Genomic DNA, 230,686 nt, shown 5'->3' on the forward strand with positions numbered 1-230,686 from the left:
CCCCGACAACCTCGTTGGGCAGCACGTCCAGCGAGAGCTGATGGATCACGTCCACGTCGCCATAACCGGCGCACAGGTTCTCAATGCGCAGCATGAGCGGCCCCCCTGCCCAGATAGATGCGGCGGATCTCCGGGTCCCCCGCTATCTGCGCGAACGATCCCCGGCGCACCACCTCGCCCCGGTGCATTACCCAGGTCTCGCAGGACAGGGCCTGCACGAAGCCGAGGTCGTGCTCGATCGCAAGTACAGCGCACCGCTCACGCAACCGGTGGATGAGGCGAACGAGACGCTGTGCGTCCTTCGTGGACAGACCGGCCGCCGGCTCATCCAGCAGCAGCAGCGTGGGCTGGCACATGATGGCCATGCCGATTTCCAGCCACTGCCGCTCGCCATGAGAGAGGTGCGAGGCAAGCTGGCCGGCCTCTGCCAACAGGCCGACCTCCTCCAGCACTGCATCGGGGTCCGGCATCGGTGAATCACGGTGCGCTGCAACGCCCATCCCGGCAACCATCAGGTTGTCGCGCGCGCTCATCGCCAGAAAGGTGTTGGTGCCCTGAAACTTGCGCACCACGCCACGGCGGCAAAACTGATGCATCGGACGGCCCGTCATCCGCTCGCCGTCCAGATACAGCTCGCCGCTGCCGGCCGCGATGGCGCCGGAGAGCAGACCCACGAGCGTGCTTTTACCGGCGCCGTTCGGCCCTATCACGCACAGCAGGTCACGAGAACCGATCGCGATATCGACGCCGGCTACGGCCTTGATGCCACCGAACGCCCGGGACAGACCCACGCCCTGGAGAAAGGGAGCGCTCATTGCCGCTCCTCCTGCGCGTGACCCGCGCGATGGACCACTGGAGTGCTCGACGCGGCCCGTGCGATGCGACGCACGGCGCGCACGAGACCAGACGCCCGCACGCCGTCAGGCAGGAAAAGCACACAGGCGAGAAAAAGGCCACCAAGAATCAGTGGCCAGCCGTCTGTGCTGTAGCTCGACACGACCTGTTTGACCAGCGTCAGGACGACGGCGGCGGCGACGGGTCCTCCGGTCTTTCCGCGGCCGCCGATGGCCACCCAGAGAATCACCTCGGTCGACAGCAGCGGCGAGAAAACATCAGGCCCGACGACGCCCGAGCAGGCGCCCATCAGCGCACCGGCCACGGCCGCCAGCATCGCCGAGGTGATGAAGACCATCAGCAGATGAAACGAGGAGTTGTATCCGCATGCCTTTGCGCGCCATTCGTTCCCAGCGATCGCATCGAGTACCTTGCCGTACCGGCTGCGACACAGCAACCACAGGAGTGCGGTCGCCGCCAGCAGAACCACGGACACGGCATACCAGGAGGCAGCAGGCGTGCCGAGGTCGACTGTGTAGCTGCCGATGGCAAACGAGAGTGCGGGGATGCCGAGGATTCCTGTGTCACCTCCTGTGACCGACTGCCAGCTCACGGCAAGCTGCTGTGCAACGATCAGCACGGCAAGACTGATGATGGCAAAGAAATGCAGCCTGACGCCTGCAAACAGCAGGAAGTAGCCGATCACGGCCGCAACCATCGCGGCGCATCCCACTGCGCAGATCAGTCCGATCGCAGGCGTCTGCGCAAACTGCACCGTCGCAATGGCAAAGCCATAGGCGCCGAGTCCGAGAAATGTCGTGTGTCCGAGCGTGAGGATGCCCGCGCGTCCCCAGAGCAGGTCATAGCTGAGCGCCAGGATGCCCATGACCAGCGCGTCACGCACCGTCGACAGGAACCAGGGGCTGACAAACAGCGGCAGCAGGGTCACGGCGACTACGGCCGCGCCCCACGTCAGCATGGGTGGAGCGTCCCCGGCCCCGAGTGGCGACTGTGAAAGCCAGAGCCGCAGGCGGCCTGCATGTTTCCCATACATACGATTTATCCTTTACCGAGAAGCTGATGGGCTGCACTGAACCCCGGGATGAGGCCCTGCGGCCGGAACCGGATGACGATGATGGAGAGGACAAGCACGATGGCTGACGCCAGCGAGGGATCGACGCGATAGCTGAGCAGGGTCTCGGCGGTACCGATGGCCACACTGCCGACGATGCTGCCCGCGATGGAGCCAATACCGCCCAGCACGATCACAAAAAACGCCTTGGCGAGATATGAGACGCCCATGTGGGACTCGACCGACACCATGGGTGCGACGAGCACACCGGCGAGCGATGCGAGTGCCGCACCACCCGAGAAGGCGATCCGGTTCAGGCGCCTCGTATTGATACCCACGGCTTCCGCCATCGTGGGGTGCTGGATCACGGCGCGCAGTTGTGTGCCGAAGCGGGTACGGGTGAAGAGCAGCCAGCAGCCAGCAGTGACCGCCAGCGCCACGACGATTACGAAGACGCGGTAGGCGGGATAATTTCCACCAGGAATCGGCAACGCACCGTCAAACGGCGTGTACACCAGCATGGGCTGGGTACCGAAAACAAGCTCCAGTACCTTCTGCAGGATCAGGCTGACCGCATACGTTGCGAGCAGCGTGTCGAGGGGCCGGTCGTAAAGCAGCCGGATAACCAGTCGCTCGAGACACCAGCCGAGTGCCGCACCCACGACGGGGGCCGCGACCAGGGCGAGCCAGTAGCCCCGAGCCCCGGCCACCGCCTGAACGACGGCCAGCGTATAGGCCCCAATCGTGACCCACTCGGCGTGCGCCAGGTTCACGATGTCCATCATGCCAAAAATGATGGCCAGGCCAAGCGCCACCAGCGCAAGAATGCTCACGTAACTCAGGATGTTCAGCGTCGTTGTCATTGCAATATCCAGGTCTTCATGTTCGCTTTCGAATCCACTCCGGAGATCGCGCATCCGCGCAGCGCTCTGGCTTTGCTTGCCAGCCCACCCGTTCCAAAGTAATTCTTAGCCCACAGACTAAGTAACTCTTAGTAAAAACGGCAAAAAATTGCCAGAGACTCGGGGGATGCCGGGTCCCGACACTATTTCCTCCGTTTTTGCCAAGCGCCTCAAACAGGCCCGTCTACGCTCGGGCCTGACGCAGGAGCAACTCGGCATTCGCGCGGGAATCGACGAGTTTTCGGCAAGCGCCCGCATCAACCAGTACGAAAGGGGCAAGCACCTGCCCCATCTCGCGACCGGCCAACGTCTGGCGAAGGCGCTCCACGTTCCGACTTCCTTTCTTTACGAAGAGGACGATCTGCTCGCATCCCTCCTCGCCACGGCTGGCCGTCTCACCCGCGACAGGAAGAAAATCCTTCTTGCCGATGCCGAAGCATTCGCACGCTCATCTCCCCCACCCCGAAAAGCAAAATAAACTTTAGTCTCATGACTAAGAGTTACTTAGTAAAAACCCCGAGCGAATCCGGGAAACTCGCCGGATGCCGCGCGACACACCGACCCCCGATACCGTCTTCCCCAGACGCCTGAAACAGGCGCGCCTTCGCTCGGGCCTCACCCAGGAGCAGCTTGGCATCCAGGCGGGTATCGACGAATTTTCCGCCAGCACCCGCGTCAACCAGTACGAAAAGGGCAAGCACGCGCCGGCCATACAGACAAGCCAGCGTCTGGCGCGGGCGCTGCTCGTTCCCACTGGTTTCCTCTACGAGGACGACGAAGTGCTCGCGAACCTGCTGGCGATCGCGGGCCGGCTCAGCAAGGAGAAAAAGAAAGCGCTCCTCGCCTGCGCAGAGAAACTGGCCCAAGCATAAACTAAGATTGTCTTAGTTTTCCTGCCAGCGAACATCGCGCCAATACCGGCGTTGATCCGCATCCCAACTTCACGTTCAGGCACCCGGCGGGACGCGCGCCGATCTGCCCCGCGACGCGCGTCAAACCTTCGTCACACCCCCGGCCCAGACTGGGGCTGGTTGCGCTCGCACTCGAAGCTCATCGATTTATGATGATAAAATTTACGTGCTCAGAATTGCGATGTCAACCTCGTAAATTGACTGGTTAACCCTGATTTTTGCCAGGGCCGCGAATACTTGACACGGTTAAGTGTCCCGTTTATGGTCTATTTATGACTATTAATGGAGGCGACATGGACGGCGATATCTGCAATCTGACAATTCAGGAGCTTAATAACCTGTATCGCGCAGGCAAAGCCTCCCCGATAGACGCCGTCAAAGCCGTTCTGAAACGCATCGAGTTGCTCGACCCCTCCGTCAATGCCTTTTGCCAGATCGCTGCGGATGCCGTCGACATGGCCCGTGCTTCCGAGGAAAGGTGGCAACGCAAACAGCCTCTCGGCCCACTGGATGGCATACCGGTCAGCATCAAGGATAACGTGGCGGTCGCGGGCCTGGCCACGCGTTATGGATCCCGTGCAACGGATGCGTCCCCATCGACGATGGACAGCCCCTGTGTCGCCCGGTTGCGCGAGGTCGGCGCCATCTGCTTCGGGAAAACCACGCTGCCGGATTTCGCCCACAAGATCGTCACCGACAGCCCACTCACCGGCGTTACACGCAATCCCTGGGACAGGGAACGCACCCCTGGCGGGAGCAGCGGTGGCGCGGCCGCAGCGGTCGCGCTGGGCATGGGACCGGCGGCGATCGGTACCGACGGCGGCGGATCGATCCGGATTCCCGCCGCCTTCACGGGCACCTTCGGCTTCAAGCCGAGCTTCGGGCGCGTCCCGCACGCGCCGCGGGGACCTTTCGGCCTGATGAGCCATGTCGGGCCGATGACCCGCTGCGTAGGGGATGCCGCACGCCTCCTTACCGTGATCACCCGGCCGGACAGCCGCGACTGGTACGCGCTGCCGTTCGAGGCGAACGACTACGAGCTGGGCCTCAAATGCCAGCCGACGCCCGGTGGTATCCGCATTGCCTACAGTCCGGCGCTGGGGCTCAATGTCGCTCCCGAACCCGACGTCCAGAATGCAGTCCTCCAGGCCGTCGACACGTTCCGTCAGCTCGGCGCACACGTACAGTCCGAGGACCCTCCCGGGATTGCCCGGTGCAATGCGGTCCACGCGACACTGTGGCCTGCCTGCTGCCGCCAGCTCACGGACGGCCTCACCGGCCGCGCAGCATCGCTCGATCCGTCGTTGCAGGCCTATGCGAATGCGGGTGCGGCGATCTCCCGTGAGGCACTGCTGGCCGCCCTGATCGAGCGCGGCGAGCTCGGCGCTGCGGTCAACCTGTTCTTCGAACGGTACGACCTCGTCATCTGTCCGGTCTACCCCCGCGTTGCGATGAGACTGGCCGATCTTCCGGCCGGCGACGACCTGTTTCCCCACTTCACGGCCTGGTGCAACCAGCTCGGCCTGCCGGCAGCCAGCGTCTTCGCGGGCACGACGGCCGGGGGGCTGCCGCTCGGCATCCAGATCGTGGGCGGCCGTCATGCCGACGCGCTGGTACTGTGGGCGAGCCATATCCTTGAACTCGCCGTCGGGCGCGCACCACTGCCTGACGTCGCCCGCTCGCTGTCCGCATCCCGGGCAAATTGCAAACCTCACTGAGAACACCGCCTTCGACAGCGGGCCCCGTTGACAGCGGTGCCCAGACTTATGGGTTGTCCTTCTTGCCTGCGCGCAGGTCGAGGTCCGAGTCGAGCACAAGCTTCTGGCGCAGGGCTGCGTGCACCTTCCGAAGCTGCGCGTCAGCTTCGTCCATATGCTCCGCCATCAGCTTTTCGACCGCGGCGGCGTCACGCCGTCGCGCGGCATCCAGAATGGCCCGATGGGCCGCGACCGTCTGCCTGCCGAATGCCTGGTACTCATGCTGCGTCACGTTGCCGGCGACGATCACCAGGCTATGCAGCATCTGGTTGATGATCTGGCAAACGCAGCGCAGGAACGCATTCGGGTTGGCCAGCGCGAGGACGTCATGGAAATGGATGTCCTCATGCCGCTGGTCCAGCGCGTGCTCGTGACTGGCGACAAACGGCTCGCAGACTTCTACGCTACGCTCGAGCGCCTCCAGGTCCGCCTCTGTCAGATGCTCGACCGCCCCCGCCGCCAATAGTGGCTCCAGCACGCGCCGCACCGCGTAGATGTCCTCGAGGCTGATGCTCTCGAAAAACAGATAGTTCTGCAGCGCCTGAAAGGCGCGCGCGAGGGGCACCCGCGTAATCGTGGCACCGCCTTCGGGCCCCGTGCTGAGCCTCACCAGCCCTTGCACCTCCAGCGCTTTGAGCGCGTCGCGCATTGAGCTGCGGCTGACGTTGAACATCTCCTGAAGCTCCGCTTCCTTGTTCAACCGCACACCGGGACGCACCTTGCCATCGGTAATCCAGCTCTTGATGAGCTCCGCTACCTGATCGCCTCGCTTGGTCGTGCGTGGTCCCCGTTTATCCCGCTGCGGCACTGCCTTTTTTGCTGTGGTCTCTTTTCGCCCTGCCATACGTCACACCCGTAGTTGGCCATTCGTCGTTCGGTTCAGGCGTCATTATCGGCCATCCCCCGCCGCCCCGCCGTGATCCTGCCCCGCCAGGCCCCGGCTTCGGAGCGTATACCCTCCGAAGGTTCGGGGGTGACGACTGCACTGCCCACTGTCTACGCTCCATTCACACGACGGCCGCGCGCAGTACACGTACCGGCGGTCGCCGTGCCTGGGCGCGTTAGGCGCCGGTTGGGGGGAATAGATCATGACGCGACAGGCACATCCGTCGCATCCGGCACACGCGATCGAGGATATCCATGCGGCGCTCGCCGCACGGCGACTCGATCTCGAACAGCTCGCCGCGCGCATGCGGGCGGTCAGTCCCGAGTCAGATGCGCGCGGCGAAATCGTCGGCCCTCCCTGGTACCCCGACGACATTCCCGCCCTCAACCTGAACCTTGTGCCCGAGGCCTACGGCGGGTGCAGTGAAACCCAGTCGCTCGTGGCACAGGCCACGCTGATGGCGTGGCTGGCTGAAGCCGACGCCAGCCTTGCGCTCGCTCTACCCGGCCCCGGCCTCGCCATGCCGCCGGTCGTCGCGCTCGCCTCCGAAGCGCAGCAGGCGCTGTTCTTCCAGCGCTTCCAGTCCGCCACCCCACGCTGGGGCGCATTCGCGATTACCGAACCCGATTGTGGTTCGGACGCCACCGCAATGCGCACCACGGCGCGCCAAACCGCCCGCGGCTGGGTCCTGAACGGCACCAAGTGCTTCATCACCAACGGCGCCCGCGCAGACTGCGTGATCACTTTCGCCACGATCAACCGGCAGATGGGTCGATACGGCATCCGCGCGTTCGTGGTCGATCGCGAGACGCCAGGCTTCTCGGTCACGCGTATCGAAAAAATGGCCGGCCTGCGTGCAAGCCAGCTTGCGATGCTGTCGTTCACCGACTGTGAGGTGCCACACGACGCCATGCTCGCGCGCGGTGACGAGAAGCCGCTTGACGACGCATTCTCGGGCGCGCAGCGCTCGTGGGACTACTTCCGCCCCCTCCTTTCCGCAGTCATGGTCGGTACATGCCGCCGCGTACGCGCCGAACTCGCCGCCTGGCTCGAGGCGGGCGGCACGCCCGCGGCGCCCCGACTTCGCGTCGCCGACATTGACGCGCTCCTGCTCGACATCGACCGCCAGATCACCTCCGCATGGCTCCTCTGTCATTGCACGGCATGGAAAACCGACCAGGGACTTGCGACCTCCATGGAGTCGTCGATGACCAAGGCTTACGCCTCGCGCGTAGCGGCCAGGGTAGCGCGTACCGCAATCGACGTGGCCGGGATCGACGGCGTTGCCGCGCATCCCGCGCTGGATCAGGGTTACCGCGACGCCAAGGCGTTCGACATCATGGAAGGAACCGGTGATTTCCAGCGGCTCATGATCGCGCGAGCTGCGCTCCGGTCCCCGCAACAACCGTGGGATACCGCGTAGCCGGCAGCAACGACGACCCGACCACCGAGTATTCCCCCTGACGGAGACATTCGATGACGCAGATCCCCAGTTCGGCCCGCGAGGACATCGCGGCCACCATCAAGACCTGCCTGCTGGCCAGCATCGGCAGTACCCTGGACACGACGTTGATCTCGGACGACACGAACCTTTTCGATCTGGGCGTCGACTCGATGAACATGACCGAACTGCTGCTGCAGCTCGAACAGCGTTTCGGCTTCACGCTGGCCCCCGAGGACCTCTCGTCCGACCTCTTCGTGCGCTTCGGCAATCTGGTCTCGTTCGTGCAATCCCATGCGCAGCGCAACTGACCCGGCGCGCGCAGCGATGCGCATCAGCACCACGTCGCGATACATCCCGAGCGGGCGCGTACCGCCGCAGGCGCAACTGCGCGGTGCGGCCGGGGCCTCCACGTCCTCCCGCGACGTCGTCATGCAGTCAATCTATTCCGACGTGCTGAGGTGGCGGATTGCAGCCTGTCCGCCAGATGACGTAGATGAAACCTTTCGGCCGCCCTCCACGCAGCAGGTAGCGATCGAACGCAACATCACGCTGACGGACATGGCTTTGCTGGCCGCCCGGCAGGCAGTCCGGCGATCGTCGTCCGAGGCAAGGCAGACCGTGGACCAGATCGTCGTGTGCGCGACCAGTCTCGAGCACGACCTCGCCATGTCATGTGCGGGGCGGCTGCACAGCGAGTTCAGGTCGACCCGACCGCCGCTCGCCGTCGGGCAGCTTCAGGGTGTCGCGTCATTCCTGGGACTTCGGATTGCCCGCGGCATGATGGCCGAAGACGGGGACCTCGAGTCGGTCCTTGTCGTGGGCGCCGAACGATGGCTTTCCCCCTTTTCCCGTCTGGCCGGTACCGTCGCTGCGCTGGGCGACGGCGCCGCGGCCGCCGTTGTCCAGCGCGGCCAAGCCGGGGGCTGGTCAGTGCGCAGCGTGACCGTACGCACGCCGCCCCTTCGCCGCAGCGTCGAAGCCTGGATCGATGACGAGGCCCTGTCCAGCGTCATTGACGAAGCCTGCAGCACCGCCAGACTAACCGCGCGTAGAGTCCAGTGGATCATTCCGCCCTGCATCGCGCCCGCGCTCGTCCGCACGATCGGTGCACGCGCGGGCTTGCCGGCCGACCGGACATGGAGTGCCGGGCCCAACGACATCGGTTATCTCTGCGCTGCGGATCCGCTCGCGCAGTTCGACGCGTTTCTCAGCGTAGTCACGCCCGCCGTCGGAGATCACGTACTGCTGTGGTCCACTGGCCTGCAGGGACAGGCTGCCTGCGCTGTTCTCGAATATCAGGCGGGCTGAACCATGCTCCCGTCCGCCAGCACACTGTCCCTGTCTGCCGTCGCCTTCCGGCTGCCGGAGCAGACCGTCGACGCTGATGCCTGGGTGCGTCGGTGCGGGCTCCCCGGGCAGCAGGCCGAAGCACTGATGCGCAATGGTGTACACCAGTTCCATGACGCGGCAGCTGGATCGCCGGTAAGCCTTGCGTGCGATGCCGTATCGGCGCTGCTCGCACAGACTGGCGCCGCGCCCCCGGGCATCGACGCTCTGGTCTACACGCACACGATCCAGAGCAGTGTGCTCGCCCCACCGGCCGGCACCGCAGCGTTCATCCAGTCGCACATGGGCCTGAGACGCGCACTTGCGTTCTCGGTCATGCAGCAGAACTGCGTGTCGCCGATGGCCGCAGTCCGCGTACTTCAGGCACTGTCGGTGGAAGGCCAGCCGCTTCGGCGCGCCATCGTGGTGTGTGCAGACGTCATCGGTTCCGGATGCGACCGTCTGCGTGCGATCGAGGATCTCGCGCTCCACGGCGACGGTGCGTGTGCCTTTCTACTGGAGCGGGATTGCGATCGCAACCGGATTACCGGCCTGCACCTGTATACCGACCACCGTTATTTTCGCGGCACGGATGACGAACTGCAGCCCGTTCCCGATGACCGCTACTACTGGTCCGCATTCACCACGATGCGCGCCGCCCTCGCGCAGGCCGGGATCACGGGACGTGATCTCGCGGCCGTGTTGCCTCACCACGTCAACCTTCCTGGCTGGTCCCGCCTGATGACGATGCTGGCCGTGCCCCACGAGCGGCTCGTCACGTCGAACTTCGGGAAATTCGGTCACGTGTTCGGCGCCGATCCATTCATCAATTTCGGTACGTCCCCGCACCGCGCGCCAGGCACGTCGTCGCTGCTGTTTTCGAGCGGACTCGCCGGCTGCTTCGGCGCGATGGTCATACGCCACTGACCAGGAACGCTATCGGAGTCCAGCAATGAGAAATCTCCTTGACCTCGTCCAGTCACACGCACGGCGTACCCCGGATGCACAGGCGCTCGTCTGCCCAGAGACCGTCGTCACGTACAGGGAACTGGTCAACAGCGCCCACGCGTTCGGACATGCCCTGACCGCGCTCGACATCCCGCCAGGTGCGCGCGTCGCGATCTTCCTCGACAAGCGCGTTGAGGCCGTCGTTGCCATGCTGGGCGCGACTGCCGCGGGCGGCGTGTTCGTTCCGGTCAATCCGCTTCTCAAGCCGGCGCAGGTCAGCCACGTGCTGCGCGACTGCGGCGCGGCATGTCTCGTCACATCAGGCTTGCGCGCCCATACCCTGGCTGAAGCAGGGTCCTCGCCCGTGGCAGACGTCATCATCGTGGATGAGCCCGGCGTGCCTCTCGCGAATCTGGAAGCGGCTGGCCGGATTCATCGCTGGCCCTGGACCACCGCCGTTACCCCGAATGACGTTGCAGACACAACCTTCTGCAAAGCGTGCGTCGATACAGATCTCGCCGCCCTGCTCTACACCTCCGGCTCCACAGGACTACCCAAGGGCGTGATGCTCAGCCATCGCAACCTCCTTGAAGGCGCATGGAGCGTCGCCGAGTACCTTGGCCACGGGCCGTCAGACCGCATCCTCGCAGCGCTTCCACTGAGCTTCGACGCCGGACTGAGCCAGCTCACATCCGCCTGGGCCGCCGGCGCCACGCCCGTTCTCCTGAATTACCTGACGGCCCACGACGCGATCGCAGCGTGCGAGCGCGAGCACATCACCGCGCTCACCGGTGTGCCGCCGCTGTGGATGCAACTCGCGGGCGCGGCATGGTCAGACGCGGCGCGACGCCGCCTGCGCTACTTCGCGAACACGGGCGGCCGCCTGCCACTGCCGGTGTTGCAGAAACTGCGGGCGTTGTTTCCGGGAGCGAAGCCGTTCCTGATGTATGGCCTCACCGAGGCCTTCCGCTCGACATTCCTGGACCCCGCTGAGGTCGACCGGCGACCGGACTCCATCGGCAAGGCCGTCCCGAACGCACGCGTGCTTGTCGTGCGTCCGGACGGTACGCCATGCGAGCCCGGTGAACCCGGCGAGCTGGTGCACACAGGCGCCTTTGTCACGCTCGGATACTGGAACGACACCGCGCGCACCACCCAACGCTATCGCCCATCCCCCGAAGTGAAACCGGGCGGCGCGCAGCGGGACACCGCGGTCTGGTCCGGTGACCTCGTGCAGCGTGACGCAGAAGGTTTTCTCTATTTCATCGCCCGCAACGATGCCCAGATCAAAAGCTCCGGTTATCGCATCAGCCCCGAGGAAATCGAGGAAACCGTCCACGCAAGCGGTCTCGTGGACGAAGTCGCCGCGTTCGGCATACCGGACGGGGAACTCGGCGAAGCTGTCGCCCTGATGGTGGTCATGACAGGCGACACAGTGACAACCGACGGGGTACGCGACTGGTGCATCAAGCAGCTGCCGCGGTACATGGTCCCCCGGGATATCGTCCGTTGTGCGGAGATTCCACGCAACGCCAACGGCAAGTTCGACCGCGCTGCGCTGCGCACGGCATTCGCGGCCCACGCTTCAGGCTCCGGACAGACATCATGAACCATTCTCTCTCCAGCCCGGGCCTGCCGTTCGGGGGCGCCGACATCCGCCAGCTTGCCGAACGCGCCGGGCGCACACCGTTCTTCGCCTATGACCGCACCGCGATCACGCAACGCATCCGGGAACTACGCCGCCTGATACCCGGCAACATGCAGCTCCACTATTCGATCAAGGCCAACCCGATGCCGTCCGTCGTTCATCATCTCGGCGGGGAAGTCGACGGCTTCGACGTGGCTTCGGCGCAGGAAATGGCCCTCGCGCTCGATGCGGGTGCGCCACCTGGAGACATCGGGTTCGCCGGCCCCGGCAAGTCCCACGACGACCTGCGGCGCGCCGTTGCATGCGACGTCAACATCCATATCGAATCGGAGACGCAGCTGCGCCTTGTCACCGCACTGGGATGGGAACTGGGCGTGAAACCCCGTGTCGCGATCCGGATCAATCCCGACTTTCAGGTCAGCCACAGCGGCATGCGCATGGGCGGCGGCGGTACCCCGTTCGGCGTGGACGTCGATCAGGTGCCGACGCTCCTGCGCGAACTGGCAGCACGGGAAGTCGCACTCAGCGGTTTTCACATTTTCTGGGGCTCGCAATGCCTGCATGCGCCGACAGTGATCCAGGCGCAGCGACTTAGAAACGGTTTCAAAAAGAGTTCGTAGGGGCTGTTAACCCGTAACGCAACCTGTTAACCTCGATTGTTGTGACAACAGGATCGAGGAGATGGGCAAACCAATCATCGACGACGAACTGTGGGCACTGATCGAGCCACTGCTACCACCAGCGAAGCCACGCCGCTTCAAGTATCCGGGTCGCAAGCCGGTACCGGATCGGGCTGCGCTGACCGGCATCTTGTTTGTGCTGAAGACCGGCATCCGCTGGCGAGATCTGCCAGCGGAGATGGGATGCGGCTCCGGCGTCAGTTGCTGGCGCAGGCTGCGCGATTGGCAGCAAGCCGGCGTGTGGGATCGACTGCACGCACTGCTGCTGGCGAAACTGCGAGCGGCCGGGAAGATCGACTTCTCCCGCGTCGTCGTCGACTCATCGTCGATTCGCGCGGTTGGGGCGGGCGAAAAACTGGCCCGAACCCCACCGATCGAGCACGACCTGGTTCCAAACACCACATCGCCACCGACGCTAACGGCACGCCGATCGCGGCAATCCTGACCGGCGCCAATCGTCACGACGTTACCCAGCTGATCCCGTTGATCGAGGCCATCGTGCCGATTAGCGGGGTGCGCGGCAGGCCGCTGAGTCGTCCTGGCCGTGTCTACGCCGATCGTGGTTACGATCATGACAAGTGTTACGGCTCGGGCTATTTGAGTTTGGGCGGGGGGTATTTGTCTCGCGTTCGTCCAGGGCGATTTCCTGAATTTCAGCGTGAGCATCGTGCGATGCGGTGGACATGAGATAGGCCGGTACTCCTCTGTTATCGTGAGACGGCTCTCACACCAGCCCACGAACGCAGAACAGCCCGGCCTATGCTTCGGATCGTACATTCCTTTCTCACGCTCGAACAGCATCTTCGCTCCATCGTCACCACGCCCCAGTCCTATCATCCCGGCCGCTGCCCGCACTGCGGCCGCACGTGCCTGTGGGCGCACGGCTTCTATGAACGCAAGGCCGACCGAAGCGTCACCGGCGCGCTCAATCCGGTGCCCGTGCCACGCTATTGCTGTGCCGCCTGCCGACGTACCTGTTCGCGCCTGCCGCTGTGCATCTGCCCGCTGCGCTGGTACGGCTGGGCGTTGCAGCAACTCGTGCTCTGCCTGATCCTCTCTGGCCTGTCGCTGCGCCGCATCGCAGCCCTGGTCGGCATCGATCGCCACACCGTGCGCCGCTGGTGGCGATGGCTCATGCGCTGCAGTGAGGACTTTGCCTTCGCCCTGCGAAGCCGCTTGCCCGAACTGGGCCGCGCAGCCGACACGGCGACCTTCTGGCGCCCCTGCTTCGCGCTCATGTCGCTGTCGCGTGCGATGGCCTGGCTTGATCTGGATGGCCTCGATGTCCCGTGATCGGCTGAACGCAATTCCACACGAGACGCACTGCCGGACGCGGTAACGGGCAACCCACAGGGTCTGCCCACTGCCGCCTGCACGGCATCAGGCGTTTCATGAGGTCTCTTCCACTTCAACGGAGACTTCATGAACGACATCGACCCCGTGGCGCTGTTCCGGCTGTCCGTGCTCGGCCCCATCGTGAGCCGCGAGCGACTCGAACGCGGCGAGCTGCTACAGCTGTTGCGTCAGCTCGCCCTCAAGGAGTACGCGATCCCGGGCTCGCGCCGGCGTCACATCAGCGAGCGCACGTTGCAGACGTGGTACTACGCCTGGCGACGCGAAGGCATCGCAGGGCTCGCCATCCGGCCGCGCACCGACACGGGTCGCTCGAAGCTGCCCGAGGTCGTGCAGGCTGCGGTGCTCGCCGCCAAACGCGAGAACCCCAGCCGCTCGGTGCGCCAGATCCGGCTGTTGCTGGAGGCCACCGGCATCGTGGCGCGCGGCACACTCTCACGCTGCGCCGTGCACCGCCTGCTCAAGTCTCACGACCTCTCGCGTATCGCCAGCCCTACAGTCGTTGCCCAGGAGAAGCGCAGCTTCGTGGCCGAGTACGCTGGCTCCATCTGGTACGGTGACGTCATGCACGGCCCGACGTTCTCGTTTGGCGGGGCGCGCCGCAAGACCTATCTCGTCTCGCTCATGGACGATGCCTCGCGCCTCGTTGCACACAGCGCCTTCTGTCTGTCCGAGACGGCCCTCGAGATCGAGGGCGTGCTCAAGCAGGCGCTCTTGCGTCGCGGAATTCCAAAGATGCTCGTCGTCGATAACGGCGCGGCCTATCGCGCCGCGAGCCTGCAGACCATCTGCGCAGACCTGGGCGTGCGTCTCGTGCATTGCCAGCCTTACCAGCCCACAAGCAAGGGCAAGCTCGAACGCTGGCACCGTACCGTACGCGAGCAGTTCCTCTCCGAACTGGACACCACACACATCCGCGAGCTGACTGACCTGAACGCGCGGCTGTGGGCGTGGCTCGAACAGGTCTACCACTGCGAGCCACACAGCGCGCTGGGCGAGAACGTGACGCCGCTCTCGCGCTACCGGCAGGACCTGCCGCGCATCCGCGCGCTCGGCTCGCTTGCCCCCAGGCTCGATGAGCTGTTCCTGCACCGCGTCGAGCGACGCGTGCGCCGCGACGGCACCGTCTCGTACGAAGGCGCCGTCTTCGAGGTGCCCTATGAACTCAGCGGCCACTACGTCGTGCTCGTCGTCGATCCGCACGCCGGTACGGTCGTGCGTGTCCAGAGCAGGCAGGGCGCTCCACTGGGCGCGGCCACCGCGCTTGATGCGCTGGCCAACAGCCGGCGCCGGCGCAGCAGGACGCCCGCCGTTGCCGCGACTGCAGCGCCCGCTGCCACAGCCAACCTCATCGAACTCGTCCATCAACATCATTACCGTCGCGAGGACTGACACATGTACCGCCAACACTTCGGCCTGCGTTGCGCGCCGCTGGACACCGACGGCACCGATCTGTGGGACGATGGCGCGCTCGCGCGCCTGTCCGAACGCTTCCAGTGGCTGCTCGACAGCCCCGGCATCGGCCTGCTCACCGGGGAGCCCGGCGTGGGCAAGACCGCCATGCTGCGCCACCTCACGCGCAACCTCAATCCGCACCGCTACCAGACCATCTATCTGTCCGAGACCGAGTTCGGGCGCATCGACCTGTACCGCTCGCTGGCCCGCGAACTCGGGCTCGAACCCAGCTACCGGCGCGCGGACCTGTGGCGCGACATCAAGCAGCGCATCACCGAGCTGGCCAACGGCAAGCAGGTCCTGCCGGTGTGGATCATCGATGAGGCGCAGAACCTGCCGCCGGAGTTCTTCCGCGACTTCCCCTCGTTCCTGAACTTCGCCTTCGACGCCCGCAGTCTCATCACCGTGTGGCTTGCCGGCCATCCGGAGCTGGCCCCGATGCTCGAGCGCAACGCTTACGCCGCGCTCTACAGCCGCATCCAGACCCGCGTGCAACTGCAGCCCGTCACCGAGCACGCCCGCTTCGCACAGCTCATCGCCCACGCGCTCAAGGCCGCCGGCTGCAACCACACGCTGATCTCCGAAACCGGGCTCGAACTGCTGCGCCAGGCTTCGCGCGGATTGCCGCGCAATGCCGGGCGTATCCTGCGCACCGCCATGCAGCTGGCTGTGCCCAAAGGGCTGAACCATCTGCCCGACGAGCTGTTGCAGCAGGCGATTGGGGAAATGCGATGAGCCGCCGCCCTCAGCAGCCAGGTCAGTCACGCACACCGTCCACGCGTATCGGGCCACGACCGCCGCCGCTACCCGCGCTCACCGACGAGGCGGCGGCCCAGATCCAGCAACTGTTGTGCGACTGGCTGCTGTGGTTCAGCAGCGCATACGCAGAGCAGATCCAGCGCAGCAGGCAACCATGGTCCGCCCCGGTGCGGCATCACATCGACGATCCGTTCTGAGCGACGGCCCCGGGCGAGCATCCCGGGGCCGTTGCTCTTGCAGCGCGCGACAACATTGCGCCGGGTGTCGATCTACGTCTCGCGTTCGACTGCGGTTCATTCATTCTCGCTGAGCGCGAGACATCCGCCACTGTCTCAACGCCAAATATCTCGCACTACAGAATACCGTTTAGATCGCGACGGAACAACAAGTACCGGCGCCTCCTGCACGTGCGCAACATCCCCACCCGCATCGCACGGCGCGGTCACCCGCACGGTAGCGGCCTTGGAAAAGTTCGTTGGGTCGTCGAACGTACCCATGCCTGGTTGCATAACTTCCGCCGTTTGCGTATTCGCTTCGAACGCCGTGCGGACATTCACGACGCGTTCCTCAAACTCGGTTGTTGCCTGATCTGCTGGAACACTCTTCAGCGAACTCAACAGCCTTTATGAAACCGTCTCTTAGTGCGGAACTCGTCGAGCGCCTGGCCGGCGACCTGAGCGTGGAACCCGACTTCGTCAATCTCGGCGGCGGCTTTGGCATCCCCTATTTCCCGGGGGAAACACCGCTGGATATCGAGGCCGTCTGTGGCGCCATGCACGGCTGGCACGCGCGGCTTCACTCACTGCTTCCACACACGAAAACCATCCTGGAACTCGGACGATATCTGGTCGGCGAAGCAGGCATCTATGTGTGCCGCGTCATCGACCGCAAGGTCTCGGGCGGCAAGACGTTTGTCATCACCGACGGCGGTCTGCATCACCATCTGGCGGCCTCCGGCAACTTCGGCCAGGTCCTGCGCCGGAATTTCCCGGTCTTCCTCGGAAACCGGGCCAATGCCACGTCGTACGAGCGCTGCCACGTGGTCGGCTGCCTGTGCACGCCTCTCGACCGGCTCGCCGACGACGTGGAATTGCCCGAATCGCGTATCGGGGATTATGTGGTGATCAGGCAATCGGGTGCCTATGGCCGCTCAGCCAGCCCGGAGCATTTCCTGGGTCACCCGGCCCCCGTCGAGATGCTCGTCTAGCCTGGACACCACGGAGAACAGCATGGTAATGACTGGATGTTCTGTCGCGGTACCTGAACCCGCAACATGGGATCTCAGTGAAGAAATGCAGGACCTGCGTGCAGCGACCGAACGGTTCGCGCGCGACCGCCTTGAGCCGCTGCTTCGGCAGCCGCCCGATCCTTCGGCATGGCTCGAGACTGTCCGGCTGGCTGCAACGCTCGAAGTGGGACGCATGATCCTGCCGGAAGCTGGCGGCGGCATGAACATCAGCCGGCACGACCTGGCGCTCATCATGGAACAACTCGCCGCCGGCCCGCTTGAGCGGGCCGTCCAGCTCTCGCTCAGCAGCCCCGCACTGATGACGCTGCGCGGTTGCGAGGCGCTTGACCGTCTGCCTGATCACGACGTCAGTCACTATTTCGACGGCACGACGTCGATCGCACCGGGTATCGTCGACGTCAATGGTGCCGGCATGTGGGTGCTGCGCCAGCACCGCAACTCGCCCTTCATGACGATTCAGGAGCGCGACGGGCACATCAGTCTCGTCATCGCGACAGCAGATGCAAGCTCACCGGAGCCCGGCAATGCCACAGTCGTGCTCACGGATGGCCTGTGCCTCGAGCATTACGACCTTGCCACGTCCAAAGCGCACGTTGTCACTGTCCCTCCTGCTGCGGGTATGAGGCCGCACGATCCCGCCCGGCTGTGGTTAGTCGACGTTGCGCTCTATCTTGGCGCACTGCTCTGCGGAGCGATGCGGCAAAGCGCCAGTTTCGCGCTCTCATACAGCGCGGGTCGCCACAGCTTCCGCAAGCCGCTTGCCGCCCATCAACTCGTCGCCTCGCGCGTCGCCGACCTGGTCACGGCGGCCCATGCCTGCCACCTCTTTCTGCGCAGCGCCGCGATGCTCGACGGCGACATGCAGGTCGTGACCGTCAGCCAGATGGCCCGTCACATCGCAACCGAGGCGCTGGATGCAAGCCGGGAGCTGGTGCAGCTGTGCGGCGGGCACGGCTACGTCGAAGGACTGCCCCCTGCAGCGCGGTTCCAGACAATGCACTGGTTTGCGATGCTTTTTTCCGGCGTCGGCCAGAGCCTGACCGCAACTGCGCCAGCACGCGCTGGGACGGAGAATCCGCGTGAGCAACTGCAACCAGGCCCGCGTTCCTGAGGGGCAAAAGGACCGGTGTGTCCTGGCCGCAGCCGCAGGAAGAGCGCCATCCTGCTGGCTTCGCGAGCCCGATGGTGACGACCTGCACGATATTGCCGCCTGGCTCGCGCGGCCGGACCTCAACCAGTGGTTCGATTTCGGGCTGGGCCGCCAGACACTGCCGCTCCTCGCCATCCAGTCGATGGCCCGCAGCGGCCGGCACAGGCTTCGGGTTTTCGGCGCCATGGGACACCACACGCCGAGTGGCCTTGCGGCCGTCAGCGACATCACGCATGCATTCGGAACCGGATCCTTCTGGGTCCTGCGCGACGCACGAAGACCCGCCTGCCGTGACATGACGCTGCTCGCATCGACGCGCGTGCTGCATGATGCCTTCATGACCGACCGTCTGCAGTGCATCACGGCCTGGGCGGTGGACTGTAACGTGCGCTCGCGCCGGCTGCTCGAGCGCATCGGGTTTCGCCCCGCTGGACAGCAGCGCAACTGCCACGTCATGCAGGGCTCCCGCTTTGGACGCGTACTGTACGACCTGTTGCCGGGAGACCTCGCCTTGGCCACCGGGACGCCCGCGGGTGAGCCATGAGCCGCCCGGTCATCACCGCACTGACGTCGTGTGTGCCGCCCGCCATGCCGCTGTCCCGATGGCTTGAAAAAGAATCAGCACTGCGCACTACCAGCAACCCAGGCTGGAACACCTGGATGCGCTCCTGGCATCCGGACTATGGACACTGGCTGGAGGCATTACCGCAGATTGAGGCCGGTCATCCGCCGACCTTGAGTCACGATCCAGCGATTCCGGATCGGTGCTACATGATCCCTGTCGAAACCACACTGGACCAGACAGGACTCGCCGCGCAGGTACTCAGGAACATTTGCGCCAGACGCCCCGGCAACGCCAGCCCGATCGACGTCATCATGTTCTGCCATACCACGCCCGGCGAGCATGTCCCGGCCACAACCGCCGGCAGGCTGTGCGAGGAAACCGGCGCGTCGTGCCTTGCGTTTTCGGTATCGCAACAGCAGGGAGCGTCGGTCTTCACTGCCTTGAGACTTGCCGGTGACCTGCTGCTTGCCGAGGCGGACGTCCACACCATCCTGATTGTCGCTGCCGAGAAATGGTACCCACCGTTCACAAGATGCGCGACGGGCGGAGTGATACAGGGGGACGCCGCCGGCGCGCTGCTCATCCAAAGAGCCGCCCCTGAAAGTGGCGGGCTGAGGATACTCGATGCCGAAACGCGCCGCGTTCCCCATCGCAGCCAACCCGGGACCACAAAAGGCGACGAGTCCTGGGCATCCACACTGACAAAGCTCATCGATCTTCTGCTCGCCCGGAATGGCCTCCACCGCAACCAGATAAACGATGTGATCGGCCATCAGGGGATGCCATCCCTCAGTGTCGCAGTGCACAGCCATCTCGATCGCCCTGCCGTGCGCGAACGGCGCGAAGAGTCTGCTCACCTTGGCGCGGCCGAGTCCATCGTCCGACTCGCACAGACACCCGATTGCCTGGCCCCCCGCCACGACCGCCGCACGCTGCTGTGGGGGTTCGGCATCGGAGGCTTCATCGGTGCCGCGTTGCTCGAGGCGCGCGGCATGCCCTTCCAGGACCGCCGGTCCACCAGGCGCTCTGCCTCATGACGCAGGATCCCGCTATCACCCATGTCGCCTATCATCTTCCCGGGCGCGTCGATGACGTCGGAAGCTGGGGCAGGCGCGCCGGACAATACGCTGCCGTACCGGGGCTCGAACGTGCCGGAATGCATCGGTACCACCGCGCCACGGGCCAGACGGCAATCGGGCTCGCGGCCAGCGCAATCCATCAGGTCATGCTCGCCTCGTGTGTCGCGGCGGATACCATCGACTGCCTCGTCTACGTGCACACCCTGCAGGGCAGCATCGCTCCGCCGCCCATGTCGCTGCCCGGTCTGCTGTGCGATCGCTTTTGTTTTACCCACGCCGAGACGTTTTCCCTCGCCCAGCAACACTGCGCCTCGGCACTGGGCGCACTGCGCGTCATCCGTGTGATGTTCGTCGCGCGGCCGCACATGCGTCGCGTCCTGCTCGTCGGCGCGGACGTCATGCCACTTGAACCAGAGAGACTCATGCGCGGCGAAGGCATCATGGGTGACGGCGCGTTTGCCGCGCTCGTGCAACGCGGCGGCGCGACCAACCGGCTGCTTGCAGTGGGGACGCACTGCAGCGGACTGGGGTGGCGCGGCACCTCAGGACTCGACAGTCCGTCCGTCGCCGCGCGCCAATTTCTTGCAGCCCGCAGCCTGATCAGCACCACCCTCCGGCAGGCGCACTGCCCCCCCGAAGACCTGCAGCTCATCCTGCCACACCATCTGGACCTTCCTGCATGGTACCGGCTGCTGGACTCGCTCCGGATTCCACGGGAGCGGCTGTTCGCCAGCAATTTTGCGCGTGTCGGACACGTCACCGTCAGCGATCCATTCATCAATCTGGCCGACTGCGATGACGTCCTTGTTCCCGGTCGCCCGTTCCTCCTTTTCGCGCGAGGCGTCGGCGGATTCTGCGCCGCAGCGGTCCTCTGCCGGTAATCGGATCAATAACCACCGGCCCACAGCTACGCTTAACGGCGTTCCGGTCGCACGGACACCCCCTCAGCGAAGCAGCATCGCAGCCCTTTTATTCCCGTCGCAACGACCTTTACCGTCGAGGCTTGCCGACTGCCGCGCACTGAAAGTGGCACGACGTGCGAATCTATTCTACTGACTATAATATGTGTAAAGTGGTTACCGGAAACGTCAGCAGCCGGCGTCTGGTAGACCGTGCCGGAACTCCCTTCTGGCAACCGGATGCCGGCCTCTGACTGGCTCCTCACTCCCGGAAATGCCTCTCGCATGAGCTGCGCACATCGTGTGCAGGGACCAGCACTTTCATGCGGTACTGATGTTCCGGACCCCGTGGGGCAGCGCCGAGGTAGTCGATATGAAAGATGCATCGCAGGACCCTCCCAATGCGGTCCTCCGCCCCACGTCACCTGCAGTTGACCGCTCGCAGGGAGCCGTCACGGCACCGATGATGCCACTCGCATATGCCGCCGATCTTCCCTCACTCGCCGACTCCTTCGGAAACGCCGCCAGCGCGTTGGGCTTTCCCCATTTCGTCATCAGCCGCGTTGCACGTACCCGTTCCCCCTGCCTCCCTCGGACGGCATTGGAGGTAATCTGCGGCGATTATCCGGATGAATGGGTCCGACACTATCAACGCCGTAACTACGCCTGTGCCGACCCCGTTCACCGCGCTGCATTCACCCAGTCGGCACCCTTCCGCTGGCACGACATTGTCGGCTTGAGCAAGGCCGAACATCGAATCCTCGACGAGGCGCGGCAGGCCGGTTTGCCGGGCGGCCTCAGCGTGCCGCTGCACCAGCCCGGCGGCAGCGTCCTGCTCTTCAGTCTGGCGGGACCTCTCGAATCGGTCAACGATGCATTCAACGCCCGGCTCGCCTATCTCATCAGCACCCAGTTTCACTTCGAGCTGCACCGGCTCACGCGCACACGGTCAACGAAAGCCTCCCACTTCCTGACACCCCGTCAGCGGGAATGCCTCACCTGGGTCGCTCGCGGCAAAACCTCAACGGAAATCGGCATCATCCTCGGGATTTCCCGCTATACCGTCGACTATCACATTGAAGAAGCGATGAAAGCGCTCAACTTCAACAGTCGCACAGCGGCGGCCGTCAACGCGACCGTCCAGGGTCTGGTCGAACCCTGACGCCCCCTTTCGATCATCCCGTCTGGCCTTCTCTTTCGCGTGCCGATTGCCTGTGGCAGCGGTACCCGCTGCATAGGCAATTGTGCCTCCACCCTCCGCAACTTCCGAGTTTCTGGTCCGAAATCGCACTGATAGCTTCGCCTCAACGGCTAACACGAGGAGGAGCCATGTCACACGTCATAGCCGGCAGACTCGACGATCTGCCAACCAGTTTGCGTCACCGTCTCGGAGCCTTCCGTCACAAGGTTTTTGTCCAGCGGTTGCACTGGGAGATTCCCGGCGTCTCAGCTGACGCCACAGCCGAATGGGACGAATTCGATGGAGGCGACACCATCCAGCTCGTGGCCCTGGCCACCGATGGAACGGTCTGCGGATGCGCGCGCCTGATGCCCACGACAGGGCCATGCCTCCTTCGCGATGTCTTCCCGCAACTCGTATATCCGGAATCCGTACCCTCCTCGCCTTCGATCTGGGAAATGTCCCGGTTTGCGGGAACAAGCCTGTCGAACCAGCTCGACGCGACCACGTCTGGCATGTCGCTATTTCCCTATTCGATGGCGCTTGCTGCCTCCTTCGGTGTTATACGACTGGTCGGGGTACTCACACGCTCCGTGGCCCGTCTGTACCGGCGCTATGGACTCGCCCTCGTCGATCTCGGTCATGGCGGGCCTGGAAAGCCTTCCGACATCGTTGCATGCGCAATCGATCTGACACCCGCCAGCTTCAGCTGCATCCATTGCGATGCCGGCACGTTGCTGGGCGCAATCTGCCGCCTTAGAGATTTGCCGACAGCTCAACGCTTTCGAATCGATCATCCCCGCCCTGCCGATTGGCAGTCAAACGCGCCCCTGACAATCAGCGGCACACCGATGATCCACCCGGGCGACTCGCCCCATCCGTAACCGCACAATCGTGCAGGACTTTGGAGCAGACCTGCATCACCTGACGCCAGCCGGTCGGCAATGGTGACGGTTGTCAGCGTCCTTGACCCAGTCAGGCCTGATCGCAGACGCGTAGGCCTGACCGCTGCGCGACGCCTCGCCATTCGCCTGTGAGCTCAAACCCAGGCGTTCGTCAATCGCGTGTGCGACAGTGCTTGATTTGGGCGCTTTCGTGTCGTTGCAGTCAGCCCAGAACGCATACATGGCGTCGAACAGGACGGACAGCGTTTTCGTCATATACGGCAATCTGACCATGGTACCGAGCTCGGGTTCATCAGCACCCGGCACCCCACATTGCGTCTGCGGTCCGTCGTCGGGCAGCATGACCCGCAGAGAGTCCAGTTCGCGCTGAAGACGATCTTCCAGTGAAAAGTGAACCGTCGCCGTATGGGCCAGCGCCTTGCGCAGCTCACAGATCTGGTGATCCTTCAATTCAACAAGCTTGCGCAGCCGATGAACTTCGCTCTCGGCCTGTGGCGAACGCTGGTCAGGACTGACGCCAGGAGCGGAAGTCGCGAGGCTGCGTTTAGCGCCAGCCTGCCGCCATGCATTGAGTTCTTCCATCATGTTCCCTGCCTCGAGTGAGCATGCGCGTCTCGTGGCGACGGAACCGGCTTCTACCGTGTTCAGGGATCTGGAATGCCTCCTCGCACTCTCCGGCGCTATCGGCAGCTTGATCACACGGAAACGCAGCCGGGCCCTCCACACATCTTTTTTCGTTTTTCTCAGACGAAAGATCAACTGCGAAACAAGGCAGGGTGTCGGATGCAGGTGCAACCATTAACGTGATGTTGAAAGGCGCGAGCGGATGAACCGGTGATGTACCTGTATCCGCGTTGCATATGTCGCGTGCTGACAGCTTTCACGTGGAGGACAACGTCCTGCGCGTCGGCGCGCCTGTGCCATCAACAGGAAGAGATCTTCGTCGCTGTCGATACCAAGCGCCTGCATCGCCAGACGGTCGTCGATGCGGCCGAGAGAGAAATCGAGCAAGGTGCGGAAGTTCTGGTTGCCGCTCGCCTCCGCCGCCTCGAATGTCTCGACGAGATAGCAAAGCTCGGCATTAAACAGCGCATCAACGGACGTGTCCGACTTCGCCGCGAGAATCTTGGCGAGCGCTTGAGAAGCTCCCGGTCCACCGACCCCGTGAAATTAACAGTTTCAGCCATGGTGTCCGCCGTCAGAAAGCACGCGCCGATACACATAATCATGTGTATCGGCGCACGAATCATGTCCCAAATCTTGAGCCGAGTCTGCGCTCGAGTGGCGGGCTATTTCTCGCCTTGCCATCCCAAGACTGGCTCCCGACTGCGCCCGACACAGCACGGTCATCTCGAAAGCGGTCAGGGTGTCGAAAACTGGATCGCTACATGTCCAGGGTTCCGGTCACAACCGTCGCAGCGTCACTGATGGGCGATGCAAGGCCGCACTCGAAGTTGCAGTACACCTTGCAGCGCATCACGCTGTCACGGCACACGTCGGCGCCTGATTGCCGACAACGTCCTGCGTGCGTCTTTCACGTTGCCGGCAGCTATGTCGTCAAGGCCCCTACCTGCCTCCTCGGCCAGTAACAGGCTAATGCACGCTCGCTGCAGCTTGTGAGCGTAGTCGAGCCTCTGGGCATCAACGATGGCAACGTATTGTTCGCCATTCTTCGTGACGATTTTTTCAAAACCGGCCTCTGGCCGGTCGGCAATCCCTGACAGGTCGGCACTTGCCTGGGACAGGGGAATCACATCGCCCGCAGCAATAACCACAGTCTTCTCCCTTCACCATCAGGCGTACAAAATTCCGTATGGCTTACACTCCTTCATACATGGTCGCCCGTCTACGCGTCGACGGTACCTGGAACAACGAGCCGCGCGGCGCCACACTGCTCGGTCAAACGTAAGCGTATCCGCGGCAACAACGACGCCGTGATGCCGTAGCACTTCGGCACGAAAGATCTCTCAGCCGCCTACGCCTGCGCGGCCGTGGGTGCAATCCAGGCACTCGCTCCTGGCGTCCTGCGTGGAGGCGCTACGATGAAGGTCCACTCGAAACCGCTTACCCAGCACAAGCCGTCAGCACCGTTGATCCAGAGCATGTCACCGTTTCCCGGCATAACGACCTCTTAACGCTGCTCGCGGAACTGCCCGTCGCCCATGCCAATGCTCCCCATGTAGAGCCACACTTGTAATCCCGGCCATGGATGCTCATACCGTTGTGGCCCGATCACCGCCCCAGGACTTCCACCGTCTGCCCCGGAAGACCCTGGCCCGGCCAGGATGAGCAGACAGCTACTGCCGACCGCGACCGCCAACTTCCGGGCGGCTTGCGATCCATGCGTCGACCTCGCTTTCAAGCCATGCTACGCGTCCCCCCCCAATGTCGACAGGCCGAGGAAATTTTCCCGCGGCGAGGTAACGATAAACTGTGCTCGCGCCGAGTCCTACCCGCGTGCGCACCTCACGAAGACGGATAAGGCGCGCTTTCGCACCTGCGTGATCACCACCCTGCTCGTTCACGGTGAAGGCCCTCCCGACGAAGTCCAGACATCACAGGACATGACCAGACTAGCGCGTGCCGCCAGGTGTATCAAACGCGTTCTCAGGAGGATCGTTGCGGCGCTTCGGCGGGCTGCCCATGCGGGGGACGTCCCATCGTTTCCCATGAGTTCCCATCCCGCAGCGAGAGAAAGTCCATCCTTGCTTCTTCCCGCCCATTCGCGAAAAAACTTCGCTATTTCCGGATCCGTGAGCGGCATCAATCGAAGCACATGTGAACGGGGACCATTGATGAGGCGTGCGCGTCTCCTGCATCAACACCAAACATCTGCAAGCCTGGCGTTCGCGGGTGACAGGTGAAACGGCTACGCGGCCCGTGCACAGTATGCCGCCCAGTCGTCCATCATCTGCTTGCGGCGCCGGAACATGTCGCCGCGTCGATACGCGGCCTCCACCTTGTCGTCCACGGCGTGCGCCAGCGCCATCTCCGCCATCTCGTTCGGATAGGTCGTGCACTCGGCTGCCCAGTCGCGGAATGTCGACCGGAAACCATGTACGGTGATACCGGTTTGCTCCATCCGCCGAAGGACCGCGAGCATTGCCGTGTTCGACAGCGGCTTCCCTCTTTTCATGCCCGGGAACAGCAGCTCGCCGCCAGTCTCGTCGAGCAGACAGCGCACGAGGTCGCGGGCAGGTTCGGACAGCGGAATCCGGTGCACGCGGTCCGCCTTCATCCGTTGCGCCGGCACGGTCCACGTGGCGGCATCAAGATCGAATTCGCTACGCGTGGCCCCGAGCACTTCGCTGGTCCTGGCAGCGGTCAGGATGAGGAGTTCAAGCGCACGCGCTGCCAGGCCCTTCTGCTCCCGGAGCTGCTTCACGAACGCACCAGCGCCCGCGTAGGGCAACGCAGCACGATGCCACACCTTACGTACCTTCGTGCGTGCAGGAAAGACCTTGTCGAGATGCCCTTTCCAGCGGGCCGGGTTGTCGCCCTCCCGATACCTGTGCACCGTCGCCCAGTCGAGCACGGCCTCGATGCGCCCGCGCACACGACTGGCCGTTTCCGTCTTGAGCTGCCAGACCGGCTCGAGCACGCGCACGACCAGGGCCGTGTCGATGTCCTGCGCGAATAGAGGCCCGATGACCGGTGAAGCGTAGGCGGCGAGCGTGTTCTCCCATTGCGCGGCGTGCTTGGCGCTTTTCCAGCCCGACCGGTTAGCCTCGATGAACGCCTTCGCGCATTCGTCGAACGTCCTGCTGCGCCCGGCCATTGCCTTGTGCTGCATGAGCTCTGCACGCCTGACCTCGATCGGGTCCAGGCCTTCCAGGACCATCTTCCGGTAGCGCGAGGCACGCTCGCGTGCCTCGGCCAGCGTCGTGACATCGAGTGGTCCCAGCCCCATCTCCCTCAGTCTGCCCCTGCGTCTGAAGCGGTAGACCCACGAGCGTGTCCGCGCAACCGACACCTGAAGGTAGAGGCCACCACCATCGCAGTAACGGCCGGGCTTGTTCAGACGTGCGACGCCGAGTGACGAAAGACGGTGAATGGCTCCCATGGCTGCCTCCTGTCAGGCCATATTGACGATCACACCCGGAGGGTACATGGACGAGCCAATCGTGACAATGAAAAATCCCGCGATCCCTTTACTGGCGGTGCTTTCCGGTTGTTGCCGGGATGGTGCTGGACGGTGCGGGAAAACTTCCTGACGAGCCTGCAGACGACGGTTTTTCCAGTCGATGTGATATCTGGAGGATGACGAATTAAATGGCGGCCAGGCATGCCAGTCGATTTTCATGCCGCGGTGGTCGGGCCGATGGCCCCCTCCGGCGGGCAGACCGGAACAACACCCGGGCCACCTGACTGCACACACGGGCAATCGTCATGCCCTCATCCCTGCGGAATGCGACCGGATGATCACGCGCATTCACGCCCCGGTACGCCGGAAGCCCCGATGCCATACTGTCCGCCGGCGATACGGTGGCATCGAATCGTCCAGTTCATCATCACCGGTACCGGCTGTCCCACACTGACATGTCACTTCCCTCCATTCCTGGCCGGCCGTGGGCGAGACGCACATGCGCGTTGCGGTACGCCCTTGCCGGGCACACCGCAACGACGGGTGACAGTGGCGCCTATGCCGTGGCGCTTTCCCTCTGCGCCTGGCCCTCGCACCATGTGGCCCAGTCGTCCATCATCTGCCGGCGCCGCTGGAACATGTCGCCACGACGGTACGCAGCTTCCACCTTGTCATCGACCGTGTGCGCCAGCGCCATCTCCGCCATCTCGTTCGGATAGGTCGTACATTCGGCTGCCCAGTCACGGAAGGTCGAACGGAAGCCATGCACCGTCAGGCCGGTGCAATTCATCCTGCGCAGTACGGTCAGCATCGCCATGTTCGACAGCGACCTGTCTTTCTTTCCGCCCGGAAATAACAGTTCGTCATCCGTATCGTTTAGTAACCGGCGCACGAGGTCCAGTGATGCCGCTGACAGGGGAACCCGGTGGGCACGCTGCGCCTTCATCCGTTCGGCCGGCACCGTCCACATCCCCGCTTCGAGATCGAACTCGCCCCGCCTTGCCCCGATGACCTCGCTGGTCCGGGCCGCCGTGAGAACCGCAAGCTCCAGTGCGCGCGCCGCGAGGCCGTCCTGGACCCTGAGTACCTTCATGAACGCGGCCACTTCCGCGTAGGGCAGCGCGGCATGATGCCGGACCTTGCGTACCTTCGTGCGCGCGGGCAGCACCTTGTCCAGGTGCCCCTTCCAGCGCGCCGGATTCTCGTCGTCGCGATACCGGTGTGCCTTCGCCCAGTCCAGCACCGCCTCGACGCGCCCGCGTACTCGACTCGCCGTTTCGGGCTTCGCCTCCCAGATCGGCTCGAGTACGCTCACGATGTGCGCCGTGTCGATGTCGCGCACCGGAAGGCTCCCGATGAGCGGTGATGCGTAGGTGGCCAGGGTGCTCTCCCACTGCGCCACGTGCTTCTCGTTCTTCCAGCCCGCGCGGTTGGCCCGGATGTATGCCGTGGTGCATTCGTCGAAAGTCTTCGTGCGCGCGCGCTGCGCGGCGCGCTGCGCCCGCTCGCGGCGCCGCTCCTCGACAGGATCAAGGCCGTTGCCAAGCTGCCTGCGGCAGCCCTGCGCGCGCTCGCGGGCATCGGCAAGCGACACGCGCCGCAGCCCGCCGAGACCCATCTCGCGCAGACGCCCTTCGTGCCGGAAACGGTAGACCCAGGAGCGCGCCCCTGAGGGCGACACCTGGAGATAGAGCCCGCCGCCGTCACAGTAGTAGCCAGGCCCTGTCAGCCGGACGACACCGAGCGCGGAAAGACGGTGGATGGAACGTGAATTTCTGGTGGCTTGTGCCTTCCTCTTACCCATACTTTTACCCATACTTTTGCAAGCGATTGACGGGTATGGGTTGGGAAGGTCCGGGACAAGAAAAAACCCCGGAAGCCGCTTGTGGCGGGCTTCCGGGGCTGATCCCGAAACGGTGCGGCATGCTCCGGGAAGTGCTCCTGGCGGAGACGGAGGGATTCGAACCCTCGATCCAGGTTTTGGCCCAGATGCTCCCTTAGCAGGGGAGTGCCTTCGACCTCTCGGCCACGTCTCCCGAACCTTCGCTCGCGCCAGGGAGGCAGCGCGACGAAGCCAAGATAATAGCGGGTTCGCGCCACCAGGTCAATTTTTGGGACGCACTTTTTGCAGATTTTTCCGCATGCACGCGACCAATGTCGCGCGCGGCGCCCCGAACCCCGCGAAACCTGTCACGCCCCCGTCACGCTTTACGCGTGTTCGAGATCGAACGCCTTGTGCAGCGCGCGCACCGCCAGTTCCATGTACTTCTCGTCGATCAGCACCGAGATCTTGATTTCGGAGGTCGAAATCATCTGGATGTTGATGCCCTCTTCCGAGAGCGTGCGGAACATCTTGCTCGCCACGCCCACGTGCGAACGCATGCCCACACCCACCACGGAAACCTTCGACACCTTCGGGTCGCCCAGCACCTGCTCAGCGCTCACGTGACCCTTCACCTGGTTGTTGAGGACGTCCATGGCGCGCTGATAATCGCCGCGCGGCACCGTGAACGTGAAGTCGGTCTTGCCGGCCACGCTCTGGTTCTGGATGATCATGTCGACATCGATGTTCGAGTCCGCCACCGGGCCGAGGATCTGATACGCGATGCCCGGCTTGTCGGGCACGCCCATCACGGCAATGCGGGCCTCGTCGCGCTGGAACGCGATACCCGAGATGACTGCTTTTTCCATGGTGTCGTCTTCTTCAAAAGTAATCAGGGTGCCCGACTTCATTTCTTCGGCGAGGTCCATCATCGGGTCGGTCAGGCTGGAGAGCACGCGCGTCTTCACCTGATACTTGCCCGCGAATTCGACCGAACGGATCTGCAGCACTTTCGAGCCGAGGCTGGCCATTTCCAGCATCTCTTCGAAGGTGATGCGGTCCAGGCGCCGCGCGTCGTCCACCACGCGCGGGTCGGTCGTGTAGACGCCGTCGACGTCCGTGTAGATGAGGCATTCGTCGGCCTTGAGGGCTGCGGCCACCGCAACCGCCGAGGTATCCGAACCGCCGCGGCCGAGCGTCGTGATGTGGCCGTCCGGGTCGATGCCCTGGAAGCCGGTGATCACGACCACCTTGCCCGCGTCGAGGTCGGCCAGCACGCGCTCGCCGTCGATTTCGTTGATGCGCGCTTTCGTGAACGCGCTGTCGGTCTTCACGGGGACCTGCCAGCCGGTATAGCTGATGGCGTCGACGCCGGCGTCGTGCAGCGCGATCGACAGCAAGCCAACGCTGACCTGCTCGCCGGTCGACGCAATCATGTCGAGTTCGCGCGGGCTCGGCTGGGCCGAAATCTCTTTCGCGAGGCCGAGCAGCCGGTTGGTTTCGCCGGACATTGCCGAAGGCACGACGACCATCTTGTGGCCGGCCTTGTGCCATTTGGCAACGCGCCTGGCAACGTTCTTGATGCGCTCGACCGAGCCCATCGAGGTGCCGCCGTATTTGTGTACGATGAGTGCCATTGTCGTTCTGAACTGGAGATGTTACCGCGCTGGCGCACTGATGACGGCGCCGCCGGAAGGCTCACGGCCACGGCGACGGCACCTCTGCAGCGCGTGCAGCACGCGCGGAATTTGTCCGGGGGTGAGTGCGCAAGAGGCACGCAACGGGCGCCGCGTGGACTACGCTTCACTTGCCCGCGTGCCGCCAGATGGGCTGCTTGTGCGCTTGTGGCTTTCGGCACACCGCGCTCCTGGCACCGCTTTTGACGATGCCCATGCACGCGAAAGAGCGGGCTGGACAAACCGAGTACGCTACCCGATCGAGGCCAAAATTACAAGCCGAAATTGGGGGATCGCGAGCGAAAAAGGCTTGTGCAGCAAGGATTTGCGGCGCCTGGTCACAATGATGAAACCCTTTTTATTCGAGTCATCTCCGGGCTCCGCTTTAAATAGGGGCGGCACATAGGGGGCCGTCAGGGGGCCGTCACGCCATCAAAAGATCCTCGCGCCATTCGATGCGGCGCCACCCTTCCTGATGATCCCGGGCCGCCATCGCGTCCCAGTCGGGAAACGCCGCGCGATTCACGCCAACGTGCGGAACGAACAGCAGCGTCTCGCCGCTAAACAGCAACGGGACATCCCGCTCCCACGCAGGAACACCGCGCGCCTGGAACATATGCTTGAGTGTGCGGCTGACGCCCGCCGCCGCGTCGCGCAAGCGCTCGCCACCCGAGCGTTCGCGCGCGACGAGCCGTTTAGCGGCCAGCAATACCTCGGGCACCGCATCGGGATCGTTCGCGTCGGCGCGGGCGAAGACGAAGGTGCCGCGCCATTGCGGCAAGCGCCAGATTTCCTCGCCGCGCCACAGCAATTCCACCGCGTCGTGCGGCGCGCGCGGCACTTCGGGCTCGCGCGCCCGCTCCCAGAAGATCGCTCCGCGATAACAGCGCAGCCGCCAACCCGCGTGATCGAGGCGCAGCCCATGGTCGCCCCGCTCGCTCCCGTCTCGCACAATCTCGCGCAACTGGCGCAAGGCGTCTGCCAGACGTGCCGACGAAGCCGCCGGCAAGCCGAGCGTTCGCATCCAGTAGCGCATGACGTTCAGCGCGCGTTCGTCGTCGAGCGCGACAAGCCCATCATGCGCGAGCGACCTGCGCTCGTCGCCCGTCGCGATCGCGGCCAGGTCGATCTGTGCGAGCTCGTCGAGCAGCCGCTGGGCCGAAGCCGCATGCGCCGCCGTGCGCATCAGCGTGTCGCGAAAGCCGGGGAAATGCGCGCTCAGCGCCGGCATCACATCGCGACGCAAGGCATTGCGCGCGTAGCGCGTATCGGCATTGGATTCGTCGTCGATCCAGCGAAGGCCTCGGGCGTTCGCATACTGCTCGAGTTGCGCACGCAACAGATGCAGCAACGGCCGCATGCGCGGCACTCCTGCTGCTTGTGCCCATACCGGCGCCATCGCCGCGAGTCCCGCGAGTCCCGCACCGCGCAGCAATTGCAGCAGCACGGTTTCGGCCTGGTCGTCGGCGTGCTGCGCGAGCCACAACGCGTGGACGCCGTGCACCGCGCACATCTCGTCCAACGCACGGTAGCGCGCCTCGCGCGCAGCAGCCTCCACGCCGGCGGCATCGTCACGCGCCACGTCCACGCGGCGCGCGTCGAATGTCACGCCGAGCGCGTGTGCCGTCGCCGCGCCGTGCAGGAGCCACGCGTCGGCGTTCGGGCTCAGGCCGTGATGGACATGCAGCGCGACGCAGCGTGCCGCCCCCACCGTTTGCACGGCGGCGTCGAGCAGCACCGACGAGTCGAGCCCGCCGCTGTACGCAATCGCGATGCGGCTCTGGCCGGGGAGCGTGGAAAGCGCGACGCCGAGCGCATCGAGTACGATGCGCCCGGCGTCGGATGGGGATTGGGTGGTCACGGCCTTGAGGGCGCTCGCGCGCCGGCGGGACGACACCAGGCTTACGCGCCCGGCGTCGTTTCCTTGAACTTGCCGTAGGCCATCAAGCGCTCGTAGCGGCGCTCCTTCAGGTCGGCGACGCTCATGCCCTGGAACTGGCGAAGCGAATCGGCAAGCGCGCGGCGCAGCAGCGCGGCCATGCCCTTCGGATCGCGATGCGCGCCGCCCAGCGGCTCGTTGACGATCTTGTCGATCAGGCCCAGCGCCTTCAGGCGATGCGCGGTGAGTCCGAGGGCTTCCGCGGCTTCGGGCGCCTTCGCTCCGCTCTTCCACAGAATCGCGGCACAACCTTCCGGCGAGATCACCGAATAGGTCGAGAACTGCAGCATGAGCACGGTATCGGCCACGGCGATCGCAAGCGCGCCGCCCGAGCCGCCTTCGCCGATGATCGTCGTGATGATCGGCGTCTTCAGTTCGGCCATCACGTAGAGATTGCGGCCGATCGCCTCCGACTGGCCCCGCTCTTCCGCGCCGATGCCCGGATACGCACCCGGCGTGTCGACGAACGTGAAGATCGGCAGACCGAACTTCTCGGCAAGGCGCATCAGGCGCTCGGCCTTGCGATAGCCTTCGGGACGCGGCATGCCGAAGTTGCGCGCGGCGCGCTCCTTCGTATCGCGACCTTTCTGCTGGCCGATCACCATGCAGGCCTGGCCGTTGAAACGCGCGAGACCGCCGACGATCGACAGGTCGTCCGCGAACGCGCGGTCGCCGTGCAGCTCGTGAAAATCGGTGAAGAGCTCGTGAACGTAGTCGAGCGTGTAGGGGCGCTGCGGATGGCGCGCGATCTGCGAGACCTGCCACGGGCTCAGGTTCGCGTACAGATCCTTCGTCAGTTGCTGGCTCTTCTTCGAGAGCCGGTCGATCTCTTCCGAAATATCGACGGCCGAATCGTCCTGAACGAAGCGCAATTCTTCGATCTTCGCTTCGAGTTCAGCGATCGGCTGTTCGAAATCCAGAAACGTGGTTTTCATGTGGTGGAATCCTTGGACTTGCCGGCAGCGCGTATTCTAACCGCGACTGCCGGCGTCAAAGCTGGCTCTGAACTATCGATTAAAAACCAGCGATAGTTAAATTCTTGGTCAATTTCTGGAGATCGGGCTGCGCGAGCCGGTCAGGCCGGCTCGAGGCTGCGCCACATGTACCATGTTGCGACCGTACGCCACGGCTCCCAGTTGGCCGCGACTTCGCGCGCTTCGCTGCGCGTGACCGGTTCGCCGCTGAAGTAGTTGACGCTGATCGCGCGGATCAGGCCGAGGTCGTCGAGCGGCAGGACGTTCGGACGCGCGAGGTTGAAGATCAGGAACATCTCCGCGGTCCAGCGGCCGATGCCGCGAATCTGCGTGAGCTCCGCAATCACGGCCTCGTCGTCCATCGAGGTCCATTTGCCGACGTGCAGCGCGCCTGAGACGAAGTGCTGCGCGAGATCGAGAATGTATTCCGTCTTGCGCTTCGAGAGCCCGCATGCGGCAAGTTTCTCGTGGCCGAGCTTGAGGAACTGCTGCGGCACGAGCCTGGGGCAGGCCTCCTCGACTCGCCGCCATAGCGCCTGCGCCGCGGCCGTGGAAACCTGCTGGCCGACCACCGAGCGCGCGAGCGTGACGAACGGATCGTCGCGGCTCAGCAAATGCACCGGGCCGAACTTCGGAATCAGTTTCTTGAGTATGCGGTCGCGCTTGACGAGATCGGCGCAGGCGCGATCCCAGTAATCGGGACGCTGCACGTCGAAGGGATGCGCACCGGCCGCGGCGGCGGTTGCCGCTGCCGTGTCAGGCAAATCGCGCGTGGCCACGCCGTCGGGTTGCACGGCCGGCACCGCGTGCAAGGCCTGCGCGTCGAGCGCGACGTTCACGCCATTGGCCTTCATGCGCGCCGACTTCACGCCCGCGGGCTTCGAAGCCGGCCTGGCCGTGCCGTTAGACGTGCCTCGCGCAACGCCCGTCGAGCCTTTTGCGGCTGCCTTTCTCGCCGGCGCCGTCTTGCCGTCGAGCCCATCCTTTGCTGCGTTGGCCGCGCCTGCGGCCTTGGCGGCACCGGTGCCGCGCATGGCGCGCTTCGCTGCCTCGCCCGTTAGCGACGCAGACCGCCTGGCCTGCGTCTTCGTGGCCATTGCCATCCTGCCTCCTGCCTCGCGAATCGATCAGTGGTTTGAACTAGCCGCTCAAACGCGGCGCCACTCGGTCAATCCGCCCGGTTTGTCTTCGAGTGCGATACCGGCCTCGAGCAGTTCGGCCCGGATCCGGTCCGCCTCCGCATACTGCCTGGCCTGCTTGGCCGCCACGCGCGCCGCAATCTTCGCTTCGATAGCAGCGGCGTCGATCGCATCGGCATCCTGTCCGCCCGCACCCTGCTGCAGAAACGCGCGCGGCTCGCGCACGAGCAGCCCGATCACGCGCGCGAGCTTTTGCAGTTGGCGCGCGAGCACGGCGTCGCGCGTGCGGTTCACTTCGGTCGCCAGTTCGAACAGCACGGCAATCGCCACCGGCGTATTGAAGTCATCGTTCATCGCCGCGTGGAAACGCTGCGCGTACGGCTCGCTCCAGTCGAGTTCGCCCGTATCGGGCGTCGCATCCTTGAGCGCCGTGTAAAGGCGCGTGAGTGCGTTGCGTGCATCGTCGAGGTGCACGTCGCTGTAGTTCAGCGGCGAACGATAATGCGCGCGCGCCATGAAAAAACGCACGACTTCCGCATCGTACTTCGCGAGCACTTCGCGGATCGTGAAAAAGTTGCCGAGCGACTTCGACATCTTCTCGTTGTCGATATTCACGAAGCCGTTGTGCATCCAGTAGTTGACGTACTTCTGGCCCGTCGCCGCTTCGCTCTGCGCAATTTCGTTCTCGTGGTGCGGAAACTGCAGGTCCTGTCCGCCGCCGTGAATGTCGAAATGCTCGCCGAGCAGCGCGCAGCCCATGGCCGAGCATTCGATGTGCCAGCCCGGACGGCCGCGTCCGTATTTCGATTCCCAGCCCGTGTCCGCCGGCTCTTCCGGCTTGGCCTGTTTCCAGAGCACGAAGTCAAGCGGATCCTGCTTGGCATCGTTGGCCGCCACACGCTCGCCCGCGCGCAGATCTTCGATCGACTTGCCGGACAGCGCACCGTAGCTGGCGAATTTGCGCACGGCGTAGTTCACGTCGCCGTCCGCGCCCTGATACGCGTAACCGTTGCGCTCAAGCTTACCGATCATGTCGAGCATCTGCGGGATGTATTGCGTCGCGCGCGGCTCATGGTCGGGACGCACGACACCGAGCGCGTCCGCGTCCTCATGCAGCGCGTCGATGAAACGGTCGGTAAGCGCCTTGATGGTCTCGCCGTTCTCCACCGCGCGACGGATGATCTTGTCGTCGATGTCGGTAATGTTGCGCACGTAAGTCACGTTGTAGCCGAGCGCGCGCAGCCAGCGCTGCACAATGTCGAACACCACCATCGCACGCGCATGGCCGACGTGACAATAGTCGTACACCGTCATGCCGCAGACGTACATGCGTACGACGCCGGGCTGAAGCGGCACGAAAACTTGCTTGTCACGCGCGAGCGTGTTGTAGATGCGCAGTGCTTCCATAAAGACGAGGATACGTGGGTCGAAGAAAATCCGCGACGGCAGCGAGCGCGACCGGGAGGTGCGTCGCACCGCTTCACTCATACGAGACAGGCGGAGACCACGAGTGGCGATGAAAGCCTGGCATCTTACGCGGCTCACCCGGCATTCGCCAGGACGCAGGATTCTGCAAGAACCTGCCGGAACGGGCGCACGACGAAAACGCACAGACCTTTTGTTAGAATGGCTCGGAGTATAACACCGCGACCTCACCCTATGAAACCTTCCAGCGGCCGCGCGCCCCGCGCTGCGACCCTTGCCGCAGCGGCTCTCGCGAGCGCGGCGCTCGTCCTTGGCGGCGCGCGCAACGCTGTCGCAGCGCCCCCCGCGGCAGTCGACAATACCCCCCAGGCGGACACGGCCATCGCGCAGCACAACTGGGCGGCCGCGCTCGACGCACTCGACGCGCGCATCAAGACAAACCCGCGCGACGTGCAGGCGAAGTTCAAGCGCGCCACGATCCTCGCGCGCCTGAACCGCGACCAGGAGGCGATCGAGGCGTTCACCGAACTGACGCAGACCTATCCCGAACTGCCCGAGCCCTATAACAATCTCGCGGCGCTCTATGCAAAGGAGGGCCGCTACGAGGACGCGCGTGCCGCGCTCGAAACGGCCGTGAAAGCGAACCCGTCCTACGGCCTCGCATGGGAGAACCTGGGCGATCTGTATCTGCGTCTTGCCGACGCGTCATACCGGCGCGCAACCGCGCTCGGTCACGCGAGCGGCGCGACCCAGCAACGCCTCGCCGATCTCCAGAAGATCGTCTCGCCGCCCGCCACGCCGAAAAAGGCACAAGCCGAAGCACCCGTTGCCGCAAGCACGGCGATCGCCACCTCGCCTGTGCTGAGCAATCCCTCATTCCAGTTTGGCGGCCCGTCCGGGTCGCTCGCGATGCCGCCGTTCGTGGCGCCGTCGCAGTAAGCCGTGCCGCGCGGCCCGACACACGGCGGCGCGGCGCACGACGTTTCTCCGCTTGTTTTCGCTACTCCGAGGATACTCATGAAATGGTTGATGTTGGCGCTCGGCAGCGCCGCCCTGATCGCGAACGCGCCCGCCTTTGCGCAATCGGCTTCCGCCGCCGCGCATCCGCAGGTGCTCTTCAAGACCAGCGAGGGCGACTTCCGCGTCGAGCTGTATCCGGAGAAGGCACCCAAGACCGTCGACAACTTCCTCCAGTACGTGAAGTCCGGCCAGTACAGCGGCACGATCTTCCACCGCGTGATCCCCGGCTTCATGATCCAGGGCGGCGGCTACACGGCAAGCTACGTCGAGAAGCCCACGCGCGCGCCGATCGCGCTCGAAAGCAGGAACGGTCTGAAGAACGTGACCGGCACGATCGCGATGGCGCGCACGAGCGACCCCGATTCGGCGACGGCGCAGTTCTTCATCAACACCGTGGATAACGCGGGCCTCGACTATCCGAATCCGGACGGCAACGGCTACGCGGTGTTCGGCAAGGTCGTCCAGGGCATGGACGTCGTGAAGAAGATCGAAGCGACCCCCACTACCTCGCGCGGCCCGATGTCCGACGTGCCGCAGAAGGAAATCGTGATCGAGTCGGCGACTGTCGTCGGCAAGTAAACCTCCCATCGTCGCGCGGCGCGGCACCGTGACACGCGAGGGGCATGACCCCCGCATCGTGACGGTGCCGCGCCGTCCTTTCACCCCCTGCCACAGCAAAGGATTCCATCATGGTCGAACTGCATACGAACCACGGCGTCATCAAGCTCGAACTCGACGCCGAGAAAGCGCCCAAGACCGTCGCGAACTTTCTCGAGTACGTGAACAAAGGCCACTATGACGGCACCGTCTTCCACCGCGTGATCGACGGCTTCATGATCCAGGGCGGCGGCTTCGAAGCCGGCATGAAGCAAAAACCCACCGACGCCACCATCGAAAACGAGGCGAACAACGGCCTGAAGAACGAGCGCGGCTCGATCGCGATGGCCCGTACCAACGACCCGCACTCGGCAAGCGCCCAGTTCTTCATCAACGTCGCCGACAACGACTTCCTGAACCACACGTCGCCGACGCCGCAAGGCTGGGGCTACGCCGTGTTCGGCAAGGTCGTCGAAGGCCTCGACGTCGTGGACAAGATCAAGAAGGTCCGCACCGGTTCGAAGGGCTTCCATCAGGACGTGCCGATGGACGACGTCGTGATCGAGAAGGCCGTCGTCGTCGAATAACGTCACTCATCACGTCACCAGGCGCACGCCTCGTTCATGCTGCAGGAAAAGGCACTTCGACACGCCGCCGCGGGCGTGCCCGGCGAGGGCAAACGCCCTCACGCGGCGCGCCCGTTTCTGTTCATCTCCGACCTGCATCTGAGCGAGGCCATCCCGCGCACGGTCGCCGCGTTCGAGCATTTCATCCGCGTCACCGCCGACCAGGCGGACTCGGTGTTCATACTCGGCGACCTCTTCGAATACTGGATCGGCGACGACATGCTCGCCGATCCCTTCGTCGCCCGCATGACCGCACTGATGCATACGCTTTCCGAGCGCGGCATCGCGCTCTACATCATGCACGGCAACCGCGACTTCCTGATGGGCAAGCGCTTCATGAAAGCGGCGGGCGCGATCTGGCTGCCCGACCCCATCGCAATCACGGCGTTCGGCACGCGCATCGCGCTCGCGCACGGCGACGGGCTGTGCACCGAAGATCGCGGCTACCAGGTCTTTCGCCGATTCGCACGCAATACCTTCGTGCAATGGCTCTTTCTCGCGTGGCCGTTCCGGTGGCGGCGCGCGCTCGCCGAGAACATGCGCAGGAAGAGCGAGCAAGGCCGCGAGCGCCCTGTCTCGCCGCGCTACGACGTGACGGCGCGCGGCGTCGCCGCGCTCTTCAGGCGCAGCCGCGCCGGCACGATCATTCACGGCCATACGCACCGCCCCGCGCGGCACCAGGAGCCGGGCGGCGTACGCTGGGTGTTGCCCGACTGGGACCTCGATCACGGCAAGCCGCGCGGCGGCTACCTGCGTGTCGACGCAGAAGGCTTCAGGATGATGCCGCACGGCTGAGCGGTCCTTCGACCGCTCACGCTCGCTCAGGCCTGGATGCGCGCCTGCTCCGCCTCGGCCCGATCCGGGTTCACGGCATCGCGCGCGGCCGCCTCACCCTCGAGGCTCGCCGACAGGCGCCGCAGATCGAGCAACGCCGCGTCGGCGCCATGCAGCGCTTCGAGGCGCGTGCCGAGACGCTCGAGCGCATCGACGATCGCGTCGACGCGCAGCGTCTGCTTCGCCGCGTGATCGATCAGCCCGTGAATCGCGAGCGAGACCGGATCGTCCGCATTCGGCGAGATGCCGTAGGCGCAGAACGCCTCGCGCGCCGACTTTTCCTTTGCCTGCGGCTGTGCAGTCCTGGCGGGCGCCACGATGCGCGCCGGGTTGCCGACCGCCGTCGCGCCTGCCGGCACCGGCTTCACGACCACGGCGTTCGAGCCGATTTTCGCCTGCGCGCCCACCGTAAAGCCGCCCAGCACCTTCGCCCCCGCACCGACGATCACGCCCGGCCCAAGTGTCGGATGACGTTTCGCACCGCGCGTGAGCGACGTGCCGCCCAGTGTCACGCCCTGGTAGATCGTGCAGTCGTCGCCGACTTCGGCGGTTTCGCCGATCACAACGCCCATGCCATGGTCGATGAAGACGCGCCGGCCGAGCGTCGCGCCCGGATGGATCTCGATACCGGTCAGAAAGCGTGCGACCTGCGAGAGGTAGCGCGCGAGCCAGCGGCGCTTCGCGAGCCAGCACGCGTGCGCGATGCGATGCAGCACGAGCGCATGCAGGCCCGGATAGCAGGTCAGCACCTCCCACGCACTGCGGGCGGCGGGGTCGCGCTCGCGGATCGTGGCGATGTCTTCGCGTAGTCTCTTGAACATGGCGGTCACGCTGTTATTGGGGGAACTGCGGGAAAACGGCACGATGCAGGCGCCGCGCGCGGCAACGCACGGACACGCTTGGCACGTACGCTGATTTGCTTATGATGTGCAGTCGATTCTAGGCGACAACGTGCGGCGCGCCGGGATGACCCCTATGGCGTAAAGGTCGGCCGGCGGCCCGGCTCACGGCGTATTGCCGCCGCCCTTCCCCTTCAGCAGCAGGATGTGCTTGGCGATGCCGCGCACGATATTGACCTCCTCGCGCTCCAGCCCCGAGCGTGCGAAGAGCCGCCGCAGCCGCGACATCAGCTTCTTCGGGTTCGCCGGATCGAGAAAGCCGAGCGTGACCAGCGCGTGCTCGAGGTGGACGTACATACGTTCGATGTCGTCGCTCGTGGCAAGCGGCGAAGCAGCCGGAACCGCGCTCAGGGACGGTGGCGGAGCCATTGCTTCGGCTCCGGAGAGATAGGCGAGACGCAATTCGTACGCGAGCACCTGGACGGCCTGCGCCAGATTGAGCGAACTGTAGGCGGGATTCGCGGGAATATGCGCAAGCGCGCTGCACCGCTCGACGTCATCGTTCGACAAGCCCGTGCGCTCGTTGCCGAACACGAGCGCGATATCGCCGTGCGCCGACACCTGGCGGCAGGCATCGCGCACCGCCTCGCGCGGCGCGCCGGGCGGCGGCCCGTATTCGCGCGTGCGCGCCGTGAGCGCGAGCGACCACTGCGTGCCCGCCAGCGCGTCGGCCAGCGTCGGCACGATGTGGGCCGCGGCAAGCACGTCGTCGGCGCCGCTCGCCATGGCGACGGCCTCGGGGTCGCGCTGCACCTGCGGCACCCGCGGCGCCACCAGCACGAGCCGCGAGAAGCCCATGGTCTTGAGCGCGCGCGCCGCCGCGCCGACGTTGCCGGGATGGCTCGGCTCGACGAGCACGAAACGGGTGGACGTGAAACCGCCGCGTAGCGGTTCGTGAGCTTCGCCGGTGGCGGCGTGAGGATCGGGGTGCACCAAGATGAATCTCGAACGACAGCAAAGTGAAGCACGTATGTTAGCGCGGGAAAGCCGAAGCACGTAGTGCGCGCCGTGCTGCGGCCCGGTACCGCCCCGCAGCACAGCCACATTCGTACCGCCACATTCGCAAGCCGCCAGCAACAACGACCCGGACTCGGGTAAAATGCGGGGATTCGCGCGCGGTTGCGCCCCGGTTGTCTCGCGCCGGCAGGCCGCGCCCCGCTCTTATTCAATTCGTCTCCGTTGGCGGGACAGGTTCGCACCTCAGGCGCCCTGTCCATCGTCAGACGCTTTTATCTTCTGCCGTCCGGCTCGTCGCGCCTCGTACGAACGCGCCGGATAAAAAGGATCCAGGCCCATGCATCCCATGCTCAACATCGCTGTCAAGGCCGCGCGCCGCGCCGGACAGATCATCAACCGCGCGTCGCTCGATCTCGACCTCGTGCAGGTCTCGAAGAAGCAGCACAACGATTTCGTCACGGAGGTCGACAAGGCATCGGAAGCGGCAATCATCGACACGCTGAAAACCGCCTACCCCGATCACGCCATCCTCGCCGAAGAATCGGGCCGCTCGGAGAACGAATCCGAATACCAGTGGATCATCGATCCGCTCGACGGCACCACGAACTTCATCCACGGCTTCCAGTACTACTGCGTGTCGATCGCGCTCGCGCACAAGGGCGTCGTCACGCAGGCGGTGGTCTACGACCCGACCCGCAACGATCTCTTCACCGCCTCGCGCGGCCGCGGTGCGTTTCTGAACGACCGCCGCATCCGCGTGGGCCGCCGCGACCGGCTGGCCGATTCGCTGATCGGCACGGGCTTCCCGTTCCGCGAAAAAGACGGCCTCGAACGCTACACCGATCTCTTCGCCGAAATGACGCGCGCCTGCACGGGCCTGCGCCGTCCGGGCGCGGCGGCGCTCGATCTGGCGAACGTCGCCGCGGGCCGCATGGACGGCTTCTTCGAGCAGGGCCTCAATCCGTGGGACGTGGCGGCGGGCGGCCTGATCGTGACCGAAGCGGGCGGCCTGATCGGCAACTACACGGGCGACTCGGATTTCCTGCACGTCGGCGAAGTGGTCGCGGGCAATCCGAAGGTGTACGCGCAGATGGTGCCGATCCTTTCGAAGTACACTCGCGTCAACGCGGCTTAAGGAATCCGGACGCGTGCGGCCCGTTTGCGGCCAGGCGCGGTCGAGCGGCTTCGGCCGCTTTTTTGTTTTGCCGCGCCTTTTGTCCTGCCTGTTGCCCCGCTTTTTGCAAATCAGCCACCGCGATCGCATCCGATGAAAAAGGGCTTCTACACGATCATCGCAGCGCAGTTCGTTTCGTCGCTCGCCGACAACGCGCTGTTGATCGCGGCGATCGCGCTGCTCACGGTGATCGCATCGCCCGCCTGGGTGACGCCGCTCCTGCAGATCTTCTTCACGGTGTCCTATGTGGTGCTCGCGCCCTTCGTCGGCGCGTTCGCCGACGCCCTGCAAAAACGCCACGTCATGTTCGTCTCCAACGCGCTCAAGGCATGCGGCTGTCTGCTGATGATCGCGGGCGTGCACCCGATGATCGCCTATGGCGTGGTCGGCTTCGGCGCGGCGGCCTACTCGCCCGCAAAGTATGGAATCCTGACCGAGCTGCTGCCGCCCGAGAAGCTCATCGCGGCGAATGCCTGGCTCGAATCGGCAACCGTGCTCTCCACCATCGTCGGCACGATGCTGGGCGGCGCGCTCGTCAGCACGTACGCCGATCGCTTCGTCGCACACCATGCGCTGCCGCTGATCCACTCGTCGGCGGATCTCGCGATGTTCGCGGTGATGCTCACTTACGCCATTGCCGCCCTCATCAACTTCGACATTCCCGACACCGGCGCGCGCTACGCAAACCGCCTGAAGGAACCCCGGCGCCTCGTCACCGATTTCGTGAACTGCTTCAACGTGCTCTGGGCCGACAAGCTCGCGCAGATTGCGCTCTGGGTCACGACGCTCATGTGGGGCGCCGCCGTCACGCTGCAACTGCTCGTGCTCAAGTGGGCCGACGTCAACCTCGGCCTCTCGCTCTCGAAAGCCGCCGTCATGCAGGGCGTGACCGGCCTCGGCATCGCGCTCGGCGCGGGCGCCGCCGCCGCGTGGGTATCGCTGCGCGCGTCGCTGCGGGTGCTGCCCGTGGGCGTGCTGTGCGGCGCCGTGGCGGTCGGCATGGCGTTCTACAGCAAGGGGCTCTTCCCGCCGGGCGAGGGCCTGCGGATCGGCCGCTTCGTGCTGCCCTTCTATCTGCTCTTCGCGTACCCGCTGATGGTGCTGCTCGGCACGCTCGCCGGCTTTTTCATCGTGCCGATGAACGCGCTGCTGCAGCACCGGGGGGCGACGCTCCTTTCCGCGGGCCACTCGATCGCGGTGCAGAATTTCAACCAGAACCTCGCCGTGCTGCTGATGCTGGGCGCCTATGCGCTGCTGCTAACGGCAAAGATGCCGGCGCAGTGGATCATCGTCGTGTTCGGCACCTTCATCGCCGCGATGATCGGGCTCGCCATGCGGCGAAGCGCCGCCAATGCGCGCAAAGTGGATCTGCGCGCGCTCGTGGACGAATGAGCGCGCAGATCCACTTTGCGCGTCGCCCTTACCGGGCGCCGGCCGTCCGCACCGGCCGTTCGGCCAGCTTTACATGCGGGCCGCGCGGGTTAAACTCACGCCCTGAACCCTAAGCAAGATTTTCGAGGATGGCTACACATACCGAAGGCGACATCGCACAGCACACGCCGATGATGCGCCAATACCTCAGCATTAAAGCCGACCATCCGGGCACGCTCGTGTTCTACCGGATGGGCGACTTCTACGAGCTCTTCTTCGAAGACGCCGAAAAAGCCTCGCGGCTGCTCGACCTCACGCTCACACAGCGCGGCGCCTCGGCCGGCAATCCGATCAAGATGGCCGGCGTGCCGCACCATGCCGTGGAGCAGTATCTCGCCAAGCTCGTAAAGCTCGGCGAATCGGTGGCGATCTGCGAGCAGATCGGCGATCCGGCCACGTCGAAGGGGCCCGTCGAGCGCAAAGTCGTGCGTGTCGTCACGCCCGGCACGCTGACCGACGCGGCCCTGCTCTCCGACAAGAACGACGTTTATCTGATGGCCGTCTGTCCCGGCCATAACCGGCGCGGCGCGACGGTCAACGTCGGTCTCGCCTGGCTCAATCTCGCGAGCGGCGCACTGCGCCTCGCGGAAATCGCGCCCGAGCAGGTCGCCGCCGCCTTCGAGCGGATCCGCCCCGCGGAAATCCTCGTCGCCGAACTACCTGCGGAATCGGCGGGATGGGCGCCGCCCGCGGCGTCCGGGTCGACGGCCGGGTCGAATTCGGGCGCGCGCACGCGTGTGCCGGCCTGGCATTTCGACGTCGCCTCGGGCAAGCAGCGCTTGTGCGACCAGCTCGACGTAGCGAGTCTCGACGGCTTCGGCGCGCAGGCGCTCACAAGCGCATGCGGCGCCGCGGGCGCGCTGCTGCTCTACGCGGCGGCCACGCAAGGCCAACAACTGCGCCACGTGCGCAGCCTGAAGGTGGAAGTCGAGTCGGAGTACATCGGCCTCGATCCGGCCACGCGCCGCAACCTCGAACTCACCGAAACGCTGCGCGGCACCGAGTCGCCCACGCTCTGCTCTCTGCTCGATACCTGCAGCACGGCGATGGGCAGTCGCCTCCTGCGCCACTGGCTCCATCATCCTCCGCGCGATGCGTCGATCGCCCAGATGCGCCAGCAGGCCGTCGGCGCGCTGCTCGAAGCCCCGCCACCCGCCGGCGTCGACGATCTGCGCGCGAGCTTGCGCCAGATCGCCGACGTCGAGCGCATCACCGGACGCCTCGCGCTGCTTTCGGCGCGCCCACGCGACCTGTCGAGCCTGCGGGACACGTTCGCTGCGTTGCCCACTCTGCGCGACCAAGTGGCGGCGGCCGCCGGCGGCGCGAGCGCCGCGCCGTCGCTCGCGCGCATCGCCCTGGCACTGGAACCGCCGGCCGCGTGTGCGGACCTGCTGCAACGCGCGGTTGCACCGGAACCGGCCGCCATGGTGCGCGATGGCGGCGTGATCGCACGCGGCTACGACGCCGAGCTCGACGAGCTGCGCGACCTGTCGGAGAACTGCGGCCAGTTCCTGCTCGATCTCGAAATACGCGAGCGCGCCCGCACGGGCATCGGCAATCTGCGTGTCGAGTACAACAAGGTGCATGGCTTCTATATCGAGGTCACGCGCGGCCAGACCGACAAGGTGCCCGACGACTATCGCCGGCGCCAGACGCTCAAGAACGCCGAACGCTATATCACGCCCGAGCTGAAGACCTTCGAGGACAAGGCGCTTTCCGCCCAGGAACGCGCGCTCTCGCGCGAGCGCGCGCTCTACGACGCGCTGCTGCAGTCGCTGCTGCCGTTCATTCCCGACTGCCAGCGCGTGGCCGCGGCGCTCGCCGAACTCGACGTGCTTGCCGCGTTCGCGGAACGCGCCCGCGCACTGGACTGGTGTGCGCCCGCCTTCTCGCCGGAGCCCGGCATCGAGATCGAACAGGGCCGTCATCCGGTCGTCGAGGCGCAAGTCGAACAGTTCATCGCCAATGACTGCGTACTCGGGGCCGACCGCAAGCTGCTCCTCATCACCGGCCCGAACATGGGCGGTAAATCGACCTTCATGCGGCAGACCGCGCTGATCGCGCTGATCGCCTACGTGGGCAGCTACGTGCCCGCGAAGCAGGCGTGTTTCGGCCCGATCGACCGCATCTTCACGCGTATCGGTGCCGCCGACGACCTCGCGGGCGGCCGCTCGACCTTCATGGTCGAGATGACCGAAGCGGCGGCAATCCTCAACGACGCCACCCCGCACAGCCTCGTGCTGATGGACGAGATCGGGCGCGGCACCTCGACCTTCGACGGTCTTGCGCTCGCTTGGGCCATCGCGCGCCACCTGCTTGCGGGCAACGGTTGCCACACGCTCTTCGCGACGCACTATTTCGAGCTCACCCAACTGCCCGCGGAATTCGCGCAGGCGGCAAACGTGCATCTCTCCGCGGTCGAGCACGGGCATGGCATCGTGTTCCTCCACGCCGTGCAGGAGGGCCCGGCCAACCAGAGTTATGGCCTGCAGGTTGCCCAGCTCGCGGGTGTGCCTGCGCCGGTGATTCGCGCGGCGCGCAAGCATCTCGTCTATCTGGAGCAGCTTTCGGCGGGACAACCTACACCGCAGTTGGACCTCTTCGCGGCGGCGCTCGCCGACGATGCGCCGCTCGAGGCCGAAGACGCGCCTGCCGCGCAGGATCCGGGCGCGGCACTCGTTGCCGAACGGCTGCGCGCGCTCGATCCGAACGAGCTGCGCCCGCGCGAGGCACTCGATCTGCTGTACGAACTGCATGAGCTGGCCACGGCGCCGGACGCGAAACGCTGAGCGTCGCCACGCGACGCCGGGGGCGTCGCCGCGGCCTGCGTGCCGCGGCGACGCGTCCTTGCGCTGCCATGCCTCGTTCGGCGCGGCGGCCGCCTTCGCTGTCGCTTTCGCGCTGACCTTCAGCGCGCCGGTAGAAGCGCAGGCGCCGCACTACGCATTCGCCGTCATTGCGAACGTCGTCAGATCGCAGGCCGACGAACCCGCAGCGCAACGACTCATCGACGCGATTGGCCGCGACCCGCAAACCTCGTTCGTCGTCTACGACGGCAACCTCAAGGGCGCCAGCGAGACCTGTGCGGACGCGCTCTACGACCAGCGTCACGCAATGCTGGAAGCTTCGCGCCCGGCCCTCGTCTTCGTGCCCGGCGAACACGATTGGGCCGGTTGCGGCACCAACGGATCGGGTTCGTGGGACCCCGTCGAACGACTCGACCTGCTGCGCCAGACCTTTTTCTCCGACCCGACAACGCTCGGGCAGATCCCGCTTCCCGTCACGCGCGAAAGCGAGGTGTCGCGCTTTCGACCTTATCGGGAAAACATGCGCTGGCAGCTTGGCGACACCGTATTCGTGGCGCTGAACGTACCGGACGGAAACAACCACTATCTGTACGCGGGTGGCCGCAACGGCGAGTTCGAAGATCGCGTGATCGCCAATGGCTTCTGGCTCGAACACGCAGCCGAGGTCGCGAAGCGCCGCAACGCACGCGCCATGATCGTCTTCATCGAAGGCGATCCCATACTCGAGCATGAAGAGCGGCCCGATCGCTTCGCCTGGCTGCGCTTCGGCCATCGGCCGCGCGACGGCTATGTCGAATTCAGGCACAGCCTGATGAAGCTGGCCGAAACGTTCCGCGGTCCGGTCGTGCTCATCCATCCGACGCACGCAAAACTCGCGCACGGCTTCGCGATCGACCAGCCGTTACACAATGAAAAAGGTGTGAGAATTGCGAACGTGACGCGCATTGAATTCGACCTGCGCAACCCGCTTACGCAGTGGCTGCAGATCGATGCGGACATGGCGCACGGCACGCCGCTGCGCGTCAGCGTGCGCGATGTGCCGAAGCATCTGCCGCTTCTGCCACAGCCTCTGCCCGAAGGGATCCCGCCAGGGGAGGCCCCGGAAATGCCCGAGGTCTCGTCGATGCCCGATGTCACGACAATTCCCGGCATGCCTCAGGCGCCGGACGTCGTGCCGCAGGCCGGCGCCTCTGCCGCGAGCAGCGTTTCGCCCATGTCGCCGCCGGCCACGCTGGACACCCTGCCCGGGCAGCAGCCGGCAATGCCGTCCCAGCCGTGGAATCAATAAGAGAGTGTGCCGAGAGGTGCGGGCATACTGCCGCACCCTGCATGAATCTGGCGCAATGAGCCAATACAACGACCGGGCTCCATGCGCGCGCCGGCGACTCGCCGGCGCCTGGAGATTAGCGAAGCGAATCAGTGAAGCGTGGGTTTCGAACCGGCTTCGCCGCCGTCTTCCTCTTCGTCGTCCTCGTCGACGATTTCAAGACCGTCCGCACCGTGTGCGTGCTCGTGCTCGATCTCGTCTTCGGTCGCCACGCGCACTTCCCTGACGGTCAGGGCAAAGCGCAACGCCATGCCGGCCAGCGGGTGATTGCCGTCGAGCACGACCTTGTCCTCGGCGACGTCCGTGACGGTGTAGATGAGCGCGTCGAGATCTTCGTCACCCTCCTCGGGCGTTCCTTCGAACTGCATACCGACTTCGAGCGGCTCCGGAAAACGGCTACGCGGCTCGATCTTGACGAGTTCGGGATCGTACTCGCCAAACGCGTCCTGCGGCTCGAGCTGAAGCTGGGTCTCGAAGCCCGGTTCCTTGCCGTCCAGCGCTTCCTCGATCTTGGGGAACGTGCCATCATAGCCGCCGTGCAGATAGACCATCGGCTCGTCGCTCTCCTCAATCAGATTGCCCTGCGCATCCGATAGCTTGTAAGCGACCGACACGACGGTGTCCTTTGCGATTTTCATTCGTTCCTCCAGAATACAGACCACATTATACGATGCCCAAGCGGTCCCCTGACCACGCGGTGAACGCCAGCAAGCAGCGCGCCGCGTCCACTCCGGCACGTCCTGCGCCCGACGAACCCACGCCACTCCTCGGCGGCCTCACGCCAGCGCAGTTCATGAAGCGATACTGGCAGAAAAAACCGCTCCTGATCCGCCAGGCGATACCCGGCATCGAGCCCCCGCTCGCGCGCGACGACCTCTTCGCGCTCGCCGACAGCGACGACGTCGAATCGCGCCTCATCACACATTTCCGCCGCCGCTGGGCGTTCGAACACGGACCGTTCTCGCCGGACGCGCTACCCGCCCCGGAAGCGCGCCAGTGGACGCTGCTCGTGCAGGGCGCCGACCTGCACGACGACCGGGCGCGGGCGCTGCTCGAGCGCTTCCGCTTTGCGCCGGACGCGCGCCTCGACGACCTGATGATCTCGTACGCCACGGACGGCGGCGGCGTCGGCCCGCACTTCGATTCGTACGACGTCTTCCTCCTGCAGGTGCACGGCAAGCGGCGCTGGCGCATCGGCGCGCAACGCGACCTCACGCTGCAGGAAGGTCTGCCGCTGAAGATCCTCGCAAACTTCGAGCCGGAAGAGGAATGGGTGCTCGAGCCCGGCGACATGCTCTATCTGCCTCCGCATATCGCGCACGATGGCGTGGCCGTCGGCGAGTGCATGACCTGCTCGATCGGCTTTCGTTCGCCTTCCACCTCGGAACTCACGAACCAGTTTCTCTACTGGCTCGCCGAACGCGGTACGGAACGCGCACCGGCTTCCCCCACGCTCTACCGCGACCCGAACCAGCCGGCCGTCGCGCAGCCCGCGCAGTTGCCGCCCGCGCTCGTGTCGCGGGTCGCCGATGTGCTCGCAAAAGTACGCTGGGGCGAAGCTGAGGTATCTTCGTTCGTCGGCTCGTGGCTGAGCGAACCGAAGCCGAACGTCGTCTTCGACGCGCCGGAAAAGCCGCTCGACGAGGCCCGATTTGTCGCTCGCGCAGCAAAAAGCGGCCTGGCTCTCGACCGGCGGACAATCCTGCTTTACGATGCGCGATCGTATTACCTGAACGGGGAGCAGTATTTGCTCAGAGAGACGAGAAAGTGGCTGCCGGAATTCGCCGACAACCGCTTGATTGACGGGAAACGCTTTGTAACACTCTCACACGATTCGTCGGTGACAGCGTTGCTGCACGAGTGGTATTGTGCGGGCTGGATACGGGTCGGAATGCTTGCCTAAGCGCTCCGGACTGTTATACCGTACTAATATAGTGCTTGTATGAGAAAGACAACGTATTGTCCCCGGATTTGTCGACGGTCGATACGAAAGTGCCTATAATTCCCGCCCAGGCCGTAGGGAAGATTCACGCTCTTGCAGTGCGTCTCCACCAGCGGCTCAGGTCGGTGTTGGGGCACATTTACCGGTATTATTTTGCGCTGTTGCTTACCTTTAACCATAAAAGGACGTGATCATGAAGAAATCCCTCCTCGTAGCATCCCTGCTGGCAGCTGTTGCACTGGCTGCGTGCAACAAGAGCAGCGATCAGGCCGCTGCGCCGGCTAGCGACGCAACCGCTGCTTCGGCGCCGGCTGCTGCTGCTTCGGACGCTGGTGCTGCCGCTTCGGACGCTGCTGCTGCTGCGAGCGACGCTGGTGCTTCGGCTGCTGCCGCTGCTTCGGACGCTGGTGCTGCCGCTTCGGACGCAGCCGCTGCTGCGTCGGCTGCTGCTCCGGCTTCGGGCGCGAGCAACTAAGCATTCGCGCGACGCCCGTGCGGAGTTCACCTCCGGCGGGCCTTGCTGCGAACCGTTGCACATTCCGGCGGCTTCGCCCGATGTGCAGCGGGCAAGCAAAAAAGCCACGAACTTTCGTTCGTGGCTTTTTTGCTATCCGCCCTGCATAAAATGTGACAGCAACGCGCCGCAACCCTCAATCCGCGGGATCTTCCCCATCCCCATCAAAGAACGCCTTCACCACGTCGATCTCACGCGTACGTTTGAACGGCGGCAGGCTCTGCCAGATGCGCCGGCCGTACGGCTTGTCGACGAGGCGCGTGTCGCAGATCATCAACACGCCGCGATCGGTTTCCGCGCGGATCAGCCGTCCTGCGCCCTGCTTGAGCGTGATCACCGCCTGAGGCAACTGGTGGACCGCGAACGGGCTCAATCCCTTCTTCGTGAGCGCATCGAGCCGCGCAGCCAGCACCGGGTCGTCGGGCGGCGCGAAAGGCAGCTTGTCGATCACGACGAGCGAGAGCGCGTCGCCGCGCACGTCCACGCCCTCCCAGAAGCTCTGGCTGCCCACGAGGATCGCATTGCCATAAGCGCGGAAGCGCTCCAGCAGTTCTGTGCGGCTCGCGTCGCCCTGAACGAGCAGCGGCGTGTTCCAGCCGCGTGCCTCGATCGTATCGCGCAGCTTCGCGGCAATCCGGTCCACCGCGCGCAGCGTCGTGCACAGCATGAAAACGCCCCCGCCCGAGGCCTCGATGGCCGGCAGCGCCGCTTCGAACACGGCGTCGGTGAACTGCGGCGACGACGGCTGCGGCATGTTGCGCGGCACGTAGAGCAGCCCCTGCTGGGGATAATCGAACGGGCTGGGCAGCGTCATCGACCGGCGCGAATTCAGGCCCATCTGCGCCGCATAGTGCGTGAAATCGCCGCGCACCGAGAGCGTCGCCGACGTGAAGATCCACGTGCGCGGCACACCGGCGCGCTGCTTCGCGAAGATCGGCGCCACCGACAGTGGCGTCTCGTGCAATTGCACCGTATGCGAGAAGACCTCGACCCAGCGGACCTTCTCGTCAGCGTCGGCGTGATCGTCGTCGCCTTCCCTGGTGGCTTCCGCTGCCCCGGGCTCTCGTACGGTTGCGGTACCCGCTTGCGGCGCCGTCCATCCCGCCAGCACGCCTTGTAGTTCGCGCGCACGGCGCAGGCACGCGCCTAGCGACTCCGCGCGCTCCGCCTGCCCTGCCAGCGCCGTTGCCAGCGTACCGAGTTCGGTCTGCAGCGCGTCGAGCGCATCGAAGAGCAGGTGGTCCTCGGCAAGCTGCGTGATCGACAGCCGTAGCGAGTCCTCCTTGAAGGCGAGCCGCACATCGCGCGCGGCGCGCTCGAGCGCCGCGCCGAGCTTGACCCACTCGACCGCGTCGCGCGCATGGCTCAGGCCCTCGGCCACGCAATCGCGTGCGAGCTCGAGGAACTGCGAGGTCGAGAGCGTCTCGCCGAAGAACAGCGTCGCCGTTTCCGGTAACTGATGGGCTTCGTCGAAAATGATCGTGTTCGCGCTCGGCAGCAGTTCAGCCATGCCCGTATCGCGCAACATGATGTCCGCGAAAAACAGGTGGTGATTCACGACCACGATATCCGCCTGCTGCGCCTCCCGGCGTGCCTGCATCACGAAGCAGTCCTTGTAGTGCGGACATTCCTGGCCCAGACAGTTCTCGCGCGTGGACGTCACCATCGACCAGACCGCCGCCGTCTCCGGCACGCTCGCAAGCTCGGCCTTGTCGCCCGAGCGTGTGATCTTCGCGAAGCGCACGATCTCCTGCAGGTAAGACGTTTCCTGGCGCGACGGCAGCCGGCCGTTGTCGGCCGTGCGCTGCAGGTAGTAGTGGCACAGGTAGTTCGAGCGCCCCTTGAGCATCGCGACGCTCACGGGCACCGCGAGCGCATCGCGCACCGTGGGGATGTCGCGCTGGAAGAGCTGGTCCTGGAGGTGCTTCGTGCCGGTCGAAACGACCACCTTGCCGCCCCAGAGCATGGCCGGCACGAGATAGGCGTAGGTCTTGCCGGTGCCCGTGCCGGCCTCGACGATCAGCGTGTTGTCGCCGGCCTCGGCAACGGTATTCGCTGCCTCGCCGGCGGCATCGCTACCACCCGGCTGACGCCGCGCCGGGCGCGCCTTCAGCTCGAACGCCTCCGGCTCGGGCAATCCCTTCGCGGCCGCCTCCATGGCCGCGGCCACGGCGCGCGCCATTTCGATCTGCGAGGCGCGCGGGCGATAGCCGTCGATCTCGCGGGCAAGCAGTCCGTCAGCGGCGAACAGATTTTCGAGTTCGGCTGCGCGGCGCGCGGTCAGCGCCGCCGGGGCCCCGGCACGCGACGGACGTGCGTCGGCATCCGGCACACCGTCTTCGGGCGCAGGCCGGGATTGCGAAACGGTCGTTGAATTCAAGGCAAGCGGTTCCTGCTCGGTTCGGCGGGCGCGGCACTGCGGATTCCGCGCCCCGGCGCCTGCCGGAACCCGGACTCAGCCGTGCCCGTTCGAAGTCTTCGTTGAATCGGGGTCCAGCTGCAATTGCAGCAGGATGATGTTGTCCTTGACCTTGAGCTTGCGCTTCTTGAGCTTCTGCAATTCGACATCGTCGCATCCCGGCGTCTCGGCCATCCGGTCGATCAGACGGTCCAGATCGCCGTGCTCGGACTCCAGCTGGAGTATCCGGTCCTGAAGGACCGTGGACTTGACTTCACGTTGCTCGCGCATGCTCGCCTCCTCGTGTTGAGCGGCGTGCCTCTTGTCGGTCGGCGCGCCTGAGGTTGCTGTCTGGCCAGGAAAAACGTGCTACTGGTCCTGCTGCTGCATCTGCTGCTGTTGTTGTTCTCGCTGCTGCTCTTGTTGCTGTTGCTGCTTTTGCTGCGCCTTCTCGGCCGCCTGCTTCTGACGCTGCTCCACGTCAGCCTTGTGCTTCGCCGCGTCTTCCTGCTTCTGCTGGAAGTGCTCGGCTTTCTGCTGCCGCTCTTCGGCCTGTTGCTGGCCCTGGCGGTGAGCCTCGTCCAGCTTCTGCTGGAAGTCGGATTGCTTCTGGTCGTACGCCGACTGGTTCGCCGCGCGCTGGGCCTGCGACTGCTCGCCCGAGCGCTGGGCCTGATCCAGTGCGTGCTGTTGCTGCTTCTGCTGATACGCCTGCTCGTTCGCCGCGCGCTGCGGGGCTTCCGCCGCGCGCTGGGCCTGATCCAGCACGTGCTGCTGTTGTTTCTGCTGATACGCCTGCGCGTTTGCCGCTTCATTGGCGGCACGCTGCGGCGCATTGGCCGCATCTTGCGCCTGCTGCAACGCAGCCTGTTCGTCGCGGTGCCGCGCGCGCTCCGTGCGCTGCTCCTCGTCGAGCTTCAACTGTTCGCCACGAATGTCCGCCTGCACGGCCCGCATCTGGTCGCGCGCCGTGCCGAGGCAGTGGTTCACGAAAAACTTGCTGTAGCAGTCGTGCTGCGCGACTGCATAGCGATAATTATTCTCCGCCGAGCGGCGGTCCAGCACCTTCTGCCGTGCATCGAAGCCTGCCTGCACGCTGTCCTGCGCGCTGCTTTCCCCCGCAACTGCGCTTGCACCCGCCGCCGACGCCGCATCCAGCGGCCTCGCCGTGACGCCCGTTCCCGACGCCACCCAGGGCACGCCTGGGCTATTGTCCCGCGGCGCCACGGACGGCATCGCGGCACTGGCTGCCTGCGCCCTCCCGGCCGACACCGCCGTACCGGACGCCGGATCTTCCTGGGCCACTGCCGGCACGCTCGCCGCGGCGTACAGTGCGACGGCACAAGCTGCCAGACGGGTGGCGGTACGCCACTGGGCGCCGCTCCGCGTACGGAGGTTGGCAAGGTTCAAGCCGGGGGACAAACCGGGAAGCAAGCGGGAGATCGTCAACGTCTTCGGATGGCTGCGGGACATGCCCGAAATTCTAACACCCCCCGGGTTGAGCGCTCCGGCATTTATGGCAAAATGCCCCGCTCTACCGGCCGGCGGACCGCCCCCCTCCGGGGCCCTTTCCGTTCGGCCGCGCAAGTGCAACCCGATCCCGAAGCCTGTTCGCGCAAGCGTTGCCAGGCCCTACAGGAAGACCCAGACCCTATGACGGAAACCGTAGCACTCAAGATCGTCCAGCGTATCGCCGCCGAACTGACCGTACAGCCTCGCCAGGTGGCAGCCGCCGTGCAGCTTCTCGACGAAGGCTCGACCGTTCCGTTCATCGCCCGGTACCGCAAGGAAGTCACGGGCAATCTCGACGATACGCAGTTGCGCACGCTCGAAGAGCGGCTCCTGTACCTGCGCGAGCTCGAAGAGCGCCGCGCCACGATTCTCGCGAGCATCGAGGAACAAGGCAAGCTCACCGACGAGCTGCGCATGGCAATCGAAGTCGCGGACAGCAAGCAGGTCCTCGAAGACCTCTATCTGCCGTACAAGCCAAAGCGCCGCACTCGGGCTCAGATCGCGCGCGAAGCGGGTCTGCAGCCGCTCGCCGACGCGCTGCTCGGCAATCCGCTGCTCGATCCGCAGACGGAGGCCGCGCAATACGTCGATGCCGAAAAGGGTGTCGCCGATGTGAAAGCGGCCCTCGACGGCGCGCGCGACATCCTTTCGGAGCAGTTCGGCGAGACGGCCGAACTGCTCGGCAAGCTGCGCGAGTGGCTCCACAACGAGGCGCTCGTCAGCTCGAGCGTGGTGGAAGGCAAGGAAGGCGAAGAAGGCGAGAAATTCCGCGATTATTACGAGTACTCCGAAACGATCAGGACCGTGCCCTCGCACCGCGCCCTTGCACTCTTTCGCGGCCGCAACGCGGGCGTGCTGATGGTGAAACTCGGCCTCGGCGCCGAGCGGGACGCCCTGGTGCCGCATCCGGGCGAAGGGCGAATCGCGCGCCATTTCGGCATCGCGAACCAGGGGCGCGCCGCCGACAAATGGCTCTCCGACGTGTGCCGCTGGTGCTGGCGCGTGAAGGTGCAGCCGCACCTCGAAAGCGAACTGCTGACGGGCCTGCGCGAGCAGGCCGAGACCGAAGCGATCCACGTGTTCGCGCGCAATCTCAAGGACCTGCTGCTGGCCGCGCCGGCGGGCCCGAAAGCCGTGATCGGCCTCGATCCGGGTCTGCGCACCGGCGTCAAGGTGGCCGTGGTGGACCGCACCGGCAAGCTGCTCGCTACCGACACGATCTATCCGCACGAGCCGCGCCGCGACTGGGACGGCTCGCTCGCGAAGCTCGCGCGAATCGCCGCGCAAACCCAGGCGGAACTCATCAGCATCGGCAACGGCACCGCCTCGCGCGAAACCGACAAGCTCGCGAGCGAGCTGATCTCGCGCCATCCCGAACTCAGGCTGCAGAAGATCGTCGTGTCCGAAGCCGGTGCATCGGTTTATTCGGCATCCGAACTGGCGGCCAAGGAGTTCCCCGAACTCGACGTCTCGCTGCGCGGTGCCGTCTCCATCGCGCGCCGCCTGCAGGACCCGCTCGCCGAACTCGTGAAGATCGAGCCGAAGGCCATCGGCGTCGGCCAGTACCAGCACGACGTGAACCAGCGCGAGCTCGCGCGCTCGCTCGACGCCGTGGTCGAGGATTGCGTGAACGCCGTGGGCGTGGATGCGAACACGGCTTCGGTCGCATTGCTCGCACGCGTCTCGGGGCTGAACGCCACGCTCGCGCGCAATATCGTCGATTACCGCGATGCCAACGGCCCCTTCCCCTCGCGCGAGCATCTGAAGAAGGTGCCACGCCTTGGCGACAAGACCTTCGAGCAAGCCGCGGGCTTCCTGCGCATCAACGCCGGCGAAAATCCGCTCGACCGCTCGTCGGTGCACCCCGAAGCGTACACGCTCGTCGAGCGCATGCTCGCGAAGATCAAGCGCTCGATTGGCGACGTGCTAGGCAATCGCGAAGCGCTCTCGGGTCTCTCGCCCACTGAGTTCGTCGACGAACGCTTCGGGCTGCCAACGGTCCGCGACATCCTCAGCGAACTCGAAAAGCCGGGCCGCGACCCGCGCCCCGAGTTCAAGACCGCCACCTTCCGCGAAGGCGTCGAGAAAGTCTCCGATCTCGTGCCCGGCATGCTGCTAGAGGGCGTCGTGACGAACGTGGCGGCGTTCGGCGCGTTCGTCGACATCGGCGTGCATCAGGACGGCCTCGTGCACGTCTCCGCCATGTCCACGAAGTTCATCAAGGACCCGCACGAAGTCGTGAAGGCCGGCCAGGTCGTCAAGGTGAAGGTGCTCGATGTCGACGTGAAGCGCCAGCGCATCGCGCTCACCATGCGTCTGGACGACGATCCCGCAAGCGCCGCCCAGCGCAGCGGCAATGCGGGCAACAATTCCGGCAGCCGAAACGGCGGCAGCGGCAGCAATGCAGGCCGCCCGCAACGTTCGCGCGACCCGGAGCCGGGCGGCGCGATGGCAGCGGCGTTCGCGAAGCTCAAACAGCGGTAAGGCGCGAGCGCGGCGCTTCGCGCGCGGGGGCCTGTGGTGAGCAGGCTCGCGTCGCGCGACACCCCAACGAATAACGGCACCGAAGTGCCGTTATTTTATTTCCGCAGCACGCCGCGCGTCAGATCTCGATCTTCGTCCCCAGCTCCACCACGCGGTTGGCAGGAATGCTGAAGAAATCCGTGGGCTTCGCCGCGTTCTGGTGCATCCACGCGAACACGCGCTCGCGGAAGATCGACATGCCCGGCAACTGGGTAGGCACCACCGTCTCGCGAGCGATGAAGAACGACGTATCCATTATCTCGAAGGTCATGTCGTGCGTGCGGCCCACTTCCTGCAGCACCGCCTTCACGTCCGGCGTCTCGTTGAAACCGTAGTCCGCCTTCACGAGATAAAGCCCGCCGCCGATGTCCTGCACGCTCAGGCGCTCCGCCTCGGACACATAGGGAATGTCGCGAATCACGAAAGTCAGGAAGATGGTGCGCTCGTGCAGCACCTTGTTGTGCTTGAGGTTATGCAGCAGGCTGACCGGCACCAGCGTGTTGCTGCCGGTGAGATAAATCGCCGTGCCCGAAACGCGATGCGGAGGATGCGCGAGCAGCCCCTGCAGGAAGGGCATCAGCGGGATGCCGTCGGCGGCCGTGCGCTCCTTCACGATCATGCGCCCCTTGTACCAGGTCATGAGGAGGAAGAACAACAACGCGCCGATGCCGAGCGGCAGCCAGCCGCCCTCTTCGACCTTCAGCAGGTTCGCGCCGAAGAAGCCCAGATCGACCGCCAGGAAGACGCCGATGATCAGCGCGACGAGCGCCTTGTGCCACTTCCAGATTTCGATCATCACGACGCACAGCAGCACCGTGGTCATGACCATCGTCGCCGTCACGGCGATACCGTAGGCCGCGGCCAGATTGTCCGAGCTCTTGAAGCCGACCACGATGCACAGGATGACGAACAGCAGCAGCCAGTTCACCACCGGCACGTAGATCTGCCCGATCGCGAGATCGGACGTGTGCAGCACCTTCATGCGCGGCACGTAGCCGAGCAGGATCGCCTGGCTCGTGAGCGAATACGCGCCCGAAATCACGGCCTGCGAAGCAATCACGGTCGCCACCGTCGAGAGCACGACGAGCGGCAGCAGCGCCCAGTCGGGCGCGAGCAGGAAGAACGGATTCTCGATGGCGTGGTGGTCCTGCATCAGAAGCGCGCCCTGGCCGAAGTAGTTCAGCACGAGCGACGGCATCACGAGCACATACCAGGCCACGCGGATGGGCTTGGCGCCGAAATGGCCCATGTCGGCGTAGAGCGCTTCCGCGCCGGTGAGCACCAGCACCACCGAACCGAGCACGACATAAGCCTGCAACATGTGCGCGCCCATGAAGCTGACTGCGTAGTACGGATTGAGCGCGGCGATGACGCCCGGCGCCTGCACGATGCGCGACAGGCCGAGCACGCCGATGGTCACGAACCACAGCACCATGATCGGCCCGAACAGACGGCCGACGAGCGCCGTGCCGTGACGCTGGATCCAGAAGAGCGCGATCAGGATCACGATGGTGAGCGGCACCACGAGATGGGAAAGCTTGGGCGCCGCGATTTCAAGGCCTTCCACCGCCGAAATCACCGAGATCGCGGGCGTGATCACCGCGTCCCCGTAGAACATGCACGCACCGAAGATGCCGAGGCCGGTAAGGATCAGCGCGGCGCGGCTCGTGCGCTTGAACGAGCGTAACGCCAGCGCCATCAGCGCGAGCACGCCGCCTTCGCCGTTGTTGTCGGCGCGCATGACGAACAGCACGTACTTGACGCTGACGACGATCATGATCGCCCAGAACAGCAGCGAGATGACGCCGAGAATGGAGGTGTCGTTGAGCGGGATGCCGTGGTCCGGGCTGAATGCCTCTTTCAGGGAATAGAGCGGGCTCGTGCCGATGTCGCCGAACACGACGCCGATTGCCGCAACGGCCAGCGCCGGCAGAGGCTGCTTTGCCACGTGTGTGCTAGTTGTCATATACGCGGAGATCCGTTTTCGAGGCGGAAAATAAAAGCGACCGCTATTCTAAACCGGCTACGTGACCCCAACGACGCCCGTTGTGGTCATGCCACGTCTTCCGTTCCGGCGAAGTGTAGCATTGGCCCCCATTCTGTCTACCCTCACGTGTCCGTACAGGCTTTTGGGTCGCCCCGACACGAAAACGTCATGCAAAAAAAGCGGAGCCTCGAAAGGCTCCGCTTTTCACGACTGCCACAGAAGGTTCATTGGGTGCAATTGGATGCATTCACAACAAACCTTGTCCGGTGCCGTCAGGACTGCGATGGGGCTGCGTTCGCCTGCTGCAGGCCACGCTTGATCCACGCGCCCAGATTGTGCGGGCGCACCGTGTCCCACTCCTCGAACGGCTGGTGAATCCACGGATTGGTCGGCAGGTGCTGCACGAAGTAGTCGGGCTTCACCTTCGAGCAGCCCTTGTACCACAGCACCGCCGAACGCACGCCCGTCACCGCCGGATAACGCTCCTTGAGGTGCTGCTGCACGCGCGCGAGCGTGACGCCCGAATCGACGAGATCGTCGACGAGCAGCACGTTGCCCGCGAGTTCCCCGCGCGTCATTGTGATGTACTGCGCAATATCGAGGTCACCCTGCTCCGTGCCGGCGGCTTCGCGATACGAACTGGTCGCGAGAATCGCGAGCGGCAGGTCGTAGATGCGCGAGAGCTGATCGCCCACGCGCAGTCCGCCGCGCGCGAGGCACAGGATCTGGTCGAACTTCCAGCGCGATTCATGCACTGCAAGCGCGAGCAACTCGATCAGCCGGTGGTACTCGTCCCAGCCAACCCACAGGTTCTTCTCGTCGTTACGCGGGTCCATCATCTGAATCATCGTGCGCTACCCTTCATTTTCCTTGTTTTTTTCTTATTTTTTTCTTGCTTACGCCTTGAACGGGTGACGTAGCAGGATCGTCTCGTCGCGATCCGGACCGGTCGACACCATATCGATCGGCACGCCTGCCACTTCCTGCACGCGCGCGAGGTAGGCCTGCGCGCTCTTCGGCAGCGCGTCCCACTGCGTAATGCCGATCGTGCTTTCCTTCCAGCCCGGGAAGGCCTCGTAGACCGGCTCGCACTCCGCGACCTGAGAAGCGCCGCGCGGCAGGATGTCGACATCCTTGCCGTTCACCTTGTAGCCCACGCAGAGCTTCACTTCGTCTAGGCCGTCGAGCACGTCGAGCTTCGTGATGCACAGGCCCGTCACCCCGTTGATCTGGATCGAGCGGCGCAGCGCGGCGGCGTCGAGCCAGCCCGTGCGGCGCGGACGGCCCGTGACCGAACCGAATTCCTTGCCGACCTTCGCGAGCGTGAGGCCGACTTCTTCCTGGCGGTCGGCGTTGTCGGCGTCGTAGAGCTCGCTCGGGAACGGGCCCGAACCGACACGCGTGCAGTACGCCTTCGTAATGCCAAGGATGTAGTTGAGCTGCTGGGGACCCACGCCCACACCCGCCGATGCCGCGCCCGCCACGCAGTTGCTCGACGTGACGTACGGATAGGTGCCGTGATCGATGTCGAGCAGCGTGCCCTGCGCGCCTTCGAACAGCAGGCTGCCGCCCGAGCGGTTGACGTCATAAAGGCGACGCGAAACGTCCGTTACCATTGGCTTCAGACGGTCGGCGTAGCTCAGCATCGTGTCGAGCGTCTGCTGGAAGTCCACCGGCGCCGCGCCCAGGTACTGCGTGAGCACGAAGTTGTGATAGTCGAGGTTGTCGCGCAGGCGCTCGGCGAACAGTTCCGGCTCGAACAGATCCTGCACGCGCATGCCGCGGCGCGCGACCTTGTCCTCGTACGCCGGGCCGATGCCGCGGCCGGTCGTGCCGATCTTCGCCGCGCCGCGCTTCGCTTCGCGCGCCTGGTCGATGGCGATGTGATACGGCAGGATCAGCGTGGTCGCGTCGGAGATGAAGAGGCGCCTCTGGACGTCGATGCCCGCGCTTTCAAGCTCGCCGATTTCCTTGAACAGGGCCTCGGGCGACAACACCACGCCGTTGCCGATGTAGCAGGCAACGCCCGCGCGCATGATGCCCGACGGAATGAGGCGAAGAATGGTCTTCTTGCCGCCGATGATGAGCGTGTGGCCGGCGTTGTGACCGCCCTGGAAACGCACCACGCCTTGCGCGTGGTCCGTCAGCCAGTCGACGATCTTGCCCTTGCCTTCATCTCCCCACTGGGTGCCCACGACGACGACGTTGCGTCCCGGGGTTACATTCACTGCGCTGGCAGACATGGTGTTTCGTTAGCTGGTTAAAAACGTATTCTACCTGGGTTCGCGCGCGAGCCCGCTTTTTTTCCCGAAATAGCGGGAATTTCCCTTATCTCTCAACGGCCTGGGCGAGCTCGATCACTTACCGGGACGCTCAGGCTCGCGCTTCGACCACCCACGCTCCGCTGCGCTCGATCAGCACGCGGTCGAACGCGAATTCGTCCATATCGTGCTCGTGGCCCGGCAGCGCCTGGATCACGACCTCGCCCGCGTCGCGCAGCGCCGCCACGGCGGTGCGCAAGGCCTCGTCGTGCCGCCAGGGCGCGAGGATCGCGCTGCTGCGCGCCTCGACGGGCGAAATACGGGCCACTTCGCGCAGGTCGAGCGAGAAGCCTGTTGCGGCACGCGCGCGGCCATAGGCCTCGCCCACTTTGTCGTAACGGCCGCCGCGCGCCACGGCGTTCGGCACGCCGTCCACGTAGGCCGAGAACATCACGCCGCTGTGATAGGCATAGCCGCCCAGATCGGCGAGATCGATCATCAGCTCCGCCCCGTCGATCTCGCTCACGAGAAATGCCAGATCGTCCAGCGCGCGTGCGATGCCCGGCAGCGCTGGCAGGCGCGTGCGCGCCTCTTCCAGCACGCTGGCGTCGCCGTAGAGCGAGGGCAGCGCACGGAGCGCGTCGCGCGTGAGCGGCGCGAGCGCCTCGGTCAATTCGGCGAGGCGCGGTACGTCCTTGCCCGCCAGCGCTTCATGGAGCGCGTCGCCAAGCGCCGCTACGGCCGGATCGGCTTCGACGAGCGCCGCGAGCACGCCCGCGTGGGACAGGTCGAGACGCACCTTGGCGAGGCCCGCGAGACGCAGCGCGTCGAGCAGCAATTGCTGGATTTCGAGGTCGGCTTCGAGCCCGGCATGGCCATAGATTTCAGCGCCGATCTGGATCTGCTCGCGCGTGGCATGCAGGCCGCGCGGACGCGTATGCAGCACGTTGCCCGCGTAGCACAGGCGCGTCACGCCCTGGCGGTTCAGCAAGTGCGCGTCGATGCGCGCCACCTGCGGTGTGATGTCCGCGCGCAGGCCGAGCGTGCGGCCCGACAACTGATCGACGAGCTTGAACGTGCGCAGGTTCAGGTCGCGCCCGGCGCCGGTGAGCAGCGATTCGAGATATTCGAGCAGCGGCGGCATGACCATCTCGTAGCCGTACGCGCGGAAGCGGTCCAGCAGGTGGCGGCGCAATTCTTCGATCTTGCGCGCCTCGGACGGCAGCACGTCCGCAATATTCTCGGGAAGTAACCAGGTCGACATCGGTTGAGTCCTACTACTATGAAGGCAATCAGGTTGCGAGCATGAGGATCACGAGGCCAAGGCCCATCACGATCAGCCCGCCGATCCGGATGTGATGCGGCGGCCGCTCGGCGATTCTACGAAACGTATCGCGCCAGGCCGTCGGAAAAACGAACGGGAACATACCCTCGATAATCAGCATCAGCGCGATCGCGAGCAACAGGGAGCCAGCCAGGTTCATGCCAAAGAACGCGCCGTGCGCGCGGTGTCTCGTTTAGTGTTTGTGCTCAGGAGCCGGTGCCGGCGCGGTGTCGCCGTTCGGACCGCGCATGAAGCGGAAAAAGTCGCTCGACGAATCGACCACGACGACGTCGCCGGGTTTGAAGCTGTCGCGCAACGCCTGCATGCTCTGATAGAACTGGTAGAACTGCGGGTCGCGGCCGAAGGCCTCGGCGGCGATCGCGGCGGCCTTGCCATCGCCTTCGCCCTTGATGGCCTGCGCCTGCGCATAGGCATCCGCCAGCACGCCCTGCTGCTTGCGCTCGGCGTCGTCCTTGATCTGCTGCGCCTCGGCCGCACCCTGCGCGCGTTCGTCGGCCGCGGTCTGCTCGCGTGCGGCGCTCATGCGCTTGTAGACGACATCCGCCAGTTCGGGCGGATAGTCGAGGCGCGTAAGTTCGATGTCGATCACGTCGATGCCGAGCGGCGCGGCCGCTTCGCGCAGCGCGTCGCGCGCGCCGTTGGCGACGGCTTCCTGCTGCGCGAGCGCAGCGGTCAGCGTAACCTTCGAGAACGCGTCGGAAAGCGCGTCGCGCGACAGCGAGGCAAGCCGGTCGGCGAGCGTTTGCGGGTCGCCCTTCGTTGCGGCGAAGAGCTTGAGCGGGTCGGCGATGCGATAGCGGATCACCGGGTTCACGAGCAGCTCGGTTTTGTCGGACGTCGTGTAGCGGTCCGCGTCGGGCGCGTCGAACGCCTGGACGCGGGTATCGATGTACGTCGCGGTCTGGAACGGCGGCGGCAGCTTCACGTGCAGCCCCGGCCCCGCGAGCGTCGCCGGACTGCCGCCCGAGGACGAAACGACGGCAACGTGGCGCGGATCGACGACGAACACCGACGACGAGGCAACGAGCGCGGCCACCACAACGACAACGACGAGCGCAATGATTCGGTTCATAGGGGCGCTCCGTTATTGCACGTCGTCTTCACGCGTGCGGCTGCGGAACGCATCGCGCGAACGCAATGCGTCGCTGGCGGCCGCAGCAGCGTCGCTGGCCGAGGGCGCGGAAGCGGCAGCGGCCGGTTCCGCGGCGCCCTGCTGCTGCGCGCCGTCCTGGGCGCCTTGCTGCTGCGCATCGCTCGACGCGGGCGCCGCCGCAGGCGGCGCTTCGGAAGCGGCCGGGGCCGACGCTGCGGCGGCCGCCGCGGCGCGCTGACGCGTCGCGTCGACGATCTTGTCGAGCGGCAGATAGATCACGTTGTTGCCGGACTTGCTGTCGACGAACACCTTCGTCGTATTCGAGTAGATATGCTGCATGGTCTCCAGATACATGCGCTCGCGAATCACGGCCGGAGCCTTCGCATACTGCGCGTAGACCTGCATGAAGCGGTCCGCGTCGCCCTGAGCCTCGGCGACCACGCGTTCGCTATAGGCCTTCGCGTCATCGATCAGACGGGCACCGTCCGCCTGCGCGCGCGGCAGCAATTCGTCCGCGTAGGCCTGCGCGTCGCGCTTTGCGCGATCGCGGTCCTGGTGCGCCTTGGCGGCGTCGTCGAAGGCGGCCTGCACCTGGTCAGGCGCCTGCACGCTCTGGATCGTGACGCCGGTCACGCCAAGCCCGGTCTTCGCCTCGTCGAGCGAGTGCTGGATCGCGTCGGCAAGCTGCGCGCGGATCGGTTCGCGATCGGCGTACAGCAGCTCATTCGTGCTGCGCGCGCCGACCACCGTACGCACCGCCGCCTGCGCGGCCTGCGTGACGGCGAGATCCGGATCGACGCTCTGGAACAGGTAATCGGTCGGTTGCTTCACCTGGTATTGCACCGTGAAGCGCACGTCGAGCATGTCGCCGTCGTGCGTGAGCACGGACGCGTCCTTGACGTTGGCCGGGCGCACGAGGTTGCTGCGGCCGATCTCGACCGAGCGGATCTGACCAACGTTCACCACTTCATGAGTCTGGAACGGATACGGCAGGCGCCAGTGGACGCCTTCGCCGACGGTCTGCCGGTACTGGCCGAACTGCAGCACGACACCGGCCTGCCCTTCCTGGATGACATAGACGCCGCTGCCCACGTAGATCGCGATGAGCACGCCGATCACGATGCCGACGCCGATGCGCGCGCCGTTGCCGTTATCGGGACGCGGACCGAGGCCACTGGGCCCCTTGCCCTTGCGGCCGAAGAACGCCGAGAGACGGCGGTTGAAGTCGCGCCACATCTCGTCGAGGTCGGGCGGGCCATCGCCACTGCCGTTGCCGTTCTTGCCCGGGGGCCGGCGCGAGTCGTCCGTGCGCTGGCCATCGCCGTCGCCGCGACCCCAGCGGGGATCGTTCAGCGAGAAGATGGTGCGCGCGCGCTGCCAGCCAGACCGCTTGTTGTAATCGTTCACCTGTGTTCGTTCACCAGAGTAGACAGCGGATCAATGCGTGCGGGTCGCGCCCGCCTCCACCGGCCGGCGCCGGGCACGGCGTCAGCGGCCGTGTTCCGATTCCCTGCGAGATTCGTGGGACACCGCATTCCAGTCGGCGGCGAGCGGTTGTGGCGCGTCGGCAATCGCGCTGGTTATCCCGTGGGTCGACCCGCTGGCAATCCCGCCGGTTACCCCATTGTTCATCGGTTCAGCCGCCGCGATTTCGGCGATGGCGGCGCGCAGCGCATCCAGTCCGACGCCCGTGCGCGCGCTCAAAAAGACGCGCGAAATATTACCATATTCGTCCCGCTCGACCGTCCCGCCGCGGGCCGCCAGTTCGGGTACCGCGTCGATCTTGTTGAATACCAGCACCTGGCGGATCGTATCTGCGCCGATCTCGTGCAGCACCGCGTTCACCTGATCGATCTGATCGAGGCGCACGGAACTCGACGCATCCACGACGTGCAGCAAAAGATCGGCCTGCACGGTTTCTTCTAGCGTCGCGCGAAACGCGGCGACGAGTTGGTGAGGCAGCTCGCGGATGAATCCGACCGTATCCGAGAGCACGATCTGCCCGACCTCGCCGCCCAGCCAGACGCGCCGCGACGTGGTATCGAGCGTCGCGAACAACTGGTCCGCCGCATACGCCTGCGCCTTCGTCAGCGCATTGAAGAGCGTGGACTTGCCCGCGTTCGTATAGCCGACGAACGACACCGACATGGTCTGGTTGCGCTGGCGCTGGCGCCGCTGCGTGCCGTGCTGACGCCGCAGTTTGGCGAGCCGGCCCTGCAGCATCTTGATGCGTTCGCCGATCAGCCGGCGGTCGGTTTCGAGCTGCGTTTCGCCAGGGCCGCGCAGGCCGATACCGCCTTTCTGGCGCTCGAGGTGGGTCCATGCGCGCACGAGGCGCGTGGCGAGATACTGCAACTGTGCGAGCTCGACCTGCAGCTTGCCTTCGTGGCTGCGGGCGCGCTGCGCGAAGATGTCGAGAATGAGGCTCGTTCGATCCACCACGCGACGGTTCAGCGTGCGCTCCAGATTGCGTTGCTGGGCGGGCGACAGTGCGTGATTGAAGATGACGATTTCGACGTCGTTTGCCTCGCAGGCAAGACGCAGTTCGTCGGCCTTGCCGCTGCCGATGAACATGGCGGCATCGGGGCTCGAGCGTCGGCCGGTGAGCGTGACGGCGGGATTGGCGCCCGCACTCTGTGCGAGCAGGCTGAGTTCTTCGAGGCTGGCGTCGAAATCGGTCTTGCCGAAGTCGATGCCCACAAGTGCGGCGTTGGTCAAATTAGCGGATGTCAAAATGAAAACGGCCGGTCCGGCTCGCCCTTGCGGCGCTCCGGACCGGCCGTACCGTGGATCAGGACGCTTCCGTGTCCGGGTGGAAGTTCACCGGACGAGCGGGCACGACCGTGGAAATGGCGTGCTTGTACACCATCTGCGTAACCGTATTACGGAGCAACACGACGTACTGGTCGAACGATTCAATGTTCCCTTGAAGCTTGATGCCGTTGACCAGATAGATCGAAACAGGCACGTGCTCCTTGCGCAGCGCGTTCAAAAACGGGTCTTGTAACAATTGCCCTTTGTTGCTCATAGCAAACTCCGTATTTTTTTGCAGGTTTAACTTGGATTGGGGCCGAAAAAAAAGAAATCCGGCACCAATCGCTACACTATAGCCGATTCTCACAGGCTGGCGCGCATCCCGACCGTCCGGCCAGGGGCGACCGGAGACGTCATGCGCGCGAGCGTACAGAACTCAGCTTTTGTCAGTGTAGGGATTCGTCGAGGAACGAAACTCTATGCGCAATGGAGTCCCGGTCAGCGAGAAAGTTTCCCGGAAACGGTTCTCCAGATAGCGCTTGTAGGTATCCGTGACCGCATCGAGCGCGTTGCCGTGGATCACGATGATGGGCGGGTTCTGCCCCCCCTGGTGCGCATAGCGCAGCTTCGGACGCACCGGGCCGCGGCGGCGCGGCTGCTGGAACTCCACGGCGTCGATGAGCGCGCGCGTGAGCTTCGGCGTGGGCAGTTTCGCCATCGCCGCGGCATAGGCCGCGTCGACCGAGCGCATCAGCGCGCCGATGCCGAACTTCTCCGTCGCCGAAATAAAGTGGAACTTCGCGAATTCGAGGAATTTCAGCTTGCGCAGCAAGTGGTGCTTGATCTGCTCGCGCGCATGTTCGTCGAGGCCGTCCCACTTGTTCACGGCCACCACGAGCGCACGGCCCTGCTCCACCACGAAGCCCGCGATGTGCGCGTCCTGATCGGAAATTTCCTGATGCGCGTCCAGCATCAGGATCACGACGTTGGCGTCCGCGATCGACTGCAGCGTCTTCACCACCGAAAACTTTTCGATAGCCTCGAACACCTTGCCGCGGCGGCGCAGGCCGGCCGTGTCGATCAGCGTGTACTTCTTGCCGCCGCGCTCGAAGTCGATATAGATCGAGTCGCGCGTCGTGCCCGGCATGTCGAACGCGATCACGCGGTCCTCGCCGAGCAGCGTGTTCACGAGCGTCGACTTGCCGACATTCGGGCGGCCCACGATCGCGATCTTCACGCCATGCTTTTCGGCGTCCTCTTCACTTTCCTCGGGTTGATCGGCATAAGCCTGGTCGAGCGCTTCGCTGATCATCTCGGTCACGCCGTCGCCGTGCGCGGCCGAAATCGCGCGCGGGTCGCCAAGGCCCAGCTCGTAGAACTCCGCCGCGACGGACGTGTACTTCATGCCCTCGGCCTTGTTGATCACGAGGAAGATCGGCCGGCCCGTCTTGCGCAGGTAGTCGGCAATATGCTTGTCCTGGGGCGCGAGGCCGTTGCGTCCGTCGCAGATGAACACGACGATGTCGGCCTCTTCCACGGCCTGGCGCGTCTGGCGCGCCATCTCGTGCAGGATGCCGTCCTTCGCGACGGGCTCGAAGCCGCCGGTATCGACTACGAGGTACGGACGATCGCCCACCCGCCCCTCGCCGTAGTGGCGATCGCGCGTGAGGCCAGGCAGGTCGGCCACCAGCGCGTCGCGCGAACGCGTGAGCCGGTTGAACAGCGTGGATTTCCCCACATTGGGGCGCCCAACGAGGGCGATTACGGGTTTCATCTGATCTTTTCTACGGTAAGGCGCAGCGCCGGAAAGTCCGGCATGCTGCGCAGCAACGCCCTGCGCCAGCAGGGTGGCATCGGTTGCAAATTATCATGAAACAGGCGCGATGCCCGAGCCCGGCGTACGGCCTCGCGTAGGGTCCGCAAGGCAGGACGCGCCGGGCGCTCGCCCGGAAAGCGGTTGGAGCGGGATTCCCGCTCGCGGCTGTTGCGCCGTTAAAACGCACGCGGCCGGCTGGAGCCGGCCCTCTGCGGGCAGCGCACGGCCTTGCCGGCGCGCCCTTATCGTCCATAAGCGCTTCGAAAGTCCGGCGAGCCGCCCACGGACGGCTCGCGCGACGAACGTCGCTTACTGCTGCGGACGCAGACCGTACAGGTCGCCGTCCTTCGTCTGCACGACGAGCGTGTTGCCGGCCAGCACCGGCGCCGCGACGATCGGGCTGCCGTCGGTCTTCACGCGCGAGACGAAGCTGCCGTCATCGAGCGAGAGGAAGTGCACGTAACCCTGATAGTCGCCCATCACGACGGCATGACCCAGCAGCACCGGCACGCTCAGGTCGCGGTTCTTGAGCTTGTCGGAGCTCCATGCCTGCGCGCCCGTCGCAACGCTATAGGCGTGCACGACCGACCAGTCGTCCGCGCCGACTACGGCGACATCGTCCTGGGCGATACCGCTCACGCTCGAGAACGGCTTCTCCCACAGCGCGCGGCCCGAGTTCGCATCGAAGCAGCCGAGCTGGCCCTGGAACGTGACCGCGCAGGTCGTCGCGCCGATCAGCGTGGGCGGACCGCTCACGTCATTGATACGCTCGACCTCGGTCACACCCTTCGGGTAGGACACCGGCGTTTCCCAGAACGCGTCGCCCGTCTGCAGGTTGATCGCCGCAAACGCGCCACCCGGGAAACCCGCGAGCACGGCCTGATCGCCCGCGAAGGTCATGCCGGCCGAGACGCGCAGATTGAGCGGCACCGCCCGATTGCGGTACGCCCACTTCTGCTCGGCCGTCTGGGCGTTGAAGGCAATGATCTGACCGTCGATCGTACGCACGATCACGAGACCGTTGCCGACGAGCGGCGGCGAAATGATCTCGCCCGGCGCGGTCGCCTGCCACAGCAGCTTGCCGTTGTTGTCGAGGACATCGACCTGGCCCTTCAGGCCGCCCACGGCCGTCAGGTTGCCGTCGCTGCCCACGCCCGCCGAAAGGTCGTCCTTGAGCTTGACCTTCCAGATTTCCTTGCCGGTCTGCGCGTCGAACTTCGCGACCGAGCCGTTCGCGCCCGCCGCATAAACGGCGTCGCCCACGGCGACCGGCGAGAACAGGTAGCGGCCGGCCTTGCCGACGCTCGCCTTCCATACCTGCTGGACGTTGAGCACCGGCTTGAACTCGGTGAGCGGCACCGGATCGCGGCGCTCGTCCTTGCTCGACGAGCAGGCCGCGAGTGCAAGGACAGTCATCGCGCAGGCGACGGGCACAACGTATCGTTTCAGCAGATTCATCGGTTAGCGAAGCATGAATGGGTGGAATTAGTGGGAGTTCGCCGGGCGTTTACGCGTCAGCCGCCCAGCGCGTCCAGCTTGAACTGGATGAGCTGGCGCTCGGACGCATCGCTCTTCGGGAGACTGTCGAGCGCGAGCTGGTAGGCCGCGCGCGCGTCGTCGCGCTTGCCGGCGGCAGCCAGCAGGTCGCCGCGGCCATCCGCGACGATGCCCTTGAACGGGCCCGAATCGGGTTGCGGAATCAGCGCGAGGCCCTGGTCGTAAGCCTTCTCGTCAAGCAGAAGCGAGGCGAGGCGCAGCTTTGCGATCTGGCGGAATTCGTCGTCCTTCGCATGGTCGGCGGCCCATTGCAACTGCGCCTTCGCGCCCGCTTCGTCGCCCGCCATGTAGAGCGCCTTCGCGACGCCCAGCGCCGTCATCTGCGCGTAGGCCGTGCCGCCGAAGCGGTCTTCCATGTCGGACGCGATACGCGCGAGCAGCGCCTTGTCGCTGCCGCTCTCGGCCTGCTGCACCTGGTCGTACAGCACGGCGGCTTCGGCGGCCTGATGGCGTTGCCAGTAATTCCAGCCGTTCCACCCCGCGAGGGCGAGCAAGGCAATCAGAACGATCCAGGTGGAGGCATTACCCCACTGCGCCCACCATGCCTTGAAGCTCTCGATCGATTCCTGTTCGTCGTGGTAACTCATCGCGAAGCGATTCCTTGTTCTTTGTTCAGTCGTCGCCGTCTTCGGCGGATGCAACCATCGCATTGATCAGATATTCGGTCAAGTCCTCGACCGGCACGGTCTGCTGCTCGTTGCGCGCCTCGGCGGCCACGCCGCGCAGGGGTTTCACGCCCACCACGCCCTGCGCCACTTCGTCCTCGCCGAGCACCACGGCGAACGCGGCGCCGCTCGCGTCGGCCCGCTTCATCTGCGACTTGAAGCTCGCGGTCTGGCCGTCGGCGCTGCAGTGCAGGATCACATCAAGGCCGGTGTCGCGCAGACGCTCGGCCACGATGAAGGCCTGCTCGCGCGCGGCCTCGCCCTGGTGGACAACGTAGACGTCGCAACCTTCGTCCTCGGGCACGAGATCCTCTTCCTTCAACAGCTCGAGAATGCGCTCGATGCCCATCGCCCAGCCGCACGCCGCCGTCGGCTTGCCGCCCAGTTGCTCGATCAGCGGATCGTAGCGGCCGCCCGCGGCGACCGTGCCCTGTGCGCCAAGCTTGTCGGTCACCCATTCGAATACGGTCAGATTGTAGTAATCGAGACCGCGCACGAGACGCGGATTGATCTTGAACGGAATGTTGTTCGACTTGAGGATGCGCTGCAGCCCCTCGAAATGCGCGCGCGACTCCGCACCAAGGAAGTCGATCAGCTTCGGTGCGTTGTTCGCGATCTCCTGCAGCGCAGGATTCTTCGTGTCGAGCACACGCAGCGGGTTCGTGTAGAGGCGGCGCTTGCCGTCCTCGTCGAGTGCGTCGACGTGCTGTTCGAGGTACTTGATCAGTTCCACGCGATGCGCGGCGCGCTCTTCGGCCACGCCGAGCGTGTTGATCTCGAGCTTGATGCCGGTGAGGCCGAGGTCGTCCCACAGGCGCTGGCACATCAGGATGATTTCAGCGTCCGCATCGGGGCCCGCGAAGCCGAGCGCCTCCACACCCACCTGATGAAACTGGCGATAGCGGCCGCGCTGCGGACGCTCGTGGCGGAACATCGGACCGACGTACCACAGGCGCTTCGGACCGTCGTAGAGCAGGTTGTGCTCGATCGACGCGCGCACCGCAGCGGCCGTGCCTTCCGGGCGCAGCGTGAGGTTTTCGCCGTTGAGCGCGTCGGTGAAGCTATACATCTCTTTTTCGACGATGTCCGTCACTTCGCCGATACCGCGCGTGAAGAGCTGCGTGTGCTCAACGATCGGCGTGCGGATGTTCTGGTATCCGTACGAACGAAGCATCGACTTCACCGTGGTTTCAAAGAAGTCCCACAGCCCTGCGTCCTGCGGCAGGATATCGTTCATGCCCTTTACGCCGATGAGCTTTTCGGGCTTTCTTTTCTGTTCAGTCATCTGGTTGCGATAGACGGTGTTCGGTTGTGCGTACGGTGCTGCGCGTCGCTCAGGCCGTAGCTTCGGCCTTGCCGTATTTGCGCGCGACGTAGTCGCTCACGATCTGCTGGAATTCTTCGGCGATATGTTCACCGCGCAGCGTCTTGACCTTCTCGCCGTCGATAAAAACGGGAGCGGCCGGGTTTTCGCCCGAGCCCGGCAGGCTGATGCCGATGTTCGCGTGCTTCGATTCGCCGGGGCCGTTCACGATGCAGCCCATCACGGCCACGTTCATCGTCTCGACGCCGGGGAACTCGTCGCGCCACAGCGGCATCTGCGCGCGCAGATAGTTCTGGATCTGCGAAGCGAGTTCCTGGAACAGCGTGCTAGTGGTGCGGCCGCAGCCCGGGCACGCGATGACCATCGGCGTGAACGAGCGCAGGCCCATGGTCTGCAGGATTTCCTGGCCGACCACGACTTCGCCCGTGCGCGGCGCGCCCGGCTCCGGGGTGAGCGAGATGCGGATCGTGTCGCCGATGCCTTGCTGCAGCAGCACGGACAGCGCCGCCGTCGAAGCGACGATGCCCTTCGAGCCCATGCCCGCCTCGGTCAGGCCGAGGTGCAGCGCAAAGTCGCAGCGCTTCGCGAGTTCCTGATAAACGGCGATCAGGTCCTGCACGCCGCTCACCTTGCACGACAGGATGATCTTGTCGCGACCGAGGCCCAGTTCGACGGCGCGCTCGGCCGAGCCGATGGCCGACTGGATCAGCGCCTCGTACATCACGCTCTGCGCTTCCCACGGCTCGCTGCGCGCGCCGTTCTCGTCCATCATCCTCGCGAGGAGATCCTGGTCGAGGCTGCCCCAGTTCACGCCGATCCGCACGGGCTTGTCGTACTTCGCAGCCGCTTCGATCATCTGCGCGAACTGTGTGTCGCGCTTCGCGCCTTGCCCGACGTTGCCCGGGTTGATGCGGTACTTCGAGAGCGACTCGGCGCAGCCCGGATAATCGCGCAGCAGCAGATGGCCGTTGTAATGAAAGTCGCCGACGAGCGGCACGGTCACGCCCATGCGGTCGAGCTGCTCGCGGATCGCCGGAACCGCCGCCGCCGCTTCAGGCGTGTTCACGGTGATGCGGACGAGCTCGGAACCGGCCTGGGCAAGTTCCTTGATCTGGATGGCGGTACCGATCGCGTCGGCGGTGTCGGTGTTCGTCATCGACTGCACGCGCACGGGCGCGTCGCCGCCGATCGTCACGAGATTGCCGCCCCAGCGCACATGCACGCCGTGCGATTTGCGACGCGGCGCGTGGCCGCCGAGGACCGGCTCAGTCGAACAGATCTGGCTGATGCGGGACGAAGATTGCTGGTCGGTTTGCATCGAAAAACCCATTTACGCCTCGCGCACCGCGAAAGGCCTGCGCCTCATACGCCACGCGAATTGAAAAAGCGCCGCGGCCGGCAGGTTCCGGCCGCGACACGTGCCATGTCTTGATCAGGGCAGCACGAAGCGCGCCACGTTGCCGCGCGCCGACGCGTACTTCGACGCGTCCACCGGCTGACCGTCGAGGGTCATCGACTCGATGCCGGCCTTGTTGCCCACCGTAATCTTAAGCGGTTCGATACCCGTGATCTCGCGCGCGTCGCTGCCGTGGATCAAGCCGGAAAACACTTCCTTGCCGTCCTTCTGGCGCACGTTGACCCAGGTGTCCTGCGTCACGCGGATCGCGAACGTCGAGGTGTCGGCGCCCGTCGCGTCCGTCGACGAGGCGGACTGCGCAGCCGCCGCAGTCGTCGCTACCGCCGGCGTGCTTGCCGCCGGTTGCGCCGCGGCCGGCACGCTGGCCGGCGCTGCTACCGGTACGCTCGCCGGCGCGCTCTGCACGGCCGGCGGCGCGACATCCGACGGCGCATTCGTCTCGGTACCCGACGCGATGGCGTCGCTCGCTGCCTCATCGGCCGGCGCCGCCGACTGATCGCCCTGCGGCGCCGACGCTCCTTGAGCCCCCGCGGTCTGACCCTCGGTAACCGTGGCGGACGCCGCACTGGGCTGAGCGGCCGCGCCGTTGGCCATCGCCTTCAGGCGCGCAAACCAGGCCGACGACTCACCGCTGTTCGTGTGCCACATGGCTAGCGCGATCACCGCGACGATCACCGCCGCTACACCCCACAGCCACGAGCGGCGGCGCGGCGCTCCGCTGCCGCCCAGCGTGAGCGAGACGCGGCCGCCGCGCGGCAAATCCGCGCCGGCCGAAGCCGGCATCGACAGATCGGGCTGCGGCACGCCGCGCTCCTGGCGCAACGCCTGCGAAAACGGCGCGGGATCGGCGCCGAGCATCCTCGCGTAGCTGCGCACCACGCCAAGCGCGAAGGTGGTGTCGGGCAACTGGGAGAGGTCGCCCGCCTCGAGCGCGCGCAGCTTGTTCACCGCCACCTTGAGGCGCGCCGAAACGTCCTCGACCGACCACCCCTTCGCCTCGCGCAGTTGCGCGAGGCGCGCACCCGCCGCAGCCAGCGTATCGGGCACCGGCGGCACCGGCGGCACCGGCGACGGCGCGTCACCAGGCGCCGGACGACCTGCGTTGGTGTCTGTACCGAAAGGGTGCTGCGGCTCGCTCATCCCTAAATCCTTGCGTCGATTCTTTTCTATCCTGGAACCGGCCGGGTCGGCGCCTGTTCTGGCGCCCCGCCCCGATTCGCAGACCGTTTATAACAAAATGCGCGGCGTCTGTGCCGCTTCCGATCGCTTCTGCAACTTACGTTTCAATACAGCCGATGACGACGCGTCCCCCGTGCATTCGTCCCGGCTCTCCCGCTGCCGGTGCATTCAGTGCTGCACCGGTCTCACTTCTATGACTTTGCGCGCCGTACGCTCGGCGAGGCGCGTGCGGTCCTTCACCTCGCCTGCGAGCTGCCCGCAGGCCGCATCGATGTCGTCGCCGCGCGTCTTGCGCACGGTCGTCACGACGCCCGCATCCATCAGGATCTGCGCGAAACGCTTGATCGCCTCCGGTTTCGAGCGCAGCAAGCCCGATTCGGGGAATGGATTGAACGGGATCAAATTGAACTTGCACGGAACGTCACGCGTCACGGCGAGCAACTCGCGTGCGTGCTTTTCCGTGTCGTTCACGCCGTCGAGCATGCAGTACTCGAACGTGATGAAGTCGCGCGGCGCGACTTCCAGATAACGCTGGCAGGCCGCCATCAGCTCGCGCAGCGGGTACTTGCGGTTGAGCGGCACGAGCTCGTCGCGCAGCGCGTCGTTCGGCGCGTGCAGCGAAACGGCCAGCGCCACGGGCAATTCGGCGCCCAGCCGGTCCATCATCGGCACGACGCCCGAGGTCGAGAGCGTGACGCGTCGGCGCGACAGGCCGTAGGCGTTGTCGTCGAGCATCAGGCGCATCGCGGGCACGACCGCATCATAGTTCAGCAGCGGCTCGCCCATGCCCATCATCACGACGTTCGTGATGACGCGCTCGCCCTTGCCCTCGCCGCCGGTCGCCCGGCCGCCTTCGGCGCCAGGGAGCGAGGCGCGCAGCGCGAACTCCGCCATGCGCAACTGGCCGATGATCTCGGCGGTGGAGAGATTGCGCGAGAATCCTTGCTTGCCGGTGGAACAGAACCGGCAGTTGACCGCGCACCCCGCCTGCGAGGACACGCACAGCGTGCCGCGCGTCTCTTCGGGGATGAACACGGTTTCTACGGCGTTGCCGTTGCCCATGTCGACGAGCCACTTGCGCGTGCCGTCGGCCGAAACGTGATCGCTAACGATGCCGGGCATGCCGATGGTGGCACGCCCCTTGAGCTTTTCGCGCAGCGATTTCGCCAGATCCGTCATGCCGTCGAAATCGGCGGCGTTGTACTGATGGATCCAGCGTTGCAACTGCCTGGCGCGAAACGGCTTCTCGCCGAGGCTCTCGCAGTATGCGACGAGCCCCTCGGCGTCGAGATCGAGAAGGTTGACGGTGGAACTGCTCGTCATATCAATCCTGCCTTCAGTGCGAGCGCGCGTTCGCCGGCCCGCGATGCCGCTTCCAAGGCCCTTGCGGGCCTTCGGAACGACCACCGTGGACCGGGATGAACGCCATTACCGCTCGCGACCTGGATGCTGCTGACGTCGCTCGCTTAGCGCGAGTAGACGTTGACTTGCGGGAAGAAGAACGCAACTTCCACGGCAGCCGTTTCCGGAGCGTCGGAGCCATGCACGGCGTTCGCGTCGATGCTGTCGGCGAAGTCGGCGCGGATCGTGCCCTTCTCGGCCTTTTTCGGGTCGGTCGCGCCCATCAGCTCGCGATTCTTCAGGATAGCGCTCTCGCCTTCCAGAGCCTGCACCATCACGGGGCCGGAGATCATGAAGTCGACGAGGTCCTTGAAGAACGGGCGTGCAGCGTGGACAGCATAGAACTTCTCGGCGTCGGCGCGCGAGAGGTGGACCATGCGGGCGGCAATGATCTTCAGGCCAGCGTTTTCGAAGCGGCTGTAGATCTGGCCGATCACGTTCTTTGCCACTGCGTCCGGCTTGATAATCGACAGGGTGCGTTCGATCGCCATAAAAACTCCAGAAAATTAAGAGGTTACAAATCCAAACGAATCGTCAATTGTAGCATGTTCCCATGTATGATTGCGATTGGACCCTCATTGGCCGGCAAGCCTGGCCGAACGGATATGAGGCCGGGCGCAAAACCGCCCCGCCAGCCTTTCAGCAAGGCTTAAGAATGACGGCTTACGCTTCGTAACCATACCGAAGACGCGTGGCATCCTGTTGAAACTCCGGGCTGCCGCGCTTATCTTACGAAAGAGCGGACCGCGCACCTGCCGCGCGCCGCGAACCACGCGTTTCACGCAAGGAGAAAGCATGAACGAGTACCCCTACAACTTCGGCCGCGGCGGCACTGTCATCCCGGCCGAGGCCCGCAACCGCGTACTGCGCAACACCTACTGGCTGCTCGCGCTCTCGATGGTGCCGACGGTGCTCGGCGCGTGGGTGGGTGTCGCCACCGGCTTCTCGCTGTTCGCGGCCACGAGCCCGGCAATGAGCCTGCTTGCGTTCTTCGCGATCGCATTCGGCTTCATGTTCGCCATCGAGCGCACCAAGAACAGTTCGGTCGGCGTGTTCGTGCTGCTCGGCTTCACGTTCTTCATGGGCCTGATGCTCTCGCGCCTGCTGTCGTTCATCCTCGGCTTCTCGAACGGCCCATCGCTCATCATGCTCGCCTTCGGCGGCACCGGCGTCATTTTCACGGCGATGGCCACGATCGCCACGGTCAGCAAGCGCGACTTTTCGGGCCTCGGCAAGTGGCTGTTCATGGGCGTGATCGTGATCCTGCTCGCCGGCGTGGCGAACATGTTCCTGCACTTGCCCGCGCTCATGCTCACGGTCTCGGTGCTGGCCATCGTGATCTTCTCGGCCTACATGCTGTTCGACGTGCAGCGCGTCGTGAACGGCGGCGAGACCAACTACATCTCGGCCACGCTCGCGATCTATCTGGACCTCTACAACGTCTTCGTGAACTTGCTCGCGCTGCTCGGCATCTTCGGCGGCAACCGCAACTAAGAGGGTCAAAACTCTGAGTCAAGCCTGCTGCGGCGGGCACAAAAAAGCCCATGACTTTCGTGTCATGGGCTTTTTTTTGTCTGTTGCCGGAGATCCCGGATCACCGGCGGATCAAAGCACGACCCAATCGAATCCCTCATCCTGCGACGCGACACCGATTTCCGTCAGCGCGTTGCCCAGCACGCCGGCCATTGCCACGCGCGCCAGTTCCGGCGTGTTGTTCTGCTGGCTCAGGTGCGCCGCGATCAGGTGCCGCAGCTTCGAACGGTCGAGCGCCGCGAGAATCCCCGCCGCCGCCTCGTTGTTCAGATGGCCGTGCGAGCCGCCGATGCGGGCCTTCAGCGAAGGCGGATACCGGCTCGCCGCAAGCATCGCGAGGTCATGGTTGCATTCCAGCACGAGCGCGTCGCAGCCGCCGAGCACCGCGTTAATGTGCGGCGTCGATTCGCCGACGTCGGTGAGCACACCAAGACGGCTCGCTCCGTCGCTGAAAACGAACTGGAGCGGCTCGCGCGCGTCGTGCGGAACGGTATAGGGCAGTACGCCGAGCGCCCCGATTTCGACCGTCTCGTCGCCCCACAGCACATTCAGCTCGGCGCCTGCGTCGTCGGCGCCCACGGCGCGCGCCGTGCCCCAGCTCGTGTAGAGGGGGATCGACCAGCGGCGCGCCAGCGTGAGCGCGCTGCCGATATGATCGCTGTGTTCGTGAGTGATGAGGATGGCGTCGAGGCAGCCGGCTTCGAGACCGGCGCGAGCGAGGCGCCGCTCGACTTCCTTCGCCGAGAATCCGCAGTCCAGCAGCACACGCGTCGGACGCGCGCCACTGCCTGCTTCCACGACCAGTGCGTTACCCTCGCTGCCGCTACCGAGGCTCGCGAAACGCACGGTGGCGTCAGTTGAGCTGCGAGTGCAGCGCGGTCACGATGCGCTGCGCGTCCGACGACGTGTCGATCTGGCCGTTCTGGTCCACCACCGCCACCTGCGTCTGCGCATCGCCCTTCGGACGCACGGCGACCATGTATTCCGCGCCCTGATTCTTCGCGGCCGTCTTCGGGTTGTAGAACAGCTTGCCGAACAGGCCGTCGCCCTTCAGCTCCTGCATCGAATCCGCGTAGCGAACGTAGTAGATGCCCTTCTCGCGGTCGCGGTTGTCGACCGTGAAGTTGGTTCGGTCGAGCGCAAGGCCCACGCGCAGCCAGGCACGATCGAACGATTCCGGCAGATTGAGCGTGGTGCCGTCAGCCGTATGGTCGATCTGGGCGACGGCGCCCGACGGGCGCGCGTCAGTCAGCAACTGCTTCGATTGAGCGTCGGTCAGGCCGAACTTCTGCATGACCTTCGCGAGGAATTCCGCTTCGAGGGCCGGATCGCGCGGACGCTCGACCCACTTCGAGGTCGTCTTGTCCTGCCCCGTCAGCACTTCTTCCAGCGCGCTTTGCGTGATCGAGATATCGGTCCGGCCGTCCGCGCCGCGCGTCACGAGCGTGCTGAAGCGGTCGCGCGTGCCCGACGAGTAAGCGAAGTCGATCACGCGGCCAATCGTGCGGCGGAACCAGTCGTCCGGAATATTGGCGCGATTCTCCGCCCAGTCGGTCACCATGATGCCCGTGTCCGGCGAGTCGGTGGACAGCGTAAAGCCGTTGTCCTGCCAGAAGCTCTGCAGGATCGGCCAGAGGTCGTCGGGCGTGCGGCCGTCGACCACGAGCCAACGGCGGTCGCCGTCGCGCTCGACGTGCATGCCGAACGGATCCTGCGCGCTCGGGCTGCCGATCGTCGTATTGCCCGCGGCCGTCACCGAACCCTTGGGTGCGCCGCCCAGCGCCAGCGAGGCCGGCGGAGCAACGAACTGCTGGCCGTTCGGCGCCGCCGAAAGATCCTGCGGCACGGCCAGCGGCGGCGCGCTCGCCGTGTCCTTGTAGTTGACCTTATCCGACGCGAACATGTCGTTCAGCGACTCGCAGCCTGCGAGCGGCCCAATGGCCAGCGCCAGCACCGCCAGGCGGGTTGCGTTGAGGGAGAGAGCAGAACGTTTCATGGGGACCTTCGTGATACGGGAACGCAAAGCCGGGATCGGTGGTGGATTCGGGCGGGAGCGGCGTCGGTTGGAAAAAATCGGGTGCTTGATGGCGGACCGGAATGAATCAGGGACCGGTCAGCCAATCAGGCCGGCTTCGCGCATCGCCGTACGCACCACGTCGTGGTAGCGCTCGTCGAGCGGCGTGAGCGGCAGGCGAATGCCGCCTTCCATGCGGCCGAGTTCCTGCAATGCCCACTTCACCGGAATCGGGTTCGATTCGATGAACAGATTCTTGTGCAGCGACAGCAACTTCAGATGAATCGCGCGCGCGGTCTTCGCGTCGCCTTCGATCGCGGCGCGGCACAGTTCGCTCATCTGGCGCGGCGCGACGTTTGCCGTCACCGAAATATTGCCGTGGCCGCCCAGCAGCATCAGCGCGATCGCGGTGGGATCGTCGCCGCTGAAAATCCGGAAGCCCGCCGGCGCGTGCTTGATCAGGTGCGCGGCGCGGTCGAGATTGCCCGTCGCTTCCTTCACGCCGACGATGCCCGGCACCTGCGCGAGGCGCAAGATGGTCTCGTTCGACATGTCCGCAACGGTGCGACCCGGCACGTTGTACAGGACGGCCGGCAGGTCGACCGCCTCCGCGATTTTCGCGAAGTGGCGGTACATGCCTTCCTGGGTCGGCTTGTTGTAATAGGGCACGACCTGAAGCGACGCCTGCGCGCCGACTTCCTTCGCATGCTTCGTGAGCTCGATCGCTTCGGCGGTGGAATTGCCGCCCGCGCCGGCGATGATCGGCATGCGGCCTGCGGCGTGCTCGACCGCCGTCCTGACCATCAGGATATGCTCTTCGACGTTCAGGGTGGCAGACTCGCCGCTCGTACCGACGACGACGAGCGCATCTGTCCCCTCGTCCACATGCCAGTCGATCAGTTTGCAGAATGCCGGCAGGTCGAGACTGCCGTCTTCGTGCATGGGGGTGACGATCGCGGGAATGCTGCCGCGCAGCGTGATGCCGTCCTGAATGCCGTTAGCCATGAAACGTCAAAGAAATGAGTACGTTAAACCGCGATTGTAGCGGATTAACCGGTCAGATCGTAACGCGGTACGGGTAGTACCTGAGTCGCAGCTCCATTACCGTCCTTTTCGGACGTGCCGGACGCCGGCTGTCGGAGTTCGTCGCGCGCCGCACAGATCCGCTGGACAAACGCCTGACGCGGCTGTGGGAGAAATCCGTCCTGATAGGCGATCACCCGGAGCGTGGGTGTGCAGACCGCGAGCAACTCGCCCGGGGTCAGCAGAAACGCAGGATTGGACGGTTTGCCGACCGTCTCGTTGCCTTGCGCGAAGGTTTCGTAGATCAGCAGGCCGCCCGGCGCCAGTGCGTCGATCAGACGCGGCATCAGCGGCCGATGCAGGTAGTTCGTCACGACGACGGCCGCAAAGCGCCGCCCGGGCGCGAGCGGCCAAGGCGCGCCTTCGAGGTCGCATTCGAGCGTTTCGATGCCCGCCACGCCCTGCATCGTCGCAAGCGCGGCTGCGTCCCGGTCGAGCGCCGTCACAGGGTGGCCGCGCTCCGCCAAGAACCGCGCATGGCGTCCGGCCCCCGAAGCCACGTCGAGCACCGCGCCGCCCGGCGCGACGAGATGCGCCCAGCGGCGCACCCAGCGCGACGGCTCGCCGAGCGCGCCGTGGGACACTCCGGCGCCTGCTGTGGGCAGCGTGCTCACCGCAGCCGTCCTCAGTTGTACGACAGGCCCATGACCTCGCGCACGTCGCGCATGGTCTCGTTCGCGAATTTGCGAGCCTTGTCGCAGCCGTCCGCGACGATCGCGCGCAGCAGCGACGGGTCGTCCATGTACTTCTGCGCGCGCTCGAGCATCGGCTGCTGCTCGCGCAGAATGCCCTCGATCACCGGCTGCTTGCAGTCGAGACAACCGATACCGGCCGAGCGGCAGCCCTTCTGCACCCAGTCGTGCGTCGTTTCGTCGGTGTAGACCTGGTGTAGCTGCCAGACCGGGCATTTGTCCGGGTCGCCCGGATCGGTGCGGCGCACGCGCGCCGGGTCGGTCGGCATCGTGCGGACCTTCTTTTCGATGGTCTGCGCATCTTCGCGCAGGCCGATCATGTTGCCGTACGACTTCGACATCTTCTGGCCGTCGAGACCCGGCATGCGGGAAGCTTCGGTGAGCAACACCTGGGGCTCCGGCAGGATGATCTTGCGCGCGCCTTCGAGATAGCCGAACAGCCGCTCGCGATCGTTCATCGACAGGCTCTGCGACTCCGAAAGCATCGCGCGCGCCTGCTCGAGCGCCTCTTCGTTGCCTTCCTGTTGATACGCGTTGCGCAGTTCGTGATAGAGCTTCGAGCGCTTGCCGCCCAGCTTCTTCGCGGCCTCGTTGGCCTTCTCCTCGAAGCCCGGCTCGCGGCCGTACATGTAGTTGAAGCGGCGCGCCATTTCGCGCGCCATTTCGACGTGCGGCACCTGGTCCTCGCCCACCGGCACGAGCGAAGCGCGGTATAGCAGGATGTCGGCGGCCATCAGCACCGGGTAGCCGAGGAAGCCGTAGGTGCCGAGGTCCTTGTCGCGCAGCTTCTCGATCTGCTCCTTGTAGGTGGGCACGCGTTCGAGCCAGCTCAGCGGCGTGCTCATGCCCAGCAGAAGCGCGAGCTCCGCGTGCTCGGGCACGCGGCTCTGGATGAAGAGCGTGGCCTGGTTCGGATCGATGCCGGACGCGAGCCAGTCGATCAGCACCTCCCAGACGTTCTTTTCGATGACCTCGGGCGTCTCGTAGTGCGTGGTGAGCGCATGCCAGTCGACCACGCAGAAGAAGCACGGGTACTCCGACTGGAGCCGCACCCAGTTTTTCAGCACGCCGTGGTAGTGGCCGAGGTGCAGCGACCCGGTGGGCCGCATGCCGGAGAAGATACGGTCTGGGAACATGATGTTATGAAAAGAGCGAAACGAGTGGGGTAAGGAGGGCCGTGACCGCGTCGTAGCCGAGCGAGACGAGCGGACGCAGCCAGAATCGGGTGAAGATGCCGGAGACCAGCAACCCCATCACGATGATGAAACCATAGGGCTCGAGGCGCGAGAGCGCAATGCTCGCGCGCGTGGGCAAGAGCGCCGCGAGCACACGGCCGCCGTCGAGCGGCGGCAGCGGAAAGAGGTTGAGCACGCCCAGCACGAGGTTTACGCCGACGCCCGCGGCGGCCATGCGCGTGAAGAACGGCTCGTCGATGCCGAGCACCGCGAGCGCGACGCCGAACACGCCCCACACGATCGCCTGGACGAAGTTGCAGGCCGGACCTGCCGCCGCCACCCAGAGCGTGCCCCAGCGCGGATTGCGCAGGCTGCCGAACGAAATCGGCACGGGCTTGGCATAGCCGAACACGAAGGCGCCGTTGGTGAGGAAATAGAGGATCAGCGGCATCGCGATCGTACCGATCGGATCGATATGGCGCATCGGGTTGAACGACACGCGGCCGAGCACGTAGGCGGTGTTGTCGCCGAGCGCACGCGCGACATAGCCGTGGGCGGCCTCGTGCAGCGTGATGGCGAAGATGACCGGGAGGGCGTAGACGACGATCGTCTGTATCAGGGAAGCATCCATGGCGCGGTATTGTATCAATGCGCCGGCCCACGGTCGGCGGGCCGGCGGTGGCTCAGGCCTCTTCTTCGAGACCGAACGGCGCAAGGCTTCCGCGCCCCGCGCGCACGAGCACCGGCTCGGCGCCCGTGAGGTCGATGATCGTCGAAGGCTCGCGCGGACAGGCGCCGCCGTCGATCACGAGGTCGAGCTGCTTCTCGAGACGCTCGCGAATCTCCTCGGGATCGTTGAGCGGATCGGTATCCGGCGGCAGGATCAGCGTGGTCGCGAGCAGCGGCTCGCCGAGCTCTTCGAGGATCGCGAGCGGAATCGCATGGCCCGGCACGCGCAGCCCGATCGTCTTGCGCGACGGATGCGAGAGCCGGCGCGGCACTTCCTTCGTCGCCTGCAGCACGAACACATAAGGTCCCGGCGTCACCGACTTGATGAGCCGGTACTGCTGGTTATCCACCATCGCGAAGTTCGCCAGTTCCGAGAGATCGCGCACCATCAGCGAAAGCAGCGCCTTCTCGTCGAGTCCGCGAATGCGGCGCAGGCGCTCGGCGGCCGGCTTGTCGTCGATGCGCGCCGCGAGCGCATAGCTCGAATCGGTCGGCAGCGCGATCACGCCGCCCTCGCGGACGATCTGCGCCGCCTGCTTGACGAGGCGCGGCTGCGGGTTCTCGGGATGAAGCCGAAAGTACTGGGACATGGCAGTGATCAGCGAACAGGAGGCGACGGGAAACGTTGGGTGCCTGATCGTACTTCAAACCGCGTCTTTCAACGTGCGTACGGCCACACGATACGGCAAGCGGCGGCAGGCGATGCGGCAAGGGTACGCGAGGGTGCGGCAAGGCAGACAAAACGCGGCGCGGGATGGCGTGCCAGACGTACCGTGCAGGCCGCACGGCACGGCGGCCTACAGCCATCGTTGCCAGACGGGCTTGAGACCGGAAGGCAGGGGCGGCAGGCTGCCGGGCAGGATGACGTCCGGGCCCGGAGCGTGGAAGTCCGAGCCACGCGACGCCTCGAAACCGAAGCGGCGTGCGACGGCGGCGTACTCGCCGTACTGGTCCGGCGTGTGGCTGCCGGTCACGACTTCGATGGCCTTGCCGCCGAGGTCGATGAACTCGCCGAAGAACGTGTCGAATTCGAGCGCCGTGTAGCGGTAGCGGCCCGGATGCGCGACGATCGCCTCGCCGCCTGCCGCCTGGATCCAGCCGACGGCGTCGGCAAGCCTGGCCCAGCGGTGCGAGATATAGCCGGGCTTGCCTTCGCCGAGCCAGCGCGAAAACGCATCCTGGGTGTTCTGCGCCCGGCCCGATTCGACGAGGTGGCGGGCAAAATGCGTGCGCGAGATCAGGTCGGGATTGGAGACGTAGCGCAGCGCGCCTTCGTAGGCGCCCGGGATGCCCAGTTCGCCGAGCCGCTCGCCGATCGCTTCGGCCCGTGCGGCGCGGCCGTTGCGCGTGCGCGCAAGCCCTTCCACGAGCGACTGGCAGTCGGGATCCACGTTGAGCCCGACGATATGCACGGTGCGCGACGCCCACGTAACCGAGATCTCGACGCCGCACACATAGCGCATGCCAAGCGCCGTAGCCGCTTCGCGCGCCTCGTGCTGGCCGCCGATTTCGTCGTGATCGGTGAGCGACCACAGCGTCACCCCGCCCGCATGCGCCAGCCGTGCAACGGCAGCGGGGGCCAGTTGGCCGTCCGAGACGGTGGAGTGACAGTGCAGATCGGCGTTCATCGCTATCCAGTCGAGATTCAGCCGTTATTTTACTGCAATGCAATGAGGCCGTCCGGGCGCGAACAGCCGCCCCCTCGCCGCCCGCCTCCTCGCGGTGTTATATGGGCAAACCGGACAAACCCGGGCCAGAACGTTTCGTCGCAGGTTTTGCGGCTATGCGCAGAATGCCTCGATCAGTTGCGCGACGATCTCCGGCTGGTCGTGGTGAACCATGTGTCCCGCGTCGTCGATGATGCGTTCGCGCCAGTCGGGAAACGCTTCGAAACGCGCCCTGAATTCCGCGATCGGCACCGCGCCCGCAAGGCGCGCGAGCGTCTCCGAGCCGGCCGCCTCGACGTGCAGCACTTTCGCGCGCACCTGCGACCAGATCGCCGTCACCTCGTCGAGCCGGTACAGGAGCGGGCTGCGCATCTTGTGCGCTGCGTCGGCGAGCAGCATGTAGCCGCCCTCCCCGTCGGGCTTCGACCAGTGCTGCGCAAGAAAGCGCGCCCGCGAAGCGGCAAGGCGCGGATTCGTCTTCACGAGGCGCGCGGCCACGTCGTCGAGCGAGGCGTAGTGGCGCAGCTTCGGCGGCTCGCGCAACTCGTCGAGCCACGCGCGCACTCGCTTCGGCGCCTGGACGGCCGCAGTGGCCGGCATGCCGAAACCTTCGAGATCGACTACCCGGCGCACGCGCTTGGGGCGCACGCCCGCGTAAAGACACGCGATGTTCGCGCCCATGCTGTGGCCGACCAGATTGACCTCGCCAGTGCTCGCGTAGCGTTCGAGCAGGCCGTCCAGGTCGGCGAGGTAGTCGTAGAACCAGTAGCTGCCGCCGCCCTGCCGGGTAGCCGGCCAATCGGAGAGGCCGAAGCCGCGCATGTCGGGCGCGATCACCTGCCAGTTGCCGCCCAGCGCATCGACGACGAACTGAAACGAGGCGGCAACGTCCATCCAGCCGTGCAGCATGAACAGGATGGGAGCGTCGTCGGCGCCCCAGCGGCGCACGTGCAGACGGATACCGTGGACTTCGACGAATTCGGAGCGGGAGACGTTCATGCGTGGGCGAGAAAAAAGAATGGTCGTTCGATTATATCGGGCGATTCCGTCGGACGCTTGCGCTTATTTTTTGTCGCCTTTTTTGCCGTTTTTTTCGTCGCTTTTTTCATCGCCTCCCGCCTGCCTGCGCCCATCGGCGGCCGCCTGCTCCGCCGCATCCTGCGCGGCGAGCGCATCCAGCTCGGCCTGATCGAAGCCCGCCGAGCGGCGCGCTTCCAGGTTGAACGGCCCGCGCATCTTCGGCGCGTTGTACTGCTGCGCCAGCGCGAGCCAGGCCCTATGCGGATCGAGGCCTCGTGCGTCGCACAGATGGCGGAACCAGTGATTGCCGATCCGCACGTGCCCCACCTCGTCGCGCAGGATCACGTCGAGAATCGCCGCCGACTCGTTATCGCCCGCCTGCACGAGCCGCGCGCGGATCGGCGGCGAGGCGTCGAGCCCGCGCGCTTCCAGCGCGCGCGGTACGAGCGCCATGCGCGCGAGAACGTCGTCCTGGGTACGCTCGCACATCTCCCACAGTCCGTTGTGAGCCGGGAAATCGCCGTACGCGTGGCCGTAGTCGGCCAGACGGGCGCGCAGCAGCGAGAAGTGATACGCCTCCTCTGCGGCGACTTTCAGCCAGTCGGCGTAGAACGCGTCGGGCATGTCCGGAAAACGCCAGACGGCGTCGAGCGCGAGATTGATGGCGTTGAACTCGATATGCGCCAGCGCATGCAGCAGCACCACACGGCCTTGCGGCGTGCTCATGCTGCGCCGTTGCAACAGACGCGGCTCGACCAGTTCGGGACGCGCGGGCCGCCCCGGGAGACCGGCGGGCGCTGCGATCCGCAGTGGCGCCTCCCAGCGTGGCGCACCGCGCGCGGCAGCGTCTGTCACGCGCGCGTGTAGGGCCCGCACCGCGTCGGCCTTGGCGGCAGGGTCGCGCTCGCGCAGCGCGGCGAGCGCAACGCGGCGCCAGTTTTCGGGCATCTGCGACGCGTGGTCAGCCGTCGCGGGATCACGGGAAACAACGAAATTCATCGGCAACGAAGGGAAAGCGGAAACAAAGATTGGCGCAGGCGCGCCGCGCGGCACGGAAGGCCGTCCTCGCGCAAGCGTTTACAATACGCGATTCATCTGCCGGGCGACTCAGGCCGCAGTCAGCCCACCGACAACGCACTGGAGACGTAGCACCGTGACCATCTACAAGCTTGGCGAAGCCGCACCCACCATTCACGAGAGCGTGTTCGTCGCGGACAACGCGACCATCGTCGGCAACGTGACGCTCGCCGAGGATTCGAGCGTCTGGTTCGGCGCGACGCTGCGCGGCGACAACGAGCCGATCAGGATCGGCGAGCGCAGCAACGTCCAGGAAGGCGCGGTCTTGCATACGGACCCGGGCTACCCGCTCACGGTGGAAGCCAACGTGACGATCGGCCACCAGGCCATGCTGCACGGCTGCACGGTGAAGGAAGGCGCGCTGATCGGCATTCAGGCCGTGGTCTTGAATGGTGCGGTGATCGGCCGCAACTGTCTGGTCGGTGCGGGCGCGGTGGTGACCGAAGGCAAGGTGTTCCCCGACAACTCGCTGATTCTCGGCGCGCCGGCGAAAGTGGTGCGCGAACTGACCGAGGCCGACATCGCGGGCCTCAAGCGCAACGCGGACGTGTATGCGAAGCGTCGCGAGTTTTTCAAGGCGCAGCTCGTGCGGATCGGCTAGAGGCCGCAGGGCGCCTGCCGGCCTCGCCGGACCAGGCTGCGCCACACGATTCGAAACGAAGGAAAAGATAGTGAACGACCAGTTGCAGAAATTCTTGTTCAGCGCCGCTCCGGTGCGCGGTGAGATCGTCTCCCTGCGCAGCACGTGGCAGGAGGTGCTGACGCGCCGTCAATATCCCGCGCCGGTGCAGACCGTGCTCGGCGAGATGATGGCCGCGTGCGCCCTGCTCTCCGCCAATCTCAAGTTCGACGGCACGCTGATCATGCAGATCTTCGGCGACGGCCCCGTGCGGATGCTGGTCGTGCAGTGCGGCTCGGATCTCTCGATGCGCGCGACGGCGCGTCTCGCCGACGGCCTGTCGGCCGAGGAAGCGGCCGCCCTGCCGGGCGACATGACGCTCGCCACCCTCATCAACCTGAGCGGCAAGGGCCGCTGCGTGATCACGCTCGATCCGGCCAACAAGCAGCCGGGCCAGCAGCCGTACCAGGGCATCGTGCCGCTGAACGGCGAGGACGGCCCGCTCCCTTCGATCGCCGAGGTGCTGGAGCACTACATGCGCCACTCGGAGCAGCTCGACACGCGCCTGTGGCTCGCGGCCAACGACGATCGCGCCGTGGGCATGCTGCTGCAGAAGCTGCCCGGCGACGGCGGCATCGTGCCGCACGCCGGGGAACACGACGCCGACACGTGGGAGCGCGTATGCGCACTGGGCGGGACGTTGTCGCGCGAAGAACTGCTCGAACAGGAGCCGCAGACCTTGTTCCGCCGTCTCTTCTGGCAGGAGAACGTGCGTCACTTCGAACCCGCGCAGACGCGCTTCCAGTGCACCTGCTCGCGCGAAAAAGTAGGCTCGATGCTGAAGATGCTGGGCCACGAGGAAGTGGAAAGCGTGATCGAGGAACGCGGCCACGTCGAGATTCACTGCGACTACTGCAACCAGCGCTATGAGTTCGACCCTGTGGACGTGGCGCAACTTTTCGCGGCCCCGGGGCTCTCGGACGGAGTCGCTCCGGCGACGGACCGGCGTCATTGAGCGCGGTTCGCGGCATGAAGAAAAGACAAGGCTCCGCAAACCGGTCGCACGCTACGAGGGGACGCCTTGCGGCGTTCGCGATACTGACCGCGCTCGGCGCAGGCGTTGCGCTAACGAGCGGCTGTACGCTGGACCCGCGCGGCCCCTCGCCGATCTACAGCCGCCTGCCCGCGGACCAGTCCGGCATACCGGCGAGCGCCGAGCCGCTTACGCCTGAAGAGCGCGCACGCTACGACGCCATCGACCGCCAGGTCATGGCCGACCAGGACCGCGCCATGGCAACCGAAGCGGCCGCCGAGGCCTGGTCGCGCTACTACGCGCCGCCCGTCACGTTCTACGGCAGCTATTACGGCGGCGGCGGCTGGGGTCACGGCTGGGGCACCGGGATCGGCGTGGGCTACCCCGGCTGGGGTTGGGGCTGGTGATTCGCTGATGCCGCGCTAGCTGGCGGGGGCACTCAACCCACCTTCTTCTTCGCTTCCTTCACGTGCGCGTGTTTCTTGTCGGGCACGCGCGACACCGGATTCGGCACGACCTTCACCGGCGCATCCGACATCACGCCACGCGTCGACGTATTCGACGAACCGGCCGGCGTCGGCAGCGGCTGGTTCGGCGAGACGAACTGCACGAACAACTCGCCGTCCTTCACCATCCCCATCTCATAGCGGGCGCGTTCCTCGACGGCCGCAGTGCCGTTCTGCAGATCCTGCACCTCGCCGGCGACACGGTCGTTGCGCGCCTTCTCGTCGTCGTTCTGCTTCAACTGGCGGGCAAGCTGCCCTTGCAGTTCATGCACGCGCAGCCAGCCGCCGTGGCCCCACCAGAGCGGATACTGGATCAGCGCCAGCAAGATGATCAAAACGACAGTGACGAGCCGCATGAAAGGTGCCGGATAAATACACGCCGCCCTGCGCTGAACGCAGGGCGGCGGAGAACGGAATCGAAGAGGATCAGCAAGGCGGTTGCCGACGTCCGCTACAGATCAACGCGAATTCAGCGCAGATTGTAGAACGCCGACTTGCCCGGGTAGCTGGCGATATCGCCGAGATCTTCCTCGATGCGCAGCAACTGGTTGTACTTCGAGATGCGGTCGCTGCGCGAGAGCGAGCCGGTCTTGATCTGGCCGGCGTTCAGGCCCACGGCGATGTCCGCGATCGTCGAGTCTTCGGTTTCGCCCGAACGGTGCGAAATCACGGCCGTGTAACCGGCGCGCTTGGCCATTTCGATTGCTGCGAAGGTTTCCGTCAGCGTGCCGATCTGGTTGATCTTGATGAGGATCGAGTTGGCGATGCCCTTCTCGATGCCTTCCTTCAGGATGCGCGTGTTGGTGACAAACAGGTCGTCGCCGACGAGCTGGATCTTCTTGCCGAGCTTGTCGGTCAGGATCTTCCAGCCGGCCCAGTCGGACTCGTGCATGCCATCTTCGATCGAGACGATCGGGAACTTGTCCGCGAGCGCCGCAAGGTAGTCGGCGAATTCGGCCGACGAAAGCTGCAGGCCTTCGCCCGCAAGCTGGTACTTGCCGTCGTGGTAGAACTCGCTCGCCGCGCAGTCGAGCGCGAGCAGCACGTCTTCACCGGCACGGTAGCCGGCCTTCTCGATGGCTTGCAGGATGGTCGAGAGGCACTCGTCGTTGCTGCCGAAGTTCGGCGCGAAACCGCCTTCGTCGCCCACGGCCGTGCTCATGCCGCGATCCGAAAGGATCTTCTTGAGCGCGTGGAACACTTCCGCGCCGCAACGCAGCGCTTCGCGGAAGGTCGGCTGGCTCACCGGCACGATCATGAATTCCTGGATATCCAGGCTGTTGTTCGCGTGCGCGCCGCCGTTGACGATGTTCATCATCGGGACCGGCAGTTGCATCGCGCCCGAGCCGCCGAAGTAGCGGTACAGCGGCAGGCCGGCTTCTTCAGCGGCGGCCTTCGCGACGGCCATCGAAACGGCCAGCATCGCGTTCGCGCCGAGGCGCGACTTGTTGTCGGTGCCGTCGAGTTCGAGCAGGGTCTTGTCGAGAAAGGCCTGTTCCGACGCGTCGAGGCCCATGATCGCCTCGGAGATTTCGGTGTTGATGTGCTCGACAGCCTTCAGCACGCCCTTGCCGTTGTAGCGGCCGGCTTCGCCGTCGCGCAGCTCGATCGCTTCGCGCGAACCCGTCGATGCGCCCGACGGCACTGCCGCGCGGCCCATCGTGCCCGATTCGAGCAGCACGTCGCATTCGACGGTGGGATTGCCGCGCGAATCCAGAATCTCGCGACCGATGATATCTACGATTGCACTCATGGTTTCCTCAGGAAATGACAGTAACTCTTGCTTTCCGCAGCGCCGCGTTCACGCTCGTCGCGCAACCGCCGCACTGCCACGATGCCTTGCCTACTACGCGCGGCGCATGGGCTCCGGCCTCGGGCCCACCCGCCGCGTGACTCCTCCATCGCGCCGCTCGTGCAACCGGTTATGCAACCGGCGCGGCACGCACATTCGATCAGTTGAAGTCGCTCTCGAGGAACGGCGCGCGCTTGACCGCCTGGTCCAGCGTCACGAGCGTTTCGAGCAGGTCCGCCATGCGGTTCAGCGGCACGGCGTTCGGACCGTCCGACTTCGCCTCGGCGGGCTTCGGGTGCGTCTCCATGAAGATGCCCGCGATGCCCGTGGCCACTGCCGCGCGCGCGAGCACCGGCACGAATTCGCGCTGGCCGCCCGAACTCGTGCCCTGCCCGCCCGGCAGTTGCACCGAGTGGGTCGCGTCGAACACGACCGGCGCGCCGGTCTCGCGCATGATCGCGAGCGAGCGCATGTCCGAAACGAGGTTGTTGTAACCGAACGAGACACCGCGCTCGCAGGCCATGAAGCGGTCTTCGGAAAGACCCGCCTCGCGCGCCGCATCGCGCGCCTTGTCGATCACGTTCTTCATGTCGTGCGGCGCGAGGAACTGGCCTTTCTTGATGTTGACCGGCTTGCCCGAACGCGCGCACGCGTGGATGAAGTCGGTCTGGCGGCACAGGAACGCGGGCGTCTGCAGGACGTCCACGACCGAAGCCACCGGCCCGATCTCCTCTTCCGTGTGCACGTCGGTCAGCACGGCCAGGCCGAGTTGGCGCTTCACCTCGGAAAGAATGCGCAGACCCTCGTCCATCCCGAGGCCGCGGAACGACTTGCCGCTCGAACGATTGGCCTTGTCGTAGGACGACTTGTAGATGAACGGGATGCCGAGCTTCGACGTGATTTCCTTCAGGCGGCCCGCCACGTCGATCGTCATCTGCTCCGATTCGACGACACAGGTGCCCGCAATCAGGAAGAACGGCTTGTCAAGGCCAACCTCGAAACCGCACAGATTCATGCTTTCTCCTCGGCGCGCGAGAGCTGGTGCGCGAGCGCCGCTTCGACATACGCCTTGAAGAGCGGATGGCCGTCACGCGGCGTGGACGTGAATTCCGGGTGGAACTGAACGCCGACGAACCACGGGTGCATGTCGCGCGGCAGCTCCATCATTTCCGGCAGGTCTTCGGCCGGGGTACGGGCGCTGATGATAAGGCCGCCCGCTTCCAGCCTGGGCACGTAGCCGTTATTGACTTCATAACGGTGACGGTGACGCTCGTTCACGTCCTTGCCATAGATCTCTGCCGCCATCGTGCCGGGCTTGATCGGGCAGCGCTGCGACCCGAGGCGCATCGTGCCGCCCAGGTCCGAATCTTCGGTGCGCTTTTCGACCTTGCCTTCGCGGTCGGCCCATTCGGTGATGAGCGCGACCACGCGGTCTGGCGTGTCCGGATCGAATTCCGTGCTGTTCGCGTGCTTCAGACCGACGACGTCGCGCGCGAATTCGATCACGGCGAGCTGCATGCCGAGGCAGATGCCGAGATACGGCACCTTCGCTTCGCGGGCGTACTGAATGGCCTTGATCTTGCCTTCGGTGCCGCGGCGGCCGAAGCCGCCCGGCACGAGAATCGCGTCGAGGTGCTTGAGGCTGCCCACGCCCTCTTCGTCGATCTGCTCGGAGTCGATGTACTCGATGTTCACCTTCGTCGAGGTCTTGATCGACGCGTGACGCAGCGCTTCGATGAGCGACTTGTACGACTCGGTCAGATCGACGTACTTGCCGACCATGCCGATCGTGACTTCGTGCTTCGGGTGTTCGAGCTTCTCGACCATCTCCGACCAGATCGAGAGGTCGGCCGGCTTCGCGGAAAGCTTGAGCTCGTCGCAGACGATCGAGTCGAGGCCCTGGTCGTGCAGCATCTGCGGGATCTTGTAGATGCTGTCCGCGTCCCACACCGAGATCACGGCGTCTTCGGGCACGTTGGAGAACATCGAAATCTTGGAGCGCTCGTCGTCGGGAATCGGACGGTCGGCGCGGCACAGCAGCACGTTCGGATAGATACCGATTTCGCGCAGCTTCTGCACGCTGTGCTGCGTGGGCTTGGTCTTCAGTTCGCCCGCGGTGGCGATGAACGGCACCAGCGTGAGGTGCACGAAGCATGCGCTGTTGCGGCCGAGGCGCAGGCTCATCTGGCGCGCGGCTTCGAGGAACGGCAGCGATTCGATGTCGCCCACCGTGCCGCCCACTTCGACGATCGCGACATCGGGTTCGCCGCACGTCGCGGATGCCGCGCCGCGTTCGACGAATGCCTGGATCTCGTTCGTGATGTGCGGGATGACCTGCACGGTCTTGCCCAGATAGTCGCCGCGGCGCTCCTTGCGGATCACCGATTCGTAGATCTGGCCCGTGGTGAAGTTGTTGGCCTTGCGCATCTTCGTGCTGATGAAGCGCTCATAGTGGCCGAGGTCGAGGTCGGTTTCCGCTCCGTCTTCCGTCACGAACACTTCGCCGTGCTGAAACGGGCTCATCGTGCCGGGGTCGACGTTGATGTAGGGATCGAGCTTGAGGAGGGTGACTTTCAGACCGCGCGATTCGAGGATCGCGGCGAGGGAGGCGGCGGCAATACCCTTGCCCAGGGACGAAACTACGCCGCCGGTGACGAAAACATATTTGGTCATCGCTGAATGCTCGCGGGAAAAACGGATTATACCGTAAAGCAAGGGCTAACCCTGCTTTTTGCGCGTGCCCATGCGCACCCGCGGCGAGCGGGAAGCCGCACGTCCGTTCGCCGGCGAGGTCATGCCAGCCGGGCCGGCGGCGGCCTTGCGGCGTCCTCAGGCGAGGTCGTCCATCGAGTACAGCAGGCGCTGGATCGCGCGCGCCGTTTCGATAGGCCGCTCCATCGGATAGAGATGGCTGCCTTCGATCCATTCGAACCGCTCGCCGGCCAGGTGCCGCGTCGCCGTGAGCCCCACCTGGCGCACTTCCTTCGACTGCGTGCCCGCAATGAAGCTGACCGGCACCGGCGAGCCATGCACGAGGCGCGTGCCGAACGTATGCGGCAGCGTGCGGTAGATCAGGTACTCCGTGCGGCGGTCGAAGGCGAGGGTGCGCGTGCCGTCGGCCGAGGTCTGAGGAATACCGAAATCGACGTAATCGGAGAGAACGCGTTCGTCCCAGCGCGCAAACGCGGGTTTCGCATGGAAGTGCCGCCAGGCTTCGTCGCGATTCGCCCACGAAGTGCGGCGCGTGCGCGTTGCGGCGGCGGGCGAGAGGTGTTCGTCGAGCCCCGTCCACTGCGACATCCTCAACATGCCGCTGCGCCAGCCCGCGATCACCGGCGAGTCGAGCATCACGACCCCGCGCACCCACTGCGGCTTCCTCAGCGCCGCCATCAGCGAAAGATAGCCGCCGAGCGAATGACCGACCAGCCATACGGGATATTCGTAGCGGCCGCCTATGTCCTCCAGCAACTGGTCGACGAGATGCGGCCAGTCGCGCGTGACCGGAAAGCGTGCGTCGTGACCGATGCGCTCGATGTAGCGCAGTTCGTAGCTGTCGCCGAGTTCGGCGAAAAGCGTCCGGTAGGTCGAGGCGGGAAAGCCGTTCGCGTGCGAAAAGTGGATGACGTTCTTCAAAGCGTTCTTGTCTCCTCTCCGTATCTGGGTCTTCTTTCTGCCGCCCCGGCTTCAGCCCGGGTCCGGACCGCCGGGTTTGTCCGAAGCGTTGTCCGAAGCGTCCATCCAGTAGCGGCGCTGCGTATCGCCGTAACGCTCGACCGTCAGCGCGCCGGGGCTCGCCTCGATACGCACGGCGCCATCCGCGTCGCTGCGCGTGAGAACGATGTGCCGGGCCAGGTAACGCGCAAACACGCCCGGATTCGGGTGGTGAAAGCGATTCAAATAGCCTACCTGAAATATGGCGATGCGCGGCGCGACAGAATCGAGGAACGGTTCAGTTGATGACGTGCGGCTGCCGTGGTGCGGCACGAGCAGCACGTCTGCGCGCAGCGCGACGCGCCCCTCGCCGTCGGCATGCGCGCGGCCGACGAGCGTGCGCTCGACCGGCGCCTCGATGTCGGCAACGAGGAGCGCGGCGGTGGTCGCGCCCTGCCCCGCCGCCGAAATGCGCAGCACGCAGCAATGCGCGTTCGGCTTGCCGACGAGCGGCCCGGCGTCGGGCCAGAGCACCTCGAAATCGACGCCGTCCCAACGCCAGCGCTGGCCCGCGGCGCATTGGACAAGCTGGGCCCCGGCCCGGCGAGCGCTGGCCCAGAGCGGATGCCGCGGCAGGATGCCTGCAACGAACTCGCCCACGCCGATCTCGTCGAGCACGGCCTGGGCGCCGCCCGAGTGGTCCGAGTCGTCGTGGCTCACCATGAGGGTATCCAGGCGCAGCACACCGTGCGCCTGCAGATACGGGGCGACGATACGCTCCCCGGCGTGTGTCGATTCCGGTCCGGGTCCGGTGTCGAAGAGGAGCGTGTGCCGCGACGTTTCCACGAGCACCGAGTTGCCCTGTCCGATATCGAGCGCGGTAAGGCGGAATGTGCCGGGAGGCGGGCCCGCAGGCGCGGGCACGAGAAGCGGCAGCCACATGAACGGCGCGATCCAGCGCAACGGCCAGCCGCGCGGCGCGAGGCACCATGCAACGCCCAGCGCCGCGCAGGCCAATGCCCAGACATTCGGTTGCGGGAGGCGCAGCATGGCCCAGGGGATGCCGGAGAACCACGTCAGCATGACGGCGAGCTGATCGAGCATGGCATGCGCGCAGTGCAGCGCCCAGGCGTCGAGCGGCGCAGGCAGCGCCACGCTTATGAGCACCGTGGGCGTGACGAGCATGCTCACGAACGGAATGGCCAAAGCGTTCGCGAACGGCCCGATCAGCGGAATCTGCGCGAACCAGTATGCCGTGAGCGGCGCAAGCGCAATCGTCACCGCCCATTGAACGCGCGCGCCGTCGGTGAGCTTCGCGCCAAAGCGGTGCGCGACGCTCCGCAGGCGCCACGCTTTCTTCGCATCCGGCGCACTCGTACGGCCCGCTTCGCTCATCGGATCGCGCACTCCGGCCTGATCGCCGAACGGCTCCGGGCCACGTTTCCTGGGCACGCCCGACGCCGCGAAGAGTATTGCCGCGACAGCGCTGAACGAGAGCCAGAAGCCCGCGGCCGTCACCGCCCATGGATCGCGCACCAGCACGAGCCCCAATGCCCACGCCAGCACCTGCGACCTCGCCACGTTGCGGCCGGAGAGCAGCGCCGCAGCGGCCACGGCCAGCATCCAGAGCGCACGCTGCACCGGCACGTTGAAGCCCGCCAGCGCGGCGTGGACGACGGCCGCGCACAAAGCGCCGGCCACCGCGATCTTCTGCGCGGGCACGACGAGCGGAGCCTCCACGCCTCGCCAGCGCGCGCGCCGCCAGAACGCGCCCGCCAGCCAGCCTGTCAGCCCGGCGACAAAGGCAAGGTGCAGACCGGAAATGGCGACCAGATGACTCGTGCCGGTGCTGCGCATCAGGCGCCAGTCGGCGTCGCTGACCGCGTCCTGCGCGCCGGTAGCGAGCGCGACCACGATGCCGCGATGCGGGGCGTCGGCAAGCACCGTATCGATGCGCTCACGTAGCGCCGCACGCCAGCGCTCGATGGCGAGCCCGATGCCGTGCGCATCGTCGGGCAAACGCCTCGCGTGCGTGACGTCGCTGACGTAGCCCGTTGCGCGAATGCCGCGTTCGAGCATGGCCTCCGCCGCGTTGCGCAAGCCGAAATTGCCTTCGCCGTGAGGGCGTTTCAGACGCACCATGAGGCGCCAGCACGCACCGGGTTCGAGCGGTGGAAGCGGTGTATCGCGGGCCACCCACGCCAGCTGGATCCTGCGCGGCAGTTGCCCGCTCGTGGCCGGCGCATGCCAGGCCTGAACCACGAAAGGAAAGCGCGCGCCGTCCGGTCCATAAACCGGCAAGCCCGCGATGTAACCGGTGATTTCGATATCGCGCGACTGCCAGGCGTAGGGCAAGGCTTCGGCAAGACGCAGTTCCGCACGCCACGCGGCATAGCCGAAGCCCGCGCAGGCCGCCGCGAGCCATACGGCCAGCCAGCCGCTCGCGCGCCGCGAGACGCGAAGCCAGCGCCGCAGACGGCCTCCGGCGTCGGCCACATAGACAGGCTCCCGCGCTTTTTCACCCGTTGAATCCGCCGAATCGCCGTCGTCTTCGCGCGCACCTGCAAGCACCCATATGCCCCAGCCTGCCGCGGCCGCCGCAGCAGCGACCAGCGCGAGCCAGCCGCCCCACCCCGGCAGCGCCGCCTGCTGCTGCAACCCGAACACACCTAGCGCAAATCCGCACCATACCGCCCGCATCGTCCCTCCCGGCATTCGAGGCGGCGCGACGGGGTCACGATGGTGGCACGACGTGCGGACTACGCGAGACGCGAACGCAGGCCACGCAGGCACCCCACGCAGCAGGCTGCCGTCGCGCCGCCTTCGAACCGATTATGCAGACGAAAGCGCGAGCCGCGGCAGCGCTGCCGCAGCGTTAGCCGTTGTGCCAAGGGCGAGTTCGTCGGGAGCGAGGCTGCGCAAGCCTGCGAGGACGGCACCGATGCGCGGCACCTGGTCCGGCGTGTTGCGCTCGCGGTAGAGCCAGGCGGGAGAGATGTCGGGCGCGTCGGTTTCCATGACGATCGCATCCAGCGGCAACTGCTCGGCGAGCCGCCGGATCTGCAACGCGCGTTCGAACGTCACGTTGCCGCCGAAGCCCAGATGCATCCCGTGATCGATGAAGGCCCGCGCCTGCTGGAAACTGCCGTTGAACGCATGCGCGATGCCCTGATGCACGCCGTTGCGTCGCAAGCCCTTGAGCACCTGGTCCTGCGATTTGCGCACGTGACAGATCGCCGGCAGGCCGAATTCGCGCGCGAGCTTCAATTGGGCGTCGTAGAAGTGCTGCTGCCGCGCGTCGTCGAGTCCCGGAACGAAGTAGTCGAGTCCGATCTCGCCGATGCCGATGAAACACGGATCGGCAAGACTCGCCTCGATTTCGCGGCGCAGCGCATCGAGGTCGTCGTCGCGGGCCTGAGGGGTGTAGAGCGGATGGATGCCGAGCGCGTACACGGCGCCTTCCACACGATGCGCGAGCGCGCGCACCGTCGCGAAGTTCTCGCGCGCCACCGCCGGAATGACGATGCGCGAGACGCCCGCCGAACGCGCCGCCGAGATGACCGCATCGCGGTCCGCGTCGAATTCGGCGGCGTCGAGATGACAGTGCGTATCGGTCCACATGGCGCGCTTAAACCGGGACGACCGGCTCCTCGTGCAGTATGCCGTCGCGCAGCCGGACGATGCGGTCGCAACGCGCCGCGAGGTCGGTATCGTGCGTGACGATCACGAAGCTCGTATCGAACGAACCGGACAGTTCGAGCATCAGGTTGAAGACCGTGTCCGCCGTGCTGCCGTCGAGGTTGCCGGTCGGCTCGTCGGCGAGCACGCAGGCGGGCTTCGTCACGAGTGCGCGCGCAATCGCCACGCGCTGCCGCTCGCCGCCCGAAAGCTCGCCCGGACGATGCTTTGCGCGATGCGCGAGCCCCACGCGGTCGAGCATCGCGAGCGCCTCGTGACGCGCCGCCTCCTGCGGCAGGCGGCGAATGCGCAGCGGCATCGCGACGTTGTCGAGCGCCGTGAACTCCGGCAGCAGATGGTGGAACTGATAAACGAAGCCGAGCGCCCGGTTGCGCAGATCGTTGCGCTCGCGCTCCGAAAGCTCGGTGAACGGCTTGCCGAGCACCGAGACCTTGCCCGCACCGGGCTCGTCGAGGCCGCCCAGCACATGCAGCAGCGTGCTCTTGCCCGAGCCCGAGGCGCCCACGATCGCGAGCTTCTCGCCGCGCCGCACCTTGAGTTCGGTGTAGCGCAGCACCTCCACCTGGAGGCCGCCCTGGCCGAAGGTCTTGGAGACGCCGTGCGCTTCGAGCACGTACGGATAATCGCCCGCGGCCGCGAGCAGCGATTGACGGTCATTCATAGCGCAGCGCCTCCGCAGGGCGAACCTTGGCCGCGCGCCAGCTCGGATAGAGCGTCGCGAGCGCGGACAGCACGAACGCAATCAAGCCGATGCGGATCACGTCGGAGGCAACGAGTTCCGAAGGCAGCTCGCTGATGAAATAAACGGACGGCGGCAGGAACTGCACGCCGAGGACGTGCTCGATGGCCGGCACGGTCCACGGGATGCTCCAGGCGATCAGACAGCCGAGCGCGACGCCAAGGCCCGTGCCGACGAAGCCGATTGTCACGCCCTGCACGAAGAAGATCTTCATGATCGAGCCGGGCTGCGCACCCAGCGTGCGCAGGATGGCGATGTCGGCCTGCTTGTTGGTAACGGTCATCACGAGCGAGGAAACGAGATTGAACGCCGCGACGGCGATGATGAGCGTGAGAATGATGAACATCATGCGCTTTTCGATCTGCACGGCGGAGAACCAGGTCTTGTTCTGCTGCGTCCAGTCGCGGATGTAGAGGTCGCCCGAGAGCGTATGCACGAGCTGGCGCGCCACGGCCGGCGCCCGTTGCATGTCCTTCAGGCGCAGCCGCACGCCGCTTGGCGCCGGCAGCCGGTAGAGGATCTCGGCGTCGTGGATGTTGGTGAGCGCAAGCGTGCTGTCGTACTCGTAGTGCCCCGATTCGAACACGCCCACGACCGTGAACTGCTTCAGGCGCGGCAGCATGCCCGCGGGCGTGATCGAGCCCTCGGGCGCGACGAGCGTGACCTTGTCGCCCACCTGCACGCCGAGGCTCGACGCGAGATCGGCGCCCAGCACGATGTTCCAGCTGCCCGGCGTGAGGTCGTTGAGGCTGCCCGCCTTCATGTCCTTGTCGATATCGGAGACCTGCGGCTCTTCGGAGGGCTCGATGCCGCGCAGCGCGACGCCGCTCAGGCTGTCGCCGCGCGTGAGCAGCGCCTGGGCATCGACGTACGGCGCGGCGCCGATCACCTCGCGGTTGGTCTTCGCCTCCCTGGCCGTGAGCTGCCAGTCGGGCATCGAGCCCGTGGGCGAGAAAATCTCGATGTGCGCAAGCACGGAGAGCATGCGGTCGCGCACGTCGCGCTGGAACCCGTTCATTACCGAGAGCACGACGATCAGCGCCGCGACGCCGAGCGCGATGCCCGACATGGAAACGAGCGCGATGAACGAGATGAAACCGTTGCCGGTCGTGCGCTTGCCGGCGCGCGTGTAGCGCCAGCCTATCTGCCATTCGTAGGGAAGTTTCAAGCGAGTCCTTGTCTGCGTGCCTGGTGCCGACCGCCGGAGTGGAAGCGCCCTTTGCCGGGCAACAGGGCGCCATCACGGCGGCGATCAAGCGCGAAGTTTGCCACACTGGCGGTCCGCGGGGTGAGGCCGCGAAGTACAATTCGGCCCATCATGCCCGCCGACCGACTCCATCTGCTCATCCCGTTCGCGCTGCCGTCGGCCGCGGCGGCCTCGACGGCGCTTGCCGGACTCGCCACCCCGGCGCTCGACAAGCTCGTTGCGCGCGCGAGCGCGGGCGAGACCGTGATCGGCGAAGATTTCCAGCGCACGCTGCCGCACGAACGCTGGGTCGCGAGACGCTTTGGCGTGGCCCTGGGGGCGGCCGGCTCCGGTGCGGCTGGCCAAGGTGCGGCCAACGCCCAGCCGGCACCCGACGATGAAGCTCCGCTCGCCCCCTACATGCTGCTGGCCGACGGCGGCACGCCCGGCGACGCCAGGTGGGCTTGCGTGCAGCCCGTGCATGTGCGCATCGCGCACGACCATCTGGTGCTGATCGATCCGGCCTCGCTCGAACTCGACGACGCCGACGCCGCGACGCTCTATGCCGTCGCGAAGCCGCTCATCGAGGAACTGGGCGTGCGCGTCGAAGCCCCCACGCCTACACGCTGGTATTTTTCGGGCGACGCCTTCGGCACGCTTGCCGCGGCCTCGCCGCTGCGAGCGAGCGGCCGCAACATCGAGATCTGGTTGCCGCACGAGGCCGGCTCGGGCCAGCGTTCGCGCGCCTGGATGAAAGTGCAGAACGAAGTGCAGATGGCCTGGTTCGAGCATCCCGTCAACGAGGCTCGCGAAGCCCGCGGCCAGCCCGCCGTGAATTCGATCTGGCTTCACGCGCAAGGCACGCTGCGCCCCGTGCAGAGCCCGTTCGCGCGCGTACGCTCGGACGCGGCCGCCACGCGGGGCGTCGCCATGGCGGCGGGCGTCCCGGTGGGCGCCGTGCCCGCCTCGTTCGCCGCATGGAACGAACAAGGCGGACCGGAAGCCCGCCTGGCACCGAACAACGAATCCGCCGCCACGCTAGTCGAACTCGACCCGTTTTCCGCACCGTTCATCCAGCAGGACTGGGGACGGTGGAACGCCGCGTTCGCAATGCTCGAGCGCGACTGGCTCGCGCCCGCGCTCGCCGCGCTCGAAGCCGGCGAACTGGGCGCGCTCGGCCTCACGCTGTGCGGCGACACGGGCTCGGTCGATCTCTCGATCACGCGCGGCGATCTGCGCAAGTTCTGGCGGCGCCGCGCATTCGCGTCGCTCTTCATCGAATAAACCCAACCACGCAAGCCGCCCTGCATGACCCGAATCGTCACCCGCGCCTCTTCTCCCGCCGACGCCGAAGCCCTCGTCCGTCACGGCCTGCATCCCGTGCTCGCGCGCCTTTACGCCTCGCGCGGCATCTGCCAGCCCGATGAAATCGAAACCGGCCTCGCACGTCTCTTGCCGCCCGCCGCGATGAAAGGCCTCGACGACGCCGCGATGCTCCTCGCCGACGCGCTCGAAGCGAACCGCCGCATGCTCGTGGTCGCCGACTACGACTGCGACGGCGCCACCGCCTGCGCGGTCGCCGTGCGCGGGCTGCGCATGCTCGGCGCGCAGATCGACTATCTCGTGCCGAACCGCTTCGAATACGGCTACGGGCTCACGCCCGAGATCGTCGCGCTGGCCGCGCAGCGCCCCGGCGGCAAGCCGGAGCTGCTGATCACGGTCGATAACGGCATCGCGAGCGTGGACGGCGTGGAAGCCGCGAACGCACTCGGCATCGATGTGCTCGTCACCGACCACCATCTGCCCGGCGACACGCTCCCCGCCGCCCGCGCGATCGTGAACCCGAACCAGGCGGATTGCGCGTTCGAGAGCAAGTGCATCGCGGGCGTGGGCGTCATGTTCTACGTGCTGCTCGCCCTGCGCGCGGAACTGCGCCGCCGCGGCGCGTTCGCGGACGGCCGGCCCGAGCCGCGTCTGGACGGCCTGCTCGACCTCGTCGCGCTCGGCACGGTAGCCGACGTCGTGAAGCTCGACTGCAACAACCGCGTGCTGGTGGCGCAAGGACTGCAGCGCATCCGCAACGGCCGCATGCAGCCCGGCATCGCGGCGCTCTTTCGCGCCGCGGGGCGCGAAGCGCGCACCGCGTCGGGCTTCGATCTCGGCTTCGCGGTCGGCCCGCGTCTGAATGCGGCGGGGCGCCTCTCGGACATGTCGCTCGGCATCGAGTGCCTGACCACCGACGACGTGGGCCGCGCCTGGGCGCTCGCGCAGCAACTCGACACGATGAACCGCGAACGGCGCGAGATCGAGGCCGGCATGCAGCAGCAGGCGCTCGCCGATCTCGCCGATATCGATCCGCAAGGCAAGGCCACGCTCACGCTGTTCAATCCGGGCTGGCATCAGGGCGTGATCGGCATCGTGGCCGGGCGGCTGAAGGAGAAATTCCACCGCCCGTCGTTCACGTTCGCACCCGCCGACGAAGGCGGCGAACTCGTGAAGGGCTCGGGCCGCTCGATCCCCGGTTTCCATCTGCGCGACGCCGTCGACCTGATTTCGAAGCGCGAGCCCGGCCTCATCCACAAGTTCGGCGGCCACGCGATGGCGGCCGGTCTCACGCTCGCCGCCGCGGACGTGCCGCGTTTTGCCGACGCCTTCGAGCGCGTGGGCCGCGAATGGCTTTCGGCGGAAGCGCTCGCGCGCACCGTGGAAACCGACGGCGACCTCGAAGACGCCTACTTCACGCCCGATTTCGTCGAAATGCTCGACGCGGCCGTCTGGGGCCAGGGCTTCCCGGCACCCGTGTTCGCGGGCGAATTCGAGGTGGCCTCGCAGGCGCTCGTGAAGGACAAGCACCTGAAACTGCAGCTCCTGCGCGGCCGCCAGCGCTTCAATGCGATCTGGTTCAATCACACCGACCCGCTGCCGCAGCGCACCACCGTCGCCTACCGGCTCGTGCGCGACACCTGGAACGGCGTTTCGCGCGTGCAGCTCGTGGTGGAGCACGCGGCCGACTGAGGCGCTGTCGTAGACCTTGCCCGCGGTGCAACCGGGCACAGGAAGCGAGGCGGCGGTGGGGCCGGCCCACCCTTGATGCAGGCCCAATCGGCTATAATTCAAGGTTTTACGCCCCGGATCACGACACAAATGGAAGCGGAACGTCTCAACGCGATCGAAGCCTCTCTGGCGGACCTGCGCACGCGCGCGGGCGAGCTACGGGGGTATCTTTGACTACGATGCCAGGTCCACGCGACTGATCGAAGTCAACCGCGAACTCGAAGACCCGAACGTCTGGAACGACGCGAAGCACGCCCAGGAGCTCGGCAAGGAAAAGAAGCTGCTTGAAGGCGTGGTGCATGTGCTCGAAGGCATCGAGAATGACGTGCGCGACACCCAGGACCTCTTCGACATGGCGCGCGAGGAAAGCGACGACGACACGCTCGCCGCCTGCGAGGCCGACGCCGCGGCGATCGAGGTGCGCGTCGCCGACGTCGAGTTCCGCCGCATGTTCTCGAACCCGGCCGACCCCAACAACGCGTTCATCGACATCCAGGCCGGCGCCGGCGGCACCGAGGCCTGCGACTGGGCGTCGATGCTGCTGCGCCAGTACGTGCGCTATTGCGAACGCAAGGGCTTCAAGACCGAAGTGCTCGAAGAATCGGAAGGCGACGTGGCCGGCATCAAGAGCGCGACGATCAAGGTCGAGGGCGAATACGCCTACGGCTTCCTGCGCACCGAAACCGGCATTCACCGCCTCGTGCGCAAGTCGCCGTTCGACTCGTCGGGCGGGCGTCATACGTCGTTCTCGTCGGTGTTCGTGTATCCGGAGATCGACGACTCGTTCGAGATCGAGGTCAATCCGGCCGATCTGCGCATCGACACGTACCGCGCGTCGGGCGCGGGCGGTCAGCACATCAACAAGACCGATTCCGCCGTGCGTATCACGCACATGCCGTCGGGCATCGTCGTGCAGTGCCAGAACGACCGCTCGCAGCACCGCAACCGCGCCGAAGCCATGGCGATGCTGAAATCGCGCCTGTACGAAGCCGAAATGCGCAAGCGCCAGTCGGAGCAGGACAAGCTCGAAGCGGGCAAGTCGGACGTGGGCTGGGGCCACCAGATCCGCTCCTACGTGCTCGACAACAGCCGTATCAAGGATCTGCGCACCAACGTCGAAATCAGCAACACCAAGGCCGTGCTCGACGGCGATCTCGACGAGTTCATCAGCGCGAGCCTGAAACAGGGCATCTAAGCTGCTGAGGCCGCTCCTCCGGGCGCGGCGGCGCGCATCGCGCCCCGCCCGGACCATCGAATCTGTATCACCGAACCCGAGCCAACATGACCGAACCGACCCAGCCGTCCGCGACCGAGCCGGACGACAACCAGATCATCGCCGAGCGCCGCGAGAAGCTGCGCGCGCTGCGCGAAGCGGGCGTCGCCTACCCCAACGACTTCCGCCCCACCCATCACGCCGCCGACCTGCAGCGCGACCACGCCGACACCGACAAGGACGCCCTGGAAGCGCAGGCGCTCGAAGTGTCGATCGCGGGCCGCATGATGCTCAAGCGCGTGATGGGCAAGGCGAGCTTCGCGACCGTGCGCGACGGCTCGGGCCAGATCCAGTTCTTCATCACGCCCGCCGACGTGGGCGAGGCGACCTACGAAGCGTTCAAGAAGTGGGACCTGGGCGACATCGTGGCCGCGCGCGGCGTGCTGTTCCGCACGAACAAGGGCGAGCTCTCGGTGCGCTGCACGGAACTGCGCCTGCTCTCGAAGGCGCTGCGCCCGCTGCCGGACAAGTTCCACGGCCTCGCCGACCAGGAAATGCGCTATCGCCAGCGCTATGTCGACCTGATCGCCACACCCGAGGCGCGCAACACCTTCGTGTCGCGCACGAAGGCGATCTCGTCGGTGCGACGCTTCATGGCGGACGCCGGCTTCATGGAAGTCGAAACGCCGATGCTGCACCCGATTCCCGGCGGCGCGGCGGCCAAGCCCTTCGTCACGCATCACAACGCGCTCGACATGCAGATGTTCCTGCGCATCGCGCCGGAGCTGTATCTGAAGCGCCTGATCGTCGGCGGCTTCGAGCGCGTGTTCGAGATCAACCGGAACTTCCGTAACGAGGGCGTCTCGCCGCGTCACAATCCGGAATTCACGATGATGGAGTTCTACGCCGCGTTCACCGACTACACGTGGCTCATGGACTTCACCGAGGCGCTGATCCGCCAGGCCGCCGTCGACGCGCAAGGCAGCGCCGTGCTCACGTATCAGGGCCGCGAGCTGGACCTTAGCAAGCCGTTCCACCGCCTCACGATCACGCAGGCCATCCAGAAGTACGCGCTGCAGTACGCCGACGCGCAACTCGCGGACGCCGCGTTCCTGCGCGCCGAACTGAAGAAGTTCGGCGTGGACGCGAACCAGCCCGCGTTCCTGAACGCGGGCGTCGGCTCGCTGCAACTGGCCCTCTTCGAAGAGACCGCCGAGTCGCAACTGTGGGAACCGACCTACATCATCGATTACCCGGTCGAAGTGTCGCCGCTCGCCCGCGCCTCGGACACGCAGTCGGGCATCACCGAGCGCTTCGAACTCTTCATCACGGGCCGCGAGATCGCCAACGGCTTCTCGGAGCTCAACGATCCGGAAGACCAGGCCGCACGCTTCAAAAAGCAGGTCGAGCAGAAGGACGCCGGCGACGAAGAAGCGATGTTCTACGACGCCGACTACATTCGCGCACTCGAATACGGCATGCCCCCGACGGGCGGCTGCGGCATCGGCATCGACCGTCTCGTGATGCTGCTGACCGACAGCCCGAGCATCCGCGACGTGATCCTGTTCCCGCACCTGCGCCGCGAAGACTGATCCCCGTTCGCATCAGCCGGAACGCCTGAGGGGCGCATGCGGTTCACGCCGCATGCGCCCTTTTCTTTTGTCTTTGTTTTACCCCGCCGGTTTGTAACCATCGGTAAAAGGTGCCGGGGTCGGAACGTGGGCCTGCCGAGGCCGCGCCTTTCTCAGCGCGTGCAGAAGCGCCTTTCCGGGCTCCGGTGCTCGCGAGTGCCTCTCCGCACACGGCGTGGGTTACAAATTGAAACCCGCCGGGAATCGTTCTGGCTCAGACTATGTCTTACAAAAACCAACTCTGCTAAAAGACGGAGCTTGTCATGAACCAGCCTGATCCGAACACCTCACGCAAACGCCTTCACCCCCTGATCGCCGCGGCAGCGGCGGCCGTCATCGTCGCGAGCCTCGCGGCCACGGCGGCCATCACCGGCGTCTTCCCGAAGGCCTCCAGCACTACCGAACAGAACGCGCAAACGCAGACCGGCGAAACGGCCATGACGACGGCTTCGCAGCCGGTCGTCGACTCCACCCAGCCGGCAGCGCCCGCGCAAATGGCGCAGAACAACGCGCCCGTGCAGCCGTCTCCCGCGGCTCAGCCCGCGCCGGCCCAGTATGGTCAGCAGCCGCAGCAAGATGCGCAGCAAGCGCCGCCTGCCCAGGCCCCATGCGAATCGTGCGGCACGGTCGAGGCCATTTCCGCCGTCAAGCATGAAGGCCACGGCACGGGCATAGGCGCCGTGGGCGGCGCGGTGGCAGGCGGCCTGATCGGCAACCAGTTCGGCGCGGGCACCGGACGCGCCGCCATGACGGTGCTGGGCGCGGTTGGCGGCGGCTTCGCCGGCAACTCGGTCGAAAAGCACATTCGCAGCACGACGAGCTATTCGGTGCGCGTGCACATGGAAAACGGCAAGACGCGCTATTTCACCTACCACGACGCGCCGCCATTTCAGCAAGGCGAGCGCGTGCGCGTGGAGAACGGCACGCTCGTCGCGGCCTGACGCTACCGCCTAATATCCTGGCCGCAAACAAAAAGGCGATTCGCCCCTTGGGGTGAATCGCCTTTTTCATGTCAAGCAACAACAGACAACCCGGTGAGCCAATCGACGGTTCAATAGCCGGCGTCCTCGATCCACGCGGCCTGGATCGCCTCGAGGATTTTCTCGTTCGAACGCTCGGGATCGTCGTCGAAGCCTTCGAGCTCCGTGATCCAGCGATGCAGATCGGTGAAGCGTACGTATTGCGGATCGACCTCCGGGTGAGTGTCCGTCAGTGCCACCGCGATGTCCTGCACATCGGTCCATTTCATGGCTGCACGCTCCTCGTTGGGCTTAGTGGTTTTCCTTCGCGTGATTGATCGAGTACCGCGGAATCTCGACCACCAGATCGTCGTTCTCCGGCACGAGCGCCTGGCAGGACAGCCGCGAGGTCGGCTCCAGACCCCACGCCTTGTCGAGCAGATCGTCCTCGGCTTCCTCGGACGGCTCGAGCGCATTGAAGCCTTCGCGCACGATCACGTGACAGGTCGTGCATGCGCACGACTTCTCGCAGGCATGCTCGATCTCGATGCCGTGTTCGAGCAGCGCGTCGCATACGCTTTCGCCCGGCTTCGCTTCGATCACCGCGCCCTCCGGGCACAGTTCGACATGGGGCAGCACCACGATTTGAGGCATTGTGAATTCCGTATCCAATAACATTCGTATCGAGCGCAGTGCCCCGTCCTCGACGGCGGCCTGAGCCCATTCTACTGGCGCCGCGCGGTTTCCTGCATCGGGAAAGCACGCAGACGCCGCGGCGCGGGAATCGTCCACGCGCCGCTTTTATTCCGCTTCTCTCGCGGTTCTCGCGTGACGCGTCAGCCGATCTCGTCGAGGCGCTTGCCGGCCAGCGCGCGCTTGATGCCCTTGTCCATGCGGCGCGCGGCGAACTCGTCGGTGCCTTCGGAGAGCGCCTTCGTCGCCGTCTCGATGACGTCGGTGTCGTCGCCGGTTGCAACGTTGCGCAGCGCGTCCATGAGCGCGTCGAGTGCCTTGCGCTCATCGGCATCGAGCAGCTCGCCATCGGCAGCGAGCGCCGCCAGGGTCGCTTCAAGGATGCGTTCGGCTTCCACCTGCGCCTCGCGCAGCGCGCGGGCGCGCATGTCCACCTCTGCCGTCTTGAAGCTGTCTTCGAGCATCTTCGCGATTTCGTCGTCGGCGAGACCGTAGGACGGTTTCACCACAACCGACGCTTCCACGCCCGAATGCTGTTCGCGCGCGAACACGGAGAGCAGGCCGTCCGCGTCCACCTGGTAGGTCACGCGAATGCGCGCGGCACCTGCCACCATCGGCGGGATGCCGCGCAACTCGAAGCGGGCGAGCGAGCGGCAGTCGGAGACGAGCTCGCGCTCGCCCTGAACGACGTGGATCGCCATGGCCGTCTGGCCATCCTTGAACGTCGTGAAGTCCTGCGCGCGCGCGACAGGAATGGTCGAGTTGCGCGGGATGATCTTCTCGACGAGGCCCCCCATCGTCTCGACGCCGAGCGAAAGCGGAATCACGTCGAGCAGGAGCCAATCGTCTTCGCCGCCGCGGTTGCCCGCGAGCAGGTCGGCCTGGATCGCCGCGCCGAGCGCCACCACCTGGTCCGGGTCCAGGTTCGTGAGCGGCGCCTGGCCGAAATGCTGCTCGACGGCGCGGCGGATCACGGGCATACGCGTCGCGCCGCCCACCAGCACCACCCCCTTCACGTCCTTCGGCGCGACCTTCGCGTCGCGCAGGGCCCGCTTCGTCGGCGTGAGCGTGCGTTGCACGAGTGCCTGCGTCAGCGCTTCGAAACGCGCTTCGTCGATCGTCAGCGCGATCGCCTTGCCGCTCGACAACGTCACGTCGATGCGCGCCTCGGGCGCCGACGACAGGGCTTCCTTCGCCTCGCGCGCGTGGTCGAGCAAGAGGCGCACGTCTTCGGGCGCGAGCGCCGCGCGCTCGACGCCGCTTTGCGCGAGTACGTAGTCGAAGAGCGCGTGGTCGAAGTCGTCGCCGCCAAGCGCCGAATCGCCGCCGGCCGCGAGCACTTCGAACACGCCCTTCGTGAGCTTGAGGATCGACAGGTCGAACGTACCGCCGCCGAGGTCGTACACGGCGTAGAGACCTTCGGCGCCGTTATCCAGGCCATAGGCAATGGCCGCCGCCGTCGGCTCGTTCAGGAGGCGCAGCACGTTCAGGCCCGCGAGACGCGCGGCATCCTTGGTCGCCTGGCGCTGCGCTTCGTCGAAGTACGCGGGCACCGTGATGACCGCACCGACGAGTTCGTCGCCGAGCGTATCTTCCGCGCGCTGGCGCAGCGTCGCGAGAATTTCCGCCGAGACTTCGACGGGACTCTTCACGCCGTCCACGGTCTGGATCTGCACCATGCCCGGCGCGTCGACGAATTCGTACGGCGCGTTCGCGGCGCCTTCGACATCGGCCTTGCCGCGTCCCATGAACCGTTTGACGGAGACGATCGTGTTGCGTGGGTCGGTCGCCGCCTCGGCCTTCGCGGTGCGGCCGATACGGCGCCCGCCATTCGCGAGATAGCGCACGACGGACGGCAGCAGCACGTGGCCTGCTTCGTCGGGCAGCACGTCGGGCACGCCGCTGCGCACCGCGGCGACCAGCGAGTTCGTCGTGCCGAGGTCGATGCCGACCGCGAGCCGCCGTTGATGCGGCGCCGGCGCCATGCCGGGTTCGGAGATTTGCAGTAGTGCCATCTGTGTGATCTGTGTGATCTTGCCCGGGCCTTTCGGCCCGTGTCTCTTCAATCCGTTCAGGCTCACGCCCTGCCCGCTCCGCGGGCTGGCGCGAACCCCCTTCAGTCTTCCAGACGCTCGATCTGCGCGTCGATCTCGCTCGCCACGCGCTCGATGAACATCAGTTGACGCACCGCCTCGGCGGCCGCCTGGTTCGAACCGCTGCCGATCAGCGCCGCGAGCTTCGCGAGCCGGGTACGCTCGTCGTCGCGCAACTCGCCCGCGAGCGCGTCGAGCGCATCGACGTTCTTCGCGCCAACGGCATCTTCGATCGCCTCGCGCCATTCCATCTGCTGCATCAGGAACGCAGGCTCCATCGCCGTGTTGCTCTCCGCGCCGACGTCGATCCCGCGCAGATGCAGCATGTACTTCGCACGCCTGAGCGGGTCGCGCAGCGTCTGGTACGCCTCGTTCGCGCGCGTGGCCCACTGCATCGCGACGCGCTTTTGCGCATCGCCGGCCGCGGCGAAACGGTCGGGGTGCACCTGCGCCTGTACCGTGCGGTAGGCATGGTCGAGCGCGTCGGCGTCGACTTCGAACTGCTCGGGCAGACCGAAGAGAATGAAATGGCTATCGGAGAGCGAAGAAAGCGAGGTCATCGCGAGGTCATCGAATTGTGTGCCGCATCCATCAAAAGTCAAAAAGGCGGCACAGGCCGCCTTTACACCTACATCGCGCGGGCTCAGACGCGGAACGACTCGCCGCAGCCGCACTCGTCCTTCACGTTCGGATTGTTGAACCTGAAGCCTTCGTTGAGCCCCTCGCGCACGAAATCGAGCTGCGTGCCGTCGATATAGGCGAGGCTCTTCGGATCGACGATGACCTTCACGCCATGGCTTTCGAAGACGTTGTCTTCGGCTGCGAGTTCGTCCACGTACTCGAGCTTGTAGGCGAGCCCCGAGCAGCCCGTCGTGCGCACGCCAAGACGCAGACCCACGCCCTTGCCGCGCCGGGTCAGGTACTTCTGCACGTGCTGTGCCGCTTTTTCCGTCAACGTAATTGCCATAGCGTTTTCGTCACGCCGCAGCGCAACCCTGCCTGCATTCAAAGTCGTTAATCCCGCAGCGCGCGGCTTTAGCCGAACGCTGCGCTCCTGCCTCGCCCGCTGACCCGCTCAGGCCTCGGCCTTCGCGTCCGTCGTATGACGCTGACGGTAATCGGCCACGGCTGCCTTGATCGCGTCTTCCGCGAGTATCGAGCAGTGGATCTTCACCGGCGGGAGCGCGAGCTCTTCCGCGATCTGCGTGTTCTTGATGGAGAGCGCCTGATCGAGCGTCTTGCCCTTCACCCACTCGGTCACGAGCGAGCTCGACGCGATCGCCGAACCGCAGCCGTAGGTCTTGAACTTCGCGTCTTCGATCACGCCGTCCGCACCCACGCGGATCTGCAGCTTCATCACGTCGCCGCAGGCCGGCGCGCCGACCATGCCCGTGCCCACCGTGTCGTCGTCCTTCGAGAACGAGCCGACGTTGCGCGGGTTTTCGTAGTGGTCCAGAACCTTTTCGCTATATGCCATGATCACACTCCTTCAATTCGTTGGCCGCGCTGCATTTCAGTTGCGCTGCGGCCGGGTCGTTGTTCGGCGCTGCGCTGTCTTAGTGCGCGGCCCACTGGATGGTCGAGAGATCGATGCCGTCCTTGTGCATTTCCCACAGCGGCGACAGTTCGCGCAGCTTGGCGATCTTCGACTTCAACAGGTTGATGACGTAGTCCACGTCCTGCTCAGTCGTGAAGCGGCCCACCGTGAAGCGGATCGAGCTGTGCGCCAGCTCGTCGTTGCGGCCGAGCGCGCGCAGCACGTACGACGGTTCCAGCGAAGCCGACGTGCACGCCGAACCCGACGACACCGCAACGTCCTTCACCGCCATGATCAGCGACTCGCCTTCGACGAAGTTGAAGCTGATGTTCAGGTTGTGCGGGACACGCTGCTCCATGTCGCCGTTCACATAGGTCTCTTCGATCTCCGAAAGACCGCGCAGCAGCTTGTCGCGCAGCATGCGCACGCGCTCGTTCTCGGTCGCCATTTCTTCGCGCGCGATACGGAACGCTTCGCCCATGCCCACGATCTGGTGCGTGGCGAGCGTGCCCGAGCGCATGCCGCGCTCGTGACCGCCGCCGTGCATCTGCGCTTCGATGCGCACGCGCGGCTTGCGGCGCACGTACAGCGCGCCGATGCCCTTCGGGCCGTAGGTCTTGTGCGCCGAGAACGACATCAGGTCGACCTTGAGCTTTTGCAGGTCGATGGGCGCCTTGCCTGTGGACTGCGCAGCATCCACGTGGAAGATGATGCCCTTCTCGCGGCAGATCTCGCCGATCGCCTCGATATCCTGGATCACGCCGATCTCGTTGTTCACGTGCATGACGGAAACGAGGATCGTGTCGGGACGGATCGCGGCCTTGAAGGCGTCGAGGTCGATCAGGCCATCGTCCTTGACGTCCAGATACGTGACTTCGTAGCCTTCGCGCTCGAGTTCGCGGGTGGTGTCGAGCACGGCCTTGTGCTCGGTCTTCACCGTGATGATGTGCTTGCCCTTGCTCTTGTAGAAGTGCGCGGCACCCTTGATCGCGAGGTTGTCCGATTCGGTGGCGCCGGAGGTCCAGATGATTTCGCGCGGATCGGCGTTGACGAGCGCGGCGACGTTCTCGCGCGCTTCCTCGACGGCGCGTTCCGCATCCCAGCCGTAGGCGTGGCTGCGCGACGCCGGATTGCCGAACTGCTCGCGCAGGTACGGAATCATCTTGTCCACCACGCGCGGGTCCACAGGCGTCGTCGCGCTGTAGTCCATGTAGATGGGCAGGTGGGGAATGTCGTTATTCATCTATCGCTCCGGGGAATCTGTCTGCTGCTCTGTGTATTGCGCTGGCCGTGGTCCGGGATCGCGGGGATCAGGAGCCGGCCATGTTGAATATGGAGTTGGGCCCAAGCGGGACCGTGCGCACCGGCTCGACGACCGGCGTTTCCGTGCGGCGGTCGCGCAGGACCGTGGACGCGGCGCCTTCGCGGGCGCGCTGCTTGTCCACGAGATCCTTGAGGGACACCGAATCGAGGTACTCCACCATCTTCTGGTTCAGCGTGGACCAGAGCTCGTGCGTCATGCAATGGCCGTCGTGCTGCTTGGTGCCCTCGCAGGCGCCCTTGCCGCCGCACTGGGTGGCGTCGAGCGGCTCGTCCACGGCGATGATGATGTCGGCAACGGTGACATCCTCCGCGCGGCGCGCGAGGTTGTACCCGCCGCCCGGCCCGCGGACCGATTCGACGATTTCATGACGGCGGAGCTTGCCGAACAGCTGTTCGAGGTACGACAGCGAGATGTGCTGGCGCTGACTGATACCCGCAAGCGTCACCGGGCCCTGCTCCTGGCGCAGGGCCAGGTCGATCATCGCCGTGACGGCGAAACGGCCTTTCGTGGTGAGTCTCATGATGTAGGGGAACCGCAATTCTCGACAATTTTCGTCAAGTATAAATACATGACTAGTTTAGTCAAGTATCCGCGCCGCCATCTGGGTTATTAGGCATGTTGCGAAAAGCCCCATGCAGCCCACAGCAGCCAAACGGCGCAAACCGTGAATCGTGGTTTGCGCCGGCCATTGTGCTACTCGGCGAGGCGGGTACGCAGCGCCGCCAGCAAGCCCTCGCAGGCCGTCTCGCACTGATCGAGAACCGTTTCGAAGCCCGCCTCGCCGCCGAAATAAGGGTCGGCGACGATGCGCGTGTCCAACTGCGGCGCGAACTCCATCAGAAGACGGATCTTGTCGCGCGCCGCGGGCGGCGCCACTTTCTGCAGCGCCGTGATGTTCGCGTCGTCCATCGCGACAACGAAGTCGAAGCGCTCGAAATCGCCGGCGCCGATCTGGCGGGCGCGCAACGGCGCGAGATCATAACCGCGGCGATGGCCGGCGCGCTGGGCCCGCTCGTCCGGCGCCTCGCCCAGATGCCAGTCGCCCGTGCCCGCCGAATCGACGTCGATGCGCCCATCCAGCCCCGCCTGCCCGACCATGTGCCGCATCACGGCCTCGGCCGTGGGCGAGCGGCAAATGTTGCCGAGGCAGACAAAGCAGACGGAAACCTTGTTCATCGAATCGACAGTCCTGAGCGGCGAGCCAAACTGTTAATTATACAAAGCCGGGCGCTCAGATGGCACGTACCGGCGGCAGCGCCTCGCCGGCGCCGATCGCTTTGACGGGGGCTTTGACGGGCGCCGGGCCCTCGCTGCCAACGAGGCCGTACGACACGGCACGCGCCAGTTCGGCGCTCAGCTGGTCGGCTGCGAGCGGCATTTGCTGCTGCGTCGTATTCCATGCATGCGCCCATGCGATAGCCGCGCAGGGCACGATCAGCGCCAGCGGCCAGTACACCGATATTTTCTTTTTCATGATGCGGACTCTCTCGACTAGAGGGCGATCAGTGCGGGACGCACTATCGCCAGTCGAAATGATATAGACATCCGCAATCAGGAAAAACCCGGCAACGCCGAACACACTGTTGCCGCAAGTTAAACAGTGGACGAGTTCGATTCGGCAGCGAGTCAGCCCGCGGTCTGCCGGCGCGTCGCATCGAGATGCGTACGCTGGGCCGCGTAGAGTTCGCGGAAGGTACGCCCGACCGGTGCGGGCATGTCGCGGCCCTCGGTCCAGCCCCGCGCCAGCGGCAGCTTGCGGATGAGCCGCGCCTGCCCGCCCAGACGCTCCAGCACGCGTACGCCCAGCTTCGTCAGCGTGGCGTAGGCGCCCGGGTGCAGCGCGAACCAGCCCCACACCGCGAGCGCGGCCCGCTCGCGCCACGGACGCAGATGGCGTTCGGTCTGTTTCTCGCGCAGCTTGCGCAGCAGGTCGGACAGCGGGATGCCCACCGGGCAGACGCTATTGCACTCGCCGCAGAGCGTGGCCGCCTGCGGGAGGTCGAGCGCCTTCTCGAGGCCCACATAGCTCGGCGTCAGCACGGAGCCCATCGGCCCCGGATACACCCAGCCGTAGGCGTGGCCGCCCACCTTCTGATAGACGGGGCAATGGTTCATGCATGCCCCGCAGCGAATACAGCGCAGCATCTCCTGGAACTCGCCGCCGATGAGCCCCGTGCGGCCGCCGTCCACGAGCACGACGTACATGTGCTCGGGTCCGTCAATGTCGTCCTTGCCGCGCGGACCCGTGAGCACCGAAAAGTAGTTCGAAGTGGCCTGCCCTGTCGCCGAGCGCGGCAAGAGGCGCATGGCCGTCGCGAGATCCTCGAGCGTGGGCAGCACCTTTTCGATGCCGGTCACCGCCACATGCACGCGCGGCATCACCGTGCACATGCCCTCGTTGCCCTCGTTCGTCACCAGCACGACCGAACCGGTTTCCGCCACGAGGAAGTTGCCGCCCGTCACCCCCATGTCCGCCGAAAGGAAATGCGGGCGCAGCATTTCGCGCGCTTCGCGCGTCATGTCGGGAATCTCGGTCAGGCGCGGCCGGTGATGCGTCTTCGCGAAGAGATCGGCGATCTCGTCCTTGTCCTTGTGGACGACGGGCGCAATGATGTGGCTCGGCGGCTCGTTGCCGTTGATCTGCAGGATGTACTCGCCGAGATCGGTCTCGACCGACTGCACGCCCATCCCTTCGAGCACCGTGTTCAGCTGCATCTCCTCGGAAACCATCGACTTCGTCTTGATGACCTTGCGCACGTCGTGCTTGCGCGCAATGTCGGCGACCAGCTTGGCCGCGTCGCGCGCCGTTTCCGCGTAGAGCACCGTCACGCCGCGGCGCGTGGCCTCGGTTTCGAACTGCTCCAGCCAGACATCGAGGTTGTCCAGCGCGCGGTTGCGGCGCGCCTTGAGGGCGGCGCGCGTAGCCGGGAAGTCGATCGCGGTCATCGCCTCGGCACGCGCCGAAACGAACTTCGTCGAGAGCTTCGTAAGGTTCTGCTGGAGGCGCTGATCGGCCAGTTTCTGGCCGGCGCGCGCCTTGAACTGCATCGACTGGACTTGCATGGCTGCGGGATCCTGGGGCGAAGGGCTGCTGAACGAAGGGGACGAAAGGGGCAAGGCGGCCGAACAGAGAAGACGGCCGTGCGTCAAACGTCGCCGGCCAGCACCTGGGCCACGTGCAGCACGCGCGTGGCGGTGTCGCCGGTGCGGCGCAGGCGCCCTTCGATGTTGAGCATGCAGCCGAGGTCGCCCAGCACCACGGCGCCGGTGCCGCTCGCGCGCACGTTCGCGCATTTCTCGTCGGCGATCGCAGTGGAGATCGCGCCGTACTTCACCGCGAACGTGCCGCCAAAGCCGCAGCAGTGCTCGCAGTCCTTCATCTCGCGCACCTCGACGCCGCGCTGCGCGAGCAGCGTGCGCGGCTGCGACTTGACGCCGAGTTCGCGCAGACCCGAGCAGGAGTCGTGATAGGCAACCGGTCCGCGGAATTCGCCAGGCGGCAGCGACACCTTCGCGACGTTGACGAGGAAGTCGGTGAGTTCGTAGACGCGCTCGCGCAAAAGGCCGTAGCGCCGCATCAGTTCGGGGTCGTCGCGGAACAGGTCGCCGTAATGCGCGCGGATCATGCCGCCGCACGAGCCCGAGGGCACCACCACGTAGTCGTACTGCTCGAACTCGCGCAGCGTCTTTTCGGCAAGGTCGCGCGCGAGCCGGCGCTCGCCCGAGTTATACGCGGGCTGCCCGCAGCAGGTCTGCGCGGGCGGCACATGCACCTCGTAGCCCGCCTGCTCCAGCAGCTTGATCGCCGAAAACCCGATTTCGGGGCGCATCGTGTCGATGAGGCAGGTCACGAACAAACCGACTCGCATGGGGACTCCTCTGAAAAACGTCCCCGATTATCCGATGTTTCCGGACAAGCACCAACGCATCGTCTACCCGCCCCGGCGATGGTGCAGCGCGGCGCCCATCCCGCCAGCCGCTTACTTTTTTCACGATACGAGATACAATGCGCTCACCGCCTTACGCGTCAAGCAAATCTGAACCATGAGCGAAAGTGGAAGCACGCCGGATCCGAAGACCTCGATTCAGGTCATCGAGCGCATGATGCGCCTGCTGGACGCGCTAGCCGCGCACAGCGACCCCGTCAGCCTCAAGGAGCTGGCCCAGCGCACCGAACTCCATCCGTCCACGGCGCACCGCATTCTGAACGACATGGTGAGCTGCCGGCTTGTCGACCGTTCCGACCCGGGCACCTACCGGCTCGGCATGCGTCTGCTGGAACTGGGCAATCTCGTGAAGGCGCGCCTTTCGGTGCGCGATGCCGCGCTCACGCCCATGCGCGAGCTGCACCGGCTCACCGGACAGACCGTGAACCTCTCGGTGCGCCAGGGCGACGAAATCGTCTATATCGAACGCGCCTACTCCGAGCGCTCGGGCATGCAGGTGGTCCGCGCGATCGGCGGCCGGGCGCCGCTGCACCTCACTTCGGTCGGCAAGCTTTTTCTCGCCGCCGACGAAGCGAACCGCGTGCGCGCGTATGCCACACGCACGGGCCTCTCGGGCCACACGCGCAACAGCATCACCGATCTCACCCGCCTCGAGCGCGAACTCACGCACGTGCGCCAGCAGTCCTGCGCGCGCGATAATGAGGAACTGGAGTTGGGGGTGCGCTGCATCGCCGCCGGCATCTACGACGACACGGGCAAGCTGGTCGCCGGGCTCTCGCTTTCCGCGCCGGCCGACCGCCTGCAGGATTCCTGGCTCGGCCAGCTAAGCAAGACGGCGCTCGTGATCTCGGAGTCGCTGGGCTACCATTCGCAGCCCGCCGAAGGCAGTGCGCAGCCGGCCTGAACGCCCCGCTGCTTTCACGCCTAAACGACAACGCCCCGCAACTGCGGGGCGTTTTGCATCGGCGTACCGCCAGGCTGGGACCGTTCGATCAGGTCCCCGCGCCGCCCGCGTCCGCGCTCGTGATACGCGGCTGCTGATCGGCACCGCCGTTGTCGAGCCACGCGCGCACGCGCGTCGCGTCGGCAAAGCGCGAGTACTTGCCGCTCGAATCGAGCAGCACGATGATGACCGGACGGTCGTGGATGGTTGCCTGCATCACGAGGCATTCGCCCGCTTCGTTGATGAAGCCGGTCTTCTGCAGACCGATGTCCCACGACGGGTTGCGGACCAGCGCGTTCGTGCTGTTGTAAGCGATGTTGCGCTTGCCGGTGAACACCGTATAGCTGTGATCGGTCGAGAACTGGCGGATCAGCGGGTACTGATAGGCCGCATTGACCATCTTCACGAGGTCACGCGCGCTCGACACGTTCTGGCTCGAGAGACCCGTCGAATTCTCGAAGTGCGTGTCGGTCATGCCGAGTTGCTTCGCCTTCGCATTCATCGCCGCGATGAATGCCGGACGGCCGCCCGGGTAGTAGCGCGAGAGCGCCGCGGCAGCGCGGTTCTCGGAGGCCATCAGCGCGATATGCAGCATGTCTTCGCGCGAGAGCACCGAGCCCACGGAGAGACGCGAGCCCGTGTTCTTCTCGTAGTCGCGGTCTTCGTCGGTGACTTCGATCGACTCCGTGAGCGGCGCCTTCGAGTCGAGGACGACCATCGCGGTCATCAGCTTCGAGATCGAGGCGATCGGCACGACGGCATGCGAATTCTTGTCGAACAGCGGTTCGAGGGTGTTCTGATCGACGACGAAGGCGACGCTCGAGCGCAGCATCAGCGCGTCCGGCGTGTCGTGCAGGCCGAAGGCCTGGCCCACGGTCGGCTGACGCGGCTCATACGCGACGCGCACGGCGTGATGGCGGCCGTTCATCGTGTAGTTGACGCGCCGCTTCCTCACGACGGGACGGGCGTCGTCGTTGGCCGCGACGGTGCGGGTCGCCTTCGACGATTTCTGCGAAGCCTTGGCCGGTGCGCTCGCAGGCTTGACGACCTTTTTGCCTGCTTTTTTGGACTTCGCCTTGGCCGGCGCGGTCGAAGCGGTCGGCGCGGCGTCTTGCTCTGCAGCAAAAGCGCTGGAGGGTAAGGCAATCGTCGCACTGATGGCTACGGAGACAGCCACCGACAGCGCGGTGCTGACCATGGCACCGTGCATCAGTTTGAACGACAGGAGCTTGTCGGATTTCATTGGTGTTCTGGATGAAGCGGCGGGATCGTTCGCCAAGTGTAGTAAAACAACGAAAATTTCGCAAATTTAAGCACTTATCAACGCACATTAAACCGAAGTCTAACTTTCGATTAAGTTCGTCGATAATATGCACGTTTCCGATAGAGCGAGACCATCGAAGCATCCGCCCTCGCGTGGCCGACAAGGCGGCAACCGCGTTTGCACGGAGATTACGGCCCGAGTCCGGTCAAACTTGAATAGGGATATGCCGGAGGGAATGATCGCGAACGGAACGCGCATTCGACTGCAGTCAGTCTTTAACGTTCCCAGGGAGGTTCTGGTGGACCAACCTGGATCATTCTTGCGCAGATATCTACCCACTCCTACAGGAGTGTGAGATGCCACGATCCGAATCTTGCCATATGCGGACTGGATTTGCCGCCCCCCGCCCCGCGTGGGTCGCCGCTACCCTCCGATACGGCGACGCGGACGCCACCGCAGGTGCGACGTTACGTCCCTAATCAGCGCGCATAAGCACCTGTTTAATAACAATTTATCGACATTGTGCGACGCACAATCAGGGCTTGACTTTCCGCCAAGCCATCCTAAAATCGATGTCAATGCTGCGACGCACAAACGTCCGGCAGATCACCCTGAGTCTCGCCACCTATTTATACGGACCGCATCAGACGGTCCGTCATCCTACCAGGAGCGTAAACATGAGTCTGCTGACCCCTGAGCAATTCGCCGCAGCCCAGAAAGCCAATCTCGAAACCCTCTTCGGTCTCACCGGCAAGGCATTCGAGGGTGTGGAAAAGCTCGTCGAATTGAACCTTCAGGCCGTCCGCTCGAATCTGGCGGAATCGCAGGAACAGGCCCAGCGCGCGCTGTCCGTGAAGGACGCGCAGGAACTGCTGGCGCTGCAAGCGAGCTTTGCCCAGCCGCTCGCCGAAAAGCTGCTGTCGTACGGCCGCCACGTGTATGAAATCACGTCGGCCACGCAAGCCGAGTTCGCGAAGGTTGCCGAAGCGCACTACGAAGAGCAGAACCGCAAGGTGCAGTCGCTCGTCGACAACGTCGCCAAGAACGCGCCGGCCGGTTCGGAAACGGCCGTTGCCGTGCTCAAGTCGGCCATCAACGCCGCGAACACGACCTACGAAACGGTGCAAAAGGCCACGAAGCAAGCCGTCGAAATGGCGGAAAGCAACTTCAACGCGGCTACGGCTGCCGCAAGCAAGGCTGCCGCGCAAGCTTCGCGCTCGTCGGCTGCCGCCGCTTCGGCCAAGAAGGCGGTCTGAACGCCCAGTAACGATTGCAGGTGCGCGCTTGGCGTGACGCGTACCTGATTGCCGGATCCGACGCTCGGGCGTGCCCCCGCGGGCACGCCACTCGCCCGGTTGCTTCGACCGGGATTTTTTACGCTCCGGCGCCTCTCGCAGTCTCCAACGAAAAACGGCGCACCCCTCGCGGGGTGCGCCGTTTGCTTTCACGCAAAGAATCGCGCGAAAAGCGCGCCGCTTACTTCTTCTTTTGCGGCGGCAGATCCGTACACACGCCTTCGTACAGTTCGGCAGCCATGCCGATCGATTCGCCGAGCGTCGGGTGCGGGTGGATCGTCTTGCCGATGTCGGTCGCGTCCGCGCCCATCTCGACGGCGAGACACACTTCGCTGATGAGATCGCCCGCATTCAGGCCGACGATGCCGCCACCGATCACGCGATGCGTCTCTTCGTCGAAGAGCAGCTTCGTGAAGCCCTCGTCGCGGCCGTTGGCGATCGCGCGGCCCGAAGCGGCCCACGGGAACACCGCCTTGCCGTACTTGATGCCTTCGGCCTTGCACTGGTCTTCGGTCTTGCCGGCCCACGCCACTTCCGGGTCGGTGTAGGCCACCGACGGAATCTGCAGCGCGTCGAAGTACGCCTTCTCGCCGTGCGCCGCTTCGGCCGCCACGTGGGCTTCATGCACGGCCTTGTGCGCGAGCATCGGCTGGCCGACGATGTCGCCGATCGCGAAGATGTGCGGCACGTTGGTGCGCAACTGCTTGTCGACGTCGATGAAGCCGCGATCCGTCACCGCGACGCCAGCCTTGTCCGCGCCGATCTTCTTGCCGTTGGGCGAGCGGCCCACGGCAACCAGCACGAGGTCGTAGCGCTGCGGCTCGGCCGGCGCCTTCTCGCCTTCGAACGTGACGTAGATGCCGTCTTCCTTCGCCTCGGCCTTCGTGGTCTTCGTCTTGAGCATGACGTTCGCGAAGCGCTTCGCGTTGTACTTCTCCCAGACCTTCACGAGATCGCGGTCCGCGCCGGCCATCAGGCCGTCGAGCATTTCCACGATGTCGATCTGCGCACCCAGCGTCGCGTAGACCGTCGCCATTTCGAGACCGATGATGCCGCCGCCGATCACGAGCATCTTCTGCGGAATCTGGCGCAGTTCGAGCGCGCCCGTCGAATCGACCACGCGCGGATCTTCCGGCATGAACGGCAGCTTCACGGCCTGCGAACCGGCCGCGATGATCGCCTGCCTGAACTTGACGACCTTCTTGCCGCTCTCGCCCACCACTTCCATGTGATGAGGATCGACGAACGTGCCGACGCCCGTCACGACTTCCACCTTGCGTGCCTTCGCCATGCCGGCGAGACCGCCCGTCAGCTTCTTGACGACGCCCGACTTGAAGTCGCGCAGCTTGTCGAGGTCGATCTGCGGCTTGCCGAACGTGATGCCGTGCGAGCCGAGTGCCTCGGCTTCGTCGATCACGAGCGCCGTGTGCAGCAGCGCCTTCGACGGAATGCAGCCCACGTTCAGGCAGACGCCGCCGAGCGTGGAGTAACGCTCGACCAGCACGGTCTTCATGCCGAGGTCGGCGGAGCGGAACGCGGCCGAGTAGCCGCCGGGGCCAGCGCCGAGCACGAGCATGTCGCATTCGACATCGGCGGCGCCGCTGTAGCTGCCGGCCTGCGGCGCGGGCGCCGCGGCTTTCGGAGCCTCGGCAGCCTTCGGCGCCTCCGCCGCCTTGGGCGCTTCGGCCTTCGGAGCCGGCGCAGCCGCCCCTTCGGAGGCCTCGACCAGCGCGATCACGGTGCCCTGCGAAGCCTTGTCGCCCGGCTTGATCTTCACTTCCTTGACGGTGCCCGCGACATCGCTCGGCACTTCCATCGTGGCCTTGTCCGATTCGAGCGAGAGCAGCGTCTGCTCTTTCTCGATGACGTCGCCCGCCTTGATGTTGACTTCGATGACGTCGATGTCCTTGAAGTCGCCGATGTCCGGCACTTTCACTTCGACGAGACTCATGGTGTCCCCTGAGAGATAACCGGCTGCGCCCGCCGCGGCGCGCACGCAGGAAACGCGTGCCGCGCGGCGGCGCAAGCCGGTCGATGAAGCGGTTTTACAGAATCACGCGGCGGAAATCGCCGAGGATCGAGCCGAGGTACGCGTTGAAGCGCGCGGCAGCCGCGCCGTCGATCACGCGATGGTCGTACGAGAGCGACAGCGGCAGCGTGAGGCGCGGCACGAACTGCTTGCCGTCCCACACGGGCTTCATCGCGCTCTTCGACAGGCCGAGGATCGCCACTTCCGGCGCGTTGATGATCGGCGTGAAGTGCGTGCCGCCGATGCCGCCGAGCGACGAGATCGAGAAGCAGCCGCCTTGCATCTGGTCCGGCTTGAGTTTGCCGTCGCGCGCGAGCTTCGAGAGCTCGGCCATTTCCTTCGCGATGTCGACGAGACCCTTCTTGTCCGCGTCGCGGATCACCGGAACGACGAGGCCGTTGGGCGTGTCGGCTGCAAAACCGATATGGTAGTACTGCTTGAAGACGAGATTGTCACCGTCGAGGCTCGCGTTGAAGGTCGGGAACTTCTTCAGCGCCGCGACGCAGGCCTTGATGACGAACGCGAGCATCGTGAACTTCACGCCCGCCTTCTCGTTTTCCTTGTTCAACTGCACGCGCAGCGCTTCGAGGTCGGTGATGTCCGCTTCGTCGTTGTTCGTGACGTGCGGGATCATGACCCAGTTGCGGTGCAGATTCGCGCCGGAAATCTTCTTGATGCGCGACAGCGGCTGCGTATCGATCGGGCCGAACTTCGTGAAGTCGACCTTCGGCCACGGCAGCAGGTTCAGCCCCGCGCCCGCGCCGCCGGCCGGTGCCGCCGCGGCAGCCGGCGCCGCCAGCGCGCCCGTCATCACGCCCTTCACGAACGCCGTAATGTCGTCCTGGGTAATGCGGCCCTTCGGACCCGTACCCGCGACGCGCGCCACGTCGACGCCCAGCTCGCGCGCGAACTTGCGCACCGAAGGCGAAGCGTGGCTCGAACGGCGTGCGCCGCCTTCGCCGGCCTGAATGCTCGGCGCCTGCGCGAGCGCGGACGGAACCGCCGGCGCGGCCTTGGCCGGTGCGGCAGAGGCAGGCGCATCCGACGGCACTTCGACCGGGGCCTTCTGCGCGGGTGCCGCGGCCGCAGCGGCGGCGCCTTCGGCTTCGATCACGAAGATCTCGGTGCCTTCGGAAACCGCATCGCCCACCTTGACCTTCACTTCCTTCACCACACCGGCCACCGGGCTCGGCACGTCCATGGTCGCCTTGTCGGATTCGAGCGTGACGAGCGACTGCTCCTTCTCCACCCGGTCGCCCACCTTCACGGCAACTTCGATCACCGGCACGTCCTTGTAGTCGCCGATGTCGGGGACCTTCACGCTTTGCGCGCCGCCGCCGCTCGCCGCCGGGGCGGCCTGGGGAGCGGCCTGCGGGGCCGGTGCAGCAGCCGGCGCGGGCGCGGCAGCCGGAGCCGCAGCAGCGCCCGCGCCATCCAGCACGAGCACGAGCGAACCTTCCGACACGTTGTCGCCCACTTTGACCTTCACTTCCTTCACCGTGCCCGAGGCCGGGCTCGGCACGTCCATCGTCGCCTTGTCCGACTCCAGCGTGATGAGGGACTGCTCTTTTTCGACGGTATCGCCCGCCTTCACCAGCACCTCGATCACAGGAATGTCCTTGTAATCGCCGATGTCCGGCACTTTGACTTCGATCGCTTGACTCATTGTTAGTGTCTCCGGGGCCGCATAAGAACGCCTCCCCGCTTCGGGGAGGCGCGCTTGCCATGCACAGGGGGTGATGCGTTAGACGGTCATCGGGTTGGGTTTGGACGGATCGAGGTTGTATTTGGCGATGGCATCGCCCACGACCTTGCGCTCGATCTTGCCTTCGTCCGCGAGCGCGTTGAGCGCTGCGACCGTGGTCCAGTAGCGATCGACTTCGAAGAAGTGACGCAGCTTTTCACGCGTGTCCGAACGGCCGAAGCCGTCGGTGCCGAGCACCACGAACTTGCGCGGAACGAGACCGCGAATCTGGTCGACCAGCGCGCGCACATAGTCGGTGGACGCGATGATCGGGCCTTGCGTGTTCTTGAGCAGCTTCTCGACGTGCGATTCGCGGCGCGGCTCGCTCGGGTGCAGCAGGTTCCAGCGCTCGACTTCGTGGCCTTCGCGGGCCAGTTCCGTGAAGCTCGGCACGCTCCAGAGGTCGGCCTCGACGCCCCAGTCGTTCTTCAGCAGGTCGGCGGCGGCGATCACTTCGTTGAAGATCGTGCCCGCGCCCAGCAGTTGCACGCGCGGCGCCTTGGCGTTGTCCGCGCCCTTGCGGAACGCGTACATGCCCTTGATGATGTCGGCCGCCACATGCTCGCCCTGCGGAATCGCCGGGTGCTCGTAGTTCTCGTTCATCACCGTGATGTAATAGAACACGTCCTGCTGGTCCTGCACCATGCGGCGCAGACCGTCCTGCATGATCACGGCGAGTTCGTAGCCGAAGGTCGGATCGTAGCTCAGGCAGTTCGGCACCGAAGCGGCCCACAGGAGCGAGTGGCCATCTTCGTGCTGCAGGCCTTCGCCGTTGAGCGTCGTACGGCCCGCCGTGCCGCCCAGCAGGAAGCCGCGCGAACGCATGTCGCCCGCGGCCCACACGAGGTCGCCGATGCGCTGCATGCCGAACATCGAGTAGAAGATGTAGAACGGCACCATGATCTCGCCGTGCGTCGAGTACGACGTCGCGGCCGCGATCCAGTCGCACATGCCGCCGGCTTCGTTGATGCCTTCCTGAAGGATCTGGCCGGTCTGCGATTCCTTGTAGAACATCAGTTGGTCGGAGTCTTCCGGCACGTACTTCTGGCCGTCCTGATTCCAGATGCCGATCTGGCGGAACAGGCCTTCCATGCCGAAGGTACGCGACTCGTCCGGCACGATCGGCACGACGCGCTTGCCGAGCGCCTTGTCCTTCAGCAGGATGTTCAGGATCCGCACGAACGCCATCGTCGTCGAGATCTCGCGGCCTTCGCCCGTGCCCTTGAGCAGCGGCTCGAACGCGTCGAGCGCCGGCACCGGCAGCGACTCGGCCTTCTGGCGGCGAGCCGGCAGGTAACCGCCGAGGTCCATGCGCTTCTGGCGCATGTAGTCGAGTTCCTTCGAGCCTTCCTCGAACGTCAGGTACGGCACGTCGACGATCTGCTCGTCGGTGAGCGGCAGGCGGAACTGGTCGCGGAACTTCTTGAGCTGATCCACCTGCATCTTCTTTTGCTGGTGGGTGATGTTCATGGCCTGGCCGGCTTCGCCCATGCCGTAGCCCTTGATCGTCTTCGCGAGGATGACGGTGGGCTGGCCCTTCGAATTCGAAGCTTCGTGGAACGCCGCGTAGATCTTGTGCGGATCGTGACCGCCGCGGTTCAGGTTCCAGATGTCCTCGTCGGACCAGTCGGCCACCAGCGCCTTCAGTTCCGGCGTGTTGAAGAAGTGTTCGCGAACATATGCGCCCGACTCCGACTTGTAGGTCTGGTACTCGCCGTCCACGACTTCCATCATGCGGCGCATCAGCGCGCCCGACTTGTCGCGCGCGAAGAGCGCATCCCAGCGGCTGCCCCAGAGGACCTTGATGACGTTCCAGCCGGCGCCGCGGAACTCGCTTTCGAGCTCCTGGATGATCTTGCCGTTGCCGCGCACCGGGCCGTCCAGACGCTGCAGGTTGCAGTTGATGACGAACACGAGGTTGTCCAGACGCTCGCGGCCGGCCATGCCGATGGCGCCGAGCGATTCCGGTTCGTCGGTTTCGCCGTCGCCGAGGAACGCCCAGACCTTGCGGCCGTCGGTCTTCGCAATGCCGCGCGCCTGCAGGTACTTCATGAAGCGTGCCTGGTAGATCGCCATGATCGGGCCGAGGCCCATCGAGACGGTCGGGAACTGCCAGAAGTCCGGCATCAGCCACGGGTGCGGATACGACGAGATGCCCTCGCCGCCCACTTCCTGGCGGAAGTTGTCGAGCTGGTTTTCCGAGAGGCGACCGAGCAGGAACGCGCGCGAGTAGACACCCGGCGACGAGTGGCCCTGCACGAACACGAGGTCGCCGCCATGCTCGGGCGAAGGCGCGCGCCAGAAATGGTTGTAGCCGACGTCGTAGAGCGTGGCAGCCGAGGCGAACGACGCGATGTGGCCGCCCACGTTGGTGTGCTTGCCCGCGCGCAGCACCATGGCCATGGCGTTCCAGCGCGTGTAGGAGCGGATGCGGTGCTCGATGTCCTGGTCGCCGGGATTCTTCGCCTGGCTGGCGACGGGGATCGTGTTGATGTACGGCGTGTTCGCCGAGAACGGCAGGTGCTCGCCATGCACGCGGGCGAATTCGATCTGCTTTTCGATCAGGTAGTGGGCACGGTTGGGACCGATCGCCGAGATGACGCCGTCCAGCGCTTCAAGCCATTCGGCCGTTTCCTGCGGATCTTCATCCTTGTCGGCGGCTACGTACTTCAGGACTTCGTCGGGTACTGCGGACATGCTCGTCTCCTGATTGGGGGAACGCTGTTGAACGGACCATGCGGGCGACTGTTCGGGACGAGCCAGGTCGACCGCAGCATCTTTCGGGCGATTGTAATGACCCCCTGGGGCCTCGCGCAACAAAATTTTCGAATTGCGAGATTGAATTTTATAATGTGGAAAATTGTTGCGGCGCACGCTGAATCGTTCGCGCCCTTGTGGCGATAACGGTCAGTTTGCGCCCGTTTATCGGCGATTTACTGCTTTTTTCGCGGCAATTCCGTGTCTTACGCTGCGCTACAATCCTTGCCATGTTGACCGAACGGCTTTTCGCACGCTCGGCGCGGCCGCCCGGTACGCCCGGCGACTCGTCGCCGTCCCGCTGGCACCACGGACCCTGGTGGTCCAATTCCTATTTGCTGACGCCGCTCCTGTCGATCCTCGTGTTCCTGATCGTCATGAGCCTGATCCTGTGGAGCCTGAACCGCCGCGAACAGCAGCAGCAGGAAGACACGCTCTACCGCAACGTGGCGTGGGCCCAGCAGCAGATCCGCCTGTCGATGACGGGCGCGCAAGAACAGTTGCAGGCGCTCGCGCGCGATCTCGCCGCCGGCCATACGGACCCGCAGTATTTCCAGACGTCCACCACGGACATCATGCAGGGGCATCCCGAGATCCTCTATCTCAACTGGTACACGAGCGAGCAGGAGCCGCGCTGGCCGGCTACGGCCATGCCCGTGTTCGGCCAGCGCCTCGCCAAGCCCAACGACGAGCAGATGGACGAAGCCGTCAAGGCCGCTTTCACCGAGGCGCGCGACACGCGCCGCCAGGTCTATTCGCCGCTCATTTATGACGATCTCGGCAACGGCTACATCACGCTGCAAACACCGGTATACCGCGATCGGGATTTTCTTGGCTCGATCGCGGCCGTGTTCTCGGTCGAAGGCATCCTGAAGCACGACATCCCGCCCGAACTCTCGGCCAAATACAAGATCTCGATCCTCGACGCGAACGACCGCGAGCTCGCCACCACCTCGACGCGCCCGCGCCTGCCGCGCGACGTCTACTACGACCTGCCGCTCGATCCGCCGGGCCAGGGCGTTTCGGTGCGCGTGTACTCGTATCCGCAGATGACCAACTTCACGAACAATACGCTCGTGTGGCTGGTCGCGGGGCTCTCGTGCTTCGTGCTGTGGAGCCTCTGGAGCCTTTGGAAGCACACGCGCCAGCGCTTCGAGGCGCAGCAGGCGCTCTACGCCGAAGCGTTCTTCCGCCGCGCGATGGAAAACTCGGTGCTGATCGGCATGCGCGTGCTCGACATGCACGGCCGCATCACCCACGTGAATCCCGCGTTCTGCCGCATGACCGGCTGGGACGAAAGCGACCTCGTCGGCAAGAATGCGCCGTTCCCGTACTGGCCCCGCGATGCCTACCCGGAAATGCAGCGCCAGCTCGACATGACGCTGCGCGGCAAGGCGCCCTCCTCGGGATTCGAGCTGCGCGTGCGCCGCAAGGATGCCTCGCAGTTCCATGCGCGCCTTTATGTTTCGCCGCTCATCGACAGCTCGGGCCGCCAGACGGGCTGGATGTCGTCGATGACCGACATCACGGAACCGAGGCGCGCGCGCGAAGAACTCGCCGCCGCGCACGAGCGCTTCACCACGGTGCTGGAAAGCCTCGACGCCGCGGTTTCCGTGCTCGCCGCCGACGAAGCCGAACTGCTGTTTGCGAACCGTTACTACCGGCACCTCTTCGGCATCCGCCCCGACGGCCACCTGGAGCTCGCGGGCGGCGGCGGCTTCGATTCCGCGAACGCCTCGTCCGATTCGATCGACATGGTCGACGCCTTCGCGGGTCTGCCGGCCACCGCGCTCACCGAGAGCACGGCGGACGCGCAGGAGGTCTACGTCGAAAGCATCCAGAAGTGGTTCGAGGTGCGCCGCCAGTACATCCAGTGGGTGGACGGCCACCTCGCGCAGATGCAGATCGCGACCGACATCACGACGCGCAAGCAGGCCCAGGAACTCGCCCGCCAGCAAGACGAGAAGCTGCAGTTCACGAGCCGCCTGATGACGATGGGCGAAATGGCCTCTTCGCTCGCGCACGAGCTGAACCAACCGCTCGCCGCGATCAACAACTATGCCTCGGGCACCGTGGCGCTCGTGAAGTCGGGGCGCGCCGCGCCCGACAACCTGCTGCCCGTGCTGGAAAAGACCGCGCAGCAGGCCGTGCGCGCGGGCATGATCATCAAGCGCATCCGCGAATTCGTGAAGCGCTCCGAACCGAAGCGCCAGGCCACGCGCGTGGCCGACATCGTCGCCGACGCCGTGGGCCTCGCCGAAATCGAGGCGCGCAAGCGCCGCATCCGCATCGTGACCGACATGCGCTCGCGCATGCCCGTGATCTACGTCGACCCGGTGCTGATCGAGCAGGTGCTCGTCAATCTGCTGAAGAATGCCGCCGAGGCCATGGCGGGCGCCCGTCCGAACCTCGCAGAGGCGGCCGTGGAGCCCGTGATCCGCGTGGTCGTGAAGCGCGAAGGCGGCAACGTCTGCATCAGCGTCGTGGACCAGGGGCCGGGCGTGGACGAAGCCACGGCCGAACGCCTCTTCGAACCGTTTTACAGCACCAAGTCCGACGGTATGGGCATGGGGCTGAACATTTGCCGTTCGATCATCGAATCGCACCGCGGACGCCTGTGGGTGGTCAACAACGTCGAAGTCGACGGCCACATCAGCGGCGCCACGTTCCATTGCAGTCTGCCGATCGGCGAAGCGGATACGCCGTCTCGCGACGGCTCCGACGAGCCGACTCCAACAACCGTTACGGGAGAGCCATGAACAGCCCAGTCACCACCCAGGAAACCGTCTTTGTCGTAGATGACGATGAGGCCGTACGAGACTCCCTGCGCTGGCTGCTCGAAGCGAACGGCTACCGCGTGCAGTGCTTCAACAGCGCGGAGGAGTTCCTCGAAGCGTACCAGCCGGCGCAAGCCGGACAGATCGCCTGCCTCATCCTGGACGTGCGGATGTCGGGCATGAGCGGGCTCGAACTGCAGGAGCGCCTGATCGCCGACAACACCGCGCTGCCGATCATCTTCGTGACGGGCCACGGCGACGTGCCGATGGCCGTCTCGACCATGAAGAAGGGCGCGATGGACTTCATCGAAAAGCCGTTCGACGAAGCCGAACTGCGCAAGCTCGTCGAGCGCATGCTCGACAAGGCGCGCAGCGAAAGCACCAACGTGCAGCAGCAGCGTGCCGCGGCCGAACGCCTCGGCAAGCTCACGGCGCGCGAGCATCAGGTGCTGGAGCGCATCATCGCGGGCCGCCTGAACAAGCAGATCGCCGACGATCTGGGCATCAGCATCAAGACCGTCGAAGCGCACCGCGCGAACATCATGGAGAAGTTGAACGTCAACACGGTCGCCGACCTGCTGCGTCTCGCGCTCTCCAACAAGCCGCAGCAAGCGCAACAGTAAGCGGTCGGGTCCTCCTGCGTCCCGCGCGCCGGCTGCCCCCGTGGGCATGGCCGACACGCGGGACGCAGCGCTTTTGCGCGGCGCCCCGTCCCGCCTCCCGCCGGCGGCATGCCCAGGCGCGCGAAGCGCTTGCTGCGCGACGGTATAATGTCGGCCTTCGCAACGGCCCGGCGGCCACACCGCCGCCCTCAGGCGCCCTTGCCGCCGCATTCCCACTCTCGAGCCCGACCGACCATGACAGCCACCCTCATTGACGGCAACGCCCTCTCCCGGCAATTGCGCACCGACGTCGCCACGCGCGCCGCCGCCCTCACCGCCCGCGGCCATCAGCCGGGCCTCGCCGTCGTGCTGGTCGGCGACAACCCCGCGAGCGAGGTCTACGTGCGCAACAAGATCAAGGCCTGCGAGGACAACGGCCTTCATTCGTCGTACGACCGCTATCCGGCCACGCTCTCCGAAGCGGACCTGCTCACGCGCATCGACGAATTGAACCGCGATCCGAAAATCCACGGCATTCTCGTGCAGTTGCCGCTGCCGAAGCATATCGACAGCCACAAGGTCATCGAAGCGATCGCGCCCGAGAAGGACGTGGACGGCTTTCACGTCGCCAACGCCGGTGCGCTGATGACGGGCCAGCCGCTGTTCCGCCCCTGCACGCCCTACGGCGTGATGAAGATGTTCGAGGCGTACAAGATTCCGCTTACGGGCGCGAATGCGGTGGTGATCGGCCGCTCGAACATCGTCGGCAAACCGATGGCGATGCTGCTGCTCGAACAGGGCGCCACCGTCACGATCTGCCACAGCAAGACGCGCGACCTCGCGGCGCACACGCGCGAGGCCGACATCGTCGTCGCAGCGGTAGGCAAGCGCAACATCCTCACCGCCGACATGGTGAAGCCCGGCGTCACGGTAATCGACGTGGGCATGAACCGCGACGACAACGGCAAGCTCTGCGGCGACGTCGACTTCGCGGGCCTGAAGGACGTGGCCGGCCACATCACGCCGGTGCCCGGCGGCGTCGGCCCGATGACCATCACCATGCTGCTAGTGAACACGATCGAGGCGGCGGAACGCGCCGCGGCGAACGAGGCATAAATTGCGCCAGACGCATTGAGCCCGTTTCAGGCGGCCCCTTGCGGGCCGCTTCGCTTTTGTGCCGGCGCATGCGCGGCGCGTCCCGCGATGCAGTAGCATCCGTTTCATATGGCGGGTGCCGCTTGTGCCACTTGTGCCGCCTGCGCCGCCGTTTCGTCAGCAAGCGCCGACATCTGATAATTTGCAGGCATCGGCCCGGTTGAGATGCGCGCACCGCGCCCCAATACTCAACGTGTCGGGGCATGCCCCCGAACTCCGTACACCCACGAACCGCGACAGACAGGAACAGGACGCACCATGGCTACTACTCCCTCCGACAATCCGCTGCTCGACTTCTCCGGCCTGCCGCGCTTCGGCGAGATTCGTCCCGAACACGTGACGCCCGCGCTCGACGTGCTGCTCGCAAACGCGAAAGCGGCCGTGGACCGTGCCGCCCAGCCCATGACGCCCGCCCAGTGGGACGACGTGGTCGAGCCGGTCGAGCGCGCCACCGAGCCGCTCGCGCGCGCCTGGGGCGTGGTCGGCCACTTGAACGCCGTGGCCGACACGCCCGAGCTGCGCGCCGTGTATGGCGAAAACCTGCCGCGCGTGACCGAGTTCTGGGCGAGCGTCGGCCAGAACCTCGCGCTCTACGAAAAGTACAAGGCGATCACCACGCACAACTCGTTCGAGTTGCTCTCGGGCGAACGCAAAAAGATTCTCGACAACGCGCTGCGCGACTTCCGCCTGTCGGGCGCCGAGCTGCCCGAAGACCAGAAGCCGCGCTTCGCCGAATTGCAGGAGCGCCAGGCCGCCCTTTCGAAGGCATTCTCCGACCATGTGCTCGACGCGACCAACGGCTACGCGTACTACGCCGCGAACGAAACAGAACTCGCCGGCCTGCCCGAAGACGTGATCGCCGCGGCCCACGAGGCGGCCGAGCGCGAGAACAAGGAAGGCTGGAAGTTCACGCTGCACTTCCCGTCGTACTTCCCGGTGCTGCAATACTCGGAAAACCGCGCGATGCGCGAGACGATGTACCGCGCGTACGTCACGCGCGCATCGGAACTGGGCCCCGTCTATGGCGGCGGCAAGGCCGAGTGGGACAACACCGAGATCATCGCCGGGCAGCTCAAGCTGCGCGCCGAGGAAGCTAAGATGCTCGGCTACGACAACTTCGCCGAAGTGTCGCTCACGCCGAAGATGGCCGAGTCGCCGCAACAGGTGATGAGCTTCCTCGAAGACCTCGCGACGCGGGCGCGCCCGCACGCCGAACAGGACTGGGACGAACTGCGCGAATTCGCCGCGAAGGAACTGGGCCTTGCGCAGCTCGAACCGTGGGACATGGCGTTCGCCTCCGAGCGCCTGCGCCAGCAGCGCTATGCGTTCTCCGAAAACGAAGTGAAGCAGTACTTCCCCGAAGACTTCGTGCTGCCGGGTCTCTTCAAGGTGACCGAAACGCTCTTCGGCGTTCGCATCCGCAAGGACAGCGCGCCCGTGTGGAATTCCGACGTGCGCTTCTTCCGCGTGGAGAACGCCGACGGCACGCTCGTCGCACAGTTCTATCTCGATCTCTACGCCCGCGAAGGCAAGCGCGGCGGCGCATGGATGGACGACGCGCGCTCGCGCCACAAGCTCGACGACAACCGCGTGCAAACGCCCGTCGCCTACCTCACCTGCAACTTCTCGGCGCCGGTGGGCGGCAAGCCCGCCTGCTTCACGCACGACGAAGTCATCACGCTCTTCCACGAGTTCGGCCACGGTCTGCACCACATGCTCACGCGCGTGGACGAACTCGCGGTGTCGGGCATCAATGGCGTCGAGTGGGACGCGGTCGAACTGCCCTCGCAGTTCATGGAGAACTTCTGCTGGGAGTGGGACGTGCTGCGCGACATGAGCTCGCAGGTCGATACCGCGAAGCCGCTGCCGCGCGAACTCTTCGACAAGATGCTCGCCGCGAAGAACTTCCAGAGCGGCCTCGGCACACTGCGCCAGATCGTGTTCTCGATGTTCGACATGGCGCTGCACGTGGACTTCGAAGCGTCGGCGGGCAAGAGCGTGAACGACCTCGCACGCGAAATCAACGAACGTTATCACGTGATTCCGCAGGCCCCGTTCTCGCGCTGGCCCGACACGTTCAGCCATATCTTCGCCGGCGGCTATGCGGCGGGCTACTACAGCTACAAGTGGGCCGAGGTGCTCTCCGCGGACGCCTACGCGGCCTTCGAGGAAGCAGCCCAGGCGGCGCAGTCGAGCGTGCTCGACGCGGACACCGGTACGCGCTATCGCAAGGAGATTCTGGAGGTGGGCGGCAGCCGCCCGGCGATGGAATCGTTCAAGGCGTTCCGCGGCCGCGAGCCGAGCATCGACGCCTTGCTGCGCCACAACGGCATGGAGCAGCCGCCCGCGCAGCATTGAGCGCGACCGCCGAGCGCTGACCGCATTGACGCGCGATGTGAAAGCCGCGCATGGGATCTTTCCCGTGCGCGGCTTTTTCTTGCCGTTCTTTCGTTCTTTCGCCGCGCTGGCTTACTGCCACCGTGCTAGCGGTGCAGCTTGAAATCGACGCTGTCGGGCCGCCCTTCGAGCGCCAGAGCCACACGCTGCGCCGGCTGCCGGCTCACCACCTTCCCCCGGCTCACCACCGCGAGCCGCGGCGCGCGCAAACGAATCGCCTCGATGGGATCGCTCGCGTCGAGCACGACGCAGTTCGCCTCGCAGCCCGGCGCGAGCCCATAACCTTCGAGGCCGAGAATCTTCGCCGGATTCACCGTCACGGCATCGAAGCACGCGCGCGAGGCCGCCACGCCCGTCATCTGCGCGACGTGCAGCCCCATGTGCGCCACTTCGAGCATGTCGCCGGACCCGAAGCTGTACCACGGGTCCATCACGCAATCGTGGCCGAACGCAACGTCGATGCCGGCCGCCATCAGCTCGGGCACGCGTGTCATGCCGCGCCGCTTCGGATAGGTGTCCGAACGACCTTGCAGCGTGATGTTGATGAGCGGATTCGCGATCGCGGCCACGCCCGCCTCGCGCATCAGCGGCAGCAGCTTGCTCACGTAGTAGTTGTCCATCGAATGCATGGAGGTGAGATGCGAGCCCGCCACGCGGCCATGCAAGCCCAGCCGATGCGCTTCGGCCGCCAGGGTCTCGATGTGGCGCGAGAGCGGATCGTCGGACTCGTCGCAGTGCATGTCCACGCGCAAGCCCTTCTCTGCCGCGAACTCGCACAGCAGCCGCACCGACTCGGCGCCATCGGCCATCGTGCGCTCGAAGTGCGGAATGCCGCCCACCACGTCCACGCCCATTGCAATCGCGCGCTTGAGATTCTCGAAGGCGCCGGGGCTGCGCAACAACCCGTCCTGTGGAAACGCCACCAGTTGCAGATCGAGATACGGCGCGACGCGGCGCTTCACTTCGAGCAATGCCTCGACTGCCAGCAGCCGCTCGTCGCAGACGTCGACGTGACTGCGGATGGCGAGCAACCCGCGCGCCACGGCCCAGTCGCAGTACTGCAAAGCGCGCTCGACCAGCGCCTCCTGCGTGAGACGAGGCTTGAGCTCGCCCCACAGCGCGATGCCCTCGAGCAGCGTGCCCGACGCGTTCACGCGAGGCAGGCCGTACGAGAGCGTCGCGTCCATGTGAAAGTGCGCGTCGACGAATGGCGCCGTGACGAGCGAGCCGGCCGCGTCGATCTCCTCGCGCGCGCTGGCGGCAAGCTGCGGCTCGACGGCGGCGATGCGGCCCGCCTCGATGCCGATGTCAACCGCGGCATGGCCGGCGGGATGCCCATGCGCGAGCACGGCGTGGCGGATGATCAAGTCCATGAGCGGCTCCTCCTCGTTGCGCCGATTCTATCGGCGCCAGAAAAGCCGCGCCAGCCCGACGCCGCCGGCACGACAGCATGCGCCGCTCAGGCGCCGGGCACGCGGTCGTCGTCTTCGGGATCCTGGTCGAAGAGCGGGAACTGGCCGCGCAACGCGGGGTTGTCCTCTTCGAGCCGTACGCCCACGCCGAGAAGCCGCACGCCCAGCTTGCGCCGCGCGAGCCCTTTTTCGAGCAGCACGAGAAAGGTCGGCAGATCGGTCGCATCGCGCACGCACTCGACGGTCGTGCGCTGAAAGTTCGCGAAGCGGATCTTCACGTAGAGCTTGCGCACCGCGTGCGCGCAGCCCGCGCGCTCGATGCGGGCATCGAGCTGCGCCGCGAGCGGCTTGAGCTCTTCGCCGCAGGCTTCGAGCGTGAGCAGATCGTTCACGTAAGTCGTTTCGACGCTCACCGACTTGCGCTCCTGGTCCGAACAGACGGGCCGCTCGTCGAGACCGCGCGACAGTTCATAGAGCCGCTTGCCGAACACGCCGAACTGCCGATGCAGATCGATCAGCGACCACCCGCGCAACTGCCCGCAGGTCGTCAGCCCGAACTTCTCCAGCTTTGCGGCCGTGACCTTGCCCACGCCGTGAATCTTGCGCACCGGCAGCCCGGCAACGAACGCATCGACCTCCTCCGGGCGCACGACGAAGAGGCCATCGGGCTTGTTCCAGTCCGAAGCGATTTTCGCGATGAACTTGTTCGGCGCGACACCCGCCGAGACCGTCACCCCCACCGTGGCATGCACGCGTTCGCGAATCTCCTTCGCGATCAGCGTGGCGCTGCCCTTGCAGCGCGTCGACTGCGTGACGTCGAGATAGGCTTCGTCGAGCGAAAGCGGCTCGACGTCGGGCGTGTAGTCGCGATAGATCGCCATGATCTGCCGCGACGCGACGCGGTACTTCTCCATCGCCGAGGGCAGGATCAGCAGCTCCGGACACTTGCGCATGGCGAGCGCCGACGACATCGCCGAATGAATGCCGAAGCGCCGGGCCTCGTAGTTGCAGGTGGCAATGACGCCGCGCTGGTCGGGCCGCCCGCCGACGGCGAGCGGACGCCCGCGCAACGACGGATCGTCGCGCATTTCGACCGATGCGTAGAAGCAGTCGCAATCGCAATGGATGATCTTGCGCATGGCGCTGCTTGCGGCCGGCTGCGGCGGGGCGAAGGATGGCGCGTTCAAGGTATCGATACTGTACAAAAACACAGTGCCATTTTCAAGACGACTGTCTTCGATCCGTCCCCTGGCTGTACCGCCGCGGTGAGGCACTATCGTACCTGTACGCGGGCAAGCGGCAGCCTATACTCGTCCACTCGAACCCTGCGGACAGAACCATGACGATGAAGACGATAGGCGTGATAGGCGGCATGAGCTGGGAATCGTCCGCCGAGTATTACCGGCTGCTGAACCGTAACGCCAAGGCACGCCTGGGTGGCCATCACAACGCACGCAGCCTCATGGTGACGGTGGACTTCGCGGGCATCGAGGCGCTGCAGCGCGCGGGCGACTGGAGTGCGCTGGGCGCGCAGATGGCCGAAGCCGCCATGCAACTCGAACGCGGCGGCGCGGGGATCGTCCTGCTCGCGACGAATACGATGCATCGCGTATGTGCAGCGATCGAGGCGGCCATTGCGGTGCCCTTCCTGCACATTGCCGACCCAACCGGCGCCGCGTTAAAAGCGGCTGGCGTCACGCGCGCCGGGCTGCTCGGCACGCGCTATACGATGGAACTGGATTTCTACGTGGGAAGGCTACGCGAGCGGCACGGTATCGAAGCCGTCGTTCCCGGCGAGCAGGATCGCGAAGACGTGCATCGCATCATCTATGCTGAGCTTTGTCACGGTATCGTGAAAGACGAGTCGCGACGCGTTTATCAGCGTGTGATCGAAGATCTCAAGACACGCGGCGCGCAGGCGGTCATTCTAGGCTGCACGGAAATCACGCTCTTGATCGGCGCGGACGATTCGGCGCTGCCGGTGTTCGATACTACCGCGCTGCATGCGCAGGCGGCCGTGGATTGGGCGATTGAAGACTGAAAGACTGAATCGGACCGAGGCGGAATTTAGCGCAAACGCGTGTCGCCCCTGAGCGCGGACCATAGATGGCCAGACGTAGTAGCGAAGATGACAAGCGCGAATACGAGCAACACTACGGATCCAACGACCGAGAGGCCGTCAACGTGTTGCGATGCGTGGTCGTATACAAACTCGCGGGAAGCGTGACTAAGAATGATTGGGCGCATGAGTCGCTCGCGCAAAAGGCAGTGGCACAGACAGCCAGATTAGGCTGATGCGTTTGCCGACAGAATCATACGAGTCTGAAAACCGGCGAGTCGGTTATTTGATTCGGATCCCTAATCACAATCGATCGTGTCTCTGTGTGACTGGGGCAGGATCAGCGGACAACAAAAAACCCGCTCGCGGCGGGTTTCAGTTCTGACACAAGTTCGCAAAACCTGCGAGATTGCCCCAATGCCCTTTCAGGCCTGCTCTGGTGAGGCACAAAACGCCTCTTGAGCTGTTTGGTTGCGGGGGTAGGATTTGAACCTACGACCTTCGGGTTATGAGCCCGACGAGCTGCCAGACTGCTCCACCCCGCGTCCGTCAGAGAAAAGAATTATAGGGCCTCGCCGTCGCTTCGTCAAACGTTTTTCTCGTTCCCAGCCGAACGGAGAATCGGACACCAACGTCGCGCACAAGACAGAGCACGCCGAAGCGAAGCAACAACCCCTTACCACAATCACAATTAATCTGGACTCCCTATCAACCCGTTCAGTCACTACACATCGAGCAACGGCCGCACATCCTCGGCCCATTCGAGCCACATCTCCTGCGTCTGTATCCCCGCCTTAAGAATCGCGTATTGCACCTGCTGCGCACGCGTGAGTGACGGCGCGCCGAAGTCGCGCCGCTCGATCTCCCGATACAGGCCGAGCCGCGCCTGATTGTCGTCGATCATCCGCAACAGTTCCTCACCCAGACCTAACGGCCCAATCACCGCGTCGGCGCGCAGCTTCAGCAGAAACACATTCCGGTCATCCGGCCCGAGCGGCGTCTGGCGCACCCAGCGGATCACTTCTTCGCGCCCCACCGGCAGCACGCAATAAACCTTCCGGCGCGTCGCGGCCGGCGCCTCGTTCTCGATCACGGCAACCCACCCCGCCTCGACCATGCGGCCGAGTTCGCGATAAATCTGCTGATGGGTGGCCTGCCAGAAATAGGCGATCGCGCGGTCGAAGCGCCGCGCGAGGTCATAGCCGCTGGACGGCTTCTCCAGCAGCGCGATCAGGATGGCGTGGGGGGTCGACATGCGGCGATTCTAAACCACCACCCCGGCCACGCCGACCCTTAATCCTTTCGAGCGAGCGCACTATGCAACCAGTTGCATAGTGCGCTCCGCTTTGCTATGTTTAAGCCTGTCGAGCCGTGGCACGCGCGTCGCGCTGCGGCGTCGGTGCCATTGAGACGCAACGAAGACCGCGACGGCGACCGCCTCGAATCCGGGCGGTTCCGTCCCCATCAGGAGATCTGGATGTCCCTCCCCGCCGTGCTGCGCCGCGGCCTGTCGATTCCGGTCGTAGGCTCCCCGCTTTTCATCATTTCGAACCCCGATCTCGTCATCGCGCAGTGCAAGGCGGGCGTCGTCGGCTCCTTCCCCGCGCTCAACGCCCGGCCCGAGCACGTGCTCGGCGAGTGGCTCGACCGCATCACGACCGAGCTCGCCGAACACAACGCGAAGCACCCGGACAATCCGGCCGCGCCGTTTGCCGTGAACCAGATCGTCCACAAGTCGAATGACCGTCTCGAGCACGATCTCGGCGTCTGCGCGCAGTACAAAGTGCCGATCGTCATCACGTCGCTCGGCGCACGCGAGGAAGTAAACCGCGCGGTGCACGCGTGGGGCGGCATCGTGCTGCACGACATCATCAACAATACGTTCGCGAAGAAGGCGATCGAGAAAGGCGCCGACGGCCTGATCGCCGTCGCCGCGGGCGCGGGCGGCCACGCCGGCACGCTCTCGCCGTTCGCGCTGATCCACGAGATCCGCGAATGGTTCGACGGTCCGCTGCTGCTTTCGGGCGCGATCGGCAACGGCAATGCGATTCTCGCGGCACAGGCTGCGGGCGCCGATCTCGCCTATGTTGGCTCGGCGTTCATCGCAACGAACGAGGCCAACGCAGTCGACGCATACAAGCAGATGATCGTCGACGGCAATGCGGGCGACATCGTCTACTCGAATCTCTTCACCGGCGTGCACGGCAACTACCTGCGCCAGAGTATCGTGGCGAGCGGCCTCGATCCGGATGCGCTGCCCGAATCGGATCCGTCGGCGATGAATTTCGGCTCTACGCGCGTGAAGCCGTGGAAGGACATCTGGGGCTCGGGCCAAGGTATCGGCGCAGTCAAGAGCATCCTGCCCGCCGCCGATCTGATCGCGCGCCTGAAGCGCGAATACGAGGCCGCGCGCGCGCGTCTCGGCGTTGCGGCCGAAACGACCGGCGCAGCGGAAGCGGCCGAAGCCTGAGCCGCTCGCCATCGCGGGCTATCTGCGCGACACGAGGCAAGCGTGGACCACACCCCACTGCCCGTGCCTGCGAAGCCGGCGCACCTCCTCGGCGCACCGGCTTCGCATTCACCCCTTCAGCGCCTTGACGCGCGCGATCTCATCCTCCACGTCGCGCAACTGGTCCTTGCCGAAGAACATTTCGTCGCCGACAAAAAACGTCGGCGAACCGAACGCCCCGCGATCGAACGCGGCCTGCGTATTCGCGAGCAAAGCGCCCTTCACTTCAGGATCGCCGATAGCGGCTTCGAATGCCGCGCTGTCGAAGCCGTCGGCTTCGAGCGTCGCGCGCAACACCGCCGGGTCGTCCATCTTGAGACCGTCTTCCCACATGTGCGCAAACACGCGGTCGACGTAACGCTCGAACGTCCCGTTGCGCTGCGCCGCAATCGCGCCACGCATGAGTTGCAGCGTATTCACAGGGAAATGCGGGTTGTGGCGATACGCGGTGAGTCCGTGCCGCGCGATGAAGCGCCGCATTTCCACCACCATGTACTTCTGTTTGTTCGCGATGCCCGCAAACGCTTCCGCCGGGGAGCGATTGCCGCTCAGCTTGAAGAGGCCACCCAGCAGGACCGGCACATAGTCGAAACGCACACCCTGGCGCCGCTCGATTTCGCCGATCACCTTGTGGCTCAGGTAAGCATTAGGACTGCCAAAGTCGAACAGAAATTCCACCTTCACGTCGCTCATCGTGTCTCCTCCTTGATTCCTCCGTGGCAGCGCGAGCGGCGCCGCCGGCTCACCCGACCCGCCGTCTTCCTGGCGAGCCATCTTCCGCAATGCAGGTCAATATACTGATAGTCGGTTTGCCCGGCAACCGATGACTCCCTCTGCCGAGCCAGAATATCTTGGGCTCACCCGCAGCACCGCATGAGATTGAACCGGCAGGCAGTTTTTCATTCCGCAATGCAGTTCATACCGTGACAGGAGACAACCCGGCCATGACCTCAAAAAAAGCAGTGCTCGTGATCGGCGCAGGCGACGCCACCGGCGGCGCGATCGCACGCCGTTTTGCGCGTGAAGGCTACGTCGCCTGCGTGACGCGCCGTCACGCCGACAAGCTCGCGCCACTCGTCGCCCAGATCGAGGCCGAAGGCGGCGTGGCCCACGCGTTCGGCTCGGACGCGCGCAAGGAAGAAGACGTGATCGCACTCTTCGAAGAGATCGAGACGAAGATCGCGCCCATCGAGGCGGCGGTATTCAACATCGGCGCGAACGTGCGCTTCACGGTTACCGAAACCACGGCGCGCGTCTATCACAAGGTCTGGGAAATGGCCTGCTTCGCGGGCTTCCTGATGGGCCGCGAGGCGGCCAAGGTCATGCTGCCGCGCGGCCACGGCTCGATCTTCTTCACCGGCGCGACTGCGAGCCTGCGCGGACGCGCGGGCTACAGCGCGTTCGCGGGCGCCAAGCATGCGCTGCGCGCGCTTGCGCAGTCGATGGCGCGCGAGCTCGGGCCGCAGGGCATCCACGTCGCGCAGCTCATCGTCGACGGCGCAATCGACACGGAGTTCATCCGCGAAAACTTTCCCGAGCGCTACAAGCTCAAGGAACGCGACGGCATCCTGAATCCCGACCATATCGCCGACGCCTACTGGATGCTGCACCAGCAGCCCCGGGACGCATGGACGCACGAGCTCGACCTGCGGCCGTGGATCGAGGAATGGTGAGGCGGCTCCCTCCGGCCGGCGGAAGCGGGTCATAATGACGCGTCGCGCGCCCGCCTGTGCGGCGCGCATCCTGATTCATCGCCGTAGCAGACCGAGCCTCCCATGAAAATCGCCACCTGGGATGTTCACCTAGATCTTTTGTAGATGTCTGCGCTGCCAAGCCATCTATTGCCGATCATTCCAATTGAGCCGCGTCAGAGTGAGCCGCTTTTACTCAGTTGAGCGATCTTTTCTGACTTGCCTTGATAGCCGACATATACACCTGAATGATCAATTGAGCTCCATAAGGTGCAGTACACAATGGCGCCCTACGGTATGAAAGTCACCTTGTCACGCAGATGTCTGTCAATGAGCCACTCACCCAGCCATGTACCTCGGGTACATGGTGGCTAGCTCGTGTGCTGGTCCTGCCAGCTCGATTACGTCGTCCCACAGTGAAGTTTTCTTGTTTGCCATCTCCCACTTTCTGCATTATTGACAGTATTGCTGGCTGCGCAGAACGGTTGGTCCATCGTTCACCGCCCGTCCTGCAAGCAACCAATCAGCAAATGCACCTTCCTTAAAGGCCAGTTCAAAAAGAGCCCGGAAGGGCTGTTTACTTTCCCGTGAAACGGTTAACCTTGGATGCCTGAACAACGGATCAAGGAATGCCGGCACCTATCATCGATGACGCGCTGTGGGCACTGATCGAACCACTACTTCCGCCGCCCAAGCCGCGACACAGGCGATACCCTGGGCGCCTGCCGGTCTCGGACCGTGCGGCACTCAATGGCATCCTGCTCGTGCTCAAGACAGGGATGCGATGGAATCATCTGCCGACCCGGTTGGGCTTCGGCTCTGGAGCGACTTGCTGGCGTCGGTTGCACGACTGGCAGCAAGCCGGAGTGTGGGACAAACTGCACGGGCTGCTGCTCGACAAGCTGCGCGAATCCGGCCAGCTCGACTTCTCATATGCGGCTGTCGATTCATCGTCCGTGCGCGCCGTTGGGGCAGGCCAAAAACTGGGCCAAACCCCACCGATCGCGCACGACCAGGGTCCAAACATCACGTCCTCGTAGACGCGAATGGCGTTCCTGTCAGCGTGATCCTGACCGGCGCGAACCGCAACGATGTCACGCAACTGCTGCCGCTGGTCGACGCTATCCCGCCGATTCGCGGCACTCGCGGCCGACCGCTTCGCAAGCCCAAGGTCCTCTACGCCGACCGTGGCTACGATTCCGACTCGCATCGCCACCGACTTCGCGAACGCGGTATCAGACCGGTCATCGCCAGACGCCGCACCGAACACGGCAGCGGCCTCGGCAAATTCCGTTGGGTCGTCGAACGGACTCATTCGTGGCTCCATGGTTTCCGTCGTCTTCGCATCCGCTTCGAACGCCGATCTGACATTCACGAAGCGTTCCTCAAACTCGGCTGCTCTCTCGTCTGCTGGAACATCTTCAGCCGAGCTGAGCGGCCATTTTGAACTGGCCTTTTACGGCCAACGTATCGCATCGACAGACAATGCCCGCCTCACGCCATCGCAAGGGCATCCGCCCTGCGTGCCCGCGCACAGACAGGGCACCACGACGGCCTGGTACCATTCGCTGTAGATTTTGGGGCCTGTTCTTCATGGTTCAGTCTTCACTGAGCGAGCAGCCCGCTCAGCAGCAGCGCGCCTGAGTTGCGGTATATAGCGTTCCGGTTCAAAACGCATTCCCGTAATGGGCTTCCCGTCCGGCGATTGTCCAAGCCACCCCGACCACCCGAGCTGCGCCGGGCCGCCCATGACTGCAGGCGGTGCACTCTGCGGCTTGATCTGCAGTTCGAGTTCCCAGTCATACTCCTCGCTCACAAACGCCCTCACCCATTCGATCAGTCTCAGCAGATCTTCTCCCTGTGGTATGAAGCGCAGGTAGTCCGCCAGGTCCAGTGGGCCCATCACAATGCATAATCGGTACTGTCGATCCAGCACCTGCTGACCAAGCACCGCACCTGTACCGATGAATGACGATGCACGGTGCTCACCCATGACGCTGCAGCTTTCCGGAGAAAGCGACATCCAGTGAGGGACAAATTCCTCGATCTCTACTGGCACCCCAAAATAATTTGCGAGCGCGTTGCGCAACCCTTCCGGATTACGGGCCTCACGAACAAGGTGCGGTGCAGCCGAAAGACGTGCATGTGCAGGCAACGGCCAAGGTCTGTCCTGCCTCCGGGGGAAACCTGAAAGACTTGCAACATAAAGCGAAAACCGGTCGTGTTCAGGCCGATCGAGACTCAGGGTCGATTGCGCCAATGCCCACGCGCGATACAGCAATGTCAGCGAGCGATGATGAAAGATGTCCAGGAATTTGCTGAGCGTCGGATCCCGGCGATGTTCTTCACGCTCGCGAGCGATTTCGGTGACGTGAATCGGTAACGGCCCGTTCGGTCCAAGCATTCCAAGACCAAAAAGACGAATGCGCAGCTTGCCGTCCCGAAGACTTGCCTCGGCGATCTCACGTGGAGCAAAGATCAGGCTGGCTTTCTGCCCCACATGAAACGGCTCGGTCCGAGGCAATTCAGCCGTGCCGACTGGACTAACATTTGCACGGGCACCTATGCGGCGCATGAGGGCGAAGAAACCATAGCGCCACGGCTCGCGCTGCAGATGCTCCATCATTGCAGGTGACAGCACATCTTCCGGCAGGACGTTATTGTCCGATGCACGTTCCATCAGCTCACCTTGTCAGTACCAGTAACAGACCCGGACACGAAATACCACTGACCACCCTCCGGGTCGAACAGCGCCAGTTGCTCCGGCCATGGATTATTCTCGCGGCTGGCATCTCGCCAATCCGCGGTTTCCAGTTTCTTCCGGGCTAGTTGATAGGCGCGAGTCAATGTTTCGCCCTCCCAGCTATCAACCTCCTGTAGCGTCTCGCGCCACGCGAACAGACCCGCGCGCTCATACAACGCGCTCACGCTCTCAAGCGTCGCACAATCCACCTCGAATGCTGCCGGCAGTTTTCGTGTGCGCATATGCAGTTTCCGGCAACAGCTCCGCATCTGGTAATCCATGTCGACCTTCACGCGTGCATTGTGAGTGTCCCATCCGCCATGGAGATACACGACATACCCATCGCCTTCTGGTGAGCGGAAAAGTCGGGGGGCGATCTCCGATGCTGACCTCGCGAAATACCGTGTACGCCCCCGGTTCATAGATTCCGCCTCCATGTCTGCATCGAATGAAGACAGGAAACCCCGGATAACCGGACCATCAACCGAATTGTTGTAAGAGACGGTTTCATAAAGGCTGTTGAGTTCGCTGAAGAGTGTTCCAGCAGATCAGGCAACAACCGAGTTTGAGGAACGCGTCGTGAATGTCCGCACGGCGTTCGAAGCGAATACGCAAACGGCGGAAGTTATGCAACCAGGCATGGGTACGTTCGACGACCCAACGAACTTTTCCAAGGCCGCTACCGTGCGGGTGACCGCGCCGTGCGATGCGGGTGGGGATGTTGCGCACGTGCAGGAGGCGCCGGTACTTGTCATGATCGTAACCACGATCGGCGTAGACACGGCCAGGACGACTCAGCGGCCTGCCGCGCACCCCGCTAATCGGCACGATGGCCTCGATCAACGGGATCAGCTGGGTAACGTCGTGACGATTGGCGCCGGTCAGGATTGCCGCGATCGGCGTGCCGTTAGCGTCGGTGGCGATGTGGTGTTTGGAACCAGGTCGTGCTCGATCGGTGGGGTTCGGGCCAGTTTTTCGCCCGCCCCAACCGCGCGAATCGACGATGAGTCGACGACGACGCGGGAGAAGTCGATCTTCCCGGCCGCTCGCAGTTTCGCCAGCAGCAGTGCGTGCAGTCGATCCCACACGCCGGCTTGCTGCCAATCGCGCAGCCTGCGCCAGCAACTGACGCCGGAGCCGCATCCCATCTCCGCTGGCAGATCTCGCCAGCGGATGCCGGTCTTCAGCACAAACAAGATGCCGGTCAGCGCAGCCCGATCCGGTACCGGCTTGCGACCCGGATACTTGAAGCGGCGTGGCTTCGCTGGTGGTAGCAGTGGCTCGATCAGTGCCCACAGTTCGTCGTCGATGATTGGTTTGCCCATCTCCTCGATCCTGTTGTCACAACAATCGAGGTTAACAGGTTGCGTTACGGGTTAACAGCCCCTACGAACTCTTTTTGAAACCGTTTCTAAGCCACGCTGATGCGATCGAACGTACTGATTCCGACTATTACGTAGACCGTCGTTTCACGAAAGAAGCGAACCTCTTCGCGGCGCAAACGTACATCAGGCCAGTTCACAAATGGCTCCTGCCTCACTCCGCAACATTGATCTCGACACGGCGATTCTGTGCACGACCCTGGATGGTGCTGTTATCCGCAACCGGATCCGCTTCGCCCTTGCCGACCGCTTCGAGACGACTGACAGGAACGCCATCGGTTTGCAGCATCTGCAACACTTGCGTCGCGCGCTCGGCAGAAAGCGCATCATTGGACGTAAATTGCCGGCTGTGGATAGGCTGGTTGTCCGTATAGCCCAGCACCGTCACCTTGCCGGGTACCCTGACGATTTCCGCAGCGATCCTGGCGATCAGCGGTCCCATCAATGCATTCACCGCGACACCACCGGGCAGAAACATCGAATCTCCGCGAAACGTCACCGCGCTATGGTGGGCATCTTCGTCCACGCTCACCGTTCCGGCTGCAATTTCGTCCTTGAGCAGCGTTTTCAGGTGTAGAACGGTCGGCGCGGGCGGTGGGGTCATGCGAGCAATATCGCCGATCTGCTTCTGGATATCGTCAGCTTGCGTCACGAGCTGGTACTTGAAGTAGCCCCACATACCAAGCAGGATGAGCGAAAGCACCGTAACCATAATCCATACCGGGAAGTCGTAGAACGACTGGCGTTTCGCCGGTGCAGTGCTTTTCAAGTTTGGCGAGAGATCGTGCGGAACCGGGTCCCGCCGCGACATGAGTTCCGTGTAGATGCGCTGACGCACCATCCGGTGCTTTTGATCGCCGCCCTTTTCGTGACCGTAACGACCTTCGAAACCCAGACTCAGAATCCTGTAGATCACCTCAAGCAGATCGCGGTGCTCGTCAGGTTCCTGCAACAGTCGAGCGGCCAGCAGGTATACTTTGGTGCCCCCTTCGCGATCCTCATGAAAGGTCGTAACAAGGCCATCGGTATTCCAGGCGACACCAGCCTCGCCACCTTTGCCCCAATCGGTCTGCATGATCACTTCATCCAGCCCCGTACACAAGCAGTAGCGCGCACCAATCATGTGATCGCGCCGGATATTCGCCTGTTCACACAACTTCTGGAATGTCCCGAACTCTTCAACCAGCAGCGCGCGAAGTGAGTCGATCAGTTGCTTCGAGTCGAGACGAACATCTGGAATATCGGCAACCCACGGTGCGTCCGCGCTCTCAATGCGCACCAGAAAAAGCGAAGCCGGTCCCAGTTGCGCTTCCGGAAGACCCGCGTATAGCGACACAAACTGCGCACCAGACTGCTCAAGGAGGGGCTGAATGTTTGCGGGACTGGCAGCCCCGTCGACCAGACCAAACAAATGAACTTTTTGCTGCATGGATACTTTTCCGTTCTCCGTCGTATTACGCCCAGGCAGCCTTTTGTGTGTCGCCCGCAGCGAGCAACTCGGTCTCTGCCGTCAGACCGAGATAGGCGATCCGCTTCTTGCCACCGACAAAAATGACACGCGGCCATCCGTATCCACCCGGTGCATACTCATGGAACCAGGGTACGCGGAACCAGATGCGGCTATCGTGAACGTAGTTGTCAAGCAAACGGACCACGTCTGGATGAAGATTGTTTGCCGCATCCATCGAAGCATGCCGCTTCAGGAATGCGACAACACCACGTGCGGGCGCGGCCAGTAGATCATCAGACGGGCTAAAATGATCAAGTATCGTGCTCCATGTTGACGCGAGCAGAATACCCCCGGTCGTCCGGATGCGCAGGCGCAACGCCCCGCGAATCCGCCTGTGCGGCGGCACATACCGGTCCATTGCCTGAACGTCCGGCGGAATGCCGGTCAATCGTCCCGCGATGATTTCGAGCGGATACAGCACCACGTCATGACAGATGCTGAACTGGCAGGCCGTTTTCTCACCATCGGGGATACCGGAAGTCGCCACCGTACCTCGCCGGATGCAATACCCGGCAACCAGATCGCCATCCTTGCCACCCGGGTAGATTCTGGCAACGCCAATGGACGGCGTCGGCGCCAGGTAATTCGGATAGGACGAGGCCAGCAACGCCTGGGTGAGCCGGGGAAACTCGTCGTCGAAGCGCATCTGGGTACGCGCGTTCACGAACGAAGCCGCCTGGACCAGACGCTCAACATAGGGGTCGCCAATCTCGCCAGCCTGCATGCCCAGACGCCTGGCGATCTTCGGGTGAGCGTCCGCAAACTCGCCCGCCTTTGCACGCGTATACCGCAGCTCACGCACGTAGTATTCGAGCAGGCGCGGATCCATGCTCACACACCGGCCCTCCCGTCCATTCGCATTACGGCGACGTAGCGCACAGGCAGACTAAAGCAGTCGCAGTCACTATCGGTATTGCCCGTTCGCATGGTTCTCGTCTCTTTCCTTGACGACCGCACAGATGCTGACATGCAGTCTTCCCGCTATCTCAAAGCTCATGGCACACAGCAGCCAATACAGCGATCTGTTGTACGCGTAACTTGTTTCGGATTCGACAACAGGGCTGAATCCGAAATTATTCTTCAGACAACTTAATAACATGCGCCAAAGATGGGTGCAATTTTTGAGAAGAATTTGACGAAATCTCATGACTTTCCGACATCCATTCGATCCACCTCCCGCAGATTCCCAATGCGGTCTTTCACAGTTTCCTGATCGATTCGTGATTCAGATTTTTTCAATTACATATCATTGAACCGAGTGATCTTTCCCCTCTAAAGTATCCCACTGTAAAGTTAGTGGCGAGGCCGCAGGAGAGACCTTGTCATGAAGAAATCGCGGTTCACTGAAGATCAGATATTCGGTGTGCTGACGAATGCCGACGCAGGCATGAAGGTCACAGACGTGTGCCGCAAACACGGCATACGGCAGCGTCGTTGTGATCAGGCGCTGGCGTTGAGTTGCGCCACGACCGGCGTGTGGTCCGAAGGCTGTTCCCACTTGCGCGGCGTCTTGTCCACCTCGCACGACACGAGCTGCGGTGCGAGCGCGGGCGACAGCAGGATGTGGTCGATGCGCAGCCCTGCATTGCGGCGGAACGCGAACATGCGGTAGTCCCACCACGTGAAGATTTTCTCGGGCTGCTCGAACTGCCGGAAGGCATCGACGAAGCCGAGCTCGACGAGCCGCGCGAACTGCGCGCGCTCTTCGGGCGAAACGAGGTTCTGGCCTTCCCAGGCCTTGGGATCGTGGACGTCACGATCTTCAGGCGCGATGTTGTAGTCGCCGAGCAGCGCGAGTTTCGGATAGCGCTGCAGTTCGTCAGCGAGCCAGTCGTGCAGCGCGTTCAGCCACTGCAGCTTGTAGGCGAACTTGTCGGTGCCCGGCGCCTGGCCGTTGGGAAAGTAGGCGCTCACGATGCGCGTATCGCCCACTGTGGCGGCGATCACGCGCTGCTGCGGGTCTTCGAACGCGGGAATGTTGCGCACGACCGTGGCTTCATCGACGAAAACGCCATCGCGCACGAGTATGCCCACGCCGTTATAGGTCTTCTGGCCCGTGAACCAGCTGCGGTAGCCATGCGCTTCGAGTTCGGCGCGCGGGAATTTCTCGTTGGGGAGCTTCAGTTCCTGGAGGCACAGCACGTCGGTCTGGCTTTCGGTGAGCCAGTCCATGACGTGCTGCAGGCGGACTTTCAGGGAATTGACGTTCCAGGTAGCGATCTTCATTGAGCGGGTAGCAATATGTTTTTAATGGATTTTCTGTGAATGAGAGGTTTTCTATACTTTCAATAATACCCCTGATGGGGCAGATTGGTTTCGTGCAGGAAACAGCATGCCCAAATCATACCGTCTCGGTGCCGTCATGGTTATCCCGAGCAAAGATCCAACGAATTCTTTCCGAGAATGTGGTCTCATTGATGTCGTCTAATGAGGGGCGAGCGGCCATTAAGGGAACGATCGTGATTATCGATGATTTGCTCTTGTTACAAAAAGCGGCGGATCAATGCAGTGCTCGATGGAAGATTGACCTTACCCCGCCGAGTACACCACTCGTAAGTTAGGTGGTTGGTCGATTTCTGGTTGATTCAATTGCCGGAATTAGCCCGGCGCCAGTTGCCCCAGGGCACTATGCAGGCACGCCGAGTTGTAATCCGTGCGCCACGCCTCGATTCGCTTGCGTGCATCGTCGAGACTGACGGGCGCATGCTGTTTCAAGTATTCTTCGCGCAGTCAGCCTTCGAAGCTCTCGATGTGCGCGTTTTCCCCCCGCTTACCCAGACGGATGAACTGCAGCTTGACGCCATGTTCATGTGCCCATGCATCGAGCGCCTTGCTGACGAACTCCGGCCCGTTATCGAGAAGTCAACCTCGATGCGCGGGCACTCGCGATTCCACGCGTCGATGATGGTCAACATCCGTACTCGCCGGCCATTGATGAGTGCATCGGATGCAAAGTCCATTCCAAGCTCTGGTCGACGCCGTCAGGAGCCGCCATCACCACACGCAAATGGCCTGGGCGCTTCTTGCGTCGTTTCTCCCAAAGTGACAAGCCTTCTTCGCGGTACAGCCGCCCGGTTCGCTTGTAGTTTCTCACCAGTCTCTCTCGCCGCAGCAGGACGTGCAGTCGCGGCGAGCCAAACCGGCGCCGTTCCTGCGCCAGTTCTCGCAAGCGCTCTCGCACTGCGCAGTCGGCATCTGCCGGCGCCAGCCGTCGGAACGTCCGTCGGTTCAAGCTCACGAGCGCACACGCCCGGCGCTCCGAATAGCCGTGCTGCTCAATCACTTGCTGCACGATTTCTCGGCGCTACGCGGGCGTACTTACTTTTTTCCAGAAACATCCTTCAGGACCTGGATGTCGAGCACCTGGTCAGAGACCAACCGCTTAAGCCGCTGATTTTTCTCCTCCTGCTGGCGTAGTCGCCGCGCTTCCGATACGTCCATGCCACGTAGCGGCTACGCCAGTTATAGAACGTCGCATCCGATAAGCGCTCACCACGTTCCGGCAAGCGTCGTCCACAGAAAGCGGAACACGAGCGCATCATACTCCGCGCGCTCCAGCGCATCGCTGCCCGGCCCATGGCCGCCCTCGGTGTTCTCCAGGTACCACACATTGGCGTGACCCTGCTCCTGCATGCGCGCCACCATCTTGCGCGCGTGGCCGGGATGCACGCGGTCGTCGCTGGTCGAAGTCGTGAAGAACGAAGGCGGATAAGGCACCCCGGCCTGCACACGCTGATACGGCGACCAGTCCGCCAGCGCGCGTCCCTGCACCGGGTCGTCGGGATCGCCGTATTCGTCGAGCCACGAAGCGCCGGCATGCAGCAGCGGGTAACGCTGCATGTCGAGGAGCGGCACTTCGCACACTACGGCGCCGAACAGTTCGGGCCGCTGCACCATGCACGCAGCAACGAGCAGCCCGCCATTGCTGCCGCCCTTGATGCCAAGCTGCGCGGCCGTCGTGCAGCCCTCGGCCACGAGTTGCTGCGCTACGGCGATGAAATCGTCGAACGAGCGTTGACGATGCTCGCACTGCGCCTGAACGTGCCAGGCGTTGCCGTACTCGCCGCCGCCGCGAATATGGGCGACCGCGACGATGCCACCCTGCTCCAGCCAGCCGATACCCGAGCTCACGAGGTATTGCGGTGTCAACGCAATCGCGAATCCACCATAAGCCGTGAGGAGACACGGCAACGGCTTGCGAGCGTCGCCTTCGAGCACCGCACGCGGGCCAATTACCGTGAAAGGCACGCGTGTCCCGTCCGCAGAATGGGCATGCAGACGCATCACGGCAAGCGACGTCGCATCGAATTGCGTGGGCCAGCGGTCGAGTAGTTCCCAGTCCTGAAGATCGGCTTTCGCCAGATCGGCGAGCCAGTATTCGGGCGGCTGCAGATAGTCGTCGACATCGACGAAGACCTCGTCGTCCAGCGTGTCCTCGACCGGCGACACCTCCACCTGCGCGCTCGCGCGCACGGGAAACGCGCGCGAGCGCCAGGTCCACGCGCCACCCTCGACCTCGGGCTGCCACAACATCGTGCGGCTTTGCACGTCGTCGAGCCAGGACACCACGAGATAGTGCTTCGTATTGGTCCAGTCGCACGCCGACGTCACGGGCGTCGGCCTGAACAGCGCCGTCATGGTGCGCTCGCCGGCAAGGAAAGCATCCTCGCGGATCGCGAGCAGCGCGCCGCCCGGATGGGTGACGCCCGCGCACGCCCAGTCGAGGCGCGGCTCCAGCAGCAGCCAGCCCTGCCATGCACCGACCGCGACGTGCGACGGCAGATCGTACGGCTGCCATGTCCCCTTGTCGTCGAGCCAGTAGTTGTACGCATCGAAGAAGTCGACGCTGCGCACCAGGTCGTGGCGCCGCTCGACAGGATCGTAGTCGGCTTCGACACTGACGTCGTCGAATTCGCCGCGATACACCACGGGCGCATCGGCAAGCCGTGCCCCACGCGTCCAGCGCCGCGCCTCGCGCGGATAGCCCGAGCGTGTGAGCGAACGACGGCCGTTGTCCCAGCCCACGTAGATGGTATCGCGATCGATCCACGAAATCGTATGCTTGCCTTCCTTCGCGATGACGAAACCCTCGTCCACAAATACGCGCCGTTCCAGGTCGAATTCGCGTACCGTCACGGCATCGGCGCCGCCGTCCGAAAGCTGGATCAGCGCGCGATCGCCGTCGGGATAGAGGATGTCGATGCCCGCGCAGACCCAGGGCACGCCCTCGGCCTCGCCGAGCGCATCGAAGTCGATCAGCGTCTGCCACTGCGGCCGGTGCGCCCGCCAGTCGGCCCACAGCGCGCGGCGCCAGATGCCCTTCGGATTCCCCTCGTCCTCCCAGAGATCGTAGGCCCACTGTTGCCAGCGGCTGGGAATCACCGGGCGCTCGCGCGGCAGATACGCCTGCGCGAGTTGCTTCTCCAATGCCTCGAAGCGCGCACCGCCCTGCCAGGCGGCGCGCGTGCGGGCGTTCTGCGTCTCGACCCAGGCGCTTGCGGCCGGGTCGTCCAGCGATTCGAGCGAGAGAAAGGGATCGGCCTCGGTGGGCCAGGGGGAAGTCACGGGCATAGTCGATGGCTTGCGGGAAACAGCGTCGATTATGCCCTGTACGCGCGCGCCTGCCTTCGCGAAGCGCGCGCCGTACTCACTCCAGGTTGAGCTCCTGGATCTTGCGCGTGATGGTGTTGCGGCCAATGCCAAGCCGCTCGGCCGCCTCGACCTTGCGGCCGCGCGTGAAGTCGAGCGCCTCGCGAATCACCGCGGCTTCGAAGCGGCGCGAGAGCTCGTCCATGACATCGGCGCTGTTCTCGCGCAACAGGCGCGCAACCTCGGTCCGCAAACCGGATTCCCACAGCGCGAGCGCCGCCGCGCCAGCACCGGGGCTGGCCACCGGGTGCGCAGCCGCGAACCCGGCACTCGCACCCGCCATGCCGGATGCCACGCCGGCAGCAGCGAGCGCGCCGGACGCCTCCGCGCTGGCCGTCGCGACACTGGCCTCGACCGGCGCGCCCTGGGCAGGCACCAGGTCCGGCGGCAGGTCCTTGGTCTCGATGGTCTGCGCCGGCGCCATGACGGTCAGCCAGTTCGCGAGATTCTCCAGTTGGCGCACGTTGCCCGGGAACGGCAGCGACGAAAGATACGCCAGCGCCTCGTCGGAAACGCGCTTGGGCTCGACGCCGAGCTCGCGTGCGCTCTTCTGCAGGAAGTGGCGCGTGAGCAGTGGGATGTCCTCGCTGCGCTCGCGCAGCGCGGGCAGGCGCAGACGGATCACATTGAGGCGGTGATACAGGTCCTCGCGAAAGAGCCCCTGCCGAACGCGCGTTTCCAGGTTCTGGTGCGTCGCCGCGATCACGCGCACGTTCGCACGCAACGGATTGTGGCCGCCGACGCGATAGAACTGTCCGTCCGAAAGCACGCGCAGCAAACGCGTCTGCAGATCGAACGGCATATCGCCGATTTCGTCGAGAAAGAGCGTACCGTTCTCGGCCTGTTCGAAGCGGCCTTGACGCATGGCCTGCGCGCCCGTGAACGCGCCGCGCTCGTGGCCAAACAATTCGGATTCCAGAAGATCCTTCGGAATGGCCGCAGTATTGAGCGCGATGAACGGACCGTTCGAGCGTGGGCTATGACGGTGCAGCGCGCGCGCGACGAGCTCCTTTCCGGTGCCCGACTCGCCCGTGATGAGCACGGTCGCGGCCGAATGCGAAAGCCGCCCGATCGCGCGGAACATGTCCTGCATGGCCGGCGCCTGGCCGAGCATCTCGGGCGCTTCGGCCGGCCGGTCGTCCCATGGATGCTCGCCGCGCACGCTCTCGTCCACGGCGCGCCGGATCAGCTCGACGGCCTTGTCGACATCGAACGGCTTCGCGAGATATTCGAACGCGCCGCCCTGAAACGCGGCCACCGCGCTGTCGAGGTCGGAGAACGCGGTCATGATGATGACCGGCAGGCCCGGCACGCGCTCGCGCACCGTCTGCAGCAGTTCGAGGCCCGAGCCGCCCGGCATCCGGATATCGGACACCAGCACCTGGGGGCTGTCGTGTTCGAGCGCGCCCGCGGCATCGCGCACGTTCGAAAAGCTGCGGGTCGTGAAGTTCTCGCGCGCGAGTGCCTTTTCGAGCACCCAGCGTATCGATTGGTCGTCGTCTACTATCCAGATCGGCTTCATAAGGTCGGTCAGAAGTCTTGTTGGCGTGCGCTTTTCAGCAGTCGTGTCAGCAGTCGAGCGGCAGGAGGATCTGAAACTCGGTGTGTCCAGGACGGCTGTCCACCTCGATCAGGCCGTCGTGCTGCTGCACGAAGGTCTGGGCAAGCGTGAGTCCGAGACCGCTGCCGTCCTCGCGCCCCGACACGAGCGGATAGAAGATGCGGTCGCGGATGTCCTCCGGAATGCCGGGTCCGTTATCGGTGATATGCAAGTCCAGTGCCAGCTTGCACAGACGTTTTGAAATCGTGACCTTGCGGGCGATGCGCGTGCGCAGCTCGATGCGCGCGTCACCCTGCGAGATGCGTTCGCGCAGCGCTTGCGCCGCGTTGCGCACGATGTTGAGCAGTGCCTGGATCAGTTGCTCCTTGTCGCCGCGCAGATCGGGCACGCTCACGTCGTAGTCGCGCTCGATCGTGAGCCCGCGCGGAAACTCGGCAAGAATCACCGCGCGCACGCGCTCGCAGACCTCGTGAATGTTCACGTCGCCGACGATATGCGGATGCCGGTGCGGCTCGAGCAGCCGGTCGACGAGCGTCTGCAGGCGGTCGGACTCCTTGATGACGACCTGCGTGTACTCGCGCAGTTCGTCGCGTTGCAGCGCGCCAAGCTCGAATTCGAGCAACTGCGCTGCGCCGCGAATACCGCCCAGCGGATTCTTGATCTCGTGCGCGAGATTGCGGATCAGATGCTTGTTGACGGCCGTGAGATCCTGAATGCGCTCCTCGCGGTCGCTCCTGATGTGCCGCTCGTTCTCGAACAGTTCGAGCAGCACGTAGTCGGGCGCGCTCTCCAGAAAGCCGACGATCGCATGCACGTGCAGCGCCTCGCGGCCCGGGCGTTCGAGCGTCGCGTCGAGGCGCGTGGCGTGAAAGCGGTGTTCCGCGATCGAGGCAATCGTCGCGACCAGTTCGTCGGCGTTGGTGAAGAGATCGGACCACGCCATCTGCCCGAGCTGCCGGCGCGACAGATCGAGCATGGCCTCGGCCGACGGATTGGCGAACGCCACCCGCAGCGTGCGCTTGTCGAGCACGAGCACGACCGTCGGCAGCGCCTCGAAGCCGGGCAGCAGGCCCGAAACGACGAGCGGCGCGTCGTCCGAGAGCGGTTCGGCGTGGCCCTTCCTGGCCTTGATCAGATTCTTGAGCACCATGTATCCGGCCGGGCGCCGTGCGGCACGCCGGCAATATCGATATCGAGGGCTCCGCGCAACGGCACTCGCGCAGGTCCTCGGGCGCCCCGGGCGGAGCCCGGCGGCGCAACGAAAAAGGGACGGCGCCGCCGTCCCTTCCTGACCGGTCGCGATCGTCGCGCGCGGCAAACTGTTCGAAGCAGATCGAAGCAGCGCAACGCCATGCCGCAGCAGGCGTTGCGTCATCTTCGACTTACAGCGAGTAGTACAGCTCGAACTCGACCGGGTGCGTGGTCATGCGCACGCGCTGCAGTTCGGATTCCTTCAGTTCGAGGTAAGCGTCGATCATGCCGTCGGTGAACACGCCGCCGCGCGTCAGGAACTCGCGATCCTTGTCGAGCGCTTCCAGCGCCTGGTCGAGGCCCGCGCAGACGGTCGGGATCTTTGCATCCTCTTCCGGCGGCAGGTCGTACAGGTTCTTGTCGGCGGCTTCGCCCGGGTGGATCTTGTTCTGCACGCCGTCCAGACCTGCCATCATCAGCGCCGAGAAGCACAGGTACGGGTTGGCCAGCGGATCCGGGAAGCGCGTTTCGATACGGCGGCCCTTCGGGTTCGACACGTGCGGAATGCGGATCGACGCCGAACGGTTGCGCGCCGAGTAGGCGAGCTTGACCGGGGCTTCGAAGTGCGGCACGAGACGCTTGTACGAGTTCGTACCCGGGTTCGTGATCGCGTTCAGCGCGCGAGCGTGCTTGATGATGCCGCCGATGTAGAACAGCGCGAATTCCGACAGACCGGCATAGCCGTTACCCGCGAACAGGTTCTGGCCGTCCTTCCAGATCGACTGGTGAACGTGCATGCCCGAACCGTTGTCGCCGACGACCGGCTTCGGCATGAACGTCGCCGTCTTGCCGTACGTGTGCGCCACGTTGTGGACGATGTACTTCAGTTGCTGGGTCCAGTCCGCGCGCTGCACGAGCGTCGAGAACTTCGTGCCGATTTCGTTCTGGCCTTGACCCGCCACTTCGTGGTGGTGCACTTCGACCGGAATGCCGATCTGTTCGAGCAGCAGACACATTTCCGAGCGGATGTCCTGGAACGAATCGACCGGCGCGACCGGGAAGTAGCCGCCCTTCGTGCCCGGACGGTGACCCGTGTTGCCGCCTTCGAATTCCTTGCCCGACGACCACGGCGCTTCTTCCGAGCCGATCTTGACGAAGCAGCCCGACTGGTCCGTGTTCCACTGGATCGAATCGAAAATGAAGAATTCCGGCTCCGGACCGAAGAACGCCGTGTCGCCAAGGCCCGTGCTCTTCAGGTACGCTTCGGCGCGCTTCGCGAGCGAGCGCGGGTCGCGCTCATAGCCCTTGCCGTCGGCCGGCTCGACCACGTCGCAGGTCAGCACGAGCGTCGATTCTTCGTAGAACGGGTCGATGAAGGCGGTGTTGGCGTCCGGCACGAGCAGCATGTCCGAGGCTTCGATGCCCTTCCAGCCGGCAATCGACGAACCGTCAAACGCATGGCCGCTCTCGAACTTGTCTTCTTCGAATGCCGAAACCGGCACCGAAACGTGCTGTTCCTTGCCGCGCGTGTCGGTGAAGCGGAAGTCGACAAACTTGACGTCTTCGTCCTTGACGAGTTGCATGACGTCGGCCACGGATTTACTCATAACCTTTTCTCCTGATTGATAATTTCGGCAAACACGCTTGCGTCGCCGTCCCGAATCTGTTGATCCTCGCCGGCGCCATCCTTGGCCGCGATCGGCCGGCCGGCTACGAATCGATCGCGACGTATAAAGCAGCTTCCGTGCCACGCATGCGCCAAGCTGGCGCAAATCCTTTTGGCGACGCGCAGTTAGAGTGAAAACGTCTGACCTCTTCGTCGCCCTGCGGCCAAGGCCGGTCTGCCATAAGCACCAATTTCGTGCAATCCCGATATTGGCTCGCCGAATTTACTCAATTATGGTGCAAACCGACAAACATGCACCACATTGATGCGTTTCTGCCCCTCGCCTCTGCCAACGCCCCAGCGGACGCGCCACGCCCGTCGAAGTGCAGCGCGCTAGAATGATCTCCTGGTCCAATGCCAATCAGTAACCTTCATAGGCCCAGAGTCAACCGCTCAAACTCCCACTCTGGCCGACACAGGAGATCCGTTGTCATGAGTACGCTCGAACAGTTGTATGCCCAGGCCGAGAAGCGCCGCGTCGAGAATCATCTGTCCTACGCGGGCGCAGTGTCGCCCGCCGAGGCGTTCGAGCTTCTGCAACTCGATCCGCGAGCGCGCCTCGTGGACGTGCGCACGCGTGCCGAGCTGGACTGGGTGGGCCGCCCCGTCGTGGGCGACGGCCAGTACGCCCATGTCGAGTGGACCCGCTATCCCGGCGGCGTGCCGAACGCCGAGTTTCTCGCCCAGTTGCACGGAGCCGTCGAACCGGACGCGCCGGTGCTGTTCCTCTGCCGCAGCGCCGCGCGCTCGAAGCTCGCCGCCGTGGAAGCCGCCAAGGCGGGTTACACACACGCCTACGATCTGCTCGAAGGCTTCGAGGGCGACAAGGACAGCCAGGGTCATCGCAAGACCGTCACGGGCTGGTGCTTCCGCGGCCTGCCCTGGATCGGCGCCTGACGCCTCTCGCAAAACCCGCGCCCGCTGCGGGCCGATTGGCCACTTTGAGCGCCGCGTGTGACAGGCCGATGATGTACTGAAGCCATAGCGCGCCGCTCAGGCGCCCGTGCGCGGCTCGCCGCGGCCACCGGCTTCCTGTGGCTCGACGACATCGCCGCCCAGCAGGTGCACGCCTTCGCGCAGCTTCACGAAGGCCGCCGCCACGGCCTCGGGCTCGCCCTTCACACCCAGATCGATATGCCGTCGCGCATAGATGCCGCCGCGCTCGACATCGCCGACGCTCGGCAGGCTAAAGACGCGCACGCCCGGAAAGTCCTGCTCGATGCGCTCCATGAGCGGCGTGAGCGTGGATTCGGGCAACTCGAACACGAGCAGCGACTTCTCGGCGTGCGGCGTCTGGTGATGCAGATGCGCATATTTCGTGTCGAGCACCCATTCGATCATCGGCCAGGCCATCACCGGAAAGCCCGGCACGAAGTAGTGATCGCGAATCGAAAAACCGGGGATCTTGTTATAGCCGTTCGGGATGATCTCCGAGCCCACCGGAAACGTGCCCATCTGGAAGCGATGCTGGTTCTCGGGCGAGCCGAAATTCACGGGATCGCTGCCCGTATGCATGTCGCGAATACGCTCGCGTATCGCCGCCTCCGCGTCCGGATGCAGCGCGAGCGGCACGGAGAGCGCCGCCGCCGCACACTGGCGCGTATGGTCGTCCGGCGTCGCGCCAATGCCGCCGGTCGAAAACACGACATCGCCCGAGGCGAAGCTGCGGCGCAACGTATCGGTGATCCGCTTCGGGTCGTCGCCGACGTACTCGGCCCACTCGAGCGAGAGCCCGCGTGCGCCGAGCAGCTCGATAACCTTCGGCAGATGCTTGTCCTGACGGCGCCCGGAGAGAATCTCGTCGCCGATGATGATGACGCCAAATGCCATGTGTCGCCTCGTCTCGTTGTATGGGCGGAATAGGGAATGTCAGCGCGCGGGCACCACGTGATGCGGAGTCTCCGCACGCAAGCGCTGGAGCGCTCGCAGGCAGTAGTTGCCGAACCAGAGCGCCGTGAACACCAGAATGAACGCGTAAATCCAGATGGTCAGCGCGGCGACCACGGGAAAGAGCACCACGAGCCACGCCGACGACACCCAGATCGCCGTGGGCAGGGAACCAAGCAGCCCGCTCACCACACCGATCGTCAGCAAAGGCAGACGATAGCGGCGCACGATGGCGCGGCGCTCCTCGCTGCTCGCGTGCAGCGCGAGCGCGTCGTAGGTCATCACGCGATACGTGAGCCAGCCCCACAACAGCGGCGGAATCAGCGCGAAGAACGGCGGCACGAGCCATAGCGGCAGCGTCACCACCATCAGAACGAGGCAGACAAGCGTGGTCCACAACGAGTGCGCCAGGCTGCCGTACCAACTGCCGCCGCGGCGCATTTCCAGCGCCGCGTATTGCCGGTTCGACAGATAGCGGATTACGCGCGGCATGGCGAGCGCAACGATCAACAGCAACACGGTCACGACGATCAGCGGGATTGCGACGGCGATCACGACGAACGGCGCCACGACGGCGCGCAGGCCGCCGAAGCCGAGCCAGTCGAACACGTGATAGAGCGTGGCCGTGAACGACCCGTTGCTGAGCCAGACGCGGGCCGTTTCGATCAACGGCTGCCAGAAGACATAGAGCAGTGCGCCCCACACGAGCGCCGCCAGCAGGAACGGCAGGAACGTGAGGAGCAGCATGACGGGATGGAACACGCTTGCGAGTGCGCGTCCGAACGAGCGCAGCAGATCATTCATGCGGGCTTGGGTGGCAACGACTAGTGTGGTGGAGAACGCAAACGCCGCAGGAATGGCGGCTACAGCCGCAAGCATAAACCACCGCGCAGGCCGCCGCTGCAGCCGTCACGGCGCAAGACACCTGGAGCGCCCCCGAGCCACGGGGAACCCCCATCTACGCGCCGTTGGGCGCTGCGACCGGCGCGCGGTCGTAGAAGTAGATGCCGTGCGGCGAGCGCCCCACGGGAATCGTCTTGACGAGCTTCTTCGTCTGCATGTCGACGATGCCCACGTGCTTCGCGAAGCGGAACGTCACCCACAGGTAACGCTTGTCGGCCGTGAGCTCCATGTCGTCCGGACCCGGCATCAGGCCGCTGATCTCGCCGGTCTTCTCGAGCGTTTCTTCGTCGATGATGCTGATCGTGTTCGATATACGGCTCGACACCAGCACGTGGCGGCCGTCCACGAGCGAGCGGAAATTGTGCGCCGCCTTGCCCACCTGGATCTGCTTGACGATCTTCTGGTTGCGCCAGTCCACGACGGCGACGTAGTCGGCACCCGTCATGCCGACCAGCAGGTATTTGTCGCCGGGCGTGAGCCACAGCCCCGCCGGCGCCGGCCCGACCTTCATCTTCCAGAGCACCGTTTGCGTGGGCAGATCCACGGCCGCGATCTCGCCCGAGACCTGCAGCGAGACGAACACGACGCGGCTGTCTTTCGTGAACGCCATGTGGCTGGGCATGGCCGAGAGCGGCAAGCGCTTCGCAAGCGTAACGTTGCCGCCGCCGGCGTAGTGATAGATGTCGAGCCGGTCGAGGCGCAGACCGGTCGTGACGAACCACTTGTTGTCCGGCGAGAAACCCAGCTGGTAAGGATCTTCGATGTTCTCGACCCAGTGCTGGGGCTTGCCCGTTCTCGGATCGACGAACAAGAGATTGTTCGAGACCGAATTCGCGACGATCAGCGACTGGTTGTCCGGCGTGGGAAGGAGGTGGTGCGGCTCCTTGCCGGTGGGCACGGTGCCGATGACCTGCTGCGTTTGCGGATCGATCAGGCTGAGCGTGGCCTCGCCGGAATTGAGCACGATCACGTTGTTGACCGTGTTCGCGTGCGCGGCGAGGGAAAAAAGCGCGGTACACGCGAGCGCGCCGGCAGCGGCGAGACGGCCGGCGGTGTGGAAAAACGCGCGGCGAAATTCAGAGGAACGCATGGGAACTCACTTCCGGGGGGATTCGTGATTGTAGAACGTCCAGCCTTTAGCAAGGTTGACGTAGGCCCCGTGAAATGAAAGGCATGCGGCAGAAAACCACGCCTCCCGCGTCATTCATTGCCGGGAAGGGGCCGGTGGACCGCCTGCACCCCGCCTGCCGCAACCTCCCCCTAACGCTGCATCGATTCCCAGACCTTGTGCAGGCGCTTGATCGATACCGGCATCGGCGTACGCAACTCCTGGGCGAATAGCGAGATGCGCAGCTCTTCCAGCAGCCAGCGGAATTCGCCGAGCCGGGGATCGAATACGCCGCCGCGCTGCGACAGCGCGCGCTGATACTGCTGCTGCAGGGGCAGCAGTTCGGCGGCGAGGCGGGCGTCCCGGGAGGCGTCGGCACGCAGCTTGTCGATGCGCAGCGCAATGCCCTTCAGGTAGCGCGGAAAATGCACGAGTTGCGCGTACGGCGTGTCGACGACGAACCGCTTGCCGATCAGCGCATCGAGCTGAGCCTGCATGTCGACTGCGGCCGGACCGAACGCCTTCGCCTGCACGAGCTTCTTCCCCACCGTCGCATATTCGGCAAGGATCTGGCCCACGAGCCGCGCGATCTCCTGCGCGAGCAGCGAGAGCCGCCCGCGCCCTTCGTCGCGGCGCACGTGGAAGCTCGTGTCGTCGTCGGGGAGCGGGTCCTGCAGACAGGCGCGGTCGAGCGCCAGCTCCACCAGTTGGTCGCGCAACTCCTCCTGCGTGGCGCGCGCCATGAAATGCATCGCCATTTCGCGCAGACCCGGCAGGTTCTTCTCGAGGTAGCGCACCGGCTCGCGCAACTGCAGCGCGAACAGGCGCCGCAATCCCGCGCGATGAATGCGCGCCGCTTCTTCGGGCGAATCGAACACTTCCACGTCGCAGTGCGTTCCGCGGTCCACGAGCGCCGGATAACCGAATAGCGTCTGCCCGCTGCGACGGATCTCAAGCAGCTCGGGCAGCTTACCGAAATTCCAGGTGGTGAGATTCTCGTAGAGCGCCGTGGCAGGCGATCCTTCGGCGGCGGGCAGCATATGGGGCGTCTGCGGCGCATTGCCTTTGCGCGGCACCATACCGGCGCCGGCTGCTTTGGCCGCCTGCGGTTCCGTGCCACCGCCCTGCCCGTCCGCGCCACCTGGGCCACTTTGACCACGCGTTTCGAGCGCCGCCAGCGCCGTCGCGCTGGCCAGCTTCTGGAACTGCTGCTGCGCCTGGGCGCCCAGCTCCGCACGCAGTTGCGCAAGATTGCGCCCCATGGCGAGCTGGCGTCCGTGCTCGTCGATCACCTTGAAGTTCATGAACAGGTGCGCGGGTAGCGTCTCGAGCTTGAAGTCGGACGACTTCATCGCGACCTGGGTCTGCTCGCGCACGTCGGCAATCAGCGCCTCGAGCAGCCCGCCCGCGCCGAAGCGCTCGCCGCCCATCCGCCCGGCGAAGCCGGCCGCGTATTCGGGCAGCGGCACGCAGTGGCGGCGCAGCTTCTGCGGCAGCGACTTGAGCAGCAACTGCGCCTTCTCCTTGACCATGCCCGGCACGAGCCATTCGCAGCGCCGCGCGTCGACCTGGTTGAGCGCGTAGAGCGGCACCGCTAACGTCACGCCGTCGCGCGGCGAGCCCGGCTCGAAGTGATAGGTGAGCATCATCGCGACGCCCGACATCGTCATGCGCTTCGGAAACAGTTCGGTCGTGACGCCCGCTGCCTCGTGGCGCATCAGGTCGTCGCGCGAGAGGTACAGGAGGCGCAGCTTGTCCTCGGGCTGTCCGCTCTTCTTCACCTCGTCGCGATACCAGCGCTCGAACGACGCGCCCGAATAGATCCCGTCGGGAAGCGCTTGATCGTAGAACGCGTAGATCAATTCGTCGTCCACGAGCACATCCTGGCGGCGCGATTTGTGCTCGAGCTGTTCGATGTCTGCAAGCAGCTTGCGGTTGTGCGCGAAGAACGCGAGCTTCGTGTCGAACTCGCCCTCCACGAGCGCGCCGCGAATGAAGAGTTCGCGTGCGCGCGCCGGATCCTGCCTGCCGAACGCCACGCGGCGGCGTTGATAAACCGGCAAACCGTAAAGCACGCCGCGCTCGAACGCGCTCACCTGCGCGGCACGCTTTTCCCAATGCGGCTCGGAAAGCGACTTCTTCAACAGATGCGCGCCGACCTTCTCCAGCCATTCCGGCTCGATCTTCGCGATGCAGCGCGCGTAAAGGCGGCTCGTCTCGACGAGTTCGGCCGCCACGACCCAGCGGCCGGCCTTCTTCACGAGGGCCGAGCCGGGCCACAGATGGAACTTGATGCCGCGCGCGCCGAGGTAATGCGGATCGTCGTCCGCTTTCAGGCCGATGTTGCCGAGCAGGCCCGTAAGCAGTGCGTGATGAATCTGCTCGTACGTCGCCTCCGATTCGTTCAGCCGCCAGCCATGCTCGCGCACGACCGTGAGCAACTGCGAGTGGACGTCGCGCCATTCGCGCAGCCGCAGATGCGAGAGGAAGTTCGCCCGGCACGAATCGACGAGCTGCTTGTTCGACTTCTTGTGCGCGACCGCCTCCTCGAACCAGGCCCAGATCTTGAGCCACTGGAGGAATTCCGAGCGCTCGTCGGCAAAGCGCCGGTGCGCCTGGTCGGCCTGCTCCTGCGCCTCGATCGGGCGGTCGCGCGGGTCCTGTACCGAAAGCGCGCTCGCGATGATGAGCACCTCGCGCAGCGACTGCTCGTCGCGCGCGCCGAGGATCATGCGGCCCACGCGCGGATCGAGCGGCAGACGCGAGAGTTCGCGGCCCAGCGGCGTGAGCGCGTTGTCGTCGTCCACGGCGCCCAGTTCGTTGAGCAGTTGATAGCCGTCCGCGATGGCGCGGCCCGGCGGCGGCTCGATGAACGGGAACGTTTCGATCGCCGTGAGGTGCAGCGACTTCATGCGCAGAATCACGGCCGCAAGCGACGAACGCAAAATTTCCGGATCGGAAAATTTCGGCCGCGACAGGAAATCCTGCTCCTCGTAGAGGCGAATGCAGACCCCGTCCGCGACGCGGCCGCAGCGGCCCGCGCGCTGGTTCGCCGCGGCCTGCGAAATCGACTCGATCTGCAGTTGCTCGACCTTGTTGCGGTACGAGTAGCGTTTCACGCGCGCCAGCCCCGTGTCGACCACGTAGCGAATGCCCGGCACCGTGAGCGAGGTCTCCGCCACGTTGGTGGCGAGCACGATGCGGCGCGCGTTCGACGACTTGAACACGCGTTCCTGCTCCTGCGCGGAAAGCCGCGCGAAGAGCGGCAGGATTTCCGTGTGCGGCGGATGGTGCTTGCGCAGCGCCTCCGCGGCGTCGCGAATCTCGCGCTCGCCGGGCAGGAACACGAGCACGTCGCCCGGACCTTCGCGACACAGCTCGTCTACCGCATCGACGATGGCGTCCATCAGGTCGCGATCGGCATCCCGCTGCGACTTTCCTTTCTCGCGGCCCGTCGTCCCCTGCGCCACCTTCACCGCGGGGCTGTCTTCCTGCACCGGGCGATAGCGCACCTCCACCGGATACAGACGCCCGCTCACCTCGATCACCGGCGCGGGCTTCTCGTCGCTGCCGAAGTGGCGCGCGAAGCGGTCCGCGTCGATCGTCGCGGAGGTCACGATCAGCTTGAGGTCGGGCCGGCGCGGCAGGATCTCCTTCAGATAGCCGAGCAGGAAATCGATGTTGAGGCTGCGCTCGTGCGCCTCGTCGATGATGATCGTGTCGTAGGCCTTCAGCAGCGGATCGGTCTGCGTTTCGGCAAGCAGAATGCCGTCGGTCATGAGCTTGACCGACGCGCCCGGCGAGAGGTTGTCCGTGAAACGCACCTTGTAGCCCACGACTTGGCCGAACGGCGTGCCGAGCTCTTCGGCAATGCGCCGCCCCGTGGCGGAAGCCGCGATCCGGCGCGGCTGCGTGTGGCCAATCAAACCCGTGCCGCCCGCACCGAGGCCGCGCCCCAGCGCAAGCGCGATTTTCGGCAACTGCGTGGTCTTGCCCGACCCGGTTTCGCCGCTCACGATCACGACCTGGTGGCCGGCGATCGCGCGCGCGATTTCCTCGCGGCGGCCGGAAACGGGCAGCGCTTCGGGGAAGGTTATCGGGGGAACCGGATTGGGCTCGATCACGCGGCGCGCGGGACGCTCCCCGCGCTCCTTGCGTTCGTCGCTCGCGCGCACAGCGCGTTCGGGATTTCGCGCGCCGGGCGCGGGCGCGGCAGCCTGCTCTTCCTTCGCCGCGTGCGGCGTTTGCGGCACCTGTTGCCCACGCTTGTCCTGCGCGCGGGCGCCACCGCTCACGAGCGCCGCAAGCCGTTCCGCCGACGCCGGTTTCTGCGCGTCGCCATACTTTTGCGCAGCGCTTTTTTCCGGCGCGCCGCCATGCGCCGCGCCGGACTCGCCGCGCGTGTTGCTGCCCTGCTCCGACGCAGGTCTTTTGGGTACATTCGACATGGGGGCGCATTATAATCCCGGGCATGAATTCCCAAACCGACCTCGTCCCCACGCCCGCAGGCTCGCCGACTTCCATCGCGGCTGCAGATTCCGCTTCGCAGGAAGTGGCACAGCACGCGCAGTTCGTCGACTGGATGCGATCGGTCGCGCCCTACATCCACGCCTTCCAGGGCAAGACGTTCGTCGTCGGCTTCGGCGGCGAGGTCGTGCACCAGAATCTGCTCAACGCGCTCGCGGCCGACATTGCGCTACTGCAGGCCATGGGCATCCAGATCGTGCTCGTGCACGGCTCGCGACCGCAGGTCGAAGAGCAGATGAGCCTGCACGGCGTGGAGTCCGAGTTCTCGCACGGCATGCGCATCACGAATGCCCGCGCGCTCGAGTCCGCGAAGGAAGCGGCCGGCGAAGTGCGTCTCGACATCGAGGCCGCGATCAGCCAGGGTCTGCCGAACACGCCGATGGCGCACGCGCACATCAGCGTCGTCTCGGGCAATTTCGTGACCGCGCGCCCGGTCGGCATCCTGGACGGCGTGGACTTCCAGCACACGGGCGTCGTGCGCAAGATCGACGCCGACTCGATCCGCCATTCGCTCGCGAGCCGCAAGCTCGTGCTGCTGTCGCCGCTCGGCTTCTCGCCGACGGGCGAGGCGTTCAACCTCTCGATGGAGGACGTGGCCTCGGCGGCGGCGATCGCGCTGCGCGCCGACAAGATCATTTTCCTCACCGAAACGCCGGGCCTCGCCGACGAGGAAGGCGAGCTGATCCGCGAAATGTCGCTCGACGACGCCTACAAGCTGCACGAAGGCGGCACCGTGCTCGGCGACGCGGGGTTCTACCTGAAGCACTCGATCCGCGCCTGCCGCGGCGGCGTGGGCCGCGCGCACATCCTGCCTTACGCGCTCGACGGCAGCTTGCTGCTCGAACTGTTCCTCCACGACGGCGTGGGCACCATGATCTCGTACGAGAACCTGGAGAGCCTGCGCGAGGCGACGCCCGACGACGTCGGCGGCATCCTCACGCTGATCGAGCCGCTCGAGACGGACGGCACGCTCGTGCGGCGCGGCCGCCACCAGATCGAGCGCGACATCGACCACTTCTCGGTGATCGAGCACGATGGCGTGCTGTTCGGCTGCGCCGCGCTCTATGCGTATCCGCAGGAGCGCATCGGCGAAATGGCCTGCCTGACCGTCGCGCCCGAAGCGCAGGGTTCCGGCGACGGCGAACGCCTGCTGCGCCGGATCGAGCAGCGTGCCCGCGCGCGCGGCCTCACGCGCATCTTCGTGCTGACGACCCGTACCGAGCACTGGTTCCTCAAGCGCGGCTTCGTCAAGGCCACGGTCGACGACCTGCCCGAAGACCGCCGCCGACTCTATAACTGGCAGCGCAAATCGCTCGTGCTGATGAAGCAGCTCTGAGCGCCGCCGCCCCCATACGACTACAGGAGAAGCACAGCATGGCCCGTATGATCCAATGCGCGAAGCTCGGCAAGGAAGCCGAAGGTCTCGACTTCCCCCCGCTGCCGGGCGAACTCGGCAAGCGCATCTACGAAAGCGTTTCGAAAGAGGCCTGGCAGGCCTGGCTGAAGCAGCAGACCATGCTGATCAACGAAAACCGCCTGAACATGGCCGACCCGCGCGCGCGCCAGTACCTCATGAAGCAGACCGAAAAGTTCTTCTTCGGCGAAGGCGCCGACCAGGCGTCCGGCTACGTGCCGCCGACCGAGGGCTGATTGGCTTCTGCGGCACCTCGCGGCCTCCCTCACGGGCGACCGCAAAGCGTAAAAAATCCGCGCCGCGTGCGCGGATTTTTTTATGTATTTACCGAATTCCAGCCGTCCCGCGAAATCGGCGCAATCCCCCGCCACACGGGGCCTGCGGCGCCCCGCCGGCCCCGCAAGGCCAAGGCCGTTTGCACGATCTTCCGTCATCGTGCTATCATGTCGCTTCGTTCAACAGGCTTTAGCCATCAATTGCGTTCAATTTAACGCGCACCTTGCGCGAGCGAATTGAATGTTTTCATACAAAAAGACCGGACCGCCGCGCGGCCGTTCTTTTTCGTTTCAGCAGCGCTTCACAGGCACGCCCGTGCCCGTCCAGCGTCCTCATGCACCCTGCCCCCCATGCCAGGCCACGCAGGTGCAACGCTTACGCACAATTCGCCCGAGTGTCGTTTCGCGACGCATCGGCACGCCTGTCCCCGTCGCGCCGTAACCGGGTTCGCGGGAAGGCATGCCCTTTCGCGAAACCGCACTCTCCCGGCAAAACCGTGGCGGACCGCTCGTGCGGTCCCCGCAGTCATTGGAGATGCCCACCGTGACCGCTTCCACCTCCGGATCAGCAGCCTCGTCCGAACTTCAGCTCGACGACATCACCATCGTCGATAAGACTCTTCTCAAACGCGCCGTGGGCGCCATGGCACTCGGTAACGCCATGGAATGGTTCGACTTCGGCGTGTACAGCTACATTGCCGTGACGCTCGGCCAGGTGTTCTTCCCGTCGAGCAGCCCTTCGGCCCAGCTCATCGCGACCTTCGGCACGTTCGCGGCCGCGTTCCTCGTGCGGCCGATCGGCGGCATGGTATTCGGCCCCCTCGGCGACCGCATCGGCCGCCAGCGCGTGCTCGCGATGACGATGATCCTGATGGCCTGCGGCACCTTCGCGATCGGCCTGATCCCCTCGTACGGGTCCATCGGCATCGCGGCGCCCGTGCTGCTGCTCGCCGCGCGTCTCGTGCAGGGCTTCTCGACGGGCGGCGAGTATGGCGGCGCAGCCACCTTCATCGCCGAATTCGCCACCGACAAGCGCCGCGGCTTCATGGGCAGCTTCCTCGAATTCGGCACGCTGATCGGCTATGTGTGCGGCGCGGGCACGGTGGCGCTGCTCACCGCAACGCTCTCGCACGAGGCGCTCCTCGACTGGGGCTGGCGCATCCCGTTCCTGATCGCGGGGCCGCTCGGGCTCGTGGGCCTTTATATCCGCCTGAAGCTGGAAGAAACGCCGGCGTTCAAGCGCGAGGCCGAGGCCCGCGAAGCCGACGAAAAAGCGCGCCAGAAGATGACGCTGGCTTCGCTGCTGAAACAGCATCTGCGCCCCCTCCTGCTGTGCGTGGGCCTCGTGCTGATCTTCAACGTGACCGACTACATGGCGCTCTCGTATCTGCCGAGCTATCTCTCCGCGACACTGCACTTCAGCGAGACCTGGGGCCTCTCCCTCGTGCTGATCGTGATGGTGCTGATGATGCCGATGACGCTCGCAGCCGGCCGCCTCTCCGACGCGATCGGCCGCAAGCCGGTGATGCTCGCGGGGTGCGTCGGACTCATCGCGCTCTCGATTCCCGCGCTCATGCTGATCCAGACCGCGGCGGTGCTCCCCGTATTCTGCGGACTCCTGATCCTCGGCACGCTGCTGTCGTGCTTTACGGGCGTGATGCCTTCGGCGCTGCCCGCGCTGTTCCCCACGCCGATCCGCTACGGCGCGCTCGCCATCGGCTTCAATGTGTCGGTGTCGCTGTTCGGCGGGACCACGCCGCTCGTCGCCGCCTGGCTCGTGGACAGCACCCACAACCTGATGATGCCCGCCTACTATCTGATGGGCGCGGCCGTGATCGGCATCGTCGCCGTGCTCGCGCTGCACGAAACCGCACGCCGGCCGCTGCCGGGATCGGCGCCGAGCGTGGGCACCAGGGCGGAAGCGCACGCGGTGCTGCGCGGCGTGCGCCTCGCCCGCGAACTGGAGGAAGAGGAGCAATACCCCGCCGCCGCGGTGCGGGTCTGATCAGATCAGATGGGTGTGCTCGACGCTCGGGCCACCCGGGTTTCCTGTCATCAACATCGCCGCCGTCACGGGCAACCTGAACCGCCGCGGCCCCGCACTGCCGGGATTCACGTAGAGCACACCGTCACGCGTCTCGCACGACGGCTTGTGGGAATGACCGCTCACCACGAGCGCAATCCCCTCCTGCACCGGATCGCCGCGGAAATCGGGCAACTCGTGCACGACCGCGATCTTCATGCCACCGATCTCGAGCGTGGTTTGCACCGGCAGCGACTCCGCCCATGCGCCACGATCGTTGTTGCCGCGTACGACGGTCAGCGGCGCGAGCGCGGCGAGCGCATCGAGAACCGCCTGATCGCAGATGTCGCCTGCATGAACGATCGCGTCGCAGCCCTCGACGAAGCGCAGCAACTCCGGGCGCACCAGATTGTGCGTATCGGAAACCAGGGCGACGCGAAGCGGAATTCGTGAAGACATGCGAGGTTCGGGCGAAAAGACGAAGCGGGTGGACACACGCGCGATTATCGCCGACGGCGCCGGGCCTGTAACGCCATCAGGCCGCCTCGCCCTCCGAGCCGAAATAGACAGCGATCCAGATGGTCTGCGCCGACTTGTCGGTCCACGCCACCCGGTGCCGGCAATGCGCCGGAATGTGCACGTAGTCGCCGGGCAGCAGCGGCCGTCTCGCGCCGCTCTCCGACTCGAACTGCAACGCGGCGGCGCCGGCCAGCAACACCACCCATTCGTCGCGTGGATCGTCGTACCAGAATCCCGCGGGACTCACCTGCCCTGTCGAAACGATTCTCTCGATCACGACACCTCGTTGCGCGACCAGTTGCTCGACACATTCGGCGCCGGCTGCACGGTCGATACCGGCGAATACGTTGCCGAACGCGCCGCCGGGCATCACGCTCATGACAGCGGCCTCAAGCCGTCCAGCAGCGTGGGCACCAGCTCGCTCACGGTCGGATGCACGTGCATCGCGAACCGCAGCGTCGTGTAAGGCGCGTCGGCGGTCATCGTGTCGATGAAGGTATGGATCGCTTCGTCGCTCTCGATGCCGACGATCGACGCGCCCACTATGCGCTTCGTCTGCGCGTCCACGAGCACCTTCATGAAGCCGTCCGTTTCTCCGCGCTCGCGAGCGCGGCCGACTCGCGACATCGGCATGGTCGCGATCAGCGCCGGCCGGTTGCGCTCGCGCACTTCGCGCTCGCTGAGCCCCACGCGCGCCAGCGGCGGATCGACAAATACAGCGTAGGCCGGAATGCGCGTGTCGGCGCTGCGGCTTGCGCCGTCCAGCAGGTTGGCGGCGACGATCTGGAAATCGTCGTACGAGGTGTGCGTAAACGCGCCGCGTCCATTCACGTCGCCGAGCGCCCAAACGCCCTCGACATTCGTGCGCAACTGCCCGTCCACCGGAATCAGGCCGTGTCTGTCGCGCACGATGCCGGCGGCGTCGAGGCCGAGGTCGTCGGTGTTCGGGATGCGCCCCGTGGCGCACAGCAGATGCGAGACGTCGAGCGTGCCCGCGTCGAGCGCGATGCGCACACCGCCGCCGTCGAGCGGCGCGACGCTGCGCGGTTCGGCGCCGAAGCGAAATTCCACGCCTTCCCTTGCCAGCACGTCCTGCACCGCGCGCGCCACATCGTCGTCCTCGCGCGAAAGCACCCGCGCGCCGCGCACGAGCACCGTGACCCGGCTGCCGAAACGCCGGAAAATCTGCGCGAATTCGAGCGCTATGTAGCTGGCGCCCACAATCGCCAGGTGCGACGGCAGCGTGTCCAGCGCGAGGATCGTGGAGTTCGTTTCGTAACGGATACGATCGACGCCCGGAATCGAGGGAATCAGCGCGCGCGTGCCGGTATTGATGAAAATCTCCGGAGCCTCCAACTCCTCCGTCTGCCCGCCCGCCCCTTCGATGCGCACCGCATGCGGCCCGACGAAGCGGGCATGGCCCTGCAACACCGTCACGTTGGGCGCCTTGCGCAGCCATTGCTCGACACCGTTGCGCGACGCACCAATGATGCCGTCCTTGCGCGCCTTCACGAACGCGAGATCGACGCGCACGTCACCCGGTTGCCTCGCGCCATCCACATGCACGCCGTATGCCGCCGCGTGACGCGCGACATGGGCGGCGCGTGCGCATGCGACATAAGCCTTGGTCGGTGTGCAGCCCACGTTCACACAGGTTCCGCCGAACGCCGCGCGCTCGATCACAGCCGTCCTGCGTCCATGCTTGCCGAGCCGCACCGCGAGAGGCGGGCCGCTCTGCCCGGTGCCGATCACGATCGCATCGAATCGTTGTGCCATGCCGCCTCTCCTTCGTGACCGCGCGAAATCGCGGCTTTCCGGCGCTGCGCCATCCGCGCTTCGTGCCGCTGCTCAACTTCTCGCGCCATATTACGCCGGCATCGCGGCGAAGCTGTGCGAACGGGTCTGCACGATATTCCCCAGCGAGGGCGCGCCGTTGCGCATCGGAAATCGGGAAAAAAAAGAGCCGTCTCGCAACGCGAAAAGGCTCGGAAGGTGACGTCACAGCAGCAAACGGGCAATGCTGCCGCGCGTCGGGGGATCGGTGCAGGCGATGTATGGCGGCCTGTTAAGGTGTCTTCGATGTTTCGTTCTGGAAACCCGCAGATTCAGTGAACGCACTCGCCCTGGGAACACGCAATCAGTTCGCGCGAGCGCTGCAACGCGACGCGCCCCCCCCGCGTGGCGACCAGCAACCCGACCTGGCTGAGATTGAAGTCGACCGCAACCATCATCTGCATGAGGTCCACCATGGGCAGGACCCACACAGGTTGATAAAACTGTCGTTCGATGAAGGATTTCATGATGGCTCCTGCTGCTCGCCATCGCTTCCCGCGGAACGCTATGGCATTTCGATGAATGCCATTTTAGGAATCCCGCCCCTGCCGATAAATAGCTCAGAAGTGAAGTCACTTGTCGCCACAGGCGAATAATCGACGCAGGGTGCTGGCATGACATTGCGACTATCGGCGCCATAGCCTGGCGCCCGGCGCAAGTTGTAGCGGCAGGCAAGCTCACTGCTCAGGACCACGCACCAAGGTCCGAAATTCGCCAGTACTCCGAACGCTGGTGACAGTGCCAACACACTATCGAACCCCTCGAAAAACAGTGCCGAATGCGTCCCCCAGCAGCCGTGTCGATCTGTCGCGCTTTTTCTCCTCGCTGATTCAGCACAACAAAGCTACAGTCGTTTGCAGACGTCCCATGTGACGCGACGCGGCATTGCTGCGATGCAATGCGATGTCTCGCGTCGCGGCCACACCGCGCAGCGCCGCACCAGTAAAGGCGCTATGCACTGGACTCCGTATGCTCAGGTTAACGAACCATTACGCAGTACGCATTTAACGAGCCTTTTTCGCGCCGCATGTGCTGCGCTGCATCGCCGGGAAACTCCTGGATTCACGCGCCCCGCGTGTGAGCTAGTCTGTTCGCTAAAGGAGACGAAATCATGAGACAAGCGTTCAATGTCGGCGTCGTCATCATCCTTGCACTTCTCGTCGCGAACCGGGTCATCACCCGCGTAGAGGCGCACGGCGGTAGTTCGCTCACCTGCGCGCAAGGCTCCCTGCTCGTGAAGGCCGAGGCACTGGCGCGCGGCTTCACCGAACTGGGCGCGCGCAGCCAGGGCGAAAACTTCATGTCGAACTGCCTCGTGTCCGGTCAGGGCCAGGTCGGCGACCACGTCGCCCACGACTAAGCTCCGCCCAGCCTGACGAGTCGCCTTGCGTGGCGCTTCGCGCCACGACGGGCAGGATGGTCCTGTCGTTTCGCTAGCCGGCAGCGGTGCCGGCTGCTTTTGGGTGTCTGGCCGATACCCATGGGGCTATGCTCGCGCACCGTTCATCGAACCGCTACCGAAGGCTACTCTCCTACCGCTTACCGCCGCCGACCACTACGTTCGCGGCCGCCCCGATTACCCCCCCCCGACACCGCGCTACTACACCGGCCAATGGCGCGGGGCTTTCCCGTTTGCCGGATTCGAGCCGCCGCACGAGCAACACTTCCCGGTCGGGCACACCGGCTCGCCGGAGGACGTCATCCCCGCGCGTGTGAAGTCGAGACGAGCTTCCTCGCCGCGCTGCCAGCCGCGGAACAGGCGCGAATCGAAGCGCAGGTGCGCGCGTTAATCGAGGCGTAGCCCGCATTGCGTGGTCGGACTTCGGTGACGGTGCCGTACGAGACCGTGGCCTCCGCGACCGTCAAGGAATCGGCCACGCCGGGTTAGGTCCAAGCGAGGCGCAAACCTGCGCCGCTCCTTGCTGCAGTACATCCCCCGGCGTTCTTTCCGGTTGCCAATGCCGCCGGGAGGCAGCGACAATGCACCGGTATCCGGGGGAATTCATGAAGAGAAGCATCCTGTGGGCAGGGCTTAGTATGCTGGCGGCATGCACGTCGGTCACCGACGTAAATTCAAGACAGGATGGGCATCTGACGGTCACAAGCCGCGCTCGCTGGGACATGGTCTCCTGGAACCGCGTCCGGAACGCCGGCCTCAAGGAGGCGCAAGCCTATTGCCGCAAGCGTCGTCAGGAACTGCACACTGTGGAGATACACAGCGAAGGGTTACGCGGCGTGACGCCGCAAACCGTAGAGGTAGTATTCGACTGCATCTGAGGAAACACGCAGGAAGTCCGCTGGCTGCGCCTGCCGCGGCCCATTTCCCGCTTCAGCGGAATAGTTTGTTGTCGTTCTCCCCAGTACCCAATTCGCATGGTCGGACTACACTGACGAAACATTTTGTTACGTCTTTGCCTGGGTCGGATCATGTTGATCGCATTCTTCATAGCATGCCCGTTCGGTATCGTGGCCCTGTTCGGCTTCGCCAGGCTGATCAATCCGCGCACCGGACAGATCGGCAGCCGTTGACGGGCTGATCCTAAACGCCACTCACCCTCGCGAGGATCACGGCGCGACCGGGCGTTATTTCGCGACAGGCGCATCCGTAGACCAAAGCTCGCCTTGCGCCGGCGCGTCGGGCAGGTTGAAGACGACAGCTCTCGCGCCATTGTCTGCGGCGTCGATACGCAGAACCTTGATGCGCGTACCGGGCTGCAACGTCAGGCACGCCCCGGGGCTCTGGACCGCCGAAGCACCCGGATTGCCGGCGGAAGGCGCGGCGCCCTGAGCACCGGTAGGGCACGCCAGAATCACCGACGATATCGCATAGGTGCTTCCGACCTTGATCGAGACGTTGCCGGAATCGAGCCACGAGGCGCGATATTTGAGCCAGAAAAGCAGAGCGACCCCGAGCACCGCGACCGCCAACACTTTCATCGAAACACTGGATTTCATGACCTGCTCCAAGGATGTCCCGTTATGCCCCTGCTTTTCGTGGCAGTCAACGGGAAGTGAACGGCGCGACCCGAGGCGAACCCGGGCCCCACGCAAGACAAAAGCCCCAGCGGGTCGACAACCGCGCTGGGGCTTTCGGACAATCTCGTAGACATCCGGACAACGGATGGTGCCGGGGACCGGACTCGAACCGGCAAGCCGTGAGGCGGCGGATTTTCGTCACACCACGTCTTTCGACGCCGCACGCCAGGTCGGGGCGCGCGTTCGTGCGCTGGACTATGCCTTCGCCGTAGCGACACGCCGCGTTACACGCCGCGCGAAGCCCCAGGCGCCCCCCGTCTAGTCTCTACACCTTCCACGCTGCCGCACGTCGCGCAGCAGCGGGCTTGGCTCGGCGTTGCCTCGGCGCCGCACACGTGGCCCAGGGGGTTCGCCGAATTTGAGGGGTTCTGCACCGGTCGTTTCCGGCCGGGCACTCAATCTCTCTTTAAGTCCGCTATGTTTACCAATTTCATCACCCCGGCAAGGGCGGACGGGATTCTACCATTGCCCCGCCCCCTCCCCAAGCGCGCCAGGTCATCGCGCGGTCACACGTGCTTTCCATAATCGGCTCGTCGAAAACGTTTACAACGTTCGGGGCCGCCAGCATGACGCCAACCATCAAGGATGTCGCCGCACACGCCGGTTTCTCGATCGCCACCGTTTCCCGAGCGATCAACGCGCCACATACGGTCAACCCGGTCACGCTCGCGAAAGTGCGCGAGGCCGTCGACACTCTGCGGTTCCGCCCAAGTTCGCTCGGCCGCCAGCTCCGCGGCGAGCGCACGCGGCTCGTCGGCGTGGTGCTGCCGACGCTCGCCCATCCCGTCTTCGCCGAATGCCTGCAAGGCATCGACGAACTGGCCGCGGCGGAGGGCTTCCGGCTCATGCTCACGACCACGCAGTATGACCGCGAGCGCGAGCGCCGCGCGGTTGATATGTTGCGGGCACAACGAGTAGAAGGCCTGATCCTCACTGTGGCCGATGCGGACGCTCATTCGCTTCTCGACGAGCTCGACGCAGACGGCCCGCCCTACGTGCTCATGCACAACGACACGCAGCGCCACCCCGCGGTTTCGGTCGATAACCGCGAAGCAGCCAACGACGGCGTGCGCATGCTGATCGCGCACGGGCACCGCCGCATCCTGATGCTGACGGCCACGCCCCCGGCCTCGGACCGCGCCCGCCAGCGTCACGCAGGCTACGTGCTCGCCATGCGGCAGGCGGGCCTCATCCCGGAACCCGTGCTCGAAATCGACCTCACAACCGACGAACTCCCGCCCGCCGTGCTCGCGCATCTCACGAACGGCTCGCAGCGTCCCACCGCCCTCTTCTGCAGCAACGACCTGCTCGCGATGGTCGTGATGCGCGGCTTGCGCCGCGCGCGGGTGCGTGTGCCGCAGGACATGTCGATTCTCGGCTTCGACGGCCTCGCGACCGGCGCGCTGCTCGTACCGCCGCTCGCGAGCATCGGTACGCCGAATCGCGAGATCGGCCGTATGGCATGGCAGCAGTTGATGGCGTACATCGGCGGCGAGTGCGCGGGCGCGGCGCCTCGGCTCGTGCTGCCGCACACGCTGCGCGAGGGCGACACGATCGCCGCCATCGCCAGCGCGCCCCTCGCCGATGTCGCCCATGCCGCACACCTCGCACGGGTATCGCACGAAGACGGCGAATTCGAACTCCCGTGACGCCACCACCGGGGCCCCGCCCGCTCGCGTAACATAAGCTTCGCCACCACCCGTCACTCCCATCGAGAGGCTCCCATGCTGCTCGCCCAGATCAGCGACCTGCACGTCAAGCAACCGGGCGCGCTCGCGTACCAGCGCGTCGATACCGCCGCACGCCTTGCGCGGACCATCGCGCGGCTGAACGCCCTCGTGCCGCGCCCGGACGCCGCGGTCGTCACCGGCGACCTCGTGGACCAGGGCTCGGCCGCCGAGTACCGGCACCTCAAGTCGCTGCTGGCAACGCTCGACATGCCGTACTGGCTGCTGATCGGTAATCACGACACGCGCGAGGCGCTGCGCGAGGTTTTTCCCGAGCGCGCCGAACTGCGCGCAGGCGGCCCGTTCGTGCACTATGCCGTCGAGATTGGGCCACTGCGTCTGCTCGCGCTCGACTCCCTGCAGCCGGGCCAGAGCGCGGGCACGCTGTGCGCGGCGCGGCTGGCATGGCTCGCGCAACAGCTCGACGCCGCGCGCGGACAACCAGTGATCGTCGCGCTCCATCACCCGCCGTTCGACAGCGGCGTCGACCATATGGATGCGATCCGCCTCGATCCGCAGGCGGCCGTGGCGCTCGAAGCGCTCGTCGCGCAGCACCCGAACGTGGAACGCGTCATGTGCGGCCACGTGCACCGCTCGATGTTCGTGCGCTTTGGCGGCACCATCGCTTCGGCCATCCCCTCGCCGGCGCATCAGGTCACGCTCGACCTCGCGCCCGGTGCGCCGTCGAGCTTCACGCTCGAGCCGCCCGCGTTCGCGCTGCATCGCTACGACCCGCACAGCGGACTCGTCACGCATCACGTGTACGTCGACGAATCGGACGGGCCTTATCCGTTCAAGGAGCCGGTTCCGGGGCCGCTTTTCAGCCCGGTTCTCAGCCCGGTTCTCAGCCCGCTGCCCGGCCCCTCGGGCAACCACGTCGCCTGACACTTCAGCCGTCCGGAGCGGGCCGCCCCGCACCCGTGCGTCCGGTCGGGCGTCAGCACGATCCGACATGCTCCGGTATGATCGGCACCCTCGAATGCCGTCCGCCGTTGCTTTTGCGTCTTGCCGGGCACCGCCCGCTCCTGCCCATGTCCACACCCGACTCCACCACCACCGCAGCCGATAGCCAGTCGCTGCGCGGCCTGCTGCTCCTGCTCGCGACCATTGCCGGCGTCTCGGTCGCGAACATCTACTACAACCAGCCGCTCCTCGACGACTTCCGCAAGTCGTTCCCCTCGGGCGCGGCCTGGATTGGCGCCGTGCCCTCCGCAACCCAGCTCGGCTATGCCGCCGGGATGCTGCTGCTCGCCCCGCTCGGCGACCGCTACGACCGCCGGCTCCTGATCCTGCTGAAGATCGCCGGCGTATGCGTCGCGCTCTTCTTCGCAGCCACGGCCCCCACGCTCGGCGTGCTGATCGGCGCAAGTCTCGCGATCGGCGTGCTCGCGACCATCGCGCAGCAGGCCGTGCCCTTCGCCGCCGAACTCGCGCCCCCCGAAGGGCGCGGCCATGCCGTCGGCACCGTCATGAGCGGACTGCTGCTCGGCATCCTGCTCGCGCGTACGGCCGCAGGCTTCGTCGGCCAGTACTTCGGCTGGCGTGCCGTGTTCGGCGCTTCGATCGTCGCGCTGCTCGCGCTGGCCGTCGTGATCGTACTCAAGCTGCCGCGCAGTCAGCCCACCTCCCGGCTCGGCTACGGACGGCTCCTCGCCTCGATGTGGCACCTCACACTCGAATTGCGCGGGCTGCGCGAAGCGGCCCTGACGGGCGCATGCCTGTTCGGCGCGTTCAGTTTGTTCTGGCCGGTGCTCACCCTGCTGTTGGCGGGTGCGCCGTTTCACCTCGGGCCGCAGGTGGCGGGCCTCTTCGGCGTCGTCGGCGCGGCGGGCGCCATGGCCGCGCCCTGGGCGGGCCGGTCGGCGGACCGGCGCGGACCGCGCGCCGTCATCACGCTGTCGATCGCGCTCATCGCGCTCGCATTCGTGATCTTCGCGTTTTCGGGCAAGAGCCTCGTCGGGCTCGTGATCGGCGTGGTGGTGCTCGACATTGGCGTGCAGGCCGCGCAGATCTCGAACCAGTCGCGCATCTACGCACTGAGGCCCGAAGCGCGCAGCCGCGTCAACACCGTCTACATGGTTGCTTATTTCATCGGCGGCGCAACCGGCTCCGCCGTGGGCGCGGCCACCTGGCACGCGTTCGGCTGGATCGGCGTGTGCGTGGCCGGGCTCGCGTTTACCGCGCTGGCCGGCTGGATTCACGCCAGCACGCGTCCGCGCGCCGCGTAAAGCGCCCGCGGCGGGTCCGGCGCCCTTGCGCGACGGACCCGCGAAACTGGCAAAAATGCCCGGGCACGCTACGTGCTGATCAGGCAATCTCTTGACTACGGTGGAGATCGCTCATGAAACGCTTGATTGCCCTGGTGCTCGTTGCCGCTTCGGTTGGGGCGCTTGCCGCATGCAATACCGTTGCGGGCGCGGGTGAGGATATGTCCGCGGGCGGCCACGCCATCACGAATAGCGCCGAACAGGCGAAGTAACGCACGCGGAATCCGCCGCACGACCGCACCGACGCCCGTCGCCAGTCTCTGTCAAGCGCCGCGGCGCCGGTCGTCGAACACGAACGAGAGTCCCACGCTGCCGAGTATCAGCACGGTCGCCACGATCGTGCCGACCGTCACGGGCTCGCCCAGCAGCAACGCGCCCAGGGCAACGGCCACGACGGGATTCACGTACATGCAACTGCTCGCGACGAGCGGACTGGTATGGCGAATCAGATAGCCGTAGGCGACATAGGCTGCCATCGTGCCGATCAGCATGAGATAGACGAACGCCACGGCCGGCAGGAAATGCAGCGGCATCATGCGTTCGCCGCTGATCCACGCGATGAGCGTCGAAATCGCGCCGCCCAGCCCGATCTGCAGGGCTGTGGCGAGGAACAGATCCGAAGGCAGCTTGAGCCGCCCGGCCAGATGCGCGCCGATCGCCCAGAACAGCGCGCCGGCCAGAATCGCGAGACAGCCGCCGGCGGTGCCCGAAGCCCCGCCGCCGTGGCTCAGGATGCCGATGCCGGCGAGACCCAGCGCGACGGCCAGCCACTCTGCCCTCGCGACGTGCCGGCCGGTGGCCGCCGCAATGATCGTCGCAAAAAGCGGGACCGTGGCGACCATCACGGCTGCCGTGCCGGTGCCCACGGTGCGCATGCCGTACGCGAGCATGCCGCTCGACAGCCCCACGAGCGTCGTCCCGACGATGCCGGCATTGCGGACCTCCATGAGCGTCGGCATGACGGGACGACGACGCATGGCGAACACGAAGAGCCCGATGCCCGCCAGCAGGTTGCGCAGGCCCGAAAGCAGCAGCGGCGGAAACGAGCCGAGCGCCACGTGCACGGCAAGGTAGGTCGAACCCCACACGAAATAGACGACGGCCAGCGAAAGCGCGACGCGGCCGCCGCGCGATTGCGGCAAGCGCACCGAGCGGCAGAGCCGCCAAAATGCACTGGCCGCACCGGCGGCGAACTGCAGAGGCCGTGAAGGCGAACGGGGAGGCATAGTCATGGCGTCGCGGAAGAACGCGACGCGCACACCTTGGAGCCTCGCAGGCGCGCTGCGGGGCGGGTGGAGCTCGACGGCATGATGGAGTGGCGAAGAAACGGTAGTGCGCGGCCCGCAGCCCGGCGGCAGGCAGGTGCGGCGGCGACGGTTGGGTAACCGTAAGCCGGGCGCCCCGAATTATGCAGCAAGCCGGCCGGCCAGGGTCATGCGCGAAACGTTTTATGCTCGCTGGCTATCGCATGGGTCGAGGCAGAAGGCAGTAGCGCCTGTGCTAACATGGCCAATCCTTTCTTTTTCCTTTCGATCCCCCACTCCCAAGGATCGCAAAGAAAATCGCCATGACCCGGAAAATCCGTTACCTGACCGAACTCGACGTCGCCCGCCTCGAAAAATGCGCCGCGGAACCGGGCGCCGCGCCGGCACGCCATGTCATGCTCGACGAACTGCTGGAGCGCGCCGAAGTCGTCGCGCCGAAAGACATCGCCGCCACCGTCGTCACGATGAACTCCCAGGTCACGCTCAGGAACGAGCAGTCCGGCGAAATGCTCATCTGGACCCTCGTTTATCCCAAGGGCGCGGACGTCGACTCCGGGCGCCTGAACGTGTTCTCGCCCGCCGGTCTCGCGTTGCTTGGCCTGAAACGCGGCGACACCGTACGTTTCACGCCCCCCAGCGGCGCACAGCAAACGCTGAAGATCGACCGCATCCTTTACCAGCCCGAAGCATCGGACGATTTCACGCTGTAATCCCCCGCTGTCATCTACTTTACGATTCGCCGCTTCATTCATTTCGCGCGTAGCGCCTCGTGCCGCTATACCGCGAATTGCGGCGCCGGACACTTGCCAGATCGTCGCAGCGCGGTGTATTGTTTGGCCTGCTTACGCGGGGGTCCTGCGTCATGCGTCGCTTCGAACGAGTCTGAACGAAAGTCGAGCGGCGTATTGCGCGGGTGAGAAATACCCTTTGAACCTGATCTGGATAATGCCAGCGCAGGGAAGCGTCCGGACTTCGCAGCATCGCTATCCACCTCATCCCAGCGAAGTCCGTCCACGTTCCGTCTCGTCTCCTGCGAAGCTGCTGTTCCCATATTGCTTTAGAGAGAGATACATGAACGCGAACCCGAAGTTCGTTTCCGCCAACGCGCACGTCGACGAAGCCGCGGTCGCGCCGCTGCCCAATTCCCGCAAGATCTACGTGACCGGCTCGCAGCCGGACATTCGCGTGCCGATGCGCGAGATCACGCAGTCGGACACACCCACGGGCTTCGGCGGCGAGAAAAATCCGCCGATCTACGTCTACGACACTTCGGGCCCCTACACCGATCCCGAAGCGAAGATCGACATTCGCGCGGGCCTGCCCGCACTGCGTCAGCGCTGGATCGAAGCGCGCGGCGACACCGAATCGTTGCCCGGCCTCTCGTCGCAATACGGCCTCGAGCGCGCGGCCGACCCGGCCACGGCCGAACTGCGCTTTCCTGGCCTGCACCGCACGCCGCGCCGCGCGCAGGCCGGCAAGAACGTGACGCAGATGCACTACGCGCGTCAGGGCATCGTGACGCCCGAGATGGAATTCATCGCGATCCGCGAAAACCAGCGCCGTGCCGAGTACCTGGAGAGCCTCAAGGCGAGCGGCCCGAACGGCGCGAAGCTCGCCGCGATGATGGGCCGCCAGCACGCGGGCCAGGCGTTCGGCGCCGCGGCCTTCGGCGCCGACGCGCTCCAGGCGATCACGCCCGAATTCGTGCGCGAGGAAATCGCGCGCGGCCGCGCGATCATCCCCGCGAACATCAACCACCCGGAAAGCGAGCCGATGATCATCGGCCGCAACTTCCTCGTAAAAATCAACGCGAACATCGGCAATTCGGCCGTGACCTCGTCGATCGGCGAGGAAGTGGACAAGATGACGTGGGCGATCCGCTGGGGCGGCGACACGGTGATGGATCTCTCCACGGGCAAGCACATTCACGAAACGCGCGAGTGGATCATCCGCAACTCGCCGGTGCCCATCGGCACGGTGCCGATCTACCAGGCGCTCGAAAAGGTCAACGGCAAGGCAGAAGATCTCACGTGGGACATCTTCCGCGACACGCTCATCGAGCAAGCCGAGCAAGGTGTGGACTACTTCACGATCCACGCGGGCGTGCGCCTGCAGTACGTGCCGCTCACGGCCAATCGCATGACGGGCATCGTCTCGCGCGGCGGTTCGATCATGGCCAAGTGGTGCCTCGCCCATCACAAGGAGTCCTTCCTTTACGAGCACTTCGAAGAGATCTGCGAAATCATGAAGGCCTACGACGTGAGCTTCTCGCTCGGCGACGGCCTGCGTCCCGGCTCGATCTACGACGCGAACGACGAAGCGCAGCTCGGCGAACTGAAGACGCTCGGCGAGCTCACGCAGATCGCGTGGAAGCATGACGTCCAGGTGATGATCGAAGGTCCGGGCCACGTGCCGATGCAGCTCATCAAGGAGAATATGGATCTCCAGCTCGACTGGTGCAAGGAAGCGCCTTTCTACACGCTCGGGCCGCTCACCACCGACATCGCGCCGGGCTACGACCACATCACCTCGGGCATCGGCGCGGCGATGATCGGCTGGTTCGGCACGGCCATGCTCTGCTACGTCACGCCGAAGGAACACCTGGGTCTGCCGAACAAGGACGACGTGAAGGAAGGCATCATCACGTACAAGCTCGCGGCACACGCGGCCGACCTCGCCAAGGGTCATCCGGGCGCGCAGGTGCGCGACAACGCCCTTTCGAAAGCGCGCTTCGAGTTCCGCTGGGAAGACCAGTTCAACCTCGGCCTCGACCCCGACAAGGCGCGCGAATTCCATGACGAGACGCTGCCCAAGGACTCGGCCAAGGTCGCGCACTTCTGCTCGATGTGCGGCCCGCACTTCTGCTCGATGAAGATCACGCAGGACGTGCGCGACTTCGCGGCGAAGCAGGGTATGAGCGACGACGAAGCACTGAAGAAGGGCATGGAAGTGAAGGCCGTCGAGTTCATCAAGCAAGGCGGCGAGATCTACCAGCGCCAGTAACGCGCCTCGCGCGAGACTGGAAACACTCTCTTACGATTCCAACGGCTCGCTGACAAACGCGAACAACCAGATACGGAATCGGCCGATACGATGGGGTTATCGGCGCGGCGGTTTGTGCCGGACCCCCATAACGACAGGCAGTAACGGCAATCAGAGAGGCAACGCGGCGCATACCCGGTCACGGGATGCGCCGCGTTTCATTTGGACCCGCCCATCGCACGCCCCCACCCTGCGCTTACGGCAGCGCAACACGCGCCATTTCATGCCGGACCGTACTTTCCCTGCTTGACACCCTACCTGCATTTTCTATGCTCGACGTGGGCATCGGGGATTGAAACACCGCCTTACTTAATGTTCACGCCCACCTTCGCAAGCGCCCCGGCGCAATGAGCCGCATCGATTGCGCCGATTCCAGACAGCACAAAGGAGACGCCATGTTTCACCAGCTGTTGACTCCCATCGGTAATTCGCTACTGCCTTCGTTCATCGTCGCCGCACTGCCCATCGTCACCGTGCTCGTCCTGCTGGGCTGGGCACGGCGCCCGGCGTGGCAGGCCTCGCTCGCCGGACTCGTGGTCGGGCTCGTGGTCGCCATCTTCGGCTGGCAATTCCCGGCCGGCCTCGCCTTCGACTCCGTCGCCGCCGGTATCGTGTTCGCGCTGTGGCCGGTCATGTGGATCGTCGTCGCGGCGATCCTGCTCTACAACATCGCCTTGCGCTCGGGGCGCTTTGCCGCCTTTCGCATGTGGATGCTCGACAACCTGCCCAACGACCGGCGCATCGTGCTCGTGGTGATCGGCTTCTCGTTCGGGGCGCTGTTCGAAGGCATCTCCGGATTCGGCACGCCCGTCGCGATCACGAGCTCGCTCCTCATCATGCTCGGCTTCCCGACCCTCGAAGCGCTCACCTTCACGCTGATCTTCAACACGGCGCCCGTGGCTTTCGGCGCGCTCGGCGTGCCGATCACCGTGCTCGGCGCGGTCACGCACCTCCCCGCCGACGTGCTCGGACAGATGGTGGGCCGCCAGTTGCCGTTCTTCGCGCTCGCGCTGCCGTTCTACGTGATCGCCATCTATGCGGGCGTGGGCGGCATGCTGCGCATCTGGCCGGTGCTGCTCGTAGCCGGCGGCAGCTTCTCCCTCACGCAGTTCGTGACCTCGAACTACGTCAACTACAGCCTGACCGACGTGCTCTCGTCGCTTGTCTCGCTGATCGTCACAATTGCGTTCCTGCGCGTGTGGAAGCCGGCGCCCGATCCGCAGTTCGAGATCCGCGTCGACCGCGCCAAGGAAGTGCGCGGCAACGTGCCGGGCGTGCAAGGCTGGTATCCGTGGCTGATCGTATCGGTGGTCGTGATCCTCTGGACCATCGCGAAGGTCTTCGCGATCGGCGACGTGAAGCTCCCCTGGCCCGGCCTCGACAAGGCGGTGTACATCACGCTCTACAAGGTGCCTTACGGCGCGGTCTGGGACTTCCAGCCGCTCGCCACCGGCACGGCAATCCTCGTGGCGGCGATCATCACGGCCCTCGTCGTGCGCCTCAAGCCCGCCGATTTCGGCGGCGCGATCGTCGATACCTGGGTGCAGACGCGCATCGCCATCCTGACCGTCGCCGCCATCGTCGGACTCGCCTATCTGATGAACTACTCGGGGCTCACTTATACGCTCGGTCTCGGCGCCGCTTCGGTAGGCGCGTTCTTCCCGCTCGTCTCGGCGTTCCTCGGCTGGGTGGCCGTGTTCCTCTCGGGCAGCGACACCTCGGGCAATGCGCTCTTCGGCAACCTCCAGGTGGTCGCCGCGCATCAGCTCAACCTGAATCCCGTGCTGATGGCCGCGACCAACTCGTCGGGCGGCGTGATGGGCAAGATGATCTCGCCGCAGAACATCTCGACGGGCGTCGCCACGACCGAACTCAAAGGCAAGGAAGGCCACGTGTTCGCCCGCACGTTCAAGCACTCGATCCTGTTGACGGTGCTGCTCGGCATTCTCGTCTGGCTCCAGCAGAACGTGTTCACGTGGATGATCCCGCACTGAGCACGGGGCCGGCCGCGAGGCCATTGCAGAGGACGTAAAAAAGCCCGCCTGCGCGCACGTCGCGCAGGCGGGCTTGCTTCAGCCGGGGATCGAACCCGAACCTTTCTTTACTGCAGTTCCGAGACGACTAGGCCCATGATCTCCTGAGCGGGGCGCGACGTATCGACCTGACCTTTGTCGTCGACGACGGCGATACGCGTCTGGTTCTCGGTCACGGCGCGCACGTTCAGCATGTACTGCTTCGCTTCCTTCTCCTTGCGGCCATGGAACACCTGGTTCCAGAAGCCCTGCTCGTCGGACGTCATGTCCTTCGGATCGACGTAGCGAATGTAGTAGATGCCCTTCCCACGGTCGCTGTCGTCCACCGTGAAGTTCGCGCGGTCGAGTGCATGGCCCACGCGCAGCCAGGCGCTGTCGTACGACTCGCCGAGCGTGAGCTCGGTGGACGTGTAGTGGCCGCCCGTCTCAGCCGACGGCTGACCCTTGCCCGGCTGCCCCGGCTGCCCCGGCTGCCCCGGCTGCTGACCGGCGCCCGTCTGCTGGCCCGCTGCCGCCACGTTCTGCGCGGCGACGGCGGCCGCGGCCGCATCCGGACCGCTCGAATTCGAACCGACCGCGCCAGCCGCCTTGCTCTTGACCTGCGCATCCGCCGCGTCGGCAATCTGCACGTCGGGCACGCCCGGCTTCGCGCGCGAGAGCGACAACATGAGGCGCTTCAGATACTCGGTTTCGAGCGCGGGGTCGTTGGGCTTCGGCACCCACTTGCTGCTCTCGTCGTTGGTGCCCGACACTTCTTCGGCGAGGCCCTTCTGGCTGACGAAGATATAAGTGCCGCCGGTCGGCGACGTTTCGAGACGCGTGCGGTACTTGTTGCGTTCCGCGCCGACGTACGAGTTGCCCATGGCCCACGTGAGCGAGTTGCGGATGATGCCGTCCGAGATCTTCGGACGCGTCTCGTTCCAGTCGGTTTCCATCAGACCCTTGTCGCGCTGGTCGACCACCAGCAGGAAGCCCTGCTCCTGCCAGAAGCGGCGCACCTGGGCCCAGACCTGGTCGGGCGTCTTGTCGTCGATGACGAGCCAGCTTTCCGTGCCGTCACGCTGGATATGCATGCCGGGCACCTGCGGCAGCACCTGGTTTACGTCCGACGGCGGCGCGTCGGTCTGGACCTGCTTGAGCGTGGAGAGCGAAGTCTCGCCGCCCTGCGGAGCCGTCGAGCGCTGGTCGGGGGTTTCGTCGAGCAAGTTCGGCGGCACGGCGAGCGACGACTCCTTCGCCTTTTGGTCACTGCGGTAATCGATCTTGGTCGGCGACGGCGTGCTGCAGCCGGCGACCAGCCCGCCCGCCATCAGGAGCGCGACGGCGCGGATGGCAAGACGTTGATGAAAATCACTCATGTTCGGGTAATCCTTCGGCTACGCCACGGCCAGTTTCCGTGGATCAACCAGCCATTTTACCGGGCGAGAGGCACCCTGTGCAAAAACCGCCGTGCGGCGCGGCATTGCCAGGTCTGTCGAACGCCTCCGAGGGAGGCGAAGCTCGGTATTCTAACGTTTCTCAACATTTAAAAAACACCTCAGCCCCCCTTTCACGGAGATTTTTTCTTTTTATTTCAAAGCATTAAAGAGAAGGGGCGCCACCACCCGGCGTCACCCAGCGTTACGCGGGCCGACATGCAGAGAATGCCGCTCTTGCACGGCAGAAACCAGCGCTAGCTTCGGCGCACATCTCAAAACAAACCACCGGATTGCTGCGCGGGCGATGTCAGTCGTCGGAGGCGTGCGGGTCGGGGGTCGTTTTGGCGAGCTCGGGGGGAGCAAGCCAGCGGAAGGAAGCAAGACCGGATTCGTTGAAGAGGCACTCGGCGGCGGCGGGTGTGTGCACAGGCTTCTTGATGCCCAGCTTCTGGGCAAGCGCGGCGACCGGCGTGCCGGGCTTGGGCTCGACCTTGACAGCCGAAGCACCCGACGCCGCGGCGGCCACCACCGCCCCGCTTGCCGCGGCGGCCTGCGATCCCGAAGCTGCGGATGCCGCGGACGCAACCGATACCGCCGATGAGCCCGACGCCGCTTCAACTGCGGAAGCCCCCGATGCCCCCAATGCCGCGACCGCCGGCTTCAGCGCTTTGTCGAGGTGCCCTTCGACCACCACGCGCTGGCCGCGATAAGCGACCGCGCTATCCGTCACGGAAAGCTTGCCCAGCGACGTTTCCGCGAGCCGGTGCCGCATCTCGTCTTCGCACGTGCTGGGGTTGCGGTATTGCGCGACGCATCCCGCCAGCAGGGTGGCAACGGCCGCAAGGCCGACGAAGCAAGCTTTCCGTTTGTTCATCGCGATTCCGTATTCAGGCAGCCGCAATTGTAGCCGAAGGGCCACAGCACCCCGCAGCGCCCGATCAGACGGACTTCGACTTGCCCGCGCCCTTGCCGTTCTTTTTCTTCGACGGCGGAGGCGGTTCGGCCGTCACGTCGTCGGCGGCGATATCCGCGGCAATCGCCTTGCCGTCCGGTACCGGATCGGCGGCGCCGTCCCGCGCCTTTTTGGCGGGTTTGCCCTCCTTCACGTCGGCCGGCACGGCGAGCTTGTTGAACGTGGTCTCGTCGTTCTCCTTGTCGTAGCCGATCTCGACGGTGTCGCCCGACTGCAGCGCATCGCCGAGTATCTCCTTCGCCAGCCGCGTTTCCACCTGTTGCCGGATCTGCCGCTTCAGTTCCCGCGCGCCGAACTCGGGCTGATAGCCCACCTCCACCAGATGATCGACGAGCGCCTCGCTCATCTTCAGCGTGATGTCCTGCGCCGCCGCCGTGCGCACCACCCGGTCCAGCTGGATCCGCACGATCGAGCGGATGTTCTCCTTCGAGAGCGCATGGAACACGATGATCTCGTCGATGCGGTTCAGGAACTCGGGACGGAAGTGCCCCTTGAGCACCTTCATGAGTTCCTCGCGCACGACCTTCTCGCTCTTGCGCTTCGCTTCGGGCTGCTCCAGGTTCTCCATGATGATCGAAGCGCCCAGGTTGCTCGTGGCGATGATGATCGTGTTGCTGAAGTCCACCACGCGGCCCTTGCCGTCGGTCAGCCGCCCGTCGTCGAATACCTGCAGCAGCACGTTGTAGACGTCCGGGTGCGCCTTCTCGATCTCGTCGAGCAGGATCACGCTATAGGGACGGCGCCGCACGCGCTCGGTCAACTGCCCGCCCTCGTCGTAGCCCACGTAGCCCGGCGGCGCGCCAATGAGGCGCGCGACCGCGTGGCGCTCCATGTACTCGCTCATGTCGATGCGGATGATGGCCTGCTCGTCGCCGAACACGCTTTCCGCCAGCGCTTTCGCGAGCTCGGTCTTGCCCACCCCCGTCGGCCCGAGGAACAGGAACGTCGCGATCGGCCGGTGCTCCTGGCCGAGACCCGCGCGCGAGAGGCGTACGGCGTCGCTCACCGCGACCACCGCATCGGCCTGGCCCACCACACGCTCGCGCAGCTTGTCCTCCATCTTCAACAGCTTCTGGCGCTCTTCCTGCGTAAGGTCCGCCACCGGTATGCCCGTGAGGCGCGAAACCACATCGGCAATCGAGGCCACCGTCACTTCCAGCGTCTCGGAGCCGGTCTTGCGCTGCCACGCTTCCATCTGCCCGTCGAGCTGCTTCTGCTTCTCGCCGATGCGTTCCTCGAAGCCCTTCGCCGCGTCGTAACGCTTGCGCGAGGCCGCGTAGTCCTGCTCGCGCCTGAGCTGCGCGATCTCCGCTTCGAGCTCCTGAATGTCCGCGGGCCGCGACGTGGCGCTGATGCGCACGCGCGCCGCCGCCTGGTCGATCAGGTCGATGGCCTTGTCGGGCAGGAAGCGCGAGGTGATGTAGCGGTCCGAAAGCTCGGCGGCGGCCACGAACGCGTCATCGGCGAAGGTCACCTGGTGGTGGGCCTCCAGTTTGTCGCGCAGGCCGCGCAGGATCACGATGGTCTGCTCGACCGTGGGCTCCGGCACGAGCACGAGCTGGAAGCGCCGTTCGAGCGCGGCGTCCTTTTCGATGTACTTCTGGTATTCGTTGAGCGTCGTGGCGCCGATCAGGCTCAGCTCGCCGCGGGCGAGCGCGGGCTTGAGCACGTTCGCGATGTCGAGGCCGCCTTCGCCGCCGCCCTGCCCGGCGCCCACGATCGTGTGCAGTTCGTCGATGAAGAGGATCAGCTCGTCGTTCTTTGCCGTCACCTCGTCGATGAGCTGCTTCGCGCGCTCTTCGAATTCGCCGCGATACTTCGCGCCCGCGACCATCGAGTTGATGTTGACCTCGACGAGGCGCTTGCCGCGCAGCACTTCCGGCACGTCGCCGTTGACGATGCGCTGCGCGAGCCCTTCGACGATAGCGGTCTTGCCCACGCCCGGCTCGCCGATCAGCACCGGGTTGTTCTTCTTGCGGCGCGCGAGCACTTCGATCGTGTTCTCGATCTCCTGCGCGCGGCCGAGCACGGGGTCGAGCTTGCCCTGGCGCGCCATGGCGGTGAGATCGCGCCCGAACTTGTCGAGGTTCGGCGTACCGGTGGGCGTATCCACACGGCCGTCTTCCGCGCCCTTGCCCACCACTTTCACGACTTTCTGGCGCAGCGCCTCGGGCGTCACGCCGTACTTCTTCAGCAGCGCGCCCGCGATACTGTCGGGCACGGCCGCGAGACCGATGAGCAGATGCTCGGGCCCGACGTACGAGTGGCCGAGATCGCGCGAGGCCTGGAACGCGTACTGGAACGCCTTTTTCAGGCGCGGCGAGACGGTCATCCTGTCGAGGGCTTCGTCGTCGCCGGCGGTGCCTTGTCTCGCGTGCTCGTCGATATAGTTCCTGATGTCCTGGGGCGAGAGCTTCAGCTCTTTCAGGAGTGCGGTGCAGACGTCCGTGTCGGCCAGCACGTAGAGCACGTGCTCCGTATCGAGCTCGTTGCGGTGCAGCTCGTGGGCTTTTTCGGCCGCGCGCTGCAGCAGTTCCATCGTTTGTTCGCTGAAGGCGTCGGTGGCGTCCACGGACTCGCGCGGCACTTCGGCCGCGAGGCCCGGCCCCTCGTCGTCGTGGTCGCCTTCGCCACCGGGTCCGCCGAAGAAGCGCGACAGCCCGCCGCCGCCCAGCAGCGAATCGAACGGATTGAGCATGCTTTGATGGCGCATCAATTGCCGGTAGTCGTAGTCGCAGATCGATAGCGACTTGCGCTGACCGTCCTGCACGACAGTCACGCGCGCGACGGCGGGCCGGGCATTGCAGATTTCACATAGGGCTGGCATGGTCGACTTGTCTCCAGTTCGGCGCCGCACGGCGCGCGGCCATGCGGCTCGGCGCAACGCAGCGGTGCGCCGGAAAAGTGACGAAGCGGCAGGCGGCGCGCGAGGGAGCGCGACGCTGCGGCGGACGAGCCCCGTGCCGGCGGCGGGATCGCGCGCGTGCGCAGGAACCGGGCAGCACAGGTCGAAAATATTCTGGCAGGAATCGGCATGGCACGCGCGCTACGTGCAACGCCCCTTTTTGCACACGAATCGCAGACGGATCGCACAAAAGAAAAAAGGCGGGACAGACGTCCCGCCGAATAGCGTGCGTTCAGGTGCACGCGAGGAGAACAACGGCAGACCCGCTGCGCCACCAGACCACTGACGCGCTACAACGCGGACCCTGCGCAAGACAAGGAAAATCCCGTCTGCCGATACCTCATGGGTAACAGGTTTGCAATCGTGCGATCAACGCCGGTTCGATCCCGAGACCACATCGATCCACACGGCTAGCACGAGAATGCCGCCCTTCACGATCATCTGCCAGTAAGCATCGACGTCGAGCATCGACATGCCGTTGTCGAGGCTCGCCATCACGAGCGCGCCGATCAGCGCGCCATAGACCGTGCCGGAGCCGCCGCGCATCGAGGTGCCGCCGATGAAGCACGCCGCGATCGCGTCGAGCTCGCCCATCGTTCCCGCGGAAGGCGAACCCGCCGCGAGACGCGCCGTGTTGACGATACCGGCGAATGCGCACATGAGCCCCATGAGCGCGAAGATCGCGAGCTTCACACGGTTCGTGTTGACGCCCGAAAGACGCGTGGCTTCGAGATTCGAGCCCACGGCGTAGATGCGGCGGCCGAACACGGTCTGCGTCGCGATCCACGTGAAGATGCCGAGCATCGCGAGCAGCAGCAGCACGGGCACGGGAATGCCGCCGTAGCTGTCGAGCGTCACGACGAACGCCAGCACGATTGCGCCGGCGCCCGCGATCTTCACGCCGTCCTGCCAGACCGGCACGACCGGCAGTTGATAGCGCCGCCGGTTCGCGCGCTGGCGCACCGTGAGGAGCGCCAGCAGCAGGAACAGCACGAGTGCGAGCACGTCGCCCGCGAGACGCGGCAGATAGCCCTGGCCGATGAATACGAAGTTGTCGGAGACCGGCGCAATCGTCGAACCGCCCGTGATGCCCAGCAGGATGCCGCGATACGCGAGCATGCCGCCCAGCCCCACGATGAACGACGGCACGCGCCGATAGGTGGACCACCAGCCGTTGAACAGCCCGACCAGCACGCCGAGCGCGAGCACGGCCGGGACGGTCGCCACGATCGGCCAGTTGTGATTGGCGTCGAGGATGGCGCCCACGCCGCCCAGCAGGCCCAGTAACGAGCCTACCGACAGATCGATCTCGCCCGCGATGATCACGAACACCATGCCGCACGCGAGCATGCCGGTGACGGACATCTGCCGCAGCAGGTTCGAGACGTTGCGCGGCGTGACGAACGCGCCATGCGTGAGCACCGAGAAAAATGCCCAGATCGCCGCCACGGCGATGAGCAGCGCGAGGATCTTGTAGCGCGCGAACAGTTGCTGGAAACGCAGGGCGAAGCCGCTGCCGCCGTGTGGCGCGCCTTCGCGCGCAGGTTGGGAAGTGACGTCGGGGGTCATGCTGCACTCGCTCGGTTGGATGGCGGGCGCGCGCTCTGGATCGCCGCGCCCAGTATGTGTTCCTGTGTCAGGCCCTCGTTGACGAAGTCGCCGCGCAACTCGCCCTCGCCGATCACCAGCACGCGATCGCTGACCCCCAGCACCTCGGGCAGCTCCGACGACACCATGACGATGGCAACGCCGCGCTTCGCCAGCTCGAACATGAGCTTGTAAATCTCGTACTTCGCGCCCACGTCCACGCCGCGCGTGGGCTCGTCGAGAATCAGCACCTTGGGATTCGTGAGCAGCATCTTCGTGAGCACGGCCTTCTGCTGGTTCCCGCCCGAAAGGCTCGCGATCGAGAGCATGGGATTCGCCGCGCGCACGGAAAGACGCTGCATCTCCGTGCGGATCGTGTCGAGCTCGGCCGCCGTATCGATGCGCCCGCCCTTCGTATAGCGTTCCAGCACCGAAAGCGTGATGTTGTGGCCCACGCCGAGCTGCGGGACGATGCCGTGGCGCTTGCGGTCCTCGGGCACCATGGCGATGCCGGAACGAATCGCTTCGAGCGGCGAGCGGATCTTCAGCGCCTTGCCTTCGAGCAGCACCGTCGCCGAACAGGCGCCCGCGTACGAGCCGAAGATGGCCTGCATCGTCTCCGTGCGCCCCGCGCCCACGAGCCCGGCCACGCCGAGAATCTCTCCGCGCCGCACCGTGAACGACACGTCGTCCACGCGCTTGCGGCGCGGGTTCGTCACGTCGTAGCAGGTGACGTTGCGCGCCTCGAACACCACTTCGCCGATATCGTGCGGCTCGCGCGGAAAGAGGTTGCGGATCTCGCGGCCCACCATCATGGAGATGATGCGGTCCGTGGTCATCGTCGCCATCGGCTCGGTGGCCACGTGCCGGCCGTCGCGTATCACCGTGACGGTATCGCATACGGCCTCGACTTCGTCGAGCTTGTGCGAGATGTACACGCAGGCCACACCGCGCCGCTTGAGGTCGCGCACGATGTCGAGCAGGATTTTCGTTTCGGCGGCGGTGAGCGACGACGAAGGCTCGTCGAGAATCAGCAGCTTCGCGCGCTTGTTGAGCGCCTTGGCGATCTCGATGAGCTGCTGATGTCCGCCGCCGTAGTTCATCACGGGCTGCGCCACGTTGATGGCGTCGATCTTCAGCTCGCGCAGCAGTTCGTCCGCGCGCCGGTACATCGCCGCGTAATTCATGCGGCCGCCCGGCAGGGTGATCTCGTTGCCGAGGAAGATGTTCTCGGCAACGGAAAGCTCCGGCACGAGCATCAGCTCCTGATGGATGATGACGATGCCCGCGCGTTCCGTGTCGCGCACGCTCGCCGCCTTGAGCGGCTCTCCTTCCCAGCGGATCTCGCCATCCCAGGTGCCGTGCGGATACACGCCGGAGAGCACCTTCATGAGCGTCGACTTGCCGGCGCCGTTCTCGCCGCACAGGCCCACGCACTCGCCGGGCCGCACGGTGAGATCGATGCCGTCGAGCGCCTTCACACCCGCAAAGGACTTGACGATGCCGCGCATCGTCAGCAATGGTTCGGTCATACGGTTTACGCCTCGCTGCTAAGGCCCGCGCACATGCCGCCGCCATGGCGGCGCATGCGCGCGGGCCGGCTGCCGTTACTGGCTGGCCAGTTGTTGCTGCGTATAGAAGCCGTCCTTGACCACGATGTCGACGTTGCTCTTCGTGAGCAGCGTCGGCTGCAGCAGGACCGTATCGACCTTCTTCTTGCCGTTGTCGTACTGGGCGTTGTACGCGGGCTGCTCGCCCTTCGCGAGTTCGACGGCCAGCTTCGCGGCTTCGCCCGCGATCAGCTTGAGCGGCTTGTAGACCGTCATCGTCTGCGTGCCGGCGATCACGCGGCGAACGGCGGCGAGATCGGCGTCCTGGCCCGACACCGGCACCTTGCCCGCGAGATGCTGCGCGGCAAGCGCCTGGATCGCGCCGCCCGCCGTGCCGTCGTTCGAGGCCACGACCGCGTCGATCTTGTTGTTGTTCGCCGTGAGCGCGTCTTCCATGATGCTCAGCGCCGTCGAAGCGCTCCACTCGGGCACCCACTGCTGGCCGACCACCTTGATGTCGCCGCGGTCGATGGCGGGCTGGAGCACCTTCAACTGGCCTGCGCGCAGCATCTTCGCGTTGTTGTCGGTCGGCGCGCCGCCCAGCAGGAAGTAGTTGCCCTTCGGCTTCACGTTATAGACGCCCTGAGCCTGTAGTTCTCCTACCTTTTCATTGTCAAATGAAATGTAGGCGTCGATGTCGGCATCGAGAATCAGGCGGTCGTACGAGATGACCTTGATACCCGCCTTCTTCGCCTCGGCCACCACGTTGCCGAGCGTCTTCGAGTTGAACGGCACGATCACGATCACGTCGACGCCGCGCGAGATCAGGTTTTCGATCTGCGAGATCTGGCGTTCCTCGCTGGCGTCGGCCGACTGCACCGACACCTTGGCGCCCATCTTCTCCGCGGCCGCGACGAAGTAATCGCGATCGCGCGACCAGCGCTCGACGCGCAAGTCATCGATACAGAAGCCGATCTCCGGATGATCCTTGCTTGCGTGCGCAAGCGGCGCCGCGAGCGACAGGCTCGCGAGCACGGCCCCGCATACCAGCGAACCCAGAACCGAACGGCGTTTTGCGAATTTCATGTCTCCACTCCTCTTGATGGTCGAAGGCCATCCCCACGCGATGCGCGGAAATGGCACGGCTATGGTGGTTGGACGCACACGCGCCGGCACAATGCGGCGCTTCGGCATGACCACAGGACTGCCAGGCATGCGCGGCTGCTTTGGCCGCGCGTTCTTTTTGCGTCACCGGCGCCGGATGAATCAGGCGCCGGTTGCAAAAACGGGTTCGAGCGCGCGATAGAGCGCGCCGAAGGTGGGACGGCGCGCCTCGCGATACCACGCGTGGCGAGCGGTGTCGGGCTCGCGCACGGCAATCACGGGCGGCTGCGGACAGACATCAGCGAGCGCGGCGTCCGGTTCGAGCGCGAGGTGCGCGAGGCGCGCCGCACCCAGCGCGGGCCCAACTTCTCCGCCCGCACGCAGCGTGAGCGCGCGTCCGCTGATATCGGCGAGCATCTGCGTCCACCACGCGCTGCGCGAGCCTCCGCCGATCACGGTGATCGAGTCCGGCACGAGACCCGCCGCATGCAGCGCATCCATGCCGTCGAGCAGCGCAAAGCCCACGCCTTCGAGCGTCGCGTTCGCGAGATCCGCACGCGTGGTCTGCGGCGTCATGCCGTAGAACACGCCTTTGGCGTTGACGTTGTTGTGCGGCGTACGCTCGCCGCTCAGATACGGCAGGAACCACGGACGGCGCGCATCGGTCTGCGGGCTCGCATGCGCCTCGGCATCGGCGAGCAGGGCCGCCACGCTCTCGTAACCCGTCAACTGGGCCGTGAAGTCGAGGCAACTGGCCGCGTTCAGCATCACCGACATCAGATGCCAGGTTTGCGGCAGTGCGTGGCAGAAGCTGTGCACGGCGGAATCGGGATTGGCGCGAAAGCCGTCCGAGACGGCGAAATACACGCCGGACGTGCCGAGCGAGAGCATGGCGTCGCCGGGGCGCACGATGCCCACGCCCACCGCACCCGCCGCGTTATCGCCGCCGCCGGCCACAACCGGCACTTCGCGCAGGCCGAACTCGCGCGCCAGTTCCGGGCGCAGCGTACCCGTGATCTGGTTGCCTTCGAAAACGCGCGGCATCTGCTCGCGCGTCAGCCCGCAGGCGGCAAGCAAAGCGTCGCTATAGTCGCGCTTCGCGATGTCGAGCCAGAGTGTTCCCGCGGCGTCCGAAGCGTCGGTGGCAAACTCGCCCGTCAGCAGATAGCGCAGATAGTCTTTCGGGAGCAGCACGTGGGCGACGCGCGCGAACACCTCGGGCTCGTGCTTGCGCACCCACAGCAGCTTGGGCGCCGTGAAGCCCGGCATCGCCAGATTACCCGCCACGGCATGCAGTTCGGGAACCGCGCGTTCGAGCTCGATACATTCGGCATCCGAACGACCATCGTTCCAGAGAATGGCCGGCCGCAGCACTTCGCCGTTCGCATCGAGCAGCGTGGCGCCGTGCATCTGGCCCGTGAGGCCGATAGCCTCAATACGCGCGGCCTCGATACCCGCGCCCGCCGCTTCGGCAATCAGCGCGCGCAGCGCCGTGCGCGCGGCCTGCCACCAATCCTGCGGCGCCTGCTCGGACCAGCGCGGCTGCGGGCGGCTCGCCGTGAGCGGCGCGCTCGCACTGCCGAGCACGTCGCCCGCGCGATCCAGCAGCACGGCTTTCACGCCGGACGTGCCGAGGTCGATTCCGATGAACATGTCTCCATCCTTCCTGGTCGCGCACCTGCGCGTCGACAGCGCGTACCGCTTTCGCAGCGGCTTGCGCGCGTTCGTTCAAGTGCTGCACATGCGCCCGCGCGCCCTGCCCTCGCGGCACGGCGCGTGCGGAGGCTCAGCGCTGCCCGTAGATCGCCTGGTTGACGATGTTTTCGAGCCGCTCCTGCTGGCCGCTCACGTGGTGCGGATTCACGCCGTGCGCGACGGCATCCGCGGCGAGCGACGACAGCGAATAGCCGCCGGCCAGGATCTTGCGGCCGAACTCCGTGTCCCAGCCCGCATAACGTTGCTTGCGCAACTGATCGAGGCGTTCGTTCTCGACCAGCACGGCGGCACGTTCGAGCGCGATCGCCAGCACGTCGATCGCACCGGCGTGGCCGTAGAACAGGTCTTCGGGGTCGACGCTCTGGCGCCGCACCTTCGCGTCGAAGTTCATGCCGCCGGTCGTGAAGCCGCCGTGGCGCAGGATCTCGTAGAACGCGAGCGCGAGTTCTTCCACGCTGTTCGGGAACTGGTCGGTATCCCAGCCGTTCTGCGGGTCGCCGCGATTGGCGTCGACGCTGCCGAACACGCCGAGCGCATACGCCGAGGCGATTTCGTGGTGGAACGAATGACCCGCGAGCGTGGCGTGGTTGGCCTCGATGTTCACGCGGATTTCGTTCTGCAGCCCGTATTGCGTGAGGAAACCGTGCACCGTCGCGACGTCGTAGTCGTACTGATGCTTGGTGGGCTCCTGCGGCTTCGGCTCGATCAGCAGCATGCCCGTAAAGCCGGTGCGATGCTTGTGCTCCACGACCATCGAAAGGAAGCGGGCGAACTGCTCGCGCTCGCGCACGAGGTCGGTGTTGAGCAGCGTCTCGTAGCCTTCCCGGCCGCCCCACAGCACGTAGTTCTCGCCGCCCAGCTTGCGCGTGGCGTCGAGCGCGTGGCACACCTGGGTCGCCGCGTACGCGAACACCTCGGGATTCGGGTTGGTCGCCGCGCCCGCCGCGTAGCGCGGATTCGAAAAGAGGTTCGCCGTGCCCCACAGCAGCTTCACGCCGCTCGCCTGCTGGCGCTCGCCGAGGTAGTCCACCATGCGGGAGAAGTTTTCTGTGTAGTCCTTCAGGTCCTTGCCTTCGGGCGCAACGTCGGTGTCATGGAACGTGTAGAACGGCGTGCCGAGCTTCGAGAAGAATTCGAAAGCCGCGTCGGCCTTCTGGCGTGCGCGCTCCATGGCGTCGCCGGGCTGCTGCCACGGCCGGTGGAACGCGCCTTGCCCGAAGATGTCGTTGCCCGGCCACACGAACGTATGCCAGTAGCACACCGCAATACGCAGGTGCTCTTCCATCGTCTTGCCGAGCACCTTTTTCGTGCGGTCGTAGTAATGGAAGGCGAGCGGGTTGTCGGACTGCGGCCCCTCGTAGCGGAGCGCGGGAATGGATTCGAAATACGACATGGTGTCTCCAGTCATGTTGCGGCGCAGCGATGCGCGCCTTGCTGTGTGACGCCATACTGCCCGCCGCGCGCGATGAGCGGCAATTGCGAAATTGCGGGATACCGATAATGTTTCCTGCCAGCCCCGCCTCCCCTCTGCACGGCAGCCGCGATGTCGGCCTAAAATAGCCGCACGCCTAAAACACGAGACAACGGACGAGACGCCCCGCGCCGCCAGCCATCCGCGCCCCCATGACCCGCCCTTCCCAGACGTCGCACCGCATCGCACTGTTGTTCAACGCGAACAAGGTCTATGACCGCGAGATCATCGCGGGGATCGGCCAATATCTGAGCTCCACGCGCGTGGCATGGGATCTCTTTCTGGAGGAGGATTTCCGCTGCCGCCTCGTGGGCATCGAGCGTTTCGACGGCGACGGCATCATCGCGGACTTCGACGACCCCGCCGTGGCCGACGCCCTCGCGGGCTGCCGGCTGCCCGTGGTCGCGGTGGGCTCCTCGTTCGAGGACGCCGCGCAGTACCCGCCCGACGTCCCCTACATCGCCACCGACAACGCCAAGCTCGTCTCGCTCGCGTGGACCCATCTGATCGGCGCGGGGTTGCCGCATCTCGCGATGTACAGCCTGCCCGCCGCCGAGGAAAACCGCTGGGCCCAGCAGCGCGAGCTCGCCTTCCAGAAGCTCGCGCACGACGAGGGGCTCGATGCGCCCGTCTACCGCGGGCTCGCGACGAGCGCCCCCTCCTGGAACCAGGCCATCGAGCAACTGAGCGTCTGGCTGCACAGCCTGCCGAAGCCCGTCGGCGTGATCGCCGTGACCGACGCGCGGGCACGCCACCTGCTGCAGGCCTGCCTGATTCACGGTATCGCCGTACCCGAGCAGGTCGCGATCCTCGGCATCGACAACGATCCGCTCACGCGCACGCTCACGCGTATTCCGCTTTCGTCGGTGATCCAGGGCACGGGAGAAATGGGCAAGACTGCCGCCCACCTGCTGCATCAGATGCTGCGCGGCGCACGCTTTCCCGGGCGGCGCATTCTGGTGCCGCCGGTCGGCATCAACGTGCTCGAATCGACGAAGCACGAGCCGCTCTCGAGCCCGCACGTCATGCGCGCGCGCCACTTCATCCGCCAGTACGCGTGCCAGGGCATCAAGACCGAGCAGGTGGCGGACTATGTCGGCATCTCGCGCTCCTCGCTGGAAGAGTATTTCCGGCGCGAGCGCCAGTGCACCGTGCATCAGGAAATCCTGCGCCACAAGCTCGACGCCGCGAAGGCCATGCTCGCGAGCCGCGACGCGTCGAGCGCCGAAGTGGCCATCCGCTGCGGATTCACCTCGCTGCAGTACATGTATGCCGTCTTCAAACGCGAGCTGGGCTGCACGCCGCGCGAGTACCAGGACAGCGCCGCACCCGCGCCTGCCGCGCCGCCCCGAGCCTGACGCCCGCGCCCGCTCAGACCCCGGCCACCCATGAATTCAACCGAACCGCGCCTCATGAACAGCCTCGCCCATCTGCCTTCCGAATCCTGGGGCACCCTGCCCGGCGGCGACCCCGTCCGGCTCTACACGCTGCGCAACGCGCAGGGCATGAAAGTCACGATCAGCGATCTGGGCGCGACCCTCGTTTCATGGTTCGCGCCGGACCGCGCCGGGCGCCTCGCCGATATCCTGCTCGGCCACGACACACCCGCCGCCTACTACACGGCCAGCACCTATATGGGCGGCCTGGTCGGCCGTTGGGCGAACCGCATCGGCGGCGCGCACTTCACGCTCGACGGTGTCGGCTACGCGCTCGACCGCAACGAAAACGGCAATCTGCTGCACGGGGGAGCGCAAGGTTTTCATCGGGCGATCTGGGAGGTCGTCGACGACCGTGGAGCACTCACGCTACGGCTCGACTCGCCCGAGGGCGACGCGGGATTTCCGGGCAACGTGAGCGTGGAGGTGCGCTATACGCTCGACGACGACGGCACCCTGACACTCGACTACGAAGCGCTCACCGACGCGCCGACGCCGCTCAATCTCACGAGCCATCCGTATTTCAATCTTTCGGGGGAACCCGGTTCCGATATCCGCGGCCACGTCCTCACCATCGACGCCGACGCCTACCTGGAAGTCGATCCGCAGATGATTCCGCTCGGCATCGCGGACGTCTCGGGCAGCGCGTTCGACTTCCGTCATGGCGCGCCGCTGGGGGCGCGGCTCGACTGGCCAAACGCGCAGCTCGCGCGGGCAGACGGCTTCGATCATTGCTACCGGCTGCGCAAGCCCGGGGGCGAAGCGGCGCTGCGCGCCGTCGCGAGCGTCTACGAGCCCGCAAGCGGGCGCGAACTTTTCGTCGCGACCGACCAGTGCGGGCTGCAGTGTTACACGGGAAACCACCTGGAGGGAACGCCTGGCCGCCACGGCACCGCCTGCGTACGCCACGCGGGTCTATGCCTCGAAGCCGGCGGCTTTCCGAACCAGATCAACATGGGCGAGCCCGAGCACGAGGCCGCGGTGCTGCGCCCCGGCTCGACCTACCGCCAGGTGACGCAGTACCGCGTGGGCGTGCGGGGCTGAGGAAGCGGCGGCGATAGCGCGGGAGCCCCGCGCTATCGCCGTCATTTGTCGTACTGATACACGCCGCGGCCGGTCTTGCGGCCCAGATGGCCCGCGGCCACCAGCTCGCGCAGCAACGGGCAGGCGCGATACTTCGAATCGCCGAAGTCCTTCAGGAACACGTCCATCACCGAAAGGCAGACGTCGAGGCCGATCAGGTCCGCCAGCGCGAGCGGCCCGATCGGATGATTCGCGCCGAGCTTCATGCCCGCGTCGATCTCCTCGGCGCTCGCAATGCCGTCCGCGAGCACGAAGAACGCTTCGTTGATCATCGGCACGAGGATACGGTTCACGACGAAGCCTGGGGCATTCTTCACGGCAATGGGCGTCTTTTCGAGGCGCAGCGCGAGCTGCCGCACGTCCTCGGCCACCTGCGCACGCGTTTGCAGACCGCGGATCACCTCGACGAGCGGCATCATCGGCACGGGGTTGAAGAAGTGCATGCCGATGAAGCGCGACGGGTCGGCCAGCGTCGTGGCGAGCGCCGTGATGGAGATCGACGAGGTGTTCGACGCGATGATCGCGTCCGGGCGCGCGGCCGCCTCGATCTGCTTGAGAATGCGCGTCTTGAGTTCGGCGTTCTCGGTGGCGGCCTCGATCACGAGGTCCGCGGCGGCGAGGCGCTGATAGTCGGTGGAGGTTTCGACGCGCGCGAGCGCGGCATCGCGCACGGCTGCATCGAGCTTGCCCTTCGAGACGAGCCGCTCCATGCTGTGCGCGAGCGTCGCCATGCCCCTGGCGAGCGCCGCATCGGTCACGTCGATCATCACGGCCTTCAGGCCCGCCACTGCCACGGCCTGCGCGATGCCGTTGCCCATCGTGCCCGCGCCCACGATCCCTACTGTTTCGATTGCCATCCTCGTCCTCGCTCCTGGGTCTGCGACGCCGGCCGATCGCGTATCGGAATGAATGCCGGCGAGGCGGTGCGTGCTGCACCGCGTCAATAGCCGACAGTTTAGCGGGTTGCGGGACGCGACCGGAACTCGCGCGTCGGGTGGGTGCCGCGGGCTACGGCCGGCGGGCGTTCACGCGCCGCCGATGTGCCCGAATTCGAGCGGCGTGCGCGTGTAGAAGAGCGGCACGCCGCCCTTGCCGAGCGTGGCGAGCAGTCCGTCGATAACCGCGTCCTCGGCGATGAGCACGACCATGGCCGGCTCGTCCGCCAGCTCGAAGAAGCGCGCCGCATGCAGACGCCCGCGCGCGTCGACGCCCTCGGAGCCCTCCATCACCGTCGCGCCCTGCACGCCCGCGGCCCTGGCCGCGTCGAGAATCCAGTCGACCGCGGACTGGTGACCGTGCTTCAGACTACGGCTCGCGTAGAGCGTGAGCTGACTGCCAACTGCCATGACGTCTCCTCTTCGCGCCATAGCGCGAGGGTTGAGGTGCTGCAGGCCGCCGCGAGCGGCCGGGTCTAGAAGTTGTACTGGATATAAATCTCGCTGAAATCCTCGCCGGGATTCGGTTCCTTGATGTCCGCGTTCGAAATGTGCTGAAAGCGGAACCCGGCCTGGTAGTTCTGATGCTCGCCGAACTGCGCGCCGATGCCCACCATGTCGGCGAACTGGAACGACGTCGACAACGTTCTATCGGGCGTCAGGCGCGTATGGGAAAGCAGCCGCACGCCCACGCCGGCCTCGAAGAACGGCCGGAACCAGCCCGTGTCCTTGATGATGCGGAATACCGGCGTTACACCGAATTCCCAGATGTTCGGACGCACGGCATCCTGCGCATGCAGGTCCCAATATGCCGCATGGGCCTCGCCGACCACCGTGAAATGGAATCCGCCAATATGCCACCACTGCAGGCCCGGATCCCAGACAAGGCCGAGATCGAGCTTCTTCACGTCGTGGTCGGCCACGCCAGCCGCCATTTGAACGCCGAACTGGTCAGCCTGCGCGCCGGCGGCCCCGAACGCCAGCAGCGCGGTCAGCGCGCCGCACACGGCACGCCTTTGCCAGACCGATTGCTTTTCAGTCATATAAGTCCCCGAGACGAATGTCGACCGCACTGCACCGTCGCCTCGTTCGCCCCGCGCATGGGTGACTGGTGCGACGTACGTTCAGGCCTCGCCGCATACGTGGCCTGCCCTGCGCGGTTCAAGCTTGCTCATTCGCGCCACACACATGGACAATGCGTCCCCCTGCCTGGCGCGGGGCTAAAACTACCGGTTCTTCTGTTCCCGATAAATCTTCAATACCGCAATTCAGCGTTACGCAATTGGTGCAGGCTCGATATACGCCGCCCGCCTCATTGCGAAAGCCGCGGCGGATAACCGAAGATTACACCGCTGACCCAACGACATTAACGCAGTTTAAACGCGAATCTCCGCGGCTGCCCGGACGTGGCCACGGCTAGTCGTTCGAAGGCCTTGTGGAGAGCCAGAAGTCATACGAAATTGAGTGCGCTCCGCCTGACCAATGGCTTTCACACGCGCATTATGAAACGCGCCAATGGCGCATTAATTCGGCATTTCGAGGTAGTTTTTTCTTGCGAGTACAGTCATTGCATTCCGATTTACCGACTACTTCACATTAAACCGTGAATGTCTGTATCGCACTGCACATGGCGTCCAATATCACGGCCGGTGGATGAAAAAATGCCGTGTATTCACGTATTTAAGTGCAAGGGAATAGCGTGTCGCCGGAGCGCGGCGGCTCGAGGCGACCGAACGACGGTTGGGGCCACGCGCCTATTGCTTCGCGCCGGCCTCGCCCCGGCGTGCGCCGAAGCCGGGCAGGCGCTTGACGAAGCCTGTCGCGAGCGCCGTGCCGGCGAGGATGGCAAGACACGCTTCGACCATGCCCGGCGATACGCGCTCGCCGAGAAAGAGCGCACCCCACAGGATGCCGAACACCGGGATCACGAACGTGACGGTGATCGTGCGCGCAGGGCCGATGGCCGCGATGAGCTTGAAGTACAGCAGATAGGCGACACCCGTGCAGACAACACCGAGCGCCAGCACCGAACTCCACGCGGTGAGCGAAAGAGCCCCCGTGGGCCAGGTGGCCACGGCGAACGGCAGAAGCACGATCGTCGCGCCGGTCAGATGGCGCTTCGTGTAGCTCGCGGCGATGCCATAGAGCAGCGCGGCAGCCAACGCGGCGAGCGCCGCGAGCGCCGTGGCCGTCGAAGACGCGCCGTCGCCCGCATGCGTGAAAATCTGGTCGCCGACAAGCGCGAGCACGCCCGCGAAACCGATCACGAGGCCCGCGACACGCAGTCCGCTCAGACGGTCCTTGAGCCACAGCCAGGCCACGACCGCGCCCCACAGCGGCGTGGTCGCATTGATGACCGACGTTACACCGGCCGAAAGCGTCAGTTCGGCCCACGCGAAAAGACAGAACGGCGCCGCCGAGTTAAGGATGCCGACCACCAGCAGCGGCCAGGCGCGCTCGCGCAGGGTGCTGATCGCCTCGCGCGCGCTGCGGCGCGAAAACAGCACGAGCAGCAGGAACAGCGCCCCAATGCCGACGCGCAGTGCCATGAGCGGCGCCACACCGAAGCCGGTCACGCCAAGACGGATGAACAGGAACGAACCGCCCCAGACAGCGGCGAGAAAGAGCAGTTGCGCGAGATTGGCGGGATTCATGACGTGGGGGCTCGAAAAAAGCTTGCCGGACGCGGGCGGGCGCGCGCGAGGCGCATCGCATATCGTACGGTGCGCAGCGCAGGGTTCATAACGAAGGATTCTCACCGATATGTGAGAAAAATTGACAGCCGATTCTTGCTCGCTCATTCGAGCGGTGTTGCGAAGCGGCGCCCTCCTTCCGAGAGCCTTCGCGCCAACGGTGCGCGGATTCCATCAGTCCGACGATCGGCGACGGCCCACGGGTGCCGCAACCTGTTCGCACTGCCAGGTCTATGCGTTGCGAATGCAACCAACCGGGCCACTTGCGGGAATGAAGCAAGCCGAAGGAATTTCTGCCGGCGCAAAGAAAAAGGGTTACAGACCGAAATCTGTAACCCTTTGATTCTTCTGGTCGGGGCGAGAGGATTTGAACCTCCGACCACCTGCACCCCATGCAGGTACGCTACCAGGCTGCGCTACGCCCCGAAAGAGCTAAACAGTATAACAGAGCCTTTGGCCAATTAGAACCGCCGCCACGAAAATTCGCGCCGGGCACTTCATTGCCCCAGCAAGTCGAGCACGTGCAGCAACTCCTTGCGCAGCTGATCGACGTCCACCATCGCCATCGTCCCCTGCCCGCCTGCCGGCGCCTGCACCACCTCCGGCTGCCCCGGCTCCTCGACCATGCCGCCGTGCGCATCCAGACGGTTGCGCGCGCCATTGATCGTGAAACCCTGCTCGTACAGCAGCTCGCGTATGCGCCGGATCAGCAGAACCTCGTGATGCTGGTAATAGCGGCGATTGCCGCGCCGCTTCACCGGCTTCAACTGCGTGAACTCCTGCTCCCAGTAACGCAGTACATGGGGCTTCACGCCGCAGAGTTCGCTCACTTCGCCTATCGTGAAGTAGCGCTTGGCGGGGATCGGAGGCAGGACGACCTTTTCGCTTGTCGATGTCATCGCCGGGTTGCCGTCGTGGTGGTTGCGCAATATCGCGTGGCCGCTTCGTCATGCTCCCCGCCTCACTGTCCCGCGGCGGGAGCACCGCTGCGGCTCTAACGGGTAAAGCTCGCTTCAGCGCCGCTTTCCACCAGCGCCTTCAATTTCTGGCTCGCATGAAACGTCACCACGCGGCGCGCGGCGATCGGAATCGCCTCGCCCGTCTTCGGATTGCGGCCAGGGCGTTGCGGCTTGTCGCGCAACTGGAAATTGCCGAAGCCCGACAGCTTGACGCTGTCGCCGCTTTCCAGCGCGTCGCGGATCACTTCGAAGAATGCTTCGACCATGTCCTTCGCTTCGCGCTTGTTGAGCCCGACGTTGTCGAACAGCAGTTCCGCCAGCTCGGCCTTGGTCAGCGTGGGCGTGTCCGTCGTGGTGTTCGACGACGAGGCAGGAATTTCGCGAATCATGGCGCTACGCTGTGCCGCAAGGAGGGCTTCGAAATCACTCGAGTTCATTTCGTTCATCTATCTTTGAAATGGCGCGCTTCCGGTTGCAACGAAGTCACATGCCGGAAGCCTGTCAACGGAACGCGTGAGCCTCTGAGGCTTTAAGTCTGAGGCCTTGAGTTTCTACCGAGGCCTCAGCCGCGCAGCCGGGCGCCATACACTCGAGCCAGGCGATCCACCAGGGACTTGATGGCCGCATCGACCGTCTCGTCCTGAAGGGTCCCGCCAGTATCTTGCAGGGTCACCCGGAAGGCAAGGCTTTTCTCGTCCGCGCCAAGTCCGGAAGTATTTGATTTTGCACGAAATTCATCGAACAGCGCAACCCTCTGGACAATCCGGCACGGCTCGTCCTGCATGCCCTGGTGGAACTCGTCCAGCAGGGCTTGCACCTCGATCTTCTGATCGACGACCAGCGCGATATCGCGTCGCACCGGCGGGAACTTCGAGACATCCGAAGGCGTCGGCAACTCGCGCGCCATCAACGCCTCCGCCTCGACCTCGAACAGGATCGGTGCGTGCGGCAAGTCGTACTTCTGCATCCAGCGCGGATGCAGTTCGCCGATCCAGCCCACGGCCTGGCCGTCCGCTTCCACGCGTGCGCTGCGGCCCGGGTGCAGCGCCGGGTGCTCCGCCTTCACGAAGCGCACCGCGCTCGGGGCAAACAGCGCTTCGAGATCGCCCTTCACGTCGAAGAAGTCCACGCCGCGCGTCGCTGTGCCCCACTGCTCGTCGAGCGCGGGACCATACGCGAGCGCACCGATCATCTTCGGCTGCGCGAAGCCTTCCACGGCCATCTCGCCGGCCTTGATCGACGGATCGTTCAGGAACACGCGGCCGGCCTCGAACACGCGCACGCGGTCTGCGCGGCGGTTGAGGTTATGGCGCAGCACGTTGATGAGGCTGCCAAAGAGCGTCGTGCGCATCACCGAAAGCTGGCTCGCGATCGGGTTCAACAGACGCACCGGCTGGTCGTTGCCCGCGAAGTCCTGCTCCCACTCGGCATCGACGAAACTGAAGTTGATCGTCTCGGCATAGTCGCGCGCGGCGAGCGCGTGACGGATCGCGTGGATCGAGCGGCGCGTCTCGTTCGTCGCGCGCATCTCGCTGCGTGCAACGGGCGGGTTCGCCGGGATTCTCTCGAAACCGTAGATACGCGCGACTTCCTCGATCAGGTCTTCCTCGATCTCGATGTCGAAGCGGTACGGCGGCGGCGTCACGCTGAAGGTATCGGCGTCACGTTCGAAGGCCAGACCAAGGCGCGTGAAGATCCCGGCAATCTCGTCCGCGCCGATCTGCACGCCGATAATGCGAGCCGCACGCGCCACGCGCATCTTCACGGGCTCGCGCGTGGGCACATTGACAGTCTGGTCGTCGACCGGGCCGGCTTCGCCGCCGCAGATATCGAGGATCAGTTGCGTGATGCGCTCGATGTGCTCGACGGTCGTGGACCAGTCCACACCGCGCTCGAAGCGGTGACCCGCGTCGGTCGAGAAATTGTAGCGGCGCGAGCGGCCGCGAATACTATCGGGCCACCAGAACGCGGCTTCCAGATAAATATTTTTCGTGTCGAGCGAGACAGCCGTGCTGTCACCGCCCATGATGCCCGCGAGGCTTTCGATCTCGCGATCGTCGGCGATCACGCCTACCGTTTCGTCGACTTCGACGGTATTGCCGTTGAGCAGCTTGAGCGTTTCGCCCTTGCGCCCCCAGCGCACGTCCATCGAGCCGTGAATCTTGTCGAGATCGAACACGTGCGAGGGGCGGCCCAGTTCAAGCATCACGTAGTTCGAAATATCGACGAGCGCCGAGATGCTGCGCTGGCCCGAACGTTCCAGGCGCTCGACCATCCATTGCGGCGTCTTCGCGTGCGCGTTCACGCCACGGATCACTCGGCCCGAGAAGCGGCCGCACAGATCCGGCGCCGAGATCTTCACAGGCAGCTTTTCGTCGAGCTTCACTTCGACCATCGGGAACACGGGCGCCTTCAATGGCGCGCCGGTGATCGCCGCGGTCTCGCGCGCGACGCCATACACCGAAAGGCAATCGGCCTTGTTCGGCGTGAGCTTGACTTCGAAGACGGTGTCGTCGAGGTTCAGCGTCTCGCGGATGTCCTGGCCAATGGGCGTGTCTTCCGGCAGGATCAGAAGGCCGCTGTGGTCCTCGGAAAGCTTGAGCTCGCGTGCCGAGCACAGCATGCCCTGGCTTTCCACGCCGCGCAGCTTCGAGAGCTTGATCGCGAACGGCTTGCCGCCCTCTTCGGCCGGCGGCAGTTCCGCGCCGACGAGCGCCACCGGCACCTTGATGCCGGGCGCGACATTGGGTGCGCCGCAGACAATGTTCAGCGTCGCGCCCGTGCCGGCATCGACCTGACACACGTTCAGCTTGTCCGCGTCCGGGTGCTTGACCACTTCGAGCACACGGCCGACCACGATCTTCGAAGTGGGCGGCGCGGCGGGACGCAGACCTTCGACTTCGAGGCCCGACATCGTGAGCGCGTGGGCCAGCTCTTCGGTCGTGAGCTTCGGATCGACAAAGCTTCTCAGCCAGGATTCGGGAAATAGCATTTCGTTTTACGTTCCAGACAGATTGAGACCGACGTGTTGCGGGCTACCGCGCACTGGTACTTCAGTGCTGCGTCCGCAACACGAACCGCGGATGCGTGGCTTCTTTACGCGAACTGGCGCAAGAAGCGCAGATCGCCTTCGAAGAAGAGGCGCAGGTCCTGCACGCCGTAGCGCAGCATCGTCAAACGCTCCAGGCCGCTGCCGAATGCGAAGCCGATATAGCGCTCCGGGTCGAGGCCCATGTTGCGGATCACCGTTGGATGCACCTGGCCCGAGCCCGAGATCTCGAGCCACTTGCCCGCATTCTTGCCTTCTTCGAACATCATGTCGATTTCGGCGGACGGCTCCGTGAACGGGAAGTACGACGGGCGGAAGCGCACCTTGATATCGTCGCGTTCGAAGAACTTCTTCAGGAAATCGGAGTAGACGCCCTTCAGGTCTGCGAAGCTGATGTTCTCTTCGATCCACAGGCCTTCGACCTGGTTGAACATCGGCGAGTGGGTGGCGTCGCTGTCCACGCGGTACGTACGGCCCGGCACGATCACCTTGATGGGCGGCGTGTGCGTGCGCGCGTAGCGCACCTGCATCGGGCTCGTGTGAGTGCGCAACAAAAGCTGACGGCCATCGGCGTCCTTGCCGTCCACGTAGAACGTGTCCTGCATCGAGCGCGCCGGATGGTTCTCGGGGCTGTTGAGCGACGTGAAGTTGTACCAGTCGGTCTCGATCTCGGGGCCGTCGGCCACGTCGAAGCCGATCGAGCCGAAAATCTGCTCGACACGCTCCCACGTCTGCATCACCGGATGCAGGCTACCCGTGCCCGTGCCGCGACCCGGCAGCGTGACGTCGATCGCTTCGGCGGCGAGGCGCTGGTTCAGCAGCGCGTCGGCAAGCGCCTGGCGGCGCGCCGTCAGGGCGGCCTCAACCTGCTGCTTCACGGCGTTGATGCGCGCGCCTTCGGTCTTGCGCGTTTCGGGATCGAGCTTGCCGAGTCCCTTCAGCAGTTCGGTCAGCGCGCCCGACTTGCCGAGAAAGCGCGCCTTCTCGTTCTCGAGCGTGTTGACGTCAAGGGCGGCAGCGAAGGCACTTTGCGCGTCGGCGACAATCTGGTCCAGATCCATTGATCCCATCTTTTCAGCGTCAGTGTTTGAGTCTTGAGCCGCGCCTCGCGAAAGACAAAGCGCGGCATGAAGCATGCGCATGAACCACGCAGGTCGCGATTCACCAACAAAAACGGGGCTCGGTGAGGAGCCCCGTTTTTGTTGCAGCATCACCGAAACAACCGGAATGTCTGCTGCAACGAACCTGCGCAATACCCGTTTGACGGGGTAACGATCAGGCGGCGACGGCGGCCTTCACTTGCTGGACGATCGCAGCAAATGCAGGCTTGTCGAATACCGCCATGTCGGCCAGGACCTTGCGGTCGAGTTCGATCGACGCCTTCTTCAGGCCGTTGATGAACACGCTGTAGGTCATGTCGTGCTGACGCACCGCCGCGTTGATACGCGTGATCCACAGTGCGCGGAACACACGCTTCTTGTTGCGGCGATCGCGGTAGGCGTACTGGCCCGCGCGCATGACCGCCTGCTTGGCGATGCGATAGACGTTATTGCGACGGCCGCGGTAACCCTTGGCCAGCTTGATGATCTTCTTGTGACGGGCCCGTGCGGTAACCCCACGTTTGACTCGAGGCATGTTTAGCTCCTGTGAGTTATCGGTTGAGTTACGCGAACGGCAGCATTGCGCGCACGGACTTCAGATCGGAATCGTGAACGGCCGTGGCACCACGCAGATGACGCTTGTTCTTGGTGGTCTTCTTGGTCAGGATGTGACGCTTGAAGGCTTGACCGCGCTTGACGGTACCACCCGGACGCACCACGAAGCGCTTTGCAGCGCTCTTCTTGGTCTTCATCTTGGGCATGACGAATAACTCCATTATTTGATGGACATGGGTGTGCGGCTGGCTCGATGTTCAAGACACCTTGCCCTTCGACCGCCCTTCGAAACCCACTCCACTTGTTTTCGCAGCTGGCCGCTTTTAAAAAGCCTGATACTGGCCGCCGCTTTCAGGAAAAACGCCCGTTTGCCGCACGCTCGTGCGGCGCGCGGGTGCCGTTCCGGAACCTGCTTCCCGCCGCGGCTGCAAATGTCGCCGCGGCGCACTTCAAACTTCACCTGCCTGCCTCTGCCGTGCCGCCTGAGGCGCACAGCATACGCTTACTTCTTTTTCTTCGGAGCGAGCACCATGATCATCTGGCGCCCTTCCATTTTCGGCATCTGCTCGACCTGGCCTACCTCATCGAGGTCGGTACGCAGACGCTCGAGCATGCGCATGCCGATTTCCTGGTGGGCCATTTCGCGCCCCCGGAAACGCAACGTGATCTTCGTCTTGTCGCCGTCTTCGAGGAAGCGGACGAGATTGCGCAGCTTGACGTTGTAGTCGCCGTCGTCGGTACCCGGGCGGAACTTGACTTCCTTGACCTGGATGACCTTCTGCTTGAGCTTGGCCTCGTGCTGCTTCTTCGCCTCCTGGTACTTGAACTTGCCGTAGTCCATCAAACGGCACACCGGGGGCGCTGCCTGCGGGGCAATTTCAACCAGATCGACGTCCTGTTGTTCCGACAGGCGGAACGCATCGGCCAGCTTTACGATGCCGAGCGGCTCATTGTCGATTCCGACGAGACGCACCTCGGGTGCAGTAATTTCACCGTTGATGCGATGCGGCTTATCAGTAGCGATGTTACGTTTCCTCTAAAAATTAAAAAAACGAGCCGCGCTGCTCCGGTGGTTTACCGGAACGTCTGCACGTCTTCGCGCAGACGCTCCAGGAACGCGTCGACGGGCATCACGCCCAGATCGACACCGCCACGGGCACGCACGGCTACCGTTTGTGCTTCACGCTCTTTGTCGCCGACGACAAGCAGGTACGGAACCTTTTCGAGCGTGTGCTCGCGTATTTTATAGCTAATTTTCTCGTTGCGCAAATCCGCCTGCACTCTAACCCCTTGTTTTTGCAACGATTGGGCCAGATTAGCGGCATATTCGGCCTGACTTTCCGCGATATTCATCACAACGGCCTGCACGGGCGCGAGCCACGGCGGCATCGCACCGGCATGGTGCTCGATCAGAATGCCGAGGAAACGCTCCATCGAACCGAGGATCGCCCGGTGCAGCATGATCGGACGGCGGCGGCTGTTGTCCTCCGCCACGTACTCGGCGTCAAGGCGCTCCGGCAGCACCATGTCGAGCTGCAGCGTGCCGCACTGCCACGAGCGGCCGAGCGCGTCCTTGATGTGGTACTCGACCTTCGGGCCGTAGAACGCGCCCTCGCCCGGCAGTTCTTCCCACGCGAGGCCGCAGGCCGTCAGCGCGTTGCGCAGGCCCTGTTCGGCGTGATCCCACGTCTCATCCGTCCCCGCGCGCGAATCGGGGCGCAGCGAGAGCTTGATGTCGATGTGATCGAACCCGAAATCCTTGTAGATGCTCATCGCGAGCGTGTTGAACGCAATCGACTCGCTGATGATCTGGTCTTCCGTGCAGAAGATATGCGCATCGTCCTGCACGAAACCGCGCACGCGCATCAGGCCATGCAGCGCGCCCGACGCCTCGTTGCGGTGGCACGAGCCGAATTCGGCGTAGCGCAGCGGCAGGTCGCGATACGAACGCAGGCCGTGATTGAAGACCTGGACGTGGCCCGGGCAGTTCATCGGCTTGATCGCGTAGTCGCGCTTTTCCGATTCCGTCGTGAACATGTTTTCACGATAGTTCTGCCAGTGGCCCGACGCTTCCCACAGCGAGCGGTCCATGATCATCGGCGTCTTGATCTCGTCGTAGCCGGCCTCGCGCAGGCGGCCGCGCATGTACTGCTCGACCTGCTGCCAGAGCGTCCAGCCCTTCGGGTGCCAGAACACCATGCCCGGCGACTCGTCCTGCATGTGGAACAGGTCGAGCTGCTTGCCGAGCTTGCGGTGGTCGCGCTTCTCGGCTTCTTCGAGCATATGCAGGTACTGATCCTGGTCTTCCTTCTTCGTCCAGGCCGTGCCGTAGATGCGCTGCAGCTGCTCGTTCTTCGCGTCGCCGCGCCAGTAGGCGCCCGCGACCTTCATGAGCTTGAAGACCTTCAGCTTGCCCGTGGACGGCACGTGCGGGCCGCGGCACAAGTCCGTGAAGCCGCCGTGCGAATAGAGCTTGATCTCCTGGTCGCCCGGAATCGACTCGATGATCTCGGCCTTGTACTTTTCGCCGATGCTCTTGAAATAATCCACCGCATCGCCACGCGAAACGACGCGGCGCGACACCGGCTCGTCCTTCTTCGCAAGTTCCTGCATGCGCTTTTCGATCTTTTCGAGATCTTCGGGCGTGAAGGGGCGGCTGTAGGCGAAGTCGTAGTAGAAGCCGTTGTCGATGACCGGGCCGATCGTGACCTGCGCCTCCGGGAACAGCTCCTTCACCGCGTAGGCCAAAAGGTGCGCCGTGGAGTGGCGGATGATGTCGAGGCCGTCGGCATCCTTGTCCGTGACGATGGCGAGCGATGCGTCGCGATCGATCAGCGCCGACGTGTCGACCAGTTCGCCGTCGAGCTTGCCGCCGAGCGCCGCCTTGGCGAGACCGGGGCCGATCGAGGCCGCCACTTCGGCGACCGTGACGGGATGATCGTACTGTCGAACCGAACCATCGGGCAGACGTATCGCAACCATGTTTTTCTCCAGAGGTGCCGCAGCGGCACGTCGTTTCGTTTGTCAAACCGATCCGCGCAAAAGCTCGCGGCGAAAAAAAATGCGGCCCCGCTTTCGAGGGGCCGCATTCACTTTTTCAAACCAGACTGCAGGGGGCGAAAGAGGTCCTCGACTAGCGTCGTTCCGAAGTCGTTTCGGTAAACGTTCGCGGTGTCATAACCGTATTCGCCCTTTGGCGCTTCCTTGTGAAACAAGCAGGAACCGGCGCTTTACTGCACTTGAAGCCTCGCCAGTGTTCAGGCGTTGCTTCGATTTCGTTGGTAGGCTCGATTGGACTCGAACCAACGACCCCCACCATGTCAAGGTGGTGCTCTAACCAGCTGAGCTACGAGCCTAAAGAAGTGAGATTATATGAAGTTCCGGTGGGCCTGACAAGCATTTTTTGCAGCGCGGCATTTCGCGCGCCGCCGCCGGGCATTCGCCCCGGCGCCTTCACCCCTTGCGCGACGCCCTCACCACGCCGCCCACCTCGCCCAGCAGCACGCACGCGCGCTGGATCTGGGCTGAACTCGACACTTCGACCGTGAACTGCATGTACGCCGCGTTACGCCGCGACTGTGTCTTCACGCCGATCACGTTCATCTTCTCGCGCGCAAACACTTCCGAGATGTCGCGCAAGAGCCCCTGACGGTCGCTCGCCTCGATCAGGATATCGACCGGGTAGACCGACTGGCCGCGCCCACCCATCACGTCGGACGACCAGGTGGTCTGCAGCAGGCGTTCCGGCGAACGGCGCGCCATGCGCAGGAAGGTCGGGCAGTCGCTGCGGTGGATCGACATGCCCTTGCCGCGCGTGACGAAGCCGCTGATGTCGTCCGGCGGCGCCGGCCGGCAACAACGCGCAAGCTGCGTCAGGAGCGCATCCACGCCCACCACGAGCACGCCCGACGACGCGCCGTGCGCCACATTGGCCCCGCTCGCGCGCTTGGTGAACTGCTCGGGCGTCGCTTCTTCCTCCGGCTCGGCAACCGGTGCGTCGTGCAGCGCCTGCTCGACGTTGCGCAGGCTGAATTCTTCCTTGCCCACCGCGGCGAACAACTCTTCGGGCGTCTTGAAGCCGAGCCTGGCCGCCAGCTGATCGAGGCTGACCGAGGTACGGCCCTCGCGCTGCAGCGTCTTTTCGACCAGCACGCGGCCGTTCGCGATGTTCTCCTGCGAGTCGACCGCGTTGAACCACGCGCGCACCTTCTGCCGTGCGCGCGTGCTGTGCAGATAACCCAGTTGCGGATTGAGCCAGTCGCGCGAAGGACCGCCCTCCTTCACCGAAACGATCTCGACGGTCTGGCCGTTCTGCAGTGCCGTGTTGAGCGGCACCATCGCGCCATCCACGCGCGCGCCGCGGCAGCGGTGCCCAAGCTCGCTGTGCAGGTGATAGGCGAAGTCGAGCGGCGTCGCACCCAGCGGCAGCGCGATCACGCGCGCCTGCGGCGTGAGTACGTAGATGTGGTCGTCGTCGAGCGTAGCCTTGCGCAACTCTTCCCACGGCTGACGGGTATCGGCAACGTCGTCTTTCCAGGCAAGCAGTTGGCGCAGCCACGCGATCTTCTCGTCGTAGCTGCCGCTCGTGCTGAACTGGCCGCCATAGCCCTTCGACCCGGCCTCCTTGTAGCGCCAGTGCGCCGCGACGCCGTACTCCGCGAACTGGTGCATTTCCTGCGTGCGGATCTGCACTTCGAATGCACGGCCGTCGTCGCCGATCACGACCGTATGCAGCGAGCGATAGCCGTTCGGCTTGGGCCGCGAGATGTAGTCGTCGAATTCTTTCGGCACCGGCTGCCAGAGGTTGTGCACGATGCCGAGCACCGTGTAGCAATCCTTGATATCCGGCACGATCACGCGAAACGCGCGCACGTCGTAGAGCTCGGAGAAGTCGAGATCCTTGCCCCGCATCTTCTTCCAGATGCTGTAGATGTGCTTGGGCCGCCCGCTCACCTCGGCCGGGATATGCGCGGCCGCGAGTTCCTGCTGAAGCCGCGAGATGGCGTCGGCGACATAGCTCTCGCGCTCGACGCGCTTCTCGTCGAGCAGCTTCGCGATGCGCTTGTAGGTAGCGGGCTCCTCGAAGCGAAACGCGAGGTCTTCGAGCTCCCACTTCAGTTGCCAGATGCCGAGCCGGTTCGCGAGCGGCGCGTAGATCTCGAGCGTCTCGCGCGCCACTTCGGGCGCGGGCGTGATCTTCGCCGCGGCGTAATAGCGGAGCGACTGCAGCCGCGACGCGAGGCGGATCAGCACGACGCGAATGTCCTGCGCGAACGCGAGCAGCATCTTGCGCAGCGACTCGACCTGGGCCCGGCGCTCGGCCTGCGCGTCGCGGCCCGTGTCGGCCGCGGCGTTCTGCGCCACGCGCACGCTCACGGTGCCGAGCCGCAGCAGTTTGCGCACGTCGAAGACGAGTTTCGCCACTTCCGCGCCGAAACGCGCTTCGAGCGTCGTCTCCGGATCGTCGAGATGCGGCGCGAGATTGAAGAGCGCCGCCGCGAGCACCGCGGGCGGATCGACGTTGAGGCGCCCCACGGCCGCAGCCGTGCCTCGCGCGTGCTCGACGAGCAGTTCGCCCGTGGACAGGCGTGCGTCGCCCGCGTGCTCGTGCACGAACGCAAGCGCGTCTTCGATCGACGGCAGCGCGGCAGGCGGGGGCGGAAGGGAATCGCTACTCATGAGACAGTGCCCGTCAGGTAATGGAACAGGAACGGGCTACGGCAAAACGAACGAATAAATCAGTCGCGCTGCGCGGCCACCACGACGACTTCGACGAGGCATTCCGGATTCGCGAGCTTCGCTTCGACCGTCGCGCGCGGCGGCGTCGCACCCTGTGCGACCCAGGCGTCCCATACGGCGTTCATGCCCGCGAAATCCTTCATGTCGGCGATATAAATCTGCACCGAGAGCAGCAGCGACTTGTCGCTGTTCGCTTCGCCCAGCAGACGATCGATATGGCCGAGCACCTCGCGCATCTGCCCGGTGATGTCCTGCTTCGTGTCTTCCGCGATTTGCCCTGCCAGATAAACGGTGCCGTTGTGAATGGCGGTTTCCGAAAGACGCGGGCCGACGTGGTGACGAATGACTGCCATGAAAATTCCCGTAGAAGTTGAATGCATGCGCCCACCGCTCAAGCGAGGTCGGCGCCAGCCAATCTCATATTATGACGCGTCGGCGCGGGCTCCGGAAAAGAAACCCCGCGCCACCTCGATCTGGTCGGCCGACAAAAACGCCGGCGCGTGACCCACGCCCGCGATTTCGACGCTTGACACGTTGTGTCCCACCTCAACCATCTTCGCGACCGTGTCGCGCGACAGCAGATCCGACTGAGCACCGCGCACGACCCGCACCGCGCCCTTGAACGCCGCCAGCGAACGCCACAAGAACTGCTCGCCCTGTTCGGTCTGCTCGGGCGTGACCGATTTGATCGGCTCGGCGATGCGCGGGTCGTACCGGAAGCGCCACTCGCCATCCACCTCGTGCAACAGCGGCGTGTTGATCTCGCGCCATTCCCCGGCAGCGAGCGGGCCGAACGATGCCGCGAGCAATGCGGCGTGATCGACACCCGCCTGCAGCGAAGGGAAACGCTCGTCGCGGCCGACGTATTCGCCGATCCGGGCGAGCGCCTCGGGCTCGATATGGGGGCCGACGTCGTTGAGCAGCATGCGCCCGATCGGCATATCGGGCAGACCGGCGAGCGCCATGCCGATCAGCCCGCCCATCGATGTGCCGAACCAGTCCACGGTCTCGACGCCCGCGCGCGCGATCAGCGTCACCATATCGGCGACGTACTGCGCCACGCCATAGCCGCGCGGGTCGACGAGCCACGACGACAACCCACGGCCGACGACGTCGGGACAGATGACGCGATACGTGTCGGACAACGCGGCGGCAAGCCGGTCGAAATCGCGGCTCGAACGCGTGAGCCCATGCACGCAGACGAGCACGCGCGGATTGGCGGGCTCGCCCCATTCGGTATAGGCAATGCGATGCAGGCCCGAGGGGCTGAGGCACTGAACATGGTGTTGACGCGGCACGGCGGAGGGTACGCTCATCGCAGGGTCTTCATGGAAGGCTGTGGGCCGATTGTAAACGGCTTTGCGCCGCGGGATGGGCCGGCGCGGCCAATGCGTCCGCCCGAATCCACCCGAATACCGGCGCTGGAAAACAAAACGGGCGGAACCGAAGTCCCGCCCGCGTGCAGCAAGTCATGCTGCCAACGGCCAGCGCGATCAGCCCACCGCGCTCACGTCGAGCGGTGCGCCCGTCTTCGCCTTGATCTCATCGACGCTCACGCCCGGCGCCAGCTCGGTCACCTTCAGGCCCGAGTCGGTCACTTCGATCACGCCGAGGTCGGTGATGATGATGTCCACCACACCCACGCCCGTGAGCGGCAGCGTGCACGCTTCGAGAATCTTGTGCTGGTCGCCCTTCGCCACGTGCTCCATGAGCACGACCACGCGCTTGACGCCCGCCACGAGATCCATCGCGCCGCCCATGCCCTTGATCATCTTGCCCGGGATCATCCAGTTCGCGAGGTCGCCCTTCTCGCTCACCTGCATCGCGCCGAGGATCGCCAGATTGATGTGGCCGCCGCGGATCATCGCGAACGAGTCCGCCGAAGAGAAGATCGACGAGCCGGCCAACGTCGTCACCGTCTGCTTGCCGGCGTTGATCATGTCGGCGTCCACCTGATCTTCCATCGGGAACGGGCCGATGCCGAGCAGGCCGTTTTCCGATTGCAGCCACACTTCCACGCCCGCGGGCACGTGGTTCGCCACGAGCGTCGGCAGACCGATGCCGAGGTTCACGTAGAAGCCGTCCTGCAGTTCCTTCGCCGCGCGCGCGGCCATTTCGTCACGATTCCATGCCATGATCGCTCTCCCCTCTCAGGCGCTCGCCGAAGCGCGCACGGTGCGTTGTTCGATGCGTTTCTCCGGGTGCGCATTGAGCACGATGCGCTGCACGAAGATACCTGGCGTATGGACCGCGTCCGGATCGAGTTCGCCGTTCTCGACGATCTCCTCCACTTCCACGACCGTGATCTTGCCCGCCATCGCGCACATCGGGTTGAAGTTGCGCGCCGTGCGGCGATAGATCAGATTGCCCGACTTGTCGGCCTTCCACGCCTTCACGAGCGCCACGTCGGCCGTGAGCGAGGGCTCCAGCACGTAGTGCCGGTCGCCGAACTGGCGCGTTTCCTTGCCCTCGGCGATCAGCGTGCCGTAGCCCGTGTTCGTGAAGAACGCCGGGATGCCCGCGCCGCCCGCGCGCAGCTTCTCGGCCAGCGTGCCCTGCGGCGTGAATTCGAGTTCGAGTTCGCCCGAGAGATACTGGCGCTCGAATTCCTTGTTCTCGCCCACATACGACGAGATCATCTTCTTGATCTGGCGCGTTTCCAGCAGCAGGCCGAGGCCGAAGCCATCCACGCCCGCGTTGTTGCTGATGCAGGTAATCCCCTTCACGCCCGAATCGCGCAGCGCGCCGATCAGCGCCTCGGGAATGCCGCACAGCCCGAAGCCGCCAACCGCGAAGATCTGGCCGTCCTCGACGATGCCTTCGAGCGCGGCGGCCGCGCTTGCATAGACTTTGTTCATCAGTGTGTCCCTTCCTCGAATGGAAATCCGTCGATCCGCTTTGTTCCGCTAATTCCGCTTCGTCCCGGCCATGCCGGCCGTGGCGCACCGGGCGTACCAAGCGTCGGGCACGCCCCGGCAAAGCCTCATTCTATCCACGCAGGAGTGGCGTTGCCGTGAACCTGACACGCGCCGGATTGCCCCTGCAACCGTCCCTCCAATGGGTGCAAAGCGTACGCTTGCGGCCCGATGCGGCACAATACGCAAAACTACATAAAGCAATACCCGCACCGCCGCCATGCCATCCCCGTCCGCCACGTCCGCCCCGCTCGATTACCAGACCGCGTTCCACCTCGCGCCCATCGGCCTCGTGCTCGCGCGCGAACGCATCGTCGAGGACTGCAACGACGAGGTAGCGGCCATCTTCCGCTGCACGCGCGAGGCGCTGATCGGCCAGTCGTTCCAGGTGTTGTATCCGTCGGCGGACGAGTTCGAGCGCATCGGCGCGCGCATCCCGCCCATCATGACGGCGCAAGGCAGCTACGCGGACGACCGCATCATGAAACGCGCCGACGGCGAGCTGTTCTGGTGTCACGTGACGGGCCGCTCGCTCGACCGGACGGCACCCCACGGGGCCGGCGTCTGGACTTTCGAGGATCTGAGCGCGACACGGCGCGTTGCGGTCGAGCTCACGCCGCGCGAGCGCGAAATCGCCGCGCAACTGGTGACGGGCAAGACGAGCAAGCAGATCGGGCGGATTCTGGATATCAGCTCGCGCACGGTGGACGTCTACCGCGCGCGGCTGATGCGCAAGTACGACACGGGCAACGCGACGGAATTGCTGCAAAGGCTCCTGGGACAGTGAAGGGACTGCCGCGGGAACGCCCTGGGGCGCGCGGCCCCGTTGCGGCCACGGCGCCCTGCCTGGGCGGCGGATCAGCGCCGCGGTTCAGCCCGGCCGCCCGGCTTTGACGAGCGGCGCGTGCTCGAGCGTGTCGCGCAACGCGTCGGGAATCGGCACGGACTTGCCCGCGTCGTAGTCGATCCAGACACAGCGGGCACTGCCGCGCGCGTAGAGCGTGTCCGGCTCGTCGGTGCGGCGCAGCTCGAAACCGGTATCGAAGCTGCTGCGCCCCGGCTGGCCGACCGTCAACGTGCAGACGACGTCGCCCGGATAATGCAGCTGCCGGAGAAACTCCATCGACGCATTGACGATCACCGGCCCCTGCCCCTCGGGGTTGCGGCCGGCCACGCCCAGCTGCTCGAACCAGGAGATCCGCGCCTGCTCCATGTAGCGGAAATAGACCGTGTTGTTCACGTGGCCAAAAGCATCCATGTCGCCCCAGCGGATCGGCATGATCATCTCGAAGACGGGATGGTAGTCGCTCATTGCACTTCTTCTTGCTCAGGCGAGCCCGAAACCGTCGTCGGCGCTGATGATCGAGCCGTTCAGGAAAGCCGACTCGTCGGCGGCCAGCAACAGCAACAGGCCGTCCAGGTCTTCGGGCGTGCCGACGCGATGGCGCGGCAGCATCGAGATGAGTTTCTGGCCCTGCTCGGTCGCCCAGTGGTGATGGTTGATCTCGGTGTCGATGTAGCCGGGGCAGATGGCGTTCACGTTGATGCCGTAGCGGCCCCATTCGAGCGCCATCGCCTTCGTCATGTGCACGACCGCCGCCTTGCTGATCGCGTAGAGACCGATCTGCGGCAGGACGCGCAGCCCGGCCACCGAGGCGATATTGATGATCCGGTACGCGGGCTTCGGACCGCCGCCGTTGCCGCGCATGATCATGCGCTTCGCGACTTCCTGGGCCACGAAGAAGGCGCCGCGCGCGTTGGTGTCGAATACGTATTCGAAGTCGGCGGGGGTGACGTCCGCGAGCTTCTGCGTTGTGGAGACGCCGGAATTGTTGACGAGGATGTCGATGGTGCCCGCCTCGGTTTCGGCATGAGCCACGGCCGAGCGGATGCTTTGATAGTCGGTCACGTCGAGCGAGACGACGTGCGCCGCGCCGCCTTCGGCTTCGATCTCGGCACGCAGCTCCTTGAGCCGTTCCACGCGCCGGCTCGCCAGCACGACCTTCGCGCCGGCCTGCGAGAGCACCTGGGCAAAGCGCTTGCCGAGCCCGCTCGACGCGCCAGTGATCATCGCCACCTTGCCTTCCAGATTGATCGAACGGCCCATTTGCGGTTCCTGTTCAAGTATGAGGAAACACCAGAACGCATTTTGCCCGGTCGGCCTGACATTCTGACATAGAATAGAACGACCGTGCTAAATTTAGCTCGTTGGGTTGCAGGTCAGGGAACGTTACCCGACAATACGAACCCGAAAAAAGTATTCTAATGGCAAGAGGAGCTTTGATGACCCCCGCAAGTCTTTTGGAGCAATACGGCCCACGCGAATCGATGGAATACGACGTGGTGATCGTAGGCGGCGGCCCGGCGGGCCTGTCGGCGGCGATCCGCCTGAAGCAGCTCGCGGCAGAGAAAGGCGTCGAGATGGGCGTGTGCGTACTGGAAAAGGGCTCGGAGATCGGGGCGCATATCCTCTCGGGCGCAGTCATGGACCCGCGCGCCCTCAACGAACTGATCCCCGACTGGAAGGAACAGGGCGCACCGCTGGACGTGCCCGTCACCGAAGATAAATTCCTGTTCCTTTCGGAAACCGGCGCGAAGGCCGTGCCGAACTGGGCGCTGCCCGAGAACTTCAGGAACCACGGCAACTACGTCATCAGCCTCGCGAACGTCACGCGCTGGCTGGGCCAGCAGGCCGAGGCGCTGGGCGTGGAGATCTTCCCGGGCTTTCCGGCGGCCGAAGTGCTCTTCAACGACGATGGCTCGGTAAAGGGTGTCGCCACCGGCAACATGGGTATCGGCAAGGATGGCGAGCCCACCGAAAACTTCCAGCTCGGCATGGAGCTGCACGCGAAGTACACGCTGTTCGCCGAAGGCTGCCGCGGGCACCTGGGGCGTCAACTGAACGAGAAGCTCAAGCTCGACCGCGACGCGGACCCGCAGGTCTACGGCATCGGCATCAAGGAGCTGTGGGAGATCGATCCGGCGAAGCACCAGCCGGGGCTCGTGATCCATACGGCCGGCTGGCCGCTGCAGAACGACACCTATGGCGGCTCGTTCCTCTATCACATCGACAACAACCAGGTGATGGTGGGTTTCGTCGTGGGTCTGGCCTACACGAACCCGTATCTCTCGCCGTTCGAGGAATTCCAGCGCTACAAGACGCACCCGGCCATCCGCCAGTACCTGGAAGGCGGCAAGCGGGTCTCGTATGGCGCGCGGGCGATGACGGCCGGTGGCCTGATGTCGCTGCCGAAGCTGGTGTTCCCGGGCGGCGCGCTGGTGGGCGACGACGCGGGGTTCCTGAACGCCGCGCGCATCAAGGGCAGCCATGCGGCGATCAAGACCGGGATGCTGGCGGCGGAAGCGGCGTTCGAAGCGGTGCAGGCGGGCCGCCAGAGCGATGAACTCATCGCGTACCCGGAAGCATTCAGGCAGTCGTGGCTGTACACGGAACTGTACAAGGCGCGCAACTTCAAGCAGTGGATGAGCAAGGGGCTGTACCTGGGCACGCTGATGGTGGGCATCGAGCAGAGGCTGCTGGGCGGGAACGTGCCGTGGACGCTGCATCACCGGCATCGCGACAACGAGATGCTCAAGCCCGCGTCGCAGTGCCAGCCGATCGAGTATCCGAAGCCCGATGGCAGGCTGACGTTCGACCGGCTCTCGTCGGTGTTCATTTCCAATACGAATCACGAGGAGAACCAGCCTGCGCACCTGACGCTGAAAGACGCATCCGTGCCGGTGAATGTGAACCTGCGCACCTATGCGGGTCCGGAGGGGCGCTTCTGCCCGGCCGCGGTGTACGAGTTCGTGAAGGACGACGCAAACGAAGACCGTCTGCAGATCAACGCGCAGAACTGCGTGCACTGCAAGACCTGCGACATCAAGGACCCGACGCAGAACATCGTGTGGGTCACGCCCGAAGGCGGCGGCGGGCCCAACTATCCGAACATGTAAAGCAGGGAATCAACAAAAAAAACGCCGCTTCACAACGAAGCGGCGTTTTTCCTTGCCTTTCTACCCGTCTCAGGCGTCGCTGGCCGCAATCTTCGGCGTCGTCACCACGACATCGCCGCACTGCGCGCGATGGCGCAGCGCATGGTCGATCAGCACGAGTGCGAGCATCGCCTCGGCGATCGGGGTCGCGCGGATACCCACGCACGGATCGTGGCGGCCGAAGGTCTCGACCGTGGCCGCCTCGCCACCCTTGTCGATCGAACGGCGCGGCGTGCGAATGCTCGACGTGGGCTTGATGGCGATCGAGACCGTCACGTCCTGCCCCGTCGAGATACCGCCCAGCACACCGCCCGCATGGTTGCCGTGGAAACCATTCGGCGTCAATTCGTCGCCATGCACGGAGCCGCGCTGCTCGATGCTGGCGAAGCCCGCGCCGATCTCGACGCCCTTCACCGCGTTGATGCCCATCATCGCGTGCGCGATGTCGGCGTCGAGCCGGTCGAAGAGCGGCTCGCCCCACCCCACCGGCACGCCCGACGCCACCACGTTGATGCGTGCGCCAATCGAGTCGCCGTCCTTGCGCAGCGCGTCCATGTAGGCCTCGAGCTGCGGAACGATATCGGCGTTCGGCGCGAAGAAAGGATTCTCCGGCACGTGCTGCCAGTCGACGAAGGGCACGTCGATTTCGCCGAGCGCCGCCATATAGCCGCGCACCTCCACGCCGAAGCGCTCGCGCAGCCACTTCTTCGCCACCGCGCCCGCTGCGACGGTCGGCGCGGTCAGACGCGCCGACGAGCGGCCGCCGCCGCGATAGTCGCGAATGCCGTACTTTTGCCAGTAGGTGTAGTCGGCGTGGCCCGGACGGAAGGTCTCGGCGATGTTGCCGTAGTCCTTGCTGCGCTGGTCGGTGTTGCGGATCAGGAGTGCGATGGGCGTGCCGGTGGTCGTGCCTTCGAACACGCCCGAGAGGATCTCGACCTTGTCTTCTTCCTGGCGCTGCGTGACGTGGCGCGACGTGCCGGGACGGCGGCGGTCCAGGTCGTGCTGGATGTCGGCTTCCGTGAGCGCCATGCCGGGCGGGCAGCCGTCGATGACGCAGCCGATGGCGGGACCGTGGGATTCGCCGAAGGTAGTGACGGTGAAAAGCGTACCGAGCGTGTTGCCGGACATGGCAGTCGTCCAAAGTGAATCGGGGAATCCAGCATTATGCCAGCCTGCGGTACGCCCCGCCCAGGCGGCCGGGGCCGGCGCACGGCGCGATTGCGCCGCGGTTTTCAGTCACAACGTTCAGCGCCGCGCCCCCCGCAGCCCGGCTACCGCCTCCTGCAACCGTTCCAGCGTCGCCTCGCCCGGCGCGAACGGCTCGCCCACCGCGAGCGTGAGCCGGCTCGTGAGCCCGCGGCGCACGGGGCGCTCCTGGCCCGAATCGGCATGACGCGAAAACGCGCTGCCCCACAGCCCGCGCAGCGCCATCGGCACGACGGGCACGGCCGAGCGGCCGAGTATCTCGGCCACGCCATGGCGGAACGGATTGATCTCGCCGGTGCGCGTGAGCTTGCCCTCCGGAAAGATGCAGACGAGATCGCCCTCGGCCAGCGCCTTCGCACAGGCGTCGTAGGCGGCGGCAAGACGCCCGGCGTCTTCGTGCGCGGGGGCGATCGGAATCGCCTTCGCGTGACGGAATACCCAGCCGAAAACGGGATGCCGGAAGATGCGGTGATCCATCACGAAGCGGATCGGCCGCGGGCTTTCGGCCATGATCACGATCGCGTCGACGTAGCTGACGTGATTGCAGACCAGCACGGCCGGGCCCTCGGCCGGAATGCGCTCGACGTTCACGAGCCGCACGCGATAGACGGTGTGCACGAGCACCCATGCGACGAAGCGCAGCAGGAACTCCGGCACGAGCGCGTAGATATAGGCCGCGACCACGATATTGAGCAGCGCGGTCGTGAGGAAAATGCCTGGAATGCCCACGCCCGCCTTGCTGAGGGCGATGGCCATCAGCGCCGAGACGATCATGAACAGCGAGTTGAGGATGTTGTTCGCGGCGATGATGCGCGCGCGGTGGCTCGGCGCGCTGCGGCTCTGGATCAGCGCATAGAGCGGCACGCTGTAGAAGCCGCCGAACATCGCGAGCAGGAACAGGTCGGCGAGCACGCGCCAGTGCGCGCCCACGCGCAGGAATTCGCCCACGGTGAGCAGATGCGAAGCGGCCGGCAAGGCATGGCTCGCGAAGAACAGATCGATGCCGAACACGCTCATGCCGATGGAGCCGAGCGGCACGAGCCCGATCTCGATACGCCGCCGCCCGAGCCGCTCGCAAAGCAGCGACCCGATGCCGATGCCGAGCGAGAACATGGCGAGCAGCACGGTGACGACGTCGGGATCGGCCGAGAGCACGTCTTTCGCGAAGTTGAAAAACGAAGCGAGGAAGGTCGCGCCGACGAACCAGAGCCACGAGATGCCAAGAAGGCTCAGGAACACGGTGCGGTCGCCGCGCGCAAGGCGCAGATTGCGCCAGGTCTCGGAAAACGGATTCCAGTTGATGCGCAGATCGGACTGGGACGACGGGCAGGTCGGCACGAACGCCGACGCGAACCGCCCGGCGAGCGCCACCACAATGCAGATGCCGCCGAGCCACACGGCGCCCGCCGGGGCCGCGCCGCTGCCTGCGCCACCGTTCACGCCCTCCCCCGCACCCGAGGCCGCCGCCACGCCGCCCACGATCGTGCCGAGCAGAATCGCAACAAAGGTACCCATTTCGACGAGCCCGTTGCCGCCCACCAGTTCGTCCGTGCCGAGTTTCTGCGGCAGGTACGCGTACTTGACCGGACCGAACACGGTCGAATGGACGCCCATCAGGAACGTGCAGGTGTAGAGCAGCAGCACGTTGTGCAGCCAGAAGCCCGCCGCGCCCAGCAGCATCACGGCGATCTCGAAGGTCTTGACCCAGCGCGTGAGCGTCGCCTTGTCGTACTTGTCGGCGATCTGGCCCGAGGTGGCGGAAAACAGCACGAACGGCACGATGAAGATCGCGGAGATCAGGAACGCCACGGTCTTCGGATCGACGCCGGAGAAGCGCGCGGCCTGATACGTGACGAGCGACGTGAAACCGATCTTGAAAACGTTGTCGTTCATCGCGCCCAGAAACTGCGTCCAGAAAAACGGCGCAAACCGGCGCTCGCGCAGCAGCGCGAATTGCGAGTGCGGGGCGTGGCCCTCACGCTCGCGCGGGGAACTTCGGACGGCTGACATCGGACGATCGCTCATCGAGTAGGACTGGATTTGACAGAAAGCGGGGGGGGCCAGACGTGAAAAAGCGCGCCTGACGCGCGCTTTTTCATACTATCGGCGGGATGTGACGCTCGCGGGCACGAGCCGCGCTTCAGCGCGCCGGCTGACGCTCCTCGTCGGGCCAGTCGCGGATATACGCTTTCAGCAGGCGGTTCTCGAAGCCCTGCTCTTCCACGACGGCCTTCGCGACGTCGTAGAACGAGATCACGCCCATCAGCGCGCGGCTCTCCATCACGGGCAGATAGCGCACGTGATGTTCGAGCATCATGCGGCGCACTTCGTTGACGTCGGTTTCGGGCGTGCAGGTGATGGGATGGTCGTCCATGACCTTGCGGATCGTCGAGGTGCCGACGCTGCCGCCGTTCTTGTGCAGCGTCAGGATGACTTCGCGGAACGTCAGCATGCCGACAAGGTCGCCGTACTCCATCACGACGAGCGAGCCAATGTCGTGCTCGGCCATGCTGTTGACGGCTTCGTGCAGCGAAGTGTCGGGCGTGACGGTAAAGAGCGTACTGCCCTTGACCTTGAGAATGTCGCTCACGCGCATGATGTGTCTCCTGAAATGCTTTGTAGATGGGGGAGATGCTGGAAAGATGCCTACCTGTTTTCGATCCTAGCGGAAAGACCGCCAAAAAGAAAGCAACCCCGGGAACGCAACCAGGGAAAGCAGGGATCAAGCAACGGCGGTAGCGGAAAAGGCGCGCCGCGCAGGCATCCGGCACGAAAAAGCGCGAGCAGGGCCGACCGGACGGACGGCGCACGCGGGTCGCCCGGCCGCTGTGGCGCTTTCGCGGACGGCGGACGGTGTTATACGATGGCCGAACCCCTGATCTGACGCCGGTTCGACGCCGGCCGCGCCGCCACGATGCCCGACACCCGTTTCGACACGCTCGCGCTGCACGCCGGCGCGGCGCCCGACCCCGCCACCGGCGCCCGCGCGACGCCGATTTATCAGACCACGTCGTTCAGCTTCCGCGACACGGACCACGCCGCCGCCCTTTTCAACATGGAGCGCGCGGGGCATGTCTATTCGCGCATCTCGAACCCGACCGTTGCCGTGTTCGAGGAGCGCGTCGCCGCGCTAGAGGGCGGCGCGGGCGCGATCGGCACCGCGAGCGGCCAGGCGGCGCTGCATCTGGCCATCGCGACGCTGATGGGCGCGGGCGCGCATATCGTCGCTTCGGCGGCGCTCTACGGCGGTTCGCACAACCTGCTCGACTACACGCTGCGGCGCTTCGGCATCGAGACCACCTTCGTCAAACCCGGCGATCTCGACGCCTGGCGCGCCGCCCTGCGGCCGAACACGCGCCTTCTGTTCGGCGAAACGCTCGGCAATCCGGGCCTCGACGTGCTCGACCTCGCCGCCGTCGCGCAGATCGCGCACGATCACCGCGTGCCGCTCCTCGTCGACTCGACCTTCACCACGCCGTACCTGCTGCGCCCCTTCGAGCACGGCGCGGACTTCGTCTACCACTCGGCGACGAAATTCCTCGGCGGCCACGGCACGACCATCGGCGGCGTGCTGGTGGACGGCGGCACCTTCGACTTCGAGGCGTCGGGGCGCTTTCCCGAGTTCACCGAGCCCTACGCGGGCTTTCACGGCATGGTCTTCACCGAGGAGAGCACGGTCGCGCCGTTCCTGCTGCGCGCGCGCCGCGAGGGCCTGCGCGACTTCGGCGCGTGCCTGCATCCGCAGGCCGCGTGGCAACTGCTGCAAGGCATCGAGACGCTGCCGCTGCGCATGGAGCGGCACGTCGCCAATACGCGGCGCGTCGTCGAATTTCTCGTGGCGAACGACGCCGTCGAGTCGGTGGCCTATCCCGAGCTGCCCGGCCATCCCGATCACACGCTCGCGAAGCGCCTGTTGCCGCGCGGCGCGGGCGCCGTATTCAGCTTCAACCTGAAAGGCGGCCGCGAAGCCGGCAAGCGTTTTATCGAGTCGCTCGCGCTCTTCTCGCATCTCGCGAACGTGGGCGATGCGCGCTCGCTCGTGATCCACCCCGCCTCCACGACCCACTTCCGCATGGATGCCGCCGCGCTCGCCGCCGCCGGCATTGCGGAGGGGACGATCCGGCTTTCTATCGGGCTCGAAGACCCCGACGATCTGATCGACGACCTCAAGCGCGCCCTGAAAGCGTCGCAGCATGCCGCCGCCGGTGCGAAATCGGCCGGCAAGGAGGCCTCATGATCGTCGACGTTCAGGGCAAGCCGGCCTACGCCTACACGGGCGGCCGCCCGTTCGACCCGGCGCGGCCGGTGGCCGTGTTCGTGCACGGCGCCCAGCACGACCATAGCGTCTGGGCTCTGCAGTCGCGCTACTTCGCCCATCACGGCTTCAGCGTGCTCGCGGTCGACCTGCCCGGCCACCTGCGCAGCGCGGGCCCGGCCCTCACGAGCATCGGCGCGCTCACGGACTGGCTGGCCGCGCTGCTCGACGCGCTCGGCGTGCGGCAGGCGTTCGTGGCCGGGCACAGCATGGGCTCGCTCGTCGCGCTCGAATTCGCGGCGCGCCACCCGGAGCGCGCGCGACGCGTCGCGCTGCTGGCCACGGCCTTTCCCATGACGGTGTCGCCCGCGCTGCTCGAAGCCGCGCGCGAACGCGAAGCCGAGGCGATCGCGCTCGTGAACCAGTGGTCGCATTCGACGCTCGCGCCGAAACCCGCAAGCCCCGGCCCCGGCTTCTGGCTGCGCGGCACGAACCGGCGGCTGATGGAACGCGTCTCCGCGCGCGGCGAGCCGCAGCTTTTCCACACCGACTTCGCGGCCTGCAACGCGTACGCCGACGGCCTCGCGAGCGCGGCGAAGGTGCGCTGTCCCGTGCGGCTCGTGGTGGGGCGGCGCGACGCGATGACGCCGCCGCGCGCGGCCCGTGCGGTTGCCGAGGCACTGGGGCAGGCAGGCGTGCCCGTCGACACGGTGACGCTCGACGCGGGCCACGCCCTGATGACCGAGCAGCCCGACGCCACGCTCGACGCGCTGTACGCGTTCGCATCAGGGCGCTAGCGCGGCTTGCTCCGCTTCGCGGCGGGGCTCCGCGAGGCCTCGCGCCGCCGGGTTGCAGCGTCTTGCGGAACGCCGGAAAATGGAAGCGTCCACGGAGCCGAGGCGCGGCGTCCGGACGGTGCGCGAGGCGGGCCATCGAGGCCCTCGCGCGTAGGGGGAGACCATGAGCCATACCGCCCACACCGAACACTTCGCGAATTTCGCGGAGTTCTATCCGTTCTATCTGAGCGAGCACCAGAATCTCACGTCGCGGCGGCTGCATTTCATCGGATCGCTCGGCGTGATCGGCTGCGTCGCCATGGCCATCGCCACCGGCAACTGGCTCTGGCTGCCTTTGGCCATCGTCTGCGGCTACGGTTTCGCCTGGGTCGGCCACTTCGCGTTCGAAAAGAACCGCCCCGCCACCTTCCGCCATCCCGTCTACAGCCTGATGGGCGACTGGGTCATGTTCTCGGACATCTGCCGCGGAAGAATCTCGCTGTAGCCGCCTGAAACGCGGCCAGCAGCGTTGCCGGCACGCGCTCGCGGTGCCGCCGCTACGCCGGCTGGTGCGGCATTGGCGCGTGCGCCTGCCCTTGCCCGGCTTCCTCGCCGGCGTCCGCATGGGCGCGCCGCGCCGCCAGCAACGTGGCCAGCGAGACCGCGAGCTTGTCGTTGTCGAGCGCCCCCAGCAACATCGCCGCATCGACGGCGCTGGACTTCAGATTGAGCTGATAGGCCAGCTCCTTGCGGTCGATCACGAAGCGCCCGAACAGGCTCGCCACGCTGATCCGCGCCGGGTTCGCGATCAGCAGGAAATGCGGCTTGGCGCCATCGCTTTCGAGGCGCGCCACGAGTTCGTCCTCTTCCATGCCGCCCAGAAGCCGCGTCACGGTCGAGAGGTCGCGCCGCAACACCTGCGCGAGCTGGTCCGCCGTGCGGCCGGGCTCGCCGGCGTCGCGCGCTTCGGCGAGGCGCGCGAGCAATTCGAGCGCGTCGAGCAGATCGCTGCCCGGAAAGCGCGGCCGGTCGAAGCGCCCGCTGCGGATTTCCGGCAAGGCCGACGTGATCATCGCGCCCACGAGCGTGATGAACCAGCTCAGATACATCCAGAGCAGGAACATCGGCGCGGCCGCGAACGCGCCGTACACGGCCGTGTAGGTGGGAATGCGCCGCACGTAGTAGCCGAAGCCGCGCTTGGCCAGCTCGAAGGCGATCGCGGCGGCAAGGCCGCCCACCACGGCGTCGCGCCACTCCACGCGGCAGTTCGGCAAATAGACGTAGAGCATCGTGAACGCGAGCGCGGTGAGCGGCAGCGACGCGCCCATGAGCGCCCAGGCGAACATCATCGAAACGTGCTGCTCCGTGGCGACGGCAAACGAATGCGTGAACAGATACGACGAAATCGACAGGCTCACGCCGATCAGGATCGGCCCGAGCGTGAGGATCGCCCAGTACACGAGCACGCGCTGCGCGAAGGGCCGCGGCTTGCGCACGCGCCAGATCACGTTGAACGCGGACTCGACCGTCATCATCGTCATCACGGAGGTGACGAACAGCACGATCATGCCCATCGTCGTGAGGCCCTTGGCCTTCGACGCGAACTGGTTGAGGTACATGAAGATCTGGCTGTTGATCTGCGCTGGCATCAGATGATCGGCGAGAAAACCCTGCAGCGAACTCTGGAACGACGCGAAGATCGGGAAGGCCGTGAAGAGCGCGAACGCCACCGTCGCGAGCGGCACGAGCGAAAGCAGCGTCGTGAACGTGAGACTGCCCGCGACCTGCGGAATGCGGTCCTCGCGGCTGCGCCGCGCCGCAAAACGCGCAAGGCGCTTCACGACATCCAGATCGAAACGGATTTTCGACAACACGTCCATCGGCCGGCACACCTGAAAGCAAAAGGTCGAACAAAGCGCCGCGGACAGGAATGGGAGCGGCAGACCCAGCCCCTATAATATCCCGTCAAACGACGAGGCCCGATGAAACCCATCCTTGTGCTCTATTACAGCCGGCACGGCGCGACGCTCGCACTCGCGCGCGCCATCGCCCAGGGTATCGACAGCATTCCCGGCGCCGAGGCGCGCGTGCGCACGGTGCCGGCCGTATCGACGGTCTGCGAGGCTACCCAGCCCGACATTCCCGACGACGGGCCGCCTTACGTCGAGCTGCGCGATCTCGAGGAATGCGCGGGCCTCGCGCTAGGTTCGCCCACGCGCTTCGGCAACATGGCCGCCCCGCTCAAGTACTTCCTCGACGGCACGACGCCGCAATGGCTCTCGGGCGCCCTCGTGGGCAAGCCCGCCTGCGTGTTCACGTCGACGGGCAGCCTGCACGGCGGCCAGGAAAGCACGCTCCTCTCGATGATGCTGCCGCTGCTGCATCACGGCATGCTGCTCGTGGGCATCCCCTACACCGAGACCGCGCTCACGACCACGGACGGCGGCGGCACGCCCTACGGCGCGTCGCACCACGCGCGCGCGGACGGGCGCAGCCACGGTCCCACCGCCGAAGAGAAGGCGCTCGCGGTCGCGCTCGGTGCGCGGCTCGCGCGCGCGGCGCTGGCGCTAGGGCGCGGCGAGCGGCCGTGAACGGGCCCACACCGCAGCAGCCTGCCGCTGCCAGCCGCGCCGCGGCGCTCGGCGCGTTCGTCACGCTCGCCGCGCTCGCGCTCTTTTGCATTGCGTGGGAATGGCGGCTCGCCCCGTTGCGGCCCGGCGGCAGCGCGCTCGTGCTCAAGGCGCTGCCGCTCCTGGTCGCGCTGCCCGGCGTGCTGCGCCGCCGCCTCTACACGCTGCAATGGGCGTCGATGCTGGTGCTGCTGTATTTCGCCGAGGGCATCGTGCGCGGCATGAGCGACCCGGCGCCGGAAAACCGCCTGGGCTGGATCGAGGTTGCGCTTGCCTTGGGCTTCTTCGTCTGCGCGCTCGCCTATGTCGCGCCATTCAAGCGCGCGGCGCGGCGAGCCAGGCGCGAAGCC

The 230,686-nt window shown here is 65.2% G+C and carries 202 protein-coding genes, 4 tRNA genes and 6 pseudogenes (2 of these 212 cut by a window edge); 77 read left to right on the plus strand and 135 right to left on the minus strand.

Annotation, left to right across the window (positions count from 1 at the left end; genetic code table 11):
* The 4 genes in view from WJ542_RS14120 to urtB are tightly spaced (at most 5 nt apart) and all read right to left on the minus strand, a layout consistent with a single transcriptional unit that may run on beyond the window.
* Positions 1-94, minus strand: the 5' end (the start) of a protein-coding gene (locus WJ542_RS14120; protein ID WP_411189845.1) for an ABC transporter ATP-binding protein. It extends 650 nt beyond the left edge of the window; only the first 94 of its 744 coding nucleotides appear in the window; its start codon is at positions 92-94; its stop codon lies beyond the left edge, outside the window.
* On the minus strand, positions 81-815 hold the full coding sequence (locus tag WJ542_RS14125) for an ABC transporter ATP-binding protein (protein ID WP_411189846.1): 735 nt from the start codon (positions 813-815) through the stop codon (positions 81-83). The genes WJ542_RS14120 and WJ542_RS14125 overlap by 14 nt, the downstream gene beginning before the upstream one ends.
* A complete protein-coding gene (locus WJ542_RS14130; protein ID WP_411189847.1) occupies positions 812-1,888 on the minus strand; it encodes a branched-chain amino acid ABC transporter permease in 1,077 nt (358 codons plus the stop codon). The genes WJ542_RS14125 and WJ542_RS14130 overlap by 4 nt, the downstream gene beginning before the upstream one ends.
* Positions 1,889-1,893: 5 nt before the next feature.
* Positions 1,894-2,769 (minus strand): urea ABC transporter permease subunit UrtB, encoded by an 876-nt coding sequence (gene urtB / locus WJ542_RS14135; RefSeq protein WP_411189848.1) that lies wholly within the window; start codon positions 2,767-2,769, stop codon positions 1,894-1,896.
* A gap of 166 nt (positions 2,770-2,935) precedes the next feature.
* Here urtB and WJ542_RS14140 point away from each other — a divergent pair, with 166 nt between their 5' ends.
* From WJ542_RS14140 to WJ542_RS14150, 3 genes are all read left to right on the plus strand, one after another.
* On the plus strand, positions 2,936-3,286 hold the full coding sequence (locus tag WJ542_RS14140) for a helix-turn-helix domain-containing protein (protein ID WP_411189849.1): 351 nt from the start codon (positions 2,936-2,938) through the stop codon (positions 3,284-3,286).
* Positions 3,287-3,350: 64 nt separating this feature from the next.
* Positions 3,351-3,680 carry a helix-turn-helix domain-containing protein gene (locus WJ542_RS14145; protein WP_411189850.1) on the plus strand — a complete coding sequence of 110 codons (330 nt, stop codon included), beginning with the start codon at positions 3,351-3,353 and terminating at the stop codon, positions 3,678-3,680.
* A 332-nt stretch (positions 3,681-4,012) separates the two neighbouring features.
* Positions 4,013-5,437, plus strand: coding sequence for an amidase family protein (locus WJ542_RS14150; RefSeq protein ID WP_411189851.1), 1,425 nt, complete (start codon positions 4,013-4,015; stop codon positions 5,435-5,437).
* A gap of 46 nt (positions 5,438-5,483) precedes the next feature.
* Here the strand turns inward: WJ542_RS14150 and WJ542_RS14155 are convergent, their stop codons facing one another.
* Complete coding sequence (locus WJ542_RS14155) at positions 5,484-6,320, minus strand: FadR/GntR family transcriptional regulator (RefSeq protein WP_411189852.1); 837 nt, start codon at positions 6,318-6,320, stop codon at positions 5,484-5,486.
* A 244-nt stretch (positions 6,321-6,564) separates the two neighbouring features.
* Here WJ542_RS14155 and WJ542_RS14160 point away from each other — a divergent pair, with 244 nt between their 5' ends.
* From WJ542_RS14160 to WJ542_RS14250, 19 genes and pseudogenes are all read left to right on the plus strand, one after another.
* Positions 6,565-7,785, plus strand: a complete 1,221-nt coding sequence (locus WJ542_RS14160; RefSeq protein ID WP_411189853.1) for an acyl-CoA dehydrogenase family protein — start codon at positions 6,565-6,567, stop codon at positions 7,783-7,785.
* 53 nt (positions 7,786-7,838) lie between these two features.
* Positions 7,839-8,114: an acyl carrier protein gene (locus tag WJ542_RS14165; protein WP_310698303.1), complete on the plus strand. Its 276-nt coding sequence runs from the start codon at positions 7,839-7,841 to the stop codon at positions 8,112-8,114.
* Positions 8,098-9,114, plus strand: a complete 1,017-nt coding sequence (locus tag WJ542_RS14170) for a beta-ketoacyl-[acyl-carrier-protein] synthase family protein (protein WP_411189854.1) — start codon at positions 8,098-8,100, stop codon at positions 9,112-9,114. The genes WJ542_RS14165 and WJ542_RS14170 overlap by 17 nt, the downstream gene beginning before the upstream one ends.
* A 3-nt stretch (positions 9,115-9,117) precedes the next feature.
* Positions 9,118-10,059 (plus strand): 3-oxoacyl-[acyl-carrier-protein] synthase III C-terminal domain-containing protein, encoded by a 942-nt coding sequence (locus WJ542_RS14175; protein ID WP_411189855.1) that lies wholly within the window; start codon positions 9,118-9,120, stop codon positions 10,057-10,059.
* A gap of 25 nt (positions 10,060-10,084) precedes the next feature.
* Positions 10,085-11,689 (plus strand): acyl-CoA ligase (AMP-forming), exosortase A system-associated, encoded by a 1,605-nt coding sequence (locus tag WJ542_RS14180; protein ID WP_411189856.1) that lies wholly within the window; start codon positions 10,085-10,087, stop codon positions 11,687-11,689.
* On the plus strand, positions 11,686-12,348 hold the full coding sequence (locus tag WJ542_RS14185) for an alanine racemase (RefSeq protein ID WP_411189857.1): 663 nt from the start codon (positions 11,686-11,688) through the stop codon (positions 12,346-12,348). The genes WJ542_RS14180 and WJ542_RS14185 overlap by 4 nt, the downstream gene beginning before the upstream one ends.
* 61 nt (positions 12,349-12,409) lie before the next feature.
* A pseudogene (locus WJ542_RS14190) lies at positions 12,410-12,984 on the plus strand (IS5 family transposase); the annotation flags it as partial.
* Positions 12,985-13,167: 183 nt separating this feature from the next.
* Entirely contained in the window at positions 13,168-13,701 is a 534-nt protein-coding gene (locus WJ542_RS14195; RefSeq protein ID WP_411188275.1) for a DUF6431 domain-containing protein, read from the plus strand.
* 129 nt (positions 13,702-13,830) lie between these two features.
* Complete coding sequence (locus WJ542_RS14200) at positions 13,831-15,153, plus strand: DDE-type integrase/transposase/recombinase (RefSeq protein WP_411188276.1); 1,323 nt, start codon at positions 13,831-13,833, stop codon at positions 15,151-15,153.
* A 3-nt stretch (positions 15,154-15,156) separates the two neighbouring features.
* On the plus strand, positions 15,157-15,951 hold the full coding sequence (locus tag WJ542_RS14205) for an ExeA family protein (RefSeq protein ID WP_411188277.1): 795 nt from the start codon (positions 15,157-15,159) through the stop codon (positions 15,949-15,951).
* Positions 15,948-16,172 carry a hypothetical protein gene (locus WJ542_RS14210; protein ID WP_411188278.1) on the plus strand — a complete coding sequence of 75 codons (225 nt, stop codon included), beginning with the start codon at positions 15,948-15,950 and terminating at the stop codon, positions 16,170-16,172. Before WJ542_RS14205 ends, WJ542_RS14210 begins: the two co-directional genes overlap by 4 nt.
* A 195-nt stretch (positions 16,173-16,367) precedes the next feature.
* Positions 16,368-16,604 (plus strand): annotated as a pseudogene (locus tag WJ542_RS14215) (transposase); the annotation flags it as partial.
* A gap of 11 nt (positions 16,605-16,615) precedes the next feature.
* Positions 16,616-17,182: pseudogene (locus WJ542_RS14220) on the plus strand (type III PLP-dependent enzyme domain-containing protein); the annotation flags it as partial.
* 22 nt (positions 17,183-17,204) lie between these two features.
* A complete protein-coding gene (locus WJ542_RS14225; RefSeq protein WP_411189858.1) occupies positions 17,205-18,335 on the plus strand; it encodes an acyl-CoA dehydrogenase family protein in 1,131 nt (376 codons plus the stop codon).
* Complete coding sequence (locus WJ542_RS14230) at positions 18,304-18,918, plus strand: GNAT family N-acetyltransferase (protein WP_411189859.1); 615 nt, start codon at positions 18,304-18,306, stop codon at positions 18,916-18,918. The genes WJ542_RS14225 and WJ542_RS14230 overlap by 32 nt, the downstream gene beginning before the upstream one ends.
* A complete protein-coding gene (locus WJ542_RS14235) occupies positions 18,915-19,976 on the plus strand; it encodes a 3-oxoacyl-ACP synthase (protein WP_411189860.1) in 1,062 nt (353 codons plus the stop codon). Before WJ542_RS14230 ends, WJ542_RS14235 begins: the two co-directional genes overlap by 4 nt.
* Positions 19,973-20,899 (plus strand): 3-oxoacyl-[acyl-carrier-protein] synthase III C-terminal domain-containing protein, encoded by a 927-nt coding sequence (locus tag WJ542_RS14240; RefSeq protein WP_411189861.1) that lies wholly within the window; start codon positions 19,973-19,975, stop codon positions 20,897-20,899. The genes WJ542_RS14235 and WJ542_RS14240 overlap by 4 nt, the downstream gene beginning before the upstream one ends.
* A 391-nt stretch (positions 20,900-21,290) precedes the next feature.
* Positions 21,291-22,079: an autoinducer binding domain-containing protein gene (locus WJ542_RS14245; protein WP_411189862.1), complete on the plus strand. Its 789-nt coding sequence runs from the start codon at positions 21,291-21,293 to the stop codon at positions 22,077-22,079.
* A 167-nt stretch (positions 22,080-22,246) separates the two neighbouring features.
* Positions 22,247-22,981 (plus strand): acyl-homoserine-lactone synthase, encoded by a 735-nt coding sequence (locus tag WJ542_RS14250; protein WP_411189863.1) that lies wholly within the window; start codon positions 22,247-22,249, stop codon positions 22,979-22,981.
* 36 nt (positions 22,982-23,017) lie between these two features.
* Here WJ542_RS14250 and WJ542_RS14255 read toward each other — a convergent pair whose 3' ends face one another.
* On the minus strand, positions 23,018-23,587 hold the full coding sequence (locus tag WJ542_RS14255; RefSeq protein ID WP_411189864.1) for a hypothetical protein: 570 nt from the start codon (positions 23,585-23,587) through the stop codon (positions 23,018-23,020).
* A gap of 282 nt (positions 23,588-23,869) precedes the next feature.
* Between WJ542_RS14255 and WJ542_RS14260 the strand changes: the two genes are divergently transcribed.
* Entirely contained in the window at positions 23,870-24,430 is a 561-nt protein-coding gene (locus tag WJ542_RS14260) for a hypothetical protein (RefSeq protein WP_411189865.1), read from the plus strand.
* 56 nt (positions 24,431-24,486) lie between these two features.
* Here the strand turns inward: WJ542_RS14260 and WJ542_RS14265 are convergent, their stop codons facing one another.
* The 11 genes from WJ542_RS14265 to cysS form a co-directional block, all read right to left on the minus strand.
* The gene (locus WJ542_RS14265) at positions 24,487-24,777 is read right to left on the minus strand and encodes a prevent-host-death protein (protein WP_411189866.1); all 291 of its coding nucleotides are present in this window, start codon (positions 24,775-24,777) and stop codon (positions 24,487-24,489) included.
* Positions 24,778-25,299: 522 nt separating this feature from the next.
* Entirely contained in the window at positions 25,300-25,527 is a 228-nt protein-coding gene (locus WJ542_RS14270; protein WP_411189867.1) for a helix-turn-helix transcriptional regulator, read from the minus strand.
* A 344-nt stretch (positions 25,528-25,871) separates the two neighbouring features.
* Positions 25,872-27,065 (minus strand): tyrosine-type recombinase/integrase, encoded by a 1,194-nt coding sequence (locus WJ542_RS14275; RefSeq protein WP_411189868.1) that lies wholly within the window; start codon positions 27,063-27,065, stop codon positions 25,872-25,874.
* Positions 27,066-27,077: 12 nt separating this feature from the next.
* On the minus strand, positions 27,078-27,305 hold the full coding sequence (locus tag WJ542_RS14280) for a hypothetical protein (protein WP_411189869.1): 228 nt from the start codon (positions 27,303-27,305) through the stop codon (positions 27,078-27,080).
* 337 nt (positions 27,306-27,642) lie between these two features.
* On the minus strand, positions 27,643-28,890 hold the full coding sequence (locus WJ542_RS14285; RefSeq protein WP_411189870.1) for a tyrosine-type recombinase/integrase: 1,248 nt from the start codon (positions 28,888-28,890) through the stop codon (positions 27,643-27,645).
* 138 nt (positions 28,891-29,028) lie between these two features.
* A tRNA-Ser gene (locus tag WJ542_RS14290) sits at positions 29,029-29,122 on the minus strand.
* Positions 29,123-29,294: 172 nt separating this feature from the next.
* Positions 29,295-30,545 (minus strand): aspartate kinase, encoded by a 1,251-nt coding sequence (locus WJ542_RS14295; protein ID WP_411189871.1) that lies wholly within the window; start codon positions 30,543-30,545, stop codon positions 29,295-29,297.
* Between the two features lie 463 nt (positions 30,546-31,008).
* Positions 31,009-32,445: a tRNA lysidine(34) synthetase TilS gene (gene tilS / locus WJ542_RS14300; protein WP_411189872.1), complete on the minus strand. Its 1,437-nt coding sequence runs from the start codon at positions 32,443-32,445 to the stop codon at positions 31,009-31,011.
* Between the two features lie 41 nt (positions 32,446-32,486).
* A complete protein-coding gene (locus WJ542_RS14305) occupies positions 32,487-33,458 on the minus strand; it encodes an acetyl-CoA carboxylase carboxyltransferase subunit alpha (RefSeq protein ID WP_411189873.1) in 972 nt (323 codons plus the stop codon).
* A 140-nt stretch (positions 33,459-33,598) separates the two neighbouring features.
* Positions 33,599-34,600 carry a DNA-3-methyladenine glycosylase family protein gene (locus tag WJ542_RS14310; protein ID WP_411189874.1) on the minus strand — a complete coding sequence of 334 codons (1,002 nt, stop codon included), beginning with the start codon at positions 34,598-34,600 and terminating at the stop codon, positions 33,599-33,601.
* A gap of 45 nt (positions 34,601-34,645) precedes the next feature.
* Positions 34,646-36,043, minus strand: a complete 1,398-nt coding sequence (gene cysS, locus WJ542_RS14315; RefSeq protein ID WP_411190571.1) for a cysteine--tRNA ligase — start codon at positions 36,041-36,043, stop codon at positions 34,646-34,648.
* A gap of 252 nt (positions 36,044-36,295) precedes the next feature.
* Here cysS and WJ542_RS14320 point away from each other — a divergent pair, with 252 nt between their 5' ends.
* The 4 genes from WJ542_RS14320 (at position 36,296) to WJ542_RS14335 (ending at position 39,099) form a co-directional block, all read left to right on the plus strand.
* On the plus strand, positions 36,296-37,000 hold the full coding sequence (locus tag WJ542_RS14320; RefSeq protein ID WP_411189875.1) for a tetratricopeptide repeat protein: 705 nt from the start codon (positions 36,296-36,298) through the stop codon (positions 36,998-37,000).
* A gap of 78 nt (positions 37,001-37,078) precedes the next feature.
* Positions 37,079-37,660, plus strand: a complete 582-nt coding sequence (locus WJ542_RS14325; protein ID WP_411189876.1) for a peptidylprolyl isomerase — start codon at positions 37,079-37,081, stop codon at positions 37,658-37,660.
* A 110-nt stretch (positions 37,661-37,770) separates the two neighbouring features.
* Positions 37,771-38,265: a peptidylprolyl isomerase gene (locus WJ542_RS14330; protein ID WP_411189877.1), complete on the plus strand. Its 495-nt coding sequence runs from the start codon at positions 37,771-37,773 to the stop codon at positions 38,263-38,265.
* Positions 38,266-38,301: 36 nt separating this feature from the next.
* Positions 38,302-39,099 carry a UDP-2,3-diacylglucosamine diphosphatase gene (locus WJ542_RS14335; RefSeq protein WP_411189878.1) on the plus strand — a complete coding sequence of 266 codons (798 nt, stop codon included), beginning with the start codon at positions 38,302-38,304 and terminating at the stop codon, positions 39,097-39,099.
* A gap of 26 nt (positions 39,100-39,125) precedes the next feature.
* On the opposite strand, the gene cysE is transcribed toward WJ542_RS14335, so the two are convergent.
* On the minus strand, positions 39,126-39,959 hold the full coding sequence (gene cysE / locus WJ542_RS14340; RefSeq protein ID WP_411189879.1) for a serine O-acetyltransferase: 834 nt from the start codon (positions 39,957-39,959) through the stop codon (positions 39,126-39,128).
* A gap of 183 nt (positions 39,960-40,142) precedes the next feature.
* Entirely contained in the window at positions 40,143-40,973 is an 831-nt protein-coding gene (locus WJ542_RS14345; protein ID WP_411189880.1) for an RNA methyltransferase, read from the minus strand.
* A gap of 358 nt (positions 40,974-41,331) precedes the next feature.
* On the opposite strand from WJ542_RS14345, the gene WJ542_RS14350 reads away from it, so the two are divergent.
* The 4 genes from WJ542_RS14350 (at position 41,332) to WJ542_RS14365 (ending at position 47,694) form a co-directional block, all read left to right on the plus strand.
* Complete coding sequence (locus WJ542_RS14350; protein ID WP_411189881.1) at positions 41,332-42,129, plus strand: inositol monophosphatase family protein; 798 nt, start codon at positions 41,332-41,334, stop codon at positions 42,127-42,129.
* 132 nt (positions 42,130-42,261) lie between these two features.
* Entirely contained in the window at positions 42,262-43,560 is a 1,299-nt protein-coding gene (gene lplT / locus WJ542_RS14355) for a lysophospholipid transporter LplT (RefSeq protein ID WP_411189882.1), read from the plus strand.
* A 128-nt stretch (positions 43,561-43,688) separates the two neighbouring features.
* Positions 43,689-46,388: a DNA mismatch repair protein MutS gene (gene mutS, locus WJ542_RS14360; RefSeq protein WP_411189883.1), complete on the plus strand. Its 2,700-nt coding sequence runs from the start codon at positions 43,689-43,691 to the stop codon at positions 46,386-46,388.
* 58 nt (positions 46,389-46,446) lie between these two features.
* Positions 46,447-47,694: a hypothetical protein gene (locus tag WJ542_RS14365; protein WP_411189884.1), complete on the plus strand. Its 1,248-nt coding sequence runs from the start codon at positions 46,447-46,449 to the stop codon at positions 47,692-47,694.
* A 128-nt stretch (positions 47,695-47,822) separates the two neighbouring features.
* On the opposite strand, the gene WJ542_RS14370 is transcribed toward WJ542_RS14365, so the two are convergent.
* On the minus strand, positions 47,823-48,371 hold the full coding sequence (locus WJ542_RS14370; protein WP_411189885.1) for an FKBP-type peptidyl-prolyl cis-trans isomerase: 549 nt from the start codon (positions 48,369-48,371) through the stop codon (positions 47,823-47,825).
* 32 nt (positions 48,372-48,403) lie between these two features.
* Between WJ542_RS14370 and WJ542_RS14375 the strand changes: the two genes are divergently transcribed.
* Positions 48,404-49,636, plus strand: a complete 1,233-nt coding sequence (locus WJ542_RS14375; RefSeq protein ID WP_411189886.1) for a JmjC domain-containing protein — start codon at positions 48,404-48,406, stop codon at positions 49,634-49,636.
* 232 nt (positions 49,637-49,868) lie between these two features.
* Positions 49,869-50,150 carry a hypothetical protein gene (locus tag WJ542_RS14380; RefSeq protein WP_411189887.1) on the plus strand — a complete coding sequence of 94 codons (282 nt, stop codon included), beginning with the start codon at positions 49,869-49,871 and terminating at the stop codon, positions 50,148-50,150.
* Between the two features lie 175 nt (positions 50,151-50,325).
* Here the strand turns inward: WJ542_RS14380 and yoaA are convergent, their stop codons facing one another.
* From yoaA to WJ542_RS14395, 3 genes are all read right to left on the minus strand, one after another.
* Positions 50,326-52,521: a DNA repair helicase YoaA gene (yoaA, locus tag WJ542_RS14385; protein WP_411190572.1), complete on the minus strand. Its 2,196-nt coding sequence runs from the start codon at positions 52,519-52,521 to the stop codon at positions 50,326-50,328.
* A gap of 123 nt (positions 52,522-52,644) precedes the next feature.
* A complete protein-coding gene (locus WJ542_RS14390) occupies positions 52,645-52,878 on the minus strand; it encodes a DUF465 domain-containing protein (protein WP_411189888.1) in 234 nt (77 codons plus the stop codon).
* A gap of 78 nt (positions 52,879-52,956) precedes the next feature.
* Positions 52,957-54,174 (minus strand): hypothetical protein, encoded by a 1,218-nt coding sequence (locus WJ542_RS14395; RefSeq protein WP_411189889.1) that lies wholly within the window; start codon positions 54,172-54,174, stop codon positions 52,957-52,959.
* A gap of 66 nt (positions 54,175-54,240) precedes the next feature.
* On the opposite strand from WJ542_RS14395, the gene WJ542_RS14400 reads away from it, so the two are divergent.
* The gene (locus WJ542_RS14400) at positions 54,241-56,583 is read left to right on the plus strand and encodes a Tex family protein (protein WP_411189890.1); all 2,343 of its coding nucleotides are present in this window, start codon (positions 54,241-54,243) and stop codon (positions 56,581-56,583) included.
* A gap of 118 nt (positions 56,584-56,701) precedes the next feature.
* On the opposite strand, the gene WJ542_RS14405 is transcribed toward WJ542_RS14400, so the two are convergent.
* The 17 genes from WJ542_RS14405 to ndk all read right to left on the minus strand — a co-directional run bounded on the left by WJ542_RS14405 (position 56,702) and on the right by ndk (position 75,912).
* Positions 56,702-58,588, minus strand: coding sequence for a potassium transporter Kup (locus WJ542_RS14405; protein ID WP_411189891.1), 1,887 nt, complete (start codon positions 58,586-58,588; stop codon positions 56,702-56,704).
* Positions 58,589-58,881: 293 nt separating this feature from the next.
* Positions 58,882-59,457 carry a phosphoribosyltransferase gene (locus tag WJ542_RS14410; RefSeq protein ID WP_411189892.1) on the minus strand — a complete coding sequence of 192 codons (576 nt, stop codon included), beginning with the start codon at positions 59,455-59,457 and terminating at the stop codon, positions 58,882-58,884.
* A 48-nt stretch (positions 59,458-59,505) separates the two neighbouring features.
* The gene (locus WJ542_RS14415) at positions 59,506-60,852 is read right to left on the minus strand and encodes an adenylosuccinate synthase (RefSeq protein WP_411189893.1); all 1,347 of its coding nucleotides are present in this window, start codon (positions 60,850-60,852) and stop codon (positions 59,506-59,508) included.
* 130 nt (positions 60,853-60,982) lie between these two features.
* Positions 60,983-62,134 carry an ATP phosphoribosyltransferase regulatory subunit gene (locus WJ542_RS14420; RefSeq protein ID WP_411189894.1) on the minus strand — a complete coding sequence of 384 codons (1,152 nt, stop codon included), beginning with the start codon at positions 62,132-62,134 and terminating at the stop codon, positions 60,983-60,985.
* A 28-nt stretch (positions 62,135-62,162) separates the two neighbouring features.
* The gene (locus tag WJ542_RS14425; RefSeq protein WP_027793544.1) at positions 62,163-62,354 is read right to left on the minus strand and encodes a DUF2065 domain-containing protein; all 192 of its coding nucleotides are present in this window, start codon (positions 62,352-62,354) and stop codon (positions 62,163-62,165) included.
* A gap of 33 nt (positions 62,355-62,387) precedes the next feature.
* A complete protein-coding gene (gene hflC / locus WJ542_RS14430; protein WP_411189895.1) occupies positions 62,388-63,287 on the minus strand; it encodes a protease modulator HflC in 900 nt (299 codons plus the stop codon).
* A 12-nt stretch (positions 63,288-63,299) separates the two neighbouring features.
* Positions 63,300-64,715 carry an FtsH protease activity modulator HflK gene (hflK, locus tag WJ542_RS14435; protein ID WP_411189896.1) on the minus strand — a complete coding sequence of 472 codons (1,416 nt, stop codon included), beginning with the start codon at positions 64,713-64,715 and terminating at the stop codon, positions 63,300-63,302.
* An 81-nt stretch (positions 64,716-64,796) separates the two neighbouring features.
* Positions 64,797-66,041, minus strand: a complete 1,245-nt coding sequence (gene hflX / locus WJ542_RS14440) for a GTPase HflX (RefSeq protein ID WP_411189897.1) — start codon at positions 66,039-66,041, stop codon at positions 64,797-64,799.
* A 58-nt stretch (positions 66,042-66,099) separates the two neighbouring features.
* On the minus strand, positions 66,100-66,336 hold the full coding sequence (hfq, locus tag WJ542_RS14445) for an RNA chaperone Hfq (protein ID WP_027793540.1): 237 nt from the start codon (positions 66,334-66,336) through the stop codon (positions 66,100-66,102).
* A gap of 162 nt (positions 66,337-66,498) precedes the next feature.
* Positions 66,499-67,836: a ribosome biogenesis GTPase Der gene (gene der, locus WJ542_RS14450; protein ID WP_411189898.1), complete on the minus strand. Its 1,338-nt coding sequence runs from the start codon at positions 67,834-67,836 to the stop codon at positions 66,499-66,501.
* A gap of 351 nt (positions 67,837-68,187) precedes the next feature.
* Complete coding sequence (bamB, locus tag WJ542_RS14455) at positions 68,188-69,336, minus strand: outer membrane protein assembly factor BamB (protein WP_411189899.1); 1,149 nt, start codon at positions 69,334-69,336, stop codon at positions 68,188-68,190.
* Positions 69,337-69,392: 56 nt separating this feature from the next.
* Positions 69,393-70,022: a tetratricopeptide repeat protein gene (locus WJ542_RS14460; protein WP_411189900.1), complete on the minus strand. Its 630-nt coding sequence runs from the start codon at positions 70,020-70,022 to the stop codon at positions 69,393-69,395.
* 25 nt (positions 70,023-70,047) lie between these two features.
* Positions 70,048-71,385 carry a histidine--tRNA ligase gene (gene hisS, locus WJ542_RS14465; protein WP_411189901.1) on the minus strand — a complete coding sequence of 446 codons (1,338 nt, stop codon included), beginning with the start codon at positions 71,383-71,385 and terminating at the stop codon, positions 70,048-70,050.
* A 49-nt stretch (positions 71,386-71,434) separates the two neighbouring features.
* Complete coding sequence (ispG, locus tag WJ542_RS14470) at positions 71,435-72,754, minus strand: flavodoxin-dependent (E)-4-hydroxy-3-methylbut-2-enyl-diphosphate synthase (RefSeq protein ID WP_411189902.1); 1,320 nt, start codon at positions 72,752-72,754, stop codon at positions 71,435-71,437.
* Positions 72,755-72,856: 102 nt separating this feature from the next.
* Positions 72,857-73,981, minus strand: a complete 1,125-nt coding sequence (locus WJ542_RS14475; RefSeq protein ID WP_411189903.1) for a RodZ domain-containing protein — start codon at positions 73,979-73,981, stop codon at positions 72,857-72,859.
* 207 nt (positions 73,982-74,188) lie between these two features.
* The gene (gene rlmN / locus WJ542_RS14480; protein ID WP_411189904.1) at positions 74,189-75,343 is read right to left on the minus strand and encodes a dual-specificity RNA methyltransferase RlmN; all 1,155 of its coding nucleotides are present in this window, start codon (positions 75,341-75,343) and stop codon (positions 74,189-74,191) included.
* A 143-nt stretch (positions 75,344-75,486) separates the two neighbouring features.
* Positions 75,487-75,912, minus strand: a complete 426-nt coding sequence (gene ndk / locus WJ542_RS14485; RefSeq protein WP_411189905.1) for a nucleoside-diphosphate kinase — start codon at positions 75,910-75,912, stop codon at positions 75,487-75,489.
* A 304-nt stretch (positions 75,913-76,216) separates the two neighbouring features.
* Between ndk and WJ542_RS14490 the strand changes: the two genes are divergently transcribed.
* Positions 76,217-76,915 carry a Bax inhibitor-1/YccA family protein gene (locus WJ542_RS14490; RefSeq protein ID WP_411189906.1) on the plus strand — a complete coding sequence of 233 codons (699 nt, stop codon included), beginning with the start codon at positions 76,217-76,219 and terminating at the stop codon, positions 76,913-76,915.
* Between the two features lie 111 nt (positions 76,916-77,026).
* Here the strand turns inward: WJ542_RS14490 and WJ542_RS14495 are convergent, their stop codons facing one another.
* The 10 genes from WJ542_RS14495 to WJ542_RS14540 form a co-directional block, all read right to left on the minus strand.
* Positions 77,027-77,800 carry an MBL fold metallo-hydrolase gene (locus WJ542_RS14495; protein WP_411189907.1) on the minus strand — a complete coding sequence of 258 codons (774 nt, stop codon included), beginning with the start codon at positions 77,798-77,800 and terminating at the stop codon, positions 77,027-77,029.
* A gap of 7 nt (positions 77,801-77,807) precedes the next feature.
* Complete coding sequence (gene bamC, locus WJ542_RS14500; RefSeq protein WP_411189908.1) at positions 77,808-78,950, minus strand: NlpB/DapX family lipoprotein; 1,143 nt, start codon at positions 78,948-78,950, stop codon at positions 77,808-77,810.
* Positions 78,951-79,067: 117 nt separating this feature from the next.
* On the minus strand, positions 79,068-79,973 hold the full coding sequence (dapA, locus tag WJ542_RS14505; protein ID WP_411189909.1) for a 4-hydroxy-tetrahydrodipicolinate synthase: 906 nt from the start codon (positions 79,971-79,973) through the stop codon (positions 79,068-79,070).
* Positions 79,974-80,017: 44 nt separating this feature from the next.
* Complete coding sequence (locus tag WJ542_RS14510) at positions 80,018-80,665, minus strand: class I SAM-dependent methyltransferase (RefSeq protein WP_411189910.1); 648 nt, start codon at positions 80,663-80,665, stop codon at positions 80,018-80,020.
* An 11-nt stretch (positions 80,666-80,676) separates the two neighbouring features.
* Positions 80,677-81,879 (minus strand): tryptophan--tRNA ligase, encoded by a 1,203-nt coding sequence (locus WJ542_RS14515; RefSeq protein WP_411189911.1) that lies wholly within the window; start codon positions 81,877-81,879, stop codon positions 80,677-80,679.
* A 4-nt stretch (positions 81,880-81,883) separates the two neighbouring features.
* Positions 81,884-82,549 (minus strand): site-2 protease family protein, encoded by a 666-nt coding sequence (locus WJ542_RS14520; RefSeq protein WP_411189912.1) that lies wholly within the window; start codon positions 82,547-82,549, stop codon positions 81,884-81,886.
* Positions 82,550-82,601: 52 nt separating this feature from the next.
* A complete protein-coding gene (locus WJ542_RS14525; RefSeq protein WP_411189913.1) occupies positions 82,602-83,237 on the minus strand; it encodes an L-threonylcarbamoyladenylate synthase in 636 nt (211 codons plus the stop codon).
* Between the two features lie 207 nt (positions 83,238-83,444).
* Positions 83,445-84,275: a 3',5'-nucleoside bisphosphate phosphatase gene (locus WJ542_RS14530; RefSeq protein ID WP_411189914.1), complete on the minus strand. Its 831-nt coding sequence runs from the start codon at positions 84,273-84,275 to the stop codon at positions 83,445-83,447.
* Positions 84,276-84,428: 153 nt separating this feature from the next.
* Positions 84,429-85,313 (minus strand): alpha/beta fold hydrolase, encoded by an 885-nt coding sequence (locus WJ542_RS14535; protein WP_411189915.1) that lies wholly within the window; start codon positions 85,311-85,313, stop codon positions 84,429-84,431.
* Between the two features lie 63 nt (positions 85,314-85,376).
* A complete protein-coding gene (locus WJ542_RS14540) occupies positions 85,377-86,282 on the minus strand; it encodes a ferritin-like domain-containing protein (protein ID WP_411189916.1) in 906 nt (301 codons plus the stop codon).
* Positions 86,283-86,487: 205 nt separating this feature from the next.
* Here WJ542_RS14540 and WJ542_RS14545 point away from each other — a divergent pair, with 205 nt between their 5' ends.
* From WJ542_RS14545 to WJ542_RS14555, 3 genes are all read left to right on the plus strand, one after another.
* Positions 86,488-87,012, plus strand: a complete 525-nt coding sequence (locus tag WJ542_RS14545) for a gamma carbonic anhydrase family protein (protein ID WP_411189917.1) — start codon at positions 86,488-86,490, stop codon at positions 87,010-87,012.
* Between the two features lie 70 nt (positions 87,013-87,082).
* The gene (gene hslO, locus WJ542_RS14550) at positions 87,083-88,045 is read left to right on the plus strand and encodes an Hsp33 family molecular chaperone HslO (RefSeq protein ID WP_411189918.1); all 963 of its coding nucleotides are present in this window, start codon (positions 87,083-87,085) and stop codon (positions 88,043-88,045) included.
* A 14-nt stretch (positions 88,046-88,059) separates the two neighbouring features.
* Positions 88,060-88,470 (plus strand): hypothetical protein, encoded by a 411-nt coding sequence (locus tag WJ542_RS14555; protein ID WP_411189919.1) that lies wholly within the window; start codon positions 88,060-88,062, stop codon positions 88,468-88,470.
* A 32-nt stretch (positions 88,471-88,502) separates the two neighbouring features.
* On the opposite strand, the gene ftsB is transcribed toward WJ542_RS14555, so the two are convergent.
* From ftsB to WJ542_RS14600, 9 genes are all read right to left on the minus strand, one after another.
* Entirely contained in the window at positions 88,503-88,925 is a 423-nt protein-coding gene (ftsB, locus tag WJ542_RS14560; protein ID WP_411189920.1) for a cell division protein FtsB, read from the minus strand.
* 113 nt (positions 88,926-89,038) lie between these two features.
* On the minus strand, positions 89,039-90,322 hold the full coding sequence (eno, locus tag WJ542_RS14565) for a phosphopyruvate hydratase (RefSeq protein WP_411189921.1): 1,284 nt from the start codon (positions 90,320-90,322) through the stop codon (positions 89,039-89,041).
* 199 nt (positions 90,323-90,521) lie between these two features.
* A complete protein-coding gene (kdsA, locus tag WJ542_RS14570; RefSeq protein ID WP_411189922.1) occupies positions 90,522-91,376 on the minus strand; it encodes a 3-deoxy-8-phosphooctulonate synthase in 855 nt (284 codons plus the stop codon).
* The gene (pyrG, locus tag WJ542_RS14575; protein ID WP_411189923.1) at positions 91,373-93,034 is read right to left on the minus strand and encodes a CTP synthase; all 1,662 of its coding nucleotides are present in this window, start codon (positions 93,032-93,034) and stop codon (positions 91,373-91,375) included. Before pyrG ends, kdsA begins: the two co-directional genes overlap by 4 nt.
* Before the next feature lie 156 nt (positions 93,035-93,190).
* Complete coding sequence (locus WJ542_RS14580; RefSeq protein ID WP_411189925.1) at positions 93,191-93,994, minus strand: alpha/beta fold hydrolase; 804 nt, start codon at positions 93,992-93,994, stop codon at positions 93,191-93,193.
* 51 nt (positions 93,995-94,045) lie between these two features.
* The gene (locus WJ542_RS14585) at positions 94,046-96,712 is read right to left on the minus strand and encodes a ComEC/Rec2 family competence protein (RefSeq protein WP_411189926.1); all 2,667 of its coding nucleotides are present in this window, start codon (positions 96,710-96,712) and stop codon (positions 94,046-94,048) included.
* Positions 96,713-96,844: 132 nt separating this feature from the next.
* Complete coding sequence (locus tag WJ542_RS14590; protein WP_411189927.1) at positions 96,845-97,633, minus strand: TatD family hydrolase; 789 nt, start codon at positions 97,631-97,633, stop codon at positions 96,845-96,847.
* A 7-nt stretch (positions 97,634-97,640) separates the two neighbouring features.
* Complete coding sequence (locus WJ542_RS14595) at positions 97,641-98,372, minus strand: ABC transporter ATP-binding protein (protein WP_411189928.1); 732 nt, start codon at positions 98,370-98,372, stop codon at positions 97,641-97,643.
* Positions 98,365-99,618: a lipoprotein-releasing ABC transporter permease subunit gene (locus WJ542_RS14600; protein ID WP_411189929.1), complete on the minus strand. Its 1,254-nt coding sequence runs from the start codon at positions 99,616-99,618 to the stop codon at positions 98,365-98,367. Before WJ542_RS14600 ends, WJ542_RS14595 begins: the two co-directional genes overlap by 8 nt.
* 138 nt (positions 99,619-99,756) lie before the next feature.
* Here WJ542_RS14600 and WJ542_RS14605 point away from each other — a divergent pair, with 138 nt between their 5' ends.
* The 5 genes from WJ542_RS14605 to WJ542_RS14625 all read left to right on the plus strand — a co-directional run bounded on the left by WJ542_RS14605 (position 99,757) and on the right by WJ542_RS14625 (position 106,475).
* Entirely contained in the window at positions 99,757-100,920 is a 1,164-nt protein-coding gene (locus WJ542_RS14605; protein ID WP_411190573.1) for a regulator, read from the plus strand.
* 24 nt (positions 100,921-100,944) lie between these two features.
* Positions 100,945-102,651, plus strand: a complete 1,707-nt coding sequence (recJ, locus tag WJ542_RS14610; protein ID WP_411189930.1) for a single-stranded-DNA-specific exonuclease RecJ — start codon at positions 100,945-100,947, stop codon at positions 102,649-102,651.
* Positions 102,652-102,780: 129 nt separating this feature from the next.
* Positions 102,781-103,885, plus strand: a protein-coding gene (gene prfB, locus WJ542_RS14615; RefSeq protein WP_411189931.1) for a peptide chain release factor 2 whose coding sequence is annotated in 2 segments (ribosomal slippage) — positions 102,781-102,861 and positions 102,863-103,885 — 1,104 coding nt in all. Because the reading frame shifts where the segments join, the coding sequence is not laid out codon by codon here.
* 86 nt (positions 103,886-103,971) lie between these two features.
* The gene (gene lysS / locus WJ542_RS14620) at positions 103,972-105,495 is read left to right on the plus strand and encodes a lysine--tRNA ligase (RefSeq protein ID WP_411189932.1); all 1,524 of its coding nucleotides are present in this window, start codon (positions 103,972-103,974) and stop codon (positions 105,493-105,495) included.
* 302 nt (positions 105,496-105,797) lie between these two features.
* The gene (locus WJ542_RS14625; protein WP_411189933.1) at positions 105,798-106,475 is read left to right on the plus strand and encodes an outer membrane lipoprotein; all 678 of its coding nucleotides are present in this window, start codon (positions 105,798-105,800) and stop codon (positions 106,473-106,475) included.
* Positions 106,476-106,585: 110 nt separating this feature from the next.
* Here the strand turns inward: WJ542_RS14625 and iscX are convergent, their stop codons facing one another.
* From iscX to WJ542_RS14685, 12 genes are all read right to left on the minus strand, one after another.
* Positions 106,586-106,783, minus strand: coding sequence for a Fe-S cluster assembly protein IscX (iscX, locus tag WJ542_RS14630; protein WP_322014038.1), 198 nt, complete (start codon positions 106,781-106,783; stop codon positions 106,586-106,588).
* Positions 106,784-106,805: 22 nt separating this feature from the next.
* Positions 106,806-107,147: an ISC system 2Fe-2S type ferredoxin gene (fdx, locus tag WJ542_RS14635; protein ID WP_411189934.1), complete on the minus strand. Its 342-nt coding sequence runs from the start codon at positions 107,145-107,147 to the stop codon at positions 106,806-106,808.
* Positions 107,148-107,329: 182 nt separating this feature from the next.
* A complete protein-coding gene (gene hscA / locus WJ542_RS14640; protein WP_411189935.1) occupies positions 107,330-109,201 on the minus strand; it encodes a Fe-S protein assembly chaperone HscA in 1,872 nt (623 codons plus the stop codon).
* Positions 109,202-109,302: 101 nt separating this feature from the next.
* Complete coding sequence (gene hscB / locus WJ542_RS14645) at positions 109,303-109,839, minus strand: Fe-S protein assembly co-chaperone HscB (RefSeq protein WP_411189936.1); 537 nt, start codon at positions 109,837-109,839, stop codon at positions 109,303-109,305.
* Between the two features lie 83 nt (positions 109,840-109,922).
* Positions 109,923-110,246 (minus strand): iron-sulfur cluster assembly protein IscA, encoded by a 324-nt coding sequence (iscA, locus tag WJ542_RS14650; RefSeq protein ID WP_027793501.1) that lies wholly within the window; start codon positions 110,244-110,246, stop codon positions 109,923-109,925.
* Between the two features lie 108 nt (positions 110,247-110,354).
* Positions 110,355-110,756, minus strand: coding sequence for a Fe-S cluster assembly scaffold IscU (gene iscU / locus WJ542_RS14655; protein ID WP_411189937.1), 402 nt, complete (start codon positions 110,754-110,756; stop codon positions 110,355-110,357).
* 79 nt (positions 110,757-110,835) lie between these two features.
* A complete protein-coding gene (locus WJ542_RS14660; RefSeq protein WP_411189938.1) occupies positions 110,836-112,059 on the minus strand; it encodes an IscS subfamily cysteine desulfurase in 1,224 nt (407 codons plus the stop codon).
* 67 nt (positions 112,060-112,126) lie between these two features.
* Positions 112,127-112,660 carry a Fe-S cluster assembly transcriptional regulator IscR gene (iscR, locus tag WJ542_RS14665; RefSeq protein WP_411189939.1) on the minus strand — a complete coding sequence of 178 codons (534 nt, stop codon included), beginning with the start codon at positions 112,658-112,660 and terminating at the stop codon, positions 112,127-112,129.
* Positions 112,661-112,833: 173 nt separating this feature from the next.
* A complete protein-coding gene (locus WJ542_RS14670) occupies positions 112,834-113,316 on the minus strand; it encodes a low molecular weight protein-tyrosine-phosphatase (RefSeq protein WP_411189940.1) in 483 nt (160 codons plus the stop codon).
* 55 nt (positions 113,317-113,371) lie between these two features.
* Positions 113,372-113,614 carry a hypothetical protein gene (locus WJ542_RS14675; protein ID WP_411189941.1) on the minus strand — a complete coding sequence of 81 codons (243 nt, stop codon included), beginning with the start codon at positions 113,612-113,614 and terminating at the stop codon, positions 113,372-113,374.
* Between the two features lie 152 nt (positions 113,615-113,766).
* The gene (locus tag WJ542_RS14680; protein WP_411189942.1) at positions 113,767-115,203 is read right to left on the minus strand and encodes a lactate utilization protein B; all 1,437 of its coding nucleotides are present in this window, start codon (positions 115,201-115,203) and stop codon (positions 113,767-113,769) included.
* Positions 115,204-115,286: 83 nt separating this feature from the next.
* The gene (locus tag WJ542_RS14685; RefSeq protein ID WP_411189943.1) at positions 115,287-116,009 is read right to left on the minus strand and encodes a (Fe-S)-binding protein; all 723 of its coding nucleotides are present in this window, start codon (positions 116,007-116,009) and stop codon (positions 115,287-115,289) included.
* Between the two features lie 175 nt (positions 116,010-116,184).
* Here WJ542_RS14685 and WJ542_RS14690 point away from each other — a divergent pair, with 175 nt between their 5' ends.
* The gene (locus WJ542_RS14690; RefSeq protein ID WP_411189944.1) at positions 116,185-116,991 is read left to right on the plus strand and encodes an IclR family transcriptional regulator; all 807 of its coding nucleotides are present in this window, start codon (positions 116,185-116,187) and stop codon (positions 116,989-116,991) included.
* Between the two features lie 88 nt (positions 116,992-117,079).
* Here WJ542_RS14690 and pbpG read toward each other — a convergent pair whose 3' ends face one another.
* Positions 117,080-118,273: a D-alanyl-D-alanine endopeptidase gene (pbpG, locus tag WJ542_RS14695; protein ID WP_411189945.1), complete on the minus strand. Its 1,194-nt coding sequence runs from the start codon at positions 118,271-118,273 to the stop codon at positions 117,080-117,082.
* Positions 118,274-118,971: 698 nt separating this feature from the next.
* Here pbpG and WJ542_RS14700 point away from each other — a divergent pair.
* On the plus strand, positions 118,972-119,550 hold the full coding sequence (locus WJ542_RS14700; protein WP_027793491.1) for a phasin family protein: 579 nt from the start codon (positions 118,972-118,974) through the stop codon (positions 119,548-119,550).
* 220 nt (positions 119,551-119,770) lie between these two features.
* On the opposite strand, the gene lpdA is transcribed toward WJ542_RS14700, so the two are convergent.
* The 3 genes from lpdA to aceE all read right to left on the minus strand — a co-directional run bounded on the left by lpdA (position 119,771) and on the right by aceE (position 126,059).
* Positions 119,771-121,540 carry a dihydrolipoyl dehydrogenase gene (gene lpdA, locus WJ542_RS14705; RefSeq protein WP_411189946.1) on the minus strand — a complete coding sequence of 590 codons (1,770 nt, stop codon included), beginning with the start codon at positions 121,538-121,540 and terminating at the stop codon, positions 119,771-119,773.
* A gap of 94 nt (positions 121,541-121,634) precedes the next feature.
* Entirely contained in the window at positions 121,635-123,284 is a 1,650-nt protein-coding gene (aceF, locus tag WJ542_RS14710) for a dihydrolipoyllysine-residue acetyltransferase (RefSeq protein WP_411189947.1), read from the minus strand.
* A gap of 78 nt (positions 123,285-123,362) precedes the next feature.
* Positions 123,363-126,059 carry a pyruvate dehydrogenase (acetyl-transferring), homodimeric type gene (gene aceE, locus WJ542_RS14715; RefSeq protein WP_411189948.1) on the minus strand — a complete coding sequence of 899 codons (2,697 nt, stop codon included), beginning with the start codon at positions 126,057-126,059 and terminating at the stop codon, positions 123,363-123,365.
* Between the two features lie 290 nt (positions 126,060-126,349).
* Between aceE and fixL the strand changes: the two genes are divergently transcribed.
* From fixL to WJ542_RS14735, 4 genes are all read left to right on the plus strand, one after another.
* Positions 126,350-128,878, plus strand: coding sequence for an oxygen sensor histidine kinase FixL (fixL, locus tag WJ542_RS14720; protein ID WP_411189949.1), 2,529 nt, complete (start codon positions 126,350-126,352; stop codon positions 128,876-128,878).
* Positions 128,875-129,519, plus strand: coding sequence for an oxygen response regulator transcription factor FixJ (fixJ, locus tag WJ542_RS14725; protein WP_027793486.1), 645 nt, complete (start codon positions 128,875-128,877; stop codon positions 129,517-129,519). Before fixL ends, fixJ begins: the two co-directional genes overlap by 4 nt.
* Before the next feature lie 234 nt (positions 129,520-129,753).
* Positions 129,754-130,614, plus strand: a complete 861-nt coding sequence (gene folD / locus WJ542_RS14730; RefSeq protein ID WP_411189950.1) for a bifunctional methylenetetrahydrofolate dehydrogenase/methenyltetrahydrofolate cyclohydrolase FolD — start codon at positions 129,754-129,756, stop codon at positions 130,612-130,614.
* Positions 130,615-130,911: 297 nt separating this feature from the next.
* The gene (locus tag WJ542_RS14735; RefSeq protein WP_411189951.1) at positions 130,912-133,011 is read left to right on the plus strand and encodes a M3 family metallopeptidase; all 2,100 of its coding nucleotides are present in this window, start codon (positions 130,912-130,914) and stop codon (positions 133,009-133,011) included.
* 125 nt (positions 133,012-133,136) lie between these two features.
* Here WJ542_RS14735 and WJ542_RS14740 read toward each other — a convergent pair whose 3' ends face one another.
* Together WJ542_RS14740 and dinB are read right to left on the minus strand one after the other, a co-directional pair.
* Positions 133,137-134,423, minus strand: coding sequence for an amidohydrolase family protein (locus WJ542_RS14740; RefSeq protein ID WP_411189952.1), 1,287 nt, complete (start codon positions 134,421-134,423; stop codon positions 133,137-133,139).
* An 86-nt stretch (positions 134,424-134,509) separates the two neighbouring features.
* Complete coding sequence (dinB, locus tag WJ542_RS14745; RefSeq protein ID WP_411189953.1) at positions 134,510-135,673, minus strand: DNA polymerase IV; 1,164 nt, start codon at positions 135,671-135,673, stop codon at positions 134,510-134,512.
* Between the two features lie 134 nt (positions 135,674-135,807).
* On the opposite strand from dinB, the gene WJ542_RS14750 reads away from it, so the two are divergent.
* Positions 135,808-136,503, plus strand: a complete 696-nt coding sequence (locus WJ542_RS14750; RefSeq protein ID WP_411190574.1) for an aspartate/glutamate racemase family protein — start codon at positions 135,808-135,810, stop codon at positions 136,501-136,503.
* A gap of 486 nt (positions 136,504-136,989) precedes the next feature.
* Here WJ542_RS14750 and WJ542_RS14755 read toward each other — a convergent pair.
* Positions 136,990-137,066, minus strand: a tRNA-Met gene (locus tag WJ542_RS14755).
* Positions 137,067-137,245: 179 nt separating this feature from the next.
* On the minus strand, positions 137,246-137,776 hold the full coding sequence (locus WJ542_RS14760) for a PadR family transcriptional regulator (RefSeq protein ID WP_411189954.1): 531 nt from the start codon (positions 137,774-137,776) through the stop codon (positions 137,246-137,248).
* A gap of 222 nt (positions 137,777-137,998) precedes the next feature.
* On the opposite strand from WJ542_RS14760, the gene WJ542_RS14765 reads away from it, so the two are divergent.
* Complete coding sequence (locus WJ542_RS14765) at positions 137,999-138,991, plus strand: NAD(P)H-dependent flavin oxidoreductase (RefSeq protein ID WP_411189955.1); 993 nt, start codon at positions 137,999-138,001, stop codon at positions 138,989-138,991.
* Between the two features lie 108 nt (positions 138,992-139,099).
* On the opposite strand, the gene WJ542_RS14770 is transcribed toward WJ542_RS14765, so the two are convergent.
* Positions 139,100-139,723 (minus strand): 2-hydroxychromene-2-carboxylate isomerase, encoded by a 624-nt coding sequence (locus tag WJ542_RS14770; RefSeq protein WP_411189956.1) that lies wholly within the window; start codon positions 139,721-139,723, stop codon positions 139,100-139,102.
* Positions 139,724-139,974: 251 nt separating this feature from the next.
* On the opposite strand from WJ542_RS14770, the gene WJ542_RS14775 reads away from it, so the two are divergent.
* The 3 genes from WJ542_RS14775 to WJ542_RS14785 all read left to right on the plus strand — a co-directional run bounded on the left by WJ542_RS14775 (position 139,975) and on the right by WJ542_RS14785 (position 142,168).
* The gene (locus WJ542_RS14775; RefSeq protein WP_411189957.1) at positions 139,975-140,703 is read left to right on the plus strand and encodes an SDR family oxidoreductase; all 729 of its coding nucleotides are present in this window, start codon (positions 139,975-139,977) and stop codon (positions 140,701-140,703) included.
* Between the two features lie 647 nt (positions 140,704-141,350).
* On the plus strand, positions 141,351-141,761 hold the full coding sequence (locus WJ542_RS14780) for a transposase (protein ID WP_411187075.1): 411 nt from the start codon (positions 141,351-141,353) through the stop codon (positions 141,759-141,761).
* A complete protein-coding gene (locus WJ542_RS14785; protein WP_411190568.1) occupies positions 141,671-142,168 on the plus strand; it encodes an IS5 family transposase in 498 nt (165 codons plus the stop codon). Before WJ542_RS14780 ends, WJ542_RS14785 begins: the two co-directional genes overlap by 91 nt.
* A 144-nt stretch (positions 142,169-142,312) precedes the next feature.
* On the opposite strand, the gene tssG is transcribed toward WJ542_RS14785, so the two are convergent.
* From tssG to WJ542_RS14810, 5 genes and pseudogenes are all read right to left on the minus strand, one after another.
* A complete protein-coding gene (gene tssG / locus WJ542_RS14790; protein WP_411189958.1) occupies positions 142,313-143,401 on the minus strand; it encodes a type VI secretion system baseplate subunit TssG in 1,089 nt (362 codons plus the stop codon).
* On the minus strand, positions 143,401-143,745 hold the full coding sequence (locus tag WJ542_RS14795; RefSeq protein ID WP_411189959.1) for a hypothetical protein: 345 nt from the start codon (positions 143,743-143,745) through the stop codon (positions 143,401-143,403). Before WJ542_RS14795 ends, tssG begins: the two co-directional genes overlap by 1 nt.
* Before the next feature lie 226 nt (positions 143,746-143,971).
* A protein-coding gene (locus WJ542_RS14800; protein ID WP_411186887.1) for an IS5 family transposase occupies positions 143,972-144,789 on the minus strand; the annotation gives its coding sequence in 2 pieces (ribosomal slippage) (positions 143,972-144,441 and positions 144,441-144,789; 819 coding nt in all).
* Between the two features lie 211 nt (positions 144,790-145,000).
* The gene (tssL, locus tag WJ542_RS14805) at positions 145,001-146,275 is read right to left on the minus strand and encodes a type VI secretion system protein TssL, long form (protein WP_411189960.1); all 1,275 of its coding nucleotides are present in this window, start codon (positions 146,273-146,275) and stop codon (positions 145,001-145,003) included.
* 355 nt (positions 146,276-146,630) lie between these two features.
* Positions 146,631-147,185 (minus strand): annotated as a pseudogene (locus WJ542_RS14810) (type VI secretion system baseplate subunit TssF); the annotation flags it as partial.
* Positions 147,186-147,680: 495 nt separating this feature from the next.
* On the opposite strand from WJ542_RS14810, the pseudogene WJ542_RS14815 reads away from it, so the two are divergent.
* Positions 147,681-147,779, plus strand: a pseudogene (locus WJ542_RS14815) (transposase); the annotation flags it as partial.
* Between the two features lie 17 nt (positions 147,780-147,796).
* Here the strand turns inward: WJ542_RS14815 and xth are convergent.
* The 7 genes from xth to glnA form a co-directional block, all read right to left on the minus strand.
* Positions 147,797-148,582: an exodeoxyribonuclease III gene (gene xth, locus WJ542_RS14820; RefSeq protein WP_411189961.1), complete on the minus strand. Its 786-nt coding sequence runs from the start codon at positions 148,580-148,582 to the stop codon at positions 147,797-147,799.
* A 372-nt stretch (positions 148,583-148,954) separates the two neighbouring features.
* Positions 148,955-149,086 carry an integrase core domain-containing protein gene (locus WJ542_RS14825; protein ID WP_411190575.1) on the minus strand — a complete coding sequence of 44 codons (132 nt, stop codon included), beginning with the start codon at positions 149,084-149,086 and terminating at the stop codon, positions 148,955-148,957.
* 178 nt (positions 149,087-149,264) lie between these two features.
* Positions 149,265-149,648 (minus strand): IS3 family transposase, encoded by a 384-nt coding sequence (locus WJ542_RS14830; protein WP_411189962.1) that lies wholly within the window; start codon positions 149,646-149,648, stop codon positions 149,265-149,267.
* Between the two features lie 197 nt (positions 149,649-149,845).
* On the minus strand, positions 149,846-151,927 hold the full coding sequence (locus tag WJ542_RS14835) for a prolyl oligopeptidase family serine peptidase (protein WP_411189963.1): 2,082 nt from the start codon (positions 151,925-151,927) through the stop codon (positions 149,846-149,848).
* A gap of 76 nt (positions 151,928-152,003) precedes the next feature.
* Positions 152,004-153,527: a nitrogen regulation protein NR(I) gene (ntrC, locus tag WJ542_RS14840; RefSeq protein ID WP_411189964.1), complete on the minus strand. Its 1,524-nt coding sequence runs from the start codon at positions 153,525-153,527 to the stop codon at positions 152,004-152,006.
* Between the two features lie 46 nt (positions 153,528-153,573).
* Positions 153,574-154,716: a nitrogen regulation protein NR(II) gene (gene glnL, locus WJ542_RS14845; protein WP_411189965.1), complete on the minus strand. Its 1,143-nt coding sequence runs from the start codon at positions 154,714-154,716 to the stop codon at positions 153,574-153,576.
* A 232-nt stretch (positions 154,717-154,948) separates the two neighbouring features.
* On the minus strand, positions 154,949-156,364 hold the full coding sequence (gene glnA / locus WJ542_RS14850; protein WP_411189966.1) for a type I glutamate--ammonia ligase: 1,416 nt from the start codon (positions 156,362-156,364) through the stop codon (positions 154,949-154,951).
* A 491-nt stretch (positions 156,365-156,855) separates the two neighbouring features.
* Between glnA and WJ542_RS14855 the strand changes: the two genes are divergently transcribed.
* The gene (locus tag WJ542_RS14855; RefSeq protein WP_411189967.1) at positions 156,856-157,320 is read left to right on the plus strand and encodes a rhodanese-like domain-containing protein; all 465 of its coding nucleotides are present in this window, start codon (positions 156,856-156,858) and stop codon (positions 157,318-157,320) included.
* 96 nt (positions 157,321-157,416) lie between these two features.
* Here the strand turns inward: WJ542_RS14855 and WJ542_RS14860 are convergent, their stop codons facing one another.
* The 4 genes from WJ542_RS14860 to hrpA all read right to left on the minus strand — a co-directional run bounded on the left by WJ542_RS14860 (position 157,417) and on the right by hrpA (position 164,769).
* Positions 157,417-158,253 carry a competence/damage-inducible protein A gene (locus WJ542_RS14860; RefSeq protein WP_411189968.1) on the minus strand — a complete coding sequence of 279 codons (837 nt, stop codon included), beginning with the start codon at positions 158,251-158,253 and terminating at the stop codon, positions 157,417-157,419.
* Positions 158,254-158,292: 39 nt separating this feature from the next.
* Positions 158,293-159,114: an EI24 domain-containing protein gene (locus WJ542_RS14865; protein ID WP_411189969.1), complete on the minus strand. Its 822-nt coding sequence runs from the start codon at positions 159,112-159,114 to the stop codon at positions 158,293-158,295.
* Between the two features lie 154 nt (positions 159,115-159,268).
* The gene (locus WJ542_RS14870) at positions 159,269-160,303 is read right to left on the minus strand and encodes a YVTN family beta-propeller repeat protein (RefSeq protein WP_411189971.1); all 1,035 of its coding nucleotides are present in this window, start codon (positions 160,301-160,303) and stop codon (positions 159,269-159,271) included.
* Between the two features lie 170 nt (positions 160,304-160,473).
* Positions 160,474-164,769, minus strand: coding sequence for an ATP-dependent RNA helicase HrpA (hrpA, locus tag WJ542_RS14875; RefSeq protein ID WP_411189972.1), 4,296 nt, complete (start codon positions 164,767-164,769; stop codon positions 160,474-160,476).
* 23 nt (positions 164,770-164,792) lie between these two features.
* Between hrpA and argA the strand changes: the two genes are divergently transcribed.
* From argA to proP, 3 genes are all read left to right on the plus strand, one after another.
* Positions 164,793-166,184 carry an amino-acid N-acetyltransferase gene (gene argA / locus WJ542_RS14880; protein WP_411189973.1) on the plus strand — a complete coding sequence of 464 codons (1,392 nt, stop codon included), beginning with the start codon at positions 164,793-164,795 and terminating at the stop codon, positions 166,182-166,184.
* Between the two features lie 38 nt (positions 166,185-166,222).
* Positions 166,223-166,498 (plus strand): oxidative damage protection protein, encoded by a 276-nt coding sequence (locus WJ542_RS14885; protein ID WP_411189974.1) that lies wholly within the window; start codon positions 166,223-166,225, stop codon positions 166,496-166,498.
* A 574-nt stretch (positions 166,499-167,072) separates the two neighbouring features.
* Positions 167,073-168,542 carry a glycine betaine/L-proline transporter ProP gene (proP, locus tag WJ542_RS14890; protein WP_411189975.1) on the plus strand — a complete coding sequence of 490 codons (1,470 nt, stop codon included), beginning with the start codon at positions 167,073-167,075 and terminating at the stop codon, positions 168,540-168,542.
* Here the strand turns inward: proP and WJ542_RS14895 are convergent, their stop codons facing one another.
* The 4 genes from WJ542_RS14895 to WJ542_RS14910 all read right to left on the minus strand — a co-directional run bounded on the left by WJ542_RS14895 (position 168,543) and on the right by WJ542_RS14910 (position 171,379).
* Positions 168,543-169,019 carry a metallophosphoesterase family protein gene (locus tag WJ542_RS14895; protein WP_411189976.1) on the minus strand — a complete coding sequence of 159 codons (477 nt, stop codon included), beginning with the start codon at positions 169,017-169,019 and terminating at the stop codon, positions 168,543-168,545.
* A gap of 76 nt (positions 169,020-169,095) precedes the next feature.
* Entirely contained in the window at positions 169,096-169,458 is a 363-nt protein-coding gene (locus WJ542_RS14900; RefSeq protein WP_411189977.1) for a cupin domain-containing protein, read from the minus strand.
* Positions 169,455-170,855 carry an FAD-containing oxidoreductase gene (locus WJ542_RS14905; protein WP_411189978.1) on the minus strand — a complete coding sequence of 467 codons (1,401 nt, stop codon included), beginning with the start codon at positions 170,853-170,855 and terminating at the stop codon, positions 169,455-169,457. Before WJ542_RS14905 ends, WJ542_RS14900 begins: the two co-directional genes overlap by 4 nt.
* A gap of 329 nt (positions 170,856-171,184) precedes the next feature.
* On the minus strand, positions 171,185-171,379 hold the full coding sequence (locus WJ542_RS14910) for a hypothetical protein (protein ID WP_411189979.1): 195 nt from the start codon (positions 171,377-171,379) through the stop codon (positions 171,185-171,187).
* Positions 171,380-172,023: 644 nt separating this feature from the next.
* On the opposite strand from WJ542_RS14910, the gene WJ542_RS14915 reads away from it, so the two are divergent.
* Together WJ542_RS14915 and WJ542_RS14920 are read left to right on the plus strand one after the other, a co-directional pair.
* Positions 172,024-172,272, plus strand: a complete 249-nt coding sequence (locus tag WJ542_RS14915; protein WP_411189980.1) for a hypothetical protein — start codon at positions 172,024-172,026, stop codon at positions 172,270-172,272.
* Positions 172,273-172,916: 644 nt separating this feature from the next.
* Positions 172,917-173,189, plus strand: coding sequence for a hypothetical protein (locus WJ542_RS14920; protein WP_411189981.1), 273 nt, complete (start codon positions 172,917-172,919; stop codon positions 173,187-173,189).
* A 306-nt stretch (positions 173,190-173,495) separates the two neighbouring features.
* Here WJ542_RS14920 and WJ542_RS14925 read toward each other — a convergent pair whose 3' ends face one another.
* Positions 173,496-173,879 (minus strand): hypothetical protein, encoded by a 384-nt coding sequence (locus WJ542_RS14925; protein ID WP_411189982.1) that lies wholly within the window; start codon positions 173,877-173,879, stop codon positions 173,496-173,498.
* 635 nt (positions 173,880-174,514) lie between these two features.
* Between WJ542_RS14925 and WJ542_RS14930 the strand changes: the two genes are divergently transcribed.
* The 4 genes and pseudogenes from WJ542_RS14930 (at position 174,515) to WJ542_RS14945 (ending at position 178,154) form a co-directional block, all read left to right on the plus strand.
* On the plus strand, positions 174,515-175,597 hold the full coding sequence (locus WJ542_RS14930) for a substrate-binding domain-containing protein (RefSeq protein WP_411189983.1): 1,083 nt from the start codon (positions 174,515-174,517) through the stop codon (positions 175,595-175,597).
* 75 nt (positions 175,598-175,672) lie between these two features.
* Positions 175,673-176,479, plus strand: a pseudogene (locus WJ542_RS14935) (phosphodiesterase); the annotation flags it as partial.
* Positions 176,480-176,706: 227 nt separating this feature from the next.
* Entirely contained in the window at positions 176,707-177,903 is a 1,197-nt protein-coding gene (locus tag WJ542_RS14940; RefSeq protein WP_411189985.1) for an MFS transporter, read from the plus strand.
* A 113-nt stretch (positions 177,904-178,016) separates the two neighbouring features.
* Positions 178,017-178,154, plus strand: a complete 138-nt coding sequence (locus WJ542_RS14945; RefSeq protein ID WP_411189986.1) for an entericidin A/B family lipoprotein — start codon at positions 178,017-178,019, stop codon at positions 178,152-178,154.
* Between the two features lie 51 nt (positions 178,155-178,205).
* Here WJ542_RS14945 and WJ542_RS14950 read toward each other — a convergent pair whose 3' ends face one another.
* Positions 178,206-179,174: an EamA family transporter gene (locus WJ542_RS14950; protein ID WP_411189987.1), complete on the minus strand. Its 969-nt coding sequence runs from the start codon at positions 179,172-179,174 to the stop codon at positions 178,206-178,208.
* Between the two features lie 335 nt (positions 179,175-179,509).
* On the opposite strand from WJ542_RS14950, the gene WJ542_RS14955 reads away from it, so the two are divergent.
* The 3 genes from WJ542_RS14955 (at position 179,510) to WJ542_RS14965 (ending at position 184,243) form a co-directional block, all read left to right on the plus strand.
* On the plus strand, positions 179,510-179,917 hold the full coding sequence (locus WJ542_RS14955; RefSeq protein ID WP_411189988.1) for a GreA/GreB family elongation factor: 408 nt from the start codon (positions 179,510-179,512) through the stop codon (positions 179,915-179,917).
* 361 nt (positions 179,918-180,278) lie between these two features.
* A complete protein-coding gene (gene thiC, locus WJ542_RS14960; RefSeq protein ID WP_411189989.1) occupies positions 180,279-182,210 on the plus strand; it encodes a phosphomethylpyrimidine synthase ThiC in 1,932 nt (643 codons plus the stop codon).
* 434 nt (positions 182,211-182,644) lie between these two features.
* Positions 182,645-184,243, plus strand: coding sequence for an L-lactate permease (locus WJ542_RS14965; protein WP_411189990.1), 1,599 nt, complete (start codon positions 182,645-182,647; stop codon positions 184,241-184,243).
* Between the two features lie 107 nt (positions 184,244-184,350).
* Here the strand turns inward: WJ542_RS14965 and bamC (WJ542_RS14970) are convergent, their stop codons facing one another.
* From bamC (WJ542_RS14970) to xylA, 8 genes are all read right to left on the minus strand, one after another.
* Positions 184,351-185,640: an NlpB/DapX family lipoprotein gene (gene bamC / locus WJ542_RS14970; protein WP_411189991.1), complete on the minus strand. Its 1,290-nt coding sequence runs from the start codon at positions 185,638-185,640 to the stop codon at positions 184,351-184,353.
* A gap of 367 nt (positions 185,641-186,007) precedes the next feature.
* Complete coding sequence (locus WJ542_RS14975; protein ID WP_411189992.1) at positions 186,008-186,574, minus strand: hypothetical protein; 567 nt, start codon at positions 186,572-186,574, stop codon at positions 186,008-186,010.
* Positions 186,575-186,638: 64 nt separating this feature from the next.
* Entirely contained in the window at positions 186,639-189,500 is a 2,862-nt protein-coding gene (locus WJ542_RS14980) for an ATP-dependent Clp protease ATP-binding subunit (protein ID WP_411189993.1), read from the minus strand.
* 447 nt (positions 189,501-189,947) lie between these two features.
* Positions 189,948-191,147 (minus strand): sugar ABC transporter permease, encoded by a 1,200-nt coding sequence (locus tag WJ542_RS14985; RefSeq protein ID WP_411189994.1) that lies wholly within the window; start codon positions 191,145-191,147, stop codon positions 189,948-189,950.
* Positions 191,144-192,685: a D-xylose ABC transporter ATP-binding protein gene (gene xylG / locus WJ542_RS14990; protein ID WP_411190576.1), complete on the minus strand. Its 1,542-nt coding sequence runs from the start codon at positions 192,683-192,685 to the stop codon at positions 191,144-191,146. The genes WJ542_RS14985 and xylG overlap by 4 nt, the downstream gene beginning before the upstream one ends.
* 87 nt (positions 192,686-192,772) lie before the next feature.
* Positions 192,773-193,801, minus strand: coding sequence for a D-xylose ABC transporter substrate-binding protein (xylF, locus tag WJ542_RS14995; RefSeq protein ID WP_027793450.1), 1,029 nt, complete (start codon positions 193,799-193,801; stop codon positions 192,773-192,775).
* Between the two features lie 180 nt (positions 193,802-193,981).
* A complete protein-coding gene (gene xylB / locus WJ542_RS15000; RefSeq protein WP_411189995.1) occupies positions 193,982-195,472 on the minus strand; it encodes a xylulokinase in 1,491 nt (496 codons plus the stop codon).
* A 133-nt stretch (positions 195,473-195,605) separates the two neighbouring features.
* Positions 195,606-196,928: a xylose isomerase gene (gene xylA / locus WJ542_RS15005; RefSeq protein ID WP_411189996.1), complete on the minus strand. Its 1,323-nt coding sequence runs from the start codon at positions 196,926-196,928 to the stop codon at positions 195,606-195,608.
* A gap of 230 nt (positions 196,929-197,158) precedes the next feature.
* On the opposite strand from xylA, the gene WJ542_RS15010 reads away from it, so the two are divergent.
* Both WJ542_RS15010 and WJ542_RS15015 read left to right on the plus strand, forming a co-directional pair.
* Positions 197,159-198,364: a XylR family transcriptional regulator gene (locus tag WJ542_RS15010; protein ID WP_411189997.1), complete on the plus strand. Its 1,206-nt coding sequence runs from the start codon at positions 197,159-197,161 to the stop codon at positions 198,362-198,364.
* A gap of 30 nt (positions 198,365-198,394) precedes the next feature.
* Complete coding sequence (locus WJ542_RS15015) at positions 198,395-199,486, plus strand: aldose epimerase family protein (protein ID WP_411189998.1); 1,092 nt, start codon at positions 198,395-198,397, stop codon at positions 199,484-199,486.
* Positions 199,487-199,527: 41 nt separating this feature from the next.
* Here the strand turns inward: WJ542_RS15015 and WJ542_RS15020 are convergent, their stop codons facing one another.
* The 19 genes from WJ542_RS15020 to WJ542_RS15110 all read right to left on the minus strand — a co-directional run bounded on the left by WJ542_RS15020 (position 199,528) and on the right by WJ542_RS15110 (position 217,413).
* Positions 199,528-200,382: a 3-hydroxybutyryl-CoA dehydrogenase gene (locus WJ542_RS15020; RefSeq protein WP_411189999.1), complete on the minus strand. Its 855-nt coding sequence runs from the start codon at positions 200,380-200,382 to the stop codon at positions 199,528-199,530.
* Between the two features lie 168 nt (positions 200,383-200,550).
* Positions 200,551-200,871, minus strand: a complete 321-nt coding sequence (locus tag WJ542_RS15025; protein ID WP_411190000.1) for a DUF190 domain-containing protein — start codon at positions 200,869-200,871, stop codon at positions 200,551-200,553.
* Positions 200,872-200,936: 65 nt separating this feature from the next.
* Positions 200,937-201,503, minus strand: a complete 567-nt coding sequence (locus WJ542_RS15030; protein WP_411190001.1) for an acyloxyacyl hydrolase — start codon at positions 201,501-201,503, stop codon at positions 200,937-200,939.
* A gap of 711 nt (positions 201,504-202,214) precedes the next feature.
* A complete protein-coding gene (locus WJ542_RS15035; protein ID WP_411190002.1) occupies positions 202,215-203,114 on the minus strand; it encodes a DMT family transporter in 900 nt (299 codons plus the stop codon).
* Between the two features lie 388 nt (positions 203,115-203,502).
* Positions 203,503-203,579: transfer RNA gene (locus WJ542_RS15040), tRNA-Pro, on the minus strand.
* A gap of 71 nt (positions 203,580-203,650) precedes the next feature.
* On the minus strand, positions 203,651-204,052 hold the full coding sequence (locus tag WJ542_RS15045; protein ID WP_411190003.1) for a MerR family transcriptional regulator: 402 nt from the start codon (positions 204,050-204,052) through the stop codon (positions 203,651-203,653).
* Between the two features lie 95 nt (positions 204,053-204,147).
* On the minus strand, positions 204,148-204,558 hold the full coding sequence (locus WJ542_RS15050) for an integration host factor subunit alpha (protein ID WP_027793438.1): 411 nt from the start codon (positions 204,556-204,558) through the stop codon (positions 204,148-204,150).
* 116 nt (positions 204,559-204,674) lie between these two features.
* Positions 204,675-207,104 (minus strand): phenylalanine--tRNA ligase subunit beta, encoded by a 2,430-nt coding sequence (pheT, locus tag WJ542_RS15055; protein WP_411190004.1) that lies wholly within the window; start codon positions 207,102-207,104, stop codon positions 204,675-204,677.
* 104 nt (positions 207,105-207,208) lie between these two features.
* A complete protein-coding gene (gene pheS / locus WJ542_RS15060) occupies positions 207,209-208,222 on the minus strand; it encodes a phenylalanine--tRNA ligase subunit alpha (RefSeq protein ID WP_411190005.1) in 1,014 nt (337 codons plus the stop codon).
* A gap of 214 nt (positions 208,223-208,436) precedes the next feature.
* Complete coding sequence (rplT, locus tag WJ542_RS15065) at positions 208,437-208,796, minus strand: 50S ribosomal protein L20 (protein WP_028229343.1); 360 nt, start codon at positions 208,794-208,796, stop codon at positions 208,437-208,439.
* A gap of 28 nt (positions 208,797-208,824) precedes the next feature.
* Positions 208,825-209,022: a 50S ribosomal protein L35 gene (rpmI, locus tag WJ542_RS15070; RefSeq protein WP_027793434.1), complete on the minus strand. Its 198-nt coding sequence runs from the start codon at positions 209,020-209,022 to the stop codon at positions 208,825-208,827.
* A 296-nt stretch (positions 209,023-209,318) separates the two neighbouring features.
* A complete protein-coding gene (gene infC, locus WJ542_RS15075; RefSeq protein WP_411190577.1) occupies positions 209,319-209,840 on the minus strand; it encodes a translation initiation factor IF-3 in 522 nt (173 codons plus the stop codon).
* 50 nt (positions 209,841-209,890) lie between these two features.
* Positions 209,891-211,798, minus strand: coding sequence for a threonine--tRNA ligase (thrS, locus tag WJ542_RS15080; protein WP_411190006.1), 1,908 nt, complete (start codon positions 211,796-211,798; stop codon positions 209,891-209,893).
* A gap of 297 nt (positions 211,799-212,095) precedes the next feature.
* A tRNA-Val gene (locus WJ542_RS15085) sits at positions 212,096-212,172 on the minus strand.
* A gap of 97 nt (positions 212,173-212,269) precedes the next feature.
* The gene (locus tag WJ542_RS15090; RefSeq protein WP_411190007.1) at positions 212,270-214,495 is read right to left on the minus strand and encodes a RelA/SpoT family protein; all 2,226 of its coding nucleotides are present in this window, start codon (positions 214,493-214,495) and stop codon (positions 212,270-212,272) included.
* Positions 214,496-214,554: 59 nt separating this feature from the next.
* Positions 214,555-214,908, minus strand: coding sequence for a RidA family protein (locus tag WJ542_RS15095; protein ID WP_411190008.1), 354 nt, complete (start codon positions 214,906-214,908; stop codon positions 214,555-214,557).
* A 69-nt stretch (positions 214,909-214,977) separates the two neighbouring features.
* Entirely contained in the window at positions 214,978-215,871 is an 894-nt protein-coding gene (locus WJ542_RS15100) for an alpha/beta fold hydrolase (RefSeq protein ID WP_411190009.1), read from the minus strand.
* A 177-nt stretch (positions 215,872-216,048) separates the two neighbouring features.
* Complete coding sequence (locus tag WJ542_RS15105) at positions 216,049-216,690, minus strand: CoA transferase subunit B (RefSeq protein ID WP_411190010.1); 642 nt, start codon at positions 216,688-216,690, stop codon at positions 216,049-216,051.
* A gap of 15 nt (positions 216,691-216,705) precedes the next feature.
* Positions 216,706-217,413 (minus strand): CoA transferase subunit A, encoded by a 708-nt coding sequence (locus WJ542_RS15110; RefSeq protein WP_411190011.1) that lies wholly within the window; start codon positions 217,411-217,413, stop codon positions 216,706-216,708.
* 277 nt (positions 217,414-217,690) lie between these two features.
* Here WJ542_RS15110 and WJ542_RS15115 point away from each other — a divergent pair, with 277 nt between their 5' ends.
* Positions 217,691-218,257, plus strand: a complete 567-nt coding sequence (locus WJ542_RS15115) for a LuxR C-terminal-related transcriptional regulator (protein ID WP_411190012.1) — start codon at positions 217,691-217,693, stop codon at positions 218,255-218,257.
* Positions 218,258-218,341: 84 nt separating this feature from the next.
* Here the strand turns inward: WJ542_RS15115 and WJ542_RS15120 are convergent, their stop codons facing one another.
* Both WJ542_RS15120 and WJ542_RS15125 read right to left on the minus strand, forming a co-directional pair.
* Complete coding sequence (locus WJ542_RS15120) at positions 218,342-218,782, minus strand: acyl-CoA thioesterase (protein WP_411190014.1); 441 nt, start codon at positions 218,780-218,782, stop codon at positions 218,342-218,344.
* A 15-nt stretch (positions 218,783-218,797) separates the two neighbouring features.
* Positions 218,798-219,577: an SDR family oxidoreductase gene (locus tag WJ542_RS15125; protein WP_411190015.1), complete on the minus strand. Its 780-nt coding sequence runs from the start codon at positions 219,575-219,577 to the stop codon at positions 218,798-218,800.
* A 176-nt stretch (positions 219,578-219,753) separates the two neighbouring features.
* Between WJ542_RS15125 and WJ542_RS15130 the strand changes: the two genes are divergently transcribed.
* Positions 219,754-221,427, plus strand: coding sequence for an electron transfer flavoprotein-ubiquinone oxidoreductase (locus WJ542_RS15130; RefSeq protein ID WP_411190016.1), 1,674 nt, complete (start codon positions 219,754-219,756; stop codon positions 221,425-221,427).
* A gap of 69 nt (positions 221,428-221,496) precedes the next feature.
* On the opposite strand, the gene aroC is transcribed toward WJ542_RS15130, so the two are convergent.
* From aroC to WJ542_RS15145, 3 genes are all read right to left on the minus strand, one after another.
* Positions 221,497-222,597: a chorismate synthase gene (aroC, locus tag WJ542_RS15135; protein WP_411190017.1), complete on the minus strand. Its 1,101-nt coding sequence runs from the start codon at positions 222,595-222,597 to the stop codon at positions 221,497-221,499.
* Between the two features lie 117 nt (positions 222,598-222,714).
* Positions 222,715-224,700 carry an MFS transporter gene (locus WJ542_RS15140; RefSeq protein WP_411190018.1) on the minus strand — a complete coding sequence of 662 codons (1,986 nt, stop codon included), beginning with the start codon at positions 224,698-224,700 and terminating at the stop codon, positions 222,715-222,717.
* A 115-nt stretch (positions 224,701-224,815) separates the two neighbouring features.
* Positions 224,816-225,271, minus strand: coding sequence for a CBS domain-containing protein (locus tag WJ542_RS15145; RefSeq protein ID WP_027793421.1), 456 nt, complete (start codon positions 225,269-225,271; stop codon positions 224,816-224,818).
* Between the two features lie 318 nt (positions 225,272-225,589).
* Here WJ542_RS15145 and WJ542_RS15150 point away from each other — a divergent pair, with 318 nt between their 5' ends.
* The 3 genes from WJ542_RS15150 (at position 225,590) to WJ542_RS15160 (ending at position 228,211) form a co-directional block, all read left to right on the plus strand.
* Entirely contained in the window at positions 225,590-226,912 is a 1,323-nt protein-coding gene (locus WJ542_RS15150) for an O-acetylhomoserine aminocarboxypropyltransferase (RefSeq protein WP_411190019.1), read from the plus strand.
* A complete protein-coding gene (locus WJ542_RS15155) occupies positions 226,909-227,727 on the plus strand; it encodes an alpha/beta fold hydrolase (protein ID WP_411190020.1) in 819 nt (272 codons plus the stop codon). The genes WJ542_RS15150 and WJ542_RS15155 overlap by 4 nt, the downstream gene beginning before the upstream one ends.
* Before the next feature lie 163 nt (positions 227,728-227,890).
* Positions 227,891-228,211, plus strand: coding sequence for an Mpo1-like protein (locus WJ542_RS15160; protein WP_411190021.1), 321 nt, complete (start codon positions 227,891-227,893; stop codon positions 228,209-228,211).
* A 52-nt stretch (positions 228,212-228,263) separates the two neighbouring features.
* Here the strand turns inward: WJ542_RS15160 and WJ542_RS15165 are convergent, their stop codons facing one another.
* Positions 228,264-229,586 (minus strand): YihY family inner membrane protein, encoded by a 1,323-nt coding sequence (locus WJ542_RS15165; protein WP_411190023.1) that lies wholly within the window; start codon positions 229,584-229,586, stop codon positions 228,264-228,266.
* A 102-nt stretch (positions 229,587-229,688) separates the two neighbouring features.
* Between WJ542_RS15165 and wrbA the strand changes: the two genes are divergently transcribed.
* Together wrbA and WJ542_RS15175 are read left to right on the plus strand one after the other, a co-directional pair.
* Complete coding sequence (wrbA, locus tag WJ542_RS15170) at positions 229,689-230,297, plus strand: NAD(P)H:quinone oxidoreductase (protein ID WP_411190024.1); 609 nt, start codon at positions 229,689-229,691, stop codon at positions 230,295-230,297.
* Positions 230,294-230,686, plus strand: partial view of a DUF2069 domain-containing protein gene (locus tag WJ542_RS15175; RefSeq protein ID WP_411190025.1) — the 5' portion only. 6 nt of this gene lie beyond the right edge of the window; 393 of the gene's 399 nt are visible here — the first part of the coding sequence; it begins with the start codon at positions 230,294-230,296; its stop codon lies beyond the right edge, outside the window. The genes wrbA and WJ542_RS15175 overlap by 4 nt, the downstream gene beginning before the upstream one ends.

Origin of the sequence: Paraburkholderia yinzeri, assembly GCF_046581065.1 — a bacterium.
Taxonomy (GTDB): Bacteria; Pseudomonadota; Gammaproteobacteria; order Burkholderiales; family Burkholderiaceae; genus Paraburkholderia.

Coding starts and splice junctions, on each gene's coding strand:
- WJ542_RS14125 (WP_411189846.1), bottom strand. CDS start 815: ATGAGCGCTCCCTTTCTCCAGGGCGTGGGTCTGTCCCGGGCGTTCGGT.
- WJ542_RS14130 (WP_411189847.1), bottom strand. CDS start 1,888: ATGTATGGGAAACATGCAGGCCGCCTGCGGCTCTGGCTTTCACAGTCG.
- urtB (WP_411189848.1), bottom strand. CDS start 2,769: ATGACAACGACGCTGAACATCCTGAGTTACGTGAGCATTCTTGCGCTG.
- WJ542_RS14140 (WP_411189849.1), top strand. CDS start 2,936: ATGCCGGGTCCCGACACTATTTCCTCCGTTTTTGCCAAGCGCCTCAAA.
- WJ542_RS14145 (WP_411189850.1), top strand. CDS start 3,351: ATGCCGCGCGACACACCGACCCCCGATACCGTCTTCCCCAGACGCCTG.
- WJ542_RS14150 (WP_411189851.1), top strand. CDS start 4,013: ATGGACGGCGATATCTGCAATCTGACAATTCAGGAGCTTAATAACCTG.
- WJ542_RS14155 (WP_411189852.1), bottom strand. CDS start 6,320: ATGGCAGGGCGAAAAGAGACCACAGCAAAAAAGGCAGTGCCGCAGCGG.
- WJ542_RS14160 (WP_411189853.1), top strand. CDS start 6,565: ATGACGCGACAGGCACATCCGTCGCATCCGGCACACGCGATCGAGGAT.
- WJ542_RS14165 (WP_310698303.1), top strand. CDS start 7,839: ATGACGCAGATCCCCAGTTCGGCCCGCGAGGACATCGCGGCCACCATC.
- WJ542_RS14170 (WP_411189854.1), top strand. CDS start 8,098: ATGCGCAGCGCAACTGACCCGGCGCGCGCAGCGATGCGCATCAGCACC.
- WJ542_RS14175 (WP_411189855.1), top strand. CDS start 9,118: ATGCTCCCGTCCGCCAGCACACTGTCCCTGTCTGCCGTCGCCTTCCGG.
- WJ542_RS14180 (WP_411189856.1), top strand. CDS start 10,085: ATGAGAAATCTCCTTGACCTCGTCCAGTCACACGCACGGCGTACCCCG.
- WJ542_RS14185 (WP_411189857.1), top strand. CDS start 11,686: ATGAACCATTCTCTCTCCAGCCCGGGCCTGCCGTTCGGGGGCGCCGAC.
- WJ542_RS14195 (WP_411188275.1), top strand. CDS start 13,168: ATGCTTCGGATCGTACATTCCTTTCTCACGCTCGAACAGCATCTTCGC.
- WJ542_RS14200 (WP_411188276.1), top strand. CDS start 13,831: ATGAACGACATCGACCCCGTGGCGCTGTTCCGGCTGTCCGTGCTCGGC.
- WJ542_RS14205 (WP_411188277.1), top strand. CDS start 15,157: ATGTACCGCCAACACTTCGGCCTGCGTTGCGCGCCGCTGGACACCGAC.
- WJ542_RS14210 (WP_411188278.1), top strand. CDS start 15,948: ATGAGCCGCCGCCCTCAGCAGCCAGGTCAGTCACGCACACCGTCCACG.
- WJ542_RS14225 (WP_411189858.1), top strand. CDS start 17,205: ATGGTAATGACTGGATGTTCTGTCGCGGTACCTGAACCCGCAACATGG.
- WJ542_RS14235 (WP_411189860.1), top strand. CDS start 18,915: ATGAGCCGCCCGGTCATCACCGCACTGACGTCGTGTGTGCCGCCCGCC.
- WJ542_RS14240 (WP_411189861.1), top strand. CDS start 19,973: ATGACGCAGGATCCCGCTATCACCCATGTCGCCTATCATCTTCCCGGG.
- WJ542_RS14245 (WP_411189862.1), top strand. CDS start 21,291: ATGAAAGATGCATCGCAGGACCCTCCCAATGCGGTCCTCCGCCCCACG.
- WJ542_RS14250 (WP_411189863.1), top strand. CDS start 22,247: ATGTCACACGTCATAGCCGGCAGACTCGACGATCTGCCAACCAGTTTG.
- WJ542_RS14255 (WP_411189864.1), bottom strand. CDS start 23,587: ATGATGGAAGAACTCAATGCATGGCGGCAGGCTGGCGCTAAACGCAGC.
- WJ542_RS14275 (WP_411189868.1), bottom strand. CDS start 27,065: ATGGGAGCCATTCACCGTCTTTCGTCACTCGGCGTCGCACGTCTGAAC.
- WJ542_RS14280 (WP_411189869.1), bottom strand. CDS start 27,305: ATGAAAATCGACTGGCATGCCTGGCCGCCATTTAATTCGTCATCCTCC.
- WJ542_RS14285 (WP_411189870.1), bottom strand. CDS start 28,890: ATGGGTAAGAGGAAGGCACAAGCCACCAGAAATTCACGTTCCATCCAC.
- WJ542_RS14295 (WP_411189871.1), bottom strand. CDS start 30,545: ATGGCACTCATCGTACACAAATACGGCGGCACCTCGATGGGCTCGGTC.
- WJ542_RS14305 (WP_411189873.1), bottom strand. CDS start 33,458: ATGAAAACCACGTTTCTGGATTTCGAACAGCCGATCGCTGAACTCGAA.
- WJ542_RS14310 (WP_411189874.1), bottom strand. CDS start 34,600: ATGGCAATGGCCACGAAGACGCAGGCCAGGCGGTCTGCGTCGCTAACG.
- cysS (WP_411190571.1), bottom strand. CDS start 36,043: ATGGAAGCACTGCGCATCTACAACACGCTCGCGCGTGACAAGCAAGTT.
- WJ542_RS14320 (WP_411189875.1), top strand. CDS start 36,296: ATGAAACCTTCCAGCGGCCGCGCGCCCCGCGCTGCGACCCTTGCCGCA.
- WJ542_RS14325 (WP_411189876.1), top strand. CDS start 37,079: ATGAAATGGTTGATGTTGGCGCTCGGCAGCGCCGCCCTGATCGCGAAC.
- WJ542_RS14330 (WP_411189877.1), top strand. CDS start 37,771: ATGGTCGAACTGCATACGAACCACGGCGTCATCAAGCTCGAACTCGAC.
- WJ542_RS14335 (WP_411189878.1), top strand. CDS start 38,302: ATGCTGCAGGAAAAGGCACTTCGACACGCCGCCGCGGGCGTGCCCGGC.
- cysE (WP_411189879.1), bottom strand. CDS start 39,959: ATGTTCAAGAGACTACGCGAAGACATCGCCACGATCCGCGAGCGCGAC.
- WJ542_RS14350 (WP_411189881.1), top strand. CDS start 41,332: ATGCATCCCATGCTCAACATCGCTGTCAAGGCCGCGCGCCGCGCCGGA.
- lplT (WP_411189882.1), top strand. CDS start 42,262: ATGAAAAAGGGCTTCTACACGATCATCGCAGCGCAGTTCGTTTCGTCG.
- mutS (WP_411189883.1), top strand. CDS start 43,689: ATGGCTACACATACCGAAGGCGACATCGCACAGCACACGCCGATGATG.
- WJ542_RS14370 (WP_411189885.1), bottom strand. CDS start 48,371: ATGAAAATCGCAAAGGACACCGTCGTGTCGGTCGCTTACAAGCTATCG.
- WJ542_RS14375 (WP_411189886.1), top strand. CDS start 48,404: ATGCCCAAGCGGTCCCCTGACCACGCGGTGAACGCCAGCAAGCAGCGC.
- WJ542_RS14380 (WP_411189887.1), top strand. CDS start 49,869: ATGAAGAAATCCCTCCTCGTAGCATCCCTGCTGGCAGCTGTTGCACTG.
- WJ542_RS14390 (WP_411189888.1), bottom strand. CDS start 52,878: ATGCGCGAGCAACGTGAAGTCAAGTCCACGGTCCTTCAGGACCGGATA.
- WJ542_RS14400 (WP_411189890.1), top strand. CDS start 54,241: ATGACGGAAACCGTAGCACTCAAGATCGTCCAGCGTATCGCCGCCGAA.
- WJ542_RS14405 (WP_411189891.1), bottom strand. CDS start 58,588: ATGACAACTAGCACACACGTGGCAAAGCAGCCTCTGCCGGCGCTGGCC.
- WJ542_RS14410 (WP_411189892.1), bottom strand. CDS start 59,457: ATGATTCAGATGATGGACCCGCGTAACGACGAGAAGAACCTGTGGGTT.
- WJ542_RS14415 (WP_411189893.1), bottom strand. CDS start 60,852: ATGTCTGCCAGCGCAGTGAATGTAACCCCGGGACGCAACGTCGTCGTC.
- WJ542_RS14420 (WP_411189894.1), bottom strand. CDS start 62,134: ATGTCGACCTGGTTACTTCCCGAGAATATTGCGGACGTGCTGCCGTCC.
- WJ542_RS14425 (WP_027793544.1), bottom strand. CDS start 62,354: ATGAACCTGGCTGGCTCCCTGTTGCTCGCGATCGCGCTGATGCTGATT.
- hflC (WP_411189895.1), bottom strand. CDS start 63,287: ATGAACCGAATCATTGCGCTCGTCGTTGTCGTTGTGGTGGCCGCGCTC.
- hfq (WP_027793540.1), bottom strand. CDS start 66,336: ATGAGCAACAAAGGGCAATTGTTACAAGACCCGTTTTTGAACGCGCTG.
- der (WP_411189898.1), bottom strand. CDS start 67,836: ATGAAACCCGTAATCGCCCTCGTTGGGCGCCCCAATGTGGGGAAATCC.
- bamB (WP_411189899.1), bottom strand. CDS start 69,336: ATGAATCTGCTGAAACGATACGTTGTGCCCGTCGCCTGCGCGATGACT.
- WJ542_RS14460 (WP_411189900.1), bottom strand. CDS start 70,022: ATGAGTTACCACGACGAACAGGAATCGATCGAGAGCTTCAAGGCATGG.
- hisS (WP_411189901.1), bottom strand. CDS start 71,385: ATGACTGAACAGAAAAGAAAGCCCGAAAAGCTCATCGGCGTAAAGGGC.
- ispG (WP_411189902.1), bottom strand. CDS start 72,754: ATGGGTTTTTCGATGCAAACCGACCAGCAATCTTCGTCCCGCATCAGC.
- WJ542_RS14475 (WP_411189903.1), bottom strand. CDS start 73,981: ATGAGCGAGCCGCAGCACCCTTTCGGTACAGACACCAACGCAGGTCGT.
- rlmN (WP_411189904.1), bottom strand. CDS start 75,343: ATGACGAGCAGTTCCACCGTCAACCTTCTCGATCTCGACGCCGAGGGG.
- ndk (WP_411189905.1), bottom strand. CDS start 75,912: ATGGCGATCGAACGCACCCTGTCGATTATCAAGCCGGACGCAGTGGCA.
- WJ542_RS14490 (WP_411189906.1), top strand. CDS start 76,217: ATGAACGAGTACCCCTACAACTTCGGCCGCGGCGGCACTGTCATCCCG.
- bamC (WP_411189908.1), bottom strand. CDS start 78,950: ATGAAACGTTCTGCTCTCTCCCTCAACGCAACCCGCCTGGCGGTGCTG.
- dapA (WP_411189909.1), bottom strand. CDS start 79,973: ATGGCTAACGGCATTCAGGACGGCATCACGCTGCGCGGCAGCATTCCC.
- WJ542_RS14515 (WP_411189911.1), bottom strand. CDS start 81,879: ATGTTCCCAGACCGTATCTTCTCCGGCATGCGGCCCACCGGGTCGCTG.
- WJ542_RS14520 (WP_411189912.1), bottom strand. CDS start 82,549: ATGGATGCTTCCCTGATACAGACGATCGTCGTCTACGCCCTCCCGGTC.
- WJ542_RS14525 (WP_411189913.1), bottom strand. CDS start 83,237: ATGTCCCAGTACTTTCGGCTTCATCCCGAGAACCCGCAGCCGCGCCTC.
- WJ542_RS14530 (WP_411189914.1), bottom strand. CDS start 84,275: ATGAACGCCGATCTGCACTGTCACTCCACCGTCTCGGACGGCCAACTG.
- WJ542_RS14535 (WP_411189915.1), bottom strand. CDS start 85,313: ATGAACGTCTCCCGCTCCGAATTCGTCGAAGTCCACGGTATCCGTCTG.
- WJ542_RS14540 (WP_411189916.1), bottom strand. CDS start 86,282: ATGCCCGAAAACTGGCGCCGCGTTGCGCTCGCCGCGCTGCGCGAGCGC.
- WJ542_RS14555 (WP_411189919.1), top strand. CDS start 88,060: ATGAAGAAAAGACAAGGCTCCGCAAACCGGTCGCACGCTACGAGGGGA.
- ftsB (WP_411189920.1), bottom strand. CDS start 88,925: ATGCGGCTCGTCACTGTCGTTTTGATCATCTTGCTGGCGCTGATCCAG.
- eno (WP_411189921.1), bottom strand. CDS start 90,322: ATGAGTGCAATCGTAGATATCATCGGTCGCGAGATTCTGGATTCGCGC.
- kdsA (WP_411189922.1), bottom strand. CDS start 91,376: ATGAATCTGTGCGGTTTCGAGGTTGGCCTTGACAAGCCGTTCTTCCTG.
- pyrG (WP_411189923.1), bottom strand. CDS start 93,034: ATGACCAAATATGTTTTCGTCACCGGCGGCGTAGTTTCGTCCCTGGGC.
- WJ542_RS14585 (WP_411189926.1), bottom strand. CDS start 96,712: ATGCGGGCGGTATGGTGCGGATTTGCGCTAGGTGTGTTCGGGTTGCAG.
- WJ542_RS14590 (WP_411189927.1), bottom strand. CDS start 97,633: ATGTGGACCGATACGCACTGTCATCTCGACGCCGCCGAATTCGACGCG.
- WJ542_RS14595 (WP_411189928.1), bottom strand. CDS start 98,372: ATGAATGACCGTCAATCGCTGCTCGCGGCCGCGGGCGATTATCCGTAC.
- recJ (WP_411189930.1), top strand. CDS start 100,945: ATGACCCGAATCGTCACCCGCGCCTCTTCTCCCGCCGACGCCGAAGCC.
- lysS (WP_411189932.1), top strand. CDS start 103,972: ATGACCGAACCGACCCAGCCGTCCGCGACCGAGCCGGACGACAACCAG.
- WJ542_RS14625 (WP_411189933.1), top strand. CDS start 105,798: ATGAACCAGCCTGATCCGAACACCTCACGCAAACGCCTTCACCCCCTG.
- iscX (WP_322014038.1), bottom strand. CDS start 106,783: ATGAAATGGACCGATGTGCAGGACATCGCGGTGGCACTGACGGACACT.
- fdx (WP_411189934.1), bottom strand. CDS start 107,147: ATGCCTCAAATCGTGGTGCTGCCCCATGTCGAACTGTGCCCGGAGGGC.
- hscA (WP_411189935.1), bottom strand. CDS start 109,201: ATGGCACTACTGCAAATCTCCGAACCCGGCATGGCGCCGGCGCCGCAT.
- hscB (WP_411189936.1), bottom strand. CDS start 109,839: ATGACCTCGCTTTCTTCGCTCTCCGATAGCCATTTCATTCTCTTCGGT.
- iscA (WP_027793501.1), bottom strand. CDS start 110,246: ATGGCAATTACGTTGACGGAAAAAGCGGCACAGCACGTGCAGAAGTAC.
- iscU (WP_411189937.1), bottom strand. CDS start 110,756: ATGGCATATAGCGAAAAGGTTCTGGACCACTACGAAAACCCGCGCAAC.
- WJ542_RS14660 (WP_411189938.1), bottom strand. CDS start 112,059: ATGAATAACGACATTCCCCACCTGCCCATCTACATGGACTACAGCGCG.
- iscR (WP_411189939.1), bottom strand. CDS start 112,660: ATGAGACTCACCACGAAAGGCCGTTTCGCCGTCACGGCGATGATCGAC.
- WJ542_RS14670 (WP_411189940.1), bottom strand. CDS start 113,316: ATGAACAAGGTTTCCGTCTGCTTTGTCTGCCTCGGCAACATTTGCCGC.
- WJ542_RS14675 (WP_411189941.1), bottom strand. CDS start 113,614: ATGAAAAAGAAAATATCGGTGTACTGGCCGCTGGCGCTGATCGTGCCC.
- WJ542_RS14680 (WP_411189942.1), bottom strand. CDS start 115,203: ATGCAAGTCCAGTCGATGCAGTTCAAGGCGCGCGCCGGCCAGAAACTG.
- WJ542_RS14685 (WP_411189943.1), bottom strand. CDS start 116,009: ATGCGAGTCGGTTTGTTCGTGACCTGCCTCATCGACACGATGCGCCCC.
- WJ542_RS14690 (WP_411189944.1), top strand. CDS start 116,185: ATGAGCGAAAGTGGAAGCACGCCGGATCCGAAGACCTCGATTCAGGTC.
- pbpG (WP_411189945.1), bottom strand. CDS start 118,273: ATGAAATCCGACAAGCTCCTGTCGTTCAAACTGATGCACGGTGCCATG.
- WJ542_RS14700 (WP_027793491.1), top strand. CDS start 118,972: ATGAGTCTGCTGACCCCTGAGCAATTCGCCGCAGCCCAGAAAGCCAAT.
- lpdA (WP_411189946.1), bottom strand. CDS start 121,540: ATGAGTCTCGTCGAAGTGAAAGTGCCGGACATCGGCGACTTCAAGGAC.
- aceF (WP_411189947.1), bottom strand. CDS start 123,284: ATGAGTCAAGCGATCGAAGTCAAAGTGCCGGACATCGGCGATTACAAG.
- aceE (WP_411189948.1), bottom strand. CDS start 126,059: ATGTCCGCAGTACCCGACGAAGTCCTGAAGTACGTAGCCGCCGACAAG.
- fixL (WP_411189949.1), top strand. CDS start 126,350: ATGTTGACCGAACGGCTTTTCGCACGCTCGGCGCGGCCGCCCGGTACG.
- fixJ (WP_027793486.1), top strand. CDS start 128,875: ATGAACAGCCCAGTCACCACCCAGGAAACCGTCTTTGTCGTAGATGAC.
- folD (WP_411189950.1), top strand. CDS start 129,754: ATGACAGCCACCCTCATTGACGGCAACGCCCTCTCCCGGCAATTGCGC.
- WJ542_RS14735 (WP_411189951.1), top strand. CDS start 130,912: ATGGCTACTACTCCCTCCGACAATCCGCTGCTCGACTTCTCCGGCCTG.
- WJ542_RS14740 (WP_411189952.1), bottom strand. CDS start 134,423: ATGGACTTGATCATCCGCCACGCCGTGCTCGCGCATGGGCATCCCGCC.
- WJ542_RS14750 (WP_411190574.1), top strand. CDS start 135,808: ATGAAGACGATAGGCGTGATAGGCGGCATGAGCTGGGAATCGTCCGCC.
- WJ542_RS14760 (WP_411189954.1), bottom strand. CDS start 137,776: ATGTCGACCCCCCACGCCATCCTGATCGCGCTGCTGGAGAAGCCGTCC.
- WJ542_RS14765 (WP_411189955.1), top strand. CDS start 137,999: ATGTCCCTCCCCGCCGTGCTGCGCCGCGGCCTGTCGATTCCGGTCGTA.
- WJ542_RS14770 (WP_411189956.1), bottom strand. CDS start 139,723: ATGAGCGACGTGAAGGTGGAATTTCTGTTCGACTTTGGCAGTCCTAAT.
- WJ542_RS14775 (WP_411189957.1), top strand. CDS start 139,975: ATGACCTCAAAAAAAGCAGTGCTCGTGATCGGCGCAGGCGACGCCACC.
- WJ542_RS14780 (WP_411187075.1), top strand. CDS start 141,351: ATGCCGGCACCTATCATCGATGACGCGCTGTGGGCACTGATCGAACCA.
- tssG (WP_411189958.1), bottom strand. CDS start 143,401: ATGGAACGTGCATCGGACAATAACGTCCTGCCGGAAGATGTGCTGTCA.
- WJ542_RS14795 (WP_411189959.1), bottom strand. CDS start 143,745: ATGGATTACCAGATGCGGAGCTGTTGCCGGAAACTGCATATGCGCACA.
- tssL (WP_411189960.1), bottom strand. CDS start 146,275: ATGCAGCAAAAAGTTCATTTGTTTGGTCTGGTCGACGGGGCTGCCAGT.
- xth (WP_411189961.1), bottom strand. CDS start 148,582: ATGAAGATCGCTACCTGGAACGTCAATTCCCTGAAAGTCCGCCTGCAG.
- WJ542_RS14835 (WP_411189963.1), bottom strand. CDS start 151,927: ATGCCCGTGACTTCCCCCTGGCCCACCGAGGCCGATCCCTTTCTCTCG.
- ntrC (WP_411189964.1), bottom strand. CDS start 153,527: ATGAAGCCGATCTGGATAGTAGACGACGACCAATCGATACGCTGGGTG.
- glnL (WP_411189965.1), bottom strand. CDS start 154,716: ATGGTGCTCAAGAATCTGATCAAGGCCAGGAAGGGCCACGCCGAACCG.
- glnA (WP_411189966.1), bottom strand. CDS start 156,364: ATGAGTAAATCCGTGGCCGACGTCATGCAACTCGTCAAGGACGAAGAC.
- WJ542_RS14855 (WP_411189967.1), top strand. CDS start 156,856: ATGAGTACGCTCGAACAGTTGTATGCCCAGGCCGAGAAGCGCCGCGTC.
- WJ542_RS14860 (WP_411189968.1), bottom strand. CDS start 158,253: ATGGCATTTGGCGTCATCATCATCGGCGACGAGATTCTCTCCGGGCGC.
- WJ542_RS14865 (WP_411189969.1), bottom strand. CDS start 159,114: ATGAATGATCTGCTGCGCTCGTTCGGACGCGCACTCGCAAGCGTGTTC.
- WJ542_RS14870 (WP_411189971.1), bottom strand. CDS start 160,303: ATGCGTTCCTCTGAATTTCGCCGCGCGTTTTTCCACACCGCCGGCCGT.
- hrpA (WP_411189972.1), bottom strand. CDS start 164,769: ATGTCGAATGTACCCAAAAGACCTGCGTCGGAGCAGGGCAGCAACACG.
- argA (WP_411189973.1), top strand. CDS start 164,793: ATGAATTCCCAAACCGACCTCGTCCCCACGCCCGCAGGCTCGCCGACT.
- WJ542_RS14885 (WP_411189974.1), top strand. CDS start 166,223: ATGGCCCGTATGATCCAATGCGCGAAGCTCGGCAAGGAAGCCGAAGGT.
- proP (WP_411189975.1), top strand. CDS start 167,073: ATGCCCACCGTGACCGCTTCCACCTCCGGATCAGCAGCCTCGTCCGAA.
- WJ542_RS14895 (WP_411189976.1), bottom strand. CDS start 169,019: ATGTCTTCACGAATTCCGCTTCGCGTCGCCCTGGTTTCCGATACGCAC.
- WJ542_RS14900 (WP_411189977.1), bottom strand. CDS start 169,458: ATGAGCGTGATGCCCGGCGGCGCGTTCGGCAACGTATTCGCCGGTATC.
- WJ542_RS14905 (WP_411189978.1), bottom strand. CDS start 170,855: ATGGCACAACGATTCGATGCGATCGTGATCGGCACCGGGCAGAGCGGC.
- WJ542_RS14910 (WP_411189979.1), bottom strand. CDS start 171,379: ATGAAATCCTTCATCGAACGACAGTTTTATCAACCTGTGTGGGTCCTG.
- WJ542_RS14915 (WP_411189980.1), top strand. CDS start 172,024: ATGAGACAAGCGTTCAATGTCGGCGTCGTCATCATCCTTGCACTTCTC.
- WJ542_RS14920 (WP_411189981.1), top strand. CDS start 172,917: ATGAAGAGAAGCATCCTGTGGGCAGGGCTTAGTATGCTGGCGGCATGC.
- WJ542_RS14930 (WP_411189983.1), top strand. CDS start 174,515: ATGACGCCAACCATCAAGGATGTCGCCGCACACGCCGGTTTCTCGATC.
- WJ542_RS14940 (WP_411189985.1), top strand. CDS start 176,707: ATGTCCACACCCGACTCCACCACCACCGCAGCCGATAGCCAGTCGCTG.
- WJ542_RS14945 (WP_411189986.1), top strand. CDS start 178,017: ATGAAACGCTTGATTGCCCTGGTGCTCGTTGCCGCTTCGGTTGGGGCG.
- WJ542_RS14950 (WP_411189987.1), bottom strand. CDS start 179,174: ATGACTATGCCTCCCCGTTCGCCTTCACGGCCTCTGCAGTTCGCCGCC.
- WJ542_RS14955 (WP_411189988.1), top strand. CDS start 179,510: ATGACCCGGAAAATCCGTTACCTGACCGAACTCGACGTCGCCCGCCTC.
- thiC (WP_411189989.1), top strand. CDS start 180,279: ATGAACGCGAACCCGAAGTTCGTTTCCGCCAACGCGCACGTCGACGAA.
- WJ542_RS14965 (WP_411189990.1), top strand. CDS start 182,645: ATGTTTCACCAGCTGTTGACTCCCATCGGTAATTCGCTACTGCCTTCG.
- bamC (WP_411189991.1), bottom strand. CDS start 185,640: ATGAGTGATTTTCATCAACGTCTTGCCATCCGCGCCGTCGCGCTCCTG.
- WJ542_RS14975 (WP_411189992.1), bottom strand. CDS start 186,574: ATGAACAAACGGAAAGCTTGCTTCGTCGGCCTTGCGGCCGTTGCCACC.
- WJ542_RS14980 (WP_411189993.1), bottom strand. CDS start 189,500: ATGCCAGCCCTATGTGAAATCTGCAATGCCCGGCCCGCCGTCGCGCGC.
- WJ542_RS14985 (WP_411189994.1), bottom strand. CDS start 191,147: ATGACCCCCGACGTCACTTCCCAACCTGCGCGCGAAGGCGCGCCACAC.
- xylF (WP_027793450.1), bottom strand. CDS start 193,801: ATGAAATTCGCAAAACGCCGTTCGGTTCTGGGTTCGCTGGTATGCGGG.
- xylB (WP_411189995.1), bottom strand. CDS start 195,472: ATGTTCATCGGAATCGACCTCGGCACGTCCGGCGTGAAAGCCGTGCTG.
- xylA (WP_411189996.1), bottom strand. CDS start 196,928: ATGTCGTATTTCGAATCCATTCCCGCGCTCCGCTACGAGGGGCCGCAG.
- WJ542_RS15010 (WP_411189997.1), top strand. CDS start 197,159: ATGACCCGCCCTTCCCAGACGTCGCACCGCATCGCACTGTTGTTCAAC.
- WJ542_RS15015 (WP_411189998.1), top strand. CDS start 198,395: ATGAATTCAACCGAACCGCGCCTCATGAACAGCCTCGCCCATCTGCCT.
- WJ542_RS15020 (WP_411189999.1), bottom strand. CDS start 200,382: ATGGCAATCGAAACAGTAGGGATCGTGGGCGCGGGCACGATGGGCAAC.
- WJ542_RS15025 (WP_411190000.1), bottom strand. CDS start 200,871: ATGGCAGTTGGCAGTCAGCTCACGCTCTACGCGAGCCGTAGTCTGAAG.
- WJ542_RS15030 (WP_411190001.1), bottom strand. CDS start 201,503: ATGACTGAAAAGCAATCGGTCTGGCAAAGGCGTGCCGTGTGCGGCGCG.
- WJ542_RS15035 (WP_411190002.1), bottom strand. CDS start 203,114: ATGAATCCCGCCAATCTCGCGCAACTGCTCTTTCTCGCCGCTGTCTGG.
- WJ542_RS15045 (WP_411190003.1), bottom strand. CDS start 204,052: ATGACATCGACAAGCGAAAAGGTCGTCCTGCCTCCGATCCCCGCCAAG.
- WJ542_RS15050 (WP_027793438.1), bottom strand. CDS start 204,558: ATGAACGAAATGAACTCGAGTGATTTCGAAGCCCTCCTTGCGGCACAG.
- pheT (WP_411190004.1), bottom strand. CDS start 207,104: ATGCTATTTCCCGAATCCTGGCTGAGAAGCTTTGTCGATCCGAAGCTC.
- pheS (WP_411190005.1), bottom strand. CDS start 208,222: ATGGATCTGGACCAGATTGTCGCCGACGCGCAAAGTGCCTTCGCTGCC.
- rplT (WP_028229343.1), bottom strand. CDS start 208,796: ATGCCTCGAGTCAAACGTGGGGTTACCGCACGGGCCCGTCACAAGAAG.
- rpmI (WP_027793434.1), bottom strand. CDS start 209,022: ATGCCCAAGATGAAGACCAAGAAGAGCGCTGCAAAGCGCTTCGTGGTG.
- thrS (WP_411190006.1), bottom strand. CDS start 211,798: ATGGTTGCGATACGTCTGCCCGATGGTTCGGTTCGACAGTACGATCAT.
- WJ542_RS15090 (WP_411190007.1), bottom strand. CDS start 214,495: ATGAGTAGCGATTCCCTTCCGCCCCCGCCTGCCGCGCTGCCGTCGATC.
- WJ542_RS15095 (WP_411190008.1), bottom strand. CDS start 214,908: ATGGCAGTCATTCGTCACCACGTCGGCCCGCGTCTTTCGGAAACCGCC.
- WJ542_RS15100 (WP_411190009.1), bottom strand. CDS start 215,871: ATGAGCGTACCCTCCGCCGTGCCGCGTCAACACCATGTTCAGTGCCTC.
- WJ542_RS15105 (WP_411190010.1), bottom strand. CDS start 216,690: ATGGCATGGAATCGTGACGAAATGGCCGCGCGCGCGGCGAAGGAACTG.
- WJ542_RS15110 (WP_411190011.1), bottom strand. CDS start 217,413: ATGAACAAAGTCTATGCAAGCGCGGCCGCCGCGCTCGAAGGCATCGTC.
- WJ542_RS15115 (WP_411190012.1), top strand. CDS start 217,691: ATGCCATCCCCGTCCGCCACGTCCGCCCCGCTCGATTACCAGACCGCG.
- WJ542_RS15120 (WP_411190014.1), bottom strand. CDS start 218,782: ATGAGCGACTACCATCCCGTCTTCGAGATGATCATGCCGATCCGCTGG.
- WJ542_RS15125 (WP_411190015.1), bottom strand. CDS start 219,577: ATGGGCCGTTCGATCAATCTGGAAGGCAAGGTGGCGATGATCACTGGC.
- WJ542_RS15130 (WP_411190016.1), top strand. CDS start 219,754: ATGACCCCCGCAAGTCTTTTGGAGCAATACGGCCCACGCGAATCGATG.
- aroC (WP_411190017.1), bottom strand. CDS start 222,597: ATGTCCGGCAACACGCTCGGTACGCTTTTCACCGTCACTACCTTCGGC.
- WJ542_RS15140 (WP_411190018.1), bottom strand. CDS start 224,700: ATGAGCGATCGTCCGATGTCAGCCGTCCGAAGTTCCCCGCGCGAGCGT.
- WJ542_RS15145 (WP_027793421.1), bottom strand. CDS start 225,271: ATGCGCGTGAGCGACATTCTCAAGGTCAAGGGCAGTACGCTCTTTACC.
- WJ542_RS15150 (WP_411190019.1), top strand. CDS start 225,590: ATGCCCGACACCCGTTTCGACACGCTCGCGCTGCACGCCGGCGCGGCG.
- WJ542_RS15155 (WP_411190020.1), top strand. CDS start 226,909: ATGATCGTCGACGTTCAGGGCAAGCCGGCCTACGCCTACACGGGCGGC.
- WJ542_RS15160 (WP_411190021.1), top strand. CDS start 227,891: ATGAGCCATACCGCCCACACCGAACACTTCGCGAATTTCGCGGAGTTC.
- WJ542_RS15165 (WP_411190023.1), bottom strand. CDS start 229,586: ATGGACGTGTTGTCGAAAATCCGTTTCGATCTGGATGTCGTGAAGCGC.
- wrbA (WP_411190024.1), top strand. CDS start 229,689: ATGAAACCCATCCTTGTGCTCTATTACAGCCGGCACGGCGCGACGCTC.